Source organism: Sorangium sp. So ce363 (assembly GCF_051520435.1).
In the GTDB taxonomy this organism is placed as follows: Bacteria; Myxococcota_A; Polyangia; order Polyangiales; family Polyangiaceae; genus Sorangium; species Sorangium cellulosum_B.
The window spans coordinates 9,926,554-10,157,239 of record NZ_CP150333.1 but is presented as its reverse complement, the minus strand read 5'-3'; the positions used below and the strand labels follow the sequence as shown (position 1 = coordinate 10,157,239).

The window sequence follows — 230,686 nt, the reverse complement described above, 5'->3', positions numbered from 1 at the left end:
GCGGATCACCGCGAGGCGGCTGTCCTTCACCGGCTCGACAACGAGCCGCTCGCGCAGGAGCTCCGCGGCCTCCTCCGGGGTCACGGACATCGGCCCGGGCGAGGCCGCGTCCTTCGGGAGGTCCTTCAGAAAATAGGCATCGTTCTGCAGGTTGAGCTGGGCGACGACCGCCAGCGCCACCCGGATGGACCGGATGACCTTGTACTGGGTTTCATAGTACTCGCGGTTATTCCAGTACGAGCCGGCGCCCATGTCGACCACGGTGTCGACCCCGCGGCCGAGCGGCCGAGGAGGGTTCGGATCGAACTGCACCGTCGCCGCGGATTGATAGATCTTCTTCTGCCCGAGCGTATAGAACGTGACGCTGAGCGCGACCAGGAGCAGGGTGGTCAGCGCGATGGCCCAGTGCTTGCTGACCGTTCGCCAGGTGACGACGAGGTCGAACGCGCGCTCGCCTGCGGTGTCGTCGCGGAGAGCGGTCGTGGAGGGGGCTCTGGATTCGTCGGCCATAAGTCATGCGCCCGAAGCGCCTTCGTGGAGGGTAGAGGTCCGCGCGGAGGGCTAAGGTGCCCGCGGTGTCTCCAAAATTCAAGCCGGGGTTCTCAACAGGGGGACGATGTAGCATAATGTACGCATCGTGACAATGCGCGGCCTGGCGGCGGGGAGGCGGGGTGCGGCACATTCTCGCGCGGTGCGACGCTCGCGCCGATGGAGTACACTCCGGCCGCGCGTTCGGAAGCGGAAAACGCGCTCAGGCAGTCAGAATGGAACGATCGTCCTTCATGGCGCGCGGCGCGGTCGCGAGCGCGGTTTGCTCTGCGCTCCTCCTCGAGGGGGCCTCGGCCTTCGCCGACTGGCCATCTGCCCGTCACGACGCGCAGCGCACGGGCGCCACGTCGTCCACGAGCAATATCGTGAAGCCGGCGCCCTACTGGCGGGCGTACCTCGGCGGTGTCCTCTCGACAGGCCGGGTGCTCGCAGGGGACGCGAACCAGGACGGCGATATCGACCTGCTCTTTGTGTCCGGCGGCCGCGTCGTCCTCTCCGATCCGCTGGGATTCGTCCGCTGGAGCACCCCATCGCTGGGAATGCAGACGCTGCACTCCGTCGACGATCTCGACGGAGACGGGCGGGTCGAGATCGTCGCGCTGAGCGGCGCGGGCGCGGCGGTCATCGATGGATCGAGCGGAGCCATCCTGTGGCGCGAGGACGCCTCTGAGCTCGGAACGCTCGGGGCCGCGCGCCTCGCCGATTTCAACGGCGACGGTTATCTCGATCTCTTCCTGGACGAGTGTGGCTGTTGCACCGTGCGCACGGACAGCCCGGGTGTCATCTACAGCTTCGCGGGGGGGTTCGGCGCTGTCGAGCGGTTGCCTCCTCCTCCGCGGCGCACGCATTGCAACGCGACGATCGACACGGTGGGCGACTGGAACGGAGACGGCGCGGACGATCTCCTCGTGTCCTCCTATGACCAGCTATTCCTCGTCTCGGGATCGGGGAACGTTTTTGCGGAGTCGGCCAGCATCGGCGTCCATCTCGGCGGGGCCGTCTGCGAGGCCGTGACCATGGGCGATCGGGCGAGCCCCGGTCAGCACGCGCTCTGCTTCCAGAATCGGGTCCGCGGCAACCAGGGCGCGCGCGAGGTCACCCTGCTCGCGTACAGGCCGGACGAGAGCCCGTCGCTCGCTGTGGTCTGGCGAAAGACCCTCAGCCCCAATGACGGCGGCGACGCCCGCGCCCCGACGCGCCTCGCGTGGGATCTCGACGGCGACGGCGCGCTCGAGGTGCTGGCGAGCGGCAAGGTGGGCGAAACCTGGACGTCCTTCGTGCTCGATGCCGCCACGGGCGCCGTGCTCGCCACCATTCCCGACGCGATAGCGCAGGGCGCGGTCCAGGGAGACGCCGGCTCCGAGCAATGGATCGTCACGTCGCGCGAAGAGCGCGTGTCGGCGTACCGGTTCAGCCGCGCCGCCGGAGGCTCGCTGGAGCGGCTCTGGTCGCTGGACGGCGAGCGGGTGCGCACGCGGCTCGACTGGGCGAGATCCCGCAGGACGAACCTCGCCTTCTCGCTGGTGACTCCGGATCTCACGGGCGACGGACGCGGTGAGCTCGTGCTCGAGTCGACGTCGGAGCCCGTCGGGCTCACCGCGGTCGACATGCAGGGGGGCGGGACGACGGTCGCGGCCGTCTACTCCGTCGAGCCCGGAAGCGGCATCGCGGCGCTCGAGCTGCCCGTCGCGAGCGCTCCGTCGTGGCCGCGGCTGGTGGTCTCCCGGGCCGATGGGTTCCTCACGCTGCTCGACGCGTCGTTCGAGCCCTCGAACCTCGTGCGGGAGGGGCGCGACGTCCTGCCCGGGATGCGCGTCGGCGGCTTCTACACAGGCCCGGGCGCCTTCGTCAATTTTGGCCGCGCCCCGCTCGCCGCGAGGTTCTCTCCGGAAGACGCCGCCGCCAGCGTCGTGGTCGTCGACAGCCGGGGCGACCTCGTCCGGGTCGCGTCCGACGGCGCGAGCAATGTGGCGCCGGCCAAGCCCGCCTGGCGCGTGAGGGACGCGTTTGGCGCGTCCATCGCCCCCGCCGAGGGGAGCTCGCCCGCGACGCTCGCGTGCTTCAGGCGGCTGCACCCGCTCACCGACCCGGTGAAGTACGCCGTCGCGACGCTCGACGCGAACGGCAGGCAAACGAGCGAAACTCCGCTCGAGAAGCCCCCCGCGTGGGATGTGCTGCACGGGGATCTCGACGGAGACGGCGCGCGCGAGCTCGTGGCGGTCACGGTGGATCCGAGCCTGCACACCGAGGTCGTCGCGATCGATCGGGGCGGCGGAGAGCGGTGGAAACACCGTATCGACGCCTCCGCCGGCACCCAGGCCGTCGCGATCGCCGACTGGAACGGCGACGGCGCGGAGGACGTGGCGGTCGCGATCAACAGGGCCAAGGTGCTCTCGGGTCGGAACGGCAGCCCCCTCGGTGAGAACCCGGAGACGCTGCTCTATTTCATGCCCATCCTCGCCGATGTGTCGGGAGATCATCGGCTCGAGATGACCCTGCAGGGGGGGTATGCCCCCGCGCGGGCGCTGCCGCACGACCTGAGCGCCGCGCTGTGGAGGGGCGCGGAGGACATCCGTCCCTACCCGCACGGCGCGATCGCGAGCTGCGACGGCAGGACCGTCCTCGTCGAGGGGTCGTTCATGAATCCGGCGCGGCTGACGTTCTCCGTGCTGGACGCCGCCAGCGGTGGGCAATCGAGCTTCATCGTCCTCGCGGGCGACGGCGCGTTCGACGCGGAGGACGCCGCAGCACAGGCGGGCGCCCCGATGGGCCAGCTCGGAGATGTGGCCATCTCGCGGAACCTGACCGGGCGCGCGTCCGCCGGTCCGACCGCCATCGTCGGCTCCACGAACGGCTTCCTTTATGCGGTCGACGCGTGCTCGGCGCGCCTCGTGTGGTCCTATGCTTTCGGCAGCCCCGTCGGCTCACCGAGCCTCGCGGACACCGACGGTGACGGCCACGACGACATCCTCGTGAGCGTGGCAGATGGCTACCTCTACAACATGCGACACGAGATCCTGCCGGCCCCCGAGTTCGTCTGGGATGTCGATCCGGGCAGCGGCGATCCGGGCGAGGACATCGACGAGATCGAGACCAGGGACACGCTCCACATGAGGTGGTCGAAGGTCGATGGCGCGACGTCGTATCAGGTGACGGTCGTGGGCGGGCAAGGCGATTACCTGAGCTCGCCTGCGTGGCAGGACGTGGGCGACGTCGTCGAAGCCTCGGTCGGCGGGCTGCCGCTCCTCGACGGGGCGAAGTACTACGTCGGCGTGCGCGCGGTCTCTGCCGCCGGGCTCTCGCCGGACCGAGGGTCGGACGGTGTGATCGTGAGGATGCCGCAGGGCGAAGGGGGAGGCGGCGGTGGAGCCGGAGGCGCTGGCGGCGGCGGAGCAGGAGGCACCGGCGGCGGAGCAGGGGGCGGCGGCGATGGCGGGGCAGGGGGCACCGGCAGCGCAGGTCCTGGCGGAGCCGGCGCGGCCGGATGGGACGACACGCTCCTGTACGGCCGTGGTTGCGTGTGCACCGAGGCGCCGGGGCAGCGCCCGGCCTCGTGGACGGCCGGCCTCGGCGCTATCGCCCTGGCGCTCGTCGCCCTCGGCAGGGCCCGCGGGACGGCGAGCGCGCCGCCGAGCCGCCGCGCGACCAGGGCACCTCGCGGGCGCTGGCCGCGCGACGTGCGGCCGGCGCGTTAGAAGCTCACGCCCCCGCCGAGCGCCAGCGTGAGCGCGAACGCTGCGATCAGCAGGAGCATCGCGCCGAGCGTGTACCGCCGCACAGGCGCGTCGATCACGAAGGCGAGGCGCGCCACGCCGACAAGCACCGAGGGGCCGAACACACCGAAATGGCGGACCAGGGGCGCCGGCGCCAGCAGGAGCCATCCGGCCACGCACGCGCTGCTCAGCACGCTGCCCGCCGCGAGCACGCGGCGCGAACCCGGGCCGGAGAAGTAAATGCACATGGCGTCCGTGACGAGCGGAGCCACCGCAGAGACCAGCATCGTCATCGTCATGGCGTCGCGGGCGGCGCCCGAGTGCGGCAGGCCGGGGATCCGGACCGTGAAGATCACATAGATGGCCGCGCCGAGGAGCGAGAGCAGGGCGGCCGGAGGCAGCCAGGCGCGCACGGCGCGCGCCTGCCAGGTCGCCTCGTCTCCCGACCTGCTCGCGCCCGCGACCGCGCGCGCCGCGAACGCCTGCGACGCCTGGGAGAGCACCGCGGCGAACGACCAGTAGAGCACCTGCTGCCCCACGCGATGGTCGCCGATGAGCTTCAGGTTGGCGCTGAGCGAGATCGGGTAAACGATGACGGTCGAGAAGTTCGCGATGGAGTACGGGACCGCGCGCCGGACGACGAGCATCGCGTAACGCGCGGCGCGCCGGAGCCGGGTCGGGCGCAGGAGGAGCAGCGCAGGCGAGGCGCCGGCGATCCCGATCGCGACGGCGACGGCATCGGGGCGCCCCGCAAGCGCGGCCAGCATGGAAGCGCCCGGGGAGAAGACGAGGAGCACCGCGAGCGCGTGCAGATACCGCCCCTGGAGCTGCCAGCTCGGCCAGATGCTCGGCGCGGCGGCGGCGAGCAGCGAGCACGCGCTGAAGAGCGCGGTGACCAGACCCGCCGTCCCGCCCAGCCCGGTGGTCAGCTCATGGGCGAGCGTGCAGCTGAAGGCGAACACGGCGACGAGCGCGAGGGCGCCGCCCACGAGCGCGCGGCCCCCCCTGGTCGCGAAGGCGCGCGCCCGGCGCGCGAGGGTCGGCGCGAGGCCGGCGGAGACCAGCGCGACGACGACCATCCCGCGCGACGTGTAGTTGGCGAGCGCGGCGAGCGCCGCGGGGTCGGCCGACAGCGCAAGCACCCACTGGGCCGCGAGCGAGACGGCGCGAGGCAGGATGACCGCGAAGGCGACCCCGGCGCCGCCGTGCATCCCAGCGCGCAGCAACGACGACAGCTTCACAGGGCGATTCGAAGGAGAGGGAGGAAGGCGAGGATGGCCACGATCGTGCGCAATCTACCTACGGGCTGAGCGAAGGCGCCAGCGCCTTCGCCTTCTCCTCGAGGACCCGCTTGCGCAGCGCAGGGTCCTGCCCCCCGCGCCGCTGCAGCAGGCGCTCCAGCGCCTTCGACGCCTCGATGTGCGCGCCCGCGCGGCTGGCGGCGTCGGCCAGCTTGAGGAGGCGCTCCTCGGTCGGCTCGTCCTGCGCTGCCCGCGCGTAGTAGGTCACGGCCGACGGATGGTCGTCACGCGCCGCGAGCAGGTCGCCGGCCCAGGTCGACGTCGCCGCGCACGCCGCGAGCGTGGTGCACGACGCGGAGAGCAGCTCGCGGAGCGCGGGGAGGAGCTTCTCGGACGAGGCCATCTGCGCCGCCGCGACGACCCGCAGGCGAAGACAGCCGGCCCGGTTGTCCAGCCGCTCGCAGCTCCCCGAGAGCAGCTGCTCCGCCTCCGCGCTCTTCTTGCCCAGGAGGAGGAGCCGCGCCCTCAGCTGGACCGCGAAGAACGAGTCGTCGTCGAGGCCCTGCACCGCCGCCGCGTGCGCCTCGATCTCCCGCTCGCAGGCGGCCCTCCGCCCGTCGTCACCGCCGCAGCGGGCGGAGCCCGGGGCCTCCAGCATCGCGAGCAGCGCATCGCCGGCAGCCCAGTGCGCTCCGACCCGCGCGCGGTCGCGCGCGATCGCCTCCTCCGCGCAGCGCAGGCGCAGGTCGACCTCTTCCCGGCGGTCGCCCGCGGTGGCCATGCGCTCGAGCACCTCGACCCCGGCCTTGCCTTCCGGCACGGCCCGCAGCAGCTCCTCCCACGTGTGGGTCCACTGCCGGGCGAGCCCCGCGGCCGTGTCGGTCACGCCGGGGTCGTCCTCCACGGCGAGCCGCAGGCTCAGGAGCGCCTGCTCCTTGGCGCCGCGCGACGCGAGCACCTCCGCGAGCAGGAGGTGGGCGCGCCCGTGGCGGCGTGAGCGCTCGAGCGTGCGCTGGAGCCATGGGATGGGGCTCTCACCGCTGCCCCGGAGCGCGGCGACCGCGCCGAGCAGCGGGAAGTACGGCTCCGCGGGGTGGCGGAGGATCGCCGCGCGGAGCTCCTCGCGGAAGCGTGGCCAGCCGGCGCCGCTCGCCGCGCCGGCGTCGCTCTGCGCGCGCAGCGACCGGCGGTCGTGGTCGACGTCGCGCCAGCCGAAGCGCACCATCAGGGAGACGAGCGCGAGCGCGGAGGCCACGGCGCAAGCCGCCGCCTGCCACGGCCGCCACCGCTCCGGGCCGGGCGCGCCTGCCGGAGCCTGGTGCCGCGGCCGCTCGCCATGGGCCTCACCCCAGAGCGAGCCCAGGGTCGCCGCGAGCGCGATGCTGACGCCTGGCACCTCGAGCCCGAGATCGAACAGGTTCTGGAGGACGAGCGCCGCGCAGCCGACCCAGGCGCCCAGCGCCGCCGTGCTCGCGCGCAAGGCGATCTTGCCCGGGCGAAACGCGACGCCGAACGCGACGAGCGAGGCCGCCGCGACCGGAGCACCCCACTCCGCAGCCCACTGGATCACGACGTTCTCGGCGTGTGTGAACACGATGTTCCCCGGCGACTGTCGGTACGCCGGGAACACCGTCTCGAACGCGCCGCGCCCGATGCCGAGCAGCCAGTGATCCGCGAGCAGCGGGAGCGTCGAGCGAAAGAGCGACAGCTTGTCGAGGTTGTCGTCCGCCATCTCCGCGAGCGTGCGGTTCGTCGCGGCGAGCGCGGCCAGCAGCGCGCCGCCGCCGATGGCCACGCTCAACAGCCACGCCGCCGCGCCCCGGCCGCGGGCGCCGGAGCGGTGCCTGCCGCGCCGCCGCCGCGAGAGCAAAGCGAAGAGGGCGAGGCCGAGCGGCAGCACGAGCAGCCCTCCGCGGGACGACGCGATGATGCCGACCCCGACGATCGTGGTGAGCCCGACGCCGGCGACCCAGGGCGGCAGGAGCGGCCTGCTCGTGAGCAGCAGCCCGACCCCCGAGAGGATGCCGAGGTTCAGGTAACCGGCGAGGTTGTTCGGGTTGAGCAGCGGCCCGACGTGCCATGACGCCACCGAGAACCGCGGTTGATACAGGCCGAAGACGGTCGTCGCGCCGAGCAGCCCGTGGGCGATCGTCGTGAGCGCCGCGAGGAACGCGCTGCCGAAGACCAGGGTGATCCCGAGCTTCGCGCCGCGCCGCGCGCCGACGAACGCGGCCGTGAGGAAGACGCCGGTATAGGTCAGCCATTTCACGGCCTCCACCAGCGTGGCGCCGGGGTCGAGCGAGACGCTGGCGTACCGCGGCGCCGCCTCGCCGAGCGGCATCAGGGAGCGCGACCAGATGTCGGCGCTCGCCGGCGAGAGCCGCTCGATCCACGCGAGCGGCACCGGCGCGGCCTGCAGCAGCGTGTACGCGGTCAAGCCGAGCAGCGTGAGCGCCGGCAGCGTCTTCACGGGAGACGGCTCGCCGGCGAGCGCGCTGGCGCGGAGCGAGAGCGCGGCGGCGATCGCCACGACCGCGGACACCAGGGCCAGCGTCGGCGCATGGACAGCGCCGATGGCGAGCACGGACGCGGCGACGATGGCCCCGAGCAGCCACGGGATCACGCGCTCGGCGAGCGGTGGTGCGGCGCCTCCTGGGCGGCTCCGCGCCGCGGCGCCCATCGAGCGCCGGAGCTCGGCGGGCGAACTCAGCTTCGGGCGTGTGGAGTCCGTCGTCACGGCCGGCCAGGGTAGTCGATCTGCGCCGCAGAGGGACGGGATCGCTCACCGCACCATCGAGTCGACCTGCGCACTCGCGGGATTGACCGAGAGAGTGTGAGATGACGAGCATCCATCCAGGAGCGCTGTCGCGCGGCGGCGCATGGCGGCGCGCGCCGCCGCGCATCAATGGGCCTTCCTTCGCGTTCAACGCCGAGCGGTTGATCACGAAGGGGTCGTCCAAGGCGCTGATCGAGCTCGCGCCCAACCACGCCTCTGGCGAGCAGCTCGCCGATACGACCTGCGCCGAGGAGGCGCTCGCGCAGCCTCGCCGCTCGTGTAGAGTGCGCCGCGTGCTCACGCTCTCGGCGCATCCTCTGCTCGAAGTCGCCGCCTTCGTCACGACGTTCCCCGCGCCGCTAGGCGAGCTGCAGGGGAGCGACGCGCTCCGCGGCCTCCTGTCCGACAAGGCCTCGGCCCCGTTCCGCTCGGACGACGCCGTGCGGTCGGCGGTCCGCGATCTGCTCCGGCACGGCGGCTACAAGCCGACAGGCCGGGGCAAGCCGGCCTCCGAGTACCTCATCCGCGCCGCCGAGGGGGGATCGCTCGTGGCCATCAACGCGGCCGTGGACGCGTGCAACGCCGTGTCGCTGCACACGGGCCTGCCCATCAGCGTGATCGATCTCGATCGCGCCCGCCCGCCGCTCCGCATCGAGGTCGCGCCCGCTGGCTCCCGCTACGTGTTCAACGCCTCGGGGCAGGAGATCGACCTCGAGGGGCTCCTCTGCGTCTTCGACGCGGACGGCCCGTGCGCGAACGCCGTGAAGGACGCGCAGCGGACGAAGACGCACGCGGGGACGACGCGCACGCTCTCGGTCCTCTGGGGCAGCCGCGCGCTGCCGGGCCGCGCGGCGGGAGCGGCCGCCTGGTACAAGGAGCTGCTCGCCGGCGTCGGCGCGGCGACCTCGGACGCGCCGATCGCGGCCTGATCGCCCGGCGCGCGGGCCATCGCCTCCCACGCACGCCGGCGCGCCGCCGCTGCCGCGATGCGCCCTACGGCGCCGGCGCAGGGGGATCGGGCAGCGTGATCACGCTCTCGTCCTTGTCGGTGAGCCACCGCCAGTTGTCGACGAGCCCGGTCGAATCGAGCTGATGGTCTCCGGCGTCGTATGCGCCCCACCGGATCTTGATCTCCGTGTTCGGCTCCACGGGCACCGAGGTGACCAGCCAGCTCGTACCCGCGCGGCCCTCGAACCCCGTCCCGAGCAGCTCCCGGATCCCGCGGGTGCACGCGTACACCCTGCCGTCGAGATCGCAGGGAGGGCCGCTCTCGCAGGCGCAGACGTCGATGAAGGTGCTGTTGACGCTCATCGCGTTCCACTGGCTGTCGAAGAGGATGTGACCATCGAGGAGGTTGGCCGGCCGCGGCGAGAGGAACGCGACGAAGTAATCGTTGAAGCTGTCGCAGACGACGGGCCAGTCGAACGTGACGTAATTGACGTTGAACGCGAAGCCGCGGACGTTCGACGGGACCCGGAGGGTGATCTCGACGGCGGTCGGGTCGGACGGCTTCGCGAGCACAAGATCGTCACAGCCGCGGGGGTCCTTCGGGAAGTCTTCGGGGAAATCACCTTCGTACTTCTTGTCGAAGCCTTGCGGGCTCTCGAACCCCTCGTCGCCGTCCTGCCGCGCCGTGCCGCTCGAGAGGGCGAGCAGCCGCGTGCCCGCCCTCGGCGGGACGTTGCGCCCGAACGCGGGGAGGATGCCGTGCCCGAGGTGGAAGTTGGCGAGCAGCTCGGCTTCCTGCGGCGGCGGCGCGCCGTCGACCATGACCCAGGCGGCGGAGACCACGCCCCAGTCGCGGGGCCCGGACGACATCTTGCACAGCTCGACCGCCCTCGCGGCGTTGAGCGGATCCAGGTCGTCGAGCGGGATCCCGTCGTCGCACGGCTCGGGCACGTTGTCGGGGATGCCGTCGCAGTCGTCGTCCACGGGCTGCGGCGAGGCTCCCCCTTCTCCACCGACCGTCGGGAGCTCGAGCGCTCGCGGATTGATCAGCGCGTTGCAATCGTCGCAGTCGCCTTCGAGCTCCGTGAAGCCGTCGCCGTCGTCGTCGGCGTCCGGCGAGCCGCTGCAGCCCGCGCCCCCCGCACCCACCCCCGCGGACGTGGCGACGGTCGTCGCGTCGGCCGTCGTTTCGGCTGTCGTGGTCGGTATCCCGCCGGTGCTGGAGGCGCTCGCGGCGCCGCCCTCCCCGACATCAAGGCCGCCTACCGGTCCGATGTTCCCGGTGCAGGCCGTGCCCAGACACCCTGCCGCAGTGATGAGGCTCAAGAAATTCAACCAAGGTTTCATCGGTGCTCCTCGAGGTCGCATGGAACCAGGGAGGTTCGGTCGATCCGGCGATACGGGAGTCGTCGATGATTTTATCAGCAGAAGCGGCCGCAGCAGTCAGCCCATCCCGGCAAAGGCCGGTGCTTTTTTGTGAGGTGAATGCCCACATCGTGGCACCCGCATCCGACCCAGGCGCCATGGTCACGAGCGTTCCAGGAGACGCGGGTCGTGGCGACAAAACGCAGAGCGCCGGCGCTTCCACAGCGCCGGCGCTCTCGGCCTCTCCGAGGGGCCGTCCACGGTTCGCCCCGCTCACACGCAGCGGGCGGAGCGCTCTGAACGATCAGGCCTGGGCGCCCACTTCCTTCTTGCCCTTGCGCTTCGGCTCCTTCTTGCTCCCGGAGCCGTTCGTGGTCGCGGGGACCGCGGCGAGCGTCGGGCGCAGCAGGTCCTCGGCCAGCTTGGCCGCGCGGTCCGTCTTCTCCCAGGTGAACTCGTCACGCCCGAAGTGGCCGTACGCGGCCGTCTTTCGGTAGATGGGCTTCAGCAGATCGAGCTGCTCGATGATCGCCTTCGGCCGCATGTCGAAGTTCTGCATGATGTACTTCTCGAGCACGTCCTCACCTACGCGGCCCGTGCCGAAGGTGTTCACGTGGACGCCGACCGGCTGGGCGACGCCGATGGCGTAGGCGATCTGCACCTCGCAGCGCGCCGCGAGCTTGGACGCGACGACGTTCTTCGCGACGTAGCGCGCGTAGTAGCAGGCGGAGCGGTCGACCTTCGTCGGGTCCTTGCCGCTGAAAGCGCCGCCGCCGTGCCGGCCCATGCCGCCGTAGGTGTCGACGATGATCTTGCGGCCGGTGAGGCCGGCGTCGCCGAAGGGGCCGCCGACCACGAAGCGGCCGGTGGGGTTCACGTAGATCTTCGTGCTCCGATCCATCAGCTTGGCCGGGATGCACTTCTCGATGATCAGGCTCCGCACCGCGTCGACGATCGTCTTGTGCTTGACCTCGGGGCCGTGCTGCGTCGACACGACGACGGCGCTCACGCGCACGGGCGTCTGATCTTCGTACTCGATCGTGACCTGGGTCTTGCCGTCGGGGCGCAGCCAGTCGAGCTTCTTGGATTTGCGGAGATCGGCGAGCTTCCGGGCGAGGCGGTGGGCATAGCTGATGGGGGAGGGCATCAGCTCCGACGTCTCGTCCGTCGCATATCCGAACATGAGCCCCTGGTCGCCTGCCCCCTGCTCCTTGAAGAGGCCCTCGCCCTCGGTGACGCCGCGGGAGATGTCGGGCGACTGCTTCTCGATCGCCGTGAGCACCGCGCACGTCTCGTAGTCGAAGCCCATCGCGGCGTCGGTGTAGCCGATGTCCTTGATGGTGTTGCGCACGACGACCGGCATGTCGACCCACGCCGAGGTGGTGATCTCGCCGGCCACGACGGCCATCCCCGTCTTCACCAGGGTCTCGCACGCGACGCGGGCCGTCGGATCCTTCTCGAGGATCCCGTCGAGAATGGCGTCGGAGATCTGGTCGCACACCTTGTCGGGGTGTCCTTCGGTGACGGACTCGGATGTGAACTGGTAACGGCGCATGAATCGCTCCTTCGGCGGACTCGAAATCGGACCTCTACGCATAGTTCGAGCGCGGGGCACCGTCAACGCGAGCCGCGGCCTTCCGCGGACAAAAGCGCCGGCCGGACGAGCTGCCTCCGGGCTGTCGGTGTGGGCTGTCGGTGTGGACGGCGCCGGGCGCTGTCGCTGTCGAGCTGCATCGACGTTTCCGACGTTTCGCGCAGGCTGCTGCCTGGGCAGCACTCTCACTCGGCTTCCCTGCTTCCCTGCTTCCCTGCTTCCCTGCTTCCCGGTGCGTCCGCGCTCCCTGGCCAAGACGCTGCGCTGCCTGCGGGGAGCTCGCCGGCGGGATCGCCCGCGAGACCGGACGAGCGGGGGGCGTCGGGCCGTCGATCCGGCGCGCTCCCGGAGGCGCGCCGTCAGAGGCTATGATGCCGCGCATGACGTTCGACGAGATCAAGGCGTGCCTCGAGCGCGAGGGCTGGGCTGTGGAGGTCGTATCCAGCGACACCATGCGCAGCGACTTCCAGGGGGCCGAGCGGCTCTTCCCGCTGTTCGTGCGGCTCTCACCCCCCTTCGTCGTCTTCGCGGTGATCCCGTTCGTGCGGCTCCCGATGGAGCTCGAGGAGGGCGACGGGATCGTGCGGCGCCTGCTCCAGCTGAACCGCGAGATCAACATGGCCAAGCTCTCGGCCGACGAGGAGGGCGACGTGATTCTCAGCGTCGAGTACCGCCTCGAGGACCTCGATCCGAGCGAGGTGCGCGACGCCGTCGATGTGCTCTCTTTCTACGCGAACAAGCACTATGCCGAGCTCGTGGCGCTCGCCGCGCAATGAGCGGTAACCGGCCCCGCTTCAAGGCAGGATCTGCTCTTCTCTGGGCTTGAGCCCCTCGTGCGCCCTTAGCTCGGTGCGCACGACCCGGACGCGCCGCACGTCGCGCCCGCGGACGACGGTGAGCTCGACGGCGCTCCCGACGGCGCCGCGGAGCCGATCGCGCACCGCTGCCGACGAGAGATCCCGGACATACACGCCATCAATCATCATGATCTCGTCGCCCGGGATCAGCCCCGCTCGCTCGGCGGCGAGGCCCGGCGGCACGTCGCGCACGTAGAGCGCCAGCGACTCGTTATCTCGCCCAAGGACAGCCCCGATGGATCCCACGCTCGCGGTGCACCCTGCGGCCACGAGCAGGAGCGCCGCGCTCCAGGACCTGTTTGCCACCGGGGCACCATAGCGCCGAGGAGCCCCGGCGCGCCGCCATTCTCGCAGGGCGCTCCCGGAGCGCGCGGCGGGACGCGGCCGCCACGTCAGACCGGCTCCAGCGGACGCGCGCGCTCGTCGAACGTCGCAGCGCCGCAGGCGAGAGAATGCGATTTTACAGGAAGGGAGCGCCCGAGTGTGCCTGTCGCGTCCGCACGCGAGGTGCGAAACTCGGTTCTCGGTGGGGCTTCAGGAGCGCAAACAACTACGCGGCTGGTCGCCGGAGGCGCGGGATACGCCCTGGAAAGCGCGGCGTGGCGCCGGGACGCGGGCTTGCAACGACTGTCACGTCATGTCCATCGAGAGGTCGCAATCCAGTTGGTCCCCGGGGGCGGCTGCCCTAGAGTCCGGGCCGGGATCGCCGATGCCTGAACCGCGCGCTGCTGCCGAGAGCTCGACACCTGCCGCCCAGTCCGGCGGTGTGCCCGGCGGCTGGAAGATGCGCATGGAGGACCCGCTCAATCGCTACTATCGGTACCCGATCGCGCGCTGGATCGTGCGGGCGCTGATGAGGACGCCGGTCACGCCGAACCAGGTGACGCTGGTTCAGCCGCTCTTCGCCGCGCTGGCCGGTTACCTGGTGACGTTCGATGATCCGAGGCACCTCATCGCCGGGGCGCTCGTGTTCGAGCTCCGCTCCATCCTGGACTGCGTGGACGGCGCGCTGGCGCGGGCGAAGCGGATGGTGAGCCCCGCCGGGCACGCCATTGACGGCCTGGCCGACTGGCTGGGCGTCGTCTTTCTTTATGCCGGCATCTTCTGGCACGTTCACCTTCACCCGCCGCCGGAGGGCCCGTGGAGCGCGACCGTGTCCACGAACGCACTCCTGCTGATCGCGCTGCTCCAGGGGGCGCTGCGCTCTTTCTCCGCGGACTACTTCAAGCTCAAGTACTGCTCGATCTTCGAGACGGGCACCGACGAGACGGCGGACGTGCTGCGCCGGAAGATCCAGGCGCTCGGCCCCTCCTCCTCGTTCTTTGCCCATTTCGATGTCTTCATCGGGCGCATGGGGCACCTCGCGTTCGAGCACGAGTGGTTCGACCCGCGGCGGAGCCAGTCCTCGACCAGCGCGGATCAGGTAAAGCAGCTGATCCGGGAGGAGGCGTCGCCGCTCACGCGCCTCATCGGCGCGCTCTGGGCGATATCGAACGGCGACGCGTTCCTGTCGATGGTGGTGCTGACGCTCCTCGTGAACCAGCTCTGGCTGGGTCAGGTCTTCTTCGCGACGGGCGGGGTCATCTGGATCGTCGCGGTCGTCTGGCTGAACGGCTGGTTCCTCCGCGGCGCATCCCGCCGCGCGAAGCTGGCCGTGGCCTGAGCTCGGCTCCCGGCTGCGCCGCCGAGCTCAGATCCGCGTAGTCCCCCTCAGAGCCCGCTCCTAGAGAGCGCTTGCCAGGCGGCGGGCTTTCTCCACGTCTTCTTCGAAGTCGATCTCGGTCCAGGGCAGGTCGTCGACGCGCTCGATACCGAACGGTACCTCCTGGAAAGCGCGGTCCATCGCGGCCTCGTACTCCTGGTCGAGGCGGCCGGCGGAGACCTCCTCCTCCAGGAGGCGCTGCATCGTGCGACCGCCCTGCGGGCCGACCTTGGCGAAGCCGACGGTCTCGCCGGCGATGTCCCAGTCCTTGCCCACGCGGCGCGCGATCTTGAGGACGCGGCCGGCGCGGACGCCGACCATCATTTCTTCGCCGCTCTCCTCCGAGCTCGCGTCGACCAGCAGGCAGTTCTCGTGGGGCGAGCTCACGAGGCGCCGCAGCAGCGCGGCGGGATACAGCACGTCGGCGTCCATCCACAGCCCGCCGCCTGACAGCCGGTCGGCCGCTACGTGGAGCGAGACGATGCTGCCGTGGGTGAACCGCGGGTTCTTGACGAGCTCGATCTTCAGCGAAGGGCGCAGCGAGGCGAGCGCGTCCTCGATCATCTCGTGCCGGAAGCCGACGACGATCGTCAGATCGGTGACGCCGCTCTCGGTGAGGTTCACGAGGTGGCGCTCGAGCAGCGTCTTGCCCTCGATCGAGATGAGGCACTTGGGCGCGTCCCGGCCGATGCGCCGGCCGCGGCCGGCGGCGAGCAGGATCGCCCTCATCGGCGCGCCTCGGCCGCGAAGCGGGAGGCCAGCTCCTGCGGCGTCTCTGCGACGCGGCCGATGCCCTTCACGGTGCCGCCGTCGACGAGGGCGAGGACCATGACCGGGCCCGGCTGCACGAGCGCGACGCGCAGCGACGCCTCGAAGGACTCGACGGACTCGGCGCGGTGCGTGGCGCGGTAGCCGACCGCGCTGGCGACCGACTCGAGCCTCACGTCGCCCGAGATCGTCCGCTGCCCGCCCGTCGAGGCGTGGGAGCGGTTGTCGAGGACGACGTGCACGAGGTTCGCCGGCCGCTCGCTGCCGACGCTGGCGAGCGCGTTCATGCCCATGAGGACGTTGCCGTCGCCGTCGAGCACGAAGATCCGCTTGCGCGGCTGCGCGAGCGAGAGCCCCAGGCCGATCGACAGGCCGAGCCCCATCGAGCCGATCATGTAGAAGTTCGAGGGCCGGTCCTGCGTCGTGTAGAGCTCGCGGCCGATCATGCCGTTGCAGCAGACGACGAGGTCGTCCTTGCCGACCGCCGCCGTGAACACCTTCAGCGCTTCGAGCTTGTTCATTCGAGCACCCCCGCGGGCACGATGAGCGCCGCCGGCTGCCTGGTGGAGAGCATGACGTCCTTCGCCCACTGCACCTGGGGCCCCATCGGCTCGGCGGCGCGGAGGACGCGGTGCTGGATCTTCATCAGATCGAGGATGGGGAGCATGATCTCGCCCATCATGATGTGCTCCGGGGCGTCGTTGCCGCCCTCGCCGCGCCAGGAGATGACGAGCAGCGCGGGCACCTCGTACATCGTGCTGAGCGAGGCCAGCGCGTTCACGGAGACGCCGAGCCCGGAGTTCTGCATCAGGACCATCGGCAGCCTGCCGCCGAGCCAGGCGCCGAAGGCCATCCCGATGGCGCTGTCCTCGCGGGTCGCCGAGATGTAACGGGCGCTCGCGTCGGCGTCGAGCAGCGAGACAAGGCCCTTCAACAGCGAGCAGGGCACGCCCGCGAAGAAGTCGAACCCCGCCTCCTTGAGCGCGGCGACGAACTCGGGCGCATACGATTTGCCTGAACCGTGGGAACCGTGGGACATCACCTCACTCCTTGATGAGCGCCCAGGCGCGACGGTAGTCCTCGAACGTGTCGATCTCGAGCCACCCCTTGTAAACGTCGATCGCCTGCACGTCCGCGCCGCGGTCGACGAGCTCCTGGAGCAGGTCGGTGAAGGTCGCGCTGCGGAGCGACTCGGCCTCGTGGAAGCCGCCCTTCGCGCGGCTCTCCTGCAGCTGGTGGTAGCAGTCGGTGAGCAGGCGCGCGCCCTTCGCGGTGAACATGGCCATGCCCACGAACTCGCCGTGCGCCTCGCCCGCGGGGATCGCGCGGCCGACGCGGGCCACCCGGTGCGGCGCCTCGGCGCCGACGAAGCGGTAGCCGGCCTCCTGCGCGTCCTTCAGGGCCACGAGGTCGGGCACGCCGCGCGCGTCCTTGGGCCGCTGGCCCTCGGCGTACGCGCGGTCGACGACGATCGAGATGTCCGCCGGACTCTTGAGGAGCTTCTCGAGGTGGCCGCGCTCGAACACGATGTCGCCGTAGAGGAAGAGGAACGGCCCGCTCAGCTCCTTGGAGGCGCGGAAGAGCGAGAACACCTCGTTCGTCGTCGCGTACTCGTCGTTGTCGTAGAAGCGGGCGTTCGGGACCTTGATCGCCTCCTTCTTGTACCCGCGCACGACGGCGACGTCCTTGACGCCGCACGCGTTGAGCACGTCGATCTGCCGCTCGAGGATGCTCTTGCCCTTCAGGTCGAGCATCGGCTTCGGCAGCTCCTCCGTGAGCGGCAGGAGCCCCTGGCTCTGGCCGGCGGCGAGGATGACGGCGGTGACGCCCGGGCTGCCGGAGGGCAGGAAGCTCGACTCCTCCTGCTTCATCTTGTCGACGCCCACGAGCTGGTAGACGCGCTCGAGCGGCACGACCTTGTCGTCGACGCTGCCGGTGTACATCTCGCGCTTCAGCGTCTGGAGCGTCTCCGTCATCGCCTTGATCGACGAGCGGATCGCGTGGTTCGCGAAGATGATCAGCTTGAAGCCGGCCTTGTGCAGCGTGTCGACGCTCGTCGTGCGGTAGATGGTCGGCACGCAGACGAGCGGCGTGTTCGGGCGGTCCCACGCGCGGGCGAAGGAGAGCACCTCGTCCGGGTCCTTGCTCTTCGAGTGGATGAGGACCATGTCGGCGCCCGCGTCCGCGTAGGCGCGGCCGCGGCGGAGCGCCTCCTCCATCCCCCAGCCGGCGATGAGCGCCTCGGTCCGCGCGATGACCACGAAGTCGCGATCCTTCTGCGTCGCCTTCGCCGCGCGGACCTTGAGCGCGTGCTCCTCGACGTCCGCGAGCTCGCGCTTCACGCCGGCGTAGAAGCTGCAGCGCTTCGGGAAGATGTTGTCTTCCATGCAGATCGCCGCGATGCCCGCCGCCTCGTACTCCTCGACGCAGCGGACGACGTTGACGGCGTTGCCGTAGCCGTTGTCGCAGTCCGCGACGACCGGGAGCGACGTGCTGTTCATCATCTTGGCGGCCTGGAGGTTCTCCGCCATCGTGAGGATGTTCGCGTCCGGCACCGCGTAGCTCGCGGAGATCTCGAAGCCGGAAGCCCAGAGCCCGTCGAACCCTGCCTCTTCACCGATCTTTGCGGAGAGCCCGTTGTGCGCGCCGATGATGACGATCGGCCCGGGGCGGGCCATGAGTTCGCGCAGCTTCCTGGCTTTGGTCACGTCTCGTCCACTCCTTCGCGCGGTGTTGCCATCTCCGCCCGACGGGCGACCGCGGCTGCAGGTGCCGCGGTGCGCGTCCCAGGCGAGCGGCGTCCCGTCGTCACCGCGCGCGGGCAGCTCCGGGGGGCGCCTGATCTCGCTCTCCTCCCCGAGGAGCCGGGCCTCAGAACGGGGGCTGCCTTAACACCGTTCGCCAGTGCCGCCAATGGCAGGGCACGACCGGAGCAGACGATCGCGAGGGCGACGGAGCGCGCTCCGCCGCGTGGGGACGTGCGCGCTGCGGCGGTGCCTGATGGCGGGCGCGCGCGATGCTCGCCGCGGGCTCCCCCGGCCGCTCAGCCCTCGCGGCCGACGATCCCGCGCAAACGGACCAGCCCGGGGCCCGCGCGGAGCACCACCTGGCACGCGAGCCGGAGCCGCGGCGGGGCGCCGAAGCGCTCGAGCAGATCGCGCTCGCCGCGCGCAGGCGGTTCGAGGAGCTGCTCCCCTTCGACGACCTCGACGCGGCACGTGGCGCAGCGCGTGTCGCGGCACGAGAACACGATCGGAGCGCGCGCGTCGTCGCAGACATCGATGAGCCTGCCGGCTCCCGTCTCCGCGGTGACGGCGGGGCCGAGCGCGCCGTCCTCGAACACGACCGTGGGCACCGCCGAACCCTCCCTCCTCCCTACCTGGCGCGCGACGCCGAGAGCGCATTTTCTCGGGCGTCGGCACGCACTATACGACGAGCGATGACGGATCGCTGGGACGCAATCATCCTCGGCGGAGGGCCGGGTGGGTCGACGCTCGCCGCATCGCTGGCCCGCCTCGGCCGCCGGGCCCTCGTGCTCGAGCGCGAGAGGTTCCCTCGCTTTCACATCGGCGAGTCGCTGCTGCCGCTGTCCCGCGAGGTCTTCGAGCGGCTCGGGCTGGACGAGGAGCTGGACGCGCGCTTCCTCCGCAAATACGGCGCCCGGTTCCTGTGCTCGTCGACGGGGCGGACGCGGACGTACAGCTTCGCCGACGCGTTCGAGCCGAGGTTCGAGTTCGCCTACCAGGTGCAGCGCGACGCGTTCGACCAGCTGCTGCTCCGCCACGCCGCGGAGCTCGGGGCGGAGGTGCGCGAGTCGTGGGAGGCCGTCGAGGTGGTGTTCGAGGGCCCCCGCGCCGTCGGGGTGCGCGCGCGGCCCCGCGCTCGACCCGACGGCGCCGGGCCGGAGGAGGCCGCGGCCGCGCGCGCCGACTCGAGCGACGTCGTCGATCTCCGGGCGCCGGTGATCGTGGACGCGACGGGGCGGGACACGCTGCTCGCGTCGAGGATGCGGCGGAAGGCGCAGCTGGCCGAGCTCGACAAGACCGCGCTGTTCACCCACTACGAGGGCGTGCCCCGCGAGGAGGGGATCCACCAGGGCGACATCCAGATTGTCCTCTTCGAGCACGGGTGGTTCTGGTTCATCCCGTTCCGCGGCGAGGTGACGAGCGTCGGCGCGGTGGTGTCGTCGAGCTGGATCCGGAGCCGGGCGAAGGGGGAGCGGCTCGACGAGCTCTTCGATCGCACCGTCGCGCAGAGCGGCTGGGCGCGGGAATTCCTCGCGAGCGCGCGGCGCATCAGGCCGGTGGGGGCGCTCGCCGATTTCTCGTACCGGATCGACCAGCTCGCCGGAGATGGATGGCTCTTCGTGGGCGACGCGGGCGGGTTCCTCGACCCGCTCTTCTCGACGGGCGCGCACCTCGCCATCAAGGGCGCCGATCTGGCCGCCACGGCCATCGACCGCGCGCTCGACGCCGGGGACACCTCGCGCGCCGCGTTCGCGGCCTACGAGGCGGAGATCCGCTACGCCGTCGATCTCTTCCTGGGGGTCGTTCAGGGCTTTTACAAAGGCCAGTTCCGGGAGACGCTGTTCGAGCCGAACCAGCGGTCCACGATGCGCAAGCTCATCACGAGCATGCTCGCGGGCGACGTGTTCCACGCCGAGCGGCGGCCGCAGTGGGCCTCGTTCCTCCGGCAGCAGTATCCGGCGGAGGTGCCCGCTTTCGCGTGAAGCGCGGCGGGCGGCCGAGCGTGTGCCTCGCCGCGTGCACGCTCGCCCGGGCGCTCGGCCGTCTGGCGCTCAGCGGCCGCACGCTTCGCGGTCCAGGACCGCGTCGCTCATCTGCTTGCAGGCGGCCGCGAGCGCGACGCGCGCCTCCGCCCTCGCGTCGCCCTCCAGCGCCTCGTCGTCGGCCTCCGCCCTGGCCTCGAGCACGTCGCGCGCGATCCGGATCGCGGCCTCGTGGCTCTTCCTGCTCTCCGCGGGCAGCTTGCTGGCGCAGGTGGTCATCGTGGCCAGGGTGCTGTCGCAGGCGTCGACCCCCGTGCTGTCGAGGTCGGCCTTTCCCGGATCGCCGCCTGCCTTGCCGCAGCCGAGGGCGAAGGTGCCCCAGAGAAGAAGTGCCAGGTGAGCTCTCGCCATCGTCGCGCGCGCCGGAGCGCCGCGCGCCGCAGGAGGCCGGTGCTGGCCGCCTCGCGCGCTGCCCGACGCCGGCGCACCCTGCCATGAGCCCGCGCAGCGGGGCAATTTTCGGTGGCTCAGGCGCGGCGGCGCGCCCTGCCATGCGCCTGCGCCGCGGGGAGAGCCTGGCGGGTCAGGCGCGGATCAGCAGGATGGCGTGCTCGTGGCGCGGGCGGCGCTGGAAGGCGCGCGCCGTGGGGCGGTGGAAGTGGGGGCGCGGCTGCGACGCGACCGCGCGGACCGCGAAGCGCGCGCCGGACGCGGCGGCCCTGACCACGTCGACCGCGTAGACCGGCGCGCCGGCGACCACGCTGTCGGCGATCAGCAGCACGAGCGGCGCGCCGCTCCGGAGGACGCGCGCGAGCGCGGTGAGCACGCCGCCGAGCTCGTCGCGCCAGCGCGCGCGGCCCGCCTCGGGGCCGAGCGGGTCGAGGTGCCGGCGGGCCCCGATCTCGTCCTGCTCGAAGCGGGCGCTGCGGAGCCGGAGCCAGCGCAGCCTCGCCTCGTGGTGGGCGAGGTAGTCGTACACGCCCGGGTAGGGCGGCGACGTGATCGCGAGGTGGACGGAGCCGGCCTCGACGCCGCGGAGCACGCGCGCGTCTCCCTCCTCGACGAGCGCGGGCGGGCTCGCTTCGAGCGGCGCGGCGACCTCGGCGAGGCGCTGGGCGAGCTCCTCCGCCTTGCGGATGAAGAGCCGCGCCGGATAGCCGGCGGCGATCCGCCGCGGCAGCTCGTGCTCCGACGTGTCGGACGTGCGGCGGCTGAGCTTCGTCAGGATGGCGGAGAGGACGAGCTCGAGATCGGCGCGGAGCGCGTCGGCGCCGTGGCCCGCGAGGCGGTCGAGGCCGACGCGGAGCCCGTCGAGCTCGAGGAGCACGTGCGGCTCGAACAGGGCGACGTCCTCGGGGCCGTACCGGCGGCTCGGACCGGCGCGCGCCTTGCGGCGCTCATCGGCCGCGGCCGCGACCTCGCGGGCGGCGGCGACGAGCCGCTCCCGCTCGCCGGGGGTGCTGCCCTGCACCTTGAGGCGGGCGAGGCGCACGGCCAGCGGGTTCGCGTCGACGCCGATCGCCGCCCGGCCCGAGAGCCGGGCCTCGACGAGGACGGTGCCGCTGCCGCAGAAGGGGTCGAGCACCCGCTCGCCCGGCCTCGAGAGGCCCTCGATCAGCCGGCGGGCGGTGTCCGGGTGCATCCGGGCCGGGTAGCTGTGGAACCCGTGCACGTGCGCGCGCGCCGCTTCCTCCGCCGTGCTCGAGCTGGCCACGTCGAGCGCGTGGGCGAGCTTCGCGGCGCTTTCGGGGTCACCCTCGAGCACCGTCGCGCCGCCGATGTGGGTCAGGGCGCGGCGCTCCTGGGGCGCGGGCCGGCTCGCGCGGGCCTTCTGCTGCGGCGGGCCTGGCTTCGGCTTGGGATCAGCGCTTCGCGGGGTCGACATGGGCGGTCCGTTGCGTCAGGGGCTCGGCAGCGAAGGCTTCCTCTTCGGCGGCGAGGGCGTGCGCCACGCTCTCGGCCCCCGCCTCGCCCCGGTCTTCGCCGCGCGCCGCGCCGACGCGCAGCTTCGGCGCATAGCCGAACTCGCCCGCGGGGCTCACCGCGCCGCGCACGACGTCGTTGACCTCCAGCAGGGCGAGGAGCTCCTCGGCCTGGGACTCGGCGATGCGGAGGGTCGAGGCGAGCCCGCCGGCGGTGAGCGGGCCCTCGGCCTGGCGGGCGACGTCGGAGGCGACGGAGACCCAGGCGGCGTCGAGCGCGGGCGAGATGTCCCGGCTCCGCGACTTCGCCCGCCGGAGCGCCCAGAGGGCGAAGGCGCCGACGGGCGCCATGGTGAGGAGGCCGGCGGTGAAGAGCCCGACGCTCGCGCTGAGGACGAGCAGCAGCACGGCGAACAGGAACAGCTCGAAGCCGAGCAGCGCGCTGGCCGCGACGCCCGCGGCGCGCCAGACCGAGCGCGCCGAGGCCGCCGCGCGCGCCTTCTGGAGCAGCGGCACCTCGCGGCCGGATCGCTCGACGCGGTCGTTGGCGACGGGGACGCGCGGGCCGCCGCAGGCGTCGCACGCGAAGCGCAGCTCGAGGTGCGCCGAGACGCCGGTCACGCCGCCGCAGTGCGGGCAGGCCTCGGCGCGCGCGGCCGCGCCGCACTGCGGGCAGCGATCGCCCTCCGGCGCGAGCGCCGCGTCGCACACGCGGCAGCGGGCGGCGCCGGGCGACGCGTCGCTCACGGCGCGCTCGCGGATGGGGCCGAGCGGGCGCCGCCCACGCTGCGCAGCACGGCGTCGAACAGGGCGCGCCCGTCCGCGCAGCCGTGGCCCTGGAAGGGCTCGCTCATCCGTTCGGGGTGCGGCATCAGCCCGAGCACGTTCCGCCGGGGCCCGCCGTAGATGCCGGCGATGTCCATCGCCGATCCGTTGGGGTTCGCGTCGCCGCCGACCAGCCCCTCCCGGTCGCAGTACTGCAGCGCGATGGCGCGCTCGTCGACGAGCTTGCGGAGCGTCTCCGGATCAGCCTGGTAGCGCCCTTCGGCGTGGGCGATCGGCAGGCGGAGCACCCGCGGCAGGCCGGTCGTGAACGGCCCTTCCGCGCGCGGCGTCACGAAGACGTCGCGGCACTCGAAGCGGAGGTGCGCGTTGCGGGTGAGGGCGCCCGGGAGCAGCCCTGCCTCGGTGAGGATCTGGAAGCCGTTGCAGACGCCGATCACCAGGCCGCCGCGCTCCGCGTGCCGCCGGATGGCGGGGACGATCTGGCTCGTGCGCGCGATGGCGCCGCAGCGCAGGTAATCCCCGTAGGAGAACCCGCCGGGGATCGCGACGAGATCGGTGCCTGCGGGGAGCTCGGCGTCGCGGTGCCAGGCGGTCGACGTGCGGACCTGGAGCACGTCGCGGAGCGTATGGATCATTTCGGCATCGGCGTTGGAGCCCGGGAAGATGACCACGATCGCGTGCATGGCCGTCGACGTACTCCGGTTGCCGGCGCTCGGCCAGGGGTCCTGACGGCGCGCGCGGCTTCACCGGCTTCTTTCGGCGTGCCATGATGGGGCATGGCGTCGCGATGGGCGCGGACCGGTCGAACCGACGCGACGGTGCAGGCGGCGTCCGGCTATCTCGTCCTCGCGGCGCTGGCGATCTCGCTGGGCCTGGTGCTGCGGGATGGATGGCCGTGGATCCACCCGAGCCCGTGGCTCGCGCTGCCGCCGCTGGCCGCGGTGCTGATGAGCGCCGCGCTCGGCCTCACGCTGGCGGCCGGCGTCATCGTGACGACGCGCGTCGCCGTGGCCCGGTTCAGCTGGGCCCGGCGCCTGCACGCGGAGCTCCGCCCGGTCGCGCGCGACTTCTCGCTCGGCCAGATCCTGCTCCTCGCGGGCCTCTCGAGCCTGGGGGAGGAGCTGCTCTTCCGCGGGCTCCTGACGCCGCTCCTCGGCGTGCTGCTGAGCGCGATCCTCTTCGGTCTGATGCACCAGATGCGCGGTCCGAGCCGCTGGGTGTGGATCGGCTGGGCGGTGGGCGTGGGCGCGGGGCTCGGCGCCATCTTCGCGGCGACCGGGTCGCTCGTCGGGCCGGTCCTGGCGCACGCCGTCGTGAACGCGGTCAACCTGAGCTACCTGCGCGATCACGATCCGGGCGACGTGGAGCAGCAGTCGACGCTCTAGATCGGCGCTTCCGTTTCTTCTTGTACCCGTTGCCCGCCGTCAGCGCTTCTTCGCGTCAGGGCGGGGAGGCCTGGCCGGCGCCGGTCTCGGGGGGATCGGGGTCGCACGCGGCGGGCCTTCGTGGCTTGCCGGCTGGGTCTCCGGGGGAGCGAGGGTCCCGCGGGAGAGCTCGCCCGTGTCCACGGCGCTCTGCCGCTCGCGCCCTGGCGAGGACGGTCGCGAGGGCGGCGTTCGGCTCCCGCTTCGCGGGAGCGTCGGAGGCTCGCTCTCCTCCACGCGCATGCCGCGCTGGCTCGACGGCTTCGCCGTCCTGCGGGCCAGCGAGGGCAGCGTCGGCGGGGCCGCCGGGGTCGCCAGCTCGAACTCGAAGTTCAGCTCGAGCGACGGCGGCCCATCGGCGATCGCCACGGCGGGATCGGAGCCCCTCTGTGGCAGAGGGGTGGGCCCGCGGCGCAGGCGCTCCTCGGACACGACGCGCGACGACGGCGGCGCGACGTCGTCCAGAATGGACGACGGCCCGCCGAGCGCCGTCGTCGCGCTCCGGGGCTCCGGACGGCGTCGCGACGGCGGGAGTGGCAGCTCGACGCGGGCGCTCTCGTCCTCGAGCCGGGTCGCCTCGAGCAGGTACGCAGCGATGGATGTCCGCTGCGCGGGCAAGGGGCGGACGCCTGGCACGAACGCGAACCGTCCGACCTTCCAGCTGAGCATGGTGCGGAGCGCGGCGAGCGCCGAGGCGCGCGTGCCTCCCACGGTCCCCTCGACGATGCACCCTTCGGCGATGTCCAGCTGAGCCCGACGTTTCTTGCTGCTCACCTCGAACACGCCCGACCGCCGCTCCATCTCGAGCACCGTGAGGACTGTCGCGATGGACATCTGGCTGAGATCGCCCTCGATCGCGGTCTGATCGACGGAGGTCGGGATGGACATGAGGCTGTCCCGCCGCAGGCGCAGGCGCGACGCCATCTGCACGAGCGCGCCGATCTGCGCGACGACCTCGCCGACCCGGAACGGCTTGGTCATGTAGACGTCGGCGCCCACGTGGAACCCTTCGAGGCGGGCCTCCTGGTCGTCGAGCGCGGAGAGGAACAGGAACGGGGTGACCGATACCCGGGACGGCTGGGTGCGCACGTTGCGCGCGACCCAGTAGCCGTCGTGGTCGGGCAGGCCGATGTCGCAGACGATGCACTCGGGCTCCAGGGTGCAGGCGGTGGAGAGCCCGGCCTCCGCGGTGGCGCAGAAGATGACCTCGTAACCTGCCTCCCGGATCGCGGTGGCGAGCAGGTCCGCGATGTACTCCTCGTCCTCGATCACGAGCACGACCCCGCTCGGCATCTGGCAGACGGTACACGCGCCCTGCGGGGGTGGCCAAGGGTGAATGGCGGAGAGCCAGCCTGATCATTCATTCGCCGGCGCGCCGCCGTCCCGGCTCCTCGCGCGAGCCCTCGCCGCGGCATCCCGCGCGAGCTCGCCGCGGCATCCCGTGCGGGTTCGCCCGCGGCGTCCGGCCGCGGCGAGGAATCCACGCTATAAGAACGGAAATGGCAACTCTGGTCCGAGAGGCCGACGGTACGGCGCGGCCCGGCGAGCGGGCCTCGTCGGGGGCACGCGTCTTCATCGCGATGAGCGGCGGAGTCGACTCGTCCGTCGCGGCAGCGCGCCTCTGCGACGCTGGATACGAGGTCGTCGGCGTGACGCTGCACCTCTGGGACTACCCCGACGACGGCAGCGTCAAGAGCCGCTGCTGCGCGCCCGAGGATCAGCACGACGCCCGCCGGGTCGCCGACCACCTCGGGATCCCGCACTACACGTTCGACCGCCGCGCCCTGTTCCGCGAGCACGTCGTCGACCCCTTCGTCGAGGCCTACCTCGCGGGTGAGACGCCGAGCCCGTGCGTGGCCTGCAACCGCTCCGTCAAGCTCCGGGAGCTGTTCCCGCTGGCGGAGCGGCTGGGTGTCTCGTGGGTCGCGACGGGCCACTATGCGCGGGTCGTCCTGGAGGAGGGCGGCGCTCGCCTCTACCGCGGCCGCGATCGGCACAAGGATCAGAGTTATTTCCTGCACATGCTCCGGTCGGACGAGCTGTCGCGGCTCCTCTTCCCGCTCGGCGACTCGACCAAGGACGAGGTGCGCGCCGAGGCGATCGCCCGCGGGCTCCCGGGCGCCGAGAAGGGGGAGAGCCAGGAGCTCTGCTTCATCCCCTCCGGCCGTTACGCGCCGTTCGTGGCCGACCGCGCCGCGGACAGGCTCCGCCCCGGCCCCATCGTCGATCGGGACGGCCGCGTGGTCGGGTCGCACGGCGGGGTGCACGGCTTCACGGTGGGCCAGCGCAAGGGCATCGGCGTCTCGCTCGGCCGGCCCGCGTTCGTCGTGGGCCTCGACGCCGCGTCCGGCGCGGTGCACCTCGGCGACGAGGGCGATCTGTACGCCGCGGGCGCCGAGATCGCCGACGCGGTGTGGTGCGACGACGCGGTCTTCCCCCTGGAGGCCGAGGTGCGCGTGCGCGCGCGGCACGAGGCGGCGCCTGGCATCATCGAGCGGCGCCGCGACCCCGCGACGGGCGCGGAGAGCTTCGTGGCGCGGTTCGCGAGCCCGGTGCGGTCCGTCTCCCCCGGGCAGATGGCCGTGGTCTACCGGGGCGATCGCGTGCTCGGGGGAGGCCGCATCAAGGCGGCCCTTCGCTCGCAGGCGGCGTCATGAGGGCCCGTGCGCTCGCGCCCCTCGCCTGCGCGTTCTCGCTCGGGTGCTCGCTCGGGCAGGGGGAAGGCGAGGTCGTCAGCGAACGGCTGCGCGCGGCCGGCTGCTGGGACGACAGCTACGACATGAACCCGGACTTCTTCGCTGCGGTCCCCTACCGCTCCACCTTGCAGGTCCGGGTGCAGCGGGGGAGCGACCTGCAGGAGATCTCGGACGGGCTCGCGGTCCTGATCGATGACGTCGACCTCATCCGCGGGGACGGGACCGTGAACAAGCTCGACGTCGACCTGAGCGTCGGGCTCCCGCCCGGCGTCGAGCTGCCGGGCTCGCCTCCACCGACGCCGAAGCCGGAGGGGCTCGCGCCGCTCGTGCACATGGCGCTTTACCTCCAGCGGTCCTGCCACAACCAGAACATCGTGCTCTACGCCGTCGATGGGACCATCAAGTTCCAGGCGCTGTTCAGCGGCGATCCCAACGAGACGGACGCGGTCGACAAGTACACCGACGCGACGTTCGACGTCTGGGTCGGCGATCCGCGCGACGCAGGGCTCGGTCATCCAGCCGACGCCATCCCTCGGGAGCTCCTCTCGCGGGTCACCGGGGGGTTCCGCTTCTACTTCGAGCGGGGTCAACCTGGGCAACCGTTCCCCTGAGCCCGTCACGACTCCGTCCTGGGTTTCAGGTGGTGTCCTACCTGTCGGGACAGGCGCCTTCAGCGCCCCGGTGGATTGAAGCTGACCATCTGGAAGGTGTCCTGGCCGAGACGACATGGCAAAGCGCCGCGAACTCGCGGTAAAGTAGTGACCGCTCATGCCCCAACCCCCGCCTCGACCCGCATCGCGAATGGGCGGACCTCCAAGCCCCGGGTCGACCAATTCATCGCTTGAAGCGCGCGCGAAGGAGTCCGAGAAGCAGCAGGGGACCTACTTCCTGGGCCGTTACCGTGTGGTCGACGAGATCGGGGTGGGCGGAATGGCGAGCGTTCACCTGGCTCGCATGGATGGCCCGGGCGGCTTCCAAAAGTGGGTCGCGATCAAGCGGATCCACCCTCATCTGGTCGAGGACGATCAGTTCGTCGACATGTTCCTGGATGAGGCGCGCATCGCGGCTGGCATCAACCACGCCAACGTCGCGCAGGTCTTCGATCTCGGGAAGGACGACAACACCTACTGGATCGCCATGGAGTACCTCCACGGCGAGCCGCTCCGGGAGGTGATGCGCCGCGCGGAGGAGCGCCGGCTGCGCATCTCGCCCGAGCTCGCCGCGCGCATCTGCTCCGATGCCGCAGAGGGGCTCCACGCCGCTCACGAGCTGCGCGGAAAGAACGGCCAGCTGCTCGGCCTGGTGCATCGAGACGTCACGCCGCACAACCTGTTCCTCACCTACGACGGCTACACCAAGGTCGTGGATTTCGGGATCGCCAAGGTGGCCGACCGGCTGTCGTCCACCCGCGCGGGAACACTCAAAGGCAAGTTGGCCTACATGTCTCCCGAGCAGGTGCGCGGCAACGAGATCGATCGCACGACGGACGTGTTCGCCCTCGGGGTCGTCCTCTGGGAGCTCACGACGAACCAGCGCCTCTTCCGGATGGATACGGATCTCGACACGCTCGAGAAGGTGCAGGCCTGTGTGGTCCCGCCGCCGTCCACGATCGTGCCCGACTATCCGATCGAGCTGGAGAGCGTGGTCATGAAGGCGCTCGCCAAGCACAAGCAGGACCGCTTCCAGACCGCGCGTGAGTTCTCGCGAGCCCTGCAGAATTTCCTGATGAGGAGCGGGGTCTTCGTTGGCTCCGAAGAGGTCGCGCAGTTCGTGCAGCAGGTGTTCGTCGATCGCATCCAGAAGCGCGAGGCGCACCTCGCGTGGGCCGCCGAGGTGACGTCCACCATCAACGTCGAGCAGGTGCGCGCGCGCAGCTCGACGACGGCCACGGACAGCGTCGGGCTGCGCAGCCGCGGCCGAGAGCCTGAGCCGCAGCAGCGCCTCACGCCGCCGCAGATCCTGCGGCACAACGCTCCGCCGGCGAGCGGGATCGCGCCGGTCGGGCGCCCGCAGCCGAGGGACGCGGACGACAGGCAGATGGTCGCCTCATCGCTGATGGATGACGATGAGGATGTCCCGACGACGGTCGCGACGCGCGAGCAAGCCGAGCCGGTGCGCTCCCTTCCTCATGGCGAGCGCCCGATGGTGCGCCCGGCGGCCGGCATGGTGCCCGAGCCGGCGCCAGCGCAGCCTCGCCAGGCCGGCGTCCAGTCCGGCATTGCCACGGTGCGTCCTGGTATGCCGACGGCGCGCCCCGGCTTTTCGCCGGCCTACCCGAGCCCACCGCGCGTGCCCGGCGGCCGCGATCCTGCTCCGCCTCCGCTCTCCTCGAGCCCGTACCCTCCGCGCGACTTCGACACCGGCGAGCTCGCGCCCCTCCCCAAGGGAGGCCTCCTGGACAGCGATCTGGGCAACCCGCTCGCGTCCACGCTCGCGCTCCCGTCGCAGGATCCACCGCCGGTTTTGCAGAGCGCGAGCGAGCCTGCGCGTCACGCCCGGATGACCAGGACCCCTGCCGTCGCCGCGCCGTCGCCGGCGCACGCTGCAGTCCCGTACGCGCTCCCCTTCAATGGGCAGGGCCATGCCGCAGCCCATGCGCCCCCTGTCAGCTCGCCGGTGCAGGCACCTCAGGCGCCGATGACCGTGGGGCAGGCCCAGCTGTTCGCGTCCGCGGCGACAGCGCAGCCTCCACAGTCGCAGATAGAGACCGCGCTCTCCCTGCCGCGCCCGGATCCGGCGGCCATCTGGGCCGCCACGCAGGACGCGGCGTCCAAGGGGAACGGCAGGAACACGCTCGTGCTCGTCGCCGTCATCACCCTCACCGTGCTGTGCGTGCTCGGTATCGGCGCGCTGATCTACATGAAGACGAGCGCCGTGCAGCCCTCGCCTTCCAGGGGCGTGGACGCTGTCCCTGCGTCGCCCGCCTCGACGGACGCGACCACCACGGGCCAGTCGAGCTCCTGCGTGCCGGGGAGCTCCGCGGGGGACGGGCGCGCGCGCGGCCTCGCTATCCGCGACCGAGCGTCCGTCGTCCACCCCGGCCCGATCCGCCTGCAGCGCCTTACGATGAAGGGATGAAGTCTCTCCACCGCCGCTCGAACGGTGCCAGGGCGCGGCACCGCCCCAGCGAGCGAGCTCAGCTGCGTATCGAGGCGCTGGCCGCCGGAGGCGCGGGGGTCGGTCGGCTCGCGGGCGAGGTCGTCTTCGTTCCTGGGACCGCGCCGGGTGATCTCGTCGAGGTCGAGCTCGACAGGAGCGCACGCCCGGCGAGGGGCAGGCTCCTCGGTGTCGTCGAGCCGAGCGCCGACCGCGTCGCTCCGCCGTGCCGCTTCGCTGACGCCTGCGGCGGCTGCGACTGGATGCACGTCCGTATCGAGGCGCAGCAGGCCGCGCACGAGCAGATCGTCCGGCAGGCCATCGCGCGGGCGACGTCGCTCACCGAGGCCGATTTGCCGCCGATCCGCGTCCATCCGGCCCCCCTTCCGCTCGGTTACCGGTCGCGGGCGAGGTTGTTCGCGCGCGCGGAGCGCGGCGAGGTGCGCGTGGGTTATCGCGCGCCGAGGACACACGCCGTGGCGGCGGTCGATCGCTGCGTGGTGCTCGTCGACGCGATCGCGCCGCTCGCCGGCGAGCTGCCCGGCGTCCTCCATGGAGCCGTGGGGGAGGGCGATGTCCTGATCTCGCTGGGCGCCTCGAGCCGCCCGGTGGTCGAGGTCCTGTGGCGTGGCCAGCTGCCGCCGGCCGTGTGGCAGCGGCTGGACGAGCGCACGGCGCGCGGCGAGTGGGCCGGCGCCCGCGTCACGCTCGACGGTGCGCGCGAGGCCGCGTCGTTCGGCGATCCGCGGCCCGCGATCCTGGGAGCGGACGGCCTGTCGCTGTTCCTCGCGCCGGGCGGGTTCGGGCAGCCGTCCGAGGAGGGGGCAGCCGTCCTCGCCCGCCGCGCTGCCGAGCTTGCCCACCTCGACTCCACCCGCCCGCCGCACGTCCTGGAGCTGTTCGCCGGGAGCGGGACGCTCTCCGTGCTGCTCGCGCGCGGCGCGCTGCGACCCTCCCCGGCCGCCGAGCCCGGCGGGGCCGCGGCCTCCGGCCCCCCGGGGCCCGCGTCCTTCACGGCCGTCGAGCTCTCGCCCGGGGCGGTCGCTTGCTTGCGGCAGAACCTCGCCGCTCGGGGCCTCGCTGGCAAGGCGATCGAGGCGGACGCCGATCAGTACCCGATCCCGGCCCGCACCGACGTCGTGGTGCTGGATCCGCCGCGCAGCGGGGCTCCCGGCGCGGCGCGCGCGATCGCCGCCTCGAGCGCGCGCGTGGTCGTGTACGTCTCCTGCGATCCGGCCACCCTCGCGCGCGATCTCGGCGGGATCCTCCGCGGCGGCTTCGAGATCACGGACATCGAGGCGGTCGAGCTCTTTCCCCAGACGAGCCATATCGAGTCGATAGTGCGGCTCTCCCGCGCCCGCAGATCCGCGCGCTGATCCGCGCGGGAATGCCCGGCCTGCTCTCCGCGCCGAGCGCTGCTCCGCCGAGCTCGGCCGGAGGGCCGCGCGCGGCCGCGTGGCGCCGTCGCCCGGCGGCTTGCGCTACGCTGCCAGGGATGATTCACCACCTCGACGATCGACTCCGCGAAGAGGCGCGGCGCTATCGGCTCGTGTTCGCCTGCCCCGATTGCGCCTCGTTCGACCCTGTGGTCGCCGACCCCGACGAGGCGGGCGCTGGGCCGCCTGGCCGCGGGCCTCGTTGCTCGCTTGGCTACCCGGTCGCGCCGCACCTGAGCACATCGCTCGAGGATCGCCACGAGATCATCTTCTGCAAAGCGTTCGAGCTGCGATGAGCCCTCCTGCTGGACCTCCCCCGCCGCCCAGGCGGGGCCGGTCGCACCCCCCGTCGCTGATCCGCCTCGCCGAGCGGCTGATCCGGGACGAGCGGCTGCTCGCTCGCGGCGACGTCGTGCTCTGCGCCTGCTCCGGAGGCCCCGACTCGACCGCCCTGCTGCACGTCCTTTCGCTGCTCCGGCGGCGGATCGGCCACGAGGTGGTCGCGCACGGCGTCGACCACGGCCTCCGCGCCGCGGCCGCGGCCGAGCTCGCGATCGCGCGCGACCTGTCCGAGCAGCTCGGGGTCCCTTACGCCGAGACCCGCGTGAACGTGGCTCCCGGCGCGAACCTCCAGGCCAGGGCGCGCGCCGCCCGGTTTGCCGCGCTGGCAGCCGCCGCGGCGGCGCACGGCGCCCGCGCGATCGCGACCGGCCACACCGCGGACGACCGGGCCGAGACGGTGCTCTTGCGCCTGCTGCGGGGCGCGGGGCCGCGTGGGCTCGCCGTCCTGCCGCCGCGCGCCCCGCTCCCGTCCGACGTCGCCGGCGCGGCGTGCGGCGGCGCGGAGCCGGGCTCGGCGGCGAACATCGAGCTCATCCGCCCCTTGCTCCAGGCCCGCCGCGCCGACGTCCTGGCCCACCTCGGCAGACATCGACTGGCGTTCACCGAGGATCCCAGCAACCGGGATCCCCGTTTCACCCGCGTCCGCGTCCGCCGCGAGCTCCTCCCGCTCCTCGAGGACCTGTCGCCGGCGATCGTCGACCACCTCTGCGCGCTCTCGGACATGCTCGTCGCCGGGCGAGATCGGCCGCCTGGCGGCGATTCAGACGTCCTCGACGGCAGCGAGCCGCTGTCGATTCCGCTCGGTCGGGCGCAGCGATTCGCGATCGAGCGAGCTCGCAAGCTGGGGCGGCCGCTGCGCGTCCGGGTTCGCGGCGGCGAAGAGATCGCCGTGGGCTTTCCAGAGGAGTCCAGCGTGCTTATCGAGGACGGGTCTGCGCGTCGCGGGACCTGACCGCATGCACCCCACCCGCGGCCCCTGTCGAGTCCCCTTTTTTCGCCGTGTCACCACGGTGGAGACCCGCGGTCGACGACCGAGCTGACGGGTGGCATGCTGACTGGAACACGCGTACAATTTCAGTACACGCCGGCTCGCCGCGCGAGCTTAGAGGGTCCTCGTGAAGCAATCGCACAAGACGCTGCTGCTCTGGGTTCTGCTGATCATGATGTTCTTGGCGATCTGGCAGTTCTTGAGCCCGGATTCCCGGCCCGCCACACAAGTCGCGTTCAGCGAGTTCATGGCCCAGGTCCAGGTCGAGGCCAAGGACAAGGATCCGCACGTCGAGTCGGTCACGATCAAGGACCGCGAGTACACCTTCTGGGTCAAGGACCCGAAGAGCGGGACGAAGACGAAGAAGGTCACGATCGGGCCTGACAACGCCGACGAGATCACGAAGACGATCGTCGACAACAAGGTCGCGGTGTTCTTCGAGAAGGAGGAGACGTCGCCGTTCTGGCCGGGGGCGATCATGTACCTCCTGCCGACGGTCTTCCTGCTCGTGATGTTCTATCTGTTCATGCGCCAGCTCCAGGCCGGCGGCGGCAAGGCGATGAGCTTCGGCAAGTCGCGCGCCCGGCTGCTCAGCGAGGCGCAGAACAAGGTGACGTTCGCCGACGTCGCGGGCATCGACGAGGCGAAGGACGAGCTCGAGGAGATCATCGCGTTCCTCAAGGACCCGAAGAAGTTCCAGAAGCTCGGCGGCCGGATCCCGAAGGGCGTCCTGATGATGGGCCCCCCCGGGACGGGCAAGACGCTGCTCGCGCGCGCGATCGCCGGCGAGGCGGGTGTGCCGTTCTTCTCGATCTCCGGCTCGGATTTCGTCGAGATGTTCGTCGGCGTCGGCGCGAGCCGGGTGCGCGACCTGTTCGAGCAGGGCAAGAAGCACGCGCCGTGCATCATCTTCATCGATGAGATCGACGCGGTCGGCCGCCACCGCGGCGCGGGGCTCGGCGGCGGTCATGACGAGCGCGAGCAGACGTTGAACCAGCTGCTCGTCGAGATGGACGGCTTCGAGTCGAACGAGGGCGTGATCATCGTCGCCGCGACGAACCGCCCCGACGTCCTCGACCCTGCGATCCTGAGGCCTGGCCGCTTCGACCGGCGCATCGTCGTGAACCGCCCCGACGTGCGCGGCCGCGAGGGCATCCTCCGGGTCCACACGAAGAAGGTCCCGCTCGGTCCGGACGTCGACATGGAGATCCTGGCGCGGGGCACGCCCGGGTTCGTCGGCGCCGACATCGAGAACCTGGTCAACGAGGCGGCCCTCCTCGCGGCGCGTCAGGACAAGGATGTCGTCTCGATGGCCGACTTCGAGATGGCCAAGGACAAGGTGCTGATGGGCGCCGAGCGCCGCAGCATGGTCATCAGCGACGAGGAGAAGCGGACCACGGCCTACCACGAGGCCGGGCACGCGCTCGTCGCGAAGCTCCTGGAGAAGCTCTCGGATCCGGTCCACAAGGTGACGATCATCCCGCGCGGCCCGGCGCTCGGCCTCACGCAGCAGCTGCCGAAGGAGGACCGGCTCAGCATGTCGCGCGACTTCGCCAAGGCGCGGCTGTCGGTGCTGATGGGCGGCCGCGTGGCGGAGGAGATCGTGTTCGGCCAGTTCACGACGGGCGCGGGCAACGACATCAAGCAGGCGTCGAACCTCGCGCGGCGCATGGTGACCGAGTTCGGCATGAGCGACGTGATCGGGCCGATCTCGTACGGCGCGGACGAGGAGAGCGTGTTCCTCGGGCGCGATTTCACGAGCCGGCGCCGCGACTACTCGGAGACGATCGCCAACCAGATCGACGACGAGGTGCGGCGGTTCATCCTCGACGCCCACGCCGAGGCGCGGCAGCTCCTCACGGACAACCGCGAGATCCTCGAGCGGCTCGCCACGGCGCTCCTCGAGCGCGAGACGCTGGACGCCGAGGAGGTCGACGCCATCGTCGGGGGCCGCGAGCTGCCGCAGCGCCAGCGCGTCGTGATCCCGAGCTACAGCGATCGCGATCGCGCCGCCAAGGAGAAGCGCCGCGCGGCCAGCATCTTCGGCACCCCGAAGCCCGCCCCGAGCACCTGATCCCGAAGCGCGGGGCGGCGCCCGATGCCTCGGGCGGCCCCCCGCGTACCTGCGGCGCCACGCGGGACGGCGCGGCGCCCCGAGCCCCCTCGATTCCCTTCCCCAGCAGAAAAGCGGCGCGCGCAGCCGGCGCGCTCCCCGGATCGCCTCAGGGGGCGGTCAGCGTTGCCTGCAGGAACGCCCACTGCTGCAGATCCGCCGGGCGCCCGTCGTCGTGCGCGCGGTTCGCCTTCGTGAAGATCGCCTGGGCGCCGTCACCGAAGATGAACAGGCCGTAGCCGAGCGCGAGGCGCAGCGGCTCCCATGGCTGCAAGGCGAGCGAGACGTCGATCTCGTGGCCCAGCGTCCGGCTCTCGTTGTCGCTGGCGGCGCCGACAGGGAGGAGGCGCGCTGTCACCCACCTGCCTGCTGGAGAGGCGAGGCCGACGAACGTGTATCCGGCGGAGACGGTCAGCGGGTCGAAGGGTGAGGCGCGGACGCTTCCGCCCCCCTCGATCACGTTGGACCACGCGTAGAGCCCCATGGGGCCGTGGTTGTTCTGTGCGTCGGGCAGGATCGGATCGAAGCGGCGCTGCGTCTCGCCCACCGCGAGCGCACCATCGTCGCCCGTCGCGTAAGCGCCGCGGGCGCTGAAGGTGAGGTGGGCGGGGAGCGCTGTCTCGAGCTCTGCCCGCGCTGCGGCCGCGAACGCGCCGAGAGCGCGGTCGGCCGCGAACGTGGCCACACGACCGAGCTCGTACGCCCCCTCGATCGCGTAGCGAAAGCCCCGGCGGTCGCCGGAGACGCGCGCGTCGAGGACGACGGTGTCGCCGGGCGTGAGCCAGGTCGGGCGCGGCTCCCGGGTGATGCGCGCGAGCGCCGTGGCCTCGAGGTGGAGCAGGGGAGCGAGCCGCCAGATCGCGTTCAGGCCGTAGAGCTGGGACCCTGTCCCGGCGGCGATGGGCTTGCGCGTCCCCGCCACCTCGGGCGGAGCGCCTCCCGGCGCGGCGAGGAGCACGGCCATCGTCTCGAGGTCGACGTTGCCGAGCTGCAGCCCTGCGCGCACCGCATCGAGCGATCGCCCGGTGAGCGTCTCGTCGTCCGCTCCGACGAGGCGGCCATCCCCCCACGCGATCCGCTGCCGGCCCAGCCGGATGAAGGCGCGGCGCCCCGAGCGCGTGCGCAGATCGATGTACGCCTCGTACGGCGCCGTCTCCGGGAGGGCCGGCTCGCCCGGCCCGACGAAGATCGCGTCGTCGTTCCCCCAGAGCCGCGCGTCCTGCAGCGTGACGACGCCCGTGACGGGGCCGCGCCCGACGGTCAGCCCGAGGCGCGCGCGCTGGGCGAAGAACCACTGCGTCTTGACGACGTTGCCCGTGTCGCTGAGCGGCGGCAGCGCGCCTCCGAAGCCCTCGGCGAGCACCGCGTTCGAGCTGTAGACGTCGCCGCCCGTGTCGACCGGGTACCGGCGGAACTCTCCGCGGAGCCGGAGCTCCACCGAGGGGCGGAACGTGAACCCGCCGACGGCCAAGCCCTCCGACTGCGGCGACGCCTGCGCCGCCGCCCTCCTGGGCGCGAACGTGAGCGCGAGGAGCGCCGATCCCAGAGCGATGGAGGCGAACGGCAGGGATCGGATCATCAGCGAGGAGGGCCGGAGCGCGGGGGCGTCGAACTGCAGATGTGCGGCCAGGACCGCGGCGTTCAGGCGGGCCGCGCTCCTGGATCGCTCGCGCGAGGATAGGCGTCCCGATGCGCGTCGGACAAGTGGGGAAGCGGCACCGCTCCCCCCGGCGGCCCCGGCGTCCGGCGGGGTCAGCTCGCGCGCCGCGCGCCATGCGGGCGACGTCAGGGATCGAAATCGTCCTCGCCGTGCGACGTCGGTGGCTTCGGCGGTTTCGGGGCGGCCCCCGTGCTGCTCCCGCGCCGCGGCGGCGCCTTCACGCTCGCGGCGGGTTGCCTCGTCGGCGGTCTGCTCGCCGCGCCCCGCCGCGCCGGAGCGTCGCCCGAATCGACGGCGAGCACCAGATCGAGCGCGAGCTTCGACGCCCTGCCGGCGTGTCGATCCGCGGCCGCGCCCGCCTCCGCGATCACGCGCTCGGCCGCCTCGAGCTCGTGCTTCACCTCGCGACGCTGCGGATCGTCCGCGAGCGCCTCTGCCCACGCGGCCGAGAGCGACGCCCGCTTCTTCTCGAGCTCCGCGGCGCGGTTCGACAGCTCGCCGAGCTGCTTCGACGTCGCGAGGGAGCTCTTCAAGGACGCCTCGAGCGCCGCGATGGTGTCCCTGTCCTCCGCGTCCAGCGAGCGCCCGCCTCGGGCGCTCACGATCCGCGCCTCTGGCACGAGCTCGACCTGGAGAAGCACGCCCGCCGCGCGGAGCTCCGCCGCGCGCGCGCGCGCCGCTTCGAGCGCCGCCTTGCCGTCCGATTTCGGATCGAGCCCGAGCGCGCGCGACAGCTCGGCCGGCGCCGCGTTCGAGAGCTCCTCGGCCTTCAGCGACTCGTCGCGAAGCGCCCGGGTGGCCTCGAAGAACTCGTCGTAGGGCTGCTCGCCCGTGCGCAGGGCCTGTCCCTGATCGAGCAGCGAGACCTGCGCGGTGCACGCGGCGAGCAAGGGTGCGTGCGGCGCGACGAGCAGCAGCGCGAGCGCCGCCATGCGGAGCCGGCTCGCGCGGTCCGGCGGCCTCGTCACCCACATTGGAGGATGACCCCCCAGAGCTCGTAGCTCGCGGCAGGCTTCGAGAGGAACACCACGCCCACGTAACCCGAGCGCGACGATACGCCGAGCACGCCTTGCCCGAAGTTCCCGGCCGGCGGCGAGAGCGCGATCGGATCCCCGATCGGGGAGAAGTTGGCGGCCAGGGTCTGCGCGCGCATGGCGCGGCTCCCCGGAGGGCCCTCGGTCCACACGAGGAGCCAGCGTCCATCTCCGAGCCCTGCGATATCCGGCGCGAAGGCGTCTCCCCCGGGGCCGCCGGAAGGGAGCGGGATCACCTGGGTCGACCCGGGGATGGACCCCGGAGCGGCCTGCCCGGCGCGGATCTCCCATCGCCCGTCCGTTGGCCGATCGGCAAAGACGACGGCGAGCGCGCGCTCGTTCCATCCGAGCGATGGCTTGCCGATCGAGCCTCCGGAGCCGGTCACTCGGGTGAGCTCGCCGACGGGCTTGCGCTCGGCGTCGAGCCAGCCTGCCCACACGGCCTTCTCGCGGCGGAACGCGACGGCGTAGCCGCCGGCGCCGGCCGCGAGCGCGCGCGGCGCCTCGAGCGGCTCATCACCTTGCACCGGCCAGAGCGGGGAGGGGGCGGCGTCGGGAGCATCGGCCGCCACCAGAGCGCCGTCCGCCAGACCGACGACGAACGACCTCGGCCCCGGCACGCTGACGGGAGAGCGGATGGCCTGCTGCGCCGCCGTGAGGACGGTGAAGCGCTCCTCGACCGGCGAGATGCTCACGATGTCGGCGGCCTCTCGGTTCGAGAACCGCTCGCTCCGCTCCCCGGTCGCGGGATCGATCTCGAGGCCGACGGCCTCCATGGGGCTCTTCGCGTACCCCACCACGAGCTTGCCGCCCTTCGTCGCCGTGACCTCGAAGGGGATGCTCTTCGCAACGAGCGGCGCCCATGGCTGGGGCTGACGCGCCACCCAGCAAGGCTTCGGCGGGACGGGGATCGCCGAGCGCGCAGCGTCCTGCGCTGCGCCGAGCGTCGTGCGCGCCGTCCCGACCGGCGACTGGCGCGCGGTCGTGACGGAGCGGCGGCCCGCGAAGAAGGCGACCACGCTCATGAGCACCGCCGCCCCGCAGAGGCCGACGAGCGACGAGACCGGCACGGTCACCGCTGCAGAGAGCCCCTTGCCGTCGCCGCGTCGCGCCGCGAGCGCGCGCGGGTTGAGCGCTTGCGGGCCGTTGCCCGATCCCGGGACAGAGCCCCGATCCGAGCGCTGGCCCGAGGCCTGGAGCGCGTCGGCAGCCGTCGCGCTGCGCTGCGGGTTCGGCAGCCCCGGCCACGAGCGCATCGCCGGGTGCCCCTGCGACGCGCTTGATCCGACGCCGACCGACGGGATCGTCGCGTACTCGCGGCGCCCCATCGGCGCCTCGGCGGCCAGAGGAGAGCGCTTCGTCTCGCTGGGCACGGGCGGCGCGGGGAGCTCCGGGCTCTCGCGGCGCAGCACCGTGGTGGAGGGCTCCGGGGCGTCGCTGCGATCGCGGCTCGCCGCGGGATCGCGGCCGTCGGCGGCCGGCGTGTCCTCGGCGCTGCGGGGCGAGGGACCGTCGGTGGACGTCGCTGGGCTCGCAGGGCGAGAGCCAGGCGATGCCATCGCCGTGGGGGCGGCGCCCGTGACAGGCGCAGGTTCGGCCGGCGCAGTGAGGGGCAAGGTCGGCGTCGCCAGCGGGGCCGACGGCGCGGGGGGCGCCGCCATCAAGGGCGTGGCGCGGGGCGCGTCCGCAGGGGGGCGCGGAGGCGGCGCGGGGAGCGCTCCGAGACGGACGAGGGCCTTTGCGCCGGCCGCCGTCTGATCCGACGCGTCAGGCGCGCGCGGGCCTGCAGGCCGCTTCGCGGCGACCGCGGGGAACCGGACCGGAACTGGAGGCGGCGGCACGGAGCGCTTCCCCGTGGGCGCGGGGCGCCTCGTGGCGCGGCCGGGGCTCGACGGCGCCGGTGGCGTCGCCGAGAGCGGCTTGCCGGCGCTCTGATCCGCGCCGGTCGTCGCTCCGCCGCGCCCATCGTTCTGCGGTGCAGCGCCCGCCGGCGCCGCGTCGCGCTCGACGGGGAGAGGCGGCGGCCGGGGTGGTCTCGCCTCCGCGCGCGACGTCGCACCGCCCGCGGCTCTCGGCGCTGTTCCCGGGCTGCTGGGCGCGGCCGCGCCCGCCGCGCGCCTCGGCGGCGCCGGCTCATCGCCGTCCGTCGTCGCGCCGGCGCCGCCCGCGGCGCTGCCTGTGTCTGCGGCAGGGCGCTGACCCGCGGAGGTCTCCTCGGGTTCCTCCGCCCCCGAGGGGAGCTTCGGCGCGCGCGGGATCTCGGTCGTCCCCTGGTCGCCCGGCGAGGGGCCGTCGTAACGGGGGAGCTGCGTGATCGCGCGGGCGACCCCCGCGTCGAACGTTCCACCCGCGGCTGGAACGACGATCGGCGCGTTCTGTCCGCTGGCCGGCGCGTCTGCCGGCGCCTCGACGCCCGTGAGCGTCGTCATGGACTCTCGCTTGCGCGGCGGCAGGGGAGGCGGCTTCGGTCGCGTGGTCGCCCGGCTCGCGTGCGGCGCCGCGGGCCTCCGCCCGTTCGAGGACCTCTCCGTGGGCGCCGGGCCGATGGGCTGACCGCTGCGGGCGGGCGCCGGACCCAGATCCTCGATGAGCTCGATCTCCAGCGCCGCGCCGTCCTCGCGAGCGGCCTCTTCAACCGCGGCGGCCGGCCCCTCGGGCGCAGCGGTGCGCGCCTCGGGCTTGCGCCGGAGCTGGGCGGCGTCGGCGAGCTCCGGCTGCCTGGACGCGGGCGCCCAGGCGTCCATGCCCTTGCGCCAGACGAGCGTGGAGCCTGGAATGATCCCGGCAGCCAGCGCGCTGCGCAGCTCGGCGGTGCTCAGGCTCCGCTGGATGCCACGCTCATCCGTCCATCTCCACGCGCTCAACGGGGGCCCCTCCGCCAGCTGGTAGAGCGCCGGAATTTCAGGACGTGAACCACGACGATCGCGATCGTACCGCGCGTCGTTTGCAAAGAGATCTTCTTTCGTGCGCCCACGCAACCGCACGTCCACTCACGACGAAGATCGCGCTGGTAGCTCATGAGCCTTTCCAGCGCCCTCGCCGCCGCAGTCCGCTCCGTGGTCGCCGCCGCTGCGCGCACGCTCAGCCCGCCGGCCTGTGCGGGCTGTGACACCCCGATCGCCGATGCCTCGGTGTTCTGCGCCGATTGCGCGCGGACCTCCGTGCCTTACGCAGAGGGGGCGCCGCGAGGAGGAGCGGGCACGCGCGCCGCGGCGGGAGCCCCTCTCGTCGCGTTCGCTCCGTTTGGAGGGGCGGTTGCGGAAGGTATCCGGCGCTTCAAGTACGGAGATCGTCCGGATCTCGCGCGCCCGCTCGGCCGGTTGATGCTCTGCGCGGCGCGCGATGCGGAGGTGCGCGTCGACCTCGTTGTCCCGGTGCCGCTGCATCCGCGTCGTCTCGCCGAGCGCGGGTACAACCAGGCCGCCCTGCTGGCCGCGCACGTCGCTGACGGACTCGCGGTGTCCTTCGCGCCACGGGCCCTCTGCCGTGTCCGTCCCACCGCGCAGCAGGCGCAGCTCCCGCGCGATCTCCGCCTGCAGAACGTGGCAGGTGCGTTTCGCGTGCACGCGCCCGAGCGCGTTCAGCGCCGGAGGGTCGCGCTCATCGATGACGTGGCGACCACGGGGGCCACGCTCGCGGCATGTCGAGATGCGCTCCTCGGAGCGGGCGCAGCTTCGGTGACCTACCTCGTCCTCGCGACCGCCGAGAGCGGGGCGGACGAGCTCAGAAGCTCACCTCCGTCAGCACACCGCACTTGACGCGGACGGTCCTGCCCTCGGTGAGCCATCGCGTGCCGTCGCGCGTCGGCTCGCCGAGTCGAACGAAAAAGCGCCCGCAACGCACCTCGACGGGTCGCTCGCTGGGCCCCACCGGCACGCCCGTCACGTAGACGGTCGCATTCCGGGAGGAGTTGAGCTTGAGCAGGCCGTGGCCCTTTCGCGGGGTCGGCGGAGTCGTCGCTGCAGCGTCGACGGATGTCTGTTGTTGAAGGGCTGCCGTCTCGGTGGCCGGTGGTGCTGGAGGTGCCGCTGTCTCAGCATGCGGCGTCGAGGATGCTGTCGGCGTCGGCTGCGCCGTGACGTCGGTCGCGCTCGCCGGGGGCGCGGCCGCCAGCTGCACGGAGACGGCCGCCTGCTTTGAAGCCACCGCGGTGATGCTTTCAGGACTGCCGGTGGCCACGATCGCCGGTCGAGACGCTCGGTTGCGCGCCGCCAGTTCGGGCAGGCTCGTCTCGACGGTGTACACCCCCAGCGCAAACAGGATGGTTGCAGTCGCGAGCGCAACTCCAGCGGTGCCGAGCGGCGAGAGCGGCTTCGACAGAGGGGCCGCGGCTGAACCAGGTCGGGGGGAGGGCGGCTTCGACGGGGGGCCCTCGTCCGACCCAGATTGAGGTACGTCCACGCCCGTCGACCCAGGTTGAGGTACGTCCACGCCCGTCGACCCAGGTTGAGGTACGTCCACGCCCGTCGACCCAGGTTGAGGTACGTCCACGCCCGTCGACCCAGGTTGAGGTACGTCCGCGCCCGTCGACTCAGGTTGAGGTACGTCCGACCCAGGTTGGGGGGCGTCCGGGGGGGCGTCCGTCGAGAACATCGGGCGGCACTTTAGCGGGATCGCTGCCACGACGGATTCCCCGGTCGGCCGCCCACCCGCCGGAAGCGCAGGAGCTTCGCCGTCGGAGCCGGTCTCGAGAGCAAGCACGAACGTCGAATGTGTGCTGGAATACATTCGTGTACGTCGTCGCACATCCACTGACGTGGATCCGCAGGAGGTTGCCGCGCGGTCGTCGTGTGCTGGCTGCCGGGGTGCTCGACACCCTCGGGCTCCTGGATCGCTTTCTCTGGCTGCGCGCGAAGCTTCGGCTGCCCGTGCTCTCCGTGTTCACCTACCACCGCATCGCGGACGTCTCGGAGGTGGACGAGCTCGATCCGGGGGTCGCCGAGGTGAGCGCGCGCGAGTTCGAGGAGCAGCTCGCGGTCATCAAGACGCACGGCACCGTGGTGTCCCTCCGGGATGTGCGGCTCCTCGCGAAGGGACGGAAGCTCCCGCCGAACCCCGTCATGGTCGCGTTCGACGACGGCTACCGTGACAACCACGACGTCGCGTTGCCCCTCCTCGAGCGCGCGGGGGTCACGGCCACGTTCTTCATCGCCACCGGGTACCCCGACAGGGGCCGCCTCTTCTGGTGGGATCGCGTCGCGCTCCTCATGCACCGGTGCCGGCGGGCGCGCGTCGAGATCGCCTACCCAGCGACGCTCGTGCTCGAGCCGCTGCGCGACCCGATCGCCGCGGCGATGCTCGTCTGCCAGACCATCAAGCACACCTCCGGGGTCGACATCGGACGCCTCTGGGACGAGATCGAGCGCGCCACGGGGGTGTCGATCGACCTCGGCGAGGAGCGCGCGCTCGCGACCAGGACGATCATGGACTGGAACGCCATCGGGGCGCTGCGCCGGGCGGGCATGGACGTGCAGTCGCACTCGCACAGCCATCGTGTCCTCCAGACGCTCTCGCCCGAAGAGGCCACTCGCGATCTTGCGCGCTCCCGCCGCGTGCTCTCCGACGCCCTGAACGAGGCCGTGTACGCGGTCGCGTACCCCGTCGGATACAGCCTGTGCGGCGCCTTCCATCGCGCCGTGAAGGAGGCCGGCTTCGAGATCGGCTTCACCAACAACTCCGGCCTTTGCATGCTCTCGTCCTTCGACCCCCTGAATTTCCCGCGCATCGCCATGGACCGCGGGCAGATCGGCGCGCTCTTCAAGCTCAAGCTGCTCATCGGCCAGCGGCCCGGCTCTCGGTCTGGCCGCTGATCGAGCAAAGACCGCGCGCCGCTCCGCCGCCGCGCGCCCCGAGCGCCTCCGCTCGCCCGACGCCGCCTCGGCCGGCGCGCGTGTGGCCTGGGCTGTGCACGTGCACGTCGCTGGGCCGGTTCTGCACGCGCGTGGCCTCGATGGGCCAGGAAAGCTGCTGCGCAGCCTGTTCGACGAAGGGGGGCTCCCGTGAAAGGCACAATCCATGAACGCAGCTTCCGCGCCGCCGTCTCCATGCTCGGCGCGGCCTCGCTGATCTCCGCGGCCCTCGCGTCGGGATGCGGCGGCGCGCCGGCGCCCGCCGCCTCCGCGAAGGCGCCCGCGCGACCCGCGCAGGCATCGCCCGACGGGCAGGGCGCGCGGGGCGCGAGCGTCGAGCAGCGCGATCAACGCGAGGCCCAGCGCGCCTGGTGCGTGTACCTCGAGGCGCTCTACCAGCGGGCCACCGAGCAGGCGAAGGGCTGGCCGAAGTTCGAGCAGTGCACGCAGATGACGACGATGGCCTCGCCGAAGATGCTCCGCGCGACCTCGGAGTGCTCGCTGGCAGCGCTGCGGCGCTTCGAGGGCGATCCCTTCACCGCCGCCTATGCGGAGGAGGTGAGCCGCTGCGGCTCCGAGGCCATGACGGCCACCACGCTCCCGCGCGCCGACCTGGCGCCGTACATGGCCGTCCTCTGCGGCCGCCTCGCGGGGTGCGGAGACCTCGACTACGACACCTGCCGGCAGAGCCTGGAGGACGGCCTCGGCCCGCAGCTCGAGCGAGCGATCGGCGCGATGAACAGCCGCGGCCGGCACGAGGTCCGCGCCTGCTTCGGCAAGCTCGCGTGCGGCGCCGATCTCGGCCCCCAGATCTCCGCGTGCCTCGAGCCCATCATGGACGACCTGCTCTGGCTGCCGGGGTGAACGGCCGCCGCGCTGCGCCCAGGGCGGCGGCGCCGCGCGGCGGTCAGCCGGCGGCGCCCGGCAGGCGGCAGCGCGCGATCAGGGGGACATGATCGGACAGCCCTGCGAACGCGCCCCTGTGCCCGAACGGGTGCGTGCCCGTGAAGTCCAGCCACTGGAGGCGCTCGGACGAGTAGACGTGGTCGAGGTGCATGCGGAGGTTCATGAAGCCGGCCGTCGGGAAGGCGCGCGCCTCGGTCTCGGAGAGGCAGCGGACCTTGGCGAACGCGTCCACGAAGCCGATCTCCTCGCGCAGGAAGCGATCGACCGGCGAGCCTGGCAGCGAGTTGAAGTCGCCGACCACCACGAAGTTGTCGCTCCGGCGCTCGCGCCGGACGAAATCGGCGAGCACCCTCGCCTCCTCGATCTGATTGGGCCCGAACCCCATCCGCGCCTCGCCTGTCCAGAACTCCCGCGAGAACACGCTCGGCAGGCTGAGGTGGGTGTTGAACACATCGAAGCTCTGCCCGCTCTCGTGCTCGAACGACACGTGCGCGCAGATGCGCGTCTGCTTCAGGCTCTTGACCCCCCGCCGATGGGTGATGTCGTGCGGGCGCTCCGCGTTGTGGTGTCCGATGTGGAATGTGTCGCGCGCGAGCACCGCGAGCCCGGTCGTGTAGATGTTCGTCCGCGAGGTAAGCCTGTAGGTGTGCGCGGGGAAGTAGTAGGCGACGTAGCGCTCGCGCCGCTCTGCCTGCGCCAGCGCCGCGTGCAGCTCGGTCATCAGGCGATCGAGCTGGGTCTCCTCCGGGTGCCAGCGCGGGTTCATCGTCGAGGACCTCAGCGACTGGGTCTCGACCTCCTGGAGGCACACGAGATCGGGCAGCGGGGACATCCGCGCGAGCGTCGTCGCGATCCGGGTGATGGCGGCGCTGGTCGAGGCGATGCCCCGCGTCCCGTGCCCGAAGTAGCGGACGTTATAGGTGACGATCCTGAGCGACGTGGCGTCGTCGCGCGGTGTCCCGGGGCCGCGGAGAGCGCCGGACGCCGCGCGTGTCGAGGTCGGGTCCGGTACCCGCTCCGCCGGTGTTGGGCCGCTCGAACGAGGTGGGAGGCGTCGCTCGGTCATGTATCCTCTCGCCCATGGGCAAGAACATCATCGTTTCCGAGGATACCATTCGTGACCTGCTGGAAGCGCATGCCTCCCTCTCCGCCTGGTATTACGAGCTCTGGTCGGCGCTGCGGGTCGCGAAGGCCTCGGCGAGCGCCCCCGATGATGCGGCCCGTGCGGCGTTTGTCGAGCGGATGGCCATGAGCTTCCCCGAGGTCGCGTCGATCGCCCGCTCGATCCAGGTGCCGAGGATGTTCGTCCCGCCGCCGCCCGCGGTGAGCGTGCCCCCCATCGCGCAGGGCGAGCCGGGAGGAGATGAGGCCCCGACAGCGATCGAGCCCGCGCCCGCCCGGCTGCGGGAGCTCCATGGCCAGCCACCCAAGAGCCAGCCAGGCTCGGGCCCCATCGATGAGCCCGCCCCGGCGCCGTCGCAACCCGCTATCGCTCCTCCACCACTGGTGGTCCCGTCGACAGTGAAATACGACACCTGAGGTCGAGTCCCCGCTCGGCCGGACTCGCGAGCTCTCACCACAAGGCACGCCTCGCGTGCTCACCCTCAGCGCGCCTGGCGCGCTGCTCCTCGATCAGGCCGTCAGCGCGCCGGGCCGCGGGGGGCCTTGCGACGCGCGAGGAGCTGCTCGGCCTCGGCGGCCCCTGTCATGTCGAACCTGGGGTTCAGATCGAGCGCGTCCCGCACGAGCCGCTCGCCTCGCGCCACGTCCCCCAGGGCGATCCGGATCGCCCCGGCGTGGTAGAGCAAGCGCGCGTCCCTCGTGCCGAGCGCCAGCGCCCTGTCGCTGGCCGCGCGCGCTTCGGCCAGCTTGCCCGCGCGGTACAGCGCCCAGGCGTGGGTGTCCTCGGTGTAGATGTCTGCGCGGACGGCGCGCTCCGCGTCGGCGAGGCGGAGCGCCTCGTCGCGCTCAAGGCCCTTGGTCGCGTAGTACAGCGCGAGGGTCCGGCTGTCCGACCGCTGCCCCGCGTCGACCGCGCCGGCGTAAGCCCGCGCTGCGCCGGCGTGGTCGCCTGCAGCCATCCTGGCGTCGCCGAGCAGCCACGCGGTCTCCGCGTCCGGGCTCTGCTGGTGGGCCCGCTCGAGGAGCTCGACGGCGCGGCCCCACGCGCCGCGGGCCAGCGCGACGCGCGCCCTGCCGGCGAGCGCCGGCGGATACCCGGCCTGCGCGGCGAGCGCCCGCTCGAAGCCCAGGTCTGCGCCCTCGTGGTCGCCCTCGTGCCAGAACATCATGGCCGCCTGGGTCAGGGTCCACGCGAGCGCCTCGGGTTCGCCCGGGTCGCCGGCGTCGATCGCGAGGCGGATGATCCGCTTCGCCGTCGCCGCGTCGCCCTGGAGCCACCGCAGGTGTGCGGCCCGCGCGTAGGACGGCAGGCCGGGCCGCTGGTCGACCATCCGCTGCGCCGCGTGCGCCGCGACCTGGAAGGCGCCGAGCGCGAGGGCGGCGTCGCTGAGCGTCCCGAGCGCGAGCGCGTCGCCCTCGTCCCGCGAGAGGACCCGCTCCGCCGCGTCGCGCGCCTCGGTGAACCTGCGCTCGTGGATCAGCACGAGGCCGAGCAGGTTGAGCGACGCGCGATCTCCTGCGGCCAGCGCGAGCCCGACCTCCGCGCACGCGTGAGCTCGGCCGTAGAGCGACGGATCGCCCGAGGCGCGCGCCTTTCGGAGCCACGCGTGGCCGAGCGCGCTCCAGAGATCCGCGCCGCCGGGCGCCGTCGCGAGGCGTCGGGACAGCGCCTCGATCTCGCGATCGACAGCGCTCGCGCCCGCTGGGGCCGCGAGCGCGAGCGCGCGCGCCGCGTCGAGGCTCGAGGGCGCCGGCGCCTCGGCGGCGCGCCCGGTCGATACCGTCGCGGCGGGGACGGCCTCGGCGCGCGGGCGCTCGGTGCAACCGAGGCTTCCGCTCAGGGCAGCGCAGGCGAAGAGGCAACCCGTTCGTCGCAGCATCGGAGCGCTGACCTCCCCTCGCGCTGGAGCTCCGCCCTGGGCGCGCCGCGGCTCACCCGGGGGCGTCACAGGCTCGATCCGATCGCGAAAGAGCTTGCCTCGCCGGCCTGCGCCGGCAAGCTCGCCGCTCCAGCGCATCGTTCGATCGACCAGCAGCGCGCAGCGCGGAGGAGATCGCATTGCCTGTCCAGACGGATGGCCACCGCCTGCAGCGGCTCTGCGCCGCGGCGCTGATCGTGCACCTCTGCGCCGCGTGTGCTCGCCGCACCTCGCCGGAGGCGGGCGCGACCGCGGCGCCCTCGCCGGGGGTGGATGCGGCCGCGGCGCCCTCGCCGGAGGCAGGCGCGATCGCGACGCCCTCGCCGGGGGCGGATGCGACCGCGGCGCCCTCGCCGGCAGGGCCCGCGGAGAACCTGCCGGGCGACGAGATCACCCCCGTCTACGGGAAGGCCGAGGGCGCGCCGGAGCCGCTCGCGGCCCGGCTATGCGACGCGCTTCATGCGTTGCCCGCGCGGCGCAAGGCGGCGTGCTGCGGCGGCGCCGCGGGCTTCCAGGCCGCCGCCGAGTGCGCGCGCGCGCTGAGCGTCGCGGTGCGCGCGCGGGCGGTGACGCTATCGACCGACGAGGTGGGCCGCTGCGTCGATGCGATGGAACGATCGCTCGATGGGTGCGACTGGGTCTCTCCGCTCGCCGCCCCGGTCCCGCCCGCATGCGAGGGGATCGTGCGGGGCGCGCTCGACGAGGGGGCCCGGTGCCGGTCGTCGCTCGAGTGCGCGGGCGGGCTGCGTTGCGAAGGCGCCGGCCCCACCGACGCGGGCACCTGCCGCGCCCCGCGCGCCGCGGGGCCCTGCGGCCTCTCGGTCGACGCGCTGGCCGCGGTCACCCGGCAGACGCGCTACGCCGAGGCGCACCCCGAGTGCCGCGGCCACTGCGCCGGGCGCGCGTGCGCGGACGACGTCCCGCTCGGCGGCCGCTGCGAGGCCCACGCGGCCTGCGGGAGGGGCCGCCGCTGCGTCGACGCGCGCTGCAGCGAGGCGGCGCTGCCCCCCGCCGGCGCCGCCTGCCTCGGCGGGCTCTGTGCGGCCGGCGCGCGCTGCGTGGACGGGCGCTGCGCGGCGCCGAAGGCCGAGGGCGAGGCCTGCACGCGCGACGGCGAGTGCCGCGCCGCGTGTGTTCGACGAGCGCGCGGGGGCGCCGCACGCGGCGTGTGCGGGATGCGGTGCGCTGCGCCGTGACAGGCGAGCTGCGCGCGCTGCGCCACGCCGGGCGGCTCAGGGCCGGAAGTGGCCCTGGGTCGCGCCCTCCCAGGCCGTCGCGAGGTAAGGGAAGGCCGGGAGGAACCGCGCGTCGTTCGCGCCCACGCCGTCGCCCGCCGTCGCGCCGAGCGCGCCGGTCAGGACGAGCGTGAGCAGCGCGTCGGTGACGTCGGTCTGCTCGTGATCCGCGCCGGGGACCAGCGCGCGGCCGTTCGGGAAGCCCGACGGCATGCCCAGATCGATCCGGAGCACGTCGCCGACGGTCGCCAGGCTGTGCCCTCCGAGGCTCGCGGGCTTCAGGTTGAAGGCGTCGATGAGGTCGGTCCGGCTCTGCTTCAGCGCCTCGGGATCGAAGGCCGCGAGGGGCTGGCCTGCCTGGTAAAGCCCGGCGAACTCGGCGTCCCGCACCAGGATCGGGTTCAGGAAGTAGGCTCCGAAGTTGGCGAGATCGTCGCGCGGGTGCGCGCGGTTGTACTTGTCCTTGTCCTGCAGGCCGATGATCCAGGTGTTGATCAGCGGCAGGCCGACACGCGACACCTGGACCCAGGGACCGAGGCCATCTTCCTTGCCGTTCGCGCGCAGGATCCGCACCTTGCGGCGGCTCGCGGAGGCCCAGACGCCGAGCGTCTGTCGGTCGCTCGGCCCCGGCGTCGGCTCCGCGCCGCCGTTGACCGCGGCGAGCGGGAGCTCGAGCGCGAGCGTGTGGACGTTGAAGCCGGCGAGGTTGTCGCGCGCGGTGCACGACGGGTTCGGCGCCGCGAGGAGCGGGCACAGCCCCGCCAGATCGGACGCGCGGCCGAGATCCGCGTAGAACCCGTCGTCGCGCGGCCCGGCCCAGGCGCGCCCCGCGCCGCCCGCCATCTGCTTGAGGAACTTCGAGGACGTCGCGAAGGCCGGGTAGCCGCCGCCGGTGATCCGGTAGGCGAGCTGGTTCGTCCTCCTCCCGATGTTCGGCGGCGCGACCGGGGCGTCCCTCAGGAGCACGGTCGACGCGCCGCCCTCGATCGTCGTCACGGTGTACGTCTGCTCCCCGCCGGCGAGCTGCGAGAAGAACTCGTTGCCGCCGCTCGGCGCCGGCGTGAGCCCCGCCGGATCCGCCGCCACGTACGGCCTGGTCGAGAACCGGAACTGATAGGTCAGCGCGTCCTCGAGGCTCGACGGCCCGCGCGCGATGTGCACCTCGTAGAGCACGTCGTCCGAGAAGCCGTGGAAGTTCGGCCCGCTGGCGGGCTCCTCGAGCGGACTGTAGCTCGCGAGGATCACGAGGTTGCCGCCTTCCACCCACGCGTACAGGTCGGTGTTGTCGGCGGCCGGATCCCTCGCGATGGCCGGCGCCTCGCGGTGGCTCGACGCTGCGGCGAGGCTGGGCGCGCTGAGCGCGACGGACGCCGTGAAGACGGCGACGGCGCGCGACGGTCGGTGGATCATGCGTGCGGGTCCTTCCATCGCTCCTCTGCGGCTCATTGCCTGAGCAGGAACACCGAGCCTTGCTCCTGGGCCCTGTGATCGACGAACGCGAAGACGTCGGCGCCCCTCGCCCGGTGCAGCCCCCCGGGCTCGTCGTGGCCAGGCGCGCCAGCGGCCGTCGCCGAGCGCGCTCCGGACGCCACCTCGATCCACACGACCTCGTCGGCGCCTCGGGTCGGGTCGCGCGTGAGCACGAGCAGCGCCGCGTCGTCGCGCGTCAGCGCGATGCCGCACGGAGTGCCGACGTGGAGCCCGGTCGCGAACGGGCTCACGAAGCCGTCCTCGATCCTGAAGATGGTCGCCGTCTTGTCGGGGCTCGCGAGGGTGTCGCACACGAAGACGTCGCCCCGGCCGGCGACCGCGATCCCGCTCGGGTCGACGAGCGGGCTCCCCTTCGCGAGCGCCGACACCTCGCCGCCGCGCGCCGGCAGCGAGAACACGCCGGGCTGGCCATCGTCGCGATCGCGCCCCGAGAAGATGATCCGCTCCTCGTTGTCCGCGCCGCGGGCGACCTCGAGGCCGCCCGCGCGCAGCCCCTCGCCGCCGTCGATCGGGGCGACGGCGCCGCCGGGCAGGTCGATCGCGAAGAGGGCGCCCGCGTCGCCGAGCGCCGAGTCGCCCGCGCCTGGGTCGGCCACGAAGACGCGACCGCCGTCCGCGCTCGTCGCGATCCCGAGCGGCGCGACGAGCGGCGGACCGGCCGCGATCTCGGCGGCGCCCGCGCCGCCTTGCGCGCCGATCCTGAAGACGCCGGCCCTGCCGTCCGCGCCAAGACCGGTGAAGTACACGTAAGCCCCGGCGATATCCGGCGTCGCGTCGAACGCGATCGCCGGGACGAGCGGCAAAGCCGCATAGGGAGCATCACCCCCCGCGCCGCCCCCGCCTCCCGTTCCGCTCGCCGCGGTCGTGCCTGGCGCTCCGCCGGTGGAGCCCGCGCTGGTCCGTCCGGGCGGATCCTCCGCGCGGCTGCAGCCCGGGTTGCTCGCGGCGGCCGCGAGCGACGCGACAGCACACAGCACACCGGCGCTTCGCCGGAAGTCCCCCCTGGCTTCCGTCATGCCTGCTCCTCCCGAGGGCGCCGTTCGTGCGCTCGGCTCGCGCGGCGCGCGCTGGCGCACGCGACGCGAGCCGCACGGCGATCGCGCGGCGCTGGACGCTGCCCGTTCTGCCACGTGCCTCCCGGATCGAGTAGGCCGCGGCCGCGCTGCGCGCGACAAAGCCGCGTGCACCCTGCCTCCCGTGTCCGGGGTCGCCTGCTGGCGCTCAGGCCCATGAGCAGCGCCGCCCTGGGGGTCCGGACGGCGTTCCCCCGTCGACCGGCCGACAGCCCCGTTTTATAACGACGTCATGTTCGATGTCGCTCGGTCACTGTACGTACGGGCGTTGGAGGACATCCGTGCGGCGGGTCTCTACAAGGAAGAGCGGATCCTCGCGACGCCGCAGGGGCCGGTGATCCGGACCGATGGTGGCGCTGGGGTCCTCAACTTCTGCGCGAACAACTACCTTGGCCTGTCGTCGCACCCGGCGGTCATCGCGGCGGCGAAGGAGGCAATCGACACGCACGGCTTCGGCCTCTCCAGCGTGCGCTTCATCTGCGGCACGCAGGACCTTCACCGGCGGCTGGAGTCCAGGATCGCGCGCTTCTTCGGCACCGAGGACACCATCCTCTACTCGTCGTGCTTCGACGCGAACGGCGGCCTCTTCGAGACGCTCCTCGGCGAGGAGGACGCCGTCATCTCGGACGCGCTGAACCACGCGTCGATCATCGACGGTATCCGCCTCTGCAAGGCCGAGCGGCACCGCTACCCGAACGGGGACATGGCCGCCCTCGAGGACATCCTCCGCGCGACGGCCGGCAAGCGGCTCCGGCTCATCGCCACCGACGGCGTGTTCTCGATGGACGGGTACCTGGCGAAGCTCGACACCATCTGCGATCTCGCCGACAAGTACCGCGCGATGGTGATGGTCGACGACTCGCACGCGACCGGGTTCATCGGGCCGACGGGGCGCGGGACCGCGGAGCTCTGCGGGGTCATGCACCGCGTCGACGTGATCACCTCCACCCTGGGCAAGGCGCTGGGCGGGGCGAGCGGCGGCTTCACGACCGGCCGGCAGCCGATCGTCGACCTGCTCCGGCAGCGATCGCGGCCGTACCTGTTCTCCAACACGCTCGCCCCGGCGATCGCCGGCGCCTCGATCGCCGTGTTCGATCTCATCGACGCGGAGCCCTCGCTGCGCGCGCGGGTGATGGAGAACGCGCGCCGGTTCCGGCAGGGGATGACGCAGGCCGGCTTCACCATCAAGCCCGGCATCCACCCGATCGTGCCCATCATGCTGGGCGAGGCGAAGCTCGCGAACGAGATGGCGAGGGCGCTGCTCGCCGAGGGCATCTATGTCATCGGCTTCTCGTACCCCGTCGTGCCGAAGGGCGAGGCCCGCATCCGGGTGCAGCTCTCCGCCGCGCACGAGCCCGAGCACGTCGATCAGGCGATCGACGCCTTCCTGAGGGTCGGCCGGCGCCTCGGCGTCGTCGCCTGAGCGGCTCAGTAGCGGAGGATCACCTTCGGGTGGCTCGAGATCGCCTCCTGGAAGGCCGCCGCGTCGTAGTCCTCGAAGTCGAACACCGTCCCCTCGCCCCGGTTCAGGATGACCTCCCAGATGAGGTCGTGGATGTTCGGATCGCGCGACTCGAGCAGGTGGCGCGTGATGTGCCACGTCTCGAAGATGCGCCGGCCGATCACGCTGTGGAGGCTGATGCCGTCCACGATGAGGCGGTCGAAGTTCTCGATCACCGCGTCACCGCTCTTCAGGCCGAAGAGGATCACGTCGCCCCCGCGCCTCGCCGCGTGGATCGCGTTGTTGACGCTGCTGTTCACGCCGCTCATCTCGAGCACGACGTCGACGCCGACGCCGTCCGTGAGCTTCCGGACCCGCTCCGTCAGCTCGGGATCGCTCGCGTGGGGCCGCTCGGGGCTCGCGCGGTGCGGGCGCAGGACCGCGTCGGCGCCCAGGCGGCGGGCCATCTCGGCGTTCCGCTCCGCCGGCTCCACGCCGATGACGTAGATCGCCCCCATCGCGCGGGCGATCGCGATCGCGAACAGGCCGATGGTGCCGCAGCCGAAGATGGCCACGCGCTTGCCGCGGAGGTTCACCTTGGTGCACGCGTGCACGGCGTTGCCGAACGGCTCCTGCACCGCGGCGACCTCGGGCCGGATCCTCGCGATGTCGGTGCGCCAGAGGTTCTTCGCGGGCAGCTTGACGAGCTCGGCGAAGCAGCCATCCTCGCTGATCCCGATGATCTTGTCGTCCGCGCACACGTGGGTGTCGCCGACGCGGCACTGGTAGCAAGCGCCGCAGGCGATGTGGCTCTCGGTCGACACGATGTCGCCGATCTGAAGCCCGAAGGACCGGCGCGCGTCGGTCCCGAGGTCGACCACGCGGCCGAGCAGCTCGTGGCCGATCGTGCGCGTCGCCTTCCGATCGCGATCGAGCGACGAGAGGATCATGTCCTTGAAGGCGCTGCGGAACCAGATGCCGCGATCCGAGCCGCAGAAGCCCGTCATGATCGGCTTGACGAGGACGCTCGCGCGGTCGTGGTAGTCCCTGGCCTCGTCGATCGCCGGGCGCTCGACCTGATCCTTGGACAGCCCGACGGTGGACTCCCACGGCTGCTTCTCGCGGTTGTACGTCAGCGCCCACATCGCGTCGCTCATGCACCTGGCTCCTGTTCGGGGTTCGAGGCGCACGCAGCTGGCGCACGGGCGCCTCGGGCATGGGAAGCGTGGCGCGTGAACGACCGTGCGCCCATCAGAAAATTGCGCTCGGGCTGCTCCCGTCTCCGGCGTCTCCCCTCGGCCTCTTCGGCTCGATCCCGCGGCGCCCCGGGCGCACCGCCTGCTCCGTCGCCCTGGACCGGATGACTCGCCGCGTCGACCTCGAGGGGACAAGACCGCCCACGCGCTGTCGGGGAGACTGCGCTCCCACGCGCCGCCGGCGCGGCTTCAGCGGCGCTTGGACTGAGGGCGCGCGGGCGGGGGCGGCGGGGTCGTCTGGGAGACGGGGGGCCGCTCGCGGAGGCATTTCTCGAGGCCGTCGTGCAGGGTCGCCTCGTGGGCGCCGGGGAGCTTCGGGCGCCCCATGACGTTCACGAAGAGGCGATCCTGCGCGATGCCGCCGCCGGGGCCGAAGCTCATCCACACGAACATCGCGCGTCCCTTGATGTGATCGAAGGGCACGCCCGCGCCGAGCCCGCCGCGCCAGCTGCGCGAGTCATGGCTGTTGTTGCGGTTGTCGCCCATCACCCACGCCTCTTCAGCGGCCACCTTGAAGGGGCCCTGGAGATCGCCGCAGATGCCGCCCCGGCACGTGGAGCCCGGCGTGCAGTCGTCGCTCTCCACGCACATCATGCCGTCGGGGTTCTTTTCGTAGAGCGTGAAGTACGACTTGTCTCCGAGGTACTCGACGAACAGCTCCGCTTGCCGGCCCTCGTAGTGGTAGGGGCCGACGTGACAGTGGGGGACGAGCCAGCCGTTGATGACGGGGCGGCCGTTGATCGCCTCCAGCGTGTCGCCGGGGATGGCGATCGTCCGCTTGATGAAGTCCTGCTCCTTGTTCTCGGGGAACTTGAACACCATCACGTCCCCGCGCGACGGCGGCAGGCGAGGGAAGAGGCGCTGGTCGGTCCAGGGGATGAGCGGGCCGTAGGTGAACTTGTTGACGAAGATGTGGTCGCCGACCATGAGGGTCGGGATCATCGAGCCGCTCGGGATCTTGAACGCCTCGACGACGAAGGCGCGCAGGAGGAGCGCGACGGCGACGGCGATGCCGATCGACTCCGCGTACTCGCGCATCTCGCCCTTGCGCCAGCGGCCGAGGTGCTCGCCGACCGCGCGATCGGCGCGGCTGTGGGCGGCGTCGAACTCGTCGGCGTCGAACGTCTCGGCGCTCATCGCGCGCTCGAGGGCCGCGATCGCCTGCATCACCTGCTCGCGCTCGCCGCTCGTCAGCTCGCGCTCGACGTCACGCTTGCGGCCGCGCAGGATCCGGTGGGCCTCCTCGAGGAGCGCCGCGGCGTCCTCGAAGCGAGCGCGCGCCTTCGGGGGGATGTCCCGGCGGCCGCCCACGCCGATCGCCGACGCGAACGGCAGCTCGTGGCGGAACCGCCAGAGGATCATCGCGAAGATCGTGAAGAGCACGATGCCCGCCGGGATCTGCTGCTCGCCGACGAAGACCCGGAGCGGCTGGGAGCTCCCTCCCTCGGCCGGCGGGGTGAGCAGCCAGACGTTCAGGACCGCGAGCGCGAAGGGAACGATGCAGATCCACACGAGGTGGAACAGGAAGCGCAGCGGCGCCCGGCCGTCCCTGCCCCCTGGCGGAGGAGAGCTGCCAGTCGAGCGCGGGTCTGCGCCGCCTGTCGCCTTGGCCGCGCTGGCGCGGGGCTCCGAGCTCGCGCTTCCCCTCATCGAGGGTCTGAACTCCGAGCTTGCGGGCCGGCTGGCCGCGACCGACGGGACGCTCTGGGGTTGATCATCGGGACGCGGCGGCAAGAGAGAGCTTATGTATACGCCGCCCCTCGCCGCGGCAAGTGCGCAGGCGTGGCGGGCGACGCGCGGTCCGTCGGCGTCGTCGCCCGCGTGTCCTCGTTCGCCCTCGTCGCCCTCGTTCGCCCCTCGTTCGCCCTTCGTTCGCCCCTCGTTCGCCCCTCGTCAGGGCGCGTCTCCGACCTCGACGGCGTAGCTCACGAGGGCCGCGCGGTCGTCGCGGGCGTACGTCGTTGGCTGCGTCCGCCCTGCGGCGCTCGTGTTGTCGATGACCAGGTAGTATTGCCCCTTGGGCAGCGGCACCGTTCGCCGCCAGGGGGCGCCGGAGTACACCGGCTCGTCGAGCAGGGCCGCCGCTGTCAGGGGCGCCGGCGCGGGCTGCGTCAGGTACGCCTGGAGCCACGGCTCCCCGGTGCCGCGAGGCACGAGGATGACGTCCACGCCGGGCGCGCCCTCGACGGCGACCGTGAGCGTCAGGGCCTCGTCGCTGCCCGCGATCTCCAGCGGGCCGATGGTATCGCGCTGCTCCTGGTGCACCTCGGTGCGCTCGTTTGCCAGGAGCAGCTTGCCGTTGTCGCGGCGCTCGTACGGCGCGTCGGGCCGCTTCCCCTTCTCGATGATGCCGAGCCCGAACTGCACGGCGCCGTCGTCGTCGCGGATGACGGTGAACCCCCGGGCGATCTCGGTCTTCAGGAGCTGGGCGCCGAGCGCGTTCGCGTACGCGCTGCCCTGGGCGAGCGACACGCCGCCGAGCGAGATCGCGGCGGGCTGCTCGATGAGCTTGGTCGTGAAGCTCGCCGCCGTCGTTGAGCGCTGGCGGAAGTACACGTACATCGTGTCGCCATCCATCAGGAAGTCGTGGTCGTACTCGACGGCCGCGCTCGCATCGAAGCTCATGCGCTTCGTCAGGTTCGTCCAGACGACGCCGCTCCCCCCGAACTGGAGGAACAGGTGCCCGTTCGCGAGCTCCTGGGCGACGCACGAGCCCGGGTAGAACCGGCCCGTCACCGGATCCTCGTCGCGGAGGCGCAGCGGCACGCTCCGCTTCCGCATCTCGGTGCAGAGCTGGCTCGTCGCGAAGGCGAGGATGGCCCTGCGGAGGGACAGGTTTCCCGGATCGTTCACGACGCCAGGCATCACGCCGAGCGCGCCTTGGCCGCACGCGCCGCACACCGTTCCGAGCAGCGAGAGGCAGAGCGCGAGGCCGAGCGCGCGCAGCGCGGCGGTGCGGAAGAGCATGGGCGCAGCATAGTCGAAACACCGGCGGGTCGAGCGGCGCGCCGCCGTCGGCCCCCGCGCGCGGGTGGTGATAGGGTCACTGCCATGGCGAACGTCGCAGTCATCGGGGCCGGCGCGTGGGGGACGGCGCTGGCGAAGTTGCTGGCGGACAAGGGCAACCCCACCGCGCTCTGGGCGCACCACGGCGAGCTCGCCGAGCGCATCGGCCGCGAGCGCCAGAACGACCGGTACCTGCCGGGCGTGGAGCTGCCCGCGAGCCTGCGGGCGACGGGCGATCTCGAGGACGCGCTCCGCGGCGCGGAGCTCGCCGTCGTGGTCGTCCCGTCGCACGCGCTGCGCGAGGTCGTCCGGGAGGCAGGGCGCCACATTCCCCGCGACGCGCTCGTGTGCAGCGCGACGAAGGGCATCGAGAACGACTCGCTGATGCTGATGAGCGAGGTGCTGGTCGACGAGCTCGGGCGCGAGGCCGAGCCGCGGCTCTCGTACCTGTCGGGCCCGAGCTTCGCGCGCGAGGTCGCGGCCGGCCAGCCGACCACGGTCGTGGTCGCTGGCAGGAGCGAGCGGGAGACGCACGCGGTGCAGCGCATGTTCGCGACCGACAGGTTCCGGGTCTACTCGTCCGATGACGTCGTGGGCGTCGAGGTCGGCGGCGCCCTCAAGAACGTCATCGCCATCGCCGCCGGCATCTGCGACGGCCTCGGCTTCGGCCACAACGCGCGCGCCGGCCTCATCACGCGCGGCCTCGCGGAGATCGGCCGCGTGGCGGCGGCGAAGGGGGCGAACCCGCTCACCCTCGCGGGCCTCTCCGGGATGGGCGACCTGGTGCTCACGTGCACGGGCGAGCTGTCGCGCAACCGCACCGTCGGGATCGAGATGGGCAGGGGACGGAAGCTCGACGAGATCCTCGCCGGCCTCGGCCATGTCGCCGAGGGCGTGAAGACCGCAAAGAGCGCGCACGACCTCGCGGACAAGCTGGGCGTGAGCGCGCCGATTACGGTCGAGGTGTACCGGATGCTGTACGAGGGAAAGCCGCCGCAGCAGGCCGTCGTGGACCTCATGACCCGCGCCCTCACGAGAGAGTGAGACGCGGGGCCGGCTCGCGGGAAGGCGCTTTCTCGCGCCGCCGCGCGCCTCGCCTCTCGCGAGCGTGTAAAGTGGCGGCGCGATGCACACGCGACCTCTCGTGAGTCTCCTCTCCGCGCTCCTCCTGTCGAGCGTCAGCTCGACGGCCGCTGCCCAGTACGGCGCGCCGCCCTACGGTGGTCAGCAGGGCGGCGCGTACGGCGGTCAGTACGGCGGCGGGTACGGCGGCGGGTACGGAGGCCAGTACGGCGGCTACGGGTACGCCCCGCAGAAGAAAAGCGAGCCCAAATCGACGCCGCTCGAGGTCGGCTACCTCTACGCCACCTCCGTGGCCTACGGCGTGGGGACCGGTATCTGGATCGACGCGCTCGCCGGCATCGACGATCCCGGCGCGCAGTTCATCGCTCCCGCGCTCCTCGGCGTCGCGGCGCCGGTCGGCGTCTACTTCCTCGACTCGCCGCCGATGCCGCGAGGCATGCCGTCCGCGATCGCCACGGGCATGGTGATCGGCGCGGGCGAGGGGCTCGGCATCGCGTCCTACCAGTACGTCAGCGCCCGGAAGGGCAAGGAGTGGGGCTTCCTCGGGCTCGCGACCGCCGAGGTGATCGGCTCCACCGTCGGCGGCGCGGCGGGCTGGGGTTTCTACTATCTCCTCCGGCCCAAGCCGCAGACCAACATGCTCGTCGCCTCGGGCGCGGTGTGGGGCTCGCTCATCGGCAGCGCGTTCGGGGCCGCCGCCAGCAACGGCGACTGGAGCGAGTCGAACGACAGCATCTCGCTCGGGGGCCTCATCGGGTTCAACGTCGCGACCGCGGGCGCCGTGGGCCTGTCCGTCGCGTGGACGCCCTCGTGGAACCAGCTCGCGTGGATGTGGGGCGGGCTCGGCATCGGCACGGTGGTGTCGTTGCCCATCTACCTCGCGTACATCGGGAGCGATCATGACCCCCGCCGCGGCCTCATCGCCCAGGGCGCGGCGGGCACCCTCGGCCTCGTCGCGGGCGCATTGTTCCTCGGGAGGCCGGACTCGAGCGCCTCCGTCGCCCTGGACGACCAGGAAGATCGTGGCCGTCCCCCGTTCGCGCGCGTGCTCGGCGGCAGCCTCACGCCCTATCGAGGCGGGCTCGGCGCCGTCGTCGTCGGAGAGCTCTGGTAAGCCGCGGTGTGCCGTCCAACACGGCTGCATGAGGCCGCGGCACGCCTGCTATGCTGCCCTCGATGCCGACCCTGAAGTATTTCGCCTCCGAGGGCGCGCCACGCCTGTACAGCGTCCACAAACCGGTCACGACGATCGGCAAGGCGCTCGGAAACGACGTCGCGGTCGCGGGAGCAGGGGTGCTGGACCATCACGCGCAGATCGTGTTCGACGGACGCGATTTCGTGCTGGAGGAGTGCGAGCGCGACGGGGAGATCGCGATCAACGGCAAGAAGAAGCGGCGCGCCCGCCTGGTGCACGGCGACCGGCTCCAGCTCGGCACGGTCGAGGTCGGCTTCTCGATGTTCGCCGAGGCGCCGACCGTCCAGGAGCGGCTCCCGGCGAGCGACGGCGGGGCGGAGCGGCCCGCGCCGCTGCAGGGCTCGTCGGAGCTCGCCGGCGTCCGCAAGCTGTTCGCCTTCAGCGAGAAGCTCATCAACCGGCGCAGCGTCGACGAGCTCCTCGAGGCGATGCTCGACGACGTCATCGAGCTGACGCACGCCGACAAGGGCTTCCTCCTGCTCCTCGAGGGGGCGGAGGCGGCGGCCGACACGGCGGTCTGCGGCGGCGCTCCGGCCGCGCCGGCCGCGGGCGGCGATCGCAAGCTGGCGGTGCGCGCGTCGCGCAACATCCGGAAGGAGGCCATCACCGACGCGGCCGGGGGGATCTCGGACAGCATCGTGCGTCAGGTCATCGTCTCGGGCCGCCCGGTGATCGTCTCCGACGCGCTCGCCGACACGCAGTTCGGCCGGAGCGACAGCGTCATCGCGATGAAGCTCTCCAGCGTGATGTGCGCGCCGCTCCTGTCGCAGGGCCAGATCATCGGCGCGCTCTACGTCGGCAACGACAAGATCAAGCACCTCTTCGACCGCGCCCAGCTCGACCTGCTCAGCATCTTCGCGTCCCAGGCCTCGCTCATCCTCCAGAACGCGATGCTCCTGAACGCCCTCAGGGCCGACAAGGCCAAGCTCGTCGCCGAGCTGCACGACAAGAAGTTCGGCGAGATCATCGGCGCCTGCCCGTCGATGCTCGAGGTGTTCCGCAAGCTGCAGAAGGTCGCGGCGACGGACATCAGCGTGCTCATCACGGGCGAGACGGGGACCGGGAAGGAGCTCATCGCGCGGGAGCTGCACCGGCGCAGCCCGCGCGATGGCGGCCCCTTCGTCACCATCAACTGCGGCGCGATCCCCGAGAACCTCATCGAGAGCGAGCTCTTCGGCCACGTGAGGGGCGCCTTCACCGGCGCCATCGCCAGCCGCCCGGGCAAGTTCCAGGTCGCCGACAAGGGCACGCTGTTCCTCGACGAGATCGGCGAGCTGCCGCTGAACCTCCAGGTGAAGCTCCTCCGCGCGCTCCAGGAGCGGGTCGTCTTCCGCGTCGGCGACTCGAAGCCCGAGAAGGTCGACATCCGCATCGTCGCCGCCACGAACAGGAACCTCGAGGAGGAGATCCGCGCCGGCAATTTCCGGGAGGATCTCTACTACCGGCTCAACGTCGTGAACCTGTGGCTCCCGCCGCTCCGCGAGCGCGGCGACGACGTGCTCATCATCGCCAAGGTCCTTCTCTCGAAGTACGCCGACGAGCTCGGCAGCGCCGTGCGAGGCTTCAGCCCGGCCGCGCTCTCCGCGATCAAGAAGTACCCCTGGCCGGGCAACATCCGGCAGCTCGAGAACCGCATCAAGAAGGCGCTTGTCCTCTGCGACCAGGCGCTCCTCGCCGTGGAGGACCTCGATCTCGGCCCGGGCGCCGAGACGGCCGTCATGCCGCTGGAGAAGGCCAAGGAGGAGTTCCAGCGGCGGTACGTGCTGGAGGCGCTCGAGCGCAACAACGGCAACCGCACGCAGACGGCCCGCGACCTCGGCGTCGACCCGCGCACCATCTTCCGCTACCTCGAGAAGGAGCAGAACCCGATGCCGAGCGGGGCCGGCGGCGTGGCCCGCGATCCGACCGAAGCGTGATGGACTACAACCCCGAAGGGCCCTTCGCAGATCCCTGTCCCACCAAGACCCGCGCCGACCTGGAGTGGGATCGCGTCCTCGAGGCGCTCGCGGAGCGATGCGCGTCCCGGGGCGGGAAGCGGCTGGCCCGGGCCCTGCCGTTCGCGTCGACGCGCGCCGAGGCCCTCACCGCGCTCGCGGAGGTGCGCGAGGCGGTGGAGCTCGCCCGGGCCGGGGAGCCGGTGCCGGCGCGCGACGTCGCGGAGCTCGAGGACGCGCTCGATCGGGCCCGCATCGGCGCGGCGCTCGCGAACGAGGAGCTGCGCGCCGTGCTCGGCCTCCTCGAGGCCGCGCGGACGTCGCGGCAGTACCTGCAGAACCGGCGTCAGATCGCGCCCGCGCTCCATGCCGCGTGCGCGACCGACCCCGAGCTCGACGCCGTCGCGCGCGAGCTCGCGGCGGCGTTCGATCCGGACGGCACGCTCGCCGATCGCGCGTCGCCTCGCCTGGAGGCGCTTCGCGCGGAGCGGCGCGCGGTGCGCGAGCGGCTCGTCCGGCGCCTCGAGGACCTCATCCAGAAGCACGAGGACATCCTCCAGGACCGCTACTGGACGGAGCGCGACGGGCGCTACGTGCTGCCGGTGCGATCCGACGCGCACGAGCGCTTCCCCGGCATCGTCCACGCGACGAGCGCGAGCGGCGCCACCGTGTTCGTGGAGCCCCGGGTGCTCGTCGAGACGGGCAACCGGATGAAGATGGTCGACGCCGAGGTCGCGCGGGAGGAGCAGGCGATCTACGCGGCGCTCACCGCCCGCGTGGCCGAGGACGTCGAGAGCGTCGCGGCCGCCGCCCGCGCGCTGGCTCACGCCGACGTGCGGGCCGCGGCGGCGCGGCTCGCGGAGGACCTCGACCTCACCTTCCCGGACGTCCCGGAGGACGCCTTCGGGGCCGGGCGGGGCGCCTCGGAGGGCGGATCGAGGCCGACCTCCATCGAGCTCATCGGGGGCCGCCACCCGCTCCTCGCGCTCGACGGCGTGAAGGTGGTCGCGAGCGACCTCGCGATGAGCGCCGGCCGCGCGATGATCGTCTCCGGACCGAACGCCGGGGGCAAGACCGTGGCCCTGAAGACGCTCGGGCTCGCGGCGCTGATGGTGCGCGCGGGCCTGCCGGTCGCGGCCGGGGAGGGCTCTCGCGTCGCGCTCTTCGACGTCGTGCTGACCGACGTCGGCGACGAGCAGAACCTCCACAAGAACCTGTCGACCTTCAGCGCCCACGTGAAAAACCTGGGGCGGATCCTCGGCGAGACGCGCCCCGGCGCGCTCGTCCTGCTCGACGAGCTCGCCGGCGGCACCGATCCGCGCGAGGGCGAGGCGCTCGCCGCGGCCGTGCTCGACGCGCTGTGCGCGCGCGGGGGCACCGTCGCCAGCACCACGCACTACGAGGGCCTCAAGGCGCTCGCGCTCGGGGATCAGCGCTTCGAGAACGCCTCGGTCGGCTTCGATCTCGCCACCATGAGCCCGACCTTTCGGCTCGTCGTCGGCGTGCCCGGCGCCTCGAGCGCGCTCGCGGTCGCGCGGCGGTTCGGCATCCCGGGCGCCGTGCTGGAGCGGGCCGAGCGCTTCCTCACGAAGGAGGCGGTCACCTTCGAGCAGATGGTCGAGAAGCTCTCCGCCGAGCGCCGCGCGCTCGAGCTCGCGCGCGAGGACGCCGAGCGGGAGGCGGCCGCCTCCCGCGCGAAGCGGCGGGAGCTCGAGGCAGAGATCGAGCGGCTCCGGGACAAGGAGCGCGGCGTGATCACGCGGGAGGGGGAGGCGCTGCTCGCCAGCCTGCGGCGCGCGCGCGAGGACCTCAAGGCGGCGCAGGCGCGCCTGCGTGGCAAGCCCACCGAGGAGGACGTGCGCGCGGCCGCTCGCGCCATGGACGCGGTGGGGCAGAAGACGTCGATCGGCGGCGAGCTCGAGCTGCGCCCGAAGGACGAGCCGCAGGCGCGGCCGGCGATCGATCCGGCCGCCATCCGCGTCGGCGCCCGCGTCTACGTGCCTCGCTTGCGGGCCGAGGCCGAGGTGGTGGAGGTCCTCTCGGGCGGCCAGCTGCGGGTCACCGCCGGCTCGCTCAAGCTCACGACCTCGATCGCCGAGCTGCGCGGCACCGGCGCGCCGCCGGCCGCCGCGGCGCCCCCGCAGCGCCGCGTCGATCTGGACGCCGCCGCCGACCCCGACGTCCCGATCCAGACGGCGGACAACACCGTGGATCTCCGCGGCCTGCGCGCGCACGAGGCGGTCGCCATGGCCGAGCAGTTCCTCGACCGCTCGCTCGGCGCGGGCCGCAAGGTCACGTTCTTCGTCCACGGGCACGGCACGGGCGCCCTGCGCGATGCCGTCCGCGAGGCGCTGCGCGGGAGCCCTTACGTGGCGCGCCTCCGGCCGGGCGGCCCGAGCGAGGGCGGCGACGGCGTGACGGTCGCCTGGCTGAAGTGGTGAGCGAGGCGCGCGCCTGAGCGACAGCGCGCCGTGACGCTCAGCGATCCCGGTCGACGCGGCCGAGGTTCTCGGCGATCCGGTCGAGCACGCCGTTCACGAAGGCGCCGCTCTCCTCGCTGCCGTAGCGCTTGGCGAGCTCGACCGCCTCGTCGAGGATGACCGCGCGCGGCACCTCCGGGCGGTTCATGAGCTCCCACGCGCCGAGCCGGAGGACGTTCCGATCGACGCGCGCCATCCGCTCGAGGCGCCAGTTCGTGCTCGCCTTCCGGATCGCCTCGTCCACGGCCGCGAGATCCTCGGCGACCCCGACCACCACCTCGTCCGCGTAGGCGCGTCCCTCGGGATCGCCCGGCGTCTCGCGCCAGAAGGTCGCGACGACGCGGGGCGCCGAGCTTCCACCAGCTTCCACCGCGAACAGCATCTGCAAGGCCGCTTCGCGGCCGGTAGAGCGCGCACCCATCTCTCAGAACCTTCGTTTACAGGCCAGCTGTGTCCAGCGCGGCGCCGAGCGCGAGCATCTCGATCGCGCTGACGGCGGCCTCCCACCCCTTATTGCCATGCTTCGTGCCTGCCCGCTCGACCGCTTGCTCGATCGAGTCGGTCGTGAGCACCCCGAACGTGACCGGCACCCCGGTCTGGAGCGACACGGTCGCGATCCCCTTCGTGACCTCGGCCGCCACGTAGTCGAAATGCGGCGTCGAGCCCCGGATCACCGCGCCCAGGGTGATGATCGCGTCGACGCTCTTCTTGTGCGCGAGCCTCCCCACGATGGTGGGCATCTCCCACGCGCCCGGGACGCGCACGATCGACGTCCGACCGAGCGCGCCGCCGTGCCGCGCGATGGCGTCGAGCGCGCCCTCGACCAGGCGGTCGACGATGAAGTGGTTGAAGCGGCTCGCCACGAGCGCGAAGCGCGCCCCCGGCGGGACCACCAGGTTCCCTTCGATCACCCTCGCCTGTGCCTGCCCGACCGCTTGCTCTGCCATCCGCCGTTCCTCTCTCCTGCCGCGCGGGATGCGCGATCGCCGCGATCGCGATCCTGTCCGAGCGTCCTTTTACCAGCGAACGAGCGCGCCCGTCTGTCAGGCTTCGCCCTTCATCGAGACGAGCGGCACCCGCTCGATCACGGTGAGCCCGTACCCGGTGATCCCTGCGATCTTCGGCTGGCTGTTCGTGAGGAGCCGGATCTGGTGCACCCCGAGGTCCGCGAGGACCTGCGCGCCGAGGCCGAACTCCCGCAGCGTCCACGGCTGCTGCGTCTTCACGACGGGGAGCGTCTCGTCGGAGCCCGAGCCCTTCAGCAGATCCAGCTCGCGGCCCAGGTCCCCTCGCGACGGGATGTAGACGACCACCCCGACGCCGGCGCTCTCGATCGCGAGGAGCGCCTCGCGCAGGTTCGAGCCGCCGTCGAGGGGCGTCGAGCTGAAGAGGTCGGCGATGGTCGACCCGGAGTGCACGCGGCACAGGATGGGGTCCGGCGTCGCCACCGCGCCCTTGGTCAGCGCGAGGAACTGCCGCTGCTCGTTGATCACCTCGTAGACGTACACGGTCCACTCCGTGCCCGTCAGGTCGAGCCGCAGCGTCCGCTCGCCCACGCAGCGGACCAGCCGTTCGGTCTGGAGCCGGTACTGGATGAGGTCCGCCACCGTCACGATCAGCAGGCCGTGCTTCGCGGCGAACACCTCGAGATCCGGCATGCGGGCCATGCTGCCGTCGTCGTTCATGATCTCGCAGATCACGCCCGCCGGCCGGAGCCCGGCGAGGCGCGCGAGATCCACGGACCCCTCGGTCTGCCCCGTCCGCACGAGCACGCCCCCGCGGCGCGCCTTCAGCGGAAACACGTGCCCCGGCGTGACGAGATCCTCGGGCGCGGCGTCGCGCGCGATCGCGACCCGGATCGTGTGCGCCCGATCGGCGGCGCTGATCCCCGTCGTCACCCCGGTGCGCGCCTCGATGCTGACGGTGAAGGCGGTGCCGAGCGGCGGTCCGCTCCGCCCTGGCGCGGACATCATCGGCAGCTCGAGGCGCGCGACCTGCTCCTCGTCGAGGGCGAGGCAGATGAGCCCGCGCCCATGCATCGCCATGAAGTTGATCGCCTCGGGGGTGACCGCCTCCGCGGCCATGCAGAGATCCCCCTCGTTCTCGCGATCCTCGTCGTCGACGAGGATCACCATCTTGCCCGCGCGGATGTGATCGAGCGCGGTGTTCACCCGGTCGAGGACCGCTTTGTCGATGGTCAGCCGATGAGGCATCGGGCCCCCGGAGGTCATGTCCTGGTCGAGCCTGCCGCTCGAGGCGGCTGACACAGCCTCACCAGAATCCCCCCGCGCGCAGCTTTGCGAGGAGTCGTTCGTCGTGATCCGCATGCTCTCCCGTATTTCCGCGCTCTTCGCCGCGCTCGGCGGAGGCATCGCCGCCGCGCGTGTCTTGGCTCGAGAGGCCCTTCACGCTGGCGAGCGATGCGACCTCGAGCGCCCGCGCCACGTAGCGCGCGAGCACGTCAACTTCAAGGTTGACGGCCGCGCCGGGGCGGAGCTCTCCGAGGAGAGTCCGGCCGATGGTGTGCGGCACCAGCATCACGTCGAACCAGATCTCGGCGGCGCCCGGCGTGGACACGGCGTTGAGCGTGAGGCTCGCGCCGTCGACGGCGATCGAGCCCTTGGGAGCGAGGTACGGCGCGAGCTCGGGCGGGGCGCTCACCCGGAGGCGGATCGCGTCGCCGGCCCGCGCGTGCTCGACGACGCGGCCGAGCCCGTCGACGTGGCCCAGCACCACGTGCCCCCCCATCCGCGCGCCGAGCGGCGTCGCGCGCTCGAGGTGGACGCGCGCGCCGACCGGCAGCGCGCCGAGCGTGGTGCGGCCGAGGGTCTCGGCGGACATGTCGCACTCGAAGCCGCCGGGCGCGATGCGATCGACCGTGAGGCAGGCGCCGTTCACGCTCACGGACTCGCCGAGCGTCAGCGGCCCGAGGCTCGCCTCGACGAGCGCGCGGGCCACGGCGCCGCCGCTCCGGCGGCGGAGGACCCCGATCGTCTCGACAAGCCCGGTGAACATCGCCGACGCCCCTCTGCCTAGCCCTTCGAGGTGCGGTGCCCCTGGCTGGTCAGGAGCTTGTCGATGAGCCCCTGCGAGTAGCCCGACAGCTCGGTGAAGACGACCCCCATCCCCTGCGGATCGTCGTGCACGCGCACCACCTCGCCGACGCCCTCGATCGTCTCGATGTCGTCCATGATCACGGTGAACCGCAGGTTCACCTTCGTCCCGACGGCGAGCGGCGTCTTCGAGCGCACGAACACGCCGGTCCGCGAGATGTTCGTCACGTACTCGTTGATGAACGCGTCGTAGGACTCGAACTCCTTGTTGATGGTGACGCGCTCTTCCTTGCGTCCCGTCTTCGCGTCGCTGCTCTCCGGAGAACCCTGATCGTCCACCATGACGCCTTACCTGCCTTGCAGATCGAACTGCTCGAGGTGGTACTCCTTCCGGGGCACGAGATCGATCCGGCGCTGGAACAGCCGCTCCGCCTCTTGCACGGCGATGCGTTCGTCGTTCTTCAGCAGGTCGATCACGGCCGGGTGCGCGTTGACCACGACCGAGTAGCCGGGCAGGTTCATCCGCTCGCGCCGTATCTGCCGCAGGATCTCGTAGGCGACGGTCTGCTTGGATTGCAGCTGGCCCGTCCCGTCGCAGTAGAAGCACGGCTCGAGGATCGTCCGCCCGAGGCTCTCGCGCGTCCGCTTCCGGGTCATCTCGATGAGGCCCAGATCGGAGATCCGGTTCAGCGTGGTCTTCGCCTTGTCCCTGGAGAGCAGCTCCTCGAGGCGGCGCCGCACCTTTTCCCGGTTCTGGGCGCGCTCCATGTCGATGAGGTCGAGGATGATGAGCCCGCCGATGTTGCGGAACCGGAGCTGGTAGGCGATCTCTTCGACCGCCTCCAGGTTCGTGGTCAGGATCGTCTCCTCGAGATCCTTCGACCCCTTGCCGACGAATCGCCCTGTGTTCACGTCGATCGCGGTGAGCGCCTCGGCCTGGTCGATGATCAGGTGCCCGCCCGAGGGCAGCGGGACCTTCCGCGACAGCGCGCGCTGGATCTCGTCCTCGATCCCGTACGCGTCGAAGATCGGCTCCGTCCCCTCGTAGAGCTCCACCGCGTCGGCGCGCTCGGGCATGAACATCTCGACGAAGCGCCGCAGCCGGATGTACTCCTCGCGGTCGTCGATCACGATCTTCTCGATGTCGTCGGTGAAGAGGTCGCGGGCGGTCTTCAGCACGAGGTCGAGCTCGGTGTAGAGCACTGCAGGCGCCCTCACGCCGCTCTCCCGCTTCTTCGCCACCTCGCCCCAGAGGCGCACGAGGTAGCCGACGTCGGCCTTGAGCTGCTTCTTCGTGAGACCCTCGGCGAGCGTGCGCACGATGAGCCCGCCCTGCGGAGGCTTCATCGCCTCGATGGCGTCCCGCAGCCGGGATCGCTCCTTCTCCGAGCCGATACGCTTGGAGATCCCGATGTGATCGACCGTCGGCAGGTACACGACATAGCGGCCGGGCAGCGAGATGTGGCTCGTGACCCGGGCGCCCTTCGTCCCGATCGGCTCCTTCGAGACCTGGACGATGACCTCCTGCCCTTCGCGGACGACCTCGCGGATCGGCGTCGACTTCGAGATCCGCGGCGGCTCGTTCTGCCAGCTGCGTGAGCTCTGCTGGCCCCGCGCTGCGCTCTTGCCCTTGCCGTCCCGCGACTGCTCGCGCCCGCGCTCTCGCGTCCGCTGCTCGCGCCCGCGTTGCTCGCGATCGCGCCCCTCGCGTCCGCCCTGCTGTCCTTTGCCGCCCCGGTCGCGCCCTTCTCGGCCCTCGCGCGGCGCCTCGCGCCCCTCTCGGCCCTCACGCGGCGCCTCGCGGCCTTCGCGCGGGGCCTGGCGTCCCTCGCGCGGCGCCTCGCGGCCCTCGCGCGGGGCCTGGCGTCCCTCGCGCGGCGCCTCGCGGCCTTCGCGCCCCTCGCGCGCTTCCGCGGGGGCCGCCTCCGCGAGCGCGGCGCCGCCCTCGAGGTTGGCGCGCCGGTCGCGCGTCCGTCCCGATCGGCGCACGCGCGCCTCGCGCCGTCCGCGCGCGCGCCCGCTGCGCGCACGCGCTGCCGGCGGGACGTCATCGCCCGAGGCCGCTGCCGCGGCCTCCGGGACCGGCGGCGCGCTCGCCTCCTGTCCGGCCGGCCAGTCGTCGGCGGCGCCGTGCGCGGCGGGCTCGTCCGACGCGCTCGCCTCCTGCACTTCCGTCTCGCCGCTGTCCGCGGTGTTGCTCAGCGCTTCCGGATGCTCCTCGGCCGCGCTCCACGCGTCCGCGGCATCCTCCGGTGGCGGGGAGGCAGGCTCGACGTCGTAGCCGGGCGCGTCGAGCTCGTCGTCGTCCTCGATGCTCGCCTCGTCGGGGCCGGATTCCTCGTCGCTGGCCTCGTCGGCGTCGCTGTCTCCGCCTGGCGCGACCAGCTCCTCGTCGTCGTCGTCCGCGCCGTCGTGCTCGTGCCCGTCGTCGATCTCCGGCTCCGAGTCGTCGGCCTCGTCGAGCGCCACCATCGTCCCCACGCCGGCGAACGCCTGGCCGGAGGGGCTTCCGAGCACATCGAGCGCCGTGGGCAGCTCGATCGGCACGTCGCTCCCTTCGTCGAGCGAGCCGCCGGCATCGAGCGAGCCGCCGGCATCGAACCCTTCTTCCGCCCCGAAGTCCCCTCCTTCCCGGAGCTCGTGTCGTCCGGGCGTCAGGTCGGGGCTCTCGGGCGCGGCTTCTGCGCCCGATAGCTCATGCACCTCGCTTTCGTCAGGTCTAGGCGCCTCGCTGCCACGCGCGGCGCGGCCTCGCGAGGAGGCGCGCTCTTCCTCAACAGTCCGGCGGTGCCCAGCCAGGTACGCCTCGAAATCGTCGGGCCGGATGAGGTCCTCGACGTGCAGGAAGGCTGCTCGCTCGAGCCCCACGTCGATGAACGCGGCCTGCATTCCGGGCAAAACGCGGCTGACCTTGCCGAGGTAGATGTTTCCGAGCGTCCCCTTGGAGCTCTCCCGCTCGAGATGCAGCTCAGCGATGATCCCGTTTTCGATCAGCGCGACGCGTGTCTCGCGGATGTCCACATTGATGACGAGAAGGTTCTTTCCCATGTCGGATGCCGCACATCGGCGGCGCCGCCAAGCGTTACCACGGGTTGCCCGGCCCATGAAGGCGCAACCCGGAGTATGCTGCGCGATTGGGGCCCGGGACCGGAGGTCGCCGAGGCAGGCCGGCCGCCAGTGCGTGAGCTACCTCGCGTCTCCGCCGCTCTGCCTCGGCGTCGCCCGGCGGCGCCTGCCGCCTGGCCTGCGGACCGGCGGCTCCTGCCGCTGGGCCCAAGGCCCTGGCCGGGAGCGCCGGTCGAGGCGTCCGCACGGCGCGAGGGCGCGCGAGCTGGGGCGACGTCCGTCAGGAGGCGCACCCGGCCCTCGCTCGGGACCCGAACCGCCCCGTTCCCTCGCCCCCGCTGGCACGCCGCCGCTTCCGTGCTGCTCCGGAGCCGCCGGTGTCGTGCCCCGCGCCGCCCTCCGCCGGCGGCCGAGCCGCGACGGCTGGTGCGGGCGAGCCGTCCGTCGCGGCTCGGCCCGCATAAAGGCCGAAGGGGGCGGCCATCTGGCGCCCCCTTCGGAGATGCGCTGCTGTTGTCAGAAGCTCACAGGCTACACACCGGCTCTCCGGCGGCATCGCAGCTCTCGGCGCACTCCTCGCAAACAGTGCACGTGATGAGGGCGTCGTAGGCCTCGACCCCGGCCGCGTTGTCCGTGCGGCACGTCTCGATGCACGTGGCCGGGTCTTCCTCCGCGGCGCAGCCATCGATACACACCACCACGTCAATACAATCGCTGCTGCCCACGCAGGCCTGGCGGACCTCTTTGCACGGACCATCGACGGCGCACTTGTAGCAGCCCGTATTCGTGTCGCGGCCGCACGTGTCCTCGGTGTCATCACAGGTCGGGATACCCGTCGAGGAAGTGCTCGTGGCGCTCGTGCCTCCTTCTCCGCCGGAGCCGCCGTTGCCGCCGTTGCCGCCGTTGCCGCCGGAGCCGCCGTTGCCGCCGCCGCCAGAGCTGCTGCTCCCGCTGCTGCTGGTGGTGCTGGAGCCCGACGACGTGTTGCCGTCGTCACCGCAAGCCACGAGGGCGCAGCCGGAAATCAAAACCGCAGCGAATACCCAAGATTTCATGCTCAATACCTCCACAGAACCCAACCGACCCTTCATTCGTGTACTCGGCGCCCCCCCAACGCTCGGCATGCCTGCCAAACCACCCGTTTTCCTGCGACCGGCCCCCGGGTGCACCTGTGCAGATCGTCGGTCAGAGAGAAGCATCGCGCGTGGAGTTCAAAGAAAAACAGCCACGCAAGTCGTTTCTACACGCTCGGGATCGGCCGCGCAACGGCGTCGCTCGCCCCAGCACCCACCTGCCGTGGCGCTCTAAGCGGTTTGCTCGCTGATCTCTCCCAGAGCACGGCTCTCGCGGGCTGCCTGCTGCCGCAAAATTCTGCTAAAGCGGGATGTTTCCGTGCTTCTTCGGTGGGGTCTTGTCACGCTTGTCGCGCGGGAGGTCGAGGGCCCGAGCCAGTCGAGTGCGGAGCATGCGCGTGTAGATCACCTCGTCTATGAAGCCGAGCTCGGCCGCCTTGTACGGGGCGGCGAATTTCGCCTTGTCGTCGCCGACGAAGCGTGCGCGGGCGACGGCCGGGTCGGCCGCTTGCTGGATCTCGCTGCGATACACGATGCTCACGGCGCCTTCCGGGCTCATGACCGCGAGCTCGGCCGTCGGGAAGGCGAGGTTGTAATCGACCCCGATGTGCCTGGAGGCGATGACGTCGTAAGCGCCGCCGTAGGCCTTGCGGGTGATCACCGTCGCCTCGGGCACGGTGGCTCCGGCGAACGCATAGAGGAGCTTCGCTCCGTGAGTGATGATCCCGCCCTATTCCTGGTCGAGCCCCGGGAGGAAGCCGGGCACGTCGACGAACGTGACGAGCGGGATAGTGAAGCAGTTGCAGGAGCGAACGAAGCGCGCCGCCTTGATGTCGAGGCAGCCGGCGAGCACCTGGGGCTGGTTCGTGACCACCCCGATGGGCGCGCCTCCGATCCGGGCGAGCCCGACCACGATGTTCTGCGCAAAGCGCTCGTGGATCTCGAGGCGGCGGCCGTCGTCGGCCCCGGCGCCCCACCATGCCCCCCGGAGGGATCGAAATCCCGCCGCGCGCGACCGCGCGACGCCATGGCAGGGCGACGACCCCTTGCAGCCTGTACGCCAAGGGAGCGAGGCCGGCGGAACCGTGCGAACCGTGCGAACCGTGCGAAACATGCGAAACATGCGAAACGCGCGCGACCTGGAGACGCGGGGACGTGCGAGGCGCGCGGGACCTGCGACGAAAAATGACCGCGGTCCTCGAGCGGCTCCGCCCTACTCTCTTGCGCGGGCGAGGGGACACCACGTACGCTGAGCGGCGCTCAGCTGCCGATGGTAAATGCAGGAATTCCCGATACGTAGACCATCTGAAGACCGGGACGCGGGGGCCGCCATCGCCGCTGCGGACCTGCCGCGCCGCGACTTCGAACGGGGCAGCTCGGGCCGGCATGGCAGCAGAGCGGTCGCCTGCCACGGCAACTGACGTGCGGCGCCTCGTGAGATGCGCACGGAACAGCGTCACCGGCAGCCCTCGATCGTTCGCGGGAGCGCCACGCGCTCCTGGCTCGCGGCGCCTTGCGCTCGACGGCCTCAGCGTGGCCTTCCGCCTCGCGTCGCGGGGTGAGATCGTTTCGGACGAGAGGTCGCTCGAGTGAAGCTCGCTCAGACTCGTGAGGCTCGTGCCCTGGCCGTCGCCGCCGTGGCGCGAGGGCTCATCGAGCCCAACGCCCTTTGGGATATGGCTTGCCGATGGACCCTCGGCGGCGCGTCGACGCCCCAGGAGCTCTTCGAGGGGATCCTCACGCCGGAGCAGCTGGCGGCGCTGCCGGAGCTGCTCGCGCAGGAGGGCCGCAGCCCGCCCGTCGCGCGCGCCCTCTCGCCGCAGAGCGAGGACCAGGACGCGCTGCGCTTCGACACGCAGCGGGAGATCGACCTGCCCGGAGAGGACGTCGGGGCCGATTTCCCGACGCTCGCGACCTCCGCCACGCGCGCCGTGAACTCCGGCGGCACCCGGTACGAGGTGGGCGAGGCGCTCGGGGCCGGGGGCGCCGGGAAGGTGGTGAAGGCGCGCGATCGGGAGATCGGGCGCGTGGTCGCGCTGAAGACCTTGAAGCCGGGGGCCGAGGAGGACTCCGCGGTAGGCAACCGCTTCCGGACCGAGGCGCGGATCACGGCCCAGCTCGAGCACCCGAACATCATCCCGGTCTATGACCTCGGCACGCTGCCGAACGGTCAGCCGTACTACTCCATGCGGGTCGTCAAGCGGCAGAGCCTGCAGAACGTGCTGACGAACCCCGAGCTCCGCAGACAATGGCCGCTCGTCCGGCTCATCGGCGCGTTCGTGCAGATCTCCCGGGCGCTGGCCTACGCGCACCGGCGAGGCGTCGCCCACCGCGACATCAAGCCGGAGAACGTGCTGCTCGGCGACTACGGCGAGGTCTACCTGGGCGACTGGGGCAACGCGAAGCTGCTCGCGAGGGCGGAGGTGAGCGAGCCGATCTCCGTCGATCCGAGCGGGCAGGACTTCGGCCGCAGGCGGCACGAGGCGATCGCGAGCGCGCTCTCGGGCACGCCCGGCTACATCGCGCCCGAGCAGATCCGAGGGGACCACGCGCGGATCGATCACCGCGCGGACATCTTCGCGCTCGGCGTGGTGCTCTACGAGATCCTCACCGGCGAGCACCCGTTCGACGCGCCGACCGTCCTCGCCGTGATCCTCGCGACGCAGACGCGCGACCCCAGGCCGCCGCGCTCGATCGCGCCGAGCTGCCCGCTGCTGCTCGAGGACCTCTGCCTGGCGATGCTCGCGAAGGACCCTGATCAGCGGCCGCCGACCGCCGACCGCGTCGCGGCGGAGGCGGAGGCGTTCCTCGAGGGCGCCAAGGAGCGGATGCGCCGCCGCGAGGAGGCCATCAAGCTCTGCGAGCTCGCCAAGGCTCCGCTCGAGCGTGACCGGCGGCTCGACGGCGAGCGCGAGCGGCTCGTCGAGGAGGCGCGGCGGCTGCTCAAGGACGTGAAGGAGTACGAGGCGATCGAGCGCAAGCGGGCGGGGTGGCAGCTCGAGGACAGGGCCGCCGGGGTCGAGCGCGAGCAGGCGCGCGCCGCGGCGGAGGCGATCGATCTCTACACGAAGGCGCTGGCGTACGATCCGGACCTGGTCGAGGCGCGCGCCGGGCTCGCGGACCTCTACTGGTCGCGCGCGGTGCGGGCGGACCAGGAGCACCAGCACGCGGCGCGCATCTACCACGAGGCGCTCGTGGCGGAGTTCGACGTGGGCCGCTACGCCGCGCTGCTCACCGCCGATTCGGTCCTCTCGTTCGACTCGTCGCCGCCCGGCGCGAGCGTCGTCGCGTACCGTTACGTCGAGAAGGATCGCATCCTCGTGGCGAGCGACGAGCGCTCGCTCGGCCGCACCCCGCTCCGCGAGGTGCACCTCAAGCCGGGCAGCTACCTCTTCATCCTGAAGCGCGCCGGCTGTCGGGACGTGCGCTACCCGCTGCTGCTCAAGCGGGGCACCCACCACCGCGTCGAGGTGAACCTCTACACCGACGCGGAGATCGGCGAGGGGTTCGTGTACATCCCGGGGGGGACCTTCATCGCCGGCGGCGACGCGCAGGCCGACGATCCGCTCCGCCGCGCCGAGCTCCACGTCCCCGACGTCGCGATCGCGAAGTTCCCCGTCACCTTCCGCGAGTATTGCGAGTTCCTGAACGAGCTCGAGACGCGCGATCTCGATCTCGCCCTCAAGCGCGCGCCGCACGGGACGCGCGGCTCCGAGGGCTACGTCGCGCGGCCCGCCAGCAGCGGCGGCTGGGAGCCGTTGCCCAGCGTGGTCGAGGGCGACGCGCAGAAGCGGTTCCCGGCGGAGGAAGGGCACCTCTGGAACCTGCCGGTCATCCTCATCGACTGGTTCGACGCCGTGGCCTACTGCCGTTTCCGGAGCGAGCGCGACGGGATCGAGATCCGACTGCCCACCGAGCTGGAGTGGGAGAAGGCGGCTCGCGGGACCGACGGCCGGTTCTACCCGTGGGGAGATCACTTCGACCCGACGTTCTGTCTGATGCGCTCGTCGCGGCCGTTCCTGGCGCAGCCAGAGCCGGTAGGGACCTTTCCCATCGACACCTCGCCCTACGGCGTGCGCGACATGGCGGGCGGCGTGCGCGAGTGGGTCGCCGATGTGAACGGCGAGAGATCGTGGGCGGAGACGTCGGGTGAGCTCGAATCGACCGCCGACGCTGGCGGAGACGCGCCGCCGTGGCGCATCGCCCGCTCCGGGAGCTGGGCCGCGGACTCGCAGCAGTGCAGGAGCGCGTCGCGCACCCGCTTCTTCGGGATCGCGCGGGCGCTGAACCTGTCGTTCCGGGTCGCGAAGCCGCTCTCGCGGGGCCCGGGTCGCTGAGCGGGCGGCTCAGCCGCCAGGCCCCGCCGGGGGGTCGACGTACTCGACCTCGACGCCGCGGTGCGTGCGGAGGACGGTGCGCCCCGGCCGACGGTCGACGACGTAGTCGGGCCCGATGGGCACCTTGCCCATCCCGCCGGGCGTATCCACGATCAGCTTCGGCAGCGCGATGCCGGTGAGCCGGCCCTGGAGCTGCTCCATGAGGGAGACGCCGGTCGCGAGCGGCGTGCGCAGGTGCGCCGTGCCGCGCACGGGGTCCATCTGGAGCAGGTAATAGGGGCGCACCCGCCAGCGCACGAGACCCCGGAAGAGCGTGGCCAGCGTCGTCGCGTCGTCGTTGATGCCGCGCAGCAGCACGGTCTGGTTCATGACGGGGAAGCCGTGATCCGCGAGGCGCTTGCACGCGCGCTCGGCGGCGGGCGTGAGCTCCTTCGGGTGGTTGAAGTGCGTCATCACCCAGAGCGGGTGATACGGCTTGAGCGCGCGCACGAGCTCTGCGGTGATCCGCTGCGGCAGCGTGACCGGCACGCGCGTGGCGATCCGGATCGTCTCCACGCTCTGGATCTGCCGCAGCCGAGCGATGAGCCGCACGACGCGGTCCGTCGAGACGGCGAGCGGATCGCCGCCGCTCACGATGACATCGCGCACTTCCGGGTGCGCCTCGAGGTACGCCATCGCCGGCGCGAGGCGCTCGAGCGCCACCGCGCCGCCGCCGTCGCCGACCATGCGTGATCGGGTGCAGAAGCGGCAGTAGACGGCGCAGCGGTCGGTCGCGAGGAGCAGCGCGCGATCCGGGTACCGCTGCACGAGGTGGGGGGCGACCTCGTGCGCGACCTCGCCGAGGGGGTCGACCAGATCGCCTGGCACCTCGGCGGCCTCGTCGGCGAGCGGCACGCACTGCCGCCGGATCGGGCACGCCGGATCGCCGTTGTCGCAGAGGCTCAGGTAATAGGGGGTGACGCGGATGGGCAGCCCCGCCTTTTCGGCGCGCCTGGCGCCATCGAGCTCCTCCGGCGTCAGCGACAGCGACCGGTGGAGCTCATCGGCGCTCGAGAGAGCGTGGCGCAGCTGCCATGTCCAGTCGCTCTTCCGCGTCTTCACGCGGGCTGGTCGCGCTCCCTGCTGCGCGCTCGCGGCGAGCGACCCCGGTCGCTCCGGCAGCGCGACGGCGCGGGCGTTCGCGCTTTCCTCGCCGGGTCGCCGGGCGAGCCGCGCGGCGGCGACGAGCTCGCTACTTGCCCGCATCGCTCGACGGCGCCGCGGCAGCGCCGGACCGCTCCGGCTGTGGCGTGCGGGGCTTCGCGGGATCGGGCTGCGCCGCGCTCCCGGTCTCCATGAGCTGCTCCGGCAGCTTGACCGAGGAGAGCGCCGCCTCGTTGATCTCGACGGGGAACTTCTTCCGCAGCTCGTCCTCGAGAGCGCGCTCCTGGTCCTGCATCTTCTGCTGCATGAGCGCGACCCGGATCGAGCGTTCGGCCTCCGCGAACTCGCGCCGGTGCCCGCTGGTGAGCCCGTTCAGGCGGACGATGAAGAACCGTCCTTCGGCCTCGACGACCTCCTCGCCGACCGCACCCACGCCGCCGATGCGAAAGGCGGCCGCGCGGACCGGCTCTGGGACGCGGGGGTGGGCGCCGCGCGGATCGCCGGGCGGGCTGACGATGCCGAGCTCTCCGGCGAGATCGAGCGGCGAGGCCGCGCTCTTGTCCTTCGGCGCCGTGAGCGAGTGCTTGAGGAAGAGCTCACCCCACGCGCTGCTGCTCCCGGCCTTCTGCGCCTCCTTGAGGACCTTCTCCCCGAGCGCTCGGTCGCCGACGACGATGGCGGCGACGCGCCTGCGCTCGGGCTCGCTGAACTTGTCGGCGTTCGCCTCATAGTACGCGCGCACCTCGGACGCGGGGATGTCGGCCGGCGCGGGCAGGCCCTTTCGCGCCCGGGCGATCATCGCCTCGCGGAGGATCTGCCGGATCGTGTCCTCGACCGCGGGGTCCTTGTCGAGGCCTCGGCGCCGGGCTTCCAGCGCGAGCAGCTCCGCGTCGATGAGCTCGCTCAGCAGCTCGCGGCGCCGCTCCTTCGTCTGGTACCGGAGCCGATCGAACTGGTCCATTCGCTCCAGCGTCCTGCCGAAGTCGCCCAGCGTGATCACCCTGTCCCCGACCTTCGCGAGCACGCGCGCCGACTGCTCGGCGGTGAGGCCGAAGACCGGATCCCCCGCGTCCGAGGGGACCTGGAGGGCGGGCTCATCGCAGCCCGCGACGAGCGCGACGAGCGAGATGGCGAGCAGGGGTCGGCGCACCGGAGCTCGGGTCATTGCTGGCTCGGGGTCTAGCACGGTTTCCGCGTGGCTCGAGGTCGCAGCGCCTCGTTCGGGCTGGCGCGTCGGCGGACGCCTCGGCTCGTCGCGCGCCCTGAGCGCTCGAACGCGCGCTCAGTCGACGATCGTGCCGATCTCTTCGCCCCTGCAGACGCGGAGGATGTTGCCGCGGGTCATGAGCTTGAACACCCGGATGGGCATCTTGTTCTCGCGGCAGAGCGTGACCGCCGTCGAGTCCATGACCCCGATCCTGTCGGCGAGGAAGCGGTCGTAGCTCAGGTGCGCGAACATCTGCGCGCCTTCGTGGCGCACGGGATCGCGGTCGTAGATGCCTTCGACCTTGGTCGCCTTGAACAGCGCCTGCGCCTGGATCTCCATGGCCCGCAGCGCTGCCGCGGTATCGGTCGAGAAGAACGGGTTGCCCGTGCCCGCGGCGAAGATGACGATGCTGCCCTTCTCCAGGTGCCGCATCGCCCTGCGGCGGATGTACGGCTCGGCGACCTGCCGGATCTCGATCGCGGTCATCACGCGCGTCGGCACGCCCGTCTTCTCGAGCGCGTCCTGGAGGGCGAGCGCGTTGATGACGGTGGCGAGCATGCCCATGTAGTCGCTCTGGGAGCGGTCCATCCCCGCGCTCGCGCCCTTCAGCCCGCGGAAGATGTTGCCGCCGCCCACGACGACCCCGATCTGCACCCCCATCCGCTGGAGCTCGGCGACCTCGCCGGCCACGTGGTGGAGCGTCTCGGGACGAATGCCGAACCCCCCTTCCTCGCCGCAGAGCGCTTCGCCGCTCAGCTTGAGCACGATGCGGCGGTACTTCAGCCCGGGGGCCGGACGAGGGGGAGGGGGAAGGAGAGAGTCCTGGTCAGCGGCCACGGTGCGACCTCGTAGCCGGGACCTGCGTGGAGGGCAACGAACAACGTGAACCATCGCTCGGGCGAAGCGGCAGCGCGCGCCGCAAAGGAGGAAGAGCGGGAGGCAGAACCAGAGGCAGCAGAGCAAGCACAGGAAGCAGAGGGAGCAGAGGAAGCAGAGGAAACAGAGCAGGAAGACCCGCCGGGGCGGCATGCACCTTGCGCTTGCCGGGGTGGGGAGCTAGTCTCGGCCCCCCTATGGCGCGTGTGACTGTGGAAGACTGCCTCGAGCGCGAGGAAAACCGTTTCGCTCTCGTCGTGCTCGCGGCCAACCGGACGCGGCAGCTCATGAAGGGCTCGGACGCTCTCGTGAAGACGAAGAACAAGCCTGCCGTGACCAGCCTCCGAGAGATCGCGGCGGGCAAGGTGCACTTCCACCGGAGCTCCCACGAGGTCGTATCCGAGTGGCTCCAGCAGATGAACGCTGGCGGCCAGCGCTGATGCCGCATCGGAAGAGCGCGCGTCCGGTGATGCGCGCCTCCCTAGGGGCTCCGTTTCGCAGCTCGCTCCCTTGACCGTGCCAGCGCTGCGCTTGATCTGTTGCCTCGCATGAGCGGGACGGCCACGAGGCGGCCGGCGCGCGTTTCGGGCTCCGGCCAGCGTCGCGATCCGGAGCTCGAAGCAGGGACGTCGGCCCACTACGAGGATCCGGCGTACTACGCGAAGACGTACGCGCGCCGTAAGGATGACGTCCGCTACTACGTCGACCTCGCCGTTGCGTCTGCGGGGCCGGTGCTCGAGTACGGCTGCGGTAACGGGCGGATCACGCTGCCTGTCGCGAGGGCGGGGGTCCAGATCACCGGCGTGGACCTGTCGGCGCCGATGCTCGGCGATCTGCGCGTGCAGCTTGGACGCGAGCCGCGCGGTGTCTCCTCTCGCGTGAGCCTCCGGCGGGGCGACATGCGGGCGCTGCGGCTAGGGCGCCGCTTTCCGCTCGTGATCTGCCCGTTCAACGCCTTTTTGCATCTGTACACGCGCGTGGATGTGGAGCGGTTCCTCGCGCGAGCGCGCGAGCATCTGACGCCGAAGGGCGAGCTCGTCTTCGACGTTTCCATGCCCGAGCCGGCAGAGCTCGCGCGAGATCCGGATCGCGCCTATGCCACGCCGCGGTTCCGGTACCCCACGAAGGATGGCCCTGGCGAGTTCGTCCGGTACACGGAGCGGTTCGACTACGACAAGGTCCGGCAGATCCTGTTCGTCTCCATGGAGTTCTCGCCCGTCGACGGCGGCGAGCGCTGGATGACGCCGCTCGCCCATCGTCAGTTCTACCCGCAGGAGCTCGAAGCCTTGCTCCACTACAACGGCTTCGAGCTCACGGAGCTCCGCAGCGATTTCTGCGCCGAGCTGCCCGACAACCAGACGAGCATGCTGCTCTATCATTGCCGGCCACGCCGTTCTGCCAGGGCTCGCCGCCCTGGACATGACGGGGGCCGCTGAGGGCGAGCGAACGCCCGGCGCCTGCTGCGCCTCACGCCGCCCTGCGGCATCAGGCCATACGCGACGTGTCCGCGCACGAGCACGCGTGTGCCCCTCGGTCCTGCCGCACCGAGCGTGCGCCAAGTGCCGCCGTTGCCTGGAGTCTCAGACCCCGATGTAGAGGCGGTGGGCGAAGTTGCGCTCGAGCTTGGCGCGCAGCACCTTCTCGGCCGCTGTCTCGATATCGTACTCGACGCGCTTGAACTCGAAGCGCTTCGTGTCGCTGTCGTAGACCGTGTAGCTCGCGCGGTTGTCGTAGTCCCGCGGCTGTCCCACCGAGCCGACGCTCACGATGTACTTGCGACCCTGCTCAAGCTGGAAATCCACCGCAGGGAGCTCCTCGACACTGTTCGGTGTGAGCGCGAACACCTTGCAGAGGTGGGAGTGGCCGATCAGCGTGATGTGACCGAGCTCGTTCCACATCGGGAGGCACTCGCGCGCCTGCTCGGGGGCGAAGATGTACTCGAACTCTTCGAGCCGGACGGGCGAGCCATGGCAGAGGTCGACGTTGATGTCCGTCAACTTCTCCTGGTACGTCAGGCTCCGGAGCCAGGCCGCGTTCTCGGAGGACAGCATCGCTGCGTGGGTGTCCAGCGCTTGCCGGGCGGCCTCGTAGTAATACGAGTAATCCATCCGACCCGCGACGGCCGCGTCGTGGTTGCCGAGGATCGTCTTCTTGGCCACCTTGCGGACGAGATCAGCGCACTCGTTCGGCGAGCCGCCGTAGCCGACCGTATCCCCGAGGCAGTAGTAAACGTCGATACGTTCGTGGCGGTAGGACTCGAGCACAGCGCTGAGCGCCTCGTAGTTGGCGTGCGTATCGCTGAAAATCCCGAGTCTCATTTCGACGCGAGGGCGGAGCTTAGCACGAAGGCCTCGACTTCCGTTAGGAATTCAAACCTGGATCCACAGATGGGCCGGTAGGACCGGCACCGAGCTTTGTCGGCTCGTTGGCGTTGTGTCGGCTGGCTCGTCGGTTCCTTTGGCTCCGGCGGCTCCATCGGGTCCGTCAGCTCCGTCAGTTCCGTCGGTCTCGTCAGCTTTGTCGGCTCCGATGGAGCGTGCTTCCGCTGCGCCCGGGGATCTGCAGAGGACGGTCGAGGGCCGGACACGGTCCTTGCGGAGCTTGCCGAGGCGCTCCCAGCACGACCACGTTGACGAGCGGCCACCCGCACCGGAGAAGAATAGCGTGGAGCCCATGAATACCAAACAGAACGGTGCAGGGACGTCTCCGATTTCTGCGGAGCAGCCGGCCGAGTCTGCGCTGTCCGCTGCAGCTGTCGAACCTGTCGCGCCGCCGCCGTCCACCGTGGAGGATCTCGCCGATGGGTGCGTGCGGTTTGTGGAGCGCGCCCTCGGCGTACGGCTTGACTATCGGCCGGAGACCTTGCCCCTGCTCGACCACTACCTCGAGCAGGCGCGTGGTGCGACGTCGGAGCGGGTCGAAGCGTTGCCGATGATCGCGCACATGGCAGGCGCATACTTCGGCGAGGTGATCCGGCGCCGGCACGCGTCGTGGTGGCGCCTGGATGGCGAAGACCCGACCTACTGGCAGGTGCAGTTCGGCTCGGTTTACCTCGCGTTCAGCCCCGTCCTCTTCGTGCGCGAGGCGCTCACGCGCGGACATCGGGCCGACGCCGCGCTGGACCTTGCAGAGGACTCCCTGAGCGGCGATCCGGCGGCGCTCGAGCTGGAGGAAGGCGATCGCGAGGCGGTCGCGGCCAGGCTCGCGGAGCTGCCTTCGGTCTCGGAAAACGAGTACTACGCCCCCTCGACGCGGCTCGAGGTGATCGACATCGCCGTGGACGCGATCCGTTCGCGTCGGCTCGAGGCCGGCGAGGATACCGACGCCGCGCTCGAGCCGGGCGACTACGAGCGCGGCGGCGGCTGACGCGGGGATCGCGGCGCGCGGGCGCCCACGCTCGCTCGGCGGCGCCGCGTGGACGTGCTCCGGAAGCGGCGACCGGTGGTATCGTCGCTTCCGTGTTGTGGGTCCTCTTCGGGCTGTTGTTCCTCATCTCGTGGGCAGCGTTCTTCACGTTCGACCTGCCCACCGCGATCCCGATCGCGACGAGCGTCGTCATCGCGCTCGCCGCGATCGCGCTCTTCGTGTACCGCCGGATCAACGCGCGCCGCGCCGCGTCTGCGCTTGAGCGGGCCATCGTCCAGCAGGGAGCGCAGCAGGCGCTCAACGCGCGGCCCGAGCGCCGCGCCGAGATCCAGGAGCTCCAGCGGCAGGTCCAGGGCGGCATCAGCGCCCTGAAGAGCTCGAAGCTCGGCAAGGGGAAGGAGCACGGCAACGCCGCGCTCTACTCGCTGCCCTGGTACGTCATCATCGGCCCGCCCGGGGCGGGGAAGACGACGGCGTTGAAGCACTCCGGCCTCGTCTTCCCGTACGCGCACCCGAGCAACGGCGGCGGCGTGCGCGGCGTCGGCGGCACCCGCAACTGCGACTGGTGGTTCACCAACGAGGCGATCCTCCTCGACACCGCGGGGCGCTACACGACGGAGCAGGACGACCACGAGGAGTGGATCGCGTTCCTGCAGATGCTCCTCAAGCACCGCGCTCGCCGCCCGCTCAACGGCATCCTGGTCGCCGTGAGCGTGGCGGATCTCATCGACGCGAGCGAGCAGCAAGTCGAGCTGATGGGGAAGAAGCTCCGGGCGCGCATCGACGAGGTGATGACGCAGCTCCACATGGTGCTGCCCGTCTACCTCCTGTTCACGAAATGCGACCTCATCGCGGGCTTCTCGGAGTTCTTCGGCGACATGCGCAAGAGCGACCGCGCGCAGGCGTGGGGAGCGACGCTCAAGCTGAGCGCGGACAAGGCGAACCCAGGGAGGCTCTTCGACGCCGAGTTCGACGCCCTGGCGAAGCAGATCCACGGCCGCTCGCTGAAGCGGCTCGTGATGGAGCGCAGCCGCGAGGCGCGCGAGCGCGTCTACCAGTTCCCGCTCGAGTTCTCGGGTATCCGGCGGAACCTCTCCGATCTGGTCTCGACCGTCTTCATGGTCAACGCGTTCCAGGGGACGCCCATCTTTCGCGGCTTCTACTTCACGAGCGGCACGCAGGAGGGCAGGCCGCTCGACCGGGTCCTCCAGCGCATGGGCCAGGCGATGGGGATCCGCACGCACGAGGCCGCGGCGCAGCAGAACGTGGAGTCGAAGAGCTACTTCCTCCACGACGTCTTCATGAACGTCGTCTTCCCGGACGGGGACATCGCCGCGAGGAGCGCGAGCGAGATCCGGCGTCAGCGGCTCGTTCGCGGCGCGATCAGCGCGGCGGCCGCGGCGCTCGGGGTCATCCTCGCGATCCCCAGCGTGGTGTCGTTCGCCAACAACCGCGCGTTTCTGCGCGACGTGGAGGCGGACGCGCGCACCGTCAGCGCGCTCCGATGGGAGGACACGCGACCCCTCTCGGAGAAGCTCGCCGCGCTGCGGCCTGCGCTGGATCGGCTGAAGGAGATCGACAAGGCGCGCGAGGAGGGGCCGCCGGACGGGAAGGGGTGGACGATGTTCCAGGGCGAGACGGTGTACCCGCCGCTCGTGCACGTCTACGTCGCCAGCCTCCAGAACGGCTTCGTGATCCCGTGCAAGCAGCGGCTCGAGGATCGCCTCAAGCTCGCGAAGGGCGACCACTACCTCCGCGAGCGGAACGACCTCAAGCTGTACCTGATGCTGAGCGACGTCGAGCACCTCGACGTTCCGTGGGCGAAGGACAGGTTCACCTCGCTCTGGGCCGAGGTGCTGCGGGCGACCTCGAACCTCACCGAGAGCGAGCTGAAGAAGCAGCTCGAACGGCACGTCGAGTACTACCTGACGCTCATCAAGGAGAAGCGGGTCACGCCGATCGCGCGCAAGGAGGATCTGGTCGCGAGCGTGCGCGCGACGCTCCAGGCCGTGCCACCGCGGAAGCGGTACTACGACTTCTTCGTCAACGCGATCATCGAGGAGAAGTACGACGAGACGGGTGACAACAGCCGCGCCAACCGCAAGTACCCTCCGCACACGCTCGGCGACATGTTCGCCGACCGCCCCGCCGTGCTGAAGATCATCGGCAGCAAGCTGTACGCGAAGGAGAAGCGCTGGAAGGAGGTGGACGGTCCGTACACCGAGAGGGGGCACTTCGCGGTGCTCGAGAGGCTCGAGAGCGGCGCCGACAGCTTGATGGCTGAGCGGTGGGTCGTGGACCTCGCGCCCGGCGAGGAAGCCTCGATCAACAAGAACCTGGACGGCCTCGCGGCCGACTACGACGTCAGCTACATCGCGCAGTGGACCGACTGGATGGCGGACCTCACCGTGCGGGTCCCGGTCAACCTGAAGGAGGCGAAGGAGACGTACCAGGCGCTAACCCAGGCGGATTACCCCTACCTCCGCATCCTCCGCGCTCTCGAGGACAACACGCAGTGGAAGCGGGATCGCAGCGCGATCGAGGACTCGGCCCTGGCCAAGCGGGGGAAGGAGTACCTCGATCGAAAGATCGAGCAGAAGACGAGGCTGAAGGTCCCCGTCAACGTGAAGCTCATAAGAAACCGGCCGAGCTCGGTGCCGGATGAGTTCAAGCGGACCGTCGAGTTCGGCGTGCCGGCCGCGCCGAGCGGCTCGGCGCCGATCACGGACACGCCCCTGGCGAGGTACATCTCGTTGCTCAGCGCTCTTCGCGACGAGATCCAGCGCCTCGAGGATCTGAACCCCAACGTCGACGCGCGCCTCATGGCCGATCGGTTGATCGAGGCGACGCGACAGGCCGACGCGCTCCTCCAGCCCTTCGACGAGCGGGCCAAGACGCTGCTCCGGCCGCTGTTGCTCACCCCGATGCAGGTGGTGGCGGCGCGGCTGCCGCCGCTCGCCGCGGTGTCTCGCTTTCCCGCGGCGGCGCCTGCTGCGGGCCCGCGCTGAGCCACGCGGCGCGGTTCAGATCTCGATGCGGATCTCGTCGCGGCCTGGTTGCACCGCGCCGGTCGCTGGATCGAGCGTGAGCACCATCTCGATCGCATCCTCGCCGTTGTCGCTGTAGTACCGAGGGCGTACCCCCATCGCGGTGAAGCCGAGCTTCCGGTAGAGCCGGATCGCTGCCCGGTTCGAGCGGCGCACCTCGAGCAGGATCAGCCGCACTTGCTGCTGCTGCGCATACTCGAGCGATCGATTCATCAACGCCGTCGCGAGCCCGCGCCGCCGCGCGGCCGGGCAGGTGGCCACGTTCAGCACGTGGAGCTCGTCGGCGACGTGCCACGCGATGAGGAAGGCGAGCGCGCGCCGCTCTTCGCGCGCGACCCAGCAGCGCGTCCAGGGGCGGCGCAGCTCTTCTCGCGCGGAGAATTGCGGCACGTCGAAGGCCGCGGACGCGACGGCGTCGATCTCGTCGAGCGCAGCGTCGTCCGCAGCGTCGGCCGTCAGCTGGCTCAGCGAGGCCGAGAGCCTCGTCGCGTCGCGTTTCACCTCGCCACCTCCGTGGGACAGCCGGAGACGATCTGGACTTGCCCCACCCGCCCGCTCTTGAGCTTCGTGCAGGCTTCCCCGAGGAGCTCGACGATCGCGGGCGACTTCCAGCGCCAGCCGTTCTCCGGGTCGTAGGCGACGAGCTCGTCGTCCAGGTAGACGTTCGTCTGTCCCGCCTCGGGAGGCGGGTCGACCAGGTCGAACTCGCAGGAGACGACGATGCTGGCGATCTTCGAGAGGACGTTCCCCAGCGTGTCGAGGTTGTCCACCTTGAAGTAGAACGGGCTCACGAACTGCGCCGTGCCGCCGGCGAGCGCCATCTTGTCGAGGACATCGCCGTAGAACTCGCTCCCCGGGATGCCGACGACGTAGACCTCGATCCCGCTCGCCGCGAGCCGCTCGATCGCGGCGACCGTATCGTCGCGATCGAGGCACCCTTCGGGGCCCGAGGGGCCCAAGGGCGAGCAGCAGTTCTCCTCGGGGTCGGGGCACTGCTGTTCGATGTTGGCGATGCACCCGTCGGCCTCGCATATCGCCGAGCTGTTGCAGTTCGGACCGCCGTCGGTCGCGAGCACGACGATGGTCTTGCCGGGGAGCTCGACGAGCTTCGGCGTCAGCGCCGCGAGGGTCGCCGCGGTAGGCGTGCCGCCGAGGGGCGTGGCCCGCGTCGCCGCGCGGAACCGCGATGTCGTCGTGGAGCCCTCCTGTCCCTCTGCGAAGGGAGCCCCCGGCGTGACAGCGAAGACCTCGCCGCCCGGCCTGCACGGCGCCTCGTCGGTCGCGTCCAGGGGGAACACGGCGGCGCCGACGTTGATCAGCGGGCCCAGGTTGCGCACGAGGTCGACCGCGGCATCATGGACCCGGTCGTATCGGGTCGCGTTCGAGCTCGAGGAGGCGGGGCTGAGCATGCTGCCCGACGCATCGAGGACGAAGTAGATGTTCGGCGCTTCGGCGATCTCGACCTGGTGGATCCGGTTGCCGCAGAGCCCTCCCGCATCTGCGGCCGGTGGTCCGCTCGGCTCTTCGGTGTCCGGATCGAACCCGCCCTCCGGCTCCTGCGCCTCCTGACCGGCGCCGCTGCGCGGACGCTGCTTCGTGACCTCGTCCTCGCATGCGGTCATCGCCGCGCCGCCGAGCGCGAGCGCGGCTCCGATGCAGAGGAGCATGCCGCAGGCGCCGGCTCGCTGCTTCACGGCCGTCTTCATGGCGAGCAGCGTATCACGCCCGTTCGAGCCGGCAGCGCCAGCGCGGGCGCCGCCGCGCGCGTTCAGGGCTCGCGGTAGAACCTGGGCACGCGGCGCGAGATGCTGGTCAGCACCTCCCAGGCGATCGTCCCCGTGAGCCCCGCGATCTCTTCAGCGCTGATCGTGCCGCGCCCGAGCGGCCCGTCCTGCGTTCCGAGGAACACCACCTCATCGCCCAGGCGTGCTCCCGGGACATCCGTCACGTCGAGCATCGTGAGATCCATCGACACGGCGCCGGCGATCGGCGCGCGTTGACCGCGCACGAGGGCGGCCCCGCGGTTCGAGAGCTGGCGGCTCAGGCCGTCGGCGTACCCCATCGGCACGGTGGCCACGACGCTCGCCCGGGAAGCTTGCCAGGTGTGGCCGTAGCCGATCCTGTCGCCCTTCGCGATCGTGCGCAGCGCGACGATCTCGCTGCGCACCCGGATGACCGGCTTGAGGTCGGGCGCGAGCCCCGCGCACGGCGATATTCCGAAGAGCGCGACCCCCGGACGGACGATGTCGAGCAGCGCCGCAGGGAGGCGCAGCATCGCCGCGCTGTTCGAGGCGTGCCGCACCCGCGGCGTGAGGCCGAAGCTCTTCGCTCGCTGCTCGATCTCCCCGAAGAGGCGCATCTGCTCGATCGTCACGCCGAGATCGTCGGCGTCCGCGCAGGCGAGGTGGGTCATGAGCCCGTCGAGCTTCACCTCCGGGTGCTTGGCGAGCGTCGCGAGCACCGCCTCGATCTCCGAGCTCGCGGCTCCGAGCCGCCCCATGCCGGTGTCGACCTTGAGATGGACGCCGACGCGACCGCGCTGCTCGAGCCGCACCACGCTCGCGAGGCGCTCGATCTGGCCAGCGTCGTAGACGACGGGCACGAGATCGCGCGCGATGATCTCCTCGAACCCGTCGCGCCGCGGGCCGTAGTAGCCGCCCATGACGAGGATGGGCAGCCGGATGCCGGCGTCTCGCAGCTCGATGGCCTCCTCGAGCAACGCGACGCACAGGCCGGGGATCCCTGCGCGCTCGAGCGTCCGTGCGACCGCTGGCGCGCCGTGGCCGTACGCATCGGCCTTGAGCACCCCCCAGATCTGCGGCTTCGTCGCGCCGGTCAGCCCGCGCTCGAGGACGCGCAGGTTGTGCCGCAGGTGCGCGAGGTTCACCTCGGCGCGGGTCGGCCGCACGGCGTCCGCGGGCGCCGCTCGCCGTGGCCGCAGCACCCGCATGGGGCCTGCGCTCGCACCGAGCCCATCGAGGGGCGACGCCGTGCCGTTGCGATCAGGAGTCGTGCTGCTGAGCTCTTTGGGCGCGTGCGAAGCGGACATCGTGTACGCCGATAGCTCTACGCTCGATCGCGGGTCAAGATTCCAGGCCATCTTGGTGTGACAAGGTGAGGCATCTGCGCGGAGAGCAGACGACGTCGATCAGAAGCAGCGACGCATGCACCGCGTGTACTTGCCGGAGCATCCTTTTTCGCAGGCGGCGGATTTGCAGTCGTCCTGGCATTCCTTCCAGTCCGTCTGGCACGACGCGCTGCACTTCGCTCCCGGCGGCGCAACCTCCTCCGCGGTGTTCGACGCCGAGGCCGCAGCGCCGCCGTCGTTCGCGTCTGGGTCTGCATGGGCCTCTTCCGTTGCCGCCGGCGCGGCCACGTCGGCGGTCAGGAGCCTGGGCGGCGGAGCGAGCGCGCTGGTCGGCTCAGGCACGGCAGGGGCTCGGCTGCTCGGCGGAGTCCACTCGCCTTCGTCAAAATCACTGGCGTGGCTGAGCTGCCTGGCCCGCAGCGTGGCGTACTCCACACGGTCGCGCGTCTGGCCGAACGTACAGAACTGAAGCCACTCGTCCCAGCACGCGCGCCGCAGGGTCGGCTTGACGTCGGCCAGCGAGTCAAGCGCCATGCAGTGTTCGAAGCGTACGTCCCCCTCGTAGACCGCGTTGATGCTCGCGCCGCATGCGGTCACCGAGGCGGCGGCTAGGCAGAGGAGGGTCCTGAACCGCACGTCGTGGAACACCGATAGCAGAAAAGCTCGGCCCTGGTGCCAGGGCCTGTCCTATCCGCCGCGGGAACCTGCCGGTCGCCCGGTCGAGGTGCTCTCCGGTTGAACTTTGGCCTGTGATGCCGTACGTTGCCGCCCCTTCGCACCGGCGGCGGCGGCACGACGCCTCCGCGCCGGGCGCCTCAACGGAGCCTGTTCATGTTCCTCATGCTGTCGAAAGGTCCTCGGAAGACCACGCGCTCCAAGTCGAAGCGCCACCGGTCCAAGCTGAAGGCGAAGAACCGCAACCGGCGCAACCGCATCTACCAGCGCACCTGATCGTTGCACCGAGCGCGAGCGAGTCCACGGGCTCGCTCGCTGCGCGTTCTTCGATCCAATCTCTGGGGCCGGCCCTTGGAACCTAGGGGCCGCCCTTCTTCAGCTCGGTCAGCACCAGCTTGGCGACCGCCTTGAGCGTGTCGAACACCCCGACGCCGGTCCGCGCGACCCCCTCGAAATCGGGGACGTTCGTCGGGTTGAGCAGCGAGCGGAGCTCCTCGACGGTGCCGATCTCCGGCAGGTCTCGCTTGTTGTACTGGATGACGTACGGGATCTTGTCCAGCGAGTAGCCCTGCTCGGCCAGGTTCGTGCGGAGGTTCTCCACCGACTCCTGGTTCGCCTCGATGCGGCCGAGCTGCGAGTCTGCCACGAAGACCACGCCGTCGACGCCTTTCAGGATGAGCTTGCGGCTCGCGTCGTAGAAGACCTGCCCCGGCACCGTGTACAGGTGGAACCGCGTCTTGAAGCCGCGGATCTCGCCCAGCGCGAGCGGGAGGAAGTCGAAGAAGAGTGTCCGGTCGGTCTCCGTGGCGAGGGAGATCATCTTCCCCTTCGCGTCCGGGTTGGTGCGCTCATAGATGTACTGCAGGTTCGTCGTCTTGCCGCAGAGACCCGGGCCGTAATAGACGATCTTGCAGTTGATCTCGCGCGCCATGTAATTGATGAAGCTCATCGACCGCGCTCCTAGTCGTTGAAGAGGTTGTCGATGTCCTCGTCGGTGATCTCGGCGAACGGCGAGTCGGCGCCCGGCTCCTGCACCTTCTTGAGCAGCGCTTCGAAGATGTGGTTGAGCTCCTCGCTCGCCTTTCGCACCCGGAGCCTCACCAACCCGAGGCTCGACTTTGAGTCGAAGATCACCACGAGGATGACGCGGTTCCCGACCAGCTGGATGTGGATGTTCGCCTTTTCACCCTCGTGGAACTGAGTGGCGAACTCGTTCTCCTTGAGGAGCTTCGCCATCCCGCCCGTGGCGGCGATGTTCCCCGCCGTCAGCGAGGCAAGCGACGTGGTGTCGAGGTTGTCGACGTCTCCGCTCGCGGCGATCAGTTGCCCGTTTTTGTCAACGATGAAGACGACCTTCGCATTGGCGTCCTTGACGAGGCGATCCACCACGCTCTGGATCTGATTGAATTCCTCCTCGTACATCACCATCTGAGGGTTGACCATCGTTCCTCCGCCAGCGCTCTCGCGATGGGGCCCTGGGCATTGCGGGCTCTGTCGCCCTTGTCATCACCGGGCGCCGCACGTGCGGTCCCCGACCATCGTCATCCAACTGGCTTCCCGCTGCGCGGGCTTGCCTTACCACCGGTACCACGTTCGCGGCGTGACGCTCACTGCCTTGGGACTTGCATGGCTGGTTCGCAGCGCGCAGTGCGGCTGCTCCTCGACCGTGCACCCGTACATCTTGGGACGTTTCTATCCGAAGCAGGTGCGGCGGAGCAAGGCGGCCCTTTCTGGAAGTTGGAGGATCGCACGGCCGAACCTCGCCGAGCCTTGCCGGGCCCCGACGGAGCTCGCTCCCCCTGCCCCCAGGGGAGGCTTGGTTCCGGACCTTTTCCAGGCGCCCGTCCGCCCAGAAGGCCTGCATGATAAATATCGAAAATTGTTATTGTTTCCTTCGTTGAATGCGGTCGGACGGCGCTGCGCCCTCCTCCGAGGGCGCTGGTGTGGGGCGCGCTGCGTGTCATCGCTCTGTACCCGCAGAAGATCGACGAAATTCGCGGGATCGGCGCGCGCGGCGCGGCGAGCTCATGAAGCGGCCCGATGAACGCGGCCTTGGGGGACGACCTCCTGCCGGCGTGCGTTCCGCCGGCTCGTGGGCAGCACCCCCTTGACCTCGGCCGGTGCGACGCCTCTGCAGCCATGGCTTGTGCTTGACCGATGGCTTCGGCCACGGGATAGCGCCTCGGATGCGTGACGTGCTCAGCCGGGCCGAGCCCCGTGAGATCGAGCTCAACCCGGGGACGACGAGGGGGCGCTCCTTCTGCGCGCTCACCGTGGGGACGGCGGCCTTGGCGTGCGCCATGTCGCTCGGCGCCGACGCGCGCGCGGAGCTCGGCGCGGTTCACCCTGAGGTGCTCTCCGCGCACGCGGCTGTCCGCGCGGCGAGGGGCCCCGAGGTCTACGGCGCGTTACGTGAGCTCTGGCGCACGTGGGACCGCGCGGATCCGACCCAGGTCGAGGAGGCGATCGCGTCGATCGCTGAGGCCGGCGCGACCAGCGCGCCCACCCAGGTCTATGCGGAGCTCCTCTCGGCGTACGCGCGCAGGCGTCGAGGTGATCTCGACGGAGCGGTCGCGAGGATCCAGAAGCTCGGGTTCATCGGCCGCTGGGCGACGATCGGACCGTTCGACAACGAGAACAAGGGGGGCTTCGAGCGGGCGTTCGGGCCCGAGGAAGATCTCGAGCAGCCGGTGGCTGCGGGCAGGACGTACGACGGCAAGGCGCGCGCGGTCCGCTGGCGCGTGCCCCCCGAGGCGCCGCAGTACGGGTGGTTTGATTTCGGCGATTTCATCCGTCCGGTGGAGAGCGTCTGCGGCTACGCGACGACGTTCGTCCGCGCGAAGGCTGGGACGCGCGCTCCTCGGCCGATCTCGATCTGGGTCGGGGCAGACGGGGCGTTCAAGCTGTTCTGGAACGGCGCGAAGGTCCTGGCCGATCCGGGGTACCGCGAGCTCGACATCGATCGGTTCGCCGCGCCGGTGACGCTGCGGCCCGGCTACAACCGCTTGACGATCAAGGTCTGCGGAGGTGCGTCGGCGCCCAAGTTCGCGCTGCGCATCGGCAACGAGAAGGGGGCGCCGGATCTTGATCTGGATGTGACCTCGGACATCGGAACCCAGGTCACGGCGCCTCAGGGGGAAGCCGCTGACGCGAGGCGCGCGGGCGGGGCGCGGACGCAGGCCGAAGGGCCAACCTCCGGCGCGAAGCTCGCCGCGCGCGCGGCTGCCATCGAGGGGCCGATGCAAGCGTTCGAGCGAGCCGCGAGCGCCGCTCGGCCTTCGCCCGCCGTGTTGGAGGCGTTCGCGCGGTACCTCATGCTCACCGGCGGCGACGCCGAGGGGGAGCACAGAGCGCGCGATCTCGCTCGGCGCTCCGCCGAGGCCGAGCCGAGCGTGCGTCGCTACCTGCTCGCGGGTCAGCTCTCCGAGGACAGGAACCAGCAGCGCGCATGGATCGAGCGCGCCGCCGCGCTCGCGGGCGGTCGTGAGGACATCGACGTCCTGCTCTCGCAGGCTCGGCTCGCGCAGACGAGCCCGAACTGGCGGGAGGCGGCTCCGATCTACGAGCGCATCCTGGCCTCCGATCCCGATCATGTCGCGGCCGTCCTCGGGCTCATGGACCTCTACGTGGAGGCTGGGCTGAAGCGCACCGCGCTCGCCACGCTGGAGCGGGCGCTCGCGCGCCAGCCGAGCAGCGTCTCGCTCCTCCGCGCCTCGGCGGCGCAGCTGCGCGCGCTCGGGCGCGACACGGAGGCCGCCGAGATGGAGGCGCGCTACGCCGCGCTGCGGTTCGACGACTCGAGCTTCCTTCACCAGCAGGTCGAGCTCGCGGTGGCGCGCCGCGACCCTGCCGGCGCGGAGCGCTGGATCGAGCGCTTCCTCCGCAGCGAGCCTGACTCCGTCTGGGCTCGCACGGTCGCGGCGCGCACGTACCGCGCGCTCGGCCAGGGCGACCGCGCCCTCGCGGCCCATCAGCGCGCGCTCGCCATGGCGCCCGAAGACATCGGAACGCTGCGCGCTCTCTCGGACCTCTACGGCGAGGAGGGAAACCGAGAATCGCAGCTGGAGATGCTGCAGCAGATCCTGGCGATCAGCCCTCAGGCGAAGGATGTGCGCGAGTACATCGAGCACATCGAGCCGCCGAAGCCGCGCGCTGACGAGGCCTACGCCTGGGCGCCCGACCGCTTCCTCCCGATGCGGCGCAACGCTGACCGGCAGTATCCCAAGCGCACGCTGCGCAACCTGACGGTCACCACCGTCTTCCCGAACGGCCTGGCGAGCCGGTTCCGGCAGGTCGTCTTCCAGCCGCTGACGGACGAGGCTGCGGCGAGCGCCCGGCAGTACGCGTTCGAGTACCAGGCCGATCGCCAGACCGTGAGCCTCCGTGCCGCGAAGGTCTACCGAGCAGACGGCAAGGTCGACGGGGCGATCGAGAGCGGGGAATCGGGGGCGAACAACCCGGCGCTCGCGATGTACACATCGGCGCGCACGTTCTACGTCAGCTTCCCGCGGCTCAACGCCGGCGACGTCGTCGAGCTGCGCTACCGCGTCGATGACGTCAGCCCTCGCAACGAGATCGCCGATCACTTCGGCGAGATCGAGTTCCTCCAGGGGGATGAGCCGATCGCCAGCAGCGAGTATGTGCTGATCACCCCGAAGACGAGGCAGTTCCACCTCTTCGCGTCCGACCTCCCTGGCCTCGTGCGCGAGACCAAGGAGGACGCCGAGCGGCGCATCTTCCGCTTCTCTGCCGCCTCGGTGCCGCCGGTGGCGCCCGAGGCGGCGATGCCCGCGTGGTCCGAGATCCTCGCGCACGTCCACGTCTCGACCTTCAAGACCTGGGACGAGGTCGGCTCCTGGTACTGGGGCCTCGCGCGTGAGCAGTTCGATGTGGATGATGAGGTGCGGAAGCGGGTGCGCGAGATCACGAAGAACCTTGCCGACGATCGGAGCAAGGTCCGCGCGATTTACAAGTACGCGACCGAGACGCGCTACGTGGCGCTCGAGTTCGGCATCGAGGGGATTCGCCCGAGGAGGTGTGCGCAGACGCTCGCTCGTGGCTGGGGCGACTGCAAGGACAAGGCGACGCTGATCGTCACGATGCTCCGCGAGATCGGCATCCCAGCGACGATCGTGCTCGTGCGCACCCGCATGCGAGGCGACATCGGGCCGGAGCCCGCGAGCCTTGCTCCGTTCGACCACGCGATCGCGTACGTGCCGTCGCTCGACCTTTACCTCGACGGAACGGCGGAGCACTCGGGCTCGACCGAGCTTCCGATCATGGATCGCGGAGCGATGGCGCTTCAGATCAACGAGGGCAAGCCGAAGCTCGTTCGCCTCCCGGAGCCTGCTCCCGAGGCCTCGGTCGTGCACCGGAACGTCGACATCGCGGTCAGCGCTGACGGATCAGCTCAGCTCGGGGTCGACATCCAGGTGGCCGGTGCGTCCGCGCCGGAGTGGCGGACCCGCTACATGGCGGAGGGGACGCGCCGCGACCGAGCAGCTCGTGACCTCGCCACGGATTTCGGCGCGGTCGAGCTGGCCCCTGGGAAGGCCGGGGTCGAGGTGAACGATCTCGAGGACATCGAGCAGCCGGCGAAGCTGCGGGCTCGAGGAAGAGCCGTCGCGCTCGCTCGAAGGGAGGGCGACAGCCTGTCGGTCCCGGCTGTCCCCACGCAGCGTCTCGCCACCGAGTTCGCCTCCCTCTCGGCGCGCACCCGCGACGTGATCATCCCCGCGCTCACCACGCGCCGGGATGAATGGACCATCCGGATCCCTGCCGGGTGGCGTGTCACCAGGGCGCCTTTGCCCCAGGACGTGGACACCCCCTTCGGCAAGTTCTCGCTCTCGGTCGAGCAGTCCGCGGGGAAGATCGTCGTCCGCAGTCAGATCTCCCTCACGAAGTCCCGGATCAAGCCGTCCGAGTACATGGCCTTCCGAACGTTCTGCGAGACGGCGGACCGCGTCTTCGGTCAGCGGGTGGTGTTCGGAAAGTGAGCGACTGAGCGACGCCCTGACCCCCGGCCCTTCGGCGCGCCGACCGGCCCCTAGCCGCTGCCTGGACACTTGACAACCCCACGCCGGATCGCCATAAAGCGCCCCCTCTACGCATCCCTGCGGCGCAGAACAGCCTCTCCGGTGGTTCGGAGCGGTGGCCGCCGGGAGCGATAGGCATTCGGATCGAGGGCATCATGCCGAAGATGAAGACCAACCGCGCCGCGGCCAAGCGCTTCAAGGTGACCGGCTCCGGCCGCATTCGCCGCAGCAAGGGCGGGCTCAACCACTGCATGCAGGAGAAGAGCAAGAAGCGTCTGCGTCGTCTCCGCAAGAACGACATGGTCGATTCGGCGATGGAGAAGCGCGTCAAGCTGCTTCTTCCCTACGGCTGACCCTGGAGCAGTGAGGTAAATTACCGATGCCGCGTGTAAAGAGAGGCTTCAAGGCCCGTCGCCGTCGCAACCGTGTCCTCAACCAGACCGAGGGCTACTTCCTCGGCCGAAAGAACCGCTTCCGCCAGGCGGTTGAGGTGCTCCGCCACGCCTGGGAGTACGGCTACATCAGCCGCAAGCTCAAGAAGCGGGATTTCCGTCGCCTCTGGATCACCAGGATCAACGCTGCCGCGCGCCTCAACGGCACGACTTACTCCCGCCTCGTCAGCGGGCTCAAGAAGGCAGGCATCGCCCTCGATCGGAAGATCCTCTCGGAGATCGCGATCCACGATCCTGCGTCGTTCGGCGCCGTGGCGAAGCTCGCTTCGCCCGCAGCGGCGAAGTGACGGCTCCGCGGGGTGGTCTTGAGCCCGCCGTTCGACCACCCCGATGCGGAACGGTCGAAATTGGCCAAGGCCGCCTCCCGTTCCTTGTCAGTGCCCGATTATCCTAATATTTCGTATATTTGACTCGCCTCCGTTGCGAGCGCTCCCTTGGGTTGCATCGCAGACGTAGAGTTCGGGTGCATCCCTCAGGCGGGGACGTGCGGCTGCCGTCGCTGACGCTGATCAGCATCATCAGTGTGAGGCAATTAGGCACCGAGCAAATGCGCAGCGTGCATTCCGTGCGCACCTACTATGCACCGCCGATGGCACTCTATGATCGTGCGATCAGGGTAAACTCCGACCCAGCCCAGTCCGCTGGCGACTGGCCGACCGTTCGTTGTCTCTCAAGGGGCTCTGCGTCCCCAGCCGAGGCCTGACCGACCTAAGGCGTGACCCCGGTCCCCTCCCAGGGGACAGACTTAGCGATAAATTCCGCTGAGGCTAAACAATTTGCCGGAATTTCTAACTTTCCAGGCGGTCTGTCGCGAAAAATAACCTTCTCCGCCTTCGTCCGTCGGGTGAGGGCTCGACATTGCCATCGGGAGGCCCAGGTTCAGGAAACATCGAAGCTCACTGAGAGAACGGCCTCAGCGGCTAGGTGCGGGTTCCTACACGCTGGAAAAGACAGCGAAATTCCCCTGCCTGTGCTTGCGAGGGCGGACCCACCGAACCGCGGAACGCTGGCGAGCTCGAGGTGTCCCCAAGGAGAACAGGTTGCCGATGTTGTTGCGTCCCCGAAAGCGTACCCAGCCATGCAGTTCGGCTCGGTCGCAGCGAAATGTCTCGCTCGACAGGACATGGACAGCGCCTTCCGCTCTACATAGCGCACCCAGGCCGAGCTCTCAAACAGGAGAAGCGGGAACGCACGCTAAAAAAGGCACTGTTTTTGCTTCTGGAGCTGGGCTGCTACCGGGGACTGGCGCAGGAGCATCATTCTGCAAGAGCAGACCTGCCTCAGGTGAGAAGAGTTCGACCGGAATCAAAAGAAAGCACCAGCGGTTGCCAGTTTCAACAGGGGCTCCTTCGGTCAGCTCCTCCCCTCTGTTTGGCACGAAATCGTCTCGCCTGCCGTCAAAAGGTGGCGAGACATTTCAATCTCGCAAGGTCAGCCGTTTAGAAGTGAACGCCGACACAAAGACCAAGATGAGCACGTCGACCGCCCGCCGTCCAGAAACTGCGCGGAGAAACGCCAAGTCCTCTGCTGTAGGTGCCTCTGCGCGGCTCGCGGCATCCAAGAGCTCGCAGGGGGCCGAGACCGCATCGGCTCCCCGGCGGGGGGCATCGCAGACCACCGAGTTGGAGGTCTCCGAGGTCGAAGATTTCGGGGACAACCAGTCGCCGCGCTCGCACTTTCAAGGAGCTACCACCGTGGAGGGAGCCGCCATGAGGTCGACCAAGAGCAACGCCACTGTAGTGAAGGGCGACCCGCTCGCTCAGGGTGGGACGGCCACGCCGGAAATCGCAGCGCTCGGCCTTCTGGAAGACGACCAGACGGAGGAGACGGCTGTGCGACCCCGCCCGGCCGAGATCCTCGATGAGGAACGGGCGGCTGACTTCATCGATCTGGACCTTGGACCGCTCGATCGGCTGCCTCAGCCCGAGCGCGCGAGGAACCAGGATCGGGAGCTGAAGGATGTCGAGGACGGGGGCGGTGACTCGATGCTCGCCCGCTATTTCCGCGACATGGCGCTCCACCCCGTCATGGGGCCGGACGAGGAGCTCGACACCGCGCGGGCGGTCGAGCGCACGGAGGTGGAGCACTGGGTGGCTCTCCTCTCCTACCTGCCTGCGGCCGAGTACATCCTCACCGCGCTCGAGGAGGATGTCGCCAAGGCGGGTGAGGACGAGGTGAAGGCTCCTCAGATCGCGGAGATGCAGAAGCTCGTTCGCCTGGCGAAGAAGCAGAAGGGAAAGCTGCTCGCCGAGCAGGAGAAGCCGTGGACCCAGCTCTCCGAGGAGCTCGCTGCGGCTGTCCGTCTGCCTGACTCGGATCGCCTCTGGATGGCGCGTGCCTTCAGCATCGCGCGCGATCTCGTGCGCGAGCCCGACTTCGAGGACGACGTGAGCGATCCCGAGGAGACCCGCCCCACGCGGCCGAGGCTCCCGATGTCTGGCTCCTACCGCCGTTACCTCGATCGGGTCGAGCGATCCTTCCAGGCGCAGCACGACGCGAAGAACCGCTTCGTGAAGGCCAACCTGCGGCTCGTCGTGTCGATCGCGCGGCGCTACAACCGTGGGCGCCTGCCGCTCATCGATCTGATCCAGGAAGGCAACATCGGCCTGATGAAGGCGGTAGAGCGCTTCGACCACAGCCGTGGCTACCGCTTCTCGACGTATGCATCGTGGTGGATCAGGCATGCGATCAGCCGCGCCTTGGCCGACAAGGGCCGCGCGGTCCGCATCCCGGTCCACATGCTCGATACGTACAACCGCGTGGCGCGGGCGACGCAGGCGATCATCGCGCGCACTGGGCATGAGCCGACCATCGAGGAGCTCGAGAAGGAGACGGGGGTTCCGCGCGAGAAGCTCGACAAGGTGAAGGACTTCTACGCGGAGACGCCTTTCTCGCTCGATCGTCCGGTCGGTGACGAGGATGGACGCAAGTTCATCGACTTCCTCCAGGAGGAGAACGCGCTGTCGCCGTTCGATCACCTGGCCAACAGGAAGTGGAGCGACGAGGTCCGGCGTCTCCTGACCACGCTCACGCCGATCGAGTCGCGGATCATCCGCTGGCGCTTCGGCCTCGACGACGAGGACGAGCTCACGCTCAAGGAGATCGGCGACAAGTACAACCTGTCGCGCGAGCGCATCCGTCAGCTCCAGGAGCAGGCGCTCGGGAAGATCCGCAAGCAGATGCGCGACTACTGAGCGACGAGCTCAGCACGAGTCGGTGAAGCGGCCGCGCGGCATCATGCTGCGCGGCCGCTTTGCGTGAGCCGCCCGAACACGCACCTGCGTGGGGGCGCGCAGAGGTGAGCGGGAGCCGGAGCTCACCGCAGCCCAGCGGGCCGACACGAGACAGCCCGCGCTCTCACGGCGTGCGTGCGTCCTTCCAGAGCTCGTCGGCGAGCGACTCGACGAAGTGGTCGATGGCCCTTCGCGCGGGGTCGATCTTCCCTGGGACGTCGGAGGCGAGCACGGCGAAGGCGATCGGGGAACGACCAGGGGGCGCGAGGATGTAGCCAGACAAGGCGACAATCGAGGCGAGCGTTCCCGTCTTGGCACGGATGGCGCGCTCCTTCGACCACCCACGGAAGCGGCTGCGCAAGGTGCCGTCGACACCGCCGATCGCGAGCTGCGCGGTGAAATCTGCGCCGAGCGCCGGATCGAGAAGCGCGGCGCGCAGCAGCCGGACGATGGCCTCCGGCGATGCGCGAGCGGCGTCGAACAAGCCCGAGCCGTTCCTTAAGACGACGTCCTGTCCGAACGCATCGAGCTCCCTGAGGGTCTCGCCGACCACCTCCGCGGCACCCTCGGCTGTGCCGGGGCGCCCGCGCTTCTCTGCGGCGAGCGTCTTGAAGATCGTCTCCGCGTAGAAGTTGTCGCTGTCCTTCCCGAGGGCGGAGAGGAGCTCGCCGAGCGGCGCCGAGCGGTGGGCCACGAGGAGCCGCTTCTGGCGCTCACCGCCGAGCCGCACCTCGCCGGAGACGTCGACGCCCACCTCCAGCAGCATCTCCTTGAGCGCATACGCTGCGACCAGGCGGGGATCGTCGACTCGCCTCGCCAGGCTCACCGCGCGGCCGCCCTCTGGGATGTGCCCGCTGAGGTGCGCGACGAGGCGCTCGCCGTTCGGTTCGAGCCGGACCCCGAGCTTCTCTGGTGTGCCGCGCGTCGCGGTGGTCACCGTGCCCTGGAGCACCGTGAAGCCCGGGGGATCGATCGCGACGGAGGCAGCCTGCCCCGCCTTCGACGGGCGCACCGTGAAGAGCAAGGCGTTCGCGTTCAGCGAGGCTGCCGCGACCGGGGCGCGGAAGGCCGCCCACTCCTCCGGCTGCTGTTCGAAGGCCGGAGGCACGTAGCGCGTGTCAAAGTAGCCCTGGTCGATCGCGATCGCCGCGACCTTCCGGACGCCGGACGCCCTCAAGGAGCGCGCCATCTCCCAGAGATCACGCGTCCTGAGGGAGGGATCGCCCGAACCCCGGAGCACGAGCTCGGCGACGGTTCCGTTCGACGCGTTCCCATAGAGGCCGGTCAGGTAGCGGTAGCTCGGCCCGAGCAGGCGAAGCGCGGCGGCTGCCGTGAAGAGCTTCGCGTTGGATGCAGGGTTGTACAGGCCGCGCTGATCGAAGGCCGCGAGCGTCGCGCCGCTGGCGACGTCGAGGGCGAGCACGCCGACCCGTCCCCCCAGGCGGCGCACGTCGGTAACGAGCGTCTCGACCCGCGCTCGAGCGCGCTCAGGGTCGATTTTTCGAGGTTCGCGCGACGCGAGGGGCGCTGGGGGCGCGCTCGGAGAGACGGGGGCTCCCTGGGTCGGCCTCGCTGTGGGGGTCGAGCGGTCAGCGGGAGCGGCGCCGCTGTCGAGCGGCTGGGAGCCGCCGGGGCGGGCGAGGAGCGACGAGAGCACGAGCGCGACCGCGGAGACTGTACGGCGGGGATGTCGAGGCATGAGATGTCTCCGCCTCTACAACGCCTCCACCGCGGACGCCTCCTCCGGTCGACCGGTCGTCGCAGCCCGGCGTCGCTCATCGGTGCGCGCGTGTGCGCTCGGGGTTGTCCTCGGAAAGGAGAGCTTGCTAGGGTGCGCGCAGACGCTCCTTCACGCTCTGTTCGAAGGGAGGACACCGTGTCCCAGCAGCATTCGACCCGCGCGCTCTTGCCGCTCATCATCCTCGCGGCTGCAGCATGCTCCGGCGCCAAGCCCAAGCAGGCAGGGGAAGACTACAACTTCGATCAGGCACCGTCTGATGTTGCCGCACCCGCTGAGACGGGGAGCTCCGGCGCCGAGGCGGGGAGCTCCGGCTCCGAGGCGGGCGCGTCGGCGGACAGCGGGGGCGGGCTCAACCCCGATCAGAAGAAGCAGATGGAGATCGCCCTGCGACGCGGAGGGGACAAGGCGGCGAACTGCGCCGAGGTCGTGTCCAACGCGCCGACGGGCGAGGGAGAGGTCAAGGTCGTGTTCGACGGCCAGAAGGGACGCGTGACCGACGTGTTGGTCGGGCCGCCCTTCGCAGGGACGCCCGCCGAATCCTGCGTGAAGCGCGCCTTCGTCGGAGAGATCGTGCTGCCGTTCGAGGGTGATCCGCTCGAGGTCCCGTACACCGTGAAGCTGCCGTCCAAGAAGTCGGGCGCGGGAGCTTCCGGAACGAAGACGCCATGAAGTTCGCCTCGATCGCCGTCGTCGCCGCGCTGGGGTTGGCCGCTGCCTCTGCCGGCGCGGAGGAGCCGGCGGCGCCTCCGCGGTACCCGCCGTCCTCGGCACGCGTGAAGGTCATCGTCGGCGGGGTGGCCGTGACGGCGCTCGCCTACGGCGCGGCGTTCCTCGCCGCATCGTCATGGCCGGAGGTCCCTGGGGCGAGCGAGCTGAAGATCCCGATCGCTGGTCCATGGCTCGCGCTCGCCAAGAACGGCTGCGCCGCGGACGATCCGGACTGCGGAGCGACGCTGTACGTTCGCGGGGCTCTCACCGCCATCGGTGGGCTCGCGCAGCTCGCCGGTCTGGGTCTCGTCGGCGAAGGGATCTTCATGACCACGGAGGCGCGCTCGGCGCAGCCTTCGACCCCTGCGGCGCTGACGGTGCGGCCGGCCCCGGTGATCACCGCGACCGGCATGGGCATCGGCGTCGTCGGCACGTTCTGAGCTACCGAGAACCACGCGGGCCGCGCGGTGATGCGCCGACGCTCGCTCACCGGCGGCGCCATGGCAACAGCGCGGGGCCGCAGACGGGCTTGCCCGTCATCCGTCCGATGCGCTCGATCATCAGCTCGACGCTGGCGCCGTACGGTACGCGCTGATCAGCGCTCCCACCGAAGACGCAGCCCGCTCCGATCACGTCGCCCGCGCGCAGCTCGACGTGGTTGCTGATGTACGCGACGGATTCCGCCAGCGAGAAGGTCCACTCGCCAACGCGCGAACAGGAACGCGTCTCGGCGTCGACGCGGACCTGGGTCCGCAGCGCCTCGACCGAGCCGAGCTCGTCGGGCGTGACGAGCACCGGGCCGAGCTGCGTTGCAAAGTCCTTCGCCTCCGACGGTGGGAGCCCGCGCACCAGCGACCGCGCCTCCAGGCTGCGCGCGGTCCAGTCGTTCAGCACGGTGTAGCCAGCGATCGCGCGCTCCACCTCTTCCGGGGCGGCGCGCCGCAGATCCTCGCCGAGGACCACCGCGAGGTTCAGCTCGTAGTCGGGCCTGTCCTCGAGCGGGGGGAAGGGGATCTCGGCAGCGTGTCCAAGCAGCGCGCGGCTGTTGCCGAACCGATACCAGGGGCGCTCGGCGCCGTGCGCGTAGGGGCCGAGCTGGATGTACGCCGCGCGGTCGGTGGCGCAGGGAGGCAGCCACAAGATCGTGGCTGGGTGCAGATGCGTCGACGCGGGACGATCTCCGCTGAGCAGCCGATCATCCAGCGCGTGAAGGCCGGCGCAACGGAGCGCCACCACGCGCGTGTGAAAGTCCGACACGCCGCGGATGTCCGCGAGCTTCGTCCCGAAGTGGCGCTCTAGCTCCGCGACGTCGTAGAGCGCTCCGTCCCGTTCGAGCGCTACGATCGGGGTGGACGTCGCGAGCTGGAGCACGTGCGCGATTCTCATGGCGTGACCAGGCCCGCCGGGAGCCGGCGGAGCGTACCATCCCGGTCCGCCGAAGCTCTCAGGCCGGCGGAGCCCCCAGCACCTACGCCTGCGGCCGGCGGTCGGCGTCCGATCCCGAGGGACTCGACCCTTCTTGGGACATCGGATTGTCCTTTGCATTGACGCGCTGGGAGAGCGGCCTAGAATGCCGGCGGATTCAGAGCGGCATCACGTCGCGCAGGCTTGCCGTGGGTCCCTGCCGGTTGCAGATGGGCTCGTACGGCAGGTCAGGTTCTGTTGCCGGCGCGGAGTTCCCCGTCGCGGGGTTTCCTCCGGCTTCGGTCCTGCTGACGGGGCCGTGCGGCTTGTAAGCCGGGCAAGGTATTTGCCGTGGACAGCCGACCCTTGGCGGCGCTCACCTTGGAGCGCCGCTCGAGGGACTGGTTACAGGCGCGCACACGGCGCAGCGGAGCGATGGGTCATGAGCAAGCGGACCAAATTCGTCTTCGTCACAGGCGGAGTCGTATCGTCGATCGGCAAGGGACTGGCTGCAGCCTCGATCGGGGCGCTGATGGAGTCCCGTGGGTTGAAGGTCACCCACCTCAAGCTGGACCCGTACATCAATGTCGATCCCGGCACGATGTCCCCCTACCAGCACGGCGAGGTCTTCGTCACAGACGATGGGGCGGAGACCGATCTCGATCTCGGGCACTACGAGCGCTTCACGCTCGCCCGGATGAGCCGCCAGAACAACTTCACCACCGGCCGCGTCTACGAGGCGGTCATCTCGAAGGAGCGCCGCGGCGAGTACCTCGGGGCGACGGTGCAGGTGATCCCGCACGTCACGGACGAGATCAAGCTGCGCATCCGTTCTGCTGCGGACGGGGCTGACGTCGCGATCGTCGAGGTCGGCGGCACCGTGGGTGACATCGAGTCGCTTCCGTTCATCGAGGCGATCCGCCAGCTCAAGGTGGAGTCGGGCGCGCAGAACGCGATCTCGGTGCACGTCACGCTGGTGCCGTTCATCGCGACGGCGGGCGAGCTGAAGACGAAGCCCACCCAGCACTCGGTGAAGGAGATGCGCGAGATCGGCATTCAGCCGGACATCCTCCTCTGTCGCTGCGATCGGCCGCTCCCGCGCAGCATGAAGGAGAAGATCTCCCTCTTCTCGAACGTCGCCGTCGACTGCGTGATCGCGGCCGTCGACGTCGACTGCATTTACGAGCTCCCCCTCGTGCTCCATGCCGAGGGGATCGACGAGAAGATCACGGAGCTGCTCAACATCTGGGCGAGGCAGCCGGACCTGTCGCCGTGGCAGCGCATCGTCGAGCGATTCAAGAAGCCGTCCCGCGGCATCGTGAAGATCGGCGTCGTAGGCAAGTACGTGCACCTGCGCGACTCCTACAAATCGCTGCACGAGGCGCTCGTCCACGGCGGGCTCCACAACGACGTGCGGGTCGAGCTCGAGTACATCGACTCCGAGCAGATCGAGGCGCGCGGCGCGCCCGAGCTGCTGTCGAACCTGGACGCCATCCTCGTGCCCGGCGGCTTCGGCGATCGCGGGACCGAGGGGAAGATCGAAGCCATCCGCTACGCGCGTGAGGAGAAGATCCCGTTCTTCGGGATCTGTCTCGGCATGCAGCTCGCGGTCGTCGAGTACGCGCGCCACGTCTGCGGCATGACGGGAGCCAACTCCGTGGAGTTCGATCGCAACGCGGTCGACCCGGTGATCGATCTGATGCCCGACCAGAAGGGGGTCGTCGAGAAGGGCGGGACGATGCGCCTCGGCGCGTACCCGTGCGTCCTGGACAAGGGCTCGATCGCCGCGGAGGCGTACGGGCAGACGAGCATCAGCGAGCGGCACCGCCATCGGTACGAGGTGTCGAACAAGTACCGCGAGGCGATGGTGCAGAAGGGGCTCGTGCTCTCCGGGACGTCGCCCGACCAGCGCCTCGTCGAGATGATCGAGCTGCGTGAGCACCCGTACTTCGTGGGCTGTCAGTTCCATCCCGAGTTCAAGAGCCGCCCCCATAGCGCGCACCCGCTCTTCGCGCGCTTCGTGCGCGCCGGTCTGGAGCGCCAACGCGAGCGCAACAAGGCCGAGAAGCCGAAGCCCGGCGATTCTGCCGCCGCCCACACCCAGCAAGCTGCCTCGTCCGTCAACTAGAGCGGGGTGCACGGGTTCGTGCGCTACGGGCTCAGTCGCCAGGCGGGCGAGTGAGGCGTACGAAGCTACGCCGCAGCGAGCCGAACGACGCGGATGAGCGCGCAGCGCACGAAGATGCGCCTGCGCTCTAGCGGCCGGCGCCAGAGCTCACGAGGGTCTCTGGCCGCCGCATCGACGGCGAGACGGGCGGCGCTGCGATGGTCGTCGAGGGATTTGTCGCGAGCTCTTGCGGACGAAGGCGGCCCTGCAGCCTCCGTCCGCAGATCATCGATGACGAACGCCGCGCGCGATCAGACGTCGCCGAGGCTAGGCCGGCCCAGCGGCGGGGCGTCAAGGGGCTCGGCGTTTGCTGCCTGAGGGGCGAGGAGCGGCGAACGCTCACCGACCTCCTTGATCAGGTTCCGCTGCAGCACGTGCGCCGGCGCGGTCCTGAGCTCCCAGATCAGGCCGAGCTTCTCCATCGCGCGCAGGACGTAGAAGCTGACGTCGATCTCCCACCAGAAGAAGCCCTGGTTCGCGCTGCTCATGTAGTGGTGGTGGTTGTTGTGCCAGCCCTCGCCGAGGGTGATCAGCGCGAGCCAGAAGTTGTTGCGGCTCGTGTCGGTCGTTGCGTAGCGCCGCGAGCCAAACACGTGTGCGAGGGAGTTGATCGTGAACGTGCCGTGCATGAGCGCGCACGTCGACACGACATAGCCCCACAGGAACGCGTCGTAGCCGCCCACCGCGAAGAGCAGCGCCATCATGCCGAGCGGCCCGACCACGTGGTAGCGGTCCAGCCAGCGGAGCTCAGGGAAACCCGCGAAGTCAGGGATGCGCTTCAGGTCGAGCTCCTCGTGCTCGCGGCCGAGCCACCAACCCATGTGCGCGTACCAGAACCCCCTGCGGAGCGGGCTGTGGACGTCGCGCTCGGTGTCCGAGTACTTGTGGTGGACGCGGTGCGTCCCCCCCCACCACAGCGGGCCCTTCTGGGTCGCCGTGGTGCCGAGCAGCGCAAGCAGGAATTGCAGGCCGCGGCTCGTCTTGTAGCTACGGTGCGAGAAGTACCGGTGGTAGACCGCCGTGATCGCGAACATCCGGACGACGTACGTGGCCACGGCGAGCGCCGCGAGCTTCCACGTGGCACCTCGGAGGATGGCGACCACGGTGCCCACGTGGATCGCAGTGATCCCCAGCACGTTGAAGATCTGGCCGAGGCTGGGGCCAGGTTTCGGTACGACGACTCGTGTAGGGCTCGATGCAGGCGCTTGCGTCATGGGTTCCAAAGTGGATGGAGCATCGAGCACGCCCGTCACTGGGGCTCATGACGCTGGTCATGATTCCGTCATGCGATGCGGCAGCCGGCTCGCCGACGGATCGGCGCAGGGCGTCGACGAGCGCGCGATCTCAGGGGCGCAGGGAGAGGACGTCGATGGCTGGCCCGGCGGAGACCCGGATCTTGCTCGCTCGGAGGGGATCGCCGTCGAGGATGTAGGGGCCGTCGCCGAGCGAGGTCGCGCGGGCCTCGGCGCCGAACCGGACCGTGAAATCTTGGACGAGGTCGTCGAAGTGGTCCTTGCCGCCGATCCGGCGGCCCGCGAGGACGAGCGGAGCGCGCGGCCCGAGCTCTCGAGGGGGCAGGGCGCTGGCGACGAGGTGAGGGCGATCGAGATCCTCCCCTGCCCGGTAGGTGACCAGCATGTGGATCCCGAGGTCACGCACTGCAGACGAGCAGATGAGCGACCAGGCGCGTGGGGCGAGCTGCCGCCCCTCCACCTCGATCGTGCAGGGCAGCGGGTCGAGGACGCGGCGCGCGTAGGCGCCGCCGTAGAAGGACTCGATGAACACCCGCGCCACGATGCGCGCAGCGGCGCCGTAGCCGTCGCCTCCGCGCTCGTAGTAGACATCGAAGAAGCTGGCCACGAGCCCGGTGCCGAAGATGAAGCCGATGCGCTCCTCGACGCCGCTGCGGGTCGTCGCGCGCACGCGCAGGGTGGGCCGGCGGACGGCGCCATGGATGGCCGCGCCGCTCGGGAGGCCACGAACCTCGCTGACCGTCCGCGCGAGGAGCACAGCCGGATCGCCGGTCATGCCCCAGTTCCGCGCGACGGTCGCCACGGTGCCGCCTGGCAGCAGAACAAGCGGCGGCAGCGAGCGATCGCCGAAGGCGCGCGCGAGGGCCGTGACGCCGGCCATGAAGCTGCCGTCGCCGCCCGAGAGCGCGACGAGATCCGTGCCTCGCCGGGCGAGTCGCTCGCAGACCTCCGCGAGCTCCCCGACGTTCGAGGTCGGGTGGAGCTCCGCCGCGCCAGCGCACGCGGCCGCCATGCGGTCGATGAGCGACGGCCTCGCCCGGTACCGGCGCGCCGTGGTGTTGACGATGACGTCGATACGCATGGTGCCGGAACGTGACCGCCCTATAAAACGGATTCCCCGGGTGGTCGAGCCGAAGGGGCTTCGAACGCGAACTTCGGCGCGGTAAGAGGCGCGTCATGCGCCGCGTGCTCTCCCGGTCGATCCTCGCCGGCCTCCTCTCGTTCGCCGCCGTCACCGGCTGCGCGAGCTCGGCCTCCCTACGCGCAGCCGAGGCGGGCAGATTCGACGAGCTGCGCCGCACGTTGAGCGACGAGCTCCGCCGCGGCACGCTGGACAGCGACGACGCACGAGCGATCGCCCGCGCGGTCGCGCAGGGGGAGATCGCGCGCGCGACGCCGCCATCGGGGGCCGATCGGCTGCGCGAGCTCCGGACGTGCGCGCGCGCGCTGGAGGACGCGCTCGCCGAGCGCGCCGCGGGCTCGGACGCGATCGCCACCGCCGCGGCGATGATCCTCCTCGAGGCGGGGCTCACCGACCCGGAGAGCGTGAAGCGGTACGCAAGCGACGCGGCGGCGGGGCGATACCCCGGCAAGGACACGGCGCTCCGCGCGCTGGAGACGCGGGCGCTCATCACAGCCGAGGACGGCGCGATGCGCCGCTCGCGGATGCTCGACGGAGATCAGGAGGTTCGCGTCTCGGCGCTTCGCGCCGCCGTCGCCGCGGCGGACCCGAGCGATCGGGAAGCGCTTCTCGAGGCGGCGCGGCTCGATCCTTACCCGCTCGCGCGGACGCTGGCGATCCGCGCCGCCGGGGCGCTCGGCGGTCAGGACCTCGTGCTGGCGCTGCGCGATGTCTGGACCCTCTCGGATGAACCCGGGCGCGAGGCGATCGCCGAAGCGTGGGCGACGCCGCGCGCGCTGGACGGCGGCGGACGCGCGCAGCTGCGCTGGGCGATCTCCACCCAGCGCGGCGCGCCCGCGATCGCCGCCGCGCGCGCGCTGGTCCGCGCGGGAGGCGAGGGCGCCGGCGAAGCGGTCTCCGTCCTCATCGGCTCCATCCGCTCCAGCCAGAGCCGGGATCGCGTCTACGCCATCCTCTCCGCGCCGCTCCAGGACCCGGCGGTGCGATCTGCGCTCATCGAGGCGCAGGGCGATCCGGATGAGGCCGTGGTCTTCGCCGTCCATAGCCGCCACGTCGACGCCGCGCCGCGGGACGTCGCGGCGCGCGAGCGCTCCGCGGCCGTCGCTTGGCTGATGAAGCTCGCCGCGGGGACGTCGACGCGCGCGGTGCTCGCGCGGGGAGTCCTCGCACGTGCGGGAATCCGCGCGGTCGTGCCGCTGCTGGAGCGCGACGTCCGATCCCGCGAGATCCCGGTGCGCGAGGCGGCGGGGGCGGGCTTGGTCGCGCTCGGCGAGATCCCGCGCGCCGCATCGCTCCTCGCCGACGCCGAGCCCCAGGTCAGGACCTCGGTGGCCTGCGCCATCCTCGAGGCGTTCTGAGCGTTGCTGAGGCGGCGCCCGAGGTGGTCCGGTCGCTCAGAACCTGGAGACGAGCTCGAGCCGCGCCCCCTCGAACGGTGGGAAGTTCCGGCACACGCCCGAAACGCAACGTAGGCCCGCGCGCCGCTGCCCGACGAAGAGCTGCACCGTGTCGACGACCTGGTCGAGCGCTGTTTCCCTCGACCCGGCTTTCCACTGAAGTCCCCCGTTGAAGTAATGGCAGAGCTCGCTGCCCTTGCCCGGCGCACACCCAAGCGCGTTCGTGTACTCGTAGCCAAAGATCGCAGCGAGATGGGGCGACCACTGGAGCGCGACGTAGTTGTCCCCTTCGACCCAGGACGATTCGAAATTCTCTGGCCTGTAGCGCCGGCGGCTGTTGCCCTGTGCCTGGAGGGAGAACGCGCCGGCGAGGTGCTTCACGATGTCGTACCGGACGTAGCCTTCGCTGTAGAAGACGTCGCCGGTGTCGGCCGCATCGGATTGCCGAACTCCAGCCCAGGCGCGCACGTGCGAGCGGCGGCCATCGAAGTCGATCTCGGTGCCTGCCGCGGTATCCCAGGTATCGGTCCGATTGATATCCGCCGTGTCGCAGTCGATGTTGTCCCGGCGTTCCGAGAAGCTCACATAGCGCCCGAGCCAGGCGTAAATGGCCGCGCTCCGGTTGAAGCGATAGTCCACGCGGGCGCGACCGCCGGTCACGCAGACATTGGGGCTCCCGATCGGCTCGACGTAGATGGGCTCCGCCGTCGGAGGCTGGTTGTACGCCACGCCTGCGAACTCCGGCGCATTGAACCCCGGGTTCGACAGCGGAGAGACGTCGATGTTGGCCGAGAGCGGGAAGAATCGCCGGTAGTGCTTCCCTTCGAGGGCGACGGCGAGCGGACCTCCGCGCCCGTTCGCAGCCAGATAGATCGCGTAGCCGGATATGTCCTTCTCCGGGTTTCCATCCCGGTCGGGGCGACCGCTGCGGAGCTGCTGACCGGCCACCTCGACGTAGACGTCCCCGCGCTCCGCAATGGACGGAATGCTCACCGAGCCGCTGAAGGTGCGGATCGTGTTGCGCTGCCGTTCGGGGGCGTTGTTGACGAACTCCGGGAACTCACCAGCGCACAGGCGTTCCTGCTCCCTGCGCGCATCGACGTCCTCAATGAGCTGAGCCGCGGCCATGCATCGGTTGAACTCCTCGGTGTGTGACGTGCGCAGCAGCAGCGCGCCGTTTGCTGCGAGCTCGACGCCCTTCACACCCGCCTCCAGGCGTCCGCCGAACACGGTGTCCTCCAGGTAGTTCGGCCGGGCCCCCTCGATCGCATCGTAAGGCCGGTTGCTTTGGTTGAAGTCGATTGTGGCCAGGTCGCTCGCGCCAGGGAAGGCGAAGAAGAGCGGCGACCCGTCCCCGTGGAGCCGCCTGCCGCTCGCGTCGTCGACGCGCAGGGGGTTCATCTGTCCGGCGAAGGCGGTGGCCTCCAGCCTGAACAGCTGGAAATCCTTGTCGAGCACGAGCCTGCCGCCCCTCACGGTCGTGTCGATGGCCAGTTCGTCCATCTTCCGCACGCTGAAGACGAGGCCGCGTCCGAGCTGTGCGTAGAAGTCGCCGACCGTGGCCTCGATGCCCGGCTGCGTGTAGGTGAGCCAGAGCTTCGCCGGGTAGACCGTCGTCAAATACCGGGAGTGGAGCTCCCGCGCGGCGTCGTCCAGCTTGAACGAGACCTCTTTGTTCAGGACCTTCCGCTGCAGATCGATGTCGGTCGCCGAGGGCCTGGGCACGTAGAAAGAGCCGTTGAGCCGCATACCGAGCTGCAGGCGCCACCAGTTGAGCTGGGCGTCGAGCCGATCGACGATCTCTCCATAGTTGTCGTCGAGATAGCGCGAAGGGTAGCGGCCATCGTCGTTGCGATTGTCGAAGTGGTAGCTGATGGCCGTGGTGTTCACGACATCGAGCGAGATCGGTTCGCCGCCGACGTTCGGGAGATCGACCGCCGCCGCCGGCGAGGCCGCGAGGAGGAGCGTCGCTGTCAGGCAGGAACGGACGAGGCGGAGCGGGCTGCACACCGCCCGATCTCTACCATGGACCTCGCCGCCGTGGAGCGAGCGAGCCGTCGATCGCGCCGAGAAGGCGCGCCGGACGGCCGCCCCGGCGCTATAGGCCAAGCGCCTTCTCGACCTGCTCGGTGAGCGCCGCCTCGTCGCCGGGCTGGTACCCGCCGCGCTTGTGAAGAATCGAGCCATCTCGGCCGATGAGCACGGAGAACGGAAGCTCGCGCTTCGGATTGTACCGGGCGGCCACGGTCGTCTCCTCGTCGAGGAGCACAGGGAAGATCATCTCCCTGTCGTGGACCGTGCTGCTCACCTGCGCCCGCGACTCCGGTCCGTCGAGCGACACGGCGAGCACGACGAACCCCTTGTCCCTGTGCTTCTTGTAGAGCTCGACGAGGTGGGGCATCTCCGCCAGGCACGGATCGCAGGTGGTCGACCAGAAGTCGATGAGCACCACGCTCTTGCCGGCATAGTCCGAGAGCCTGACCGTCTTGCCGTCGAGGGCGGGGAGCGAGAAGTCCGGGGCCGGGCTCGCCGATGAGCCGCCTGAGGCCGCTCCGCACGAGGCGGCGGTGAGGCCGAGGACAATGAACGCCAGCGAGAGCGCGCAGCGGGTTTTTCGGTTCATTGGGTTTCCGTCGCGAAGGGGCCGGCCTGAGCGGCCGACCGGCATGAGGGCTCAACGTCGCGGGCGCCCCTCTGCGGCGCCCTGGCAGATTCTCCCTACACGCGCGCGCCGACCGGTGGTTCGACGACGCGCCCACGGCGAAGCTCGTTCAGAGCTCGCCGTTCATGATCTTCTCAAAGGTTCGCCAGAAATTGCTGTTTTCCTCGGGCACGCCAGCGACGATCTCCATGATCGTCATGTCCTGCGTCCTGACGATCATGTTCGCCGGGAACGCGTCGGCCTGGAAAAGCGCGCCGAGCTTGTACGAAGGGTCGATCGCCGACGGGTACTGCACGTCGTACCGGGTCGTCCAGCGGTACAGGTCGTTCGGGACCGCCGCCTCGCCCGGGGTCCTTCCGTCTGCGAGCTGAACAAGGAACTCGCCGCCCTGGGGTTGATACTTCTTGTAGAGCTCGGGCAGGACGGACTCTGCCTCGATTTTGCAGGGGCCGCACCATACGGACGAGACGTCGATCAGCAGCACCTTCGGCTTCGGCTCTCCCGCGCCGTAAAGCGAGCCTTCCGGAAAGACCTCCGTCCCGGTCGGGTTGTAGAAATCGGCGAGCTGAATCGGCTGCATCGTGTCGTTGTGTTCGGCGGCGTTGGCGTACCCGACGAACTGATAGTTCGCGATCACCCGGTGGAGGCTCACCCCATACGGCCCAGCCGGATATCGAGCGTTTGCAGCTTGACCCGTCCCCTCGGGAAAGGGAGGAGCAGGAATGGGATCCTCTTCTGCGCAGCCGACGAGCCCTAGAGCCGCCACGACGAAAAGGCCCATCCCGCCGAGAACCGCGTCGATTCGCATGATGCCACCGCCTGAAGTATGGTGTAGGAGTGCTCATTCTTCTGGGCGGCACGGGGGGCGTCAAGGGCAACCTTGGCGTCGCCGCTTCGCTCGGGAGCGCGTTTCCGCAATCTCCGGCCAGGCCCGCCGTGCCTGCCCCGATCCGCGGGTGTTTCCCGCGCTGAGGTCCTATGCAGCAGGTTGTCGCTTCTCACAGCGCCCGTCGGCCCCGTCTCCGTAGTATCCACGCCTTCCTGATGCTGTGCTGCCTGGCGAGCGGGGCGGCCATCGCGAGCGGCGCATGCTCGTCGGGCACGCCACAGGACAAATGCTTCGGGGGGGTCATCGTCGACGGCGTCTGCGAGGGCAAATGCCAGCCGGAGCTCTGCCTGGAGGGCAACACCTGCGTCGGCAACCGCTGCGTGCTCAGGTGCAGCAGCCACCGCGAATGTATTCCAGGCATCCAGGACTGTGCGCCGGCCGCGGAGGACGACACGAAGGCCGAGATCCTGGTCTGCACGCAGAAGGAGAAGATGGTGGGCTTCGGTGCGCCCTGTCCATTCGGCACCGAGTGCGGCCAGTTCGGGCGCTGCCCCGACGAGACGCCGTGCGACCCGAGCCAATGCAACGGGAACCCAGGCGAGTGCCAGCGCGACACGGAGCGGTGCGGCGACGACCCCGCCTGCTCCGCCGGCAAGTGCAGCGACGGCAGCGCCTGCGTCGTCCCGGCCTGCTCTCCCGACCAGTGCACCTCGCTCGGCCTGGAGTGCCTTGGCAAGGGGCAGGGCGACGCCGAGGCCTACTGCACGATGCCGCACTGCATGGGCGATGCGGACTGCCCCGGCGGCTTCGAGTGCGCCGTGTCCCGCGATCCTCACGCGATCTGCGGCACGGACAAGGGGGATGACGGCTTCTGCGGTGAGACCGACGAGGAGTGCGTCGACCCGTCCACGTTCGGGGACGGCAACACCTATGTCGAGGGCCCGGTGTGCCTGCTGCGCAGCACCTGCGTCAAGCGCACCCAGTGCGCGCCGTGCAGCACCGATTTCGACTGCTCGTTCGCCGCAGAGCAGCGCTGCGTCGCGATCGACGGCGAGCGCCGGTGCGCCAGGTCCTGCAGCGCGGACTCCGACTGCGACCTGGACTACCGGTGCGACGAGGGCGCGTGCATCCCGCGGTTCGGCGCCTGCACCGGCAAGGGCAACTTCTGCGAGCCGTGCCGCAACGACACCGACTGCGGCGACGCGGACTCCACGATGGAGTGCACCACCACGCTGCGCGGCGAGCGGGCGTGCCTGGACGCGGCGCTCCCCATCCGGTGCACCGCGGAGAACGCGGCTGAGGTCTGCCCGAAGTCGCCCAGCGGGCTCGTCGGCGCGTGCGTGTGCGTCGAGCAGAACTCGAGCGGGGACTGTGTAGACTCGCGGTGCTACCTGCCGTCGCGCCAGCTCGATCGCGGCGACCCCGATTCCAGCGTCGCTACCTGCTGGTAACGGCGCCGGCCGGGCGCAGGAACGGCCTGTGTCGCGCCGCGCCCGGCCAGGCCAGAGCGAGCGCCCGCGGCGACGCCGCGCTCGCCGGTTGACGGGAATCCCGAGCAGTCCTAACTCCTTCGCCCCATGCCCATCACGAAGGACGCCGCGCTCGCCGCGCTGGCAAAGGTCATCGCGCCGGACCTCCAGCGCCCCATCACCGATCTCGGTCGCGTCCGGGAGCTCTCGGTCGAGGGCGAGGCCGTCTCGCTCACCGTCGAGCTGACCAGCTACTTCAAGCAGCGGCTCGCGGCGGACATCGAGGCGGCTCTGAAGGGCGCCGGCGCGAAGGGCGTCCGGATCGCGTGGGACGTCGGCATCCCCGCGCGCACCATCCTTCAGGACGACCCGTCCCCGGGCGTGCGGAACATCATCCTCGTGATGAGCGGCAAGGGCGGCGTCGGCAAGAGCACGGTCGCCGCGAACCTCACCCTGGCGCTCAGCCGCGAGGGGGCCAAGGTCGGCCTCCTCGACGCGGACATGTACGGGCCGAGCGTCCCGACCATGCTCGGCGTGATGGGCCGCCCGACGTCGGCCGATGGGCAGAAGTTCCTGCCGCTCGAGCGCTTCGGCGTGAAGCTCATGTCGATCGGCTTCCTGCTGGAAGATCCGAGATCGGCGGTCGTCTGGCGCGGGCCGATGCTCCAGAACGCCCTGATCCAGTTCATGCGCGACGTGGAATGGGGTGAGCTCGACTACCTCGTGCTGGATCTTCCGCCTGGTACCGGCGACATCGCGCTGACGATTTCCCAGAAGATGAGGACAACGGGCGCGATCGTCGTGACCACGCCGCAGGAGGTGGCCCTCCAGGACGTGTACAAATCGGTCTCGATGGCCCAGAAGGTCGGGATCGCCCTGCTCGGCGTGGTCGAGAACGAGAGCTACTTCGTGTGCGACGGGTGCAGCAAGCGGCACGAGCTCTTCGGGGCCGGCGGCGGGCAGAAGATCGCGGAGTTCGCGGAGGCGCCGTTGCTCGGCCAGATCCCGATGGATCCGGCCATCCGGGAGTGGGGCGACGCCGGCACGCCGGTCGTTCAGGCTGCCCCGAGCAGCCCGATCGCGCGCGCGTTCGTGGATGTGGCGGAGCGGCTGGCCGGCCAGGTCAGCGCCCACAACCTCGCGAGCGGGGGGGGTCTCCGCATCGATCGGAGCGGGGGGACCAACAAGCACCTGCCCATCATGCGGTAGGCTCTCGCGTAAACGTCCTGGATACGATATGGTTCCGGCCCCTTCCCCCATTCAACCGAGGGGGCCGCTGGAGAGAACGCGAGCACGTTTCGCCCCCATCGGCATGCGTTGTCGCGCGAGGCGCGGATGAATACCCACGAAAATACCACCACGCCGGCGGACGCGCCGGGAGCTCCGGCCGACCAGGGCGGCCCGCTCGAGTCGTCGAACGCTGCGCCCGAGCAAGCAGCCCAAGCCCATGAAGCGGGGTCCACCCCCCCAACCGAAGCGAGCCACGAGCCCGGCGAAGAAGCGTCGCCGCAGGCGAGCTCGACCCAGTCCGAGGCGACACCGGCCGCGGCGGCGAGCGCCGCCCCGGCGAGTGATGCCGACGACGAGTGGGAAGAGCAGCCGGGCGACGACATCGGCAACCGCGTTCCAGGCCTGCCGCGGGATGATATCGGCAACCGCAAGCCGGGGTTCTCGCCCGGCAAACGGACCCCTCCGGCGGCCGCGAAGCCCGCGCCGGCCGCGAAGCCCGCGCCGGCCGGAGAGGCCGGTGCGGCCGCGCAGACCGAGGGTGGCGCTGGAAAGAAGCGCCGTCGCCGCCGTCGCCGCAAGGGCGCGGAGGAGGCCGGCCAGCCCGAGGGCGAGGCAGCTGAGGCGGCCGAGGCCAGCGGCGCGGAGGCGGCCGACGCGGCAGAAGAAGACGAGGGCGCGGAGGAGCAGGCGGCCGACGAGGCGGGCGGGCAGCCGCAGCCTGGTGGCGAGAAGCGCAAGCGGCGCAAGGGACAGGGCGCGCCGCCGCCGCGCGAGCGCCCGGCCTTCAGCATCGGCGAGGAAGTGTTCGGCAGGGTCAGCAAGACCACCGACCATGCCATCTGGATCGACATCGCCGGGAAGGCGACAGGGCTGTTCGACCGTCGCGAGATCCTCGAGGAGGAGCCACCCGTCGAGGGTGATCAGTTCATCGCGACGGTGGCGAGCACCGGCGTGCGCGGAGGCATGCTCCTCCTGTCGAGGGCGCCGGTGCAGCTCGATCAGGCGCGCGCGCGTGCCGAGGCTGCGCTCCAGAGCGGCGAGTCGATCGAGGGGTTCGTGACCGGGGCGGTGAAGGGCGGGCTCGAGGTCGACCTCGGCGGCCTCCGCGCCTTCGCGCCGGCGTCGCACGTCGATCTGCGCCACGGCGCCGACCTCAACTACCTCGTGGGCCAGCGGCTCGACTTCGGCGTGACCCAGTTCGCGAAGAAGGGGCGCGACATCGTCGTGTCCCGCCGCAAGATGCTCGAAGAGGAGAGCCGGAAGGCGCGCACCGAGGCGCTCACGTCGATCGAGCCCGGCTCGCTGCACAAGGGCATCGTGCGCAAGGTCGTCGCGTGGGGCGTGTTCGTCGCGCTCCCCGACGCCGGCGGCGTCGAGGGGCTGGTCCACATGAGCGAGGCGAGCCACGACCGCGGCGCCAAGCTGGCCGACCTGTTCAAGCCGGGCGCGGAGATCGACGTGAAGGTCCTCCGCGTCGACGACAAGGGCAAGCTCTGGCTGAGCCGCAAGGCCGCCACGGTCGACCCGTGGGACGCGGTGAAGGAGAAGTACGCGGTCGGCACGCGCCACAAGGGCAAGGTCGCTCGCCTGCAGCCGTTCGGCGCGTTCATCGAGCTCGAGCCGGGCATCGATGGGCTCATTCACACGGCCGACCTCTCGATGAAGCCGATCCAGCACCCGGACGAGGTCGTGAAGGTCGGTGACGACGTCGACGTTGTCGTCGCGACCTGCGACGCCGCGGGCCGGCGCATCGGGCTCCACCCTGCTCCGCCCGAGGGCGAGGAGAGCGAGCCGCGCCAGCGCGTTCAGCAGGGCAAGGCGGTGAAGGTGTCCGTCACGCAGGTGACCGAAGGGGGGCTCGTCGTCCGGGTGCTCGGCACCACGGGGCGAGCGGCTCGCGGCTTCATCCCGGCCGGCCACACCGGTACCCAGCGTGGCACCGACCTCCGGAAGGAGTTCCCCATCGGGACCCAGCTCGACGCGAAGGTCATCGAGGTGGATCCGCGCCGGGGCGAGGCCAAGCTGTCGATCCGCGCCCTCAAGGAGGACGCCGAGAAGCAGGCGTACCAGCAGTACCGCGCGGGGGTCGCGCGCGAGGCCAAGTTCGGCACGTTCGCCGACCTGATGAAGAAGAGCTGATCCCGGGGAGGCGCGCGCCGCCCGTGCGGCGGCGCCTCCGCCTCCCTCCTCCTCCAGCCACCGCCCGCGATCCGGCGCGCTTCGCGCTACTCGCGCCCTAGCGCGTTCACGGGATCCATGCGCGCGGCCCGCCGCGCCGGGAAGAACCCGAAGACGATCCCGATCGCCGTGCTCACCCCGAGCGCGACCGCGAGCGCAGCCGGCTCGAGCCTCATCGGCCAGCCGAACGCGCGCGAGAACCCGAGGATGACGCCGTACCCGAGCGCGCTGCCGACGATGCCGCCCAACGTGGCGAGCACGAGCGCCTCGAGCAGGAACTGCAGCAGGATGTCGATCTCCCGGGCGCCGATGGCCATCCGGATGCCGATCTCCCGGGTGCGCTCGGTGACGCTGACCAGCATGATGTTCATGACGCCGATGCCGCCCACGACGAGCGACACCGCCGCGATGCTGACGAGCAACGCCGAGAGCGCCGCGAAGATCGCGTCCTGCATGGCCTGGAACTCCGCCTGGCTCCGGACGGCGAAGTCGTCCTCGTCGTTCTCGCCGATGCGGTGCCGCTGGCGGAGGATCGCCTCGGCCTGCTGCCTGGCGCGCTCCGACGTCTCGGCCGACGTCGAGCTCAGCAAGATGGCATGAACCTCCCCGGGTCGCGTGGCGATGACGTGCGACCGCATCGTGGTGATGGGCATCAGCACGATCTCGTCCTGGCTCTGCCCGAAGGGCGACGCTCCCTTCTCCTCCAGCACGCCGAGCACGCGGTACATCTGGCGGCCGATCCGCACCATCCGGCCGACCGGATCGAGCGATCCGAACAGATCGCGCGCGGTCTGAGCCCCGATCACGACGACCTTCTCGGAGAGGTTCTCCGAGGCGGGGCTCCACGGCTCTCCCTGCGCGACCTTCCAGCTCCGGATCTCGAAGTAGTTCAGGCGCGTCCCGACGAGCGTCGGGCTCGCGTTCTGGCCCTCGTGGATGACCTGGGCGCTCGACCTGAGGAACGGCGCCACGAGCCGGATGCTCGTCGACTCGCGCGCGAGCGCCTGGCCGTCGAGCTCCGAGAGCTTGGCGCCCGCGGTGCTGCGGACGCCCGAGGCGCGGGCGGATCGGGCGAAGACGATGAGCGAGTTGGAGCCGAGGTTCGAGATCTGCGCGTTGACGTTGGCGCGCGCGCCGCTCGCCAGCGCCGTGACGGTGACGACGGCCGCGACGCCGATCGTGATCCCCAGGATCGTGAGCCCGGCGCGGAGCTTGTTCCGGCGGACGGCGCGCAGCGCGATCACGACCGCCGAGAACACCCGGGTGAGCGTGGCGCTCATTCGTGCCTCAGGGCGGCGATGGGATCCTGACGGGCCGCGCGGCGGGCCGGGAAGAACCCGAAGACGATCCCGATCGTCGCGCTCGTCCCCACCGCGACGACGACCGCGCTGGCCGGCAACGTCATGTTCCAGCCGAGCGTCGCGGCGAGGGCCTTGATGACGCCGAGCCCCGCGCCGAGCCCGAGCACGCCCCCGATGAGCGACAGGGTGATGGCCTCGACAAGGAACTGGACGAGGATGTCTCCCTCGGAGGCGCCGATCGCCATGCGGATGCCGATCTCGCGCGTCCGCTCGGTGACGCTGACCAGCATGATGTTCATGACGCCGATCCCGCCGACGAGGAGCGACACCGCGGCGATCGAGGACAGGAGCATCGTCAAGGTGTCCAGGATCCGCTCCTGGGACGCGCGGAACTCCGCCTGCGTGCGGATCACGAAATTCGGCTCGTCGTCCGGCGCGATCTCGTGGCGCTGCCGGAGGATCCTGTCGATCTGCTCCACCGCGCGATCGACGGTCCGCTCGCTCGTGGCGGCGGCGACGAGCATCTGCACCCTGCCCGGCGCGCTCGGCACGATCCGCGACCGGAAGCTGCCGATCGGCATGAGCAGCCGATCATCCTGGTCCTCGCCGAAGGGCGATTGCCCCTTCTTCGCGAGCACCCCGATCACCCGGAACGGGTGCTTGCCGATCCGGATGTACCGGCCCACGGCCTCGCCCGAGCCGAACAGGTTCTCCCGGACGGTCTCGCCGATCAGGCAGACCTTCGCCTTGAGCTGCTCGTCGGCCTCGGTCCAGCCCTCGCCCATCCCGACGCTGTACGAGAGGATCGAGAGGTAGCTCCGGGTCACGCCCATGACCTGGGTTGCGACGTTGGCCTCTCCGGCCACGACCTGCGTCGACGTCGAGCTGAACGGGCTCAGCGCGGCCACGCTCGTCGACTCCTTCAGGATCGCGATCCCGTCGGCCTCCGACATCCTCGCGTTCTCGCGGCGCTTCAGCCCCGACGCCTGCGTCGACTGCGGGAAGATGTAGATCGAACTCGCCCCCATGCCCGAGATCTCGCCCAGGACGCGGTTGCGCACGCCCGTCCCGAGCGCCACGACGATCACCACGGCCGAGACCCCGATCAGGATGCCGAGCACCGTCAGGGCGGCGCGGAGCTTCGACCGGACGATGGCGCGCAGCGCGATCCGGACGGCGGCGAGGTAGCCGCTCATGGCGAGAGCTCGTCGCTCTCCGCCGCGGAGAGCGGCAGCGCGGCCAGCGCCGCCGCCGCGTCGACGGGGCGATCGTTCCTGAGATCGCTGCGGATCTCGCCGTCGCGCATCGTGATCACGCGGCTCGCGCAGGCGGCGATGTCCGGCTCGTGCGTCACGAGGACGATCGTGATCCCGTCCCGGTTGAGCCGCTGCAGCAGCCCGAGCACCTCGTAGCTCGTGCGCGTGTCGAGGTTGCCCGTGGGCTCGTCGGCGAGGAGCAGCGGCGGTGAGGTGACGAGCGCCCGCGCGATGGCGACGCGCTGTTGCTGTCCGCCCGAGAGCTGGTTCGGCGTGTGGTGCAGGCGCTCGGCCAGCCCCACCGCGCCGAGCGCCTCGAGCGCCCGCTTGCGCCGCTCCGCCGCGCCGACGCCCCGGTAGACCAGCGGCAGCTCGACGTTCTCGAGCGCCGTGGTGCGCGGCAGCAGGTTGAAGCCCTGGAAGACGAACCCGATAAGGCGGTTCCTGACGATCGCGCGCGCGTCGTTGCTGCGCCGGGTGACGTCGAGGCCGTCGAGCCGGTACGTGCCATGCGTCGGCCGGTCCAGGCACCCGATGATGTTCATCAGGGTGCTCTTGCCCGAGCCGCTCTGCCCGACGATCGCGACGAAATCGCCGTGCTGGATGGTCAGATCCACGTGCCGGAGCGCCCTCACGATGACGGCCTCGGTCGTGTAGTCCTTGCCGACGCTCGAGAGCTCGATGAGCGGCTCGTCTCGGAGCGCCGCGGCGACGCCTTGGCTCTGGGGCAGCATCACGCCTAGAACAGCCGAGGGCCGCGCCCCCTGCCGCCCGCTGACGGATCGTCGTTCTCGTCGGTGACGACCTTGAGCGGCCCGAGATCGGACCCGAGCGCGGTGAAGATGCCGTCGGTGATCCCGACGTCGACGACGCGCGGCTCGATCTTCTCCGCCCCGGGCGTCGCGTCGGTCAGCACGTAGATTCGGCCCTTCTTCGGCGGGAGCGGATCGAGGGGCGGCGCCTTGATCTCCTTGCCGTCCTTGTCCCGCGCCGGGGCTGGCTTGAACCGGAGCGCCGCGTTCGGCAGCCGCCGCACCCCCCTGGCCTCGGCGGACCGGACGCTCACCGTCGCCGTCATCCCCGGCCGGAGCTTGACGTCGGGGTTGTCGACCTCGACGACCGCCGCGTACGTCACGACGCCGGACTGGCTCAACGGGCTGTAGCGCACCTGGCTCACCGTCCCTCGGAACGTCTCGCCCGGGAACGCATCGACGCTCACGTCTGCCGCCATGCCCTCGCGGAGCCGCCCGACGTCCGCCTCGTCGATGTCGGCGAGCACGCGCATCTTGCGAAGATCCTGGGCGATCACGAAGAGGGTGGGCGCCTGGAAGCTCGCCGCCACCGTCTGCCCGGGGTCGATCGCGCGGCTGATGACGACCCCGTCGATGGGCGAGAAGATGCGCGTGTACTGGAGGTTCGTCGTGGAGGAGCGGAGCACCGCCCTGAGCTGCGCCACCTGCGCCTTCGAGGCCGCGAGGTCGGCGAGCGCGACGTCGTAGGCGCCCTGCGCCGTGTCCAGATCGGCCTGCGAGCCCACCCCCTCCGCGACCATCTTCCTCGCGCGCTCGAGCCGCTGCTTGGCGGTCCCCAGCGACGCCTCCGAGCGCACGACGCTCGCGTTGGCCGCCGCGATCTGCGCCTGGTTCGAGTCGATCTGCGCCCCGAAGAGCGTCGGATCGATCTCGGCCAGCACGTCGCCGGCCTTCACGATGCTGTTGAAGTCCACGTAGACCTTGGTGATTCGCCCCGAGACCTGGGCGCCGATCTGCACCTCGGTGAGCGGCTTGACCTGACCCGTCGACTGGACCACTTCGAGCACGTCGCCCGTGGTGATGTCCCCCGTGACGTAGCGCGGTGGCGGCGGGGGCCTCGTCCGGATCCTCCAGACGACGAGCCCCGCGACGAGCGCTGCGATCGTCGCGAGGACGCCGAGGCGAGCGAGCCAGCGCTTCGTGCCTACCCGGGAGAGCTCCTGCTCCAGGCTCTCTCCCCCGCGTCGAGGACGCGGTCCGCCCTCACGCAGGCCCCGGGCTGCCGCGCCGCCGGGGGGCGCCGGCGCGGTCGAGGCCGGTCGCGTCTCGCCCGGCGCCGCCTCTCCGGGGCGGGGGCGCTCCGTTTCCGTGGTGGCCTGCGCAGCAGGGGGCGACGCGTCGAGGGGGTCGCGACCGGTCGCCCGAGCCATGGTGTCGGCCATCGGACGTCCTCATAGCATGCTGCCGCGCAAGCGCGCCTCGCTTGAAACCGCGGAACCGCCGTGGCAGACCAACCGCCGCCCATGGAGTCGCTGCCCATCGCAACGGATACGGTCGTCACGCTGTCCTACGTCCTCTTCAACGAAAGCGGAGAGACGGTGGATGAGGCATCGACCGCAGAGCCGCTCGTCTACACGCACGGCTATGCTCAGATCGTGCCTGGGCTGGAGCGCGCGCTGGAAGGGCTGCGCGCCGGTGAGCAGCGCGAGATCACCGTCGAGCCGGAAGATGCGTTCGGCGAGCGCGATGACGCCGGCGTCTTCGAGGTGGACAAGGCGGATTTCCCCGATGGGGGCGCTGTCGAGGTCGGCGACGAGTTCGTCGCCCAGGGCCCGGACGGTTCGCCGATCGCGCTCCGGGTCATCGAGATCCTCCCCGAGGGCTTCCGGGTGGATACGAATCACCCTCTGGCAGGCCAGAAGGTGCGCTTTCAGGTTCAGGTCAAGGACGTGCGCGCCGCCAGCGAGGAGGAGATCGCGCAGGCTCAGGCCGAGCTGGAGGAGCGCATCGAGGATTCCGAGGGCGAGGGCTGCTGCGGTCACGACCACGACCACGACCACGACCACAGCCACCATCACGAGCACGGCGATGGTGGGGTGCTCGTGACGCTCTCGAAGAAGTCGTCATAAGCCCACCGCGAACTGGTGGGTTGTCCGAGGAGATCACATCATGACCGTAGGTGAGAAGGGCAAGCTGACGGAGCTGCAGCTCGATCGCCGGGTGCGCGAGCGCCTCCTGGCGAGCGGAACGCTCAGCGCGGGGACCATCGAGGCGCACCTCGCGGGCTTGCAGGACCTGGAGGAGCACGCCGAGGGGATCGCCGTCGATCAGCCGGCGCTCGGCGCGTCAGCGCAGGGGTCGCGGATCGAGCCCGACCTCGACGACGAAGGGGCAGAGTGAGCGACGCGAAGAATCGGGAAGAGCTCCCTCCGCCAGGGAGCCCCCCGGAGCTGCCGACGCTCGACTTCTCGACCTTCGTGCTGTCGATCATCGGCTCCGCGTACGTGCACCTCGGCGACGCGCCCAGCCCCGACGGCAGGGAAGAGCAGAACCTGATCCTCGCGCATCAGGACATCGATTTGCTGTCGCTCCTCCAGGAGAAAACGAAGGGGAACCTCTCGGGCGACGAGGAGAGGTTGCTCGAGCAGGCGCTCTACGATCTGCGGATGCGCTACCTCGAGGTCTCGAAACGATCGTGACCGTTGGCGCCAGGGCTCTCTTGGGGGTCCTCCTCGCCTCGCTGGTCGCCTCGTGCAGCAAGGCCTCTCCGGGCCACTCTTCCAGCGCAAGCAGCTCCACCGTCCCCTCGGGCGCCGTGCCGGTGGCGACCGCGCCGCTGCCTCCGTCCGCGCCGCCTCCTCCTCCGATCGTCCGCTCCGAGGGCATGCCCGGCTCCTTCGCGCCGCTCGCGCGCAGGGCCGATCCAGCGGTCGCGACGGTCAAGGCGCGCGTCGAGCGGCAGCAGCAACCGGGCGGCCGCCGCCGTACGGTCGCCGAGGGGCTCGGGACCGCCTTCGTCTATGATCCAGAGGGCTTCCTGCTGACGAACAACCACGTGATCGAGGGCGCGACCGACATCCTCGTGAGCTTCGTCGACGGCCGCGACATCAAGGCGACCGTCATCGGCCGCGACAAACACACGGACGTCGCCGTGCTGAAGGTCGAGGAGAGGGGGCTCCCGTCGCTCCCCCTGGGCGACTCGGATACCATCGAGGTCGGCGACTGGGTGGTCGCGATCGGCAACCCCTTCGGCCTCTCCCACACGGTCTCGGCGGGCATCCTCTCCGCCAAGGGCCGCACCCGGGACGACGTGAAGGGGCTCGACCCGAGCGGCTACTTCAACTTCCTCCAGACGGACGCGAGCATCAACCCCGGCAACTCCGGCGGCCCGCTCCTGAACCTCAAGGGCGAGGTGGTCGGCATCAACGCGGCCGTGCGCGCCAACGCGAACAACATCGGGTTTGCGATCCCGATCAACATGGTCCGGCAGCTGCTCCCGATGCTGCTGCGCGACGGCAAGATCCGGCGGAGCCAGGTCGGGGTGATCGTCGACGTCCTCAACTCGATCGAGGCGGGGCGGCTCAAGCGCCCCGATCGAAAGGGGGCGTGGGTGAAGACCGTGGTGGCGGGGGGACCCGCGGACCGGGCTGGCATCGCGCCGGACGATGTGATCATCGGCTTCGAAGGAAAGACGATTTCCGACCCGAACGAGCTCCGGTGGATGGCGAGCATCGCCGGGGTGAACAAGGTCGTTACGCTCCGCGTCGCGCGGCTGGAGCGGGTCTTCGATGTCCGCCTCACGCTGGGCGAGCTGCCCGAGCTCAGCGACGAGGCCGATGAGCCGTGAGCCGAACGGCCGCTGTCTGCCGCCCGGCACGTCCGCCGGCTGCCGCGCGCCGTGCGTGGCCGCCTGCTCCGCGACCTCCCTCGTCCCCCAGCCTCCTCAGGTAAGCTGACCCCGTGGCCATTGCACCTTCTCACCCGGACGAGCTCGAGCCGGTCGCACCTCCCGGTGATCCCGGCGAGGGCGATGCGGAAGGCGACGACCTGTCCGCGGAGGGCGACCACCCCGAAACGAAGCAGTTCCACCCGCGCCTGAATAGCGCTCCCGCCCGTGCGTCCAATCGCGAGGCGAGACGGCGGGAAGCGGAGGAAGATCGTGAGCTCATCGAGCGAGCGCAGAAGGGGGACCAGGCGGCTTTCCGCTCGCTCGTGGAACGGCACCAGCGCAGGGCGTTCGCGATCGCGATGGGGCTCGTCCGCGATGAGAACGACGCGCGCGAGCTCGTGCAGGACGCCTTCCTCCGGGTCTACAAGGGCCTCGGCTCCTTTCAGGGGGGCTCCTCGTTCTTCACCTGGCTCTACAGGATCGTCACGAACCTGGCGATCGACCTCATGCGGAAGCCGGGACGCCGCGACCTCGAGCTCCAGGAGAACCAGGCGGCGGACGAGCAGTCCGACTTCCCGCTCGTCGCTCGGATCGACGGCGCGGACCCCCTCAACGTCGTCCGGCGCCGGGAGATCGCCGGGCGCATCCAGGCCGCGCTCGACGCGCTGCCGCCCTACCACCGAGGCGTGATCCTGATGCGGGAGGTGGAGGGCATGTCGTACGAGGAGATGGCTCAGGCCATGGGGGTCTCGAAGGGGACGATCATGAGCCGCCTGTTCCACGCCCGTCAGAAGCTTCAGCGCGCCCTCGCCGACTGTTACGCGGAGGAAGAGGGCAAGGCCCCAGCAGAGGACCCGGAGGAGATCGCGTGAGCACCGCCAACAGCAGCAAGGCGAATCACGGGGAAGCGAGCGCCCCGCCGACGGATCTGGAGCTGATGCTCTATGCCGACGGTGAGCTCGATGAGGCTCGCCACCGGCAGGTGGAGGAGTACGTGCTCCACGACCCGCGCTGCCGGGCGAAGGTCGCAGCGCTCGTCACCGCGGCCGACATGGTCCGGGACAGCGCGCTGGCCTCCAGCGCGGCTGACGGCATCGCCGATGGGGTGATGGCGAAGATCCTCGAAGGGCAGGCGGGCGCCGCGCGGGCCGACGGGGGCGGCGCCGCGCGGCCGCTCGCGGCGCCGCCGTCGGGCGAGCCGCCCCGCGCTCGGGCGCGGCTCCAGGGATCGCCGGCGAACGACAACGCGCGCGGGATCTTCGCGCTGACGGCGCTCGCCGTGGCGGCGGCCGCCGCCTTGATGGTCTGGGGCAAGATGGGCGTGGAGACGCCCACCGCGGAGCTGACGACGTCGGCGCCCTCCGCGTTGCTCGCCCCGCCGCCCGAGGCGCCCTCCGCGTTGCTCGCGGCGCCGGCAAAGGAGCCGGACGCCGCGCCGAGCTTCGAGGGGGAGGTCGAGCCCGGCGTCGAGATCGCCGCGGTCGACTTCGGGGCACGCATGGGCACCATCTTTTACGTCCCGCAGGAGGCCGTGGCTTCAGGCCCGACGACCACGGTGGTCTGGCTCTCCGATGACGGTCCGGGAGGACAGTGATGAGATTTCTTGCGAGTGCGATCACCGCGACCATGGTCCTGGCGCTCGGCGTGAGCCCTTCCCCTGCCGTCGCGCAAGAGCAGGCGCCGGCCCCCCCGCAAGCGGCGCCGTCGGACGCCGAGGTCACGTCCGAGATCGTGATCCTCCACGCGACGAACGATGGGAAAGGCATCGACCCGAAGATCGGCAAGATGCCCGAGCTCGGGAAGCCGCCGTTCTCGGCGTACAACAGCTACAAGCTCCTCGAACGGCTGAAGGTCACCCTGCAGAAGGGGAAGCCGACCACGACGAAGCTGCCGAACGGCAGCGTCCTCATGGTGTCGCTGAAGGACGTGGTCGCCGCGAAGAAGAAGGACGAGCCGAGGCGCTTCGTCGTCAGCGCGAGCATCCAGAAGCCAGGTGGCACCACGTTCCTGCCCCTGCTCGAGGTGAACGCCAAGGCCGGCGAGAGCTTCTTCGTCGCGGGTCAGCAGCACATGGGCGGCGTGCTCGTGCTGGGCATCAAGGTCGCGCCCTGAGTCGAGGGGAGCTCGCCCCTGCTCAGCGGCGGGCCGAGGACGGCAGCGCGATCGGCAGATCCAGAGAGAAGACCGTCCCGCGCGGGGCGCGCGCATCCGCGCGGATGCTGCCGCCGTGCGAGGCAACGATGTTCCTTACGATGCTCAGGCCGAGCCCGGTGCCGGTTCCGTCGGTCTTCGTCGTGAAGAAGGGGTCGAAGATCCTCGGCAGGTGCTCGGGCTCGATCCCGTGCCCGTCGTCGCGGATCGTCACCGTGATGTAGCCGTCCTCCGGCGACATCGCGGTGGAGATGCCGAGGCAGCCGCCGCGCTCGTTCATCGCGTGCGCGGCGTTCGTGAACAGGTTCACGAACACCTGCGTCAGCGGATCAATGACGCCGCAAACCGGAGGGATCTCGTCGAAGCGCCGCTCGACGGTGACGCCCGTCTGGTCGAGGAGGTGCTCGCAGAAGACGAGCGCGCGCTCGATGATGTCGTGGAGCGAGACGGCGCCCGGCTTCTCCGTGGACGGCCGCGCGTAGGCCATCAGGTCGCGCGAGAACCGGCGGATGCGATCCGCCGCGTCGTTGATCCTCGCGAGCCGCTCGATGTCCGAGGGGTCGAAGCCGCCGCGCTCGCCCTTGCGGCGCAGGTACTCGGAGTAGGCGAGGATCGAGGTGAGCGGGTTGTTGAGCTCGTGCACGACGCCTGCGGCCATCTTCCCGAGCGAGGCCAGCTTCTCGGCCTGCATGACCTGAGCGCGCAGCGACTCGTGCGCGCGCGCCTCGCGGAGCGACGCACCCAGGGTGAGCACGAGCCGGTCGACCAGCGCCTCTACAGGCGCGCTGTCGAGGTACGCGGCGTCGTCGGCCGCGATGTGCATCGTCGAGCGACCTCCGGGCTCGATCGCCACGACGCGCTCGAAGGCGAACTCCGGGAGGAGCCGCGCCGGATCGTGGCCGTCGTCGCGGCGAGCGCGCGGCGAGACCCGGACGGCCACCTGCGCCCCCGTCGCGCCGGGGATGTAGATGCCGAGCCCGCAGGCCGTGAGCACCTTCGCGGCCGCGCCGAGCAGCGTCGATGCGCGCTGCTCGATGGAGGCCGACGGATCCAGCTCGCTCGACGCGATGAGCAGGCTGTCCACCCACTCGAGCGGGATGTCCCGGGTGAGGGGCTTCCGGAGCGTGACGGGAGCGTCGGACAATGGCTGCTCCCCCAGGCGCTCCGCGGTCTTTCCGCTCACCCGATCACCCTGTTCGGGTCGTCGCCGCTCGATCGGTCGAGATCGATGATCTTCGCGGCGCCGACATAGGATTTCGTCTCATAGCGGGTGATCTTGCCGATCTTGCGGACGATCTCCGCCATCCGCTCGGCTTCGCTGCGGATCGTGGTCGCGGCCCCCTTGATGGGGGACGCGTCGTCGATCCGGCGGCAGATCAGCTCGGCGTAGCCGAGCACGCTGGTGAGCGGCTGGTTCAGCTCGTGCGCGGCCGCGCCCGCGAGCTCGGCGATGATGGCCTGCTTCTCGCGAGCGCGGAGCTCCTCCTGCGCCTCGGTGAGGCGGGCCTCCATCCGCATCCGCTCCCGCAGGTCCGTGAAGATGCCGACGGAGCCGACCGGGACGCCGTTCTCGAAGATCAGCGCCGCGGAGAGGTGCACCGGGATCCGCGACCCGTCCCTGGCCAGGACCTCGGTCCGGTAGCCCTCGAGCCGGCCGGGACCGCCGTGCTCCTTCGCGTGGATGAGCCTCATGATGTGCTCGGCGTTGTGGTCGGGGTAGAGCGCGCGGGCGTTCATCACGCCGACGACCTCCTTCGCGTCATACCCGTAGATCCGCTCGGCGGCGCGGTTGAAGAGCAGGACGACGCCCTCCATGTTGGCCGAGACGATCGCGTCGACCGAGCTGTCGATGACGCGCTCCAGGAACTCCTTGGTCTTGGTGAGCTCCGCCTCGGTGGCGCGCTCCGTGGTGACGTCGCGGAAGCTGACCAGGACGGCGCCGCTCTCCTCGCGAAGGACGCTGCTGAAGCTGAAGCTCAGGATGAGCCGCTCGTGCTCGCCCCGCCGCACGGTGAAATCCACCATGTGCGGGAACGATCCCCTGGCGAAGCCGGCCCGGATCTCCTCGAGGAGAGGGTGCTCGCGCGCGTCGACGAGATCGGCCAGGTTCGCCCTCTCGAGGTCCTCCGCCGTGCGCCCGGTGATCGCCTGCGCGCGCGGGTTGGAGAAGAGGATGTGGCCGTCGGGATCGACGACGACGATGCCGTCCGCCGTCGAATAGAAGAAGTCGGCGTAGCGCTGGAGCGCCTTCAGCCGGCGCTCCGCCTCGAACCGCGCGAAGGTGCTCTGCTGCGTCTGGTCGCGGAGCGACTGCAGGATGCGCGCGTTGCGCAGGGCGATCGCGGTGGCGCTCGCGACCGTGCGGGCCAGCGAGAGCTCGTGCGCGTGGGGCGCCACCGGCTGCCGGCCGCGCAAGAAGAGCACGCCGAGCGGCTTGTCCTCGAACAAGATCGGCAGGAGCGCCAGCGAGCGGAACGCGTTCTCCGGGAGCTCCGCGCGCACGATGTCGAACAGCGGGTGCGCCTTCGCGTCGTCGATCACGAGCACGTCGCCCGTGCGCATGACGCGCTGGATCTCCGGGTACTTGCCGAGATCGATCGGCAGATCCCGCAGCTCCTTGTCGTCGCTCGCGGCGACCACGTAGCCGACGTCGCCCGCGTCGCGCACGAGGACGATGCTGCAGCGGTCGACGCGCGCCACCTCGGCGATGCGCCGCACGACCGTGAAGAGGATGTTCCGGAAGTCGAGCGTCGAGGAGAGCGCCTGCGTGAGCTCGAGGACCACCTTCGCGTCGTGCTCTTTGCGCGCGAGCGCGTCGACGTAGTCCCGGATCCGGAGCTGCCCGCGGATGCGCGCGATCAGCTCGGCAGGGCGGAACGGCTTGCGGATGAAATCGTCGGCGCCGAGCTCGAAGGCGCGGGCGACGTCCTCGTCCGCGTCGAGCGCGGTCAGCACGACGACGGGGACGTCCTGCGTCCGGGGGGCGTCCCGCACGGCGCTGAGGACCACGTAGCCGTCAGGGGGCGGCATCACGAGGTCGAGCAGCACGAGCGCGGGCACGCTCGCCTTGAGCCAGGCGAGCGCGTCCGCGCCCGAGGTGACCGCGACGGCCTCGATGCCCGCGTCGGCCAGCGCGTGCAGCAGCATCTGCCGGCTGACGGCGTCGTCGTCCACGACGAGCACAGGATCACGGCGAGGCACACGCCAAGCTTAGCGACTCCAGGCTGGAGCGATGAGAGAATTCCGGGCGTTGGCGCGGCGTTGCGCACTGCATTGCGCTGCCCGCGCGGCGCTGGGATCAGGAGAAGAGATCTCCCTGCTTCGTCGCAGGAGCCGCGAGGCCCAGGTGCTCGTAGGCGCGGCGGGTCGCGACCCTGCCGCGCGGCGTGCGGCCGACGAAGCCCTGCTGGAGCAGGAACGGCTCGTACACGTCCTCGATCGTGTCGCGCGGCTCACTGAGCGCCGCGGCCAGCGTGTCGATGCCCACAGGGCCGCCGTCGTAGTGATCGACGATGACGCGCAGCAGCCGGCGATCCATCTCGTCGAGGCCGGCCGCGTCGATCTCGAGCCGCTCCGCGGTCTTCCGCGCGATCTCCATCGTGATCGCGCCGTCGCCCAGCACCTCGGCGAAGTCGCGTACGCGGCGCAGGAGGCGGTTGGCGACGCGCGGCGTCCCCCGCGCGCGCGCCGCGATCTCGCGCGCTCCGCCGGCGTCGATCGGCACATCGAGCAGGCCGGCGCTGCGCTGCACGATGCGCTCGAGCTCCTCGACGGGGTAGAAGTCGAGGCGGACGACGTGGCCGAAGCGCGACAGCAGCGGCGCGGTGAGCAGCCCGGTGCGGGTCGTCGCGCCCACGAGCGTGAAGGGCTTCAGCGCGAGCTGGATCGTCGTCGCGTAGGGGCCGTCACCGGTCATGATGTCGATGTTGAACGACTCGATCGCGGGGTAGAGGCTCTCCTCGACCGCCGGCGTGAGCCGGTGGATCTCGTCGATGAACAGCACGTCGTTGCGCTCCAGCTTCGTCAGCAGGCCGGCCAGCGCGCCCTTGTGCTCGATCGCCGGTCCGCTCGTCACATGGAGGGCGACGCCCATCTCGCGGGCGATGATGTGGGCGAGCGTGGTCTTGCCCAGGCCGGGCGGGCCACAGAACAGCATGTGGTCGAGCGGCTCGCGCCGCCGGCGCGCGGCTTCGACGAAGACCTTGAGGTTCTCCGTGTGCTTGACCTGGCCGACGTACTCGGCGAGCGAGGCAGGCCGGAAGAGGCGGTCGAAGCGATCGTCGTCGCCTGTCTCGGCAGGAGAGAGCGCCCGTTCAGGCATGCCACGGGCGTACCGCGTGCAAGCAGCGAAGGGAAGCGATCCGCGCGGCGGCGTGGGTCGCCGCGGGGCGCTGGTCGAGGTCAGCCGAGCGCAGGGACAGAGGACAGGCGGGGACGGCGGGGGGGCGGGATGCGCGGCAGACGAGCGCGGCAGAGCGGCCGGCCGTCGGGGGCGCCGTCCACCTCGAGAGAGCCGCCGTGGAGCTCGATCACCGATCGCGCGTGGCTGAGGCCCAGCGTCAGGCCGCGCCCGCGCGCCGTGGTCTGCCGGCTGAACAGGGCCTCGAGCTCGTCCGGCGGCACGTCGCGGCTGCCGTACTCGATGTCGATGCGGACCTCGTTGTTGAACTCGCCGGCCATCGTCGCCGTGAGGCGCACGAGGCGCGCCGACGGGTCGGCCGCGCCCGTCCGGAGCGCGTGCGCGACGATGACCGCGATCGCGCGCGTCGCGTAGGCTTGATCGACGGGGATCAGCGGCAGGGTGTCGCCGACCTCGATGACGACCTCGCCGCCGGCGTCGCTCGCGAGCTCGCGCGCCTTGCGGAGCGCGCCCGCGATGAGCCAGCCGACGGACGTCGGCTGAGGCTCGAGCGTGAGCTGCCCGGCCTCGACGCGGGCGGCGTCGAGGATCGACTCGATGAGGCCAAGGAGCTCCCGGCCGCGCGTCGCGATGAGCTCCAGGCTCTCGCGCTGCGCGGGGGTCAGGTCCTCCTGGCCCACGAGCTCGGCGAACCCGAGGATGGCGTTCAGCGGGCTCTTGAGATCGTGGCTCACGCTCGCGAACAGGAGGCCGCGCATGCGCTGCGCCGCCTCGCGGGACTCGAGCGCGCGCTCCTGCGCCGCGGCGAAGACGCGGAAGCGCTCGGCGAGGTCCTCGATGGCGTGCCCGAGCCGGGCGACGACGGCGAACCGGGCGGGGCGCGCGATCTGGGTGGCGCCGCGCAGCACGCTGTCCGTGCCGAGCAGGCGCACCTGCTTCGTGGCGTGCACGAGATCGGCCGCGAGGACGCGGCCGAACAGGTTGCCGAGCGCGCCGGCGACCAGCACCGCGAGCAGCGCGACGAGCGCGCCCCAGATCGCGGCAGAGGGCTCGAGGTCGGCGGAGAACCGGGTGTTGACGCAGCCGTAGTCGAGCGGCGTGATCACGGCGATCTGCCCGTCGGCTTCGCGGCCGAAGGAGGGCTCCGAGCCCACGCAGTCGTGCTCCAGGCGCGCGAGGAACCCGAACTCCGCCGCCGAGGCCACGACGTCGTTGCGGCCGGCCGCGTCGATGGCCCCGAGCGACGGGTCGAGCGCCGTGCGCGCGATGAGCCCCGCGGTCGAGCGCCGGCTGCGCTCGATGAACGTCTGGAGGTGCGCGTTCGCGATGAGCACCGCCCCGACGCCGACGAGCAGCACCGGCGTGGCGACGGCCAGGAGCAGCTTGGAGGTGACCCGCCGGCGCGGCGTCTGGTAAAGCTCGGCGGTCTCGAGCAAGGCGCCGATCGCCTCGGCCGGGCTGATCTCGAAGAGGCTGAACGCCGCGGCGCGCGTCAGCACGTAGTGCGGGATCGCGGACGCGCTAAGGATCGTGATCGCGAGGATGAGCAGGCTGACCGCGCGGCCGTCGTCGAGCTTCTCTGGCCTGATCCCGGGGATCATCATGAGGCCCGAGATCGTCGAGCTCGCCAGCACGAAGCGCAGCGCCAGCGAGGTCGGGAGCCCGGCGAACCGCTCGAGCTCCTCGTGATCGATGTCGCGCGAGCCGATCACGAGCGAGCGCAGCAGGTTCTCGTGGGTGCGCAGCCGGAGCAGCGTCAGCAGCGTGGTCGCGCAGATCGCGGCGAGCGCGATCTTGGCGCCGACCGAGAGCACGCTGGCGGCGACGCGCGGCTCCAGGATGAGCAGCTTCGGCGCGAGCGCCGCGATCGCCCCGAACGCGGCGACGCCGACCAGCGCCTGGCGGACGAGCACGCGCCTCGCGAAGTGGATCGCGTCGTCCCTCATGCGCTCCTCGGTCATGCGATCCTCCCCTGGGGGCCGCCGGCGCCGGGGTCGTTCCCCGGCGGCGCCGCCACGTCGGGCGCGGGCGGGGTCGGCGCGAACAGGGGTCGCTGCACGATCCACATCGGCAGGGTGATCGTGAAGGTCGAGCCCCGCCCGAGCTCGCTCTCCAGCTGGATCGTCCCGCCGTGCATCAGCACGAGGCGCCGCGCGATCGAGAGCCCGAGCCCCGTCCCGGCCCGGCGCGAGCGCACGTCGCCGGTCTGCCGGTACTCCTCGAAGACCGCCGACGTCTCCTCCGGCGGGATGCCGGGGCCGGTGTCCTGGACGACGATCGCCGCATAGCGGCCGCGCCCCGTGATGTTGACCGTCACCGAGCCGCGCGCCGTGAACTTGACGGCGTTCGAGACGAGGTTGGTGAGGATCTGCCGCACCCTCCGCGGATCGGCGTGCGCGACCAGGGCGTGGTCCCCGGTGACGCGCAGCTGGAGGGGCTTGTCGCGCGCCGCCGCGGACGCCTCGCGCATCACCTGATCGACGAGGGCGCGGAGGTTGACGGCGCGGCGGGAGAGCTGGAGCTTGCCCGTCTCGAGCGCCGAGAGGTCGAGGATGTCGTCGATGAGCGTGCGCAGGTGCTCGCCGCTCTGCCGGATGACCGACAGCGCCTCGCGCGCGTCCTGGCTGAGCGGCCCGTCGACCTCGCTCTCCAGGACGTGGGCGAACCCGAGGATGGCGTTGAGCGGCGTGCGCAGCTCGTGGCTCAGCCCCGCGAGGAACGCCGAGCGCTCGCGGTCCATCGCGGAGGCCTGCTGGAGGTCCGCCCGGTAGGTGCGCTCCGCCGCGGCGAAGCGGGTGATCAGGAGGTTGAAGGCCGCCGTCAGGAGGCCGACCTGGTCGAGCGACCTGATCGGCACGGGCTCGGCCTGGATCACGTCCGTGGGCAGCGCGCTCTGGCCCTGTCCGCGCGCCATCGCCGTGATGCGCTCGCGCAGGTAGTCGACATCGTCGCGCGCCGACTTGGTGAACGAGAGCGCGACCGCGACAGCCACGCCGAGCAGCAGCACCGTGAGCGCCGCGACGGCGTTGCCGAGCGCGATCGAGTCGGGCGGCGGGCTCGGCGCCGAGACGAAGGTGAGCACCGAGAGGTGAGAGAGCGGCGGGTGCAGCGGGCGCGCCGCGAACCGGACGCGGCCGAGCGAGGTCGTCGTCTCGCCCTTGCCCAGCGTGAGCATCTGGACGAGGCCGGCCCTGGCCGGCGCGCTGAAGCTCTCGTTGATCAGCACGTGGCCGCCTTGATCGACGAGCAGGATCTCCGACCCAGCCCGCCGCGCCGCCTCCCTCAGGAGCGCCGCCCGCTCCCCCTCGATGGTCCCGCGGAGCCGCGCCGAGAGCGTCGCGGCCAGCACCTCGGCGCGCAGGCTCGCGGCCTGATCGCTCATCTTCGCGAGCTGGCCGATGCCGATCAGCGCGATCGCCACCGCCGTGGCGATCCCCACGACGATCACGATCGCGGGCGCGAGCGGCACGAGCGGCGTCGTGCCGCGGGGCCAGCGGATGAGGCGACGACGGCGGGCCAAGGCGGAGTCAGGATGCTAGCGCGCTTCGGGCGGCGCACGGGCACCTCGGACGCCCGAAGGGAGCGAGCGCCCTCGTGGGCGGCTTTACCTGGGATCGGTCGCCAGGAGCGCGAAGACGGAGTGGTCGAGCCAGCGACCGTCGCACCACTCGGCCTGCCGGGCGATGCCCTCGAAGCGGAAGCCGAGCCGGCCGATGACCGCGAGGGAAGGATGGTTGTCCGTCGCGGCCGCAACCCGCACCCGGTGCGCGCCCATGTGGCCGAACGCGAACCCGAGCGCGGCCCTCGCGGCCTCGCTCATGAGCCCGCGCCCGGTCGCCTCCTTGCGGAGCCAGTAGCCGAGCTCGCAAGAACGGTGCAGGTGTACGCACGCCTCGAGCCCGACCACCCCGGCGAGCGAGCGGTGCGCGCGCTCGCGGATGACGAAGCGCAGCGCCCTGCCGTGATCCCAGTCGGCGGCGCACGCCTCGGCGAAGCGCACGCTCGCGGCCGGATCCGTGTGGAACTGCACCCAGGGAAGCCAGCGCTGGAGGGTTGCGCGCGAGCCGTTGACCGCGAGCCAGAGCTCGGGCCCGTCGGACGGGTCGATCGGCACGAGGATCAGCCGCTCGGTCTCGATGGGACGGGCGCGAACCTCGCTTCGAGGTGGGAGGATGAGCATGGGGTCACCGGCACTGGATGCGAGCGGCGTAGGGCTCGAGATGACCCGCCTCGTAGTCAAGCCAGGCGACATACCACTCTCCGGGCTTCGCGCCGGGGCTCATCGAAGGCGCCGGCTGATCCCCGCTGATGCGGGCGAATTTCGTGGGCGTGCCGATGCCGTCGCGGTTGATCGACGCGGTGAGCATGCGGCCCCCCTCGAACCAGACCAGCTGGGCCTGCCCGCTCGGCGCGATCGCGATCGACGGGCGCGCGCCCGACTTCGAGAACCGCTTGCGCCAGAGCGGCTGGCCCTTGGCCGGATCGATGTAGGCGGCCGATGCGCCCCCGAGCGGCGCCTCGCCGTGCCAGACGACGAAGCAGCCGCCCGCGCCGCAGGCGAGCGAGGGGCTGTCGCTCCGGACCCGATCGCTGTTCACGAGCGACAGGTCGCCGAGCGCGCGGTCGGCGCGCTTGCCGGGGCTGGCCGGCGGGAGCCCCTTGCCGGCGTTCGCGAGCGGGAGGCGCATGTACTGGATGACCCGCGTCGGCTCGCGATCGAAGCGGAAGGCGAGGTGCATCACGTCGTTCGCCACCGCCACCGAGGGGAAGCGGACGCGCGGCTTCGAGGGGCCCGTCGGGGTGACGTCGGTCAGCCGGATGATCTCGCCCGCCGGATCGAGGTTCGGCGAGAGGCGGCGCATGAAGAGGTCCTCGGAGGCGTTGTCGCCGTCGTCCGACCACGTGATCAGGAACCCCTCGGCGGCGCGCGCGAGCGAGGGCCACGAGTTCCCTCCGCGAGGGAAGGGCGCGACCATCACGGCAGGGCCATCGATCCGCCCGTTGGCGTCGAGCCAGCGCACGTGCACGCCGGCCTCCGGCCCCTTGCCGTCCCAGTACGTGAGCACCAGCCGATCGCCTGCGGAGGTCAGCTCGGGGCGCCCGATGGCGCGGCCCTCGGGCGTCACGTCGAGCGCCGGTGACGACGGCCGCATCGCGCCGTCCAGCGTCGTCGTGTAGGCGTGCTCGGTGCCCTCGTGCGAGTCCGTCCAGGTGACCACCGCGCCGCGCGGCCCGAGCGCGATCGAGGGCCGGCTGGCCCCGACGGCGCGGCCGCCCTCGCGCACCAGATCGTGCGTGCGCGGCCTCGCGAGGCCGGTGAGCGCGCAAGGCGCCTTGCCGCTCGCGTCTTTCAGGGCGACCTGCACGTGCTCGATCAGGGTCCGCGGCACGGGGTGGTTGCCCTTGTCCTGAGCGTCCTTCAGCAGCCTGAGCGCGGCCTTGAGATCGCCGGCGGCGACCGCCTCCTGCGCCTGCGCGACGAGCGGCGGCCACGCCAGGGCGGGCGGCTCGACGCGGGCGTCGGTGCGCGCCGGCACGTTGGCCCCGGCGGACGCCGAGGGGGCGCTGATGGCCGGCGGCGCCGCGCTGCTCGACGAGACGGGCGGCAGGGCCGTCGGCTTGAGGAACTGGCGGTAACCCGCGTAGGCGCCGCCCGCGACGAGCGCGAGCACGCCAAACACGACGAGCGCGCGTCCCGCGCCGCCTCGCTTCGGCGTTGATGCGTGCGCCAGCGGATCGGGGACCGAGGTCTCGCCCGAGCCCCCGGAGAACGTGATCTGCTGCCCCGCGCCCTGGCTCATGCGCCCGGCGATCGCGGCGCCGGGCGCGCCCGAGGTGTCCAGCCCGGCGAACGGATCTCCCCCGCGCTCCGCCGGACCCGACGGGACGGTCCGCCGCGATTCGTTGGGGGTCACACGGACGACCCCCGGCGGGTCGAACGACAGGTCGGCCGGCGCGTCGCCGCCCGGCATGACGAGCCCCGCCTGGGACGGCTCCGCGCCGCGCGGCGGCTGCGCGACGCCGAGCGCGACCGACAGCTCGTCGGCGAACTCCTTCGCGGTCTGGAACCGGCGATCGATGGAGCGGTCGAGCGCCTTCTCGAACCACGTGGTGAAGCTCGGCGGGAGGTCGGGGCGGAGCGCCGCGGGCTGCGGCAGGGGCGCGTTGGCGATCTGCGCGAACGTCATCGCGACGCCCTGCTCGGTCTGCCAGACGGTGCGGCCGGTGAGGCACTCGTACGTGATGCAGCCGAGCGCCCAGAGATCCGCGCGGTGGTCGACCGCTCCCTGGCCGCGCACCTGCTCCGGGCTCATGTACGCCGGCGTTCCGAAGACCGCGCCCTCGCGGGTGAGGCGCGCCTGCGCGTCGCCGCCGTCGACCGGCGCGTAGAACTTCGCGAGGCCGAAATCGAGGATCTTCGCGCAGAGCCGGCCCTCCTCATCCTTCGTGAGGAAGATGTTCTCCGGCTTGAGGTCGCGGTGGACGATGGAGGCGGCGTGCGCCTTGGTGAGCCCTCGACACACCTGGGACACCACCGTCACGGTGGTCTCGGGGTCGAGGTACCTGATGACGGTCATCCGCTCGTACAGCGACTCGCCTTCGAGGAGCTCGAGCACCAGGAAGGGCCGCCCGTCGTCGAGCTTGCCCGAGTCGTAGACGTCGCAGATGAAGGGGCTGCGGATCGACGCGGCGGCCCGGGCCTCTCGGAGAAAGCGCTCGACCACGACGGCTGAGGTCGTCAGCTCCTGGGCGAGCACCTTGATCGCCACGCGTTTGCCGATGTCGATGTGCTCGGCCTCGTACACGGCAGCCATGCCGCCGCGCCCGATCTCGCGTGTGATGCGGTATTTTCCGGCGAGGACCGTGCCTACCGGGATCTTCGCTTTGTTCGGCAAAGCCATCAGGCAGGGCTGTCCCGCGACTGGATTCGCCAGCGCAGCCTATTCGAGCCGCGTCACAAGAACAATGGCGAGCGCAGCATGACCCGTCGGGGAGGGGCCCGATCCTCTCCCTGGCGCCGCGCGAGCGGGCTCAGCGCTTCCACGAGGGCACCGTGAAAGCGGATTCCACCCCGGGCCGGTCATGGACCAAGGCGGGGCCACCGCTCTGGTGGCGCGGTGCGTAGGCAGGTTCCCACCCCCGGCGCCGCCGCCGCGCAGGCGAGCTTTGCCTTGCTCAGGTAGAGCTGTGAAAAAAGTAAGCGGGCTCCGATTTTCTGACGCCCGATGCACTTTTCTCACGCTCGCGCGGTGCGCGAAACATTCCGGAAACATGAGCTTGGGTACACCAGCCTGGACCTTCGGTCGCGCGCCAGCGTCCGGGGTGAAGGGTCGCCGATCCGGCTCCGCTGGATGGGTCCCTGAGTCGTTGACAGTGTCGGGCAAGGCTCGGTGGACCGGGCCGCCCCCGTCACGGATCGGAAGCCGGGCGGCGCCCGGCACATCGATGGGAGGCCGCCGGCGGAGGTGTCCCCCCTTTACCAGCTCTGCTCCGGCGGGGCCTTTCGGGTGAGCGCCCGGGTCTTCTACCCTGGCGCGCACCCGGTCACCACAGGCGTGCGCAATGAAAAAGGTCGAGGCGATCATCAAGCCGTTCAAGCTCGACGAGGTCAAGGACGCCCTCGCCGAGGTCGGGATTCAGGGCATGACGGTGACCGAGGTAAAGGGCTTCGGTCGGACCGGCGGCAAGAAAGAGGTCTATCGAGGGTCGGCGTACGTCGTCGACTTCGTGCCGAAGGTGAAGGTCGACATCGTCGTGCCGGACAGCATGGTCAGCGACGTGATCGACGCCATCGAGAAGAGCGCCAAGACGGGTCGGATCGGCGACGGCAAGATCTTCGTCGTCCCCGTCGAGGAGGCCGTGCGGATCCGCACGGGGGAGCGCGGCGAGGACGCCATCTAGAAGGCGCGCCGCCGGCAGAGCGTCACAGGGCATTCGCGGCGGGTCACAGGCTCGAGGATCGACAGATCGATAGATCGAGAGATCGACAACCGAGAAGCGAGAAGCGAGCACGAGCCCGCGCACCGTCGAGTCACATACAGCGAGAGCAGCGAGTCAGCGAGGTAGAGAAGATCATGAAGGCGAAAGATGTCGTCGCGTTTGCGAAGGAAAACGACGTAAAATTTGTCGATCTCAAGTTCATCGATCTGCCCGGCATCTGGCAGCACACGACCATCCCGGCGTCCCGCCTGAACGAGGATCTCTTCGAGGAGGGGATCGGCTTCGACGGCTCGTCGGTGCGCGGATGGCAGCCGATCAACGCGAGCGACATGCTGATGACGCCCGATCCGTCGACGGCGAAGCTCGACCCGTTCCATGCCCAGAAGACGCTGAGCATGATCTGTAAGATCAGCGATCCGGTGACCGGCCAGCCCTACGGCCGCGACCCGCGCTACATCGCCCAGAAGGCCGAGAACCACCTCCGCGCGAGCGGAATCGCCGACACGTCCTACTTCGGGCCCGAGGCCGAGTTCTTCGTCTTCGACTCGGTCCGCTACGAGAGCTCGCAGCGCGGCGCCTTCTACGAGATCGACAGCGACGAAGCGGTCTGGAACTCCGGCAAGGCCGGCCCGAACCTCGGGCACAAGATCCGGTCGAAGGAGGGCTACTTCCCCGTCGCGCCGACCGACACGCTCGGCGATCTGCGCGGGCAGATGATGTCCACGCTGATCGAGACCGGCATCGGGGTCGAGGTCGGCCACCATGAGGTGGCGTCGGCCGGCCAGTGCGAGATCGGCATCAAGTTCTCGACGCTGACGGCGATGGCCGACAACCTCATGTGGTTCAAGTACGTCATCAAGAACGTCGGCCGCAAGAACGGCAAGTCGGTGACGTTCATGCCGAAGCCGCTCTTCGGCGACAACGGCAGCGGCATGCACTGCCACCAGTCGCTCTGGAAGGAGGGCAAGCCGCTCTTCGCCGGCGACGGCTACGCCGGGATGTCCGACACGGGCCTCTGGTACATCGGCGGCATCCTGAAGCACGCGAAGGCGCTCGCGGCGCTCACCAACCCGACGACGAACAGCTATCGCCGGCTCGTCCCGGGCTATGAGGCGCCCGTGAACCTCGCGTACTCGAGCCGCAACCGCTCGGCGTCGATCCGCATCCCGCTGGCCCCGGGCAACAGCCCGAAGGGCCGCCGCATCGAGGTCCGCTTCCCGGACGCGAGCTGCAATCCGTACCTCGCCTTCGCCGCCATGATGATGGCCGGCCTCGACGGCGTCCAGAACCGGATCGATCCGGGCGACCCGCTCGACAAGGACATCTACGCGCTCTCGCCCGAGGAGCTCAAGGAAGTGCCGCACATGCCGGGCTCGCTCGACGAGGCCCTCGGCGCCCTCGAGCGCGACCACGAGTTCCTGCTCCGCGGCGACGTCTTCACCCGCGACATCCTCAAGACCTGGCTCGACTACAAGCGCGAGCGCGAGGTCGACGCGGTCCGGCTCCGCCCGGTCCCGCACGAGTTCTTCCTCTACTACGACGTCTGATCGCCCCCACCCCCGAGGGCAGCGCAGGGGCCGGCGCACAAGAAAATTGCGCTGTGCCCCTCGCTGCCCAGCCTCTTCATCGCTCGCCGTCGTGTTCGGCGAGCGCCGGTGACGCCGAGTCGAAGCGTCGCGGTATCGGAAAATCCCACGGATCTCTGTGCCCGCGGAGGCGGCGAGGCGGGTTGTCGCCCCCTCGCGCCGCGAACTTTTGCTTCCTTCTGGAGCGCGCCGCACCGCGGTACCGCTCGTCCATGGCTCGGGTTATCCTCCGGTCCGGCTCCGATGGGGGCGGCGTAAAGCCAGCTCCTCCTCGGTTCCCTGGTCCCGCGGTCCTCCGGTCCGCCTGTTTCCTCGGTTCCCTCAGTTCCCCAGCGACACCTCGGCGCAGCAGTGAACCCCGGCGATCTCATCCAGTCTCGCTACCGGCTCGTGAAGCTCCTGGGCCAAGGCGCCAGCGGGTCGGTGTGGGCCGCGAAGAACGTGCTCATCGACCGCGACGTGGCGCTCAAGGTGATGAGCCCCGAGGTGGCCGGGGACGCCGTCGCGCTCCAGCGCTTCTTCAACGAGGCGAAGGCGAGCGGGCGCCTGCGGAGCCCGAGCATCGTCGAGATCCTCGACCTCGGCCAGGCCGAGGACGGCTCTCCGTTCCTCGTGTTCGAGCTGCTCGTCGGCGAGGGGCTCGACGAGTGGCTGCGGCGCGAGGGCACCATCGAGCCGGAGGTGCTGGTCGAGCTCTTCCTCGGCCTCGCGCGGGCGCTCGACATGGCCCACCAGCAAGGGATCATCCACCGCGATCTGAAGCCCGCGAACATCCATGTGCATCGCAACCACCTGGGCGAGCTCGTGGGGAAGATCCTTGACTTCGGGATCAGCAAGGTCCTGGAGAAGGAGCACAACTTCTCGCTGACCCGCACGGGCTGCGTCGTCGGCTCGCCGGCGTACATGTCGCCCGAGCAGGCCGCGGGGCGTGAGGACGTGGACGCCCGCGCCGACATCTGGTCGCTGGGCGTCGTCATGTACGAGGCGTTGACCGGGACGACCCCGCATCAGGCGCCGAACTACAACGCGCTGATGGTCCGGATCCTGAGCAAGGACTGCGATCCGATCGCCGCGCGCAGGCCAGGGCTCCCGCCGCGCCTCTGCCAGCTCGTCGAAGCGTGCCTCCGCCGCGAGCGCGACGAACGGATCGCCTCGGCGGACGCGCTCGCGAAGGAGCTCGAGGCCGTTCTCCGCGAGCTGCGCGCCGAGCGCTTCCGGGGACAGAAGGGGCGGCGCGCCTCGGACATCGGCCTCGGCGGCGACGTCGGCCTCGCGCCCGAGAGCGCGGCGGCGCGGAGCGGCGACGCCGCCGGGACGCTGGGACGGCTCGTGCAGCACGGCAGGCGCCTGCCAAAGGCCATGCTCGTCGCGGCGGGCATCGGGGTGGTGCTCTGGGCAATGGCGCTCGTGCTCATCGGCAGGTACTGGATCCGCTGAGCGCCGCGGCGCCGCAGGGCGAGCGAGCGTGGTCGGCTCGCCCACGGCATGCGCGCCAGGTTGCGCCTTGCGGCGGTGCGCGTCGGGGCCCCATGTTGGCCCCACGTCGAGCCGTCACCCGAGCTCGAAGCGAGCATTGATGGAAAGGATGCAAGTCGATGGACGACCACCAGACGCATGAAGCGCACGCCCATGTTCATGGGCAGGGATGTGGACATCAGGTGTTGCGGCATGAAGGCCACGTCGATTACCTGCACGACGGACACCTGCATCACCCGCACGGCGATCACTTCGATGAGCACGTGCTCTCGGTCGGCAACGAGAACCCTGACGCGTGCACGCCGAGCCATGCATGCGCCGATCACGAGAAGGCGCACACGCACGGGGCAGGCTGCGGCCATCAGGCCGTGCCCCACGGCGATCATTTCGATTACCTCGTCGGGGCGCACCTGCACCATCCGCACGGCGATCACTGCGATCACCACGGCTCGGTCCAGCTAGGGTGATCGCCGCGCCGCCCCGCGCCGGAGCTCCGGCGCGTGAGGTGGAGGCCGCGGGACGACGCGCGAGGGAGAGCGGCGAGCGGCGCGTGAGGGAGAGCGGCGAGCGTGAGCTCCTGGAACGACGTTCCGGGGAGCCCGGCGTCACGCGGGCGGCGCGCCGTCGTCGTCCGGTGCGCCGCTCGCGCTGCAGCGATGTGCGTGTGCGCAGGGCGCATGCGGCTCCTCTGACCCGGACGCCCCGGTGTCGCCGGCGCCACGCATGCCGCCGAGCCATGCGCGAGGGCCGAGCCTCATGAAGCTCGAGAGCAGGAGCGCGCCGAGCGCGGCCGCGCAGACCCACGCGATGGTGGAGTGCTCCTGCGACGCGAGGTCGTGGAGGTCCGGGATTGCCGAGAGGGGGACGAAGGCGTTCGCGACGAGGCCGAGCGCGACGGCAAAGGTGACGCTGAAGAGCGCGGAGGCGGCGGCGGCGCGCGCTCCGAACGCCCGATGCAGGCCGCCGAGCGCCGCGATGTGGGTCGCCGGCCCCGCCACGAGAAACGCGAGCGCCGCGCCGACCGGGAGCCCCTTGTGGATCATCACCGCGGCGAGCGGCGCCGCGCCTTGCGCGCACACGTGAGCGGGCACCGCGAGGAGCGCGCTCACGAGGACGTCGTCCGGCGCGCCGAGCGCGCGCGCTGCGGCCGGCGCGATGGCCGCCTCGAGGACGGCGGCGAGCACCAGGCCCGCGACGTACCAGGCGGCCATGTGATCGAGCGCTGGACCGACGGCCTCGGCGACGGCGGCGCGGAGCCGCGCGCCCGGCGATGCCACGGTCCCGGCGACGACGGGCGGCGCGCCGCCGGAGGGCGCGCCGCTCGAGCCTTTCGTCCTGGCCACCCTGGCGACGAGGAGCGCGACCAGCACGGCGAGGAGCGCGCCGCCCGCGACGCGCGCCGCGGTGAACGGCAGGCCGAGCATCCGCAGCGAGAGCAGCGCGCCGGCAGGATCGAGCGCCGGCGCGCAGAGGACGACGGCGACGACCGAGGCGACCGGCGCGCTCGCGCGCGGGAGCCGCTGCATGCGCGGCGCAACGCCACAGGCGCAGAGGGGCAGCGAGAGGGGCAGCGGCGCCCCGGACGCCAGGCTGCGGTCGGCCCGGGGCAGCGCCGCGCCGCCGCGCAGCGAGCCGATCGAGCGATGCAGGACGCTCGGAGAGAGCGCGCGCAGGAGCCCCGCCATGGCGAGCCCGGCGAGCACGGCGGGCGCCGTCTCGATGAACAGCGGGCCGAGCGACTCGGCGAACGACAGCTCGGACGCGTGCGCGCTCGTGAAGGAGCTCTCCGGGCTGGGGAGCGCGAGCGCGACGCAGAGCCCCGAGGCGAAGGCGATCGCGCTCGCCGTCCGCGCGCGCGCCCCCCGAGGCGGCGCCTCGTGCGTGTGGACCACGAGCCGCAGGAGGACGCCGAGGCCGAACGCGATGAACACCTCGAACGACTCGTGGGGGAGGCTCTCCACGGCGCGCTGGCCGAGGAGGGCGCCGAGGACGGTGAGCAGCCCGAGGAGCCCGAGGCGCGCGGCGAGCTGCCGCCAGCCCCAGGCGGGCAGGAAGCGCGCCGCGAGCGACAGCCCCTCGGGCAGCCGGTGCACGAGGACGGCGCTGGCGAAGAGCACCCCGTCCGCGCTGCTGTCGGCCGCGGCCACGGCCAGCGCGAGCCCGGCGCCGTCGAGCAGCCCGTGCACGGCGAGCGCCGAGAACGCGATCTCCCGCCCCAGCACCTCGCCGGTGTCACGCCGCCGGTGCTCCGTGAGCCCGAGCGCCGCGTACCCGAGCGCCGCCCAGAGGAGCGCCTGCGCTCCGATCTCCTCGACGACGTGCGGCAGGTGGCGCGTGAGGACGAGCGCGGGCACGAGGCCGAGCGTCAGCCCGTCGAGCGCCGACGTCGGCAGCGCCTGGCGCCGGCCGAGCGCCACGAGGAGCGGCCCCACGGCGAGGCCGGCGATCGACAGGACGACGACGAGCGCGAGCATGGGCGCGGTGGGCTATGCCCGAGCCACGTAGCCTAATCAATATCAAATTGGTGTTGCAACCAGGATGCGGACAGCAGTCTGTGGTCGCTGAGCGCCGCCGAGCGCCGCGTCATTCACGCGGCTCGGGGCTGCTGGTGGCCGGGGGTCGCCGATGACCGAGGGCTGCTCCGCCGCTCAGGCCTGCACGCACCGATCGCAGCGGCCCTTGAGCTGGATCTGGAGTCCCTTGCGCCGCAACGCGCGCGGCGCGCCGCGCGCCGCCTTGATTTCGATGCTCTCGTCAGGGAGGCAGAGCACATCGCCGCATGTGTCGCACATGAAGTGCGGGTGCTCGTCCGCCGCGTGGGTTCCGGTGGACTCCCGCAGCTCGAACCGCCAGAGGTGGTCGCCCATGTCGGTGCGGCGCACGAGCCCGGCGTTGGTCAAGTCGATCAGGTTCCGGTAGATGGTGGCGCGATCCCACCCTTTCGGGGCGAGCTCAGCAGCGAGCTCCGCGTGGCTGACGGGCGTCCGCGAGCGGCCGAGGCTGTGGAGCACCGCGATGCGCGGCGAGGTGGCCCGCAGGCCGGCCGCCCGGATCTGCTCACGGAGCTCCTCCGCGGACTGACCTGCTTTCGTACGCGCCATGCCAGACATCTACCGTCGCCAGGAGAGTACTGCAATCACGATGCATCGCGCCCGTCGGCCGCGCAGCGCCCGGGTCGGCCGCGTGCCAGTGTGAGCGAGATCGCAGGACCGCCGCCGAGCCCGCCGCGCCACCGCCCGCGAGAACGCAGCGTCTGCCTCGTTCGGACCGCGTGCGCGCGTGCCCGGCGCGGCCCCGACGAGAGGGCCGGCGGCGGCGAGCGCCGACCCGGCTCCGAGAGGATGTGGCAGGCGGAGAGTTTGGATAACGTCGTGCACCTGGCTTCGAGCGTCGCTCGAGCTGCCCAGACGAGGCGGATGGGCGCGCGGTGCGGCGCTCCTCGGGAAGGCGCCTCGAAATCGGGGTGAGCTCCGCGGGCCCTGATCCCGAAGGCGCGGAGGACATGGAACAGGCGGAACAGCCAGGTCCCCGTCGTCGTCTGATCTCGAGTCGAGGGGCGCTCCCTCGGTCCGCGCCGCTCTCGACGTGTGCTCCATAATGGAGCGATCGATCCAAGTTGGAGCAATCGGCGTGTCCGTTCCACGCGGGCCGCTGCGCCTCGTCATCGCTCTGCATGTCCGGGGGGCCTGTCGGCGTTCGGCGAGAGAGCGCAAGACACGCAAGACGACCAGAACGACCAGAACGACCAAGACATGGAATCTTCCTTGGTCGTCGCGAGTGGAATCAGCCCTTTTGGAATTGAACCGATTGTGATCGCGGATATATATTCATGCTTCCTTTGCGGGGAAATGAACCAAGGAGAGTGTCCATGCGAGCTCGGACGTGTGCGGAAGTATTTGCCTTAGTCTTGATCGCTGCCTTGGGCGTCGCGTGCGGCGCCGACCCCTCGACCCCCGTGGAGGATGCGCCGGCCGTCGTCGACGTCGAGCCCGAGCAGGTCGAGGCGGCGCCGGCGCCCCTGCGGCGCGGCTGCGCGACCGCCGAGCTGAGCGACGTTGAGAAGGAAGCCGTCGAGCAGTTCGTCCGCAGCCAGATGGCGCTCGGGTTCTCGGCGGGCGCGGCGGTCGAGATCCCCGTGCACGTCCACGTCATCAACAAGGGCATCGGCGTGTCGAACGGCGACGTGACGGACGGGATGATCGCGGAGCAGATAGAGGTGCTGAACGAGGCGTACGCGAACACCCGCTTCAGCTTCACGCTGGCCTCCGTCGATCGGACGAGGAACGCGACCTGGTACACCATGTCGTCGGGCTCTTCGGCCGAGCGGCAGGCCAAGGCAGCGCTCCGCATTGGTGGGCCAGACCACCTCAATCTCTACACGGCCAATCCGGGCGGCGGTCTGCTGGGCTGGGCGACGTTCCCCTCGAGCTACGCGGCCCGTCCGACCGACGACGGCGTCGTCCTGCTCCATTCCACGTTACCCGGCGGCAATGCGGCGCCGTACAACGAGGGAGATACGGGTACGCATGAGGTCGGTCACTGGCTCGGCCTCTTCCACACGTTCGAAGGTGGCTGCAACAAGAGCGGTGATGGCGTGGCGGACACGTCGTCCGAGCGCAGCGCCGCGTATGGCTGCCCGCTGAACAGGGACAGCTGCCGGGGAGGTGGGCTCGACCCGGTCCAGAACTTCATGGATTACACCGACGACTCCTGCATGGATGGGTTCACTGCAGGGCAGGCCGATCGCATGTCGGCTCACTGGAATACGTATCGTTGATCGGTGGATGATGTGACGGCGGGCGGCGGGCGACTCCGCCGTTCGCCGGCCGGACAGGCGTCCGGCAGAGCTCGATCACATCGACTTGATCTGGGCCCGGCGCTCGAAGCTCCGGCTCTCGGTGAGGACGCGCGGCGCGGGCTCGGCAGGCGCCGGCCCCGCGCTCGAGTCCCTATCTCCCTGCGCCAGGCGCTGCTGGCGGCGGGTACCGGCCTGTACGCCGAAGTACACGCCGAGGAACGTCACGACGCCCCAGCCGAGCAGGCCGATGGCGATGAGGCCGGTCTGGCGCGACGCATCGCCCCCGAGCTGGCTGATCTCCTCCATCGGCGCCGACAGCTTGCTCACCTCCTTCATCGGCTCGCGCAGCGTCGCGACCTGCTCCATCGGCTGCTTCAGCCCGGCGACGTCGCGCATCGGCGCGTCCAGGGCGGCGACGTCGCGCATCGGCGCGTTCAGGGCGGCGACGTCCGTGAGCGGGCCGCGGATGCCCACGAGGCTCTCGTTCATCGCGGCGATGGTGGCCTCCATCTCGCTCAGCCGATCCATCGACTCCTTGAGGCGCGCGGTCTCCCGCATGCTCTGCTGCATTGCGTCCATCGACCCCTTGAGCTCGGCCAGCCGCTCCATCGCCGCCTGCATCTCGGCGAGCTTCTCCATCGGCTGACGCAGCTCGGCGAGCTGATCGATGCTCTCCTGCGAGCTCCGCAGCGTCTGATTCGAATCCTCGATCGTCGCGCGGGTCCGCCGCATCTCCTCCGTCGTTGCCTGGATGGAGCGCGTGTTCGTGTCGATCATCGTCGCCATGCCGCAGCCCGTCGACACGAGCGCGAGCAGCATCATCGGCGCAATCCGAAGGATCCTTTCGCAGTGCATACCTGATCGTTGGTTCCTCGAAGGCGGCGCGTCAATGTGTGCTTGACGCGGTGCGCTGAAATATGACATAGCCGTGTCCGAGGGGTGAGGCGCTGTGGGAGATCGCGCGCGTTCGCCCGCGATCCGCTGGCGCGGCACGTGCTCTCACGGCGCTGTGAAATGTCGGTGTCGGTCCAGTGGATGTGACGCGCCGAGCGCTGGAAACCGGACGCCGGCGGTGGAAGGAGAGGCCGAGTGTGCAGCTGCGATGGACGCGGCGCCGCCAGCGCCGATGTCCGGAACTACAACGCGGGTGCGGCGCGCTTCATGCCGGCGCGGCGGCGAGAGCTCCGTGGCGGCCGCGCGGGGCGGGGGCGCTTTACCGTGCTGGACGGTCAGGCTGCAGGGCGCCGGCGCGGAGGGTGAGCGCGGCGAGGATGGCGAGCACGGCCGCGCCGAGCCAGGCAGGCGGGCCGAAGGCCTGCGTCCCCGAAGCGAGGGCGCCGTCGATCCACGTGGCGTCGAGCAGGGCGCCGCGCAGACCTGCGCCCGCGAGCGCGGTGAAGCTCGCGTGGACGGCGACCGCCGCGAACACGCCGCGGCCGCGCAGGAAGAGCGCCGCGGCGAGCGCGCCGAGCGTGGTCGCGAGGGCGAAGCTCGACGGGGACGCGCCCGGCGCGAGCCCGAGCGCGGCGCCGTGCGCGAGGGCGGAGAAGACCAGCGCGGGGCGGGGCGAGAGGCCGGCGCGCGCCGCGGCCGCGAACGGGATGCCGGTGAGCAGGAGCTCGTCGCGGACAGCGAGGGCGATCGCGCGCGCCAGGGCGAAGCCGAGGCTCGCCGAGGGCGCCCCGGCCTCGACGGTCACCCACCCCAGCACCGCGGAGACGCCGAGCGTGATCAGCACGGCGAGCGCGCCCAGCGCAGCGCCGAGCCCGACGCGACGGGCGAGGCGCGCGCGGCGGCCTGGGCCCTCCGGCTCCAGAGGATCGGTCCACTGCACGCCGGCCCGCGCCGCGACGACGTCGGCGACGACCGCGCCGGCGAGCGCCGCCGCGAGCGGGCTCGACGACAGGAGCACGGACACGATCTGCAGGGCCGCGGCGAGGCCGATGAGCCAGGCCGCGCCGAGCGCGAGCTCCGTCAGGCGGCGCTGCGGTCCGGCGGGATCGGGCCGAGGAGGGGCCTCCTCCGTGGCGTTCAGTGGAGCGTGTGCCACTGGCCGTTGTGCTCCACCTTCGGGACCTCCGCGTCGCCGTCGACCTCGTTGCGGTGACGCGCGCCCAGGGTGGCGACGAGCTGGACCGTGGACGGGCGCGCGGGCCGGTGGCGTACCTCCGACGCCGCGCGGAGCCGGCGGCGCGGCGCGGGAGGCGGCGGCGACCTCCGGCTGCGGAGCCGCTGCACGGCCAGCCGGCCGGAGACCAGCAGCCCGATCGCCAGCAGCGAGCCGGCCAGCACCGGGACGAAGCCGTAGCGGCGCGCGACGTTGGCGCGCCACGCGAGCTCGATCTCGCGGCCCGTCGAGACATAGGCGGCCCCGAGCGCGGCCTCGAGCGGCACGCCGCCGCGCGCCTGAGCCAGCGCGCGCACGAAGCTCTGCCGCCGCTCGTCATCGACGAGGAAGCGGACGATGTCGGCCGCCTGCGCGTAGGGCAGCGAGCCGGCCGTGTCCTCGGCGCCTGTCAGGTTCGCCTCGAGCTCGTCGAGCGGGAGGAGGCGCCCCCGGAGCGCGGCGACCGAGAGCACCTGCGCGCGACGAGCGCCGCGGTCTCCGGCCACGTGGGCGGCGAACCCCTCGTGGAACCAGCGCGGGACCACGGCGCCGCCCGTCACCTCATCCAGGGCGAGGTGCGCGAGCGCGTGACGGAAGGCGCCCTCGAGATCGGGCGTCTCGGCGCCGAGCCGCGGAGAGGCGCTCAGGACCGCGAGCCGCAGCGCGCCGAACGAGATCGCCGTCACGGGGCCAGCGAGGCCCCCGGGGACGAGATCGTCGAGCTCGGCGGGCACATCCGCGATCCGGACCTTCACGGGGGCGGTCAGCACGTCGCGGCCGAGCAGGGCGCCGAGCTCGGCGCGTAGGTCGCCGGCGCGGGCGATCAGCGGGCGGACACGGTCGCGGGTGGACGGGTGATAGGCGAACTCGATCCAGCCGAGATCCTCGGTGTGGTACGCCGGCGGCGGCGGCGGCACGGGAAGATCGGCGCTGCCGTCGCGCGACGCGGCGGGCGCGTCGTAGACGCGGGGCGCGGCGCCGGCGAGCCGCGCGGGCGCGGCGATGATCGCGACGCAGAGGAGCGCGGCGAGCCTCAGCCCCAACCCCGCTGGGTTGCGCCGGGAGGAGCGCGTCATGGCGCGATCCGGCCCCGGAGGTGCACGGTGTCGCCGTCATCGCCGCCCGTCTGGGCCAGCACCAGCACGACGATCCCGGTCGCGACGACGCCAGCGAGCGGCCCCCAGAACCAGGGGGAGCTCCACGTCGAGCGCCGCTCCGACGGCCCCGACGAGCTGGCGCCGCCGTCCGCGGACCTCGGCGCCGCCTGGGCGACGTCGGCGCGAGGTCCGCGAGGTCCCGAGGAGCCCTGTCGCGATGAGGTGGGCGCGGGCGGCGTCGCGGCGCGACCCGCCGCGCCTCCGCTCCGTTCGTCTCCAGCGAGCAGCGCGCGCACGGCCGCGCCCGCGCCCGGCCAGCCGAAGATCGCCCCGGCGGGGGCGGCCGCGCCGTCGGCGGTCCGCTGGACCGTCGCGCCGAGCTCGAGCGGCGCGTAACTCGCGCCCGCGACCCGGAGCACGCGCGCCACGGGGTGGCCGTGCGCCGTGCTCACCGCGACGACGAGCGCCGCGCCTGCGCCCGCGCCGAGCGACGCGAGCAGCCCGCGCGCGACCGGCTCGGACTCGGCGCGCCCGGCGGAGCTGCGCACCTCCGCGAGCTCCTTCACGGCGGCCGGCGCGTCCGGGCGCGGCGGATCGCCGGCGAGCACCTGCGCTGTCGCCTCGTCGATGGGCGGGCGGAGCGCGGGGTCGCCGTAGATCGCGCGGGCGAGCGAGCGAGCCGCCTCGGCGCTCGCGTCGTCCACCGCCACCACGACGGCGCCGCGCAGGGCCGACCGTGCGGCGGGCGCGTCCGGCGCGCCGCGCGCAGCCGGCGCCGCCGGCGCCGCCGCCGCGCTGCCCGCGTCCGGAGCCGCCGCGGCGGCGCCGTCTCGAGGCGGCTCCTGGGCCTGCGCGGGCGCCGCCGTCAGGCCGAGCGCCATCGCGACGAGGCCCGGAGCAACCGGCGGACAGCGGAACATGCATTTACGGTACGGAGGCCGCGGGCGAGCGTCAAACGGCGCGCGGCGCGGCGTCACGTCACAGCCAGCCGTGCTCGCGGTACCAGGCGACCGCGCGGCGCGTCCCCTCCGCCCAGCTCACCTCGGGCGCCCAGCCGAGCTCCCTGCGGGCGTCGCTCGAGTCGCAGACCCAGTGCGACGCGGAGAGCTCGTTCAGCTTGTCGCGCGTGAGCATCACGGCCTTGCCGGTGAGGCGGCCGAGCCCCTCGCTCGCGAGCGCGGCGCCGCGCACGAGCGAGAACGGGACGCCGAGACGGACGAGCGCCCGCGCGCCGAGCGCCGCCTCCACGTCCGCCAGCATGTCGCGCCACACATACACGCTTCCGTCGTCGATGAAGTAGGCGCGGCCGCTCGGCACGTCGCTCTCGATCGCCCGGATGCACGCGGCGGCCGCATCGGAGGCGTAGATGACGCTGAGCGTGTTCCTGCCGTCGCCGAGCATCGGGAGAAAGCGGCGCGCGACGCTCTGGAAGAACGCGAACGACTCCTGGTCGCGCGGGCCGTAGATCATCGGGGGGCGCATGACGACCACGGGCAACGCGCCCTTCTCGGCGAGGACCAGCCGCTCGGCCTCGAGCTTCGAGCGCCCGTAGCGCGTCACCGGGGCCGGGCGCGCGTCGGCGGCGATGGGGCGCCCGTCCAGGCTCGGGCCGATGGCGGCGAGGCTCGAGACGAACACGAACCGCCGTATCGTCCCCGCCGGCGCAGCCTTCGCCGCGTCGAGCAGGTTCCGCGTGCCGTCGACGTTGATCCGGAAGAACTCCGCCTCGTCGCGCGCCTTGACCAGCCCGGCCGAGTGCACGATCGCGTCGACGCCCGGCGGGCCGACGACCGCGCGGCGGACGCTCTCCGCGTCCTCGACGGCGCCGTACGCGAGCTCGACCCCGCGCAGCGACGACAGGAACCTCGTGTCCGACGAGCGCCGCACCAGGGCGACGACGCTGTGCCCCTGTTGCACGAGCTGCTCGGCGACGTGCGAGCCGAGGAACCCGCTCGCGCCCGTGACCAGCACCCTCATCGATCCGCTCCTCCTTTCCGGTCCCGGCGCGCGCCGGCGGCTCGACGTGGCGCCGGCGCTGGCGCCCACGTCGAGCTGCCGGCGCCCGCGTCGAGCCGCCCGCGCCGCTCGGCGCTGGCGCGCGCGTCCATCACAGCGCCCGCTCGTAGACGCGGTATTTCTTGTGGACCCGGCCGCCCATCAGCCGGATGCCCGCGTTGATGGCGGCGTTGTCCTCCAGCGTCCACCCCAGCTCGCCGCCCTCCATGCCGAGCAGATGCGCCGCGCGGTTCATCTCGACGTAGAGGAAGGCGCTGAGCCCGGCGTAGCGCCGCACGTGGCGCCACTTCTTGCGGATGCCGAGCACGACGAGGCGCCCGCGCTTCGGGCCGCGCACGCGCAGCCGCCACAGCAGCTTGAAGATGCCGCCAGGGAGGAGCTTGCCGTGGAAGTCCTTGATCAGCTGGTTGAGGTCGGGCAGCCCGAGCGACACGGCGGCCGGCTCGCCGTCGATGAACGTGATCTTGGTGAGCTCGGGCATCAGGATGAGCCGCACGTCCTTCGACCACTTGACGAGCTCCTTCTCGGTCATCGGGACGAAGCCCCAGTTGTCGCTCCAGGCGTCGTTGTAGACGTCCATGAGGATCCGGATGTCGCGGAGCAGGTTCTTCGGATCGCCGCAGCGCGTGTGCACCTCCGGCATCGCCAGGACCTCGGCGTGGGCCTTCTGCGCCCGGGCGGGGACCTTGCCGACCTCGTAGCCCCACGCGTAGAGGTCCTTCACCTTCTCGAGCCCCGCCTGCTCGATGAGCCGGCCCTGGTGCGGCCGGTGGTAGGGCATCATCATCACCGGCGGGAGCTCGAAGCCCTCGATGAGGCAGCCGATCTCCTCGTTGGTCGAGAGCGAGTAGGGGCCCCGCATGCGCTTCATCCCGCGCGCGCGCAGCCAGCCCGCGGCCTCGGCGAGCAGCGCCCCGGCCGTCTCGGCGTCGTCGATCGTATCGATGAACCCGAACGAGCCGGTCTCGTCGCGGTGGACCCGGAGGTGCTCGTGATCGACCTGCGCGGTGATCCGGCCTGCTGGCCGGCCGTCCTTGTACGCCACCCACGCCGTCCCCTCGGCGTGCTCGAAGAACGGGTTCTTCTTCTTGTCGAGCCGATCGGAGATGTCCAAGTCGAGCGGGCGGATATAGTTGGGCTCACCCTCGTAGACGGTGTCGACCACGTTCAGGAAGTCCTTCAGGACCTTCTTGTCGCCCTTCCGGAGCTCGCGGATCTCGATAGCCATAGGGCTTGAGCCCGTACCTTCCGAGACGCGGCGCTGCAAGGGGCTCGCACCGACGTGGTCTCGGCCCGATCGCGGAGCGCCGCGCGCCGCGCTGATCGCCCGGCGGCGCGCGCCGCGCTGATCGCACGACGCCGCGCGCGCGAAGCCGGTAAGCTCTCGCGGAGGGCCTGTCCGGCCCCCGGCAACTCAGGTGGACGCAGCATGATGACCCCGAAGGAGTTCCAGAGGCAGTTCAAGCGGCTGCTGATGAGCCGTGTGGAGGGCATGGACTGGGAAGACAAGCTCGCCCGGGTCCGCCAGTATCTGCGCCAGCTCGAGGCGCGCCAGAGCCCGGAGGAGGAGTCGGCCGAGCTCTCGCCGTCGCTGGAGCTCATCCCGTTCGAGCCCGGCAAGCGTCCTGTCGACGAGGCGCTCTATCCGGGGCACGGGTGCAGCGAGCGCGTCGGCTGCATCAACACCTCCGGCGACCCGTCGGAGCTCGGCGACGAGGTGTGGCTGCTCTACCGGCTGCGCGATATCTACGCGTTCGTCGCCCCCTTCGAGCGCCCGTTCGAGGTGACCATGTCGGCGTGGTTCCTCCCCGCGAGCCCCGACGGCGGCGAGCCGTGCCCGGTGCCCGGCCTGATGGACGTGCCGCTCAGCCCGCAGATCGTCTCGACCTCGTCCTACCCCGTCCCGAAGCTCGAGCCCGCCCCGTGGAACTCGTTCCACCAGACGGTCTACGTGGCCACCATCGTGCCGGCGCGGCAGCTCGTGCCGCACCCCCCCGGCGAGGAGACCGGCGGCGGCTATTTCTGGGGCGACCTGCCCGAGTCGTTCCGGCGGCGCGTCACCGACGGCTTCGAGCCGTTCACGTTCGCGAGCCTGTTCCGGCAGCAGCTCCGCGTCGAGATCAAGCTCAGCGAGGCGGGCAGGACGGTAGCCTCCGAGTCGACGGACATCGAGATCTTCGACACCGGCCGCTTCGGCTCGCTCTACGCGCGCCTGCTCGACCGGCTCGTCAAGGCGGACACGGAGATCCAGCAGCGGGCGCTCGGGATCGACGAGCTCCACGTCGGCTATCACCCGTGGTTCCCGGTGCTGACCATCGGCATGGACAAGGCGCTCCTGTACCTCCGGGCCATCCATCAGGACCTCGAGCAGCACCGGCGCAACCTCCCCGACCCCCGCTGGCTGCTCCGGGTGGGCCTCTACCTCGAGCTGCTCACGTGCCTCGGCATCTTCGAGGCCGTGAAGCACGACTACCCGGACGTGCTCTCGCCGGGGGAGCGCGAGGCCTTCGAGGAGGGCGCGGCGTTCGCGCCGATCCGCGCGTCGATCGACGTCGCGGCGTGGGCGCAGGTCTGGGACATGCGGCACATCGCGCCGCGCGCGGCCGGCTTCTTCGCGGCCGGGCCCGTGAGCCTGACGAACCTGATGCGCAAGCAGAAGGCCACGCTCGCCTTCCTGCACGCCCACCACGCGGACCTGCAGAAGGCGATCGAGCTCGCCGGCCCCAACCTGTGGAACGCGCAGGAGACCTGGCACCGGGTGTTCCGCGACGCGGAGCGGGCCGTGCTCAAGAACAACGTGCTCGCGTTCCCGGAGCTCGCGCACATCGATCCGCGGTGGCGCGACTTCGCGCTCTGGCACCAGCGGGGGGACATGCGGCTGTTCGGGATCAACCTGATGCCCGAGGCGCTGACGGGGCTCTTCGGCGACCAGGACGGCATCTTCCCCGCGGCGTGCCGGCAGTACCGGAAGTCGATGAACGACGTCGCCCGGTGGGCCGCCGAGCGGAACCTCATGGATTACACGGGCGACGAGTGCATCCCGCGGAACGCGAGCCTGCTCGAGGCGTACATGGAGAAGAACCCGTCGCACCTCGCCGCGCTGCAGCGGCGCGACGGCCACGGGGCCGCGCCGTCGATCGAGCTCGAGGAGCCGAGCAAGGCGGCGCGGGAGGCGAGCGCCGAGGACCTCATGATGCTGCTCCGGCGGACGCCGGTCTTCAAGCCGCTGCTCGATCGCGAGCTCCGCAAGCTGGCGACGAAGGCGCGCCGGATCGAGTACGGACCGCTCGATCGGATCGTGCTGCAGGGGCAGCGGGACTCGTCGATGTTCGTCGTCGCGTCCGGTGTCGTCGAGGTCCTGGTGCGGCACCCCGACGGGCAGGACGCGACGGTCGCCGCGCTCGAGAAGGGCGCCGTCTTCGGGGAGTTCGCGCTGCTCACGGGCGAGGAGCGCACCGCGACGGTGCGCGCCGTCGACGAGGTGGTGCTCTACCAGATCACGAAGGAGGCCCTGCAGCCGATCATCGAGGCGCGCCCGCAGCTCGTGATCGAGCTGAGCTTGCTCATGGCGTCGCGCCAGGCCCACCTGCGCGACGCGGCCGAGCGCTACCTCGAGGCCGAGGAGAAGGTGCGGAGCCTCGCCGGGCGCATCCGGCGGTTCGTCCTCGGCTGAGCGCGCTCAGCCCTTCGTGGCTGGCCTCGCGCTCGGCCCTTCGTGGCCGGCCGGCGTCGCTCGGCCCCCTCGCGCTCAGCCCTTCAGGAGCCACGCGACGGCGTCGGCCTCCGCGGTGAAGAACGAGTACTCGGGCAGCCCCATGGCGGCCGACAGGCGGGAGATCTGCATCTTCGAGAGCGCGCTGTTCACGAGGTTCGCCGCCTTGCGCATGCCGTGCTCGACGGCGTAGGCCATGGTCTGCTCGACGTACGGGCTCACCTCGGGCTTCTGCGGGGGGAAGTCCGCGATGTCGGCGAGCACGTACCAGGGCTTCCCGAGGTTGAGCAGCGTCGATGCCTTCTGGCGGAACTCGTCGAGGTACGCCTTGCCCTCGTCGATGTCCCAGAACCCCCACACCTTCACGTGGAGGACCCCCGTCGACGTGTCGGGCCTGATGTTGAAGCGCCGCTGCGGGGCGCGCTCGCGCTTCGACGTGAGCTCGGATCTCCTCGACGGCTCGCTCCCGGAGAGGCCCGTCCGGCCCGGCGGGTCCAGGAGGGGCGGCGTCCGGGGTCGGGTCTCCGCGAACTTCGAGGCGGCCGACGGCGCGGGCGGCGCGGAAGAAAACGAGGGAGGGACGGAGCGCGAGGGCGGATTGGGTGCCGACGGCGTAACGGAGCGCGAGGGCGGGCTGGGGTACGAGGCCGGACCGGGGCGTGAGGGAGGCGTCTTCGACGACAGCTCCGGCACCGTGACGGTCGGCACCTCGGCGAAGCCCTTCGCCGTGCCGGGTTTCGAGGGCAGCGTCGGGTCGGTCGGGCTCGGGTTCGCGCTCGGCGCGGGCGCCGCCGGCTCCGGCAGGAGGATGACGCGCGAGGCCCGCGGGAGGGCGACGTCGAGCGCGGCGGCGAGCGCGCTGACCGCGACGGACGCGCGCTCGAAGCGGTCCTCGGCCTTGAGCGCCGTCGCCTTGAGGAACCAGCCGTCGAACTCCTTCGGCAGCGCCGCCGAGGACCGCCGCGCCGCGCGCGCGCTGGGCGCCTCCATCGCGCCGCGCAGGAGCTCCCCCGCGAGCATGTATGGGGACGCGGTCGCCTCGGCCTCCTGGGCCCAGTACGACTCGCCGACGAGGAGCGCGTACGCGACGTGCCCGAGCGCGTAGATGTCGGCGCGCGGGCCGACGTTGCGCTCGGCGCGGATCTGCTCCGGCGCCATGTACACGGGCGTGCCGAGCATCTGCCGCGTCAGCGTGGAGGCGTTGTGCTGCTCGATGACCTTGGCGATCCCGAAGTCGAGGATCTTCACGCACGGCGAGCCGTCGTCGCGGACCGTGACGAACAGGTTGTCCGGCTTGAGGTCGCGGTGGACGATGCTCGCCGCGTGCGTCTTGTCGAGCGCGAGCGCGGCCTGGAACAGGTAGAGCGCGACGTCCTCGGCGGGGAGGGCGCCGCGCTTCTTGACGAGGCTGCCGAGCTCCTCGCCGCGGAGCAGCTCCATGACGAGGAACGGGGTGCCGGTCTCCTCGTCGACGCCGGCGTCCGAGGTCCTGACGATGTGGTCGCTCTCGATGACGCCGGTGATGCGGGCCTCGAGGGCGAAGCGGGCGCGCAGCTCCTCGCTGTCGAGCAGGCTGGGCAGCATCACCTTGAGCGCGCGGCGTGTCGCGGTGACGTCGTCCATCACCTCGTAGACGGCGCCCATGCCGCCCGCCTTGATGACGCGCAGCACCTGGTAACGGTTGCGAAACCGCGTATTCGGCTGCAACAGGCCGGGCGAGGAGCTCATCCTGCGGCCCTCGGTTCAGGCATGGTTTGCACCACGCTATCAGCGCCGCTTCCCGCGTCGCAAGGCGGTCCGGTGAGGAACGTGCTCAGCGCAGGATCGCGCCTCCGCCGGTAGGCTCACCGCCGGATCGATCGGCGTGGTCGAGGTGCGGCTCCAGCGCGCTCCAAAGCGAGCGGACGTCCTGGAAGCGCTCCTCGGGGGCCACGGCGAGCGCCCGCGCGACCCACGCGTCCACCTCGGGGAGCAGGTCGGGCCGGAAGGCGTGCAAGCTCGGCCGCGGGCCGCGGGCGGCGGCGAGCAGGATGTCGACCCGGCTCGCGCCGGCGAACGGCACGCGCCCCGCGAGCGCGCGGAAGAGCACCGCGCCGAGCGAATAGATGTCGATCCGGTGGTCGATCTCCTGGGGCCGGCCCTTCCATACCTCGGGCGCGATGTAGCTGGGCGAGCCGGGGATCGCGCCCTCGCGGGTGAGAGGGTCGGCCTGCATGACCTTGACAAGGCCGAAATCGAGCAAACGCACGCGCCCCCGCGCCGCCGTGCCGGCGCGGGCCGGCGCGCTCCCGCGGTGCGGGGAGGTGGAGGAAGGAACGCCCGTGTCGTGGTCGAGGACGAAGATGTTCGCGGGCTTCAGATCGCGGTGGACGATGCCGCGCGCGTGCGCGGCGTCGAGGGTGTCGACGATCGGGCGGAACAGCTCGCGGATCTCGTCGAGCGGGAGCCGCTGGTTCCGGGCCTCCAGCTGGCGCAGCGCCGTCTCGAGATCGCTGCCCTTCAGGAACTCCATGACGATGTAGAGGGTGCCGTCGGGCGCCTCGCTGAACGCGAAGACGTGCGTCGCGCTGGTGCCGGCCAGCTCCCCCATGGCGCGGGCCTCGCGCCGCAGGCGGGCTTTCAGGGCGGGATCGCTGGCGAACTCGGGCCGCAGGTACTTGACGGCGACGTGCGCGCCGGTTTCCTGGTCCAGGGCGCGGTAGACCACGCCGTGGCCTCCCTGGCCGACCACCTCGATCAGCGTGTACCGGCCGTCGATCACGTCGTCGATGTCGTGGTCCATCGGCAAGTCCTCGGTGCTTGAGCGCGCTGCGTCAGCGTGCCGCACAGCGAGCCCAGGTTGTAGCCGCTTCGGCGCGCTGGCGGTAGGGACGGTTGGGCGCCGACCTGATTCGCCGGCCGGGGGCGGACCGGAGGCGGAGAGGGGCGGGGAAGCGCGGGCGACCGGGGGACGCGGCCCGCGGGAAGGCGCCTGCGGGGGAAGAGGCCTGTGGCGAGCGAGCCTGCGGGGAGCGAGCGTGCGGCGAAGCGCGCTGGGAGGAAGCGCGACCCTGGTCGGAAGGGCGAACGCGTCGAGGGGGAAAGCGAATGCGACAGGGACGTCACGGATCGGGTTCAGGCGATATCCTAGGAGTGACGGAAATCGCCTGATGATTGATCACACTCATCATGACGCAGCGACGAATTTGGTTGGTTTGCCGACCTGAGATCCCGTGTAGAGTGGCGCCCATCCTCCTATGAGATCCGTCCGACAGAACAGCGACCTTCCCCGGGTGAACGGCGCGCTGCCGGTCGCGCTCGACGTGCAGCCGGCCAGGCCCGGCGCGCAGGAGCAGGAGCTGGAGGAGGAGTGGACCTATGAGGTCGCTCACCACGACTCGCCGCCGGATCTCACGCATGTTGTCGGGGAGAACCTTCGGCGGTTGAGGACGCGGCGCGGCCTCTCGCTGGAGCGGCTCTCGAAGATCTCCGGCGTGAGCCGTGCGATGCTCGGCCAGGTCGAGCTCGGCCGCAGCGCGCCCACGATCAACGTCGTCTGGAAGATCGCCCGCGCGCTCAGCGTGCCGTTCTCGGCGCTCGTCAGCGCTCGCTCGGCGAGCGGCCCGATGCTGCTGCGCGGGGATCGCGCGAAGCGGCTGACATCGCACGACGGCAAGTTCACCTCGCGCGCGCTCTTCCCGTTCGATGCGCCGCGAACGGTCGAGTTTTACGAGCTCTGCCTGGCCCCGCTCGGCGTAGAGAATGCCGATCCCCACCCGCCCGGGACGACCGAGAACATCGTGGTCTGTCAGGGGACCGTTGAAATCAGCGTCGACGGACAGCGGTTTCTGCTCGCGACGGGCGACGCGCTCGTGTTTCAGGCGGATGTCCCGCACGTCTACCGCAACCCGGCGAACGTCGACTCGCTGATGTACCTGGTGATGACGTATTCGCTGCCGGCGCCCTGAGGCGGGGCGCGTTCCTCGCCGAGGGGCGGGGGAGGGGAAGGGGCGGGGGAGGGGCGGAGCAGCGCGAGGACGCCGGTGAGCGCCGACGCTCCGCTGCTCCGAGGAGGGTTTGCGGCCGCGCTATTTGGCCATGGCGGGGGTGCACATCATCATGGGCATCCCGCCGCACATCATCATCATGGGCATCCCGGCCGACATCATCTTCGTCATGGCCTCGCAGCGCTCCTTGAGCACGTCCATCGACACGCCCTCGGGCGGCATCATCTTGCAGATCATTCCGTCCTTGGTCATCTCACACGACATCTTGCACATCATGGGCATGCCCATGCCCATCATGCCGGGCATCATGCCCATCATGGGCATGCCCATCATGCCGGGCATCATTGGCATGCTCATGCCCATCATGCCGGGCATCATGCCCATCATGGGCATCATGGGCATGCCCATGCCCATCATGCCGGGCATCATGGATGCGCCAGCGGCCATCTCCGGCGTCGACATCATGGGGTACATCGCCTGCGGCATCATGGGCATCTGCATTGCATTGGTCATGGGGGCTCCTGTCGTCAGCGCTCGTTGCTTCCGGGGAGCCGTTCTAGCCGGTCGGCGTGCCGTCGCAACGCGTTAACACGGGCGCTTGTCGCTTTGCTCCAGTCTAGCGGAGGCACCTCCACGGCGTTGGAGGCGCCGGCGCCCTGGGCGGACGAGTATCCACGATAGCGACGGCCGCTCCGCCAGGAGCGCGCTGGAGCGGCGTCCAGGCGAGGCCGGGTGTGCAGCGGTCACGAGGATCGAGGTGGCGACCAGCGGGGGCGTGCGAGCGTCAGCACAAAGGGCCCGGCGCTGCTCCGGTACCGATGACGCTGTCTCGTGCATCGACTCGCCTTTGATTTGAATGCAATCCAGCGGACGGGCGGAGTCATGTCGGCACATAAGAGCCACGGTGACAGGACTGGCAGGCTCGTCTGCTCCGGGAGCGATCGAGTCCAGATCGCCTTTCAGGGGTCACGTCGCCGTCGACACGGCCGGCGACATCGTGCTTGCCGCCAGGGGCGCAAGCGCCATCGACTTCGGAGCAGACGTGTGGGAGATAGCTCCTCGAACTCAGCATCGTTGATCAGTTGATCTGCAGGTTCGCGGCCGCCTTACCTTCCTGCCCCGCGCCCGCGGCGCCGCCGCTCGGGGTCGTGCCGCCGGCGCCGCCGTACCCGGGGGCGCCGGTCGAGCAGCTGTTCTCTCGGAACGTGAAGGTGACGCTCGCGGATCGCGCCAGGCAGGCGCTCGGGCCACCCCCGCCGCCCGCGCCCGGGCCGCCGTCGCCGCCATTGCCACCTTTTCCGCCGACGCCGCCGCTGCGGCCGTCATCAGGACCGGGGCCGCCAGGGCCGCCGTTCCCGCCGAACTGCGGCGCTCCGCCGTTGCCGCCGCGGCCGCCGTTGCCGCCCTTCCCGGATGTGATCTCGTTGCGGGAGACCACCACCCGGCCAGCCGCCGCGAAAACTCCAAAGCTCCCGCCGCCACCCCGGCCCGCAGTGCCGCTGCGGCCGCCAAGCCCGCCGCATCCACCGCTGCCGCCGCCACCGCCGCGATCGTCGATGCCTACAGGGCACGTCCCGCCGCCGCCGCCGCCCGCGCCGCCGCCGCCGCCGCCGTTCGTTCCCGGTTGCCCGTTGGTGCCGTTCGCAGGCTGGTAGACGCCGGAGGCGATGCTGCCGAGATTCGCGCCCCCCGTCCCCGGCGTCCCCTGCGACCCAGCCGTGCCCGGTGTGCCATTGGGACCCGGCGGGCCTGGGTCCAGGCAGCTCGATGTGGCGCCGCCCGCGCCGCCCGCCGCACCCCGGCTGCCCGGATGGCCCGCCGCTCCGTTGTTGGAGCCATGTCCGCCATATCCAGCTCTCCCGCCAGGCTCGTCGCATGTGGGCGCCGGGCCGGCATTGCCGAGGCCGCTGCAGTCGTTGCAGCCCTGCTCTCCCGCATTCCCCGCCGTCGCCGTCCCCACCGTGTGCGCCGCCCCGTTCGTCCCCGCGGCGCCGGCCCGGCCCTCCTCCACGTTGATCTGGTTGAACCGCACGAAGAGATCCGCCGTCCCCCCGCCGAGGCGCACTCCATAGGTGCTCGCGCCGGCCGACGACGGGCTCAGCGCCTCTATCGAGAGGCCCTCGATGTGCGTCGGCTGCGTGATCGACGGCGCGTGGAACACCGTGCCTGTCGCGCGCACGGTGGTCGTCACCGAGCTCGTCCTCCGGAACTTGAAGTCAGCGTTGGCGTGATCGAACCCACCGTAGATGCTGATGCCGGACGCGACCGTGACCGCCTCCTGGTACAGCTCGCCCGACAGGCAGATCGCCGGCACCGCGCCCGCCTGCGCCACCTGGATGGCCTTGGCGATCGTCTCCACCGGCGCGTTGCGCGTCCCGCTGCTGGCGTCGTCCCCCGTGCTCGCCGAGACGTAGATGCACTGCTCCACGAGCCCGTCGCCGCCGTCGCAGTTGTCGTCGATGAACTCGGCGTCGATCGGATCCTCGCCCGCCTCTCCCGCAGCGGTCGGCGTACACGCGTATTCACAGCCGCACTCGTCCCCCGTGAGGGGATTGCCGTCCACGTCGTGTGTGCCCGGCAAGCACCCCAGCGCGCATCGATCCGTGCCCCCAGCGCCGCCGCCGCCCGCCTCTTCGCTGCCCCCCTCTCCACCCGAGCCGCCCTCACCCCCGCCCGAGCCGCCCTCACCCCCGCCCGAGCTGCCCTCACTCCCGCCCGAGCCGCTCGCGGCGGCGGCGCTGCTCGATGACGCTGTCGTGGTGCTGCTGCTCGCGGAGGACTCGCCGCCCGCGCCCGAGCTGCCTCCCGTGCCCGCGAACGGCCCGATGGGGTCGTCGATCGAGCTGCTCTCCGCGCAGCCGATCGCCGAGAGCAATGCGAGCAGAGATGCCGTCTCGAGGAAGAATTGTGCGCGCATGCTTAATTCTGCACCTTCGCGCGCTTTTCGAAAAGACTTTGTCTTGCTCGTTCCCAATCACAACGGGGCTGTGCGCCACATTGCGGCCGGCATCAACAGCCGTCCGCCCACGCCGTTATGTGCTGCGCCGGCGCGAGCCAGCTCACGATTCCGCGATTCGCCCCTCGCGCCTGTCACGGTCTCCGGTACTCTGTGTCTGCGTACCTTCCCGCTTCCGCGCCGTCCTCGCTGTCCTCTGTTCATCCCATGCGCCTCGAATCGCTCCACCCCACCTCGCTCGCTTCCATGGTTGGGCTCGCCGTCGCCATGGGGCTTCATGGCGCGTGTGCACCGGACTCAGGAGCTGGCCTTGTCTCGTCCTCTTCCTCTTCGGACGGAGCTGGCTCGGGCGGGACCTTTGATCCGGATGGCGGGCTGTCGACCGACGCGCCTGTCGAAGTCCTCGATCCGGACGCCGCGTGTGGCCTTGTCACCGAGGAGGCGATCGCGGTCCCGCTCAATCTCTACATCATGATGGACAAGTCGTCCTCGATGGCGGGCAACGACCCCATGGTGGCCGACAAGTGGACCAGCGCGAAGGCCGGCCTGACGGCGTTCGTCAACAGCGCGAGGTTCGCCGGCGTGCGCGTGGCGCTGCGCTTCTTTCCGCGGGTGGCGGACGACGTGCCGGCCTGTGACCACGAGGCGTACAGGGAGCCGCTGGTCCCGTTCGGTCCGCTCCCCGACAACGCGGGCGCCATCGTCGCGGCCATCGAGGCCGAGTCGCCGAACGGAGCGAGCACGCCCGTCTATCCGGCGCTGGGCGGCGCGCTGCTCCAGGGCATCGACGTGGCGAAGAACCACCCCGGCGAGGCCTCGGCGGTGCTGCTCGTCACCGATGGGCAGCCCCAGGGGCCGGCGGCCCAGTGCGCCGGGGTGAACCCGGAAGACCCGGACGCCATCGCGGATCTCGCGGCGGCGGGCGCGCGCTACGGCACCCCCGTGCGCACCTTCGTGATCGGGCTCCCGGGCGTGAACCAGAGCTTCGCCAACCAGGTCGCGGCCGCGGGAGGCACCGACGCCGCCGTCCTCGTCGGGGCGACCAACATCGCCGTCGAGTTCCAGAACGCGCTCGCGAAGGTCACGGGGCAGGCGCTCCCGTGCGAGGTCGAGGTCCCTTCCCAGGTGGCCGGCGGACAGGTCGCGTTCGACGACGTCAACGTCCTCTTCGGGCTCGACGGCGCATCGCAGGAGATCCTGCCGCAGCGCCCCGGCTGCGACGGCCCAGGCTGGCGCTACGACGACCCGGCCTCTCCCGCGGCCCTCGTGCTGTGCCCCGATACCTGCGAGGCCGCCAGGGGCGCCTCCATCGCGAAGATCCAGATCCTCCTCGGCTGCGAGACCGTGATCCTCTGACCGAGCGCAGCAGAAGGACCGCTCGATCTCGAAGGAGAGAGGGCGAACCGCCGATGTCGTGGAGATGACGGCGGGAGCGACGGAGAGGCCCAGGAACATGCGGCGCAGACGCGAAGCGTCATGGGTGAGGCGGCTCACCACGCTGACGGCGTGGAGGCGCGGATCGTGGGGCCGGCACGAAGGCGTCGGACCGGCGCGCGCGGGCGGCGCCCGGCGGCGCCCAGCGCGGTGAGCGCCGCCTTGCAACTCTGCACTGCGCTTTGTGGACTCCGGGCCCCCAGAGCCGTAAGAGGACGGAACCATGACGAAGGAGTCCTCCCTCGCCGCCGCAGGCTCGCCGCGGCACGCCGCCCCCGCCGCGCTCCATCCCGCCCTGGTGCTGAGCGCCTACCTCGAGCCGCTCGTGCGCGGCCGGCGGGTCGCGGTGGTGGGTGACGCCACCATCGGCCTCGCCGACCGGCTGCTCCAGCGCGGAGCCCGCCTCGTCCATGCCTACGACCCGGACGCCGCGCGCGTCGCCGAGAAGCTCGCGCGGACGGCGCCCACCCGGCAGCCGCACCCGAACGTCGCCGTGTTCGACGGCGACCTCGGCGTGCGCGACGGCGCCTTCGACACCCTCGTCATCCCCGATCTCTCCCTCTTCGGCGATCCCGCCGAGGTCGTCCGGCGCGCCCGACGCCTCACCGCCGCGAGCGGCGTCGCCGTCATCGCGTCGCCGAACCCGGAGGCCGCGCGGGGCCTGCTCCCCGCGGGCGCGAGCCGCGGCGCGGCTCCCGGCTACTACGCGCTCTACGACCTCGTGGCGCTCCAGTTCAAGCAGGTGCGGATGGTCGGCCAGGCGCCGTTCGTCGGCTACACGGTCGCGGAGTTCGCGCCGAAGGGCGAGCCCGAGGTCAGCGTGGACACGTCGATCCTCGACGCGTCCGAGGAGCCCGAGTGGTTCATCGCCGTGGCCGGCGAGCGCCTGCCCAGGCTCGACGCGTTCGCCGTGATCGAGCTGCCGTTCGCCGACTTCCCGGGCGCGAGCGCCGGCGCGTCGCCCGAGGCGCTCAGCGAGGCCGAGGGCCGCGCGCAGCGGCTCGGAGGCGAGCTCGCGGAGCTGCGCACCCGGCACCAGCGCGACCGCGAGGACGCCGGGGTCCGCGCCGAGAGCGCGGTCGCCACGGCCGCGCGCCTCGCCGAGGCGGAGGCCGAGATCGAGGCCAGGGCGGCGCGCCTCCGCGACGTCGAGGCCAGGGCGGGCGACGCCCACGTCCGGGCCGAGCGCCTGTCGCACCAGATCCGCGACATGGAGGAGGAGCTCCGCAGCCAGCGCGATCGCGCGACCCGGCTCGCCAAGCAGCTCGACGACGAGAAGCGGGTGCGGACCAAGGTCGAGCTCGAGCTCGGCATGATCCGCAACAAGCCGGAGATCGCCGGCGCCCGCGACCGCCTCGACGCCGTGACCGCCGACCTCGAGGCCGCGCGCGCCCGGATCGCCGAGCTCGAGGCGCGGCCCGCCGTGGCGGCGCCCGACCCGGCGCTCGCGGCGCGCGTGGGGGAGCTCGAGGCCGCCGCCGCGGGGGCGCGGCGGGAGCTCTCGAAGCTCACGTCGGAGCGGGACACGGCGCGCAGGCGCGCGCAGGAGAGCGAGCGCGCGCTGGAGGAGGCGCGGCGCGCAGGGGGCAGGGTCGAGGAGCTGGAGGCAGCCCGCGCCGAGCTCGCGCGCGACCGCGACCGGCAGAAGGAGCGGGCGGACCGGAACGAGCGCGAGAGCCGCGCGCTGGAAGACCAGCGGAGCGCCCTCGACGCGCGCAGGCTGCTGCTCGAGGCGCGGATCGTGGAGCTCGAGCAGACCGTCGTCGCGCTGGAGCAGCGGGCATCGGAGCTCGAGAAGCGCGACGCAGGCGAGGCGGCAGCCGCGGAGATCGCGGGCCTCGAGGAGGCGCTGCGCGACCGGGGCCACGTCATCGCGTCGCTCATGGCGCAGCTGCGCGAGAGCGAGCGGGTGGGCAAGGAGCTCGTCGACGAGCTCGGGACGGTCTTCGCGTCGGCGTCGGCCGACGACGGCGGGCCGGGCCAGGCGGCGGACGGCGGGCAGGGCGGAACGCTCGCGGGGCAGGGCGGGCCGGGCGGCGCGGTGGAGGCGCTGCGGCAGCAGCTCGACGCGCTGGCGCGGAGCGCCGCCTCGAGCGAGGCCGACCTGCGCGCCGCGGGATGGAAGATCGCGCAGCTCGAGCGCGAGCTGACCGAGGCGCGCGACACGTCCGGCTCTCCGCCGGCGCTCCACGAGGCGCTCGAGCAGGCGCTCGTCGCCGCGCAGGCGGAGATCGCGGCGCTGCGCCGGGCGGCGGAGCGGGACGACGTGGCGGTGGCGCGCGAGGACGTGGCGGTGGCGCCCGAGGATGTGGCCGTGGCGCCCGAGGACGTGGCGGTGGCGCGCGAGGACGTGGCTGGCGCGCGCGGGGATGTGGCCGTCGTGCGCGACGATGTCGGCGTGCCGCCGGAGGTGATCGAACAGACGGTGCTCCTCCAGCAGGTCGCCAGCGCTGTCGAAGCGAGCGTGTGAGCCGCGGTCTGGACCGGGGCGGGCGGTGCCCCCGGTCCAGATCCGAAACCGCGGCCTGCGCGCCGCATCGATCCGCGCGCCCGCCGTGACGCCGACGCGTGGTCCCGGGCGCAGCCCGACGCGCGGCGCGCGACGTCACGCCGGGCCGGACAGGTTCGTGCTCTCGGCCGGCGACGCGCTGGCGAGCGGGGAGCGCTTCTCGCCCGCGAAGGCCTTCTCCACGAGGTAGTCGCCCGGCTCGCCGCTGTTGCCCTCCTCGAAGCCGCGGGACTCCAGGAGCGCGGCGGTGTCGGCGAGCATCTCCGAGCTGCCGCAGAGCATCAGCCGGTCGTGCGCGGGGTCGAGCGCGGGCAGCGCCAGATCGGCGAAGATGCGGCCGGACTCGATGAGCGCGGTGATCCGGCCCTCGGTCTTGAACGCCTCGCGGGTGACGGACGGGTAGTAGCGGAGCTTGGGCCGCACGATCTCGCCGAGCAGCTCGTCCGCCGCGAGCTCGTGCTCGAGGTAGCGCGCATAGGCGAGGTCCTGCACGCGACGGCACGTGTGCGTGATGACCACGCGCTCGAAGCGCTCGTACGTCTCGGGGTCCTTGACGACGCTGAGGAACGGCGCGAGGCCGGTCCCGGTCGCCAGGAGCCACAGGGTCCGGCCCGGCCGCAGGTTGCCGATCGTGAGCGTGCCCGTCGCGCGCTTGCCGACGAGGATCGTCTCGCCGACGGCGATGTGCTGCAGGCGCGAGGTCAGCGGGCCGTTCGGCACCTTGATCGAGAAGAACTCGAGCGTCTCCTCGTGGTTTGCGCTCGCGAGGGAGTACGCACGGACGAGCGGCTTGCCCGCGACCACGAGCCCCATCATGCAGAACTGCCCGTTCGCGAAGCGGAAGCTCGGCGAGCGGGTGGTCTTGAGCGTAAAGAGCTTGTCCGTCCAGTGGTGGACCTCAAGCACCGTCTCTTCTGTGTAACCGGGTACCATGTCGTTCATCCTTGTCGGTGCGAAAGCATCGCGGCGAGGTGGTTCGAAAGAGCGCGCTCCCCGATCAAGACAGCGGGGCGGCGCCGCGGTGCGCGAGCGCGCCGAGCTCTACCGCAAGGTCGTCTTCCATGAGTTCGCCGCTTCACATAGCAATGATGCAAATGATAATCAAGATCACCATCGACCCATGGGGCCGTCCTCGGTGGCTCCGCAGAGCGTGGCCACGTTGTCGCGCACGACCTCGTGGCGCGCCGTCCTCTAGGGGCGACGGCGCTCCTTGACGATGCCCCTGGAGCCGCTGGCCACACGCCGCGGAGACCGCATGCCGTGGGTCGGGCGACGACGGCGGGCCGGGCGGGGCGCTCACGGGCCGGGCGGGCCAGGAGCGCTGCGCCGCGCGGCGTCTCTGTGCGCACGCGGTCGCTCGCGCTAAGGACCGGGCCGATGCGCGCTCCTCGCCCCCTCTCCACGCTCGCCCGGCTCGCCGGCGCCGCCGCCCTGGCCCTCGCGCTCGGCGCCTGCGGCGCGGTCACCGCGCCCGGCGCGAAAGACCCCATCGCCTCGCTCCGCGACGCCGGCGCGCATTCGGCCGACGGCGAGGTCGTCGGCCGCTGGCTCCTCGGAGAGCTCCTGGTCCCGGGCGGCACCCCTGCCGGCGCCAGGGAGGCGCGCAAGCGCCTGGAGGGGATCGGCGCGAAATCGATGCTCGCGTCGCTCGGGCGCGCGATCGACGACCAGGGGCACGGCCGCAACGCGCGCGCGGCGGCGGCCTACCTCGATGCGCTGGACGCCGCCCGGGTGAGCGCGCACCCCGACGCCCCGCTCGTGGGCTGGTTCGCCGCGAACCGCCTGCTCGGCCTGCGCTCCAGCGTCGCGGGCCTCTGGAAGAAGTCCCGCGAGGTCGTCCTTCGCGCCATCGACCACCCGGGCAAGCTGGGCTGGCGCGCGCGCGGAGAGCTCGTCGAGTGGTGGAGCCTCGACGGGCTGCCCGACGAGGCCGCCGCGGCGCGCCCGGACGGCGCCGCCGGGACCGCCGACGACGCCCGCGGCGCCGCGCCCGCCGTGCCGCTCATCGACCACGCGGCGCGCCGCTACGGGTGCATCGAGAACGCCCGCTTCGCCGGCCCGTTCGGCCACCTGGCCGCGAGCGACCACCGCGTCCACCACGAGGCGGAGCGCGCCGGCCCCTGGCCGCCCGTGTTCTCGCGCGATCCCCACCGCGCCGAGCCGCCGCGCGTGCTCGGCGCCGATCGCCGCGGCTGCCAGCTCTCCACCGTCACGGAGGCGCCCGGCGAGGGCGGGGCCAGGGGAGGCATCTTCTACGTCGAGACCTTCGTCGACCTGCCCGCCGAGCGCGAGATGCTCATCGCCGTCCAGGGGGCCTACGCCATCCTCGTCGACGACGTCGAGGTGCTGACGCGCGACACGAAGCAGTGGGGGATCTGGCCCCGCTTCGGCGTCCGCCTGCGCCTCGGCCCCGGCCGGCACCGCATCCTCGCCCGCGTCGGGGGCCGCGACACCTCCATCCGCCTGCTCGCGCCCGACGGCACGCCCCTCGGCGTGGCCACGTCCGCCGATCCGACGCCGCCCTATTCGCTCGTCCCGCCCGAGGTCCTGCCGGATCCCAACCCCATCGAGCCGTTCCTCACGGCGCTCGGCGTGCCGCCGCAGCCCGCGCCGAAGGTGGCGCGCGCGCTCGGCCTGCGCGGCGCGCCCCCCGCCGAGCGCGACGTGGGCGATCCGATCGCCCGGTACCTCGCCGCGACCATCGCGCACCTCGAGGGCCAGGACGACGTGAGCGCCGTGCTGATCGAGCCGCTCGTGGCCGATCCGGCGCGCGCCACCGGCCCCGCGCTCGCGGCCCAGGCGGTCTTCCTCGAGAAGGACCCGATCTTCCCGGCGTCCGACGGGCAAGACCTCGTGAAGGACGTGCGCGCGCGCGCCGCGGAGAAGGACCCGGAGCTCTGGTACCCCCGCCTCTGGCTCGCGCTCGAGGAGGCCGACAAGGTCGGCCTGTCCGAGATGACCCGCACGATCGAGGCCCTCGCCGACCGCTTCCGGGAGGTGCCCGACCTCCTGAAGACGCTCGCCGGGATGTACTCGCGGCTCGGCTGGCGCGTCGAGCACGTCCGCACCGTGAAGGAGGCCGCCGCGCGCTTCCCGGACGACATCGAGGTGCTGGGCGCGCTCCTCCGGATCCACGACGGCGACGGGCACATCGCGCAGGCCGACGCCCTCGCCGCGCGCATCCGGGAGCTCGATCCCGACGCGGAGATCGAGCTGGAGAGGGCGATCGATCGCCGCGACTACGCGGCGGCGATCAAGGAGCTCCAGCGCCTCGGCTCCGCCCGCAAGGACCGCAAGGACATCGCCGCGCGCATCGCCGACCTCCTGACCCGCGCCGGCAAGCGCGCCGAGTCGTTCGAGCAGCTCGAGCGCGCGCTCGCGAAGTCGCCGGACGACGCCGACGCGCGCCTCGCGCTCGCGGACGCGCGCTTCGCGCGGGGAGAGCGCGACGCGCTCCAGAAGGCGCTCATCGAGGCGATCCGCACCGGCGCCGACACCTCGGGCCTGCGCGACGCGATCGAGCTGCTCGACGGCACGACGGAGCTCAGCCCGTACCGGCTGGACTCGAAGAAGGTGATCGCCGAGCACGAGGCCTCGGGCGAGGTCATGCCGGGCACGGCGGCGCGCGTGCTCGACTATGCGGCCATGTGGGTCCACGAGGACGGCTCGGCGCGGATGCTCCAGCACGAGATCATCCGGATCCAGTCGCGGGAGGCCATCCAGGAGCACGCGGAGCAACGCATGCCCGAGGGGCTCGTGCTCAAGCTCCGCACGGTCAAGCGCGACGGGTCGATCCACGAGCCGGAGTTCATCCAGGACAAGCCGACCGTGACGATGCCCCACCTCGAGGTGGGCGACTACATCGAGGTGGAGAACCTGTTCGTGCTGCGCGGCGACGGGCAGGGGGGCCTCACGTTCCAGGGCCCGCGCTGGTTCTTCCGCGAGGAGAAGGTCCCCTACTGGCGGAGCGAGTTCATCGTCGTGTCGCCGAAGAGCCGGCCGCTCGACGTGGAGGCCTCCGGCGCCGTCCCGGCGCCGGAGATCGTCGAGTCCGGCGCGCTCGTCACGCGCCGCTACCGGGTCGACAAGAGCCCCGCGCTCCCGGAGGAGCCGGCGAGCGCGCCGATCTCGGAGTTCCTTCCGAACATCCGCATCGGCTGGGGCATCCGCCTGGACAGCACGATCGCGCGCATGGTCGACGCGGCCGCCGACGAGACGCCGCGCGATCCGCGGCTCGTGCGCATCGCGCGGGCAATCGCGCGTACGCCGCTCGCGCCGCGCTCGCCGGCAGCGGGCGGCGGCGAGCAGGGGAAGGCCGCCGGCGCCGCGGAGGGTGCGCGCGGCGAGGGCGGGGGAGCGGCGCCGTCGAAGGACGAGCAGGCGCGCCGGATCTACCGGTGGGTGCTCGCCAACGTGGAGCCGGGGCGCGAGGACGACGGCCGCCGCGTCGTCATCGGCAAGAGCGGCAACCGGACCGAGGCGTTCCTCTACCTGTGCCGCCTGGTCGGCATCGACGCCGGCTACGGCGTCGTGAGCGACCGGCTCACCGCGCCGCCGCGCGGGCCCATGAGCGAGGCCGAGATGTTCAACGCGCTCGCCGTCCGCCTCGACACCGGGGACAAGCCCGGCGCGGGCGCGGTGCGCTGGATGTTCGTGCGCGACAAGTTCGCGCCGTACGGCTACCTGCCGAGCTCCCTCCGCGGGCAGCCGGCGATCGTGCTGAAGCCGGGGACGCCGCGCGAGGTGACGCCCTCGTCCGGCGCGCACGACGGCGTGGTCACGGAGGGCGTCGCCGAGGTGGCGAGGGACGGCTCGGCCTCGCTGGCGATCGAGCAGCGCTACGAGGGCAAGCTCGCGATCGCGCTGCGCTCGGCGCTGGAGTCGCTCCCGGACGCCCAGCTCAGGGACGCCGTCGAGTCGCGCCTCCTGCCGCAGATGGTGCCGGGGGCGCGGCTCCAGGCGATCGAGATCAAGGAGCTGAGCGAGATCGACCGGCCGCTCACGCTGAAGATGAAGATCGCCGCCGCGAGCTTCGCGCGCGCGCAGGGAGGGGAGCTGGTCATCACGCCGCCCTTCGGCGTGCGCGTGGCCAGCCTCGCCAGCCTGCCGGTCCGCGAGACGCCGCTCTACCTGTCGGAGCAGATCGCGACGCGCTCGGAGGTGCGGCTCCGCGTCAAGCTCCCCGCGGGCGCGCGCGTGGTCACGAAGCTCGCTCCGTCGACGGCGGACGACGCGGGGCGCGCCGTGCGGGTGAACGATCGCATGGAGGGCGGCGCGCTGGTCCTCGATCGCTTCCTCGAGCTGCCCGCGGGCCGCGTGCAGCCCGATGCCTATACGAAGTTCCAGCAGTTCGCCCGCGCGGCGGACAGCGCGCTCGACCGGGACATCGTCGTGCAGCTCGACCGCGACGGACGCTGAGCGAGGCGCTCCGTTCGCCCTGCGCCGGGCCTCGGTCGCAGGGGATTCCTGTGTGTCAACCCACGCGGGATGGATTACTCTTTTGTTCCCTACCGTGAGCGATCTGGATTCCCAGTACGCGCAGGATGCTGGCCGCCAGCCCATGGATCCCGTGAAGGCTCGGGTGGCGCGCGCCTTCCGGCTCTCCTCGCTGTTCGCGCAGGTGGATCGCGAGGTACGGGAGGCGGTCACGGACGCCGCGGTGCTCGAGGTGGTGGCTTCCGACGCGGCGATCTTCGAGCAGGGGGCCCCCGCGGACACGCTGGTGGTGCTCGGCCGGGGGCGCGCGCGCGTCGAGCGCGTCAACGAGGCGGGGGCCGCGTTCCCGCTCAGCTACCGCGGCACGGGCGACGTGCTCGGCGAGTCGTGCCTCGGCGGGCTGGAGACGCGGACGGAGCGGGCGATCGCGATGGATGAGGCCGAGGTGGTCCGGGTGCCGCTCGCGCTCGTCCGCGAGCTCTGCGCCCAGCACCCGGGGCTCGGAGGCGCGGTGTTCGCGCTGCTCGTCGCGCGGCAGCGGGAGACCGAGGACCGGATCGAGTCGATGCTCTTCAAGAACGTGGGAGGGCGCCTCGCCGAGTTCCTCCTGCACGCGGCGGAGCGGTGGGGCGTGCCGACGCCGCGGGGGACGTTGATCTCGGCGCCGATCACGCACGCGGAGATCGCCCAGGTGATCGGGTCGACGCGCGAGACGGTGACGCTGACGCTCGGGGCGTTCCGGAAGGAGGGGGTGCTCGACGCGGCGGGGCGGCGCCTCATCGTGAAGGACCGCGAGGCGCTCACGCGTAAGCGCTAGGGGTGGCGTCAGCCCGCGGCGGCTCCTGGAGCGTGGCGCGCAGCTTGTCCAGCGCGCGCGAGAGGCGGGATTTGACGGTGCCCACCGGCACCGCGAGGCGCTCGCCGATCTCCTCGGATCATCGGCGCCGCTCCTTCGAGGCGAGGTTGTGCCCCTGGATGAGTACGCGGGGGAAGGGGGAGCGGTTCCAGCGGACGTGGCTGGATGCCCCGGACACGCGCCGGTGACGGCCGAGAGTCGGCGCGCTCCGCGCCGGCGCGCGCGCCGTTCCCAGTTGACGTGGCGCACGAAGCGTCGATACGCCTTCGCGAGTCGACTCCGCAGGAAAGGACCGCCCATGCCGAAGCTCAGCTCCGGGACAGCCATCGCCGTCGCATTTCTTTTCGGTTGCTCCGCGTCGTACGTCGCGCCGCGCTTCCTGGTGCCGCCGGTGCAGGCGGGGACCGATCCGCCCCGGTGGGAGGTTCGGTGCGTGGACGTGGAGACGGCGCGCGTCAGCGACAGTCAGGTGTTCGAGGTGACCACCACGGCCGGATGGAACCCGGTCCTCAAGCGGTTCGGGCAGGAAGGCTGGGAGCCGGTGCAGTTCCTGCGCAGCGAGATGACCGCGAAGATCGAAGCCGTGTGCTTCAAGCGGCCTCTCCTCTGACGTGGCGCACGTGGCGCGCGTGGCGCGCAGCCGCCGCGCGCCTGGAGGGCGGTCGCGCCGGGAAGGCCGCCCGCGCCGGGACACGCCGAGACGGCCGCCGCGCGCCGGGAAGGCCGCGGCGAGCGGGCGAGCCTGCCGCCCGGCATTCTTGCGGCGGAAGCCGGCCGGAAGGCGTGCTAGGGGGCGCCGATGGAGTCCGCGATCCAGACGTACCGGATCCGCCTTGACGGCATCCGCTTTCGCGCCAAGCACGGCGTGTCTCGCGCCGAGCGCGACCTGCCCCAGGATTTCGTCGTGTGCCTGGAGGTGGAGCTCCCGGTCTCGCTGTTGCCTCGAGCGGACACGCGCGCGCGCGTCTTCGATTACGACAGGCTCGCGAGCCTCGTCGTCGAATCGGGCACGAGCGCGTCGTACAAGCTGCTCGAGACGCTCGCCGAGCGCATCATCGAGCGCGTGCTCGACGACACGCCGGCCCTCCTCGTGACCGTTCAGGTCAAGAAGTTCGGCCCCCCGACGTCGGTGTCGGTGGATGCCGCATCCGTGGAGCTCTCGGGCCGCAAGGTCGGATGAGCTCGCTCTTGCAGGCGTCCAGAGCTCTCGCCATGGTCACGTCATGGGGGACGACGCGGGGCGGCGGGCGAGGTCGTTGATCGAGCGCAAGCAGGCGTTCGCCGCGCGGCAGGCGGCGCGCGGCAAGGGCGCCTTCGACGGGCTCGCGCCGATGGGCAGCGGGCCGCCGAACCGGCACGGGATGCCGAGGCTGCCGATCGGTCAGCGCGAGGTGAAGAACTGGCCGGTGCTCGATCTCGGCGATACGCCGGACATCCCGACCGAGCGCTGGCAGCTCGAGATCGACGGGCTCTGCGAGGCGCCGCGGACCTACTCCTGGGAAGAGTTCATGGCGCTGCCGCAGACGCTCGACGTGTCCGACTTCCACTGCGTGACCACCTGGAGCCGCCTGGACAACCACTGGATCGGCGTCCGGTTCGCCGCCCTCGCGGAGCGCGCGCGCCCGCTCGCGGACGCGCGCTTCGTGCTGATCGAGGCGAGCGACATCGCGCCCGGCACGCAGACCCCCTACACGACGAACCTGCCGCTCGAGGAGGCCATGCTGCCCGACGTGCTGCTCGTCCACACCTGGGAGGGCAAGCCGCTGCCGCGCGAGCACGGGGGCCCGGTGCGGATGATCACGCCGCAGCTCTACTCCTGGAAGGGCGCGAAGTGGATCCGGCGGATCACGTTCACCACGGCGGATCAGCCGGGGTTCTGGGAGGTCCGCGGCTACTCGAACACGGCGTATCCGTGGTTCGACGATCGGTACGGCCGCCGCTGAAGCGGGGCGCCGCGCGACGAGGAGGGCGAGCCACCATGCCCGGCGAGGAGAGCGTGAAGCGCACGGAGGCCTACGCGAGGGAGCACCTGGCCAACGAGCGGACGCACCTCGCCTACGTGCGCACGGCGATCGCGCTGCTCAGCTTCGGCATCACGCTCAACCGGGTCAGCCTCTACTTCCTCGAGGTGGGGCCGCCGGCCGCGCCGGGAGGGCCGCGGTCGTTGCTGCGCGAGGTCGTGGGCGTCGGCGCGGGGATGGTCGTGCTCGGGATGGCGCTCATCGCGTGGGCCGCGATGCGTTACCTGCGCGTCGCTCGCGCCATCGATCGGGGGGAGTATCGCCCTGACCGGACGGCGATCCTGATCTTCACGGCGGCGATCTTCCTGGCCGGCGCGGCGAGCATCGCCTGGCTGTTCGCCTCGTGAGCCGGAGACGAGGCGTCCCGGTGCGACGCGACGCGACCCGGTGAGCAGGGGCGCGCGGCGACGGACGTTCCCTCCTCGCGGCCCGGCGGAGAACACGGTGTCCGTCAGCGGCTTTCCGTTGACGAGCACCGTTTTTCCTCCCTTCGACCTCGTGCCTGCCCTGCTGGAAGGCCGCCTCGCCAGCGGCGCATTCTGGCGAAAACTTGCGTGACGGCCGCGGGCCCGACGCGGCATAGTGCGCGCCTCGGATGACAGGCAAACGACACCCCGGCGGATTGGGGCCGCCAGGGTGCCGGCGCCTCAGCCTCGTGCCGGAGGACTGGAGCATGGGTAGGCCCATCGCGCCTTGGTTCGTTGGTTTCATTCTTCTCATCGGCCCAGCGACGTTCTTTGCATGTGGTGACGTGCCCTATATGGGCGGAGACTGCGCGGTCACGGATGATTGCGAGTCGAGCCACCAGTACGTGCCGGGCACGATCTGCGTCGATGAGCGCTGCGTGTGCGGCGAGCCGGGCAAGGTCATCTGCTGCGCGCGCGGCGAGGAGGGTTCGCGTGGCGAGCAGGACTCGGAGTGTTTCAAGGAGTGCCTCACCTGCGACGAGTGCGCGGAGGGCACCGAGGAGGGCACCGAGAAGTGCTCCGGGGTGCCCGTGCCGCCCCTCGGTTGCGAGAGCGACGCGGAGTGCCCTGGCCCGCCCGACCCGCGGTGCGGCGCGGGACGGTGCGTGGACGGCGCGTGCGCGGTGGAGATCCACGAAGGTCCGCTCGCGTCGCAGCTCCGGGGCGACTGCAAGATCGAGAAGTGTACAGCCGATGGCCGTGTGGTCAGCGCGGCGGCCCAGGACATCTACGATGACGGCAACCAGTGCACCCTCGACGTCTGCGAGATCGATGAGCCGCGGCATCTCCTGTTGAACGAGGTCACGTGTCCTGCCTCAGGCGAGGGGCGGTGCCATGAGGGCGCTTGCGTGCAGTGTGTCGACACGGACGCGTCGCTGCTCTGTCCCGGCGGGCGCGCGTGTGATGGCGTCTGGTGCGTGCCGGAGCACTGCGTGAACGACGTGCAGGACGCCGGTCGCGGAGAGACCGGCTTCAACTGCGGTGGCCCGTGCCGGCCCTGCCAGGCGGGGGACCGCTGCCGCGCGGCCACGGACTGCATGAGCAGCGTGTGCACGAACGAGACCTGCATGATCCCGACCTGCAGCGACGGGGTGAAGAACGGCCGCGAGTCCGGCGTCGACTGCGGCAAGCAGTATTGCCCGCGCTGCGCGCCGGGCCGGGGCTGCCAGACCGGCGAGGACTGCACGAGCGGCGTGTGCTGGGCTGGCGTCTGCGAGGCCCCCACCTGCACGGACGGCGTGAAGAACGGCGACGAGGCCGGCGTCGACTGCGGCGGTGAGGGGTGCGTCGGGCCGTGTCCGGAGTGAGCGTGTCGTCGGTGGCCACCTCGGAGACGGCGACGCCGGGGCTCCCCGGATCACTCCCTGAACCGTGAGCGTTCACCCGCGGGCGTTCAGCAGCACCTCGACCGCATCGGGGAGCGAGCGAGTGGCTTCTCGACAACCTCACCCTTGATATCCCATCACCAGGGCGGGCCGCCCTCTGACGCCGGCATCGGGAGCTCTCCGCCGCCTGCCTCCGCGGCGAGCGCCTTCCTGGAACCAGCTGCCCTGCTCGACGCCGCGGAGGCACCGCTGCTTGGCGCCTGAGAGCACTCGCGCCTCGCAGGCCGGCGCGCGACGGGCGCAACCTCTGGACGGTACGACCCACGTCCATCGGGACGTCCCCGCCCGGATCTCGGTTGACGTCCAATTTCACCGTCAGTAGGACGGCTCGCGTCGTCACGTTGCTCGTCCGCTGGGGGAAAGGGGAGGTACCATGGGCGCAAGAGGCTGGCAGAAGATCCCATGGGCGGTTGTGGTCGTCCTCCCGCTCCTCTCCGCACCGGCGCGAGCAGGAGCGGCCGAAATCAGCGCCGGTGCGAGCCTCGGGTGGATTCAGATCGGCGCCGATTCTCGCCCCGCGGTGGGCCCACAAGCGGCGATATCGTGGCCCTTCGAGCGAGACTTCTTGTTCACGGTCCACGACCTGTGCACCATCCTCCTGGCGACCCGGGACGGCGGGCTCGGTGTCTACAATCAGACGTCACTCGACGTCGGCGTCGCGTGGGAGGACGGCCATTTCAGTCTGGGGCCATCGATCGGGCTCTACGACATGCCGTCGTGCGGCGTCGCCTTGTGCGGGCGCGTCGCCGGGGTGGCGATAGGCGGGCATGCGCAGGTCAACTCGTACTTCGCAGGGCCGCTGGGCTGGTCGACGAGCGCCCATGTGCAGTGGCTCGGCGGGGATAGTCCTGTGCTTCCGGGCCACGCGGCCTTCGTCGTCGTCGCTGGTCCCGTGCTTCGATGGATCATCGAATGAACACGACGAGACCTCTGTCGTTGATGGCGGACGTCATTCCTCCTCCGCGGCGCCGCTCGCCAGCACCGTCTCTCCACCATTCTTGCCAAGCTCGATGAGCCGGCAGGGCGTCGCCTTCCGGATCCGCTCCGCCAGCGGGCGGGAGTGCGTCGTGATCCACAGCTGGCTCCGGGATGCCGCGTGCACAAGGAGATCCCCGAGCGGCCCGAGCAGATCCGGATGCAGGCTCGTCTCCGGTTCGTTCAGCGCCATCAGCAGCGGAGGCCTCGGGCTCAGCAGCGCCGCCAGGAGGCAGAGATAGCGCGCCGTGCCGTCCGAGAACTCGCGGGCGTCGAGCGGCCGCGACATCCCTGGCAACCCGAGCTCGACGCGGAACCGCCCCTGCGTCGAGGAGACCTCGAGCGACGCGCCAGGGAACGCGCTGGAGACGGCATCCTTCAAGGCGCCCCTGTCGCCGATATCGAGGATCGTCGCCAGCGCCGCGGCCAGATCGTGGCCATCGGTGCTGAGCACAGGCGTCCGCACCCCGACCTGCTCGACCCGCAACGGCGCGCCGGAGTCGGTGCGGAAGTGGTGATAGAACCGGAAGTTCATCAGCTTTTGCCGCACCACCGAGAGCAACGGAAAGCGGTGCGGCTCCACCACCTGCGCCAGCACCGACTCGGAGCCCCAGAGCGAGAAGGGAAAGGTCACGCGGTGGCCGTCCGCGTCGCGCGCGAAGGCCGAGCCCGCGGCCCGCTCCAGCATCGGCAGGCGGCGGCGCTTGTCGAGCAACCAGAGGCTCTCTTCCTTGATGTCCGGGTCCAGCTCGAACGGCCCTCCAGGCGGCGGCGTCAGCCCGCACTGAAGCTCGTAGACGAGCTGATCCAGCCGCACCCGCAGCGTCATCCGCACCGGGCCTTTGCTGCGCTGGCCAGCCCAGAGCACCGAGGGCATCCCCCCCTCCTCGGCCAGCGTGCGCGCAAAGGTACCGCTCGCCGCGGAGCCGAGCAGCACCATGGTGCGATAGAGGTTGGTCTTGCCGACGCCGTTCGGTCCGACGATGACGTTGACCTGCGCGAGGGGGAGGGTCAGCTCGCGGATCGAGCGGTATCCCGCGACGTGGAGCTCCTGGACCGTCATCCCGCCCAGGATAGCCTATCGCGGTGACCGGCCTTGCTACCGCAGGCGGTGCTCGCGGAGCACGTCGGCCGGCACCGCCTCGCGCGCGAGCTCGCAGAGCCGCGCGTGGTGCGTGAAGAACAGCACCTGCGTCGTCCCCGCGAGCTCGCCGAGCACCGCGAGGGCGGCCCGGGCGCGGTCGTCGTCGAAGTGGATCAGGATGTCATCCAGGATGAGCGGTATCGGCTCGCCCGTGCGGGCGTGGTGCTCGAGGCTCGCGAGGCGCAGCGCGAGGTAGAGCTGGTCGCGCGTGCCGTCGCTCAGGCCCGTCACGTCCACCTCGCGCTGCACCGGCGCCCTCGCGGGCTCCGCCGCTGCGTCCGCGGGCGCCTTTGCGGGCTCTGGCGCTGCGTCCGCGAGCGCCTTCGCGGGCTCCGCCGCGCCGTCCGGCGCGGGCGCCCTCGCGGCCGCTGCCCCGCCGACCGCCGCGCCGGACGCCGCCGCGCGGACGCAGCGGAGGATCGCCTGCTCGCTCTCGTCGTAGCCCACCCGGAGGCCGGCGAAGGCGCCCAGCGTCAGGCGGTGGAAGAGCGCGCTCGCGCGCGCCAGGATCGGGCCCTGGTTGCGCTCGCGGTAGCGCTCGATCTCGCGCTCGAGCAGCACCGCGGCGAGGCGCGCCCGCACGTAGCGGCGCACCTCGCCGCGCAGGTGCGAGAGGCAGATCTGCGCCTCCGCGGCGGCCTCCGCGGCGCCCACCGTCGCCCGGAGGTGCTCGCGCTCCTGCTCGAGGCTCCCGAGCGCCCTGTCGATCCGGCGCCGCTCGTCCTCGAGCGCCGCGAGGCGCTCCTCCGCCCGGTCGAGCTCGAGCGCGAGCGCGTCCCGCTCCACCCCGGCGGTCTCCTGCTCGAGCGCGGCGATGCCCGCGCCCTCGCCCGCCTCGAGGAGCTTGCCCTCGTTCTCGACGAGCTCGCGGTCGAGCCGGCGCGCCTCGCGCGAGCGCTCCTCCGCCAGGGAGAGCGCGGCGACGTCGTCGGCGTCGTCACCGCCGCGCGGGACGCCCGCCGCCTCGAAGAGCTTGGCGAGGCGCGCCTCGGCGGCCGCGCGGCGCGCCTCCTGCTGATCCAGCTCGCGGCGCTTGTCGGCGAGGCTCCGCGCGATCTCGCCGCGCTCGCGCAGGTCGGCGCGCGCCTTGTGGTGGCGCTTGATCAGCTGATCGGCGGCCTGATCCGCCGGCAGCGGGGCGAGATCCGGCGCGTGCCGGGACGCGAGCTCCGCGACGTCGGCCCCGAAGGCCCGGGCGTCGCGCTCCATGCCGCGCACCCGGCGGCGTTCGTGGGCGGCGCTGTCCGCCTTGCGGAACAGCGCGCCGAGCTCGTCGAGGATCGCCGTGGCCTCGTCCGCGGAGGCGTCGCCGGGCAGGCCGAGCGGTCGCACGCCCTCGGCCCACTCGGCTCGCCACGCCTCGAGCGCGCGCGCGTGCTGCGCCTGCTCGCGCTCGAGGTCCTCGATCTCGCGCTCGAGCTCCTTGCGCTCCCGCAGGAGCTCCTTGCGCTCCCGGGCCGCGCCCTCGATGGCCGCGAGCTCCTGCTCCGCGGCCTCGACGAGCGCCGGGAGGCGCGCCGGCGCGTCCTCCAGCGCTCCGGCCGCGTCGCCGCGCGAGCCCGCGCCGGCCGCGTCGCCGCGCAAGGCGCCCGGCGCGGCGCGTGCGCCCTGGAGCGCCGCGTGGAGCTCGGCGGCGTGCGCCTGCATCCGGGCCCGCAGCGCCTCGGCCTCGGCCTCCGCGGCGCGCAGCCGGTCGACCGTGGCGGTCAAGGCCGCGTAGCGGCCGAGCCAACCGCGCATCTCCTCGGGGGAGCGCGGGGCGACGCCTGCGGGCCGCCACAGATCGAGCCACGCGGCCTCGGCCTCCTCGGCCCGGCGCGCCAGCGCGGCGCGCTCCGCGGCGAGCTGCGCCTGGTCCGCCTGGGCCCGCGCCTCGTCCGCGAGCAGCCGCGCCAGGCGGGCGACCCGGTCGGCCTCGCGGCGCAGCCGATCGGCGAGGGCGTCGGCGGCGCGGACCAGGTCGGCGTAGTCGTCGGGCTTCCCCCGGGCGGCCGGCGGCTCGTCGCGCGCGGCGAGCGACGGCCTGCGCCGCCCCCCGGGCGAGGCGGGCGCGTCCGCGCCGATGTCGAAGAGCGAGGCGGTGTGGATCGACGCGCCCGCCGCGCGGGCGCCCGCCTTCGCCTGGAGGGCGCGCACCAGCGCCTTGAAGGCGGCGTCCCGGCGCTCGCGCGCCTCGGCGAGGTCGGCCTCCGTGGGGACGGCGCCGGCGCGCTGGAGCGCGTCGATCTCGCGGGCGCTCTCGCGGAGGCGCGCCTCGATCTCGGCGGCGCGCTCGCCGAGCCGCTCGCGCTCCCGGGCGAGCGCGCCCCACTGCGCGGCCGCCTGGTCGACCGTCTCGGGGAGCGGGACGGGCAGGGCGCTCGCCTCGGCCGCGGAGAGCGGCCGGCCTTCGGGCGCGCCGCCCGCGTCGAGGCGCGCCCGCCGCGCTGCATCGTCGACGTCGAGGCGCGTCCGCGTCCCGGCCGCGCCGAGGCCGAGCCGATCGCACTGCACGTCGGCGTCGCGGGCGAGCTGCGCCGCCGCGGCGGCGGCCTCGCGGAGGCGGTGCTCGAGGTCGCCCTGCTTCTGCGCGCGAGAGAGCGCGCCGCGGAGCGGGGCGGGGTCCTCGCCCGGCGGCAGCTCGGCCAGCCTGCGCGCGCAGGCGTCGCGCCGCGCGCGGTGCGCCGAGAGCAGCCGCTCCACCTCGCGCGGCTTGGCCTCGGCGGCGCCGCGCTCGCGGGCGAGCTTCTTGATGCGCGCCTCGGTCGCGACGTCGACGCGCATCGCCTCCAGCCGCTCGGGGTCGTCGCCGCCGGCGAGCGAGGCGTCCCGCCCGAGCCTGCGGAGGATCGCGCGCGCGTCCTCCTCGACGCCGTGGAGCTCCGCCCGGACGCGCGGCAGGTCGACGGCGGCCTTGCGGTGGCTGCCGAGCCGGGTCACGAGGCCGTCGATCGCGCTCGCGTCGAGGTCGGCGAGCGACGCGGGGACCTCCAGCGCGGCGTGGCGGGCCTCGAGCTCCGCGATGTCGGCGCGGAGCCGCGAGGCCTGGGCGCTCGCGTCGGCGGCGCGATCCTGGGCGTCCTCGCGGTCGCGTTGCGCGCTCTCGGGCAGCAGGACGACGTGGCCGAGGGCGGCGCGCCGGCCGAGGATCGCGCGCCGCGCCTCCAGCAGCGGGAGCACACGGAGCGCGCGCCGGAGCCGCTTGTCGGTCGACCGGAGCGCGCGCAGCTCCGCGTCGACGCGCTCCTGCTCGGCCCGCTGCTCGTCGATCTCCTGCCGCTTGCGCGTCCAGTCCGCGGGCGGGTGAGCGGCGCTCCTCGCCCCGTTGCGGGCCGCCTCGAAGGCCTTGATCGCCTCGTTGAGGGGGCGGGTCCTCGCCTGGGGCGTGAAGATCTCGTCCGCCTCCTGGCGCAGCGTGGCGAGCTGCTGCTGCAGCCCCGGCCCGCCGAGCCCCGCGCCGAACAGGCTCTGACCGACGTCGCCCTTGCCCTGGAGCAGGGCCTCGGCGCCCTGGCGGAGCGTCTCGTGGGTGAGCCCGAAGGAGGTCCGGAAGAGCTCCTCCGTCACGCCGCCGAGCACCGGCGCGAGCGCGGCGTCGTCGAGGGGGTTGTCGTCCGGGTCGCGGAGCGTCTTCACGCGCCCCTTGCGGCGGACGAGCGCGAGCGCGGCGTCGCCCCTGCCCGCGAGCCGGCCGCCGACGCGGAGATCGGTGTTGTGGTGCACGTGGGCGTCGGGCGTGATGTGCGGGATGCCGTAGAGCAGGCCGCGGATCGCCCGGAGCGCGGTGCTCTTCCCGGCCTCGTTGGGGCCGTAGACGACGTGGAGGCCCGGCGACGGCGAGGAGAAGTCGAGCCGGAGATCCGTGAAGGGGCCGAACGCGAGGAGGTGGAGCTCTAGGATCTTCACGAGATCGCTTGCCGGGCGCAGGGGGCGGTGCCCTCCCCTGAACGGATAGCAAGTGCGGAACCTCCGGGCGTTGTCAAGCCGCACCGCGTGGCGCCGGGGCGCGTTGCGCGGTGCCCGTCCGTCCGGTGAGGGAGCGGCAGGTCGTGTCGTGCTGGAAGCGGCGGGCGGGCGGGCGGACGGCACCGAGCGTCCGCTCGGCGGCGCTGCGCCGCCGGATCAGCGGGGCTGCGTCGCCGGCGTGTGGAGGAAGGCGCTCCACGAGCCGCGCCGCGGCGCCTTGCCGAGCAGCACCTCGGCGAGCGCCTCGCTGATCGGGAGCCCGGGGTTCCGCTCCAGCCAGAAGAACTCGCCGGACGGGTTGACCTCGAGGAAGACGTGCCGGCCGTCCGGCGTGCGGAGGATGTCGATCGCGCCGTAGTTGAGGCCGAGCTGATCCATCAGCCGGAGCACACCCGTCTCGACGTCGGGCGGGAGCGTGTCCTTGCGCCAGGCGTCGATGAGCTCGATCCCCTGCCGGCGCCAGTCGACCTCGGCGCCGGGCGCCGCCTGCGAGTCGACCGAGGCCGTGAAGACGCGCTCGCCCACGACCGTGACCCGCAGCTCGCGCGCCTTCGGGATGTTCTCCTGGAAGGTCATCGGGCAGAGCGAGAGCCCCCGCATGTCCGCGAGGTCCTTGGCCTCGAGGGCGTTCGTGAAGACCACCTGCTCCTCGCCGTCGCGGTAGACGGCGAACGACGAGAGCATCTTGGCGATCACCCCGCCCGGGCAGGTCGCGGCGAAGGCCCGCGCCGCCTCGGCGTCGTTGGTCGTGAGCGTGCGCGGTGTGTCGAGGCCGACCTCGCGCGCGATGTCGAGCTGCACCTGCTTGTTCGACGCGAAGCGCACCGCCGGCAAGGGGTCGACCTGCGGGACGCGGAACGCCGCGAGCATGCCCTCCGCTGTCTGCTTCGCCTCGTGGACCGACGCGCTCCGGAGCTGCGGATCCATCGACGAGGGCAGCCTGGCGCCGTAGGCGACCCGGCGATACCAGACGGCGGTCACGTCGCCGAGGTCGAGGGCGCCGTCCCGGGTGGTCAGCGTGGAGCGGCCCGCCCCGGCCCCCGACGAAAGCGAGAGCCGCGCCCCCGCCGGGAAGGCGTCGGTGTCGAAGCGGAAGGCCCGGCCGCCCAGGCTGGCGATCGCGGCGGCGACGCGGTCGATGCACTCGTTGTCTTCGCTGTGCGTGATGATGAGGACTGTCACCGGTTCTCCGTCGGAGCGAGCAGCGCCTCCGCCAGCGCGTCGGCGATCGGCAGGCCGAGATCCCGCTCCAGCATGCCCCACTCGCCGGCGGGGTTCACTTCGAGAAAGACGTGCTCTCCGTCCGGCGTCCGGATGAGGTCGACGGCCCCGAAGACCAGCCCGAGGGCGCGAAGGAGCGCGCCGAGCTGCGCTTCGACGTCGCGCGGGAGGGCGTCCGGCTCCCACCCGATGCCGATCTCGCTCACGTCCGGGTGGCGCCAGTCGACCGCGACCGACTCGTAGCGGGTCGCGTCGAGCGCGCCCGGGAAGCACCGGCCGTCGACGCAGGCGACGCGGAGCTCGCGCGCCTTGGGGATGCGCTCCTGGAAGACCATGGGGCTCTGGCGCAGCCCCGCGAGGGCGTCGAGGTCGGCCTCCGCGACGGCGTGCGTGAAGACGAAGGGCGCGCCGCCAGCGAGGCTGGTCGAGAAGGGCGTGAGCATCTTGGCGACCACGTTCCCCCCGAGGCGCGCGAAGAGGCCGCGGACCTCGGCCGGGTCGTTCGTCACCACCGTCTCGGGGACGCGAAGGCCGACCGACGCGGCCGCCGCGAGCTGGCGCAGCTTGTCCTGGGCGCGCTCCTCGGCCGCGGGCTCGTTGATCCAGCGCCGCGCGGGGAGCCCGCGCAGCCAGCCGGTCAGCGCCGCCATCGACTCGCGCACGCACGCGCCGCGGTACTCCTCGGGGATGCCCTCGCCGAGGTCCGGCGCCCAGAGGCGCCGGAGCCAGACCGCGGAGATCTCGTCTCCGCCGATCGCGGCCCCGGCGTCCTCCAGACGGCGGCGCACGCCGCCCGGCCCGAGCGCCGTCGAGAGCGTGATGTCGCGAGGGAACCGGTCGACGTCCAGGCGGACGGGGCGAGCGCCGCGCCTTCGCAGCGCCTCCGCCACACGCCCGATCCCGAAGTCGTCCTGTGAGTGCGAGACCAGGAGGACGCTCGCGCTCGCCATCGTCACGTCAGGGTACCTCTCTCGCACGGGCGCGGGCGGTCCATGCGGTGCTCAGGCCTCGTCGCCGTCCGACGGGTACTTCAGCGTGGTGAAGATGGGGTCCTTCCCGCCGCCCCCGCCGTCCTCCTGGTCCGACGGGTACTTCAGCGTCTGGAAGGGCGGCCTGCCGGCCTTGACGCCGGTACGGACGCGCTTCTGATCCTCCAGGAAGCGAGCGAAGAACGGCACCGCCTCGGCGTCGTCCTTCTGCTCCTGCTGCTCGGGCTCACGGTTGTCGATATCGGCCATGGGATACCTCCAGATGGTTGCGTTGCCGCGGCGACGGAGCCGCCGAGGGCAAGAGGGCTAACATAGCGAGCCGCCAGGCGGGGGCGCAAGCCCGAGGGCGTTCTTCGGCGCCTTTCAGCGCTTTTCAGCACGATTGCAGCGGCTCGACGTCGCAATTCCGCGATCCCGTGATTCTTTGATTCCGCTGCTGCGGCGATCTTTCAATCACGGGCGCTTTACTGTGTTGAATCGTGTTGAGCTTGGTTACGCGTCGTCACGCTTCGTTAAGCGTCGTCACGCGTCGTCACGCGTCGTCACGCGTCGTTGCACGTCGTCACGCGTCGTTGCGGAAGGGACGCGATGTTGCGGGCGATTTCGGTGGGTTCCGCTCGGCCGCGGGCGGTTACCCGCCGCGCGGCGTTCGCGGTTCACTTCACGGCCAGCTCTTCGTCGCCGTCGGAGGGGTACTTCATGGTGACGTTCTCGTCCCGGTCCGACGGGTACTTGAGGGTCTGGTAGATGCCGCCGGCTTTGACGCCGGTCCGGATGCGCTTCTGATCTTCCAGGTAGCGAGCGAAGAAGGGCACCGTCTCCGCCTGCTCCGTTTGCTCGTTCTGCTCGTTCTGCTCGTGATTACGATCGATATCAGCCATGGGGGACCTCCAGATGGAATGGAATGACTACCTCGCGGCGGAGCCGCGGAGGAGAGCATTCATTCAATCGGCCCGCGCTGCACGTGAAGTTTTGCCAGGCTCATCGCCTTCGCCCCGTCGATGGGTGCGACTTCCTGCGCATCCTTCGCTCGTGTACCTTGGCGCGACCCCTCATGCCCGCCGGGTTCTCACGCTCGATCCACGCGATCGCGACCGACGGCCATCGCGGCTCGATCGTCGGCGCCGCGATCGGCGCGCTCCTGCTCGGAGGCTGGCTCGCGTGGTTCTTCCTCGCGCGCGTCGGGCAGTACGAGGCGAGCGTGAGCGCGCGCCTCGAGGTGGGGCAGGCGGCCCACCGCGTCGAGGCGCCCCTCGGCGGGAGGGTCGCCTCGGTCCGCCTCGACCTCCTCGGGGCCGAGGTCGCCGCGGGCGACGTCCTCGTCGAGCTCGACGTGGAGCCGCTCCGCCGCGACATGGACGACAAGCAGGCCCGGCTCTCGGCCATCGCGGGGCAGATGGGGCCGCTCCGGGCCGAGATCGCGGCGCGCTCGCGGGCGCTGCGCGACGGGGCGGAGGCGGCGCGCGCCCGCATCGACGAGGCGAAGGCGCGGCTCAAGGAGGCGGAGGCGGGCGCGCGCTTCCAGGAGCTCGAGGCGGCGCGGGCCGTTCGCCTCCGGCAGGACGGGCTCGTGTCCGAGGCCGAGGCGGCGCGGCTCGCGGCCGAGGCGCTGTCGCGGCGCTCGGCGACCGAGGCGCTCGACCGCGCCGCCGCGCGGGCCGGCGTCGAGCGACGCACCGGGCAGAGCGAGCAGCAGGCCGAGCTCGCGCGGCTCGACCGCGAGGTGGCCTCGCTCGAGGGAGAGCGGCTCGTGCTGGAGGCGACGATCGCGGGGCTGCTCGCCGAGATCGAGCGGCGCAAGATCCGCTCGCCCATCGCCGGGCGGGTCGGTGAAATCACGGTGCTGCGGGCCGGCTCCTTCGTGCGCGAAGGGGACGTCGTGGCCGCCGTCGTCCCGCCCGGCGAGCTCAGGGTGATCGCAGAGTTCCCGCCCTCCTCCGTCGGGCGGATCCGCGCGGGGCAGGCGGGACGCCTGCGCCTCGACGCGTTCCCCTGGACCGAATACGGCACCCTGGCGACCACCGTCGAGCGCGTCGCCAGCGAGGCGCAGGAGGGCCGCATCCGCGTGGAGCTCGGCGTGCGCCCCGATCCCGCGTCGCCGATCCCCATGCAGCACGGGCTCCCCGGCAACGTCGTCATCGAGATGGAGCGCGTCTCGCCGGCGTCGCTCGTGCTGCGGGCAGCAGGGCAGATCGTGAGGGTCCGCGGCGGAGCGGACGGGTGAGCCAGGGCGCCGATCCACGATCCGCGTCGGAGCGAGCAGCGAGCGCCGATCCCCGCCGCCGGCCGCCCAGCGCGAGGCGGAGGCTCCTCGCGCCGGAGGTCGTGCAGACGTCGGCGATGGATTGCGGGCCAGCCACGCTCAAGTGCGTGCTCGAGGGCTTCGGCGTCGGCGTGAGCTACGGGCGCCTGCGCGAGGCCTGCCAGACCGACGTCGACGGCACCTCCATCGACACCCTCGAAGACCTCGCGGAGCAGCTCGGGCTCGTGGCCCAGCAGATCCTGGTGCCGCCGGAGCACGTGCTCCTCGACGAGGCTCAAGCGCTGCCCGCCCTGGCGATCGTGCGGCAGTCGACCGGGCCGCTCCACATCGTCGTGATCTGGCGCCGGCACGGCGGCCTCGCGCAGATCATGGACCCGGGCACGGGGCGGCGCTGGGTCACGCGACGGCAGCTCGAGGCCGAGCTCTACCGGCACGAGCTGCCCCTGTCCGCGGCGGACTTCCGCGCGTGGGCCGCGAGCGACGGGTTCACGCGGCCGCTCGGGCGCCGGCTCGCGTGGCTCGGCGCAGGGACGCGGCCGATCGAGGCGGCGCTGTCGGACCGGGACTGGCGAGCGATCGCCGCGCTCGACGCCGGCGCGCGCCTGGTCACGTCGCTCGTGCGCTCCGGCGGCCTCGGGCGCGGACGCGAGGCCGCGCGCGTGCTGGGCGCGCTGCTCGACCGAGACGCCGAGGCCGACCGGGAGGAGATGATCCCGCCTGGCTTCTGGACGGCGCGTCCGGGGCCGGCCGACCCGTCCGGGGAGGAGATGGTCCTCACGCGGGGCGCCGTGCTCGTGCGGATCCGCGGGCGGCGGCCGCTCGGCTTCGCCCGCGCGCCGGCAGGCCGCGACGGCGCGCCGGGCGCCTCCGCCCCCGAGCCCCCCCCGGTGCACGCCGAGGCGGCCGCTCGCGGTGAGGTGGCTGCTCGCGGTGAGGTGACTGCTGGCGGCGAGACGGCTGCTCGCGGCGAGGCGCGCCTGCCCCCCGACCTCGCAGCTGCCCTCGCGGAGCGCGAGATCCCGCCTGCGCGCGCGCTCCTCCGGATGATCCGCGAGGACGGCCTGCTGACGCCCGCCGTGCTCGCCGGCGCGCTCTTGCTCAGCGTCGCCACGGTGGTGCTGGAGAGCCTCCTCTTCCGGGGCCTGCTCCAGATCTCGAACGATCTCGCGCTGTTCGAGCAGCGCCTCGCCGCCCTCATCGCCCTCGCGGCGTTCCTCGCGGTGGAGCTCGCCCTCGATCTCTCGCTGACCACGGGGATGATCCGGCTCGGGCGCCACCTCGAGGTCCGGCTGCGGATGGCGTTCCTCGCGAAGATCCCGCGCATCGGTGATCGCTACTTCCAGAGCCGCCCGGCCTCGGACATGGCGCAGCGCGGCCACAGCTTGCACGTGCTCCGCGGCCTGCCCGCGTTCGGCGGCCAGATCGCGCGCTCGGCGCTCGACCTCGCGGTGACCACGGCCGCGATCGTCTGGATCGATCCCGGGAGCGCGCGCCTCGCCGTGCCGGGCGCCGCGCTCGCGCTGGCGCTGCCGTTCGCGGGGAACCGCGTCCTCGTCGAGCGAGACCTGCGCGTCCGCACCCACGCCGGCGCGCTCACGAGCTTCTACCTCGACGCGCTCCTCGGCCTCGTGCCGATCCGGGCGCACGCGGCGGAGCGGGCCGTGCGGCGCGAGCACGCGGGCCTGCTCGGGGAGTGGGCGCTCGCCGGCCGCGCCCTCCTCCGCGCCGCCCTCGCCGTCGACGGGGCGCAGGCGCTGATCGGCTTCGCGCTCGCCGCGTGGATCCTCGGCGATTTCCTCGCCCGCGGGGGCGCCCTCTCGCGCGCGCTCCTGCTCTTTTACTGGGCGCTCGCGCTGCCCGCCATCGGGCAGGCGCTCGCGAGCACGCTGCTCCAGTACCCAGGGCACCGCAACACGGCGTTGCGCTTGCTCGAGCCGCTCGGCGCGCCGGAGGAGCTGCGCGCCGGCGCCCCCGTGCGCGCGCCCGCGGCAGCGGCGCCGCTTGCGCAAGGGGCCGCCGGCGGCGCGGGCTGCGCGATCGCCTTCGAGCGCGTGCGCATCCAGGCGGCCGGTCACGTGATCCTCGACGGGGTGGATCTGAAGATCGCGGCGGGCAGCCACGTGGCGATCGTGGGCTCGTCGGGCGCGGGGAAGTCGAGCCTCGTCGGGGTCCTGCTCGGCTGGCACCGGGCGAGCGAGGGCAGGGTGCTCGTCGACGGCCGCCCCCTCGACGGCGAGCGGGTGCGCGCGCTGCGCGAGGAGACCGCGTGGGTCGACCCGGCGGTCCAGATCTGGAACCGATCGTTCCTCGACAACCTCCGCTACGGCGCGCCCGACGACGCGGCCGACTTCGGCGCCGTCGTCGAGGAGGCCGAGCTGCGCGAGGTGCTGGAGCGGCTGCCGGAGGGGCAGAAGACCCTGCTCGGCGAGGGCGGAGGGCTCGTCTCCGGCGGCGAGGGGCAGCGGTTGCGCCTGGGCCGGGCGATGCTGCGGAGCGAGGCGCGGCTCGCGATCCTCGACGAGCCGTTCCGCGGACTCGACCGGGAGCGCCGCCGGGCGCTGCTCGCCCGGGCGCGGCGGCGCTTCCGGCGCGCGACGCTCCTGTGCGTCACCCACGACGTCGGCGAGACGCGATCGTTCGAGCGGGTGCTCGTCGTGGACGGCGGGCGCGTGGTCGAGGACGGGGCGCCGTCCGAGCTCGCGGCGCGCCCCGGCTCGCGCTACCGCGCGCTGCTCGAGGCCGAGGCAGCGGTGCAGCGAGGGCTCTGGTCGAGCGGCGGGTGGCGCCGGCTGAAGGTCGCGCGCGGGCGCATCGCCGAGGCGGCGGGGGAGGGCGCCGGAGCGGCAGGGGAGGGCGCCGGAGCGACGGGGGAGGGCGCCGGAGCGGCAGGGGAGGGCGCCGGAGCGGCAGGGGAGGGCCAGCGGAGGTGACCGCCGAGGCGCAACCCGGGTGGGAAGCCCGGCCGGACGGGGCGGAGGCGCAACCTGGGTGGGGGGCGAGGCCGCAACCTGGGTGGGGGGCGCGGCCGGACCACGCGGTCGATTCGCTCGGCGCCCTCGAGTGGCCGGCGGAGCGCCTCGGCGACGCGCTCGAGGCGCTCGCGACGCAGAGCGGCCTCGGCCCGCGCGCTGTCGCGGCGCCCGTCCCGGCCGCCGGGCACCTCCGCAGCGTGGACGCGCTCGGGGCGTGGATCGATCAGGCCGCGGCGTACCTCGGCGTCGAGGCGGAGCCGATCGCGGCGCGCTACGACGAGATCGGCGAGGCGCTCCTCCGCGTCGCGCCCGCGCTCGTGTGGCTGCGTGACGGCGGGGCGCCCCGCTTCCTCGCCGTCGTGGGGCGCAGGGGGCGGGACCTCGCGGCGCTCCGCGCCGACCGCTCCACGGCGCGCGTCCCGGTCGAGGCGATCGCCGGCCGCATCTGCCGCCCGATCGAGGCGCAGGTGCTCCCGGAGATCGAGCGCGTCCTCGCGCGCGCAGCCGTGCGGCCGCGGCGGCGCGCGCGCGCGCGGCGGGCCCTGCTCGACGAGCGCCTCGGGCCCGTGATCGTCGACGGCATCTGGAGCCTGCGCCTGCCGCCGGGCGCGCCGCTCGCGCGGCAGGCCATGGCCGCGCGGATCCCGCGCCGCCTCCTCGGCCTGCTCGCGGCCCACGCGGCGGCCTACACGCTCTGGATCCTGGTGTGGATGACCGTGGGGCGCAGCATCCTCGACGACCACCTCGACGAGGGGTGGCTCGTCGCCGGCGCGCTGCTGCTCGCGACGGTCGTGCCGCTGCGCCAGCTCATGTCGTGGCTGTCGGGCCTCGTCGCGATCGACTCGAGCGCGCTGGTCAAGCAGCGCCTGCTCTCGGGCGCGCTCGCGCTCGACGCCGAGGAGGTGCGCAGCGAGGGCGCGGGCCGCTTCCTCGGCCGCGTGATCGAGTCCGAGGCGATCGAGGGGCTCGCGATGGGCGGCGGCGTCGCGGCGGTCGCGTCGGCGTTCGAGCTCGCGGCGGCGGCGGCCGTGCTCGCCCAGGGCGCGGCGGGCGCGATCCATGCGCTGCTGCTCGTCGCCTGGGCGGCCCTGGTCGTCGCGCTCTGCGTGCGGTTCTACCGGCGGCGCGCGCGCTGGACCGCCGCGCGGCTCGCGATGACGCACGACCTCATCGAGCGCCTGGTCGGCCACCGGACCCGCCTCGCCCAGGAGCGCCACGGCCGCTGGCATCACGGCGAGGACGAGGCGCTCGCCCAGTACCTGCTGCTGTCGCGCGACATCGACCGGAGCCAGATCGAGATCGGCGCGCTGATGCCGCGCGGCTGGCTCATCGCGGGCATCGCCGGCCTCCTGCCGCCGTTCCTCGCGGGCACCGGCTCCGCCGGGGCGTACGCGGTCGCGCTGGGGGGCGTCCTGCTCGCGAGCCGCGCGCTCCAGGGCCTGTCGGGCGGCCTGTCGAGCCTCGCCAGCGCGGCGATCGCGTGGGAGCAGGTCTCCACGCTGTTCCAGGCGGCCGCCCGCGGCGGCCCGCCGCCGCCGCCGCTGCCCCCCGACGCGGGGCGATCGCCGGCCCGCGCGCGCGAGGGGGACGCCGAGGCCCGCGCGGCGGTCCTGGAGGCGCACGAGCTGTCGTTCCGGCACAAGGGACGGGCGCGCCCCGCGGTCGTCGACGTGTCGGTGCGGATCGCGGCGGGCGACCGGATCCTGCTCGAGGGGCCCTCGGGCGGCGGGAAGTCGACGCTGAGCGCGCTGCTCTCGGGGCTGCGCGCGCCCGACGCGGGGCTGCTGCTGCTGAACGGGCTCGACCGCCACATGCTGGGCGCCGCCGCGTGGCGGCGCCGCGTGGCCGCGGCGCCGCAGTTCCACGAGAACCACGTCCTCGCCGGGACGTTCGCGTACAACCTGCTGATGGGCAGGCGCTGGCCGCCGAGGCCCGACGACCTCGCGGAGGCCGAGGAGATCTGCCACGAGCTCGGCCTCGGCGAGCTGCTCGGCCGGATGCCGGGGGGGCTGGAGCAGGTGGTGGGCGAGACGGGCTGGCAGCTCTCGCACGGCGAGCGGAGCCGGCTCTACATGGCGCGCGCGCTGCTCCAGGGCGCCGAGGTCGTCGTGCTCGACGAGAGCTTCGCGGCGCTCGACCCGGAGACGCTGGAGCGAGCGTTGCGCTGCGTGCTCCGGCGCGCGCGCACCCTCGTGGTCATCGCCCACCCGTAGCCGCGGAGAGCGCGCTTCATCGCCTTCTATCGCAAGGTCGTCAAGCCCACTTCATGGCATCTCCCCATCTCGATGGGTCGACTCCTGTCTCGTTCTATCTCCTTCGTGTTCACGAACACATGCCTTGGGCAAGGAGGAAGCCCAGCGGCGCGCGAGCTTCAGAGCGAGCTCACGTCGCGCAATTTCGCCACACAGACACCGCCGACCTCGATGTCGGTTTGCTCCTGATCGCTCTCAGGCAGCTCCGTAAGGCACGTTGCGCTCGACAACTGAGCAGTGGCAGCGGTAGCGTCGTCATGTGCATATCGGCGCTGGACGTCATCTGTGTTGCGCCTAGAATTCATTTCAATGCTGGAGTTCAAGACGGAGAGGCGGTTGCCCATCGGCGCAGAGGTGCTCGTCGGGAAAGGAGTCCACTTCCGTGTCTGGGCGCCGGCCAGGCGCAAGGTCGAGGTCGTCCTGGAGGCCGGGCCGGGGAGCGGCGGGGCCGCCCCGCTGCGGCCCGAGGAGGGCGGTTATTTCGCGGGGCTCGTCGCGTCCGCGGCGAGCGGCACCCGCTACCGGTTCCGGCTCGACGACGGCGAGGCGCTCACTCCCGATCCCGCCTCGCGGTCGCAGCCGGAGGGGCCGCACGGGCCCTCCGAGGTGATCGATCCCGGCGCGTTCTCATGGAGCGACGCGGCATTCCGGGGCGCCCCGCTGAAGGGGCAAGTCGTCTACGAGATGCACATCGGGACCTTCACCCGGGAGGGCACATGGGAGTCCGCCGCCCGCGAGCTGCCGGAGCTCGCGCGGATCGGCGTCTCCCTGATCGAGCTGCTGCCCATCGCCGAGGTCCCCGGCCGCTTCAACTGGGGGTACGACGGCGTGAACCTCTTCGCGCCGACGCGCCTCTACGGCAGCCCGGACGATCTCCGCCGCTTCGTGGACGCGGCGCACCGCGCCGGGATCGCGGTGATCCTCGATGTCGTCTACAACCACCTCGGCCCGGACGGCAACTACCTCGGCCAGTTCTCCGGGGACTACTTCACCGATCGTCACAAGACGGACTGGGGAGCGGCGATCAACTTCGACGGCCCGCGATCCGAGGCGGTGAGGGAGTACTTCATCGCCAACGCCGGCTACTGGATCGACGAGTTCCACCTCGACGGGCTCCGGCTCGACGCGACGCAGAACATCTACGATGGCTCGAAGGACCACATCCTCGCCGCCATCGCGCGCCGCGTGCGGGAGGCGGCGAAGGGCAAGGAGACGTTCCTCGTGGCCGAGAACGAGTCGCAGGAAGAGTGGCTGATCCGCGCCGCCGAGCGGGGCGGCTACGGGCTCGACGCGATCTGGAACGACGATTTCCACCACAGCGCCAAGGTGGCGCTCACCGGCCGGAGCGAGGCCTATTACGGCGATCACGAGGGCTCGCCCCAGGAGCTCCTCTCCGCCCTGAAGCACGGGTTCCTCTTCCAGGGGCAGCGCTATCACTGGCAGAAGCAGCGGCGAGGGACGCCGGCGCTCGGCGTCGATCCGGCCCGCTTCGTCCTCTTCCTGGAGAACCATGATCAGGTCGCCAACACCGCGCGAGGCGAGCGGCTCTGTCGCATCGTGAGCCCGGGCAAGCTCCGGGCGATGTCGGCGGCCCTGCTCCTCGCCCCGGGGACACCCATGCTCTTTCAAGGGCAGGAGTTCGGGTCCTCGGCGCCGTTCCTCTTCTTCGCCGACCACAACCCCGAGCTCGCCCCGCTCGTGCGCAAGGGCAGGGCGGAGTTCCTCGAGCAGTTCCCGTCCTGCTCGTCGCCGGAGGTCCGCGCTCAGCTCGACGATCCGAGCGACCCGCGGACGTTCGAGCGCTGCAAGCTCGATTTCTCCGAGCGCGAGCGGAACGCCGCCCTCTACGCCCTCCACGAGGACCTCATCGCGCTCCGCCGGCGCGACCCGGTGATCCGGGCCCAGCGCCCGCGCGGCGTCGACGGGGCCGTCCTCTCGGCCCACGCCTTCCTCCTGCGCTACTTCGGCGACGACGGCGATGACCGGCTGCTCCTCGTCAACCTCGGGCGGGACATCCATCGAGGGTCGTTGCCGGAGCCGCTCTTTGCCCCGCCGCCGGGGCGCCGCTGGGAGACGTCGTGGTCCAGCGAGTCCCCCCGCTACGGGGGCCAAGGCAGTCCACCTGTCATCACCGAGGAGGGCGTCCACATCCCGGGCGAGGCGGCGATCCTCCTCCACCCCGTGGTCGGGACGCCGGTGCCCGAGAAGACGAGCGCGAGCCCGCGCCCAGAGGAGCCCAAGAAGCATGTACGCTGACGAGATCTGCCGGAGGATGGTCTGGTCCCGGGGCGCCGCCCCCACCTCGCAGGACGACGCCGAGCGCGGCTCGGACCCGCTCACGCGGGAATGGCTCGTCACGAACGGCCTCGGCGGTTACGCGTCGGGCACCGTCTCCGGCGCGGTGACCCGCCGCTTCCATGGACTGCTGATCTCCGCGCTGCCGGCCCCCCTCGGCCGCACCATGATGCTCAGCGATCTCTCCACGCGGATCTTCACCGCGGAGGACAGGGTGTACCAGGTGGGCGGTCAGGAGCCCTGGCTCGACGACGGCGCCGCGCAGGTCATCGATCTCGCCGAGTTCCGCCTCGAGGCCGGGCTCCCCGTCTGGCGCTACGAGGGCGCGGGGATGGCGATCGAGCGGCGCCTCCTCATGCCCCACGCGCAGAACACGGTCCATGTCACGTACACGCTCGTCGAGGGGACGGGCCCGGTGCGGATCGAGCTCCAGCCGTGGGTGAATTTCCGGCCGCACGAGGGCGCGCTCGATCGGCCGGTGGCGGGTTCCTATGCGCTCACCGTGGTCGAGGATCGCTACGAGCTCGCGTCGCCGGGCGACCTGCCGCCGCTCCGGCTGAAGGTCCAGGGCGCTCGGGCCGAGTTCAGGATCGAGAGCGCCCGCCTGCGCAACGTGCGCTACCGGATCGAGCAGAGCCGCGGATACGACGCCGTCGGCGAGTTCTACAGCCCTGGCCGCTTCAGCCTCGAGCTCCCGGTCTCGGGCAGCGCGACCCTGATCGCGTCCACGGAGGCCTGGGAGACGCTCAACGCCCTCTCCACGGACGAGGTGCAGCGCGCGGAGCGCAAGCGCCGGACACGGCTCCTGCTCGCCGCGACGCCCGAGGTCCGCACCGGGCCGGCGGCGGAGCTCGTCCTCGGCGCCGATCAGTTCCTCATCAGCCCCGCGGGCCGCGTCGAGGACGCCGCCCGCGCCCGGGCCGCCGGGGACGAGGTGCGCACCGTCATCGCGGGCTATCACTGGTTCACCGACTGGGGCCGGGACACCATGATCAGCCTCGAGGGGCTGACGCTCGTCACCGGGCGCCACACCGAGGCGGGCTACATCCTGCGCACGTTCGCCCATTACGTGAAGGACGGGCTCATCCCCAACATGTTCCCGGAGGGCAAGAACGACGGGCTCTACCACACCGCCGACGCCACGCTCTGGTTCTTCCACGCGCTCGATCGCTACCTGGCGACCACCGGGGATCGCGAGACGCTCCGGCTCATCCTCCCCACGCTGATCGATATCGTCGAGCACCACACCCGCGGGACGCGCTTCGGCATCCGCGCCGACCCGCAGGACGGCCTGATCCGCCAGGGGGAAGAGGGGTACCAGCTGACCTGGATGGACGCGAAGGTCGGCGACTACGTGGTCACGCCACGCCGGGGGAAGGCCGTCGAGATCAACGCGCTCTGGTACAACGCCCTGCGCCTCATCGAGCGCTGGGCGCGCGAGTCCGACGGCGACGGCGCGGCGAATCGCTACGGCGCGGCCGCCGAGCAGGTCAAGGCCTCCTTCAACCGGCGCTTCTGGTCCGAGAAGCACGGCTATCTCTACGACGTGCTCGACGGCGAGCAGGGCGCCGACGACGCCTTCCGGCCGAACCAGCTCCTCGCGATCTCGCTGCCTCACCCCGTCCTCGAGCCCGCGCGCTGGAAGGGGATCGTCGATCAGGTGAAGGAGCGGCTCTGGACGCCCGTGGGCCTCAGGTCGCTCGCGCCGGGGCACCCGGACTACAAACCGAAGTACTTCGGCGACCTCCGCGCGCGGGACATGGCCTATCACCAGGGCACCGTGTGGGGGTGGCTCATGGGCCCGTTCATCGACGCCTGGCTGAAGGTGTATCCCACCGATCTCGGCGGGGCGCGGCGCCTGCTCGAGGGCTTCGCGCCGCACCTCGACGAGGCCTGCGCCGGCTCGATCAGCGAGATCTTCGACGCCGAGCCGCCGTTCACGCCCCGCGGATGCGTCGCCCAGGCGTGGAGCGTGGCCGAGGTGCTGCGCGCCTACGCCCGGACGGCCCCCTCGGGAGGCTGAGCGCGTCCTGCCGGCAGGGAGCGCCTCGGCCTCACTTCAGCGCCGCGCGCAGCGCGTGGACCGCCTGGGTCTGCGTCGGCTGATCGAGGAACCCCGCGAGCCACGCAGGATCGAGCTCGGGAAGGAACGCGCTTCGCGCGCGGGGCTCGTACCGCTCACCCGAGAGCGCGAAGATGCGGAGGCCCTCGTCGCGGTCCCACACCCAGACCTCGGCGACGCCGAGGCCACGGTAGATCTCCAGCTTGTCGAGACCTCCGCGCGTCCAGACGACCTCGAGCGCCAGGTCTGGCACTTCTTTGTTCGTGTCGCCGACGATGTAGCACTCGTCGGGCTCGGCCCCGCGCTCCTTCGGCGCATTGCGGAGCGTCCACGCGCCGTATCCGCTGAGCTCGATGCCGCGCCCATCGCAATAGGCTTCGAGGAGCCGCGCGATGGTTTTCTTGACCCCTTCATGACTGCGGGACGGGCTCATCAGCTCGATCGCTCCGTTCAGGTAGTACATGCGCACGCCGGCCCGGTCCCCACGCACAGCGAGGAGGATCTCGTAGTCCTTCCACGTCATCCCATAGAGGATGACGTGCTGGTCGCTCTCCTCGTGACGGGGCCGCGGTCGCTCGGCCTCGGGTGCGGCGTTCGTCGGGACAGCCTGCATGGGCCAGAGGATACCCGATGGTGGAGCCGGCGGCGAGCGCTGGCAGGCGCCGGGCGCTTGCTTCCATCATTGCGTGGCGACTCTGCGGCGACTCTGCGTCACCGCTCTCCTCCCGGCGCGCTGATGGCGGGCCGCTCGCGCTTGGAGGGGATTCTCATCACGAAAGCCGCTGCGGCGCAGCAGACCGAGTGACCTGAAAGATGTCCGACAAGTCGGCGTCCAAGGAGCTTTATGTGCTCCTCAGAACACCACAGGCACCGCCGCCGGGCCGCGGATCATGGGCCATTCGCTCCACACGATGTCGCGCGGCGAGGTGGCGAGCTCGATGCGCGGCAGCCTCCGGAGGAGCGTCGAGAAGGCGATCGCCGCCTCGATCCGCGCGAGCATCGCGCCCAGGCAGAAGTGGATCCCGCTCCCGAAGCCGATGTGCCGGTTCGGCGAGCGGCCGATATCGAAGCGGTCCGGATCCGGAAAGTGCTCCGGATCCCGGTTCGCGGCCAGGAGCCCCGCCGCGACCCCTTCTCCCGCCGGCACGCGGGCGCCGAACAGCTCGATGTCCTCGAGCGACCAGCGGATCGTCGAGAGCTCTGCCGGCCCCTCGCAGCGCAGCACCTCCTCCACCGCGGAGCCGACGAGCCCGGGTTCCTCGTCCAGCCGGCGCCGCTCCGCGGGGTGCGAGAGCAGGAGGAACATGCCGCTCGCGATGAGGTGCACGGTGGTCTCGTGGCCCGCGACGAGCAGCAGGAACACCATGCTCGAGAGCTCCGCCGGGCTCAGCTTGTGCTCCTGCTCCTCGGCGAGCAAGAGGCCGCTGATCAGATCGTCGCGCGGGGCCTTGCGGCGCGCGTCGGCGAGCGCCCGGAAGTACGCCGCGAACTCCTCCACCACGGGCTGGGCGCGCTCCACGAACTCGCGATCTTTCGCGGGCGCGAGGAGGATCTTGGTCCACCGGCGGAACCGGCCGCGATCCTCGACGGGGAGGCCGAGCAGCTCGGCGATCACCGCGGTGGGGAGCGGAAACGCGAAGTCTGCCACGAGCTCCATCCGGCGCCGGTCGATCACCGCGTCGATGAGCCCGTCCGCGATCGCCTGGATGCGCGGGCGCAGCCCTTCCATCATCCGCGGCGAGAAGGCCCGCTGGACGATGGCCCTGAGCCGCGTGTGATCCGGCGGATCGGCGTCGAGCATGTGCTGATCCATGAAGGTCGTGCGGTCGCTGAGCGGGAAATACCGCCGGCGCACCTCGTCGGGGAGCTTGCGGAAGTCGCGGATCAGGCGCGGATCCTTGAGGAGCTCCACGCAGTCGTCGTAATGCGCGGCCACCCAGATGGGCACGTCGAGGCGGGGGTGAATGAGGCGATGCAGGCGCCCTGCGGCCCGCATGCGCGCGTAGATCGCGTGCGGCTCGGCGCGGCTGCTCGGATGGAACAGCTCCGGAAAAGCGTCCTGGTCGACCATGATTCCCCCGTTTCATGGCGTCCGGACGTTCGAGGTGATGCTCGCGTCACGCCGGATCGCGAGGTGTGCATGGTGGAGAACCGCGCTCCGTCAAGCGGCGGTCGGATGGCTGCGCGCCGTCGAGCCGCGGCGTCGGATCTCGGGCGCGCCGCGGGAGCGCGCCCGACCTTCAGGGCGCGTCGCTCGCGCCGAGCAGCCGCGAGATCAGCGTGTGCTCCACGTCGTCGAGCGCCTCGCGCAGGAACGCCGGGTCGTCGAGGCGGATCGCGTCGTCCCCCTCGCGCGCCTCGACGGGCAGCTTGTTCCTGAGGCTCGCGAACTCGCGCAGCAGCGAGGACAGGCCCGCCTCGTCGTCGCGCAGCGCGCGCAGCGACCTCGTGAGCTGGCCGATCGCGTCGTCCCGCTCCTCGAGCGCGCCCACCTGGAGCGGCGAGATCGTCCGGGAGAGCACGCGCTCGATCCAGAGCGCGCCGCCGAGATCGTTGGCGATCGCGCGGATCTGCCCCGTCCATCGCTCGAAATCGGCGCGGAGCGCGGCGTGCGCCTTCGTCGCGCCGCACAGGAAGACCCGCGCGGCCAGCGTGCGCCCGTCCGCCTCGGCGAGGCGCAGCTCGAGCTCCTCCCGCGTCAGATCCACGATGTCGTCAGCGCTCGCGGCCGGGGAGAGATCGACCTCGCAGGCGCTCCAGCGCACGACGTCGAGGGGGCGGTGCTCGACCGAGGTGATGCGGCCGTCGTCCACCGCGACGAGGAGGGCGCCCTTCTCGCCGGTCTCGCGGGCGTGGCGGCCCTGGAGGTTGCCGGGGAACGCGATGTACGGATCGCGCGAGAGCACCTCCCGGGTGTGCACGTGGCCGAGCGCCCAGTAGTCGTATCGCTTCCCGACGAGGGTGTTCAGGCTGCAAGGAGCGTAGTTGTCGTGGCCCTCGCGGCCGCACAGGCAGGTGTGGAGCATGCCGATGTTGAAGAGGCCTGCCCGCGCGTCCGGATAACCCGCGGCGAGATCGTCGGTGACGGCCTTGGTCGCGAAGCTCTGTCCGTGGACGGCGACCCCGAGCCGATCGAAGACGATGGATTCGGGGCGGCGGGGATCGAGCCGCCGGGCGTTCTCGGGGAGCTCCAGGTGACGCGTGATGTTGCTCTCGGCGTCGTGATTGCCATAGAGGAGCACGACGTCCACCCGGGCGGCGCGCAGGCGGGAGAGTTGCGCGGCGAAGAACAGGCCCGTGCTGTAGTCCTTCCAGTCGCCGTCATAGATGTCGCCCGCGAGGAGCAGGAGGTCGACCTCCTCGGCGAGGCAGAGGTCCACGAGGTTCTCGAGCGCGCGGCGGGTGGCCCCGCGGATCTGCTCGACAGGGGCGCCCGGGTAACGGTCGAGCCCGCGGAGCGGGCTGTCGATGTGGAGGTCGGCGGCGTGGACGAACTTCATGACTGGCGCGGCCCGAGCTTAGCCGCTCGGCGCCGGGAGCGCTGCTCATCCGATGAGGATCGCGCTCGCCTGAAGCGGCCGAGCCGCGCCCTGGCGAGGAGGCAGGCGGAGCGCGCCCGCGGAGGGCGGCTGACGCGGGCGCTGGGCTAACGGACACACGTGCAGGCGGAGTGCTCGGAATCCGGCGTGTCCTTGCCCTGCTCGCCCGCCCTGTCGACGACGCGGGCGTCCATGCCGAGCTGTTGCAGGAGCTCGGTCACGAGCGCGATGGCCTCCTGCTTGTCTGCCTGCGTGCGCGGAGAGGACCACGTGTCGCTCTTCGCGACGAGCCTCCTCACCAGGGCGTCGATCGGCGCGAGGATGGTCTCGGCGCCGTCGAGAGCAGCCGGCGCGCCGGTCGCTTGCGGGGCCGGCGTGTCGCCGATTGCGCCGCCTGACTGGGAGCCCTCGCCGCGCGTCGTGGAGGCGGCGGTCGCGATCTGCGGGCCGTCGCTCCTGCCGCTCGCGGCGTCCTGGGGCCGGTACCCCGCGCCCACGTCCGCCGGGTTCGTGCGTGCAGCCGTGGGACGTTCCGGGCCGGGGCTCACCGGAGACGGCGGACCCGAGAAGAGCTCTTCACGGCCGAACTCTCTCCGGATCTGCTCGGCCGACAGGACCTTGCCGCCGATGCTCTGGAAGCCGCCGGGGACCTTCGCGAGCTTGTTCACCTCGCTGGGCAGCGGGAAGATGAACTCCGTGCCCTCGTCGACCCGGATCTTCGTCGTCTTGCGGACCGTCTGCTCGCGCGGGTTGACGGGCGTCATCCTGTCGCGGTTGAGCTCGAGGAAGAGGTTCATCAGCGCCGGCGTGAAGGTGAAATTGAACCGCTTGCAGTAGCCGTCGAAGACGAGCGTATACGGCGTGGTGTGCTGCCCCGCGTGCCTGCTGGAAGGCGGCCGCGTCCAGCGCAGCACGGCGCGCGACGTCCCTGGGCTCCCGGCCTGCGCGCCTTGCGAGGCGGCCGCGCCCGCCGCGCTGGGCATCGCGCGCACCCCCCACGTCCCGAGCGATCTCTCCGCCGGACCGGGGTCCCACGACTGGAAAGCCCTCCCGTCGAGCTCCGACAGGTTGAGGGTGGCGACGAGATCCGAGGGCGAAAGCGGCTGCTGGAGCGGCCGGCCTTCGAGCGTCTCCCTGAACAGGCGGCGCGCCACGTCCTCGGGTCCGTGCTCGCCGGCTTCCCTGGGCGCTGCGTCGATGTCGGGGTAATCGTGCAGCATGGCGATGTGGTCCATGCTCGCATCGGTGAGCGGCATGGCAGCGATCGAGTCGAGATCTCCCAGCGTCGGCAGCGCCAGGCTCAGGTCGCGGCGTGAGCTGAGGATCTTCTCGACCTCGGTCTCGCTCGGCGCGTGGTTGAACTCGCTGGCCAGGGATTCTGCCAGCTGCTCCTCGGTCGTCGGGGGCACGCCGAACCCGCTGAACATCTGCTTGCCGGACGCGCCGGCGCGCCCCAGGTACATCGCGTTCTCGCCGCTCCAGAAGCCCTCCGGGTGGCGCCTGACGTAGAGCTCGTGGTTCTTGATGTAGTACCAGCCGCCGCGCTTCGCGGGGCGGGAGCTCGGCGCGTTGCGCGTGTCCGCCTCGCCGTCGCCGGTCATCTCCGCCCGCTCCTCGTCATCCAGCGTCGCGGCCTCGGGCGCGAAGAAGCGCTGCAGGGGGTTCTGGGCGCTGAAGTCGCGCTGCAGCATCAGGCGGTCCTCGTTCGAGACGCTGGAGCCCTCGCCGCCGAACCTCCGGTCGAAGTCCTCGTCTCCGACCGCGCGCAGGAGGGTGCGGTAGTTGATCGCCTGCATCGTCGTCCCGCACTCGGCGATGGTGAGGTGCTCCTCGGGGTCGAAGAACTCCCGCAGCGCCTTGCTCGCGCTCACGCCGGGCTTCAGGCGCCAGGTGAAGCTGCTCTGCTTCTCGAAATGGTCCGGGTTGAGGAAGCCGGTCCGGGCGTCCGCCAGCTCCTCCTGGACGCCGGCGTTCCGCGCAACCGCCGTGAGCGCGTCCAGGCGCGCGCTGGGCACGTTGAACGAGTAGTGGACCTTGCCCGCATGGTGGAGCTGGTTCATCCCCTGGACGTTGGCGCGCGCCAGCCGCGCCGGCTCGGACCTCCCAGCGTCGGAGTCCCCGGACTCCGATCGTTCGGACCCGGCGTCCTCCGGCTCTGACGGATCGCCGTCGAGCTGCGCGCGCGCCCACTGGTTGAACTCGTCCTGCGCGCTCTCCCACGCGTCGAGCTGGTCATGGAGGGCGTGGAGCTGATCCAGGTCGAGCGATTCAGCGTCGGACGCCTCGCCCTCGCTCCGGGCCTGCTCGACCGCCTCGAGCTCGGACAGGAGCTCCACCTCCATCAGCTCGGTATCGGATGGCTCGGATTCCGAGAGCCTCTCCAGCACCTCATTCAGCCTGCGCGTGTCGTTCATGCTGAAGCGGCCGAGCCGGCGCAGCTCGACGCGCGCTGTCTGTGGATGGTCGTCGTAGAGCCGGAGCAAGAGCCTCGCGGCCTCGGGGGAGAGCACGTCGATGGCCCCGCGCAGATCGTGGGGCTGCCGGATGCGGTGGATCTCGCCGAGCCAGGGGCGCACACCCTCGTTGAAGCGGCGCCAGTCCGCCCGGCTGTCGAAGTCTTGCACGCGGGGGGCCATACCGGTGAGCGCGTCATCGGCGCCGCCCGGGGCCTGCGAATTCACCTCGGCGGAGGCGCCCGTCTGCGGCGTCCGCGACGGGGGATACGTGCCATAAGCGAACGCCGCGAAGAGCTTCGGCATGTCCTGCTTGGCCACCCGCACGGGGAACGCTCGCCCCCAGGACTGGATCGGCACGATGAAGGAATCGCCGTGGACCGTGATCGGCCCGTCGATCGCGACCAGGTGGGGGCTCGAGGCGTCGACCTCGCCGAGCCGCGGGATCGTCTCGGGATCCTGGGGTGCAGAGGCGGCCGCCTCGTGCTTCGCCGCTTGCTCCCAGAGCGCCTTGCCGTTCATCACGGTCGCGAGCGCGAACCCCGCCTGATCGGGCGTCGCGAGGGCCTCGTTGATGCGCGCGACGTCGTAGCCGCCGGGGGAGTCGCTGGTCATGAGCTTCGCGTTCGCTCCGAGCGCATCGTTCATGAGGGCCGCGGTCGATCTCGCCGAGACCAGCAGATCGCCTTGCGCCGCGGCGACGCCGGGCTCCTTGGCGTCGTCCGTCTGCTTCTCGAGCACCGCGACGGCCGTCTCCCCGAGCAGCTCGACGAGCCCGCGGGCGAGCAGGTGGTCGAGGAGGTGGCCGTCCAGCTCCTGGGTGGCTGCGCCTTGCCCCTTCAGGCGGTCGCGCTTGGCCTTGGCGGTCTTGAGGCCGTTGAGGAGCGGTCTGTTCGGAGTCGGCCCGTGCGCTGGCAGGACCTCTCCCTTCATCTGGCTCAGGAGGAGCTCCAGGCCGTGGCTGAGCGCCCGAGAGCGCGAGCCTTGCTGTCCGAAGGTGCCGGCGCCGGGCGCGCCTGCGAGCCGGCCGAGCGGCCTGCCGGTGAAGAGCGCGACGACCAGGTGCGATGCCGTGGCGAGGTCGTTCTTGAGCGTCGTGTAAAGGACGCTGTGCAGCGCGCAGTTGGTGAAGGCCGATTGCGACAGCGAGGCAGGGTCCTTGATGAGCGTGCTCAGCCGTTCGACGACCGAGCCCCTCACGCTCTGCGCATGGAGCAGCTGGCTCAGGAGCTGGGCGGCCTCCTCCCTGTGCTCGCCGTCCGCCGGGCGGGGCCATGTGCCGCTCTGCTCCTCGATCGTGCGGATCAGATCCTCGAGGGGGCTCCCCTGGGGCTGCGCGGCTTGCTCGGCGCTGGAAGGGCTGCCGGACGTCGTGGCGGCGGTCGGGGCGGCTGCATGATCGCGGCTGTTCGAGGCGTTGTACCCTGCCAGCATGTCCTCCGGGGCATTCCGTGAGACGCTCGCGGCGGGGTTGAAACCGGTGGTGATGGCGCTCGGGCTCGCTGCGCTCGCTGCAGGCGGGGTGCCGGTCCCCGCGGTCGCCGTACCGGCGCTGCCAGCGGCGTCTGCCGGCGTAACCTTCTTCTCCTGGAGGTCGATACCGAACCCGCTGTCCGCGGAGACGACCCGCCAGGCGGTACCCGCCTTGTCGCGAACCACGATCTCCTCGGAGTAGGGGAGATCGTCGACGTAACCAAGGATCTCGTCGGCCGCGGTTTCGCCGAATTGCTCGACGATTTTCGGTCGTTGGCCGACTTCGAAGGACACCTCTTTCGGCTTCGCGTTCAGCTTCTCCTTGATGCGCTCGGAGGCTCTTTCGAACACGGCGTCGAGCTCGTGTGGCGGAAGCGCTGTGGGCGTCACCTCGACCTCGCGGAAGCGCTTGCCGTTGTGCTCCCGGTCGGTGACCCTGGTGATGGTCATGCGCGACGGCACCAGGAGGACCTCTTTCTGGTCCTGGTTGTAGGCGATCGGGTCCCCGTCCCGCTGCTGGTCGGGGTAGGAGAACATCACCGTCGGGTAGTGGCTCGTGGTGTTGATCTTCATGACGAGCCCGCCGTCCTTGACCCATTGATTCAAGGCCAGATCGGGGGTCCATGAGGTCGAGCTCGGGAGGATCTCGTCGAGCGTGCCGCCCTCGCTCAACGCGCTGGTGTCGAGATCGTTGATGACCCTGTAGAGGGTGATGTCCTCTTCGTTCAGGTCCTGGGTCGCTGTGAGCAGGTCCTGAGCGACGCGGGAGAAGTCGTCGATCTTCTGGCGAAGGGTGTCCAGCTCGTCCGGGCGCAGATCGGTGCTCAGCTCGCCGTCTTCGCCGCGCTTGCTGGTGAACGCCCCTCCGCCAGGGATCCCCCGCATCGTCTGCGCTTCAGGGGTCGTATTCGACATGTTGCGCATCAAGCCCTGGAGCGCGTCGATGTGCCGGGACGCCAGGAGGCCGGTGCCGCTCCTCTCGGGCGCGGGCTGAGCCGGCTGCGGCGAAGAGGAGGGCTGCCCCGAATTCTTGGCTCTCTTGGAGCTCGCTGGGGCGTCTTGCTCGTCGTCACCGAGCGCCAGCGCGGCTTTCCGCTTCGTCGCGCTGTCGGGCGCGGGGGTCTCGTCGGGCAGCATTCCGGTGACGCTCGCGGCCTGGTCCTGGGCTGAACCGGACGTGGCAGGCGCCGTCGTCTGCCCTTGCGCCGTGCTGAACGAGCCGTAGGTAACGACGGTGAAGAGCTTCGGCATGACCTCCTTCTTCACGTCGATGGAGAAGGTCTGCCCCCAGGAATAGATGGGCACGGTGTAGTGCGTGCCGCTGTCCGTGATCTTGCCGTTGATGACGACCTGGTGCGTGCTCGACGCGTCGAATGTACCCGCGTCCTCGAACGGCCTGGACTTCGTTGGATCCTTCGCGAACTCCTTCGCACGTTCGGCGAGCGCCTTGCCGTCGAGGACCGTGGCCAGGGCGAACGGGGCCTGGTCGGGCCGCGAGAGCACGTCGTTGATGCGGCCCACGTCGTAGTCGTTCCCGGCGACCATGGTCCGGGCGTCGCCGCCCAGGATGTCGTTGAAGAGCGTCACCAGCGAGTTCGCCGACAGCAGCAGATCCCCCCGCTTCTTGGACGGGCCGGTGGCGTCCTTGGGCCTCGTGGCTGCCTTGTCGAGGTAGCCGGGGATGGCGCGGGCGGTGTTCTCGGCGTCGGCCTTGTATTGCTCCGGGGCGAGCTTGCTGAGCATCTTGCCCATGCCCCGGGCGAGGAGGTAATCGAGGACGTGCTTGTCGGAGAAGGCGCCCCCCTTGCGCTCGACGTCGGCGCGCTTGGCCCCGGCCTTCTTGATGCCGTTCTGGAGCAGCTTGTTGCCGATCGGGGCCTGCTCCAGCGGGATCTCGCCGCGGATGACACGTTGGATGGGATCGGCGATCTTCGGGCTCGTGGCAGCGCCGTCTTCGCCCTGCGCGGGCAGCGAGAAGTCGGCGCGCAGCTTGCCCTCGCGGTCGAAGAGCTTGCCGGAGAACTCGGCCGCGACCACGCGCGCGAACCCGCTCAGGTCGGAGGTGAGCAGCGCGTGAAGCACGCCGTTCAGCGCGCAGATGGCGAACTGCGACTGGGAGAGGGACCCGGGGTTTTCAATGAGCTCCGCGAGCCTCTCGATGAGCGACTCATCCACGCCCTGAGCTCGCATGAGCTCGCCGAGCAGCGCCGCGGCCTCCTGCTTGTTGTCGTCGGTGGCCGGATGAGACCATTGGGCGCTCTTCTCGTTCAGCGCCTCGAGCGTCGCGTCGATCGATGCCTTTCCGTCGTTCGTGGGGGTGCTCTGGGTCGCGGCGAGGCCGCCGGTGGTGGTGGTGGAAGCGGCGGTTTTTCCTGGAGCTGCGCTTCCGGTGAGAGCGGCACCCTGATTCGCGGTGCTCGGAGCGCCTCCGAGCTGCTTGGTGGTGGCGGCGCCGTCGCCCTGGGGGGGCGCGTGGGTCCAGCTGGGCGCCGGGGCCCCGGTCACCGTATCGGCGCTGCCCGCGGCGGCGTCTGCCGGCGTAGCCTTCTTCTCCTGGAGGTCGATACCGAACCCGCTGTCCGCGGAGACGATCCGCCAGGGGGTACCCGCCTTGTCGCGAACCACGATCTCCTCGGAGTAGGGGAGATTGTCGACGTGACCAAGGATCTCGTCGGCCGCGGTTTCGCCGAATTGCTCGACGATTTTCGGTCGTTGGTCGACTTGGAAGGACACCTCTTTCGGCTTGGTGTTCTGCTTCTCCTTGATGCGCTCGGAGGCTCTTTCGAACGCGGCGTCGAGATCGTGCTTCGGGAGCCGTGTGGGCGTCACCTCGATCTCGCGGAAGCGCTTGCCGTTGTGCTCCCGGTCGCTGACCCTGGTGATGGTCATGCGCGAAGGCACCAGGAGGACCTCTTTCTGCGCCTGATTGTAGGCGATCGGGTCCTCGTCCCGCTGCTGGTCGGGGTAGGAGAACATCACCGTCGGGTAATGGCTCGTGGTGTTGATCTTCATGACGAGCCCGCCGTCCTTGACCCATTGATCCAAGGCGAGCTCGGAGGTCCATGACGTCGAGCTCGGGAGGATCTCGTCGATCGTGCCGCCCTCGCTCAACGAGCTGGTGTCGAGATCGTTGATGACCCTGTAGAGGGTCAGATCTTCTCGGGGTAGGTCCTGGGTACGAGTGAGCAGGTCCTGAGCGACGCGGGAGAAGTCGTCGACCTTTGGGCGAAGGGTGGCCAGCTCGTCCAGCCGCAGGTCGGCGCGCAGCTCGCCGTCTTCGCCGCGCTTGCTGGTGAACGCCCCTCCGCCGGTGATCCCGCGCATCGTCAGCCCTTCAGGGCTCGTGTCCGACATCTGCATCAAGTCGTGGAGCGCCTTGATGTGCCGGGACGCCAGGAGGCCGGTGCCGCTCCTCTCGGGCGGGGACTGAGCCGCCTGCGACGAAGACGAAGAGGAGGGCTGCCCCGAATTCTTGGCTCTCTTGGAGCTCGCCGGGGCGTCTTGCTCGTCTTCGCTCTGCGCCTGCGCGGCTGTCCGCTTCCTCGCGCTGGAGGGCGCGGGGGGCTGCAGGTCGCCCGCATCGTCCTCGCCGTCCAGAGCTGGATTGTACCCTGTCGGCACGTCCGCCGGCGTCGCCTTCTTCTCCTGAAGGTCGATACCGAACATGCTGTCCGCGGAGACGAGCCGCCAGCGGGTACCGTCCTTGTCGCGAACCACGATCTCCCGCTCGCTGGGGTCGGGGAGCTTGTCGACGTGACGAAGGATCTCGTCGGTCACGATATCGCCGAATTGCGCGGCGATGTCCGATTGTTCGTCGAGCTCGAAGTGCTTCTCTTTCGGCTTGGTGTTCTGTTTCTCCTTGATGCGCTCGGAGGCTCTTTCGAACACGGCGTCGAGCTCGCGCGGCGGGAGCTGTGTGGGCGTCACCTCGACCTCGCGGAAGCGCTTGCCGTTGTGTTCCCGGTCGGTGACCCTGGTGATGGTCATGCGCGACGGCACCAGGAGGACCTCTTTCTGGTCCTGGTTGTAGGCGATCGGGTCCCCGTCCCGCTGCTGGTCGGGGTAGGAGAACATCACCGTCGGGTAGTGGCTCGTGGTGTTGATCTTCATGACGAGCCCGCCGTCCTTGACCCATTGATTCAAGGCCAGATCGGGGGTCCATGAGGTCGAGCTCGGGAGGATCTCGTCGAGCGTGCCGCCCTCGCTCAACGCGCTGGTGTCGAGATCGTTGATGACCCTGTAGAGGGTGATGTCCTCTTCGTTCAGGTCCTGGGTCGCTGTGAGCAGGTCCTGAGCGACGCGGGAGAAGTCGTCGATCTTCTGGCGAAGGGTGTCCAGCTCGTCCGGGCGCAGATCGGTGCTCAGCTCGCCGTCTTCGCCGCGCTTGCTGGTGAACGCCCCTCCGCCAGGGATCCCCCGCATCGTCTGCGCTTCAGGGGTCGTATTCGACATGTTGCGCATCAAGCCCTGGAGCGCGTCGATGTGCCGGGACGCCAGGAGGCCGGTGCCGCTCCTCTCGGGCGCGGGCTGAGCCGGCTGCGGCGAAGAGGAGGGCTGCCCCGAATTCTTGGCTCTCTTGGAGCTCGCCGGGGCGTCTTGCTCGTCTTCGCTCTGCGCCTGCGCGGCTGTCCGCTTCCTCGCGCTGGAGGGCGCGGGTGTCTCGTCGGGCGGCATTCCGGTCGCGCTCGCGTCCTGGTCCTGGGCTGAACCGGACGCGGCGGGCGCTGGCGCCTGCATCCCCGTGGTGATGGCCGCGGGGTCCACGGGGCGCCCCGCCGGCGTCGCCTTCTTCTCCTCCAGGTCGATACCGAACATGCTGTCCGCGGAGGCGATCCGCCAGGGGGTGCCATCCTTGTCGCGAACCACGATCTCCCGCTCGCTGCGGTCGGGGAGCTTGTCGACGTGACGAAGGATCTCGTCAGCCACGGCATCGCCGAATTGCTCGGCGATGGCCGCTCGATCATCGGCGTCGAAGCTCTTCACCTTCGGCTTCGCGTTCAGCCGCTCCTCGATGCGCTGGGACGCTCTCTGGAACACGTCGTCGAGCTCGTCCGACTCAAGCTCTCTGGGCGTCACCTCGACCTCGAGGAAGCGCTTGCCGTTGTGCTCCCGCGGGGTGACCTTGGTGATGGTCATGCGCGAGGGCACAAGGAGGACCTCTTTCTGGTCCTGATTGTAGGCGATCGCGTCCCCGGGCCGCTGCGCGTCGGGGTAGGAGAACATGACGGTCGGGTATTTGCTCGTGGTGTTGATCTTCATCAAGAGCCCGCCGTCCTGGACCCATTGATTCAGGGCCAGATCGGGAGTCCATGAGGTCGAGCTCGGGAGGAGCTCGTCGAGCGTGCCGCCCTCGACCAGCGAGCTCGTGTCGAGATCGTTGATGACCCTGTAGAAGGTCAGATCCTCTTGAGGCAGGTCCTGGGTGCGTGTGAGCAGGTCCCGAGCGACGCTCGAGAAGTCGTCGACCTTCTGGCGAAGGGTGGTCAGCTCGTCCGGGCGCAGCTCGGTGCTCAGCTCGCCGTCCGTGCCGCGCTTGCTGGTGAACGCGCCGCCTCCGGGGATCCCCCGCATCGTCTGCGCTTCAGAGCTGGTGTTGGACATGTCGCGCATCAGGCCATGGAGCGCGTCCATGTGCCGCGACGCAAGGGCCCTGCCCGGCGCGGGCTGAGCCGCCTGCGACGAAGAGGAAGAGGATGGCTCCCCCGTATTCTTCGCTCTCTTGGAGCTCGCCGGGGCGTCATGCTCGTCGTCGCTCTGCGCCTGCTCGGCTGCGCGCTTCCTCGCGCTGGACGGCGCGGGGGTCTCGTCGGGCAGCATTCCGGCGACGTTCGCGGCCTGGTCCTGGGCTGAACCGGATGCGGCGGGCATCGGCGCCTGGCTCAGCGTGAGGTCGTTCGCGGCCGGCGCTCGCGACGGGAGGTAGGTTCCATACGTGAAGACCGGGAAGAGCGACGGCAAGACGTCCTTCTTCACCTTGATGGAGAAGCTCTGCTGCCAGGTGTGGAGGGGCACGACATAATGATCGCCATCCTCGGTGATCTTGCCGTTGATGACGACCTGGTGCGTGCTCGAGGTGTCGATCGCGCGCGCATCCTCGAACGGCCTGGATTTCGTGGGGTCCTTCGCGAACTCCTTGGCACGCTCGGCGAGCGCCTTGCCGTCGAGGATGGTGGCCAGGGCAAACGGCGCCTGGTCGGGCCTCGCGAGGACGTCATTGATCCGGCCCACGTCGTAGTCGGCCCCGGCGACCATCGTCTTGGCGTCGCCGCCGAGGATCTTGTTGAAGAGCGTCACCAGCGAATTGGCTGACAGCAGCAGATCGCCGTGCTTCTTGGACGGGCCGGTGGCGTCCTTGGCCCTCGGCGTCGTCTTGTCGAGGTAGCCGGGGATGACGCCGGCGGCGTTCTCTGCATCGTCCTTGTATTGCTCCGGGGCGAGCTTGCTGAGCATCTTGCCCATGCCCCGCGCGAGGAGGTAATCGAGGACGTGCTCGCCGGAGAAGGCGCTGCCTTTGCGCTCGCGGTCGGCGGATCCGGCCTTCGCCTTCTTGATTCCGTTGAGGAGCAGCTTGTTGCCGAACCCGGCGTTCTGCACCGGGAGCTCGCCCCGGAGGACACGGTGGATGGGATCGGCGACCTGCGCGCTGACGGCGGCGCCGTTTTCGCCCTGCGCGGGCAGCGAGAAGTCGGCGAGCAGGTCCCCCTGGCGATCGAAGAGCTTGCCCGTGAACTCGGCCGCGACCACGCGCGCGAACCCGCCCAGGTCGGAGGTGAGCAGCGTGTGGAGGGCGCTGTTCAGCGCGCAGATGGCGAACTGGGACTGGGAGAGGGAGCTCGGGTTCTCGATGAGCTCCGCGAGCCGCTCGACGAGCGCCTCATCCACGCCCTGAGAGCGCATGAGGTCGCCAAGGAGCCTTTTGGCCTCCTGCTTGTTCGCGCCCGTGGCTGGATGAGACCATTGGGCGCTCTTCTCGTTCAACGCCTTGATCGCCGCATCGACCGAGGCGTTACCGTCGGCCGCCGGCGGGCTCTGGGTCGCGGCGAGGCCGTCTTTGGTGGTGGAAGCGCGGGGGTCGCCTGGAGCGGGACCGTTCGGCGTCTGGCCTGTCGCCCGCCTGCCGAGCTCTGTCGCTGGGCGCCCGGGCGAGGCTCCGGTCACCGCCTCGGCGCTGCTCCCGGCTACGTCAGCGGGCGTCGCCTTCTTCTCCTGAAGGTCGATACCGAACCGCTCGTCCGCCGAGACGATCCGCCAGGGGGTGCCGTCGTTGTCGCGAACCACGATCTCCCGCTCGCTGGGGTCGGGGAGATTGCCGACGTAACGAAGGATCTCGTCGGCCACGGCATCGCCGAATTGCTCGACGATCTCCGGTCGTTCGTCGACCTCGAAGGACACCTCTTTCGGCTTCGCGTTCAGCCTCTCCTCGATGCGCTGAGACGCTCTCTGGAACACGTCGTCGAGCTCGTTCGACTCAAGCTCTCTGGGCGTCACCTCGACCTCGAGGAAGCGCTTGCCGTTGTGCTCCCGCGGGGTGACCTTGGTGATGGTCATGCGCGAGGGCACCAGGAGGACCTCTTTCTGGTCCTGGTTGTAGGCGATTGGCTCTCCGTCCCTCTGCTGGTCGGGGTAGGAGAACATGACGGTCGGGTATTTGCTCGTGGTGTTGATCTTCATCACGAGCCCGCCGTCCTGGACCCATTGATTCAGGGCCAGATCGGAGGTCCATGAGGTCGAGCTCGGGAGGAGCTCGTCGAGCGTGCCGCCCTCGACCAGCGAGCTGGTGTCGAGATCGTTGATGACCCTGTAGAAGGTCAGGTCCTCTTGGGGCAGGTCCTGGGTACGAGTGAGCAGGTCCCGAGCGACGCTCGAGAAGTCGTCGACCTTCTGGCGAAGGGTGGTCAGCTCGTCCGGGCGCAGCTCGGTGCTCAGCTCGCCGTCCGTGCCGCGCTTGCTGGTGAACGCGCCACCTCCGGGGATCCCCCGCATGGTCTGCGCTTGAGGGCTGGTGTTGGACATGTCACGCATCAAGCCCTGGAGCGCGTCGATGTGCCGGGACGCCAGGGCCCTCCCCGGCGCGGGCGGCGCCTGCTGCGACGAAGAGGAAGAGGATTGCTCCCCCGCATTCTTGGCTCTCTTGGAGCTCGCCGGGGCGTCTTGCTCGTCGTCGCTGTGCGCCTGCGCGGCGGTTCGCTTCCTCGCGCTGGCGGGCGCGGGGTCCTGGATGGGCGCCATTCCGGTGACGTTCGCCAGCGCGCCTGCATTGTCCGTGGAGGCGCTGTCGACCTGGGCGTCCGCGTGGACCGCGCTGGGCGCCGGGGCCCCGGTCACCGCCTCGGCGCTGCTCTCGGCGACGTCAGCGGGCGTCGCCTTCTTCTCCTGAAGGTCGATGCCGAACCGCTCGTCCGCCGAGACGATCCGCCAACGGGTACCCTCCTTATCGCGAACCACGATCTCCCGCTCGCTGCGGTCGGGGAGCTTGTCGACGTGACGAAGGATCTCGTCAGCCACGGCATCGCCGAATTGCTCGGCGATGGCCGCTCGATCATCGGCGTCGAAGCTCTTCACCTTCGGCTTCGCGTTCAGCCTCTCCTCGATGCGCTCGGACGCTCTCTGGAACACGTCGTCGAGCTCGTCCGACTCAAGCTCTCTGGGTGTCACCTCGACCTCGAGGAAGCGCTTGCCGTTGTGCTCCCGCGGGGTGACCTTGGTGATGGTCATGCGCGAGGGCACCAGGAGGACCTCCTTCTGGGCCTGATTGTAGGCGATCGCGTCCCCGGGCCGCTGCGCGTCGGGGTAGGAGAACATGACGGTCGGGTAGTGGCTGTTGGTATTGATCTTCATCACGAGCCCGCCGTCCTGGACCCATTGATTCAGGGCCAGATCGGGAGTCCATGAGGTCGAGCTCGGGAGGAGCTCGTCGAGCGTGCCGCCCTCGACCAGCGAGCTCGTGTCGAGATCGTTGATGACCCTGTAGAAGGTCAGCTCCTCTTGAGGCAGGTCCTGGGTGCGTGTGAGCAGGTCCCGAGCGACGCTCGAGAAGTCGTCGACCTTCTGGCGAAGGGTGGTCAGCTCGTCCGGGCGCAGCTCGGTGCTCAGCTCGCCGTCCGTGCCGCGTTTGCTGGTGAACGCGCCGCCTCCGGGGATCCCGCGCATCGTCTGCGCTTGAGGGCTGGTGTTGGACATGTCACGCATCAAGCCCTGGAGCGCGTCCATGTGCCGGGACGCCAGGGCCCTGCCCGGCGCGGGCTGAGCCGCCTGCGACGAAGAGGAAGAGGATGGCTCCCCCGTATTCTTCGCTCTCTTGGAGCTCGCCGGGGCGTCATGCTCGTCGTCGCTCTGCGCCTGCGCGGCTGTCCGCTTCCTCGCGCTGGCGGGCGCGGGGTCCTGGATGGGCGCCATTCCGGTGACGGTCGCCAGCGCGCCTGCATGGTCCGTGGAGGCGCCGTCGCCCTGGGCGGGCGGGCGGGTCGGGCTGGGCGCCGGGGCCCCGGTCACCGTAGCGGCGCTGCTCCCGGCTGCGTCAGCGGGCATTGCCTTCTTCTCTTGAAGGTCGATACCGAAATCCTTGTCCGCGGAGACGATCCGCCAGGGGGTACCGTCCTTATCGCGAACCACGATCTCCCCCTCGCTGGGGTGGGGGAGATTGCCGACGTAACCAAGGATCTCGTCGGCCACGGTATCGCCGAATCGCTCGACGATCTTCGGTCGTTGGTCAACGCCGAAGGACACCTCTTTCGGCCTCGCGTTCAGCTTCTCCTCGATGCGCCGGGACGCTCTTTCGAACACGTCGTCGAGCTCGTTCGACCCAAGCTCTCTGGGCGTCACCTCGATCTCGAGGAAGCGCTTGCCGTTGTGCTCCTGCGGGGTGACCTTGGTGATGGTCATGCGCGAGGGCACCAGGAGGACCTCTTTCTGGTCCTGATTGTAGGCGATCACGTCCCCGGGCCGCTGCGCGTCGGGGTAGGAGAACATCACGGTCGGGTAGTGGCTGTTGGTGTTGATCTTCATCACGAGCCCGCCGTCCTGGACCCATTGATTCAGGGCCAGATCGGAGGTCCATGAGGTCGAGCTCGGGAGGAGCTCGTCGAGCGTGCCGCCCTCGACCAACGAGCTGGTGTCGAGATCGTTGATGACCCTGTAGAAGGTCAGCTCCTCTTGGGGCTGGTCCTGGGTACGAGTGAGCAGGTCCCGAGCGACGCTCGAGAAGTCGTCGACCTTCTGGCGAAGGGTGTCCAGCTCGTCCGGGCGCAGATCGGTGCTCAGCTCGCCGTCCGTGCCGCGCTTGCTGGTGAACGCGCCACCTCCGGGGATCCCCCGCATCGTCTGCGCTTGAGGGCTGGTGTTGGACATGTCACGCATCAAGCCCTGGAGCGCGTCGATGTGCCGGGACGCCAGGGCCCTCCCCGGCGCGGGCGGCGCCTGCTGCGACGAAGACGAAGAGGAGGGCTGCCCCGAATTCTTGGCTCTCTTGGAGCTCGCCGGGGCGTCTTGCTCGTCGTCGCTCTGCGCCTGCTCGGCTGTCCGCTTCCTCGCGCTGGCGGGCGCGGGGGTCTCGTCGGGCGGCATTCCGGTGGCGCTCGCGGCCTGGTCCTGGGCTGAACCGGACGTGGCGGGCGCTGGCGCCTGCATCCCCGTGGTGACGGCCGTGGGGTCCACGGAGCGCCCCGCCGACGTCGCCTTCTTCTCCTCCAGGTCGATACCGAACATGCTGTCCGCGGAGGCGATCCGCCAGGGGGTACCGTCCTTGTCGCGAACCACGATCTCCCGCTCGCTGCGGTCGGGAAGCTTGTCGACGTAATCAAGGATCTCGTTGGCCACGGCATCGCCGAATTGCTTGGCGATGGCCGCTCGATCCTTGACTTCGAAGCTCTTCTCCTTCGGCTTCGCGTTCAGCTTCTCCTCGATGCGCTCGGAGGCTCTTTCGAACACGGCGTCGAGCTCGCGCGGCGGGAGCTGAGTGGGTGTCACCTCGACCTCGCGGAAGCGCTTGCCGTTGTGCTCCCGGTCGGTGACCCTGGTGATGGTCATGCGCGAAGGCACCAGGAGCACCTCTTTCTGCGCCTGGTTGTAGGCGATCGGCTCTCCGTCCCGCTGCTGGTCGGGGTAGGAGAACATCACCGTCGGGTAATGGCTCGTGGTGTTGATCTTCATGACGAGCCCGCCGTCCTTGACCCATTGATCCAAGGCCAGATCGGAGGTCCATGAGGTCGAGCTCGGGAGGATCTCGTCGATCGTGTCGCCCTCGCTCAACGAGCTGGTGTCGAGATCGTTGATGACCCTGTAGAGGGTCAGAGCCTCTTGGGGCAGGTCCTGGGTACGTGTGAGCAGGTCCTGAGCGACGCGGGAGAAGTCGTCGACCTTCTGGCGAAGGGTGTCCAGCTCGTCCGGGCGCAGATCGGTGCTCAGCTCGCCGTCTTCGCCGCGCTTGCTGGTGAACGCCCCTCCGCCGGGGATCCCCCGCATCGTCTGCGCTTCAGGGGTCGTATTCGACATGTCGCGCATCAGGTCGTGGAGCGCGTCGATGTGCCGGGACGCCAGGAGGCCGGTGCCGCTCCTCGCGGGCGCGGGCTGCGCCGCCTGCGACGAAGACGAAGACGAAGACGAAGAGGAGGGCTGCCCCGCGTTCTTCGCTTTCTTGTTCTCGGCGCTCGATCCGGGGCCTTGCTCGTCGTCGCTGAGCGCCTGCGCGGCTTTCCGCTTCGTCGCGCTGTCGGGCGCCGGGGTCTCGTCGGGCAGCATTCCGGTGACGCTCGCGGCCTGGTCCTGGGCTGTACCGGACGTGGCGGGCGCCTGCGCCTGCCCTTGCGCCGCGGCGAACGAGCCGTAGGTAACGACGGTGAAGAGCTTCGGCATGACCTCCTTCTTCACGTCGATGGAGAAGGTCTGCCCCCAGGAATAGATGGGCACGGTGTAGTGCGTGCCGCTGTCCGTGATCTTGCCGTTGATGACGACCTGGTGCGTGCTCGACGCGTCGAACGTGCCCGCGTCCTCGAACGGCCTGGACTTCTTCGGATCCTTCGCGAACTCCGCCGCACGTTCGGCGAGCGCCTTGCCGTCGAGGACCGTGGCCAGGGCGAACGGGGCCTGGTCGGGCCGCGAGAGCACGTCGTTGATGCGGCCCACGTCGTAGTCGTTCCCGGCGACCATGGTCCGGGCGTCGCCGCCCAGGATGTCGTTGAAGAGCGTCACCAGCGAATTGGCCGACAGCAGCAGATCGCCGCGCTTCTTCGACGGACCGGTGGCGTCCTTGGGCCTCGTGGCTGCCTTGTCGAGGTAGCCGGGGATGGCGCGGGCGGTGTTCTCGGCGTCGGCCTTGTATTGCTCCGGGGCGAGCTTGCTGAGCATCTTGCCCATGCCCCGGGCGAGGAGGTAATCGAGGACGTGCTTGTCGGAGAAGGCGCTCCCCTTGCGCTCGACGTCAGCGCGCTTGGCCCCGGCCTTCTTGATGCCGTTCCGGAGCAGCTTGTTGCCGATGGGGGCCTGGTCCAGCGGGATCTCGCCGCGGATGACACGCTGGATGGGATCGGCGACCTTCGAGCTCGTGGCAGCGCCGTCTTCGCCCTGCGCGGGCAGCGAGAAGTCGGCGAGCAGCTTGCCTTTGCGGTCGAAGAGCTTGCCGGAGAACTCGGCCGCGACCACGCGCGCGAACCCGCTCAGGTCGGAGGTGAGCAGCGCGTGGAGCACGCCGTTCAGCGCGCAGATGGCGAACTGCGACTGGGAGAGGGAGTCGGGGTTTTTGATGAGCTCCTCGAGCCTCTGGATGAGCGACCCATCCACGTCCTGAGCTCGCATGAGCTCGCCGAGCAGCGCCGCGGCCTCCTGCTTGTTGTCGTCCGTGGCCGGATGGGACCATCGGGCGCTCTTCTCGTTCAGCGCCTCGAGCGTCGCGTCGATCGATGCCTTGCCGTCGTTCGTGGGGGAGCTGTCGGTCGCGGCGAGGCCGTCGGTGGCGGTGGAAGCGGCGGTTTTGCCTGGAGCTGGGCCTCCGGTGGCAGCGGCACCCTGGTTCGCGGCGCTCGGAGCGCCTCCGAGCTGCTTGGTGGCGACGTCGCCTGCCTGGGGCATGGTCGGCGCAGACGTCATCGTGCCGGCGTTCGCCGAAGCGGCGTCGTCCACGTTGCTGGTGGCGGCGCCGTCGCCCTGGGGGGGCGCGTGAAGCCAGCTGGGCGCCGGGGCCCCGGTCACCGTATCGGCGTTGCCCGCGGCGGCGTCTGCCGGCGTCGCCTTCTTCTCCTGAAGGTCGATACCGAACCTGCTGTCCGCGGAGACGATCCGCCAGGGGGTACCGTCCTTGTCGTGAACCACGATCTCCCCGGAGTGGGGGAGGTTATCGACGTGACCAAGGATCTCGTCGGCCACGGTATCGCCGAATTGCTCGGCGATGGCCGCTCGATCCTCGACTTCGAAGCTCTTCTCCTTCGGCTTGGCGTTCTGCTTCTCCTCGATGCGCTGGGACGCTCTCTGAAACACGTCGTCGAGCTCGCCGGACTCAAGCTCTCTGGGCGTCACCTCGACCTCGCGGAAGCGCTTGCCGTTGTGCTCCCGGTCGCTGACCCTGGTGATGGTCATGCGCGAAGGCACCAGGAGGACCTCTTTCTGCGCCTGATTGTAGGCGATCGGGTCCCCGTCCCGCTGCTCGTCGGGGTAGGAGAACATCACCGTCGGGTAATGGCTCGTGGTGTTGATCTTCATCACGAGCCCGCCGTCCTTGACCCATTGATCCAAAGCGAGCTCGGAGGTCCATGAGGTCGAGCTCGGGAGGATCTCGTCGATCGTGTCGCCCTCGCTCAACGAGCTGGTGTCGAGATCGTTGATGACCCTGTAGAGGGTCAGAGCCTCTTGGGGCAGGTTCTGGGTACGCGTGAGCAGGTCCTGAGCGACGCGGGAGAAGTCGTCGACCTTGTGGCGAAGGGTGTCCAGCTCGTCCGGGCGCAGATCGGTGCTCAGCTCGCCGTCATTGCCGCGCTTGCTCGTGAACGCCCCTCCGCCGGTGATCCCGCGCATCGTCAGCCCTTCAGGGCTCATGTCCGACATCTGCATCAAGTCGTGGAGCGCCTTGATGTGCCGGGACGCCAGGAGGCCGGCGCCGCTCCTCTCGGGCGCGGACTGAGCCGCCTGCGACGAAGACAATGACTGCCCCGAATTCTTGGCTCTCTTGGAGCTCGCAGGGGCGTCTTGCTCGTCGTCGCTGTGCGCCAGCGCGGCTGTCCGCTTCCTCGCGCTGGAGGGCGCGGGGGTCTCATCGGGCGGCATTCCGGTGACGCTCGCGGCCTGGTCCTGGGCTGAACCGGACGTGGCGGGCGCTGGCGCCTGCATCCCCGTGGTGATGGCCGTGGGGTCCACGGGGCGCCCTGCGGGCGGCTGCGGGGCCGTCTCTGGCCGGGGCTGGCCGGGTCTCTCCGGCGCCTTTTCTTGGGCGCCCTGCGTCGGCAAAGCGCCCGGCTGAGGACTCGAGGCCTCCGGCGCCTTGGCCGTCATCTGCTCCGGGGCACCACCGGGCAGCTCGCGTGGCTCGTTGTCCTGGGAGGTTTGCTCTGCCCCTCGCGTCGGCTGCTCGGGGGCGCGCTGCTCGGTGTCCTGGGCATCTTCCTTCGGCGACGACGCGCGATCCCCGGGCGGATCGCGGGGCTCGTCGTCCCGCGGCTCCTGATCGGGCCCTCCCGACCGCTGCTCGGAGGCACGCTGCTCGGTGTCCTGGATGTCTTCCGGCGGCAGGGTGCGCGGGCCGACGAGCTCGCCGATCGCGTCTTTGCCCCTTTCCGCCAGGTCATGCTCGAACCTGTCCGCGCGGTCCTTGAGGACCCCGGCCCAGTCGTCGCCGAGCTTGCCCAGGTCGACGGTGCGAGCATTCTTGATCTGGTCGTCACCGATCTTGTCCTGCTTGAGGCCGCCGACGCTGGAGATGGGGTTGGCGGTCTTCTCGGTGGAGCGCCAGTTGTGGATGTAGCCGACGGTGCTGGGCGCGTTGGGCCCTGTCGTCTCGATGCCGATCTGGAGGGCGCCCGGCCTGTCCGACCTGGGCGGCCGGTGGCCGATGAAGATGTGGCCGTGAGCGCCGTCTGGCAGGATGACGTCGCCGTTGAAGTCCTTGAGGCCGAGGCCGCCGATGGCGAGGTTCATGCCGTAGAGCTCGGTGTCATCGAGCTTGGACTTGATGGCGGCGACGTGTCCTCCTTCCTCCTTGAATTTGCCCTTGCCGAGCGCGATGTGGTGCGTCCCGAAGGCGCGCGGGAACACGCCGGCCGTCGGGTTGCCGTGACCGTCGGTGATGCCGAGGAGCTCGGTCACCGCGTACGGAGGCGTGCCCGCGGGGATCTGGATGTTGACCCGGCCGCCGTGGGAGAGGAGCTTGGCGACGGGGACGTCGCGGAGCGGGACATGGCTCTTTGCGCTGGCGTCGTAGATCTCGGCGCCTTCCTGGAGCAGGTGAAAGACGTTCGTGAGCACCTCGATCGACTGGTTGTACCTGTCGAGGACATCGTCGTTCGAGAGGGTGCCGCTTCCCGTCGGGTTCGGCACGGCGCCTTGCGCGATCGCCTTGGTCGCGTCGTCGTTCGGCGCCGTGTGCTCGAGCGTCTTGGCCCATTCTGCCGCGATGCCCCGATCGATCTCCTGCTTGAGCTCGTCCCGCCTCGCCGGGTCGCTCGCGTGCCTCGCCTCCATCGACAGGGCCACCGCGGCTGGAGGGGTGCCCTCGAAGCGTTGCCCGCCCTCGCCGCTGTTCCTCTGTCGAGAGACGTAGCTCGCGAGGACGACCTTGCTCGGCTTGTGGAGCTGGTGGAAGCCGCGGAATTTCTCGGGATTGTCGTCCTTGTCGTCCGACAGGTACTGCTTGACCTGGTCGAGCGTGAGCATGCCGGAGGCGTTGAGCCAGCGCTGTCCCTGAGGGGTCGAGGAGAGCTGCTCGAAGGCGTTCCACTCGGCTTCGTTGAACAGCGGTCCTTTCGGGAAGCGCTTCCCGAGATCCTTCTTCGCCTGCGCGGGATGGGCGGGGAAGCCGCCGCTGGTCAGCTGGTCGGCGATGCTCGGGAGGCCTCGCTTCGCCTTCTTGCGGCTGCCTCTACCCGTTTGAGTCCTCCATTCGGACTTCTTGACGGCCTTGTCCGCGATCCATGTCACCTTGCCGTCCTGCGCTGGGTCGGCCGTGGTGGACGAGTGTCCCGGCGTCGGTCCCGAGCCGCCGGCCCCCGGCTGCCGGGAGCCCTGCCCCGCGGGCGGTGACTTCGAGGTGGAGGGCTTGGCGGGCGTGGGCTCCGCGGTGGCAGCGGGTTTAGGGGCGGGGGTGCTCTTCGCGCCGGTCTCGCCCGTCTTGGGGGAGGTCTGAGCTGACGTGCTGTCCTTTGCGACGGTCTCCTTCGCGGGTGTCCCTCCGGGCACCTCGCCCCCCTTGGGAGCCGTGCTTCCTGGCTCCGTCGCCTTGGTGTTCCCTTGGGGACCCTTGCCGAGGCCTGGAGATGGCTGGTCGGTAGGCTGGGTGGAGCCCTTGGGGAGGCCGCCATCGGAAGGGGCGGATTGAAGCCTGGCGGTGGGCTCGGTGGTCTGAGGCTGGGTGGAGCCCTTGGGCAGGCCGCCATCGGAAGGGGCGGAGCGAGGCCTGACGGTGGGCTCGGTGGTCTGAGGCTGGGTGGAGCCCTTGGGGAGGCCGCCATCGGCGGAGCGAGGCCTGACGGTGGGCTCGGTGGTCTGAGGCTGGGTGGAGCCCTTGGGCAGGCCGCCATCGGCGGAGCGAGGCCTGACGGTGGGCTCGGTGGTCTGAGGCTGTGTGGAGCCCTTGGGGAGGCCGCCATCGGCGGATCGAGGCCTGACGATGGGCTCGGTGGTCTGAGGCTGTGTGGAGCCCTTGGGGAGGCCGCCATCGGCGGATCGAGGCCTGACGATGGGCTCGGTGGTCTGAGGCTGTGTGGAGCCCTTGGGGAGGCCGCCATCGGCGGATCGAGGCCTGACGATGGGCTCGGTGGTCTGAGGCTGTGTAGAGCCCCTGGGGAGGCCGCCATCGGCGGATCGAGGCCTGACGATGGGCTCGGTGGTCTGAGGCTGTGTAGAGCCCCTGGGGAGGCCGCCATCGGAAGCGGCGGATCGAGGCCTGACGGTGGGCTCGGTGGTCTGAGGCTGTGTAGAGCCCCTGGGAAGGCCGCCATCGGAAGCGGCGGATCGAGGCCTGGCCGGATCCTGCGGGTTCCCGGCGTTGGAGAGCGGCGGCCTCGGCGTCGCGGTCGGGGAGCTTGGCGCGCTGGTGGGTGCTCGGCCGACATTGGGGCTGTTGTTGCCGGTCGTCGTGCTCCCGACATGGCTCCCTGATGGACTGTGCGGCGTGGTCGTCGCGCCGGGCGAACTCGGTTTGCTGGTACTCTTCCGCGTGACGGGATCCCAGCCGGAGAAGGGGTCTGGCTTTGGGGTCGGGCTGGGGGCCGCGGCCTGGTTCACGGCGTTGGGCGCGGCTGCGCTGCTGGACGGGCTGCCGGCGTCGGTCAGGGGATGCGCGAAATTGCCCGCGCTCTTTACCTGGGCGCGCAGCCCCGAGCGGACACCTGTGGCTTTCGACGGCGAAGGCGAACGGCTGCGCGAGGAGCTGCGCGAGGAGGGCATGCGCCATGAATGACGCGAAACTCATGCGCTGCCAAGCGCCTCGATCCTCGCCTGGAGGCGGGATATGCCGTGCCATGTCGCCCAGCTCGGCCAGCAGCGAATCTCTCGGGATCCGCCTTGTGGACCGGGAGATCCCGCACCTTCGCGCCATTGTGGCGCTCCGCCGGGACCGAATCCGCGCATGCATCCAGGGCGACGCGGCGACAAGCATCGCGATTGCGGTCGGTCCGCCGAGCAGGTAACCTGGCGCTCTAATTGCACGCACGGATGTGTCAGTTTTACTGAAATGTTCCGTTGTGGGTGAGCGCTCGCTGCCTCTCCGCTCACGCGTCTGGCGCACGGCCGTGCGTCGGCGCGCCCGACGAGGTCGAGGTGCCGCCGAGGCGATTCCATTGTTGAGCCCGCTCGCTGCGCGGTTGCCGCCGGCGCGAGTTGTCTCGCGCGGCGCGCTTGTGTACGAGGTTCTATCTACGGCAGCGCTGGCCCATGAAGCCGTCGCGCAGGGCCAGGAGGACGAGGAGCCATGAGCGTCACGACGATCGACGTTGCCGAGGTCGCGCCTTCGACGGCGCCCCTGCCCGCGTTCGACGAGGAAGCGACGGTGCAGAGCCTGCTCGTCTCGCCCGTCGAGGCCGCCTACCGCCATCGCCTGCCCCTCGTCGGACGCACGGACGTGCACCCGCTCCTCCAGGCGGCCTACATGGCCTATACCCAGCGTTATCCCCTCGTGCTGTCACCCGACGTGGTCTGGTTCTGCCTTGCCCGGGGGTTCACGCTCCACGTCGCCGCGAACGAGGCGCAGCGGCGTCAGGTCCTCCTCGACGACAGCGACTTCGAGCTGAGGATCGATCGGCCGGATTTCACGCTGGGTGAGGTGAACCCGTGGCCCGTCGCGTTCTCGGATTTCTCCACCCTGATCGCCGCGCGGGTCGGCAAGCTGCGGGAGCTCGTGACAGCCAGTTTCTCCACCACGGGACCGGTGGAGCGCGTGGCGTCGGAGCTCACGGTGATGACGCCGTTCGTGCCGCACTTCGAGTGGCAGCCGCCCTTCCCCGCGGACATGAGCTTTCCGGAACGTGGAATCCCGCGCATTTACCTGCTCGGCACGGCGGACGACTGGCGCTGGGTGCGCCACCGCGCGGCGGCGTTCGTCCCCTTCGGGGCGGAGCGCTGGACTGACGTGCTCCTGCCGGTGCTCGACCAGATCGTCGCTGCGGCGGAGGGGCGTCAGGATCCAGCGTTCTGGCGCGCCTTCTTCCGGTACGAGAACTCCGCGGATGAGCTCACCGGGTGGATCCACGTGCTCTTTCCGTACCTGCGCGCCTGGCCGGCCGACCACTTCGTCTGGAATGCGTATCTCGACGGCTGGCTCGATCGCTGGAAGGCCGCGGAGGCCCGGCGCAACCCGCTCTCCGCGCTGGCGGATCCGGAGGGACCCGGGTTCGCGCAGCTCCCGCCGGGGCTGACCAGCGTGCCCTTGCGCTTCATCGATGCGCAGCGCCGGGAGCACCCCCTGGAGTTCGTCAGCGGCCTCATCGGCGTCACGCAGGACCAGCACTCGCTCGCGCTCATTCCGGAGTTCGTGTGGGCCGTCGTGCACGGTGAGCCCGGCCCCGAGGTCGAACAGCCCGCCGGCGCGGGCTGAGGGGCGCAAGGCCGCTCGGCGAGGGCTGCGCCCGCCCCCCTCTCGGCCGGCTACCCGAACCGCACCTCGAGCCCCGCGCCCCCGCCCGCCACCACGATCTCCCTGTCCCTGCACCCCGGATCCTCCGCCATGCGCGCCGCGATCGGCGTGATCACCCGCTCCTCGATCACCCGCTTCAGCGGCCGCGCCCCGCGCCTCGGATCGAACCCCGCCTCGGCTAGCCAGGCCCGCGCCTCGGGCAGCACACGGAGCCTCAGGTTGCGCCGCACGAGCCCGGTGCGCGCCTCGGCCTTGGCCAGCTCGAGATCGACGATCCTGAGCACGCTGTCCCGCCCGAGGCCCCGGAACTGCACGACGTGGTCGATGCGGTTCACGAACTCCGGCCGGAAGTGCTCGCGCACGCCCGCCGGCGCCCCGTGCCGCGCGCCCGGGGGCAGGGCGCGCTCGTCGTCGCCGCCGAAGCCGACCGGCGCCCGGTCGGCGACGCCGAGGTTCGAGGTCATCACGATGAGCACCATCCGGAAATCCACGTGGCGCCCGTCCTCGTCCGTCAGCCGCCCCTCGCCGAGGATCGCGAGCAAGAGGTCGAACACCTCCCGGTGCGCCTTCTCGATCTCGTCGAGGAGCACGAGCGACAGCGGCTCCTGCCGCACGCGCTGCGCGAGCGTCGTCGCGTCCGGCCCCGCCGCGAGCAGGCGCGCCGACGAGCCCGGGAGCCTGTACTCGCTCATGTCGAGCCGGATCATCCGCCCCTCGTCGCCGAACATCGACCGCGTGAGCTCCTTCGCGAGCTCCGTCTTGCCCACGCCGGTCGGGCCGACGAACAGCAGCGTGCCGCACGGGCGCTCGGGGTCGTTCATCCCGGCCTTGAAGCGCGCCAGCACCCGCGCCGCCGTGTCGCACGCCTCGTCCTGCCCGATCACGCGCCGCTTCAGCCCGCGCGCGATCGTCTCGGCGCTCGCGGGGATCTCGTCGGCGATGAGCTCGATCGGCAGCCCCGAGTGGCGCGCGTAGGCCTCGGACACGTCCCGCGGGTACAGCACGCGCGCCGGCGCCGCTCCGGCCGCCTCCGCCTCCGCGCCGGCCCGGGCGCCGGCCTCCTGCGCGAGCCAGTCGAAGAAGCGGAACGCCTTGCCGGGGAAGAGCACGTCGCGCCGGAACATCGCGAGGTGCTGCACCAGCCGCTTCTTGCCCGCGGGGTGCAGCCGGACGCGCGTGTCCTTCCGCGCCTCGTACTCCGCGAGCAGCGCCGGCACCGCGGCCGCATCCGGCTCGCGCAGCCGGACGATCTGGAAGCACGCCACGAGCGAGGCCGCGCGGCGCTGGCACGCCTCGAGCTCCGGCTCGGTGCACTCCGCGATGAGGCTCACCTCGCCCGTCCGGAGCGCAGGCAGGAACACGTCGCCGATCGACGCGCCGTCCGGCTGCGGCCGCAGCAGCGGCAGGAGCGCGCCGACGTGGAGTAGATCCCCCTCGTGCGACAGCTCGCCCACGAGCTTCAGGCACCTCGCCTGCCACATGCCGAGGTACTTCATCCCGGCGAGCAGCCGATCGGCCGAGGTGCTGAACAGGCCCGGCGAGCTCGCGCGCGCCTTGTCCCTTCGCCACGCCGCGAACCGCCGCGCCAGGCGGTGGACCCAGGTCGTCTTGCCGACGCCCGGGCCGCCCACCAGCAGGATCGACGGCAGCGACGCGCCGTGCGCGGCGCGCGCCACGTCGAACAGCGGCAGCGCCTGCTCCAGCTCCTCGGACTCGCCCACCGCGAGCGGCAGCCGCTGGCGCGCGGCCTTCTCGACGAGATCCTCGGAGACGGCGTGCAGCGTGGGGCGCTCGTCCTCGGGGCGCCGAGCGCTCCGCCCGGCGCGCTCCATCCGGCGCGGCGACCACGGGCGCACGTACTCGTCTCCCTCCCGGCGAAAATCGAAGAGCGACCGCGGGGACTCGCCGAGCAGCGCGCTCGTGACGAGCTGGCGGAGCACGTCGGGCGCGATCGAGAGATCCTCGAGGACCACGGACCAGCCGAAGCGGGGGAGCATCACGCGGACGCCGCCCTCGGCGAGCTTGCTCGCGAGGTACGTGAGCCGCAGCGGGATCTGGCGCCGGCCGACGACGGCGGTCCGCTTGACCGTGGTCTGCGGGTGGACGTCGACGTCCAGCGAGCGGACCTCGAACGACTCGTCCCACAGGTAGCGATCGAGATCGTCCTCGTCCGTGGCGAGCCTCGCGTGGAGCTCGACCTCGATCGCGCGCAGCACCTCGTCCTCGGAGGCGCCATAGGCGGACGGCGCCGGCCGATCGAAGAGGAATGCCCACGTGCGCAGGAGGATGCCGGTGAAGCGGCCGTCGTGGTGGGCGATGAAATAGACGCGGAGCGATTTCTTGGTCATACGGTGGCGGTGGAAACGCGCAGCCTGAGCGCGCGAGCCTAACACACCCGGGCAACACCCCGGGCCGGGCGCGTCGCTGCGTTGCTCGGCCGCGCTGTTGGTTGTTTCGTTGCGCGCGCCGTCGTTTCATTGCTCCGCTATTTCATTGCGCCATTGTGGCGATTCCGCCGCAGTCGTCCGCGCAGCGCCCCGAGGAGGCCTGTCCCGGCGCGAAGTGGAGCGGCGCCGGAATACGCTGACGGTCGACTCAACGTCAGATCAACTCCATGCGTCGTGGTGACGGCGTGCGTCAAGACGGCTGCGCGCTGCGACGCAGGAACAACCGTGCTGCATAATTCTGGTGGTGTGGAGATGTGTAATCTCATCCACCCTGGTCTCTTCGGGAGGTGTAGAGTGGTGTTCATGCCGCAAACGCCTTATTTCACGACGCCTCGCCGCCGCGCGGCTCGAGCCGCGTTTTCCTTGTTCCTATCGCTTGCCCCGCTCGCCGGGGCCGTGCCCGCGAGCGCTGCTGTGGAGCAGCTGGACGGCACGGACTTGCCCACGCCGGTCCGCGACAACGAGATTGGCCTCGTGACGGGCCGGGGTTTCCCCAGGGATGCCGTCACGCTCGAGGGGCTCTTCGGGTACCGGGGGGAAGACATCGATCCCGTGGCCGACGCGAGCACGGAGCCAGGCGTGTTCTCGCCGCTCTGCGGGTTCTCGGGAGAGCTCGTGCTGCGCGGGGGCGGGTGCAAGGTCGCGTTCGGCTGGTACAACGCGAACGCGAGCGGCACGCGCCCGCCGGACAACCAGATCTACGAGCTGATCCCCGCTGACACGTCGACGGCGTTCCGGTGCGAGGACAACGATTTCTGCCCGCTGGCCACGATGCAGACCACCCAGGCGGGGCAGCACGACTGGACGCCGCGGCAGTTCTCGGCGGCGGACATCCGGAACGATGCGCGGTACCAGGGCGGCCTGGTCGGCTTCGCGCTGATCGGCAAGGAGGGCACCTACTGCACCCAGACGAAGTTCTCGCAGCGCGAGCTGAACACCGTCTGCACGAGCTGCACGCCGAACGAGCCGTGGGTGACCACGCTGATCTACACGTCGACCGCCGAGCCCGACGCGTTCTATGTCGCCTTCGAGGACCTGCCCGTGACCGCGACGAGCTGGAAGGGGAGCCAGGGCGGGTACGAGAACGACGGCGATTTCAACGATTTCGTCTACTACATCACGGGCGTGACCTGCAAAGGCGGCGGCGAGGTCTGCGACACGGGCCTGCAGGGCGCGTGCGCCGTGGGCAGGACGGGCTGCGCGACCGAGGGCGATGTCGAGTGCCTGCCCGTGCTCGAGCCCGGCGAGCAGAAAGAGACCTGCGACAACATCGACAACGACTGCGACGGCGAGGTCGATAACGGCGAGGGGCTCTGCGACGAGGGCTTCGTGTGCAACCGCGGGTCGTGCGTGCCGTACTGCGGGCGCGGCGAGGTCGTCTGCGACGCCGGGCTCGTCTGCGACGACGGATTCTGCGTGGAGCAGGCGTGCGTCGGCAAGGAGTGCACAGGCGGCCAGATCTGCGTCGGCGGCAACTGCGTGGGCGGGTGCGACGGCGTCGTCTGCCCCGCGAACCAGGAGTGCCAGCTCGGGCGGTGCGTGGATCTCTGCGCCCACATCGAGTGCGAGGACGGCGCGGTCTGCGAGCGCGGCATCTGCCAGTCCAACTGCGGCTGCCGCACCTGCCCGACCGGCAAGGTGTGCGGGGGGGACGGCCGTTGCGTCGACACCGGCTGCGACGGCAAGACGTGCGCTGACGGGCAGGTCTGCGTCGCCGGGAGCTGCGCCGACGCGTGCGCGGGCGCCGTCTGCCCCGGCAACGCGCCGTGCGTCAACGGGGTCTGCGGCGAGCCGGTGGTCCACGGCGGCGCCGCCTCCGCCGCGAGCGGAGGGTCGATCGGACCCGACGTGGGGCTCGACGATCCGGTGGATCTGACCACCGGCTCTGGCTCCGGCTCTGGCTCCGGCTCCGGCGGCGCGAGCGGCGGCGGCACGGGCGGCAACAAGCCCGACACGTCCTGCGCTTGCCGCGCGGGCGCGACCTCGGAGACCTCGCCGGCCAGGGTCGGCCTGCTCGGGCTCGGTCTCCTGCTGCTCGCCGGCCGCAGGCGCCGCGCGCGCCGCGCCGCGAGCCGCCCGTAGGCCGCGCTCTGGCCCGCCGCGCGCCCGCGTCACCCCGCGGAGCGCGCGGCCATCGCCGCGACGAGGCCCCCCACGACGGCCGCCAGGACCCACGCGAGGCGCGCGCCGTACGGTGACGCGGCCGCGGCGCCGGCGGGCAGCGGGAACACCACCGACCGCACCCGCCGCGACTCCGCGTCGACGAGGAGCACGCCGTCGACGTCGAACGCGACGCGGTACTCGAGCAGCTGCCGCCGCGTCGCGGGCGTGTCGATGCGCGGCGCGAGCCGGCCCGTCTTCACCTCGGCGACATACCGCCTGGGACCGTGCGCCACGAGGTAGTCGGCGCGGAGCCCGACGCTGACCGGCTCGCCGTCGATCTGGACTCCGTACGAGACCGCGACCTGCCGGCCGACGATGGTGTAGCCGAGCTCGCGCAGGAGCGCCTCGGCGCGGGCCTCTCCCGCGGCGCCCTGCTCCCGGCACCGCGAGAGCCGGCGCCGCTGCCACGCGCGCCTCCACGCGAGCCGGAGCGTCTGGACCAGCCCGAAGGAGAGCGCCGCGCCGGCCACGGCCAGGAGGAGCTCGGGCGGCATATCGCGGAAATCCACGCTGCGCGGGTTTGCTCAGGAATCGGGATACCGGGCCAAGTTTTCTGCGCCGGATCGCCTGCGGCTTGGCTGGCGCGCATGTCCACGTGCTCCTATGACAGGGCCGCAAGAGGCATACCGCCTGCTCGTGCTCTGGTGTGGTGGCGCCGTGTTCCAAGAGCGCGCCCGGCTGATCTGGGCAGGGATGTACACCCATCGTCCGCGAGAGCACCCTCATGCTGCATCCGAGGGTCGTCTGCCTGTGATCGAAGACGAGGAGAGGCACCGTTCGCAGATCCGCGCGCTGACCGAGGCCAGCCGCGCGCTCGCGTCGGCGTGTTCGGCGCCCGCGATTCAAGAGATCGTCCTCTCCGCGGCGACGCGCCTGAGCGGCTCCGGCAGGGCCGTCCTGATCCTGAACGACGAGGACGAGCGTCCGGTGGTGCGAGCGGCGCTGGGGCTCGATCCGGCGCTGCTCGCCGAGCTCTGCGGCCGCCCGCTCCCGAGCGCCGACGACGGGATAGCGCGAGCGCTGGACGGGGCGGCCCACGTCGCCGCCGCGCCGCTGATCGTCAGCGGCCGTGTCTCTGGCGTGCTCGCGGTCGAGCGCGCCGCCCCGGCCTCCGGCGAGGATGCCTGGCTGATCGAGGCGCTCGCCGATCAGGCCGCGGTCGCGCTCGCAGGCCCCGCCGATGGCGCCGCGCGCGCAGGCGCCAGGGAGCCGCGCGCGCGCCTGGAGGCGGACGTACAGGACGAGCGCTATCGCCTCCTCGGTCGAGCGATCAAGGACCCGATCTGGGACTGGGATATCCGGACGGACCAGGTCGAGCGCAACGCGACATTTCACGAGGTCTTCCGCTACACGCCCGAGCAGACGGCCCCGACCGGCGCGTGGTGGGTGGACCGCGTGCTGCCCGAGGATCGCGACCGCATTGCGCGCGCGTTCGAGGAGCTCATCCACGGGGACGCCGACACCTGGTCGGCGCAGTACCGCGTCTACCGCGGCGACGGCTCCGTCGCCCGCGTGTTCGATCGCGGCGCGGTGCTCCGCGACGCGGGCGGCAAGGCGATTCGCATGGTCGGCGCGACGGTCGACCTGACCGAGCGGTTCCGGATCGAGAGCGCGCTCCAGGACCGGGAGGATCGGCTACGGCTGGCCACGTGGGCGGCGGACGTGGGCACGTGGCGAGTCGACCTGGAGACGCAGTACGACACGAGGGACGCGAGCCTGAACCGCATCCTGGGCCTCGACGAGCGCGAGACGACGCAGCCCATCGGCGACTGGTTGAGCCGCGTCCACCCGGAAGATCTCGACGCGGTGATCGCCATGCACGAGCGGAGCATCCGTGAGCGGTGCATCTACGACATCATCCACCGCGTCGTCCGCGCCGACGGGTCGATCCGGTGGGTCCACGATCGCGGGCGCATCGTCGCCGATCGGGACGGCTCCCCGCTGTTCTTGACGGGCGCCGTCGTCGACATCACCGAGCTGAAGCAGCTCGAGCGCGAGCGCACGGAGCTGCTCCGCCGCGAGCAGCAGGCGCTCGCCCAGTCGGAGAAGGACCGCATCCGGGCCGAGGACGCGAACCGCATGAAGGACGAGTTCCTCGCGACGGTCTCCCACGAGCTGCGGACGCCGCTCACGGCGATCCTGGGCTGGGCGCGGTTGATCAGGGACAAGGGCCTCGCCCCGGAGCGCGTCAAGCAGGGCATGGCGTCGATCGAGCGCAACGCCCACGCGCAGGCGCAGATCGTCGACGATATCCTGACGGTCTCCCGGATCATCACGGGCAAGCTGCGGCTCCGCACGATCGCCGTGGATCTCGCCGCGGTCATCGAGGCCGCCGTGGACACCATCACGCCGACGGCGAAGGCGAAGGAGATCGAGATCCGCGTCGAGCCGGGCGAGGGGCTCAACCACGTGTGCGGCGACCCGGATCGCCTCCAGCAGGTCATGTGGAACCTGCTCTCCAACGCGGTGAAATTCACCCCGAAGCGAGGGCTGGTCACCGTCCGGGTGGGGCGGAGCGACTCCCAGGTCGCGATCTCGGTCACGGACAACGGCAAGGGCATCGCCACGTCGTTCCTGCCGTATGTATTCGACCGCTTCCGCCAGGGCGACTCCTCGCCGACGAGGGCTCACGGCGGGCTCGGCCTGGGGCTCGCGATCGTCCGCCACCTCGTCGAGCTGCACGGCGGCACGGTGGAGGCGGAGAGCCCGGGCGAGGGGGCAGGAGCGACGTTCACGGTGGCGCTCCCCCTGCCCGCGGCGCCCTCCGCTGCGCGCGAGGGGCCGCCGTCTGCGCCGGGGCGCGCCCCGCTGCGGAGCGGGGAGCCGCCGCCGCTCTTCGGCGTTCACGTCCTCGTCGTCGAGGATGAGCCGGACGCCCGGGAGATGCTCGCGTTCTTGCTGGAGGGAGCGGGCGCGCGGGTCACCACGGCCGGCTCGGCGAGCGAGGCCATGAGCGTCCTGGAGCGGCTGAGGCCCGATGTCCTGCTCAGCGACATCGGTATGCCGGGGGAGAGCGGCTATGCGCTGATCCACCAGCTGCGCGCGGCGGGCCGGGACGAGATCCGGCGTATCCCCGCCGTGGCCCTGACCGCCTATGCCCGGATCGAGGACCGGAGGAGGGCGCTGGCGGCCGGCTTCCAGAAGCACGTCGCCAAGCCGATCGACCCTGCCGACC

At 71.2% G+C, this 230,686-nt stretch carries 160 protein-coding genes and 1 pseudogene (2 of these 161 running past the window's edge); 72 read left to right on the top strand and 89 right to left on the bottom strand.

Annotated features, from left to right (window positions below; genetic code table 11):
* Window positions 1-510, bottom strand: partial view of a GumC family protein gene (locus WMF12_RS38110; RefSeq protein WP_437853122.1) — the 5' end (the start) only. 1,791 nt of this gene lie to the left of the window's left edge; only the first 510 of its 2,301 coding nucleotides appear in the window; its start codon is at window positions 508-510; the stop codon falls past the left edge of the window.
* 254 nt (window positions 511-764) lie between these two features.
* Between WMF12_RS38110 and WMF12_RS38105 the strand changes: the two genes are divergently transcribed.
* The gene (locus WMF12_RS38105) at window positions 765-4,244 is read left to right on the top strand and encodes an FG-GAP-like repeat-containing protein (protein WP_437853120.1); all 3,480 of its coding nucleotides are present in this window, start codon (window positions 765-767) and stop codon (window positions 4,242-4,244) included.
* Here WMF12_RS38105 and WMF12_RS38100 read toward each other — a convergent pair.
* Both WMF12_RS38100 and WMF12_RS38095 read right to left on the bottom strand, forming a co-directional pair.
* On the bottom strand, window positions 4,241-5,503 hold the full coding sequence (locus WMF12_RS38100) for a hypothetical protein (protein ID WP_437741632.1): 1,263 nt from the start codon (window positions 5,501-5,503) through the stop codon (window positions 4,241-4,243). The two genes, WMF12_RS38105 and WMF12_RS38100, sit on opposite strands and share 4 nt — an antisense overlap.
* A gap of 58 nt (window positions 5,504-5,561) precedes the next feature.
* Window positions 5,562-8,240, bottom strand: a complete 2,679-nt coding sequence (locus tag WMF12_RS38095) for an O-antigen ligase family protein (RefSeq protein WP_437853118.1) — start codon at window positions 8,238-8,240, stop codon at window positions 5,562-5,564.
* A gap of 332 nt (window positions 8,241-8,572) precedes the next feature.
* On the opposite strand from WMF12_RS38095, the gene WMF12_RS38090 reads away from it, so the two are divergent.
* A complete protein-coding gene (locus WMF12_RS38090; protein WP_437873937.1) occupies window positions 8,573-9,208 on the top strand; it encodes a phenylalanine--tRNA ligase beta subunit-related protein in 636 nt (211 codons plus the stop codon).
* A 64-nt stretch (window positions 9,209-9,272) separates the two neighbouring features.
* Here the strand turns inward: WMF12_RS38090 and WMF12_RS38085 are convergent, their stop codons facing one another.
* The gene (locus WMF12_RS38085; protein ID WP_437853115.1) at window positions 9,273-10,574 is read right to left on the bottom strand and encodes a hypothetical protein; all 1,302 of its coding nucleotides are present in this window, start codon (window positions 10,572-10,574) and stop codon (window positions 9,273-9,275) included.
* A 322-nt stretch (window positions 10,575-10,896) separates the two neighbouring features.
* The gene (gene metK, locus WMF12_RS38080; protein WP_437741629.1) at window positions 10,897-12,147 is read right to left on the bottom strand and encodes a methionine adenosyltransferase; all 1,251 of its coding nucleotides are present in this window, start codon (window positions 12,145-12,147) and stop codon (window positions 10,897-10,899) included.
* A 419-nt stretch (window positions 12,148-12,566) separates the two neighbouring features.
* On the opposite strand from metK, the gene WMF12_RS38075 reads away from it, so the two are divergent.
* Complete coding sequence (locus tag WMF12_RS38075) at window positions 12,567-12,962, top strand: YbjN domain-containing protein (protein ID WP_437741628.1); 396 nt, start codon at window positions 12,567-12,569, stop codon at window positions 12,960-12,962.
* Between the two features lie 18 nt (window positions 12,963-12,980).
* Here the strand turns inward: WMF12_RS38075 and WMF12_RS38070 are convergent, their stop codons facing one another.
* Window positions 12,981-13,349: a PDZ domain-containing protein gene (locus tag WMF12_RS38070; RefSeq protein WP_231864455.1), complete on the bottom strand. Its 369-nt coding sequence runs from the start codon at window positions 13,347-13,349 to the stop codon at window positions 12,981-12,983.
* 403 nt (window positions 13,350-13,752) lie between these two features.
* On the opposite strand from WMF12_RS38070, the gene WMF12_RS38065 reads away from it, so the two are divergent.
* Entirely contained in the window at window positions 13,753-14,706 is a 954-nt protein-coding gene (locus tag WMF12_RS38065; protein WP_437853113.1) for a CDP-alcohol phosphatidyltransferase family protein, read from the top strand.
* A gap of 60 nt (window positions 14,707-14,766) precedes the next feature.
* On the opposite strand, the gene WMF12_RS38060 is transcribed toward WMF12_RS38065, so the two are convergent.
* The 5 genes from WMF12_RS38060 to WMF12_RS38040 all read right to left on the bottom strand — a co-directional run bounded on the left by WMF12_RS38060 (window position 14,767) and on the right by WMF12_RS38040 (window position 18,868).
* Window positions 14,767-15,474, bottom strand: coding sequence for an NTP transferase domain-containing protein (locus tag WMF12_RS38060; RefSeq protein WP_437853111.1), 708 nt, complete (start codon window positions 15,472-15,474; stop codon window positions 14,767-14,769).
* A complete protein-coding gene (locus WMF12_RS38055) occupies window positions 15,471-16,034 on the bottom strand; it encodes a thiamine pyrophosphate-dependent enzyme (protein WP_437741625.1) in 564 nt (187 codons plus the stop codon). The genes WMF12_RS38060 and WMF12_RS38055 overlap by 4 nt, the downstream gene beginning before the upstream one ends.
* The gene (locus WMF12_RS38050) at window positions 16,031-16,552 is read right to left on the bottom strand and encodes a thiamine pyrophosphate-binding protein (protein ID WP_437325131.1); all 522 of its coding nucleotides are present in this window, start codon (window positions 16,550-16,552) and stop codon (window positions 16,031-16,033) included. Before WMF12_RS38050 ends, WMF12_RS38055 begins: the two co-directional genes overlap by 4 nt.
* A 4-nt stretch (window positions 16,553-16,556) precedes the next feature.
* The gene (locus WMF12_RS38045; protein WP_437853109.1) at window positions 16,557-18,221 is read right to left on the bottom strand and encodes an isocitrate lyase/phosphoenolpyruvate mutase family protein; all 1,665 of its coding nucleotides are present in this window, start codon (window positions 18,219-18,221) and stop codon (window positions 16,557-16,559) included.
* 335 nt (window positions 18,222-18,556) lie between these two features.
* Window positions 18,557-18,868, bottom strand: coding sequence for a 2Fe-2S iron-sulfur cluster-binding protein (locus WMF12_RS38040; protein ID WP_437853107.1), 312 nt, complete (start codon window positions 18,866-18,868; stop codon window positions 18,557-18,559).
* 84 nt (window positions 18,869-18,952) lie between these two features.
* Here WMF12_RS38040 and WMF12_RS38035 point away from each other — a divergent pair, with 84 nt between their 5' ends.
* Window positions 18,953-20,242 (top strand): NAD(P)/FAD-dependent oxidoreductase, encoded by a 1,290-nt coding sequence (locus tag WMF12_RS38035; RefSeq protein ID WP_437853105.1) that lies wholly within the window; start codon window positions 18,953-18,955, stop codon window positions 20,240-20,242.
* 69 nt (window positions 20,243-20,311) lie between these two features.
* Here the strand turns inward: WMF12_RS38035 and WMF12_RS38030 are convergent, their stop codons facing one another.
* The 4 genes from WMF12_RS38030 to purQ all read right to left on the bottom strand — a co-directional run bounded on the left by WMF12_RS38030 (window position 20,312) and on the right by purQ (window position 23,633).
* Window positions 20,312-20,653 (bottom strand): hypothetical protein, encoded by a 342-nt coding sequence (locus WMF12_RS38030; protein WP_437853102.1) that lies wholly within the window; start codon window positions 20,651-20,653, stop codon window positions 20,312-20,314.
* Between the two features lie 172 nt (window positions 20,654-20,825).
* Window positions 20,826-22,127: a DNA methyltransferase gene (locus WMF12_RS38025; protein WP_437741620.1), complete on the bottom strand. Its 1,302-nt coding sequence runs from the start codon at window positions 22,125-22,127 to the stop codon at window positions 20,826-20,828.
* A complete protein-coding gene (locus WMF12_RS38020; protein ID WP_437853100.1) occupies window positions 22,105-22,911 on the bottom strand; it encodes a zinc ribbon domain-containing protein in 807 nt (268 codons plus the stop codon). The genes WMF12_RS38025 and WMF12_RS38020 overlap by 23 nt, the downstream gene beginning before the upstream one ends.
* Window positions 22,908-23,633, bottom strand: coding sequence for a phosphoribosylformylglycinamidine synthase subunit PurQ (gene purQ / locus WMF12_RS38015; RefSeq protein WP_437853098.1), 726 nt, complete (start codon window positions 23,631-23,633; stop codon window positions 22,908-22,910). Before purQ ends, WMF12_RS38020 begins: the two co-directional genes overlap by 4 nt.
* Before the next feature lie 93 nt (window positions 23,634-23,726).
* On the opposite strand from purQ, the gene WMF12_RS38010 reads away from it, so the two are divergent.
* Window positions 23,727-24,335, top strand: coding sequence for a CPBP family intramembrane glutamic endopeptidase (locus tag WMF12_RS38010; RefSeq protein ID WP_437853096.1), 609 nt, complete (start codon window positions 23,727-23,729; stop codon window positions 24,333-24,335).
* A 39-nt stretch (window positions 24,336-24,374) separates the two neighbouring features.
* Here the strand turns inward: WMF12_RS38010 and WMF12_RS38005 are convergent, their stop codons facing one another.
* Window positions 24,375-25,667 (bottom strand): response regulator, encoded by a 1,293-nt coding sequence (locus WMF12_RS38005; protein ID WP_437853094.1) that lies wholly within the window; start codon window positions 25,665-25,667, stop codon window positions 24,375-24,377.
* Window positions 25,668-25,873: 206 nt separating this feature from the next.
* On the opposite strand from WMF12_RS38005, the gene mnmA reads away from it, so the two are divergent.
* The 7 genes from mnmA (at window position 25,874) to ftsH (ending at window position 35,006) form a co-directional block, all read left to right on the top strand.
* Complete coding sequence (mnmA, locus tag WMF12_RS38000; protein ID WP_437853092.1) at window positions 25,874-27,031, top strand: tRNA 2-thiouridine(34) synthase MnmA; 1,158 nt, start codon at window positions 25,874-25,876, stop codon at window positions 27,029-27,031.
* A complete protein-coding gene (locus WMF12_RS37995; RefSeq protein WP_437741614.1) occupies window positions 27,028-27,681 on the top strand; it encodes a hypothetical protein in 654 nt (217 codons plus the stop codon). The genes mnmA and WMF12_RS37995 overlap by 4 nt, the downstream gene beginning before the upstream one ends.
* Window positions 27,682-27,871: 190 nt before the next feature.
* On the top strand, window positions 27,872-30,148 hold the full coding sequence (locus WMF12_RS37990) for a protein kinase domain-containing protein (protein ID WP_437853090.1): 2,277 nt from the start codon (window positions 27,872-27,874) through the stop codon (window positions 30,146-30,148).
* Window positions 30,145-31,542 carry a class I SAM-dependent RNA methyltransferase gene (locus WMF12_RS37985; RefSeq protein WP_437853088.1) on the top strand — a complete coding sequence of 466 codons (1,398 nt, stop codon included), beginning with the start codon at window positions 30,145-30,147 and terminating at the stop codon, window positions 31,540-31,542. The genes WMF12_RS37990 and WMF12_RS37985 overlap by 4 nt, the downstream gene beginning before the upstream one ends.
* 119 nt (window positions 31,543-31,661) lie before the next feature.
* Complete coding sequence (locus WMF12_RS37980; RefSeq protein ID WP_437741611.1) at window positions 31,662-31,898, top strand: hypothetical protein; 237 nt, start codon at window positions 31,662-31,664, stop codon at window positions 31,896-31,898.
* Complete coding sequence (gene tilS / locus WMF12_RS37975; protein WP_437853086.1) at window positions 31,895-32,896, top strand: tRNA lysidine(34) synthetase TilS; 1,002 nt, start codon at window positions 31,895-31,897, stop codon at window positions 32,894-32,896. Before WMF12_RS37980 ends, tilS begins: the two co-directional genes overlap by 4 nt.
* 163 nt (window positions 32,897-33,059) lie before the next feature.
* The gene (ftsH, locus tag WMF12_RS37970) at window positions 33,060-35,006 is read left to right on the top strand and encodes an ATP-dependent zinc metalloprotease FtsH (RefSeq protein ID WP_437741609.1); all 1,947 of its coding nucleotides are present in this window, start codon (window positions 33,060-33,062) and stop codon (window positions 35,004-35,006) included.
* Between the two features lie 148 nt (window positions 35,007-35,154).
* Here ftsH and WMF12_RS37965 read toward each other — a convergent pair whose 3' ends face one another.
* The 3 genes from WMF12_RS37965 to WMF12_RS37955 all read right to left on the bottom strand — a co-directional run bounded on the left by WMF12_RS37965 (window position 35,155) and on the right by WMF12_RS37955 (window position 40,603).
* Window positions 35,155-36,624: an alginate export family protein gene (locus WMF12_RS37965; RefSeq protein WP_437853084.1), complete on the bottom strand. Its 1,470-nt coding sequence runs from the start codon at window positions 36,622-36,624 to the stop codon at window positions 35,155-35,157.
* A gap of 206 nt (window positions 36,625-36,830) precedes the next feature.
* Complete coding sequence (locus WMF12_RS37960; protein ID WP_437853082.1) at window positions 36,831-37,679, bottom strand: hypothetical protein; 849 nt, start codon at window positions 37,677-37,679, stop codon at window positions 36,831-36,833.
* Window positions 37,670-40,603, bottom strand: coding sequence for a GYF domain-containing protein (locus tag WMF12_RS37955; protein ID WP_437853080.1), 2,934 nt, complete (start codon window positions 40,601-40,603; stop codon window positions 37,670-37,672). The genes WMF12_RS37960 and WMF12_RS37955 overlap by 10 nt, the downstream gene beginning before the upstream one ends.
* 153 nt (window positions 40,604-40,756) lie before the next feature.
* Here WMF12_RS37955 and WMF12_RS37950 point away from each other — a divergent pair, with 153 nt between their 5' ends.
* Complete coding sequence (locus WMF12_RS37950; protein WP_437853078.1) at window positions 40,757-41,497, top strand: ComF family protein; 741 nt, start codon at window positions 40,757-40,759, stop codon at window positions 41,495-41,497.
* On the opposite strand, the gene WMF12_RS37945 is transcribed toward WMF12_RS37950, so the two are convergent.
* Window positions 41,463-41,984, bottom strand: a complete 522-nt coding sequence (locus WMF12_RS37945; protein ID WP_437853076.1) for a hypothetical protein — start codon at window positions 41,982-41,984, stop codon at window positions 41,463-41,465. The genes WMF12_RS37950 and WMF12_RS37945 overlap by 35 nt on opposite strands.
* Before the next feature lie 545 nt (window positions 41,985-42,529).
* Here WMF12_RS37945 and WMF12_RS37940 point away from each other — a divergent pair.
* Window positions 42,530-43,549 (top strand): polysaccharide deacetylase family protein, encoded by a 1,020-nt coding sequence (locus tag WMF12_RS37940; protein ID WP_437853074.1) that lies wholly within the window; start codon window positions 42,530-42,532, stop codon window positions 43,547-43,549.
* Window positions 43,550-43,738: 189 nt separating this feature from the next.
* Window positions 43,739-44,452 carry a hypothetical protein gene (locus WMF12_RS37935; RefSeq protein ID WP_437741602.1) on the top strand — a complete coding sequence of 238 codons (714 nt, stop codon included), beginning with the start codon at window positions 43,739-43,741 and terminating at the stop codon, window positions 44,450-44,452.
* Between the two features lie 43 nt (window positions 44,453-44,495).
* Here the strand turns inward: WMF12_RS37935 and WMF12_RS37930 are convergent, their stop codons facing one another.
* Window positions 44,496-45,560, bottom strand: coding sequence for an endonuclease/exonuclease/phosphatase family protein (locus WMF12_RS37930; protein WP_437853072.1), 1,065 nt, complete (start codon window positions 45,558-45,560; stop codon window positions 44,496-44,498).
* Window positions 45,561-45,574: 14 nt separating this feature from the next.
* On the opposite strand from WMF12_RS37930, the gene WMF12_RS37925 reads away from it, so the two are divergent.
* The gene (locus WMF12_RS37925; protein WP_437853070.1) at window positions 45,575-46,033 is read left to right on the top strand and encodes a hypothetical protein; all 459 of its coding nucleotides are present in this window, start codon (window positions 45,575-45,577) and stop codon (window positions 46,031-46,033) included.
* Window positions 46,034-46,134: 101 nt separating this feature from the next.
* On the opposite strand, the gene WMF12_RS37920 is transcribed toward WMF12_RS37925, so the two are convergent.
* Complete coding sequence (locus WMF12_RS37920) at window positions 46,135-47,496, bottom strand: tetratricopeptide repeat protein (protein ID WP_437853068.1); 1,362 nt, start codon at window positions 47,494-47,496, stop codon at window positions 46,135-46,137.
* 179 nt (window positions 47,497-47,675) lie between these two features.
* On the opposite strand from WMF12_RS37920, the gene WMF12_RS37915 reads away from it, so the two are divergent.
* Entirely contained in the window at window positions 47,676-48,731 is a 1,056-nt protein-coding gene (locus WMF12_RS37915; RefSeq protein ID WP_437853066.1) for a hypothetical protein, read from the top strand.
* 36 nt (window positions 48,732-48,767) lie between these two features.
* On the opposite strand, the gene WMF12_RS37910 is transcribed toward WMF12_RS37915, so the two are convergent.
* Both WMF12_RS37910 and WMF12_RS37905 read right to left on the bottom strand, forming a co-directional pair.
* Window positions 48,768-50,180, bottom strand: a complete 1,413-nt coding sequence (locus WMF12_RS37910; protein ID WP_437853064.1) for a DUF4331 domain-containing protein — start codon at window positions 50,178-50,180, stop codon at window positions 48,768-48,770.
* A gap of 32 nt (window positions 50,181-50,212) precedes the next feature.
* On the bottom strand, window positions 50,213-51,277 hold the full coding sequence (locus tag WMF12_RS37905) for a hypothetical protein (protein WP_437853062.1): 1,065 nt from the start codon (window positions 51,275-51,277) through the stop codon (window positions 50,213-50,215).
* Window positions 51,278-51,566: 289 nt separating this feature from the next.
* Here WMF12_RS37905 and kbl point away from each other — a divergent pair, with 289 nt between their 5' ends.
* The gene (gene kbl / locus WMF12_RS37900; RefSeq protein WP_437853059.1) at window positions 51,567-52,757 is read left to right on the top strand and encodes a glycine C-acetyltransferase; all 1,191 of its coding nucleotides are present in this window, start codon (window positions 51,567-51,569) and stop codon (window positions 52,755-52,757) included.
* A 5-nt stretch (window positions 52,758-52,762) separates the two neighbouring features.
* On the opposite strand, the gene WMF12_RS37895 is transcribed toward kbl, so the two are convergent.
* The 3 genes from WMF12_RS37895 to WMF12_RS37885 form a co-directional block, all read right to left on the bottom strand.
* The gene (locus WMF12_RS37895; protein WP_437295068.1) at window positions 52,763-53,932 is read right to left on the bottom strand and encodes a zinc-binding dehydrogenase; all 1,170 of its coding nucleotides are present in this window, start codon (window positions 53,930-53,932) and stop codon (window positions 52,763-52,765) included.
* 288 nt (window positions 53,933-54,220) lie between these two features.
* Window positions 54,221-55,681: a signal peptidase I gene (gene lepB, locus WMF12_RS37890; RefSeq protein WP_437853057.1), complete on the bottom strand. Its 1,461-nt coding sequence runs from the start codon at window positions 55,679-55,681 to the stop codon at window positions 54,221-54,223.
* A 243-nt stretch (window positions 55,682-55,924) separates the two neighbouring features.
* Window positions 55,925-56,998 carry a hypothetical protein gene (locus WMF12_RS37885; protein WP_437853056.1) on the bottom strand — a complete coding sequence of 358 codons (1,074 nt, stop codon included), beginning with the start codon at window positions 56,996-56,998 and terminating at the stop codon, window positions 55,925-55,927.
* Window positions 56,999-57,082: 84 nt separating this feature from the next.
* Here WMF12_RS37885 and WMF12_RS37880 point away from each other — a divergent pair, with 84 nt between their 5' ends.
* From WMF12_RS37880 to WMF12_RS37865, 4 genes are all read left to right on the top strand, one after another.
* Window positions 57,083-58,081 carry an NAD(P)H-dependent glycerol-3-phosphate dehydrogenase gene (locus tag WMF12_RS37880; protein WP_437545147.1) on the top strand — a complete coding sequence of 333 codons (999 nt, stop codon included), beginning with the start codon at window positions 57,083-57,085 and terminating at the stop codon, window positions 58,079-58,081.
* Window positions 58,082-58,163: 82 nt separating this feature from the next.
* Window positions 58,164-59,234 (top strand): hypothetical protein, encoded by a 1,071-nt coding sequence (locus WMF12_RS37875; protein WP_437853054.1) that lies wholly within the window; start codon window positions 58,164-58,166, stop codon window positions 59,232-59,234.
* Window positions 59,235-59,284: 50 nt separating this feature from the next.
* A complete protein-coding gene (locus WMF12_RS37870; RefSeq protein WP_437741591.1) occupies window positions 59,285-61,231 on the top strand; it encodes a sigma 54-interacting transcriptional regulator in 1,947 nt (648 codons plus the stop codon).
* Window positions 61,231-63,690 (top strand): endonuclease MutS2, encoded by a 2,460-nt coding sequence (locus WMF12_RS37865; protein ID WP_437853052.1) that lies wholly within the window; start codon window positions 61,231-61,233, stop codon window positions 63,688-63,690. Before WMF12_RS37870 ends, WMF12_RS37865 begins: the two co-directional genes overlap by 1 nt.
* Before the next feature lie 37 nt (window positions 63,691-63,727).
* Here the strand turns inward: WMF12_RS37865 and nusB are convergent, their stop codons facing one another.
* The 8 genes and pseudogenes from nusB to WMF12_RS37825 form a co-directional block, all read right to left on the bottom strand.
* A complete protein-coding gene (nusB, locus tag WMF12_RS37860; protein ID WP_012239877.1) occupies window positions 63,728-64,150 on the bottom strand; it encodes a transcription antitermination factor NusB in 423 nt (140 codons plus the stop codon).
* Between the two features lie 16 nt (window positions 64,151-64,166).
* Window positions 64,167-64,676, bottom strand: a complete 510-nt coding sequence (gene ribH / locus WMF12_RS37855) for a 6,7-dimethyl-8-ribityllumazine synthase (RefSeq protein WP_272102824.1) — start codon at window positions 64,674-64,676, stop codon at window positions 64,167-64,169.
* A 96-nt stretch (window positions 64,677-64,772) separates the two neighbouring features.
* Window positions 64,773-65,942 (bottom strand): 3,4-dihydroxy-2-butanone-4-phosphate synthase, encoded by a 1,170-nt coding sequence (gene ribB / locus WMF12_RS37850; RefSeq protein ID WP_437853049.1) that lies wholly within the window; start codon window positions 65,940-65,942, stop codon window positions 64,773-64,775.
* 58 nt (window positions 65,943-66,000) lie between these two features.
* Entirely contained in the window at window positions 66,001-66,744 is a 744-nt protein-coding gene (locus WMF12_RS37845) for a riboflavin synthase (protein WP_437853047.1), read from the bottom strand.
* A 17-nt stretch (window positions 66,745-66,761) separates the two neighbouring features.
* Window positions 66,762-67,124, bottom strand: a complete 363-nt coding sequence (locus WMF12_RS37840) for a PilZ domain-containing protein (RefSeq protein WP_012239873.1) — start codon at window positions 67,122-67,124, stop codon at window positions 66,762-66,764.
* Between the two features lie 6 nt (window positions 67,125-67,130).
* Window positions 67,131-69,830, bottom strand: a complete 2,700-nt coding sequence (locus tag WMF12_RS37835) for an Rne/Rng family ribonuclease (protein WP_437853045.1) — start codon at window positions 69,828-69,830, stop codon at window positions 67,131-67,133.
* A 542-nt stretch (window positions 69,831-70,372) separates the two neighbouring features.
* Window positions 70,373-70,903, bottom strand: a complete 531-nt coding sequence (locus WMF12_RS37830) for a hypothetical protein (RefSeq protein WP_437853043.1) — start codon at window positions 70,901-70,903, stop codon at window positions 70,373-70,375.
* A 319-nt stretch (window positions 70,904-71,222) separates the two neighbouring features.
* A pseudogene (locus WMF12_RS37825) lies at window positions 71,223-71,885 on the bottom strand (carboxyl transferase domain-containing protein); the annotation flags it as partial.
* A 712-nt stretch (window positions 71,886-72,597) separates the two neighbouring features.
* On the opposite strand from WMF12_RS37825, the gene WMF12_RS37820 reads away from it, so the two are divergent.
* Window positions 72,598-75,258 carry a protein kinase domain-containing protein gene (locus WMF12_RS37820; protein ID WP_437741584.1) on the top strand — a complete coding sequence of 887 codons (2,661 nt, stop codon included), beginning with the start codon at window positions 72,598-72,600 and terminating at the stop codon, window positions 75,256-75,258.
* A 9-nt stretch (window positions 75,259-75,267) separates the two neighbouring features.
* Here WMF12_RS37820 and WMF12_RS37815 read toward each other — a convergent pair whose 3' ends face one another.
* From WMF12_RS37815 to pyrH, 3 genes are all read right to left on the bottom strand, one after another.
* The gene (locus tag WMF12_RS37815; RefSeq protein WP_437853041.1) at window positions 75,268-76,503 is read right to left on the bottom strand and encodes a KamA family radical SAM protein; all 1,236 of its coding nucleotides are present in this window, start codon (window positions 76,501-76,503) and stop codon (window positions 75,268-75,270) included.
* Window positions 76,490-77,566, bottom strand: coding sequence for a peptidylprolyl isomerase (locus WMF12_RS37810; RefSeq protein ID WP_437853039.1), 1,077 nt, complete (start codon window positions 77,564-77,566; stop codon window positions 76,490-76,492). The genes WMF12_RS37815 and WMF12_RS37810 overlap by 14 nt, the downstream gene beginning before the upstream one ends.
* Window positions 77,567-77,683: 117 nt before the next feature.
* Window positions 77,684-78,445 carry a UMP kinase gene (pyrH, locus tag WMF12_RS37805; protein ID WP_080599110.1) on the bottom strand — a complete coding sequence of 254 codons (762 nt, stop codon included), beginning with the start codon at window positions 78,443-78,445 and terminating at the stop codon, window positions 77,684-77,686.
* Window positions 78,446-78,681: 236 nt separating this feature from the next.
* Here pyrH and rpoZ point away from each other — a divergent pair, with 236 nt between their 5' ends.
* Window positions 78,682-78,924 (top strand): DNA-directed RNA polymerase subunit omega, encoded by a 243-nt coding sequence (rpoZ, locus tag WMF12_RS37800; RefSeq protein ID WP_044966694.1) that lies wholly within the window; start codon window positions 78,682-78,684, stop codon window positions 78,922-78,924.
* 108 nt (window positions 78,925-79,032) lie between these two features.
* Window positions 79,033-79,920 (top strand): class I SAM-dependent methyltransferase, encoded by an 888-nt coding sequence (locus tag WMF12_RS37795; protein ID WP_437741581.1) that lies wholly within the window; start codon window positions 79,033-79,035, stop codon window positions 79,918-79,920.
* 144 nt (window positions 79,921-80,064) lie between these two features.
* Here the strand turns inward: WMF12_RS37795 and WMF12_RS37790 are convergent, their stop codons facing one another.
* Window positions 80,065-80,802, bottom strand: coding sequence for a metallophosphoesterase family protein (locus WMF12_RS37790; RefSeq protein WP_012239864.1), 738 nt, complete (start codon window positions 80,800-80,802; stop codon window positions 80,065-80,067).
* A gap of 355 nt (window positions 80,803-81,157) precedes the next feature.
* On the opposite strand from WMF12_RS37790, the gene WMF12_RS37785 reads away from it, so the two are divergent.
* Window positions 81,158-81,850 (top strand): hypothetical protein, encoded by a 693-nt coding sequence (locus WMF12_RS37785; protein WP_437873936.1) that lies wholly within the window; start codon window positions 81,158-81,160, stop codon window positions 81,848-81,850.
* A 92-nt stretch (window positions 81,851-81,942) separates the two neighbouring features.
* Window positions 81,943-84,858, top strand: coding sequence for a type VI secretion system membrane subunit TssM (gene tssM, locus WMF12_RS37780; RefSeq protein ID WP_437853037.1), 2,916 nt, complete (start codon window positions 81,943-81,945; stop codon window positions 84,856-84,858).
* A gap of 15 nt (window positions 84,859-84,873) precedes the next feature.
* On the opposite strand, the gene rimI is transcribed toward tssM, so the two are convergent.
* From rimI to WMF12_RS37750, 6 genes are all read right to left on the bottom strand, one after another.
* Complete coding sequence (gene rimI, locus WMF12_RS37775) at window positions 84,874-85,398, bottom strand: ribosomal protein S18-alanine N-acetyltransferase (RefSeq protein ID WP_437853035.1); 525 nt, start codon at window positions 85,396-85,398, stop codon at window positions 84,874-84,876.
* Window positions 85,395-86,603: a vWA domain-containing protein gene (locus tag WMF12_RS37770; protein WP_437853034.1), complete on the bottom strand. Its 1,209-nt coding sequence runs from the start codon at window positions 86,601-86,603 to the stop codon at window positions 85,395-85,397. Before WMF12_RS37770 ends, rimI begins: the two co-directional genes overlap by 4 nt.
* Window positions 86,604-86,665: 62 nt before the next feature.
* Window positions 86,666-87,946 (bottom strand): alanine racemase, encoded by a 1,281-nt coding sequence (gene alr / locus WMF12_RS37765; RefSeq protein WP_437853032.1) that lies wholly within the window; start codon window positions 87,944-87,946, stop codon window positions 86,666-86,668.
* Window positions 87,947-88,045: 99 nt separating this feature from the next.
* Entirely contained in the window at window positions 88,046-88,519 is a 474-nt protein-coding gene (locus WMF12_RS37760) for a hypothetical protein (RefSeq protein WP_437741575.1), read from the bottom strand.
* Window positions 88,520-89,018: 499 nt separating this feature from the next.
* Window positions 89,019-89,609 carry a GTP-binding protein gene (locus tag WMF12_RS37755; RefSeq protein ID WP_012239857.1) on the bottom strand — a complete coding sequence of 197 codons (591 nt, stop codon included), beginning with the start codon at window positions 89,607-89,609 and terminating at the stop codon, window positions 89,019-89,021.
* Between the two features lie 11 nt (window positions 89,610-89,620).
* Window positions 89,621-90,103 (bottom strand): roadblock/LC7 domain-containing protein, encoded by a 483-nt coding sequence (locus tag WMF12_RS37750; protein ID WP_012239856.1) that lies wholly within the window; start codon window positions 90,101-90,103, stop codon window positions 89,621-89,623.
* A 743-nt stretch (window positions 90,104-90,846) separates the two neighbouring features.
* Here WMF12_RS37750 and WMF12_RS37745 point away from each other — a divergent pair.
* From WMF12_RS37745 to WMF12_RS37730, 4 genes are all read left to right on the top strand, one after another.
* Window positions 90,847-94,656 carry a DUF3857 domain-containing protein gene (locus WMF12_RS37745; protein ID WP_437853030.1) on the top strand — a complete coding sequence of 1,270 codons (3,810 nt, stop codon included), beginning with the start codon at window positions 90,847-90,849 and terminating at the stop codon, window positions 94,654-94,656.
* A gap of 194 nt (window positions 94,657-94,850) precedes the next feature.
* On the top strand, window positions 94,851-95,048 hold the full coding sequence (gene rpmI, locus WMF12_RS37740; RefSeq protein ID WP_012239854.1) for a 50S ribosomal protein L35: 198 nt from the start codon (window positions 94,851-94,853) through the stop codon (window positions 95,046-95,048).
* A gap of 26 nt (window positions 95,049-95,074) precedes the next feature.
* Window positions 95,075-95,434, top strand: a complete 360-nt coding sequence (gene rplT / locus WMF12_RS37735; RefSeq protein WP_012239853.1) for a 50S ribosomal protein L20 — start codon at window positions 95,075-95,077, stop codon at window positions 95,432-95,434.
* Between the two features lie 1,038 nt (window positions 95,435-96,472).
* The gene (locus tag WMF12_RS37730) at window positions 96,473-98,341 is read left to right on the top strand and encodes a sigma-70 family RNA polymerase sigma factor (protein ID WP_437853028.1); all 1,869 of its coding nucleotides are present in this window, start codon (window positions 96,473-96,475) and stop codon (window positions 98,339-98,341) included.
* Window positions 98,342-98,504: 163 nt separating this feature from the next.
* Here the strand turns inward: WMF12_RS37730 and dacB are convergent, their stop codons facing one another.
* Window positions 98,505-100,079 carry a D-alanyl-D-alanine carboxypeptidase/D-alanyl-D-alanine endopeptidase gene (gene dacB / locus WMF12_RS37725; RefSeq protein WP_437853025.1) on the bottom strand — a complete coding sequence of 525 codons (1,575 nt, stop codon included), beginning with the start codon at window positions 100,077-100,079 and terminating at the stop codon, window positions 98,505-98,507.
* 177 nt (window positions 100,080-100,256) lie between these two features.
* Between dacB and WMF12_RS37720 the strand changes: the two genes are divergently transcribed.
* The gene (locus tag WMF12_RS37720) at window positions 100,257-100,790 is read left to right on the top strand and encodes a hypothetical protein (RefSeq protein WP_437741571.1); all 534 of its coding nucleotides are present in this window, start codon (window positions 100,257-100,259) and stop codon (window positions 100,788-100,790) included.
* Window positions 100,787-101,269: a hypothetical protein gene (locus WMF12_RS37715; protein ID WP_437711171.1), complete on the top strand. Its 483-nt coding sequence runs from the start codon at window positions 100,787-100,789 to the stop codon at window positions 101,267-101,269. The genes WMF12_RS37720 and WMF12_RS37715 overlap by 4 nt, the downstream gene beginning before the upstream one ends.
* Window positions 101,270-101,315: 46 nt before the next feature.
* On the opposite strand, the gene WMF12_RS37710 is transcribed toward WMF12_RS37715, so the two are convergent.
* A complete protein-coding gene (locus WMF12_RS37710) occupies window positions 101,316-102,215 on the bottom strand; it encodes a fumarylacetoacetate hydrolase family protein (RefSeq protein ID WP_437853023.1) in 900 nt (299 codons plus the stop codon).
* A 460-nt stretch (window positions 102,216-102,675) separates the two neighbouring features.
* On the opposite strand from WMF12_RS37710, the gene WMF12_RS37705 reads away from it, so the two are divergent.
* Entirely contained in the window at window positions 102,676-104,361 is a 1,686-nt protein-coding gene (locus tag WMF12_RS37705) for a CTP synthase (protein WP_437853021.1), read from the top strand.
* Window positions 104,362-104,651: 290 nt separating this feature from the next.
* Here the strand turns inward: WMF12_RS37705 and WMF12_RS37700 are convergent, their stop codons facing one another.
* Both WMF12_RS37700 and WMF12_RS37695 read right to left on the bottom strand, forming a co-directional pair.
* Window positions 104,652-105,536 carry an acyl-CoA desaturase gene (locus WMF12_RS37700; RefSeq protein WP_437853019.1) on the bottom strand — a complete coding sequence of 295 codons (885 nt, stop codon included), beginning with the start codon at window positions 105,534-105,536 and terminating at the stop codon, window positions 104,652-104,654.
* A gap of 208 nt (window positions 105,537-105,744) precedes the next feature.
* A complete protein-coding gene (locus WMF12_RS37695) occupies window positions 105,745-106,734 on the bottom strand; it encodes a diacylglycerol/lipid kinase family protein (protein ID WP_437741568.1) in 990 nt (329 codons plus the stop codon).
* 95 nt (window positions 106,735-106,829) lie between these two features.
* Between WMF12_RS37695 and WMF12_RS37690 the strand changes: the two genes are divergently transcribed.
* Window positions 106,830-108,152 (top strand): hypothetical protein, encoded by a 1,323-nt coding sequence (locus WMF12_RS37690; RefSeq protein ID WP_437741567.1) that lies wholly within the window; start codon window positions 106,830-106,832, stop codon window positions 108,150-108,152.
* A 36-nt stretch (window positions 108,153-108,188) separates the two neighbouring features.
* Here the strand turns inward: WMF12_RS37690 and WMF12_RS37685 are convergent, their stop codons facing one another.
* From WMF12_RS37685 to WMF12_RS37675, 3 genes are all read right to left on the bottom strand, one after another.
* Window positions 108,189-110,201, bottom strand: a complete 2,013-nt coding sequence (locus WMF12_RS37685) for a hypothetical protein (protein ID WP_437853017.1) — start codon at window positions 110,199-110,201, stop codon at window positions 108,189-108,191.
* 88 nt (window positions 110,202-110,289) lie between these two features.
* A complete protein-coding gene (locus WMF12_RS37680) occupies window positions 110,290-110,814 on the bottom strand; it encodes a peroxiredoxin family protein (RefSeq protein ID WP_437853015.1) in 525 nt (174 codons plus the stop codon).
* 148 nt (window positions 110,815-110,962) lie between these two features.
* Window positions 110,963-111,661, bottom strand: a complete 699-nt coding sequence (locus WMF12_RS37675) for a TlpA disulfide reductase family protein (protein WP_437741565.1) — start codon at window positions 111,659-111,661, stop codon at window positions 110,963-110,965.
* A gap of 236 nt (window positions 111,662-111,897) precedes the next feature.
* Here WMF12_RS37675 and WMF12_RS37670 point away from each other — a divergent pair, with 236 nt between their 5' ends.
* The 3 genes from WMF12_RS37670 to WMF12_RS37660 all read left to right on the top strand — a co-directional run bounded on the left by WMF12_RS37670 (window position 111,898) and on the right by WMF12_RS37660 (window position 116,520).
* Window positions 111,898-113,133 carry a hypothetical protein gene (locus WMF12_RS37670; RefSeq protein WP_437853013.1) on the top strand — a complete coding sequence of 412 codons (1,236 nt, stop codon included), beginning with the start codon at window positions 111,898-111,900 and terminating at the stop codon, window positions 113,131-113,133.
* A gap of 126 nt (window positions 113,134-113,259) precedes the next feature.
* On the top strand, window positions 113,260-114,360 hold the full coding sequence (locus WMF12_RS37665) for an Mrp/NBP35 family ATP-binding protein (RefSeq protein WP_012239839.1): 1,101 nt from the start codon (window positions 113,260-113,262) through the stop codon (window positions 114,358-114,360).
* 126 nt (window positions 114,361-114,486) lie between these two features.
* Window positions 114,487-116,520, top strand: a complete 2,034-nt coding sequence (locus WMF12_RS37660; protein WP_437853011.1) for a S1 RNA-binding domain-containing protein — start codon at window positions 114,487-114,489, stop codon at window positions 116,518-116,520.
* Between the two features lie 86 nt (window positions 116,521-116,606).
* Here the strand turns inward: WMF12_RS37660 and WMF12_RS37655 are convergent, their stop codons facing one another.
* Genes WMF12_RS37655 through WMF12_RS37640 form a run of 4 tightly spaced genes read right to left on the bottom strand, consistent with a single transcriptional unit; the run spans window position 116,607 to window position 121,310 of the window.
* Window positions 116,607-117,839 (bottom strand): ABC transporter permease, encoded by a 1,233-nt coding sequence (locus tag WMF12_RS37655; protein WP_437853009.1) that lies wholly within the window; start codon window positions 117,837-117,839, stop codon window positions 116,607-116,609.
* Window positions 117,836-119,056, bottom strand: a complete 1,221-nt coding sequence (locus WMF12_RS37650) for an ABC transporter permease (RefSeq protein ID WP_437741560.1) — start codon at window positions 119,054-119,056, stop codon at window positions 117,836-117,838. Before WMF12_RS37650 ends, WMF12_RS37655 begins: the two co-directional genes overlap by 4 nt.
* Window positions 119,053-119,850 carry an ABC transporter ATP-binding protein gene (locus WMF12_RS37645; RefSeq protein WP_437853007.1) on the bottom strand — a complete coding sequence of 266 codons (798 nt, stop codon included), beginning with the start codon at window positions 119,848-119,850 and terminating at the stop codon, window positions 119,053-119,055. Before WMF12_RS37645 ends, WMF12_RS37650 begins: the two co-directional genes overlap by 4 nt.
* Window positions 119,851-119,855: 5 nt before the next feature.
* On the bottom strand, window positions 119,856-121,310 hold the full coding sequence (locus tag WMF12_RS37640; RefSeq protein WP_437853005.1) for an efflux RND transporter periplasmic adaptor subunit: 1,455 nt from the start codon (window positions 121,308-121,310) through the stop codon (window positions 119,856-119,858).
* A gap of 60 nt (window positions 121,311-121,370) precedes the next feature.
* On the opposite strand from WMF12_RS37640, the gene WMF12_RS37635 reads away from it, so the two are divergent.
* The 7 genes from WMF12_RS37635 to WMF12_RS37605 all read left to right on the top strand — a co-directional run bounded on the left by WMF12_RS37635 (window position 121,371) and on the right by WMF12_RS37605 (window position 125,869).
* Window positions 121,371-121,997, top strand: a complete 627-nt coding sequence (locus WMF12_RS37635; protein WP_437853002.1) for an FKBP-type peptidyl-prolyl cis-trans isomerase — start codon at window positions 121,371-121,373, stop codon at window positions 121,995-121,997.
* A gap of 40 nt (window positions 121,998-122,037) precedes the next feature.
* Window positions 122,038-122,268 carry a hypothetical protein gene (locus WMF12_RS37630; protein ID WP_437741556.1) on the top strand — a complete coding sequence of 77 codons (231 nt, stop codon included), beginning with the start codon at window positions 122,038-122,040 and terminating at the stop codon, window positions 122,266-122,268.
* Window positions 122,265-122,567, top strand: coding sequence for a DUF1844 domain-containing protein (locus tag WMF12_RS37625; protein WP_012239831.1), 303 nt, complete (start codon window positions 122,265-122,267; stop codon window positions 122,565-122,567). The genes WMF12_RS37630 and WMF12_RS37625 overlap by 4 nt, the downstream gene beginning before the upstream one ends.
* Before the next feature lie 116 nt (window positions 122,568-122,683).
* Window positions 122,684-123,715, top strand: a complete 1,032-nt coding sequence (locus tag WMF12_RS37620; protein WP_437853000.1) for a S1C family serine protease — start codon at window positions 122,684-122,686, stop codon at window positions 123,713-123,715.
* Between the two features lie 113 nt (window positions 123,716-123,828).
* Window positions 123,829-124,629 (top strand): sigma-70 family RNA polymerase sigma factor, encoded by an 801-nt coding sequence (locus WMF12_RS37615; RefSeq protein WP_437741554.1) that lies wholly within the window; start codon window positions 123,829-123,831, stop codon window positions 124,627-124,629.
* Window positions 124,626-125,351: an anti-sigma factor family protein gene (locus WMF12_RS37610; RefSeq protein WP_437741553.1), complete on the top strand. Its 726-nt coding sequence runs from the start codon at window positions 124,626-124,628 to the stop codon at window positions 125,349-125,351. The genes WMF12_RS37615 and WMF12_RS37610 overlap by 4 nt, the downstream gene beginning before the upstream one ends.
* Entirely contained in the window at window positions 125,351-125,869 is a 519-nt protein-coding gene (locus tag WMF12_RS37605; RefSeq protein ID WP_437741552.1) for a hypothetical protein, read from the top strand. The genes WMF12_RS37610 and WMF12_RS37605 overlap by 1 nt, the downstream gene beginning before the upstream one ends.
* Before the next feature lie 22 nt (window positions 125,870-125,891).
* Here the strand turns inward: WMF12_RS37605 and WMF12_RS37600 are convergent, their stop codons facing one another.
* The 7 genes from WMF12_RS37600 to WMF12_RS37570 all read right to left on the bottom strand — a co-directional run bounded on the left by WMF12_RS37600 (window position 125,892) and on the right by WMF12_RS37570 (window position 137,170).
* The gene (locus WMF12_RS37600; RefSeq protein ID WP_437741551.1) at window positions 125,892-127,091 is read right to left on the bottom strand and encodes a sensor histidine kinase; all 1,200 of its coding nucleotides are present in this window, start codon (window positions 127,089-127,091) and stop codon (window positions 125,892-125,894) included.
* Complete coding sequence (locus tag WMF12_RS37595; RefSeq protein ID WP_437852998.1) at window positions 127,088-129,109, bottom strand: PAS domain S-box protein; 2,022 nt, start codon at window positions 129,107-129,109, stop codon at window positions 127,088-127,090. The genes WMF12_RS37600 and WMF12_RS37595 overlap by 4 nt, the downstream gene beginning before the upstream one ends.
* A gap of 97 nt (window positions 129,110-129,206) precedes the next feature.
* Window positions 129,207-130,229, bottom strand: coding sequence for a Holliday junction branch migration DNA helicase RuvB (gene ruvB / locus WMF12_RS37590; RefSeq protein WP_437741549.1), 1,023 nt, complete (start codon window positions 130,227-130,229; stop codon window positions 129,207-129,209).
* Between the two features lie 80 nt (window positions 130,230-130,309).
* The gene (locus WMF12_RS37585) at window positions 130,310-132,229 is read right to left on the bottom strand and encodes a sensor histidine kinase (protein WP_437852996.1); all 1,920 of its coding nucleotides are present in this window, start codon (window positions 132,227-132,229) and stop codon (window positions 130,310-130,312) included.
* Entirely contained in the window at window positions 132,226-133,788 is a 1,563-nt protein-coding gene (locus WMF12_RS37580; protein WP_437741547.1) for a sensor histidine kinase, read from the bottom strand. Before WMF12_RS37580 ends, WMF12_RS37585 begins: the two co-directional genes overlap by 4 nt.
* A gap of 84 nt (window positions 133,789-133,872) precedes the next feature.
* Window positions 133,873-134,448, bottom strand: a complete 576-nt coding sequence (locus tag WMF12_RS37575; RefSeq protein ID WP_437852994.1) for a GNAT family N-acetyltransferase — start codon at window positions 134,446-134,448, stop codon at window positions 133,873-133,875.
* 4 nt (window positions 134,449-134,452) lie between these two features.
* Window positions 134,453-137,170 carry a serine/threonine protein kinase gene (locus tag WMF12_RS37570; RefSeq protein WP_437852992.1) on the bottom strand — a complete coding sequence of 906 codons (2,718 nt, stop codon included), beginning with the start codon at window positions 137,168-137,170 and terminating at the stop codon, window positions 134,453-134,455.
* Window positions 137,171-137,831: 661 nt separating this feature from the next.
* Here WMF12_RS37570 and WMF12_RS37565 point away from each other — a divergent pair.
* The 4 genes from WMF12_RS37565 (at window position 137,832) to WMF12_RS37550 (ending at window position 141,738) form a co-directional block, all read left to right on the top strand.
* On the top strand, window positions 137,832-138,170 hold the full coding sequence (locus WMF12_RS37565) for a P-II family nitrogen regulator (protein WP_012239819.1): 339 nt from the start codon (window positions 137,832-137,834) through the stop codon (window positions 138,168-138,170).
* A gap of 173 nt (window positions 138,171-138,343) precedes the next feature.
* Window positions 138,344-139,756, top strand: coding sequence for a type I glutamate--ammonia ligase (gene glnA / locus WMF12_RS37560; RefSeq protein ID WP_437545073.1), 1,413 nt, complete (start codon window positions 138,344-138,346; stop codon window positions 139,754-139,756).
* Window positions 139,757-140,146: 390 nt separating this feature from the next.
* On the top strand, window positions 140,147-141,232 hold the full coding sequence (locus tag WMF12_RS37555) for a serine/threonine-protein kinase (RefSeq protein WP_437741545.1): 1,086 nt from the start codon (window positions 140,147-140,149) through the stop codon (window positions 141,230-141,232).
* A 158-nt stretch (window positions 141,233-141,390) separates the two neighbouring features.
* Complete coding sequence (locus WMF12_RS37550) at window positions 141,391-141,738, top strand: hypothetical protein (protein ID WP_437852990.1); 348 nt, start codon at window positions 141,391-141,393, stop codon at window positions 141,736-141,738.
* A 138-nt stretch (window positions 141,739-141,876) separates the two neighbouring features.
* On the opposite strand, the gene WMF12_RS37545 is transcribed toward WMF12_RS37550, so the two are convergent.
* A complete protein-coding gene (locus tag WMF12_RS37545; RefSeq protein ID WP_437852988.1) occupies window positions 141,877-143,745 on the bottom strand; it encodes a permease in 1,869 nt (622 codons plus the stop codon).
* A gap of 174 nt (window positions 143,746-143,919) precedes the next feature.
* Window positions 143,920-144,372, bottom strand: coding sequence for a Fur family transcriptional regulator (locus tag WMF12_RS37540; protein WP_437741542.1), 453 nt, complete (start codon window positions 144,370-144,372; stop codon window positions 143,920-143,922).
* Between the two features lie 767 nt (window positions 144,373-145,139).
* On the opposite strand from WMF12_RS37540, the gene WMF12_RS37535 reads away from it, so the two are divergent.
* Entirely contained in the window at window positions 145,140-146,048 is a 909-nt protein-coding gene (locus WMF12_RS37535) for a zinc metalloprotease (RefSeq protein ID WP_437852986.1), read from the top strand.
* Between the two features lie 75 nt (window positions 146,049-146,123).
* Here the strand turns inward: WMF12_RS37535 and WMF12_RS37530 are convergent, their stop codons facing one another.
* The 6 genes from WMF12_RS37530 to WMF12_RS37505 form a co-directional block, all read right to left on the bottom strand.
* Window positions 146,124-146,924 (bottom strand): hypothetical protein, encoded by an 801-nt coding sequence (locus WMF12_RS37530; protein WP_437741540.1) that lies wholly within the window; start codon window positions 146,922-146,924, stop codon window positions 146,124-146,126.
* A gap of 358 nt (window positions 146,925-147,282) precedes the next feature.
* Entirely contained in the window at window positions 147,283-148,119 is an 837-nt protein-coding gene (locus WMF12_RS37525) for a CPBP family glutamic-type intramembrane protease (RefSeq protein WP_437852984.1), read from the bottom strand.
* Entirely contained in the window at window positions 148,101-149,252 is a 1,152-nt protein-coding gene (locus tag WMF12_RS37520; RefSeq protein WP_437852981.1) for a peptidase MA family metallohydrolase, read from the bottom strand. The genes WMF12_RS37525 and WMF12_RS37520 overlap by 19 nt, the downstream gene beginning before the upstream one ends.
* Window positions 149,249-150,193 (bottom strand): hypothetical protein, encoded by a 945-nt coding sequence (locus WMF12_RS37515; RefSeq protein ID WP_437852979.1) that lies wholly within the window; start codon window positions 150,191-150,193, stop codon window positions 149,249-149,251. Before WMF12_RS37515 ends, WMF12_RS37520 begins: the two co-directional genes overlap by 4 nt.
* 58 nt (window positions 150,194-150,251) lie before the next feature.
* Window positions 150,252-151,250, bottom strand: a complete 999-nt coding sequence (locus WMF12_RS37510; protein ID WP_437852977.1) for an NAD-dependent epimerase/dehydratase family protein — start codon at window positions 151,248-151,250, stop codon at window positions 150,252-150,254.
* Window positions 151,251-151,380: 130 nt separating this feature from the next.
* Window positions 151,381-152,517 carry a hypothetical protein gene (locus WMF12_RS37505; protein ID WP_437741535.1) on the bottom strand — a complete coding sequence of 379 codons (1,137 nt, stop codon included), beginning with the start codon at window positions 152,515-152,517 and terminating at the stop codon, window positions 151,381-151,383.
* A 201-nt stretch (window positions 152,518-152,718) separates the two neighbouring features.
* Between WMF12_RS37505 and WMF12_RS37500 the strand changes: the two genes are divergently transcribed.
* Window positions 152,719-154,962 (top strand): cyclic nucleotide-binding domain-containing protein, encoded by a 2,244-nt coding sequence (locus WMF12_RS37500; protein WP_437852975.1) that lies wholly within the window; start codon window positions 152,719-152,721, stop codon window positions 154,960-154,962.
* 75 nt (window positions 154,963-155,037) lie between these two features.
* Here the strand turns inward: WMF12_RS37500 and WMF12_RS37495 are convergent, their stop codons facing one another.
* The gene (locus WMF12_RS37495; RefSeq protein ID WP_437852973.1) at window positions 155,038-156,729 is read right to left on the bottom strand and encodes a serine/threonine protein kinase; all 1,692 of its coding nucleotides are present in this window, start codon (window positions 156,727-156,729) and stop codon (window positions 155,038-155,040) included.
* A gap of 85 nt (window positions 156,730-156,814) precedes the next feature.
* Window positions 156,815-157,783 (bottom strand): serine/threonine-protein kinase, encoded by a 969-nt coding sequence (locus WMF12_RS37490; protein WP_437852970.1) that lies wholly within the window; start codon window positions 157,781-157,783, stop codon window positions 156,815-156,817.
* Between the two features lie 454 nt (window positions 157,784-158,237).
* On the opposite strand from WMF12_RS37490, the gene WMF12_RS37485 reads away from it, so the two are divergent.
* A complete protein-coding gene (locus WMF12_RS37485) occupies window positions 158,238-158,948 on the top strand; it encodes a helix-turn-helix domain-containing protein (protein WP_437741531.1) in 711 nt (236 codons plus the stop codon).
* Between the two features lie 120 nt (window positions 158,949-159,068).
* Here WMF12_RS37485 and WMF12_RS37480 read toward each other — a convergent pair whose 3' ends face one another.
* The gene (locus WMF12_RS37480) at window positions 159,069-159,500 is read right to left on the bottom strand and encodes a hypothetical protein (RefSeq protein ID WP_437852968.1); all 432 of its coding nucleotides are present in this window, start codon (window positions 159,498-159,500) and stop codon (window positions 159,069-159,071) included.
* 565 nt (window positions 159,501-160,065) lie between these two features.
* Window positions 160,066-161,904, bottom strand: coding sequence for a PE-PGRS family protein (locus tag WMF12_RS37475; RefSeq protein ID WP_437852966.1), 1,839 nt, complete (start codon window positions 161,902-161,904; stop codon window positions 160,066-160,068).
* 246 nt (window positions 161,905-162,150) lie between these two features.
* On the opposite strand from WMF12_RS37475, the gene WMF12_RS37470 reads away from it, so the two are divergent.
* Entirely contained in the window at window positions 162,151-163,299 is a 1,149-nt protein-coding gene (locus WMF12_RS37470) for a vWA domain-containing protein (RefSeq protein ID WP_437852964.1), read from the top strand.
* 301 nt (window positions 163,300-163,600) lie between these two features.
* Window positions 163,601-165,847: a hypothetical protein gene (locus tag WMF12_RS37465; RefSeq protein WP_437852963.1), complete on the top strand. Its 2,247-nt coding sequence runs from the start codon at window positions 163,601-163,603 to the stop codon at window positions 165,845-165,847.
* A gap of 135 nt (window positions 165,848-165,982) precedes the next feature.
* Here the strand turns inward: WMF12_RS37465 and WMF12_RS37460 are convergent, their stop codons facing one another.
* On the bottom strand, window positions 165,983-166,819 hold the full coding sequence (locus WMF12_RS37460) for a ferredoxin--NADP reductase (protein ID WP_437852960.1): 837 nt from the start codon (window positions 166,817-166,819) through the stop codon (window positions 165,983-165,985).
* A 444-nt stretch (window positions 166,820-167,263) separates the two neighbouring features.
* On the opposite strand from WMF12_RS37460, the gene WMF12_RS37455 reads away from it, so the two are divergent.
* Both WMF12_RS37455 and WMF12_RS37450 read left to right on the top strand, forming a co-directional pair.
* Entirely contained in the window at window positions 167,264-171,304 is a 4,041-nt protein-coding gene (locus WMF12_RS37455; RefSeq protein WP_437852958.1) for a hypothetical protein, read from the top strand.
* Window positions 171,305-171,398: 94 nt separating this feature from the next.
* On the top strand, window positions 171,399-172,139 hold the full coding sequence (locus WMF12_RS37450) for a Crp/Fnr family transcriptional regulator (protein WP_437852955.1): 741 nt from the start codon (window positions 171,399-171,401) through the stop codon (window positions 172,137-172,139).
* Here WMF12_RS37450 and WMF12_RS37445 read toward each other — a convergent pair.
* Window positions 172,123-172,248 carry a sigma factor-like helix-turn-helix DNA-binding protein gene (locus WMF12_RS37445; protein WP_437873935.1) on the bottom strand — a complete coding sequence of 42 codons (126 nt, stop codon included), beginning with the start codon at window positions 172,246-172,248 and terminating at the stop codon, window positions 172,123-172,125. The genes WMF12_RS37450 and WMF12_RS37445 overlap by 17 nt on opposite strands.
* A gap of 228 nt (window positions 172,249-172,476) precedes the next feature.
* On the opposite strand from WMF12_RS37445, the gene WMF12_RS37440 reads away from it, so the two are divergent.
* From WMF12_RS37440 to WMF12_RS37415, 6 genes are all read left to right on the top strand, one after another.
* Entirely contained in the window at window positions 172,477-172,788 is a 312-nt protein-coding gene (locus WMF12_RS37440; RefSeq protein ID WP_437711098.1) for a hypothetical protein, read from the top strand.
* 189 nt (window positions 172,789-172,977) lie between these two features.
* Window positions 172,978-173,358, top strand: a complete 381-nt coding sequence (locus tag WMF12_RS37435; protein WP_012239791.1) for a dihydroneopterin aldolase — start codon at window positions 172,978-172,980, stop codon at window positions 173,356-173,358.
* 43 nt (window positions 173,359-173,401) lie between these two features.
* Window positions 173,402-174,121, top strand: coding sequence for a molybdopterin-dependent oxidoreductase (locus tag WMF12_RS37430; protein WP_437852953.1), 720 nt, complete (start codon window positions 173,402-173,404; stop codon window positions 174,119-174,121).
* A 35-nt stretch (window positions 174,122-174,156) separates the two neighbouring features.
* Window positions 174,157-174,546 (top strand): YidH family protein, encoded by a 390-nt coding sequence (locus tag WMF12_RS37425; RefSeq protein ID WP_437741520.1) that lies wholly within the window; start codon window positions 174,157-174,159, stop codon window positions 174,544-174,546.
* 326 nt (window positions 174,547-174,872) lie between these two features.
* Window positions 174,873-175,973: a hypothetical protein gene (locus WMF12_RS37420; protein WP_437852951.1), complete on the top strand. Its 1,101-nt coding sequence runs from the start codon at window positions 174,873-174,875 to the stop codon at window positions 175,971-175,973.
* 643 nt (window positions 175,974-176,616) lie between these two features.
* Entirely contained in the window at window positions 176,617-176,967 is a 351-nt protein-coding gene (locus WMF12_RS37415; protein WP_437852949.1) for a hypothetical protein, read from the top strand.
* 33 nt (window positions 176,968-177,000) lie between these two features.
* Here WMF12_RS37415 and WMF12_RS37410 read toward each other — a convergent pair whose 3' ends face one another.
* The 6 genes from WMF12_RS37410 to WMF12_RS37385 form a co-directional block, all read right to left on the bottom strand.
* Complete coding sequence (locus WMF12_RS37410) at window positions 177,001-178,089, bottom strand: AAA family ATPase (protein ID WP_437852947.1); 1,089 nt, start codon at window positions 178,087-178,089, stop codon at window positions 177,001-177,003.
* Window positions 178,090-178,125: 36 nt separating this feature from the next.
* On the bottom strand, window positions 178,126-182,055 hold the full coding sequence (locus WMF12_RS37405) for an AAA family ATPase (RefSeq protein ID WP_437852945.1): 3,930 nt from the start codon (window positions 182,053-182,055) through the stop codon (window positions 178,126-178,128).
* 216 nt (window positions 182,056-182,271) lie between these two features.
* Window positions 182,272-183,297 carry an MvdD family ATP-grasp ribosomal peptide maturase gene (locus WMF12_RS37400; RefSeq protein ID WP_437852943.1) on the bottom strand — a complete coding sequence of 342 codons (1,026 nt, stop codon included), beginning with the start codon at window positions 183,295-183,297 and terminating at the stop codon, window positions 182,272-182,274.
* Window positions 183,294-184,286 (bottom strand): MvdC family ATP-grasp ribosomal peptide maturase, encoded by a 993-nt coding sequence (locus WMF12_RS37395; protein WP_437873934.1) that lies wholly within the window; start codon window positions 184,284-184,286, stop codon window positions 183,294-183,296. The genes WMF12_RS37400 and WMF12_RS37395 overlap by 4 nt, the downstream gene beginning before the upstream one ends.
* A gap of 51 nt (window positions 184,287-184,337) precedes the next feature.
* Window positions 184,338-184,574 (bottom strand): microviridin/marinostatin family tricyclic proteinase inhibitor, encoded by a 237-nt coding sequence (locus tag WMF12_RS37390; RefSeq protein ID WP_272103913.1) that lies wholly within the window; start codon window positions 184,572-184,574, stop codon window positions 184,338-184,340.
* 407 nt (window positions 184,575-184,981) lie between these two features.
* Window positions 184,982-185,206, bottom strand: coding sequence for a microviridin/marinostatin family tricyclic proteinase inhibitor (locus WMF12_RS37385; RefSeq protein WP_437741514.1), 225 nt, complete (start codon window positions 185,204-185,206; stop codon window positions 184,982-184,984).
* 173 nt (window positions 185,207-185,379) lie between these two features.
* Between WMF12_RS37385 and WMF12_RS37380 the strand changes: the two genes are divergently transcribed.
* The 5 genes from WMF12_RS37380 to WMF12_RS37360 all read left to right on the top strand — a co-directional run bounded on the left by WMF12_RS37380 (window position 185,380) and on the right by WMF12_RS37360 (window position 196,130).
* The gene (locus WMF12_RS37380) at window positions 185,380-186,549 is read left to right on the top strand and encodes an HlyD family secretion protein (protein ID WP_437741513.1); all 1,170 of its coding nucleotides are present in this window, start codon (window positions 185,380-185,382) and stop codon (window positions 186,547-186,549) included.
* A complete protein-coding gene (locus WMF12_RS37375; protein WP_437852941.1) occupies window positions 186,546-189,518 on the top strand; it encodes an ATP-binding cassette domain-containing protein in 2,973 nt (990 codons plus the stop codon). The genes WMF12_RS37380 and WMF12_RS37375 overlap by 4 nt, the downstream gene beginning before the upstream one ends.
* Window positions 189,515-191,773: an ATP-binding cassette domain-containing protein gene (locus WMF12_RS37370; protein ID WP_437852939.1), complete on the top strand. Its 2,259-nt coding sequence runs from the start codon at window positions 189,515-189,517 to the stop codon at window positions 191,771-191,773. The genes WMF12_RS37375 and WMF12_RS37370 overlap by 4 nt, the downstream gene beginning before the upstream one ends.
* 348 nt (window positions 191,774-192,121) lie before the next feature.
* On the top strand, window positions 192,122-194,068 hold the full coding sequence (treZ, locus tag WMF12_RS37365; protein ID WP_437852936.1) for a malto-oligosyltrehalose trehalohydrolase: 1,947 nt from the start codon (window positions 192,122-192,124) through the stop codon (window positions 194,066-194,068).
* Window positions 194,058-196,130: an amylo-alpha-1,6-glucosidase gene (locus WMF12_RS37360; RefSeq protein ID WP_437741509.1), complete on the top strand. Its 2,073-nt coding sequence runs from the start codon at window positions 194,058-194,060 to the stop codon at window positions 196,128-196,130. Before treZ ends, WMF12_RS37360 begins: the two co-directional genes overlap by 11 nt.
* A 31-nt stretch (window positions 196,131-196,161) precedes the next feature.
* On the opposite strand, the gene WMF12_RS37355 is transcribed toward WMF12_RS37360, so the two are convergent.
* The 4 genes from WMF12_RS37355 to WMF12_RS37340 form a co-directional block, all read right to left on the bottom strand.
* The gene (locus tag WMF12_RS37355) at window positions 196,162-196,782 is read right to left on the bottom strand and encodes a Uma2 family endonuclease (protein WP_437852934.1); all 621 of its coding nucleotides are present in this window, start codon (window positions 196,780-196,782) and stop codon (window positions 196,162-196,164) included.
* Between the two features lie 240 nt (window positions 196,783-197,022).
* Window positions 197,023-198,240: a cytochrome P450 family protein gene (locus tag WMF12_RS37350; RefSeq protein ID WP_437852932.1), complete on the bottom strand. Its 1,218-nt coding sequence runs from the start codon at window positions 198,238-198,240 to the stop codon at window positions 197,023-197,025.
* Between the two features lie 169 nt (window positions 198,241-198,409).
* Window positions 198,410-199,669 carry a metallophosphoesterase family protein gene (locus tag WMF12_RS37345; RefSeq protein ID WP_437852930.1) on the bottom strand — a complete coding sequence of 420 codons (1,260 nt, stop codon included), beginning with the start codon at window positions 199,667-199,669 and terminating at the stop codon, window positions 198,410-198,412.
* A gap of 146 nt (window positions 199,670-199,815) precedes the next feature.
* Complete coding sequence (locus WMF12_RS37340) at window positions 199,816-220,008, bottom strand: hypothetical protein (RefSeq protein WP_437852928.1); 20,193 nt, start codon at window positions 220,006-220,008, stop codon at window positions 199,816-199,818.
* A gap of 808 nt (window positions 220,009-220,816) precedes the next feature.
* On the opposite strand from WMF12_RS37340, the gene WMF12_RS37335 reads away from it, so the two are divergent.
* A complete protein-coding gene (locus tag WMF12_RS37335) occupies window positions 220,817-221,230 on the top strand; it encodes a hypothetical protein (protein ID WP_437852926.1) in 414 nt (137 codons plus the stop codon).
* 510 nt (window positions 221,231-221,740) lie between these two features.
* A complete protein-coding gene (locus WMF12_RS37330; protein WP_437852924.1) occupies window positions 221,741-222,862 on the top strand; it encodes a DUF4419 domain-containing protein in 1,122 nt (373 codons plus the stop codon).
* A 50-nt stretch (window positions 222,863-222,912) separates the two neighbouring features.
* On the opposite strand, the gene WMF12_RS37325 is transcribed toward WMF12_RS37330, so the two are convergent.
* Window positions 222,913-225,249 carry an AAA family ATPase gene (locus tag WMF12_RS37325; RefSeq protein WP_437852922.1) on the bottom strand — a complete coding sequence of 779 codons (2,337 nt, stop codon included), beginning with the start codon at window positions 225,247-225,249 and terminating at the stop codon, window positions 222,913-222,915.
* Between the two features lie 462 nt (window positions 225,250-225,711).
* Here WMF12_RS37325 and WMF12_RS37320 point away from each other — a divergent pair, with 462 nt between their 5' ends.
* Window positions 225,712-227,430: a hypothetical protein gene (locus WMF12_RS37320; protein WP_437852920.1), complete on the top strand. Its 1,719-nt coding sequence runs from the start codon at window positions 225,712-225,714 to the stop codon at window positions 227,428-227,430.
* Between the two features lie 29 nt (window positions 227,431-227,459).
* Here the strand turns inward: WMF12_RS37320 and WMF12_RS37315 are convergent, their stop codons facing one another.
* Window positions 227,460-228,020, bottom strand: a complete 561-nt coding sequence (locus tag WMF12_RS37315) for a hypothetical protein (RefSeq protein ID WP_437852918.1) — start codon at window positions 228,018-228,020, stop codon at window positions 227,460-227,462.
* A 241-nt stretch (window positions 228,021-228,261) separates the two neighbouring features.
* On the opposite strand from WMF12_RS37315, the gene WMF12_RS37310 reads away from it, so the two are divergent.
* Window positions 228,262-230,686 carry the 5' portion of a PAS domain-containing protein gene (locus tag WMF12_RS37310; RefSeq protein WP_437852917.1) on the top strand. It continues 86 nt past the right edge of the window, so the window shows 2,425 of its 2,511 coding nt (coding positions 1-2,425); the start codon lies at window positions 228,262-228,264; the stop codon falls past the right edge of the window.

What these genes read in the sequence shown, in the direction of transcription:
- rpmI (WP_012239854.1), top strand. Translation starts at nt 94,851, where the DNA reads ATGCCGAAGATGAAGACCAACCGCGCCGCGGCCAAGCGCTTCAAGGTG.
- WMF12_RS37520 (WP_437852981.1), bottom strand. Translation starts at nt 149,252, where the DNA reads ATGACGCGCTCCTCCCGGCGCAACCCAGCGGGGTTGGGGCTGAGGCTC.
- WMF12_RS37665 (WP_012239839.1), top strand. Translation starts at nt 113,260, where the DNA reads ATGCCCATCACGAAGGACGCCGCGCTCGCCGCGCTGGCAAAGGTCATC.
- WMF12_RS38085 (WP_437853115.1), bottom strand. Translation starts at nt 10,574, where the DNA reads ATGAAACCTTGGTTGAATTTCTTGAGCCTCATCACTGCGGCAGGGTGT.
- WMF12_RS37475 (WP_437852966.1), bottom strand. Translation starts at nt 161,904, where the DNA reads ATGCGCGCACAATTCTTCCTCGAGACGGCATCTCTGCTCGCATTGCTC.
- WMF12_RS37950 (WP_437853078.1), top strand. Translation starts at nt 40,757, where the DNA reads ATGAGCCTTTCCAGCGCCCTCGCCGCCGCAGTCCGCTCCGTGGTCGCC.
- WMF12_RS37490 (WP_437852970.1), bottom strand. Translation starts at nt 157,783, where the DNA reads ATGGACCACGACATCGACGACGTGATCGACGGCCGGTACACGCTGATC.
- WMF12_RS37550 (WP_437852990.1), top strand. Translation starts at nt 141,391, where the DNA reads ATGGACGACCACCAGACGCATGAAGCGCACGCCCATGTTCATGGGCAG.
- WMF12_RS37505 (WP_437741535.1), bottom strand. Translation starts at nt 152,517, where the DNA reads ATGGCTATCGAGATCCGCGAGCTCCGGAAGGGCGACAAGAAGGTCCTG.
- WMF12_RS37690 (WP_437741567.1), top strand. Translation starts at nt 106,830, where the DNA reads ATGCGCCGCGTGCTCTCCCGGTCGATCCTCGCCGGCCTCCTCTCGTTC.
- WMF12_RS37460 (WP_437852960.1), bottom strand. Translation starts at nt 166,819, where the DNA reads ATGGTACCCGGTTACACAGAAGAGACGGTGCTTGAGGTCCACCACTGG.
- WMF12_RS37660 (WP_437853011.1), top strand. Translation starts at nt 114,487, where the DNA reads ATGAATACCCACGAAAATACCACCACGCCGGCGGACGCGCCGGGAGCT.
- WMF12_RS37810 (WP_437853039.1), bottom strand. Translation starts at nt 77,566, where the DNA reads ATGACCCGAGCTCCGGTGCGCCGACCCCTGCTCGCCATCTCGCTCGTC.
- alr (WP_437853032.1), bottom strand. Translation starts at nt 87,946, where the DNA reads ATGTCCGCTTCGCACGCGCCCAAAGAGCTCAGCAGCACGACTCCTGAT.
- WMF12_RS37380 (WP_437741513.1), top strand. Translation starts at nt 185,380, where the DNA reads ATGCCCGCCGGGTTCTCACGCTCGATCCACGCGATCGCGACCGACGGC.
- mnmA (WP_437853092.1), top strand. Translation starts at nt 25,874, where the DNA reads ATGGCAACTCTGGTCCGAGAGGCCGACGGTACGGCGCGGCCCGGCGAG.
- rpoZ (WP_044966694.1), top strand. Translation starts at nt 78,682, where the DNA reads ATGGCGCGTGTGACTGTGGAAGACTGCCTCGAGCGCGAGGAAAACCGT.
- WMF12_RS37965 (WP_437853084.1), bottom strand. Translation starts at nt 36,624, where the DNA reads ATGATCCGATCCCTGCCGTTCGCCTCCATCGCTCTGGGATCGGCGCTC.
- WMF12_RS37880 (WP_437545147.1), top strand. Translation starts at nt 57,083, where the DNA reads ATGGCGAACGTCGCAGTCATCGGGGCCGGCGCGTGGGGGACGGCGCTG.
- WMF12_RS37435 (WP_012239791.1), top strand. Translation starts at nt 172,978, where the DNA reads ATGGAGTCCGCGATCCAGACGTACCGGATCCGCCTTGACGGCATCCGC.
- WMF12_RS37545 (WP_437852988.1), bottom strand. Translation starts at nt 143,745, where the DNA reads ATGCTCGCGCTCGTCGTCGTCCTGTCGATCGCCGGCCTCGCCGTGGGG.
- metK (WP_437741629.1), bottom strand. Translation starts at nt 12,147, where the DNA reads ATGCGCCGTTACCAGTTCACATCCGAGTCCGTCACCGAAGGACACCCC.
- glnA (WP_437545073.1), top strand. Translation starts at nt 138,344, where the DNA reads ATGAAGGCGAAAGATGTCGTCGCGTTTGCGAAGGAAAACGACGTAAAA.
- WMF12_RS37485 (WP_437741531.1), top strand. Translation starts at nt 158,238, where the DNA reads ATGAGATCCGTCCGACAGAACAGCGACCTTCCCCGGGTGAACGGCGCG.
- WMF12_RS37865 (WP_437853052.1), top strand. Translation starts at nt 61,231, where the DNA reads ATGGACTACAACCCCGAAGGGCCCTTCGCAGATCCCTGTCCCACCAAG.
- WMF12_RS38060 (WP_437853111.1), bottom strand. Translation starts at nt 15,474, where the DNA reads ATGAGGGCGATCCTGCTCGCCGCCGGCCGCGGCCGGCGCATCGGCCGG.
- WMF12_RS37840 (WP_012239873.1), bottom strand. Translation starts at nt 67,124, where the DNA reads ATGGTGGACGATCAGGGTTCTCCGGAGAGCAGCGACGCGAAGACGGGA.
- WMF12_RS38105 (WP_437853120.1), top strand. Translation starts at nt 765, where the DNA reads ATGGAACGATCGTCCTTCATGGCGCGCGGCGCGGTCGCGAGCGCGGTT.
- kbl (WP_437853059.1), top strand. Translation starts at nt 51,567, where the DNA reads ATGTTCGATGTCGCTCGGTCACTGTACGTACGGGCGTTGGAGGACATC.
- WMF12_RS37350 (WP_437852932.1), bottom strand. Translation starts at nt 198,240, where the DNA reads ATGGTCGACCAGGACGCTTTTCCGGAGCTGTTCCATCCGAGCAGCCGC.
- WMF12_RS37790 (WP_012239864.1), bottom strand. Translation starts at nt 80,802, where the DNA reads ATGAGACTCGGGATTTTCAGCGATACGCACGCCAACTACGAGGCGCTC.
- tilS (WP_437853086.1), top strand. Translation starts at nt 31,895, where the DNA reads ATGAGCCCTCCTGCTGGACCTCCCCCGCCGCCCAGGCGGGGCCGGTCG.
- rplT (WP_012239853.1), top strand. Translation starts at nt 95,075, where the DNA reads ATGCCGCGTGTAAAGAGAGGCTTCAAGGCCCGTCGCCGTCGCAACCGT.
- WMF12_RS37815 (WP_437853041.1), bottom strand. Translation starts at nt 76,503, where the DNA reads ATGCGGGCAAGTAGCGAGCTCGTCGCCGCCGCGCGGCTCGCCCGGCGA.
- WMF12_RS37785 (WP_437873936.1), top strand. Translation starts at nt 81,158, where the DNA reads ATGAATACCAAACAGAACGGTGCAGGGACGTCTCCGATTTCTGCGGAG.
- ruvB (WP_437741549.1), bottom strand. Translation starts at nt 130,229, where the DNA reads ATGCCTGAACGGGCGCTCTCTCCTGCCGAGACAGGCGACGACGATCGC.
- WMF12_RS37355 (WP_437852934.1), bottom strand. Translation starts at nt 196,782, where the DNA reads ATGCAGGCTGTCCCGACGAACGCCGCACCCGAGGCCGAGCGACCGCGG.
- WMF12_RS37480 (WP_437852968.1), bottom strand. Translation starts at nt 159,500, where the DNA reads ATGACCAATGCAATGCAGATGCCCATGATGCCGCAGGCGATGTACCCC.
- WMF12_RS37985 (WP_437853088.1), top strand. Translation starts at nt 30,145, where the DNA reads ATGAAGTCTCTCCACCGCCGCTCGAACGGTGCCAGGGCGCGGCACCGC.
- WMF12_RS37325 (WP_437852922.1), bottom strand. Translation starts at nt 225,249, where the DNA reads ATGACCAAGAAATCGCTCCGCGTCTATTTCATCGCCCACCACGACGGC.
- WMF12_RS37535 (WP_437852986.1), top strand. Translation starts at nt 145,140, where the DNA reads ATGCGAGCTCGGACGTGTGCGGAAGTATTTGCCTTAGTCTTGATCGCT.
- WMF12_RS37645 (WP_437853007.1), bottom strand. Translation starts at nt 119,850, where the DNA reads ATGCTGCCCCAGAGCCAAGGCGTCGCCGCGGCGCTCCGAGACGAGCCG.
- WMF12_RS37515 (WP_437852979.1), bottom strand. Translation starts at nt 150,193, where the DNA reads ATGTTCCGCTGTCCGCCGGTTGCTCCGGGCCTCGTCGCGATGGCGCTC.
- WMF12_RS37710 (WP_437853023.1), bottom strand. Translation starts at nt 102,215, where the DNA reads ATGAGAATCGCGCACGTGCTCCAGCTCGCGACGTCCACCCCGATCGTA.
- dacB (WP_437853025.1), bottom strand. Translation starts at nt 100,079, where the DNA reads ATGCCTCGACATCCCCGCCGTACAGTCTCCGCGGTCGCGCTCGTGCTC.
- purQ (WP_437853098.1), bottom strand. Translation starts at nt 23,633, where the DNA reads ATGCACGCGATCGTGGTCATCTTCCCGGGCTCCAACGCCGATGCCGAA.
- WMF12_RS37655 (WP_437853009.1), bottom strand. Translation starts at nt 117,839, where the DNA reads ATGAGCGCCACGCTCACCCGGGTGTTCTCGGCGGTCGTGATCGCGCTG.
- WMF12_RS37930 (WP_437853072.1), bottom strand. Translation starts at nt 45,560, where the DNA reads ATGACCGAGCGACGCCTCCCACCTCGTTCGAGCGGCCCAACACCGGCG.
- WMF12_RS37565 (WP_012239819.1), top strand. Translation starts at nt 137,832, where the DNA reads ATGAAAAAGGTCGAGGCGATCATCAAGCCGTTCAAGCTCGACGAGGTC.
- WMF12_RS37420 (WP_437852951.1), top strand. Translation starts at nt 174,873, where the DNA reads ATGGGTAGGCCCATCGCGCCTTGGTTCGTTGGTTTCATTCTTCTCATC.
- WMF12_RS37905 (WP_437853062.1), bottom strand. Translation starts at nt 51,277, where the DNA reads ATGACGGAAGCCAGGGGGGACTTCCGGCGAAGCGCCGGTGTGCTGTGT.
- WMF12_RS37960 (WP_437853082.1), bottom strand. Translation starts at nt 37,679, where the DNA reads ATGTGGGTGACGAGGCCGCCGGACCGCGCGAGCCGGCTCCGCATGGCG.
- WMF12_RS37885 (WP_437853056.1), bottom strand. Translation starts at nt 56,998, where the DNA reads ATGCTCTTCCGCACCGCCGCGCTGCGCGCGCTCGGCCTCGCGCTCTGC.
- WMF12_RS37695 (WP_437741568.1), bottom strand. Translation starts at nt 106,734, where the DNA reads ATGCGTATCGACGTCATCGTCAACACCACGGCGCGCCGGTACCGGGCG.
- ribB (WP_437853049.1), bottom strand. Translation starts at nt 65,942, where the DNA reads ATGCCTCATCGGCTGACCATCGACAAAGCGGTCCTCGACCGGGTGAAC.
- WMF12_RS37875 (WP_437853054.1), top strand. Translation starts at nt 58,164, where the DNA reads ATGCACACGCGACCTCTCGTGAGTCTCCTCTCCGCGCTCCTCCTGTCG.
- WMF12_RS38055 (WP_437741625.1), bottom strand. Translation starts at nt 16,034, where the DNA reads ATGAACAAGCTCGAAGCGCTGAAGGTGTTCACGGCGGCGGTCGGCAAG.
- WMF12_RS37705 (WP_437853021.1), top strand. Translation starts at nt 102,676, where the DNA reads ATGAGCAAGCGGACCAAATTCGTCTTCGTCACAGGCGGAGTCGTATCG.
- lepB (WP_437853057.1), bottom strand. Translation starts at nt 55,681, where the DNA reads ATGAGGGGAAGCGCGAGCTCGGAGCCCCGCGCCAGCGCGGCCAAGGCG.
- WMF12_RS37770 (WP_437853034.1), bottom strand. Translation starts at nt 86,603, where the DNA reads ATGAAGACGGCCGTGAAGCAGCGAGCCGGCGCCTGCGGCATGCTCCTC.
- WMF12_RS38075 (WP_437741628.1), top strand. Translation starts at nt 12,567, where the DNA reads ATGACGTTCGACGAGATCAAGGCGTGCCTCGAGCGCGAGGGCTGGGCT.
- WMF12_RS37425 (WP_437741520.1), top strand. Translation starts at nt 174,157, where the DNA reads ATGCCCGGCGAGGAGAGCGTGAAGCGCACGGAGGCCTACGCGAGGGAG.
- WMF12_RS38035 (WP_437853105.1), top strand. Translation starts at nt 18,953, where the DNA reads ATGACGGATCGCTGGGACGCAATCATCCTCGGCGGAGGGCCGGGTGGG.
- WMF12_RS37495 (WP_437852973.1), bottom strand. Translation starts at nt 156,729, where the DNA reads ATGAGCTCCTCGCCCGGCCTGTTGCAGCCGAATACGCGGTTTCGCAAC.
- WMF12_RS37570 (WP_437852992.1), bottom strand. Translation starts at nt 137,170, where the DNA reads ATGGCTTTGCCGAACAAAGCGAAGATCCCGGTAGGCACGGTCCTCGCC.
- WMF12_RS37820 (WP_437741584.1), top strand. Translation starts at nt 72,598, where the DNA reads ATGGCTTGCCGATGGACCCTCGGCGGCGCGTCGACGCCCCAGGAGCTC.
- WMF12_RS37995 (WP_437741614.1), top strand. Translation starts at nt 27,028, where the DNA reads ATGAGGGCCCGTGCGCTCGCGCCCCTCGCCTGCGCGTTCTCGCTCGGG.
- WMF12_RS37390 (WP_272103913.1), bottom strand. Translation starts at nt 184,574, where the DNA reads ATGGCCGATATCGACAACCGTGAGCCCGAGCAGCAGGAGCAGAAGGAC.
- WMF12_RS37895 (WP_437295068.1), bottom strand. Translation starts at nt 53,932, where the DNA reads ATGAGCGACGCGATGTGGGCGCTGACGTACAACCGCGAGAAGCAGCCG.
- WMF12_RS37675 (WP_437741565.1), bottom strand. Translation starts at nt 111,661, where the DNA reads ATGCGAATCGACGCGGTTCTCGGCGGGATGGGCCTTTTCGTCGTGGCG.
- WMF12_RS38005 (WP_437853094.1), bottom strand. Translation starts at nt 25,667, where the DNA reads ATGCCGAGCGGGGTCGTGCTCGTGATCGAGGACGAGGAGTACATCGCG.
- WMF12_RS37755 (WP_012239857.1), bottom strand. Translation starts at nt 89,609, where the DNA reads ATGAGCTTCATCAATTACATGGCGCGCGAGATCAACTGCAAGATCGTC.
- WMF12_RS37430 (WP_437852953.1), top strand. Translation starts at nt 173,402, where the DNA reads ATGGGGGACGACGCGGGGCGGCGGGCGAGGTCGTTGATCGAGCGCAAG.
- WMF12_RS37540 (WP_437741542.1), bottom strand. Translation starts at nt 144,372, where the DNA reads ATGGCGCGTACGAAAGCAGGTCAGTCCGCGGAGGAGCTCCGTGAGCAG.
- WMF12_RS37575 (WP_437852994.1), bottom strand. Translation starts at nt 134,448, where the DNA reads ATGCTCATCCTCCCACCTCGAAGCGAGGTTCGCGCCCGTCCCATCGAG.
- WMF12_RS37410 (WP_437852947.1), bottom strand. Translation starts at nt 178,089, where the DNA reads ATGACGGTCCAGGAGCTCCACGTCGCGGGATACCGCTCGATCCGCGAG.
- WMF12_RS37510 (WP_437852977.1), bottom strand. Translation starts at nt 151,250, where the DNA reads ATGAGGGTGCTGGTCACGGGCGCGAGCGGGTTCCTCGGCTCGCACGTC.
- WMF12_RS38030 (WP_437853102.1), bottom strand. Translation starts at nt 20,653, where the DNA reads ATGGCGAGAGCTCACCTGGCACTTCTTCTCTGGGGCACCTTCGCCCTC.
- WMF12_RS37395 (WP_437873934.1), bottom strand. Translation starts at nt 184,286, where the DNA reads ATGGCGAGCGCGAGCGTCCTCCTGGTCTCGCACTCACAGGACGACTTC.
- WMF12_RS38050 (WP_437325131.1), bottom strand. Translation starts at nt 16,552, where the DNA reads ATGTCCCACGGTTCCCACGGTTCAGGCAAATCGTATGCGCCCGAGTTC.
- WMF12_RS37760 (WP_437741575.1), bottom strand. Translation starts at nt 88,519, where the DNA reads ATGGCGCTTGACTCGCTGGCCGACGTCAAGCCGACCCTGCGGCGCGCG.
- treZ (WP_437852936.1), top strand. Translation starts at nt 192,122, where the DNA reads ATGCTGGAGTTCAAGACGGAGAGGCGGTTGCCCATCGGCGCAGAGGTG.
- WMF12_RS37650 (WP_437741560.1), bottom strand. Translation starts at nt 119,056, where the DNA reads ATGAGCGGCTACCTCGCCGCCGTCCGGATCGCGCTGCGCGCCATCGTC.
- WMF12_RS37500 (WP_437852975.1), top strand. Translation starts at nt 152,719, where the DNA reads ATGATGACCCCGAAGGAGTTCCAGAGGCAGTTCAAGCGGCTGCTGATG.
- WMF12_RS37830 (WP_437853043.1), bottom strand. Translation starts at nt 70,903, where the DNA reads ATGAAATCTTGGGTATTCGCTGCGGTTTTGATTTCCGGCTGCGCCCTC.
- WMF12_RS37920 (WP_437853068.1), bottom strand. Translation starts at nt 47,496, where the DNA reads ATGCTGCGACGAACGGGTTGCCTCTTCGCCTGCGCTGCCCTGAGCGGA.
- WMF12_RS37345 (WP_437852930.1), bottom strand. Translation starts at nt 199,669, where the DNA reads ATGAAGTTCGTCCACGCCGCCGACCTCCACATCGACAGCCCGCTCCGC.
- WMF12_RS38010 (WP_437853096.1), top strand. Translation starts at nt 23,727, where the DNA reads ATGGCGTCGCGATGGGCGCGGACCGGTCGAACCGACGCGACGGTGCAG.
- WMF12_RS37465 (WP_437852963.1), top strand. Translation starts at nt 163,601, where the DNA reads ATGACGAAGGAGTCCTCCCTCGCCGCCGCAGGCTCGCCGCGGCACGCC.
- WMF12_RS37640 (WP_437853005.1), bottom strand. Translation starts at nt 121,310, where the DNA reads ATGGCCGACACCATGGCTCGGGCGACCGGTCGCGACCCCCTCGACGCG.
- WMF12_RS37835 (WP_437853045.1), bottom strand. Translation starts at nt 69,830, where the DNA reads ATGGGAAAGAACCTTCTCGTCATCAATGTGGACATCCGCGAGACACGC.
- WMF12_RS37680 (WP_437853015.1), bottom strand. Translation starts at nt 110,814, where the DNA reads ATGAACCGAAAAACCCGCTGCGCGCTCTCGCTGGCGTTCATTGTCCTC.
- ribH (WP_272102824.1), bottom strand. Translation starts at nt 64,676, where the DNA reads ATGGCAGAGCAAGCGGTCGGGCAGGCACAGGCGAGGGTGATCGAAGGG.
- WMF12_RS37470 (WP_437852964.1), top strand. Translation starts at nt 162,151, where the DNA reads ATGCGCCTCGAATCGCTCCACCCCACCTCGCTCGCTTCCATGGTTGGG.
- WMF12_RS37455 (WP_437852958.1), top strand. Translation starts at nt 167,264, where the DNA reads ATGCGCGCTCCTCGCCCCCTCTCCACGCTCGCCCGGCTCGCCGGCGCC.
- WMF12_RS37670 (WP_437853013.1), top strand. Translation starts at nt 111,898, where the DNA reads ATGCTGTGCTGCCTGGCGAGCGGGGCGGCCATCGCGAGCGGCGCATGC.
- WMF12_RS37990 (WP_437853090.1), top strand. Translation starts at nt 27,872, where the DNA reads ATGGGCGGACCTCCAAGCCCCGGGTCGACCAATTCATCGCTTGAAGCG.
- nusB (WP_012239877.1), bottom strand. Translation starts at nt 64,150, where the DNA reads ATGGGTGCGCGCTCTACCGGCCGCGAAGCGGCCTTGCAGATGCTGTTC.
- WMF12_RS38065 (WP_437853113.1), top strand. Translation starts at nt 13,753, where the DNA reads ATGCCTGAACCGCGCGCTGCTGCCGAGAGCTCGACACCTGCCGCCCAG.
- WMF12_RS37330 (WP_437852924.1), top strand. Translation starts at nt 221,741, where the DNA reads ATGAGCGTCACGACGATCGACGTTGCCGAGGTCGCGCCTTCGACGGCG.
- WMF12_RS37530 (WP_437741540.1), bottom strand. Translation starts at nt 146,924, where the DNA reads ATGCACTGCGAAAGGATCCTTCGGATTGCGCCGATGATGCTGCTCGCG.
- WMF12_RS37845 (WP_437853047.1), bottom strand. Translation starts at nt 66,744, where the DNA reads ATGTTCACCGGGCTTGTCGAGACGATCGGGGTCCTCCGCCGCCGGAGC.
- WMF12_RS37745 (WP_437853030.1), top strand. Translation starts at nt 90,847, where the DNA reads ATGCGTGACGTGCTCAGCCGGGCCGAGCCCCGTGAGATCGAGCTCAAC.
- WMF12_RS37440 (WP_437711098.1), top strand. Translation starts at nt 172,477, where the DNA reads ATGCCGAAGCTCAGCTCCGGGACAGCCATCGCCGTCGCATTTCTTTTC.
- WMF12_RS37925 (WP_437853070.1), top strand. Translation starts at nt 45,575, where the DNA reads ATGGGCAAGAACATCATCGTTTCCGAGGATACCATTCGTGACCTGCTG.
- WMF12_RS37585 (WP_437852996.1), bottom strand. Translation starts at nt 132,229, where the DNA reads ATGACCGAGGAGCGCATGAGGGACGACGCGATCCACTTCGCGAGGCGC.
- WMF12_RS38025 (WP_437741620.1), bottom strand. Translation starts at nt 22,127, where the DNA reads ATGTCGACCCCGCGAAGCGCTGATCCCAAGCCGAAGCCAGGCCCGCCG.
- WMF12_RS37980 (WP_437741611.1), top strand. Translation starts at nt 31,662, where the DNA reads ATGATTCACCACCTCGACGATCGACTCCGCGAAGAGGCGCGGCGCTAT.
- WMF12_RS37910 (WP_437853064.1), bottom strand. Translation starts at nt 50,180, where the DNA reads ATGATCCACCGACCGTCGCGCGCCGTCGCCGTCTTCACGGCGTCCGTC.
- WMF12_RS37795 (WP_437741581.1), top strand. Translation starts at nt 79,033, where the DNA reads ATGAGCGGGACGGCCACGAGGCGGCCGGCGCGCGTTTCGGGCTCCGGC.
- WMF12_RS37715 (WP_437711171.1), top strand. Translation starts at nt 100,787, where the DNA reads ATGAAGTTCGCCTCGATCGCCGTCGTCGCCGCGCTGGGGTTGGCCGCT.
- WMF12_RS37360 (WP_437741509.1), top strand. Translation starts at nt 194,058, where the DNA reads ATGTACGCTGACGAGATCTGCCGGAGGATGGTCTGGTCCCGGGGCGCC.
- WMF12_RS37750 (WP_012239856.1), bottom strand. Translation starts at nt 90,103, where the DNA reads ATGGTCAACCCTCAGATGGTGATGTACGAGGAGGAATTCAATCAGATC.
- WMF12_RS37630 (WP_437741556.1), top strand. Translation starts at nt 122,038, where the DNA reads ATGACCGTAGGTGAGAAGGGCAAGCTGACGGAGCTGCAGCTCGATCGC.
- WMF12_RS37605 (WP_437741552.1), top strand. Translation starts at nt 125,351, where the DNA reads ATGAGATTTCTTGCGAGTGCGATCACCGCGACCATGGTCCTGGCGCTC.
- WMF12_RS37385 (WP_437741514.1), bottom strand. Translation starts at nt 185,206, where the DNA reads ATGGCTGATATCGATCGTAATCACGAGCAGAACGAGCAGAACGAGCAA.
- WMF12_RS37870 (WP_437741591.1), top strand. Translation starts at nt 59,285, where the DNA reads ATGCTGCCCTCGATGCCGACCCTGAAGTATTTCGCCTCCGAGGGCGCG.